The sequence below is a fragment of the Pseudomonas edaphica genome (genome assembly GCF_965277385.1).
GTDB classification, from domain to species: Bacteria; Pseudomonadota; Gammaproteobacteria; order Pseudomonadales; family Pseudomonadaceae; genus Aquipseudomonas; species Aquipseudomonas edaphica.
In genome coordinates this window covers 3,264,140-3,494,253 of sequence record NZ_OZ255725.1, presented here as the reverse complement: position 1 = coordinate 3,494,253, position 230,114 = coordinate 3,264,140, and the positions used below count along the sequence as shown (strand labels likewise).

Annotated in this window: 204 protein-coding genes and 1 pseudogene (2 of these 205 running past the window's edge); 107 read left to right on the top strand and 98 right to left on the bottom strand. The window is 60.6% G+C overall.

The window, feature by feature from the left end:
• On the top strand, nt 1-615 hold the 3' portion of the coding sequence (locus ACQY47_RS15730) for a DedA family protein (protein ID WP_428557362.1). 21 nt of this gene lie to the left of the window's left edge; only the last 615 of its 636 coding nucleotides appear in the window; its start codon lies off the left edge, out of view; its stop codon occupies nt 613-615.
• On the opposite strand, the gene ACQY47_RS15725 is transcribed toward ACQY47_RS15730, so the two are convergent.
• Nucleotides 596-1,831, bottom strand: a complete 1,236-nt coding sequence (locus tag ACQY47_RS15725) for a sterol desaturase family protein (protein ID WP_017135240.1) — start codon at nt 1,829-1,831, stop codon at nt 596-598. The two genes, ACQY47_RS15730 and ACQY47_RS15725, sit on opposite strands and share 20 nt — an antisense overlap.
• 116 nt (nt 1,832-1,947) lie before the next feature.
• Here ACQY47_RS15725 and elbB point away from each other — a divergent pair, with 116 nt between their 5' ends.
• Nucleotides 1,948-2,613 (top strand): isoprenoid biosynthesis glyoxalase ElbB, encoded by a 666-nt coding sequence (gene elbB, locus ACQY47_RS15720; RefSeq protein WP_017135239.1) that lies wholly within the window; start codon nt 1,948-1,950, stop codon nt 2,611-2,613.
• Nucleotides 2,614-2,859: 246 nt separating this feature from the next.
• On the opposite strand, the gene ACQY47_RS15715 is transcribed toward elbB, so the two are convergent.
• Both ACQY47_RS15715 and ACQY47_RS15710 read right to left on the bottom strand, forming a co-directional pair.
• Nucleotides 2,860-3,315 (bottom strand): YaiI/YqxD family protein, encoded by a 456-nt coding sequence (locus ACQY47_RS15715; protein WP_017135238.1) that lies wholly within the window; start codon nt 3,313-3,315, stop codon nt 2,860-2,862.
• 2 nt (nt 3,316-3,317) lie between these two features.
• Nucleotides 3,318-5,213, bottom strand: a complete 1,896-nt coding sequence (locus tag ACQY47_RS15710; RefSeq protein WP_428550117.1) for an FTR1 family protein — start codon at nt 5,211-5,213, stop codon at nt 3,318-3,320.
• 268 nt (nt 5,214-5,481) lie between these two features.
• On the opposite strand from ACQY47_RS15710, the gene ACQY47_RS15705 reads away from it, so the two are divergent.
• The 4 genes from ACQY47_RS15705 to ACQY47_RS15690 are packed head-to-tail and all read left to right on the top strand — an operon-like array spanning nt 5,482 to nt 8,625.
• Nucleotides 5,482-6,876 (top strand): COG3014 family protein, encoded by a 1,395-nt coding sequence (locus ACQY47_RS15705; protein WP_428550114.1) that lies wholly within the window; start codon nt 5,482-5,484, stop codon nt 6,874-6,876.
• A 10-nt stretch (nt 6,877-6,886) separates the two neighbouring features.
• Complete coding sequence (locus ACQY47_RS15700) at nt 6,887-7,258, top strand: YcfL family protein (protein ID WP_428550111.1); 372 nt, start codon at nt 6,887-6,889, stop codon at nt 7,256-7,258.
• Between the two features lie 35 nt (nt 7,259-7,293).
• Nucleotides 7,294-7,881 (top strand): penicillin-binding protein activator LpoB, encoded by a 588-nt coding sequence (gene lpoB / locus ACQY47_RS15695; protein ID WP_017135234.1) that lies wholly within the window; start codon nt 7,294-7,296, stop codon nt 7,879-7,881.
• Nucleotides 7,882-7,884: 3 nt separating this feature from the next.
• Nucleotides 7,885-8,625 carry a penicillin-binding protein activator LpoB gene (locus ACQY47_RS15690; protein ID WP_428550108.1) on the top strand — a complete coding sequence of 247 codons (741 nt, stop codon included), beginning with the start codon at nt 7,885-7,887 and terminating at the stop codon, nt 8,623-8,625.
• 153 nt (nt 8,626-8,778) lie between these two features.
• On the opposite strand, the gene ACQY47_RS15685 is transcribed toward ACQY47_RS15690, so the two are convergent.
• The 3 genes from ACQY47_RS15685 to ACQY47_RS15675 form a co-directional block, all read right to left on the bottom strand.
• Nucleotides 8,779-9,411, bottom strand: a complete 633-nt coding sequence (locus ACQY47_RS15685; RefSeq protein ID WP_017135232.1) for a LysE family transporter — start codon at nt 9,409-9,411, stop codon at nt 8,779-8,781.
• A gap of 88 nt (nt 9,412-9,499) precedes the next feature.
• Entirely contained in the window at nt 9,500-10,072 is a 573-nt protein-coding gene (locus ACQY47_RS15680) for a mechanosensitive ion channel domain-containing protein (RefSeq protein WP_428550104.1), read from the bottom strand.
• Nucleotides 10,072-11,982, bottom strand: coding sequence for an ATP-binding cassette domain-containing protein (locus tag ACQY47_RS15675; protein ID WP_056860786.1), 1,911 nt, complete (start codon nt 11,980-11,982; stop codon nt 10,072-10,074). Before ACQY47_RS15675 ends, ACQY47_RS15680 begins: the two co-directional genes overlap by 1 nt.
• 50 nt (nt 11,983-12,032) lie before the next feature.
• Here ACQY47_RS15675 and ACQY47_RS15670 point away from each other — a divergent pair, with 50 nt between their 5' ends.
• Nucleotides 12,033-12,494, top strand: a complete 462-nt coding sequence (locus ACQY47_RS15670; protein WP_428550100.1) for a TIGR02444 family protein — start codon at nt 12,033-12,035, stop codon at nt 12,492-12,494.
• Here the strand turns inward: ACQY47_RS15670 and ACQY47_RS15665 are convergent.
• Nucleotides 12,491-13,711 (bottom strand): AlgP family protein, encoded by a 1,221-nt coding sequence (locus tag ACQY47_RS15665; protein WP_428550097.1) that lies wholly within the window; start codon nt 13,709-13,711, stop codon nt 12,491-12,493. The genes ACQY47_RS15670 and ACQY47_RS15665 overlap by 4 nt on opposite strands.
• Before the next feature lie 192 nt (nt 13,712-13,903).
• Between ACQY47_RS15665 and ACQY47_RS15660 the strand changes: the two genes are divergently transcribed.
• Nucleotides 13,904-14,581, top strand: coding sequence for an FKBP-type peptidyl-prolyl cis-trans isomerase (locus ACQY47_RS15660; RefSeq protein WP_428550094.1), 678 nt, complete (start codon nt 13,904-13,906; stop codon nt 14,579-14,581).
• A 53-nt stretch (nt 14,582-14,634) separates the two neighbouring features.
• Here the strand turns inward: ACQY47_RS15660 and ACQY47_RS15655 are convergent, their stop codons facing one another.
• The 7 genes from ACQY47_RS15655 to ACQY47_RS15625 form a co-directional block, all read right to left on the bottom strand.
• Nucleotides 14,635-15,093 (bottom strand): Rsd/AlgQ family anti-sigma factor, encoded by a 459-nt coding sequence (locus ACQY47_RS15655; protein ID WP_017135007.1) that lies wholly within the window; start codon nt 15,091-15,093, stop codon nt 14,635-14,637.
• A gap of 209 nt (nt 15,094-15,302) precedes the next feature.
• Entirely contained in the window at nt 15,303-15,824 is a 522-nt protein-coding gene (locus ACQY47_RS15650; RefSeq protein ID WP_138451789.1) for a disulfide bond formation protein B, read from the bottom strand.
• 231 nt (nt 15,825-16,055) lie between these two features.
• Nucleotides 16,056-17,297: a heme biosynthesis protein HemY gene (locus ACQY47_RS15645; protein ID WP_017135005.1), complete on the bottom strand. Its 1,242-nt coding sequence runs from the start codon at nt 17,295-17,297 to the stop codon at nt 16,056-16,058.
• Nucleotides 17,298-17,302: 5 nt separating this feature from the next.
• Complete coding sequence (locus ACQY47_RS15640; protein WP_138451793.1) at nt 17,303-18,418, bottom strand: uroporphyrinogen-III C-methyltransferase; 1,116 nt, start codon at nt 18,416-18,418, stop codon at nt 17,303-17,305.
• Nucleotides 18,419-18,459: 41 nt separating this feature from the next.
• Complete coding sequence (locus ACQY47_RS15635) at nt 18,460-19,209, bottom strand: uroporphyrinogen-III synthase (protein WP_428550089.1); 750 nt, start codon at nt 19,207-19,209, stop codon at nt 18,460-18,462.
• Nucleotides 19,206-20,147, bottom strand: a complete 942-nt coding sequence (hemC, locus tag ACQY47_RS15630) for a hydroxymethylbilane synthase (RefSeq protein WP_428550086.1) — start codon at nt 20,145-20,147, stop codon at nt 19,206-19,208. Before hemC ends, ACQY47_RS15635 begins: the two co-directional genes overlap by 4 nt.
• A 139-nt stretch (nt 20,148-20,286) precedes the next feature.
• Nucleotides 20,287-21,033, bottom strand: coding sequence for a LytR/AlgR family response regulator transcription factor (locus ACQY47_RS15625; RefSeq protein WP_099550278.1), 747 nt, complete (start codon nt 21,031-21,033; stop codon nt 20,287-20,289).
• Nucleotides 21,034-21,537: 504 nt separating this feature from the next.
• On the opposite strand from ACQY47_RS15625, the gene argH reads away from it, so the two are divergent.
• A complete protein-coding gene (argH, locus tag ACQY47_RS15620) occupies nt 21,538-22,932 on the top strand; it encodes an argininosuccinate lyase (RefSeq protein ID WP_008439335.1) in 1,395 nt (464 codons plus the stop codon).
• 100 nt (nt 22,933-23,032) lie between these two features.
• Here argH and ACQY47_RS15615 read toward each other — a convergent pair whose 3' ends face one another.
• Entirely contained in the window at nt 23,033-23,692 is a 660-nt protein-coding gene (locus tag ACQY47_RS15615) for a glutathione S-transferase family protein (RefSeq protein ID WP_099550276.1), read from the bottom strand.
• A 126-nt stretch (nt 23,693-23,818) separates the two neighbouring features.
• Here ACQY47_RS15615 and ACQY47_RS15610 point away from each other — a divergent pair, with 126 nt between their 5' ends.
• The 3 genes from ACQY47_RS15610 (at nt 23,819) to ACQY47_RS15600 (ending at nt 27,465) form a co-directional block, all read left to right on the top strand.
• Nucleotides 23,819-24,103, top strand: coding sequence for a hypothetical protein (locus tag ACQY47_RS15610; protein WP_017135000.1), 285 nt, complete (start codon nt 23,819-23,821; stop codon nt 24,101-24,103).
• A gap of 95 nt (nt 24,104-24,198) precedes the next feature.
• The gene (locus ACQY47_RS15605; RefSeq protein WP_010207442.1) at nt 24,199-24,453 is read left to right on the top strand and encodes a TIGR02647 family protein; all 255 of its coding nucleotides are present in this window, start codon (nt 24,199-24,201) and stop codon (nt 24,451-24,453) included.
• Nucleotides 24,454-24,624: 171 nt separating this feature from the next.
• A complete protein-coding gene (locus tag ACQY47_RS15600; RefSeq protein ID WP_428550079.1) occupies nt 24,625-27,465 on the top strand; it encodes a class I adenylate cyclase in 2,841 nt (946 codons plus the stop codon).
• Here ACQY47_RS15600 and rnk read toward each other — a convergent pair.
• The 3 genes from rnk to cyaY all read right to left on the bottom strand — a co-directional run bounded on the left by rnk (nt 27,462) and on the right by cyaY (nt 28,557).
• Nucleotides 27,462-27,872 (bottom strand): nucleoside diphosphate kinase regulator, encoded by a 411-nt coding sequence (gene rnk, locus ACQY47_RS15595; RefSeq protein WP_017134998.1) that lies wholly within the window; start codon nt 27,870-27,872, stop codon nt 27,462-27,464. The genes ACQY47_RS15600 and rnk overlap by 4 nt on opposite strands.
• A gap of 131 nt (nt 27,873-28,003) precedes the next feature.
• Nucleotides 28,004-28,222 carry a DUF1289 domain-containing protein gene (locus ACQY47_RS15590; RefSeq protein WP_056860802.1) on the bottom strand — a complete coding sequence of 73 codons (219 nt, stop codon included), beginning with the start codon at nt 28,220-28,222 and terminating at the stop codon, nt 28,004-28,006.
• A 2-nt stretch (nt 28,223-28,224) separates the two neighbouring features.
• Nucleotides 28,225-28,557, bottom strand: coding sequence for an iron donor protein CyaY (cyaY, locus tag ACQY47_RS15585; protein WP_428550074.1), 333 nt, complete (start codon nt 28,555-28,557; stop codon nt 28,225-28,227).
• Between the two features lie 239 nt (nt 28,558-28,796).
• Between cyaY and lptM the strand changes: the two genes are divergently transcribed.
• Genes lptM through ACQY47_RS15555 form a run of 6 tightly spaced genes read left to right on the top strand, consistent with a single transcriptional unit; the run spans nt 28,797 to nt 33,385 of the window.
• Nucleotides 28,797-28,964, top strand: coding sequence for an LPS translocon maturation chaperone LptM (lptM, locus tag ACQY47_RS15580; RefSeq protein WP_017134995.1), 168 nt, complete (start codon nt 28,797-28,799; stop codon nt 28,962-28,964).
• Between the two features lie 9 nt (nt 28,965-28,973).
• Nucleotides 28,974-30,221 (top strand): diaminopimelate decarboxylase, encoded by a 1,248-nt coding sequence (gene lysA / locus ACQY47_RS15575; protein WP_017134994.1) that lies wholly within the window; start codon nt 28,974-28,976, stop codon nt 30,219-30,221.
• 3 nt (nt 30,222-30,224) lie between these two features.
• Entirely contained in the window at nt 30,225-31,055 is an 831-nt protein-coding gene (gene dapF, locus ACQY47_RS15570; protein WP_017134993.1) for a diaminopimelate epimerase, read from the top strand.
• A gap of 13 nt (nt 31,056-31,068) precedes the next feature.
• Nucleotides 31,069-31,785: a DUF484 family protein gene (locus ACQY47_RS15565; RefSeq protein ID WP_056860805.1), complete on the top strand. Its 717-nt coding sequence runs from the start codon at nt 31,069-31,071 to the stop codon at nt 31,783-31,785.
• Between the two features lie 2 nt (nt 31,786-31,787).
• Nucleotides 31,788-32,687 (top strand): tyrosine recombinase XerC, encoded by a 900-nt coding sequence (gene xerC / locus ACQY47_RS15560; protein WP_236411464.1) that lies wholly within the window; start codon nt 31,788-31,790, stop codon nt 32,685-32,687.
• Complete coding sequence (locus ACQY47_RS15555) at nt 32,684-33,385, top strand: HAD family hydrolase (protein ID WP_170036730.1); 702 nt, start codon at nt 32,684-32,686, stop codon at nt 33,383-33,385. The genes xerC and ACQY47_RS15555 overlap by 4 nt, the downstream gene beginning before the upstream one ends.
• A 168-nt stretch (nt 33,386-33,553) precedes the next feature.
• Here ACQY47_RS15555 and sutA read toward each other — a convergent pair whose 3' ends face one another.
• The 4 genes from sutA to glnK form a co-directional block, all read right to left on the bottom strand.
• Nucleotides 33,554-33,886 (bottom strand): transcriptional regulator SutA, encoded by a 333-nt coding sequence (sutA, locus tag ACQY47_RS15550; RefSeq protein ID WP_176992492.1) that lies wholly within the window; start codon nt 33,884-33,886, stop codon nt 33,554-33,556.
• A 101-nt stretch (nt 33,887-33,987) separates the two neighbouring features.
• Nucleotides 33,988-34,413, bottom strand: a complete 426-nt coding sequence (locus ACQY47_RS15545) for a secondary thiamine-phosphate synthase enzyme YjbQ (RefSeq protein ID WP_099550273.1) — start codon at nt 34,411-34,413, stop codon at nt 33,988-33,990.
• Nucleotides 34,414-34,622: 209 nt separating this feature from the next.
• Nucleotides 34,623-35,963 carry an ammonium transporter gene (locus ACQY47_RS15540; RefSeq protein ID WP_017135897.1) on the bottom strand — a complete coding sequence of 447 codons (1,341 nt, stop codon included), beginning with the start codon at nt 35,961-35,963 and terminating at the stop codon, nt 34,623-34,625.
• A gap of 35 nt (nt 35,964-35,998) precedes the next feature.
• On the bottom strand, nt 35,999-36,337 hold the full coding sequence (gene glnK / locus ACQY47_RS15535) for a P-II family nitrogen regulator (RefSeq protein WP_002555808.1): 339 nt from the start codon (nt 36,335-36,337) through the stop codon (nt 35,999-36,001).
• A gap of 421 nt (nt 36,338-36,758) precedes the next feature.
• Here glnK and ACQY47_RS15530 point away from each other — a divergent pair, with 421 nt between their 5' ends.
• Nucleotides 36,759-37,022: an accessory factor UbiK family protein gene (locus ACQY47_RS15530; RefSeq protein ID WP_058421153.1), complete on the top strand. Its 264-nt coding sequence runs from the start codon at nt 36,759-36,761 to the stop codon at nt 37,020-37,022.
• A gap of 197 nt (nt 37,023-37,219) precedes the next feature.
• Nucleotides 37,220-38,716 (top strand): YifB family Mg chelatase-like AAA ATPase, encoded by a 1,497-nt coding sequence (locus ACQY47_RS15525; protein ID WP_428550063.1) that lies wholly within the window; start codon nt 37,220-37,222, stop codon nt 38,714-38,716.
• Nucleotides 38,717-38,898: 182 nt separating this feature from the next.
• On the opposite strand, the gene ACQY47_RS15520 is transcribed toward ACQY47_RS15525, so the two are convergent.
• The gene (locus ACQY47_RS15520; RefSeq protein ID WP_428550060.1) at nt 38,899-39,477 is read right to left on the bottom strand and encodes a TetR/AcrR family transcriptional regulator; all 579 of its coding nucleotides are present in this window, start codon (nt 39,475-39,477) and stop codon (nt 38,899-38,901) included.
• Nucleotides 39,478-39,588: 111 nt separating this feature from the next.
• Between ACQY47_RS15520 and ACQY47_RS15515 the strand changes: the two genes are divergently transcribed.
• Nucleotides 39,589-40,503: an ABC transporter six-transmembrane domain-containing protein gene (locus tag ACQY47_RS15515; RefSeq protein WP_428550057.1), complete on the top strand. Its 915-nt coding sequence runs from the start codon at nt 39,589-39,591 to the stop codon at nt 40,501-40,503.
• Between the two features lie 3 nt (nt 40,504-40,506).
• Here ACQY47_RS15515 and ACQY47_RS15510 read toward each other — a convergent pair whose 3' ends face one another.
• Nucleotides 40,507-42,483: a methyl-accepting chemotaxis protein gene (locus tag ACQY47_RS15510; RefSeq protein WP_428550054.1), complete on the bottom strand. Its 1,977-nt coding sequence runs from the start codon at nt 42,481-42,483 to the stop codon at nt 40,507-40,509.
• Between the two features lie 166 nt (nt 42,484-42,649).
• Nucleotides 42,650-43,570, bottom strand: a complete 921-nt coding sequence (locus ACQY47_RS15505; protein WP_017135874.1) for a LysR substrate-binding domain-containing protein — start codon at nt 43,568-43,570, stop codon at nt 42,650-42,652.
• 136 nt (nt 43,571-43,706) lie between these two features.
• Between ACQY47_RS15505 and ACQY47_RS15500 the strand changes: the two genes are divergently transcribed.
• Nucleotides 43,707-45,110: a NorM family multidrug efflux MATE transporter gene (locus ACQY47_RS15500; protein WP_428550051.1), complete on the top strand. Its 1,404-nt coding sequence runs from the start codon at nt 43,707-43,709 to the stop codon at nt 45,108-45,110.
• 129 nt (nt 45,111-45,239) lie between these two features.
• Here the strand turns inward: ACQY47_RS15500 and ACQY47_RS15495 are convergent, their stop codons facing one another.
• Nucleotides 45,240-46,904 (bottom strand): putative bifunctional diguanylate cyclase/phosphodiesterase, encoded by a 1,665-nt coding sequence (locus ACQY47_RS15495; RefSeq protein ID WP_017135872.1) that lies wholly within the window; start codon nt 46,902-46,904, stop codon nt 45,240-45,242.
• Between the two features lie 255 nt (nt 46,905-47,159).
• On the opposite strand from ACQY47_RS15495, the gene rep reads away from it, so the two are divergent.
• Both rep and ACQY47_RS15485 read left to right on the top strand, forming a co-directional pair.
• Nucleotides 47,160-49,169 carry a DNA helicase Rep gene (gene rep, locus ACQY47_RS15490; protein WP_017135871.1) on the top strand — a complete coding sequence of 670 codons (2,010 nt, stop codon included), beginning with the start codon at nt 47,160-47,162 and terminating at the stop codon, nt 49,167-49,169.
• Between the two features lie 58 nt (nt 49,170-49,227).
• The gene (locus tag ACQY47_RS15485) at nt 49,228-49,800 is read left to right on the top strand and encodes a xanthine phosphoribosyltransferase (RefSeq protein WP_010207474.1); all 573 of its coding nucleotides are present in this window, start codon (nt 49,228-49,230) and stop codon (nt 49,798-49,800) included.
• 132 nt (nt 49,801-49,932) lie between these two features.
• On the opposite strand, the gene ACQY47_RS15480 is transcribed toward ACQY47_RS15485, so the two are convergent.
• Nucleotides 49,933-51,855 (bottom strand): acetyl-CoA hydrolase/transferase C-terminal domain-containing protein, encoded by a 1,923-nt coding sequence (locus ACQY47_RS15480; protein ID WP_428550046.1) that lies wholly within the window; start codon nt 51,853-51,855, stop codon nt 49,933-49,935.
• Between the two features lie 328 nt (nt 51,856-52,183).
• Here ACQY47_RS15480 and ACQY47_RS15475 point away from each other — a divergent pair, with 328 nt between their 5' ends.
• Genes ACQY47_RS15475 through ACQY47_RS15460 form a run of 4 tightly spaced genes read left to right on the top strand, consistent with a single transcriptional unit; the run spans nt 52,184 to nt 55,382 of the window.
• Entirely contained in the window at nt 52,184-53,518 is a 1,335-nt protein-coding gene (locus ACQY47_RS15475) for a saccharopine dehydrogenase C-terminal domain-containing protein (protein ID WP_428550043.1), read from the top strand.
• Between the two features lie 42 nt (nt 53,519-53,560).
• Nucleotides 53,561-54,319: a ferritin-like domain-containing protein gene (locus tag ACQY47_RS15470; protein WP_428550040.1), complete on the top strand. Its 759-nt coding sequence runs from the start codon at nt 53,561-53,563 to the stop codon at nt 54,317-54,319.
• Complete coding sequence (locus tag ACQY47_RS15465; RefSeq protein ID WP_428550037.1) at nt 54,316-55,026, top strand: hypothetical protein; 711 nt, start codon at nt 54,316-54,318, stop codon at nt 55,024-55,026. The genes ACQY47_RS15470 and ACQY47_RS15465 overlap by 4 nt, the downstream gene beginning before the upstream one ends.
• Nucleotides 55,026-55,382 carry a hypothetical protein gene (locus ACQY47_RS15460; protein WP_017135866.1) on the top strand — a complete coding sequence of 119 codons (357 nt, stop codon included), beginning with the start codon at nt 55,026-55,028 and terminating at the stop codon, nt 55,380-55,382. Before ACQY47_RS15465 ends, ACQY47_RS15460 begins: the two co-directional genes overlap by 1 nt.
• 74 nt (nt 55,383-55,456) lie before the next feature.
• Here the strand turns inward: ACQY47_RS15460 and ACQY47_RS15455 are convergent, their stop codons facing one another.
• The 5 genes from ACQY47_RS15455 to dadA form a co-directional block, all read right to left on the bottom strand.
• Nucleotides 55,457-55,873: a c-type cytochrome gene (locus ACQY47_RS15455; RefSeq protein WP_170037030.1), complete on the bottom strand. Its 417-nt coding sequence runs from the start codon at nt 55,871-55,873 to the stop codon at nt 55,457-55,459.
• A 181-nt stretch (nt 55,874-56,054) separates the two neighbouring features.
• On the bottom strand, nt 56,055-56,603 hold the full coding sequence (locus tag ACQY47_RS15450) for a cupin domain-containing protein (RefSeq protein WP_017135864.1): 549 nt from the start codon (nt 56,601-56,603) through the stop codon (nt 56,055-56,057).
• A 116-nt stretch (nt 56,604-56,719) separates the two neighbouring features.
• Nucleotides 56,720-57,793, bottom strand: coding sequence for an alanine racemase (gene alr / locus ACQY47_RS15445; protein WP_428550033.1), 1,074 nt, complete (start codon nt 57,791-57,793; stop codon nt 56,720-56,722).
• A 79-nt stretch (nt 57,794-57,872) separates the two neighbouring features.
• Nucleotides 57,873-58,226, bottom strand: coding sequence for a RidA family protein (locus ACQY47_RS15440; RefSeq protein WP_017135862.1), 354 nt, complete (start codon nt 58,224-58,226; stop codon nt 57,873-57,875).
• Nucleotides 58,198-59,502 carry a D-amino acid dehydrogenase gene (dadA, locus tag ACQY47_RS15435; protein ID WP_017135861.1) on the bottom strand — a complete coding sequence of 435 codons (1,305 nt, stop codon included), beginning with the start codon at nt 59,500-59,502 and terminating at the stop codon, nt 58,198-58,200. The genes ACQY47_RS15440 and dadA overlap by 29 nt, the downstream gene beginning before the upstream one ends.
• A gap of 156 nt (nt 59,503-59,658) precedes the next feature.
• Here dadA and ACQY47_RS15430 point away from each other — a divergent pair, with 156 nt between their 5' ends.
• Nucleotides 59,659-60,147, top strand: a complete 489-nt coding sequence (locus tag ACQY47_RS15430; RefSeq protein ID WP_003176896.1) for an Lrp/AsnC ligand binding domain-containing protein — start codon at nt 59,659-59,661, stop codon at nt 60,145-60,147.
• 73 nt (nt 60,148-60,220) lie between these two features.
• On the opposite strand, the gene ACQY47_RS15425 is transcribed toward ACQY47_RS15430, so the two are convergent.
• On the bottom strand, nt 60,221-60,574 hold the full coding sequence (locus tag ACQY47_RS15425; RefSeq protein ID WP_017135860.1) for a YkgJ family cysteine cluster protein: 354 nt from the start codon (nt 60,572-60,574) through the stop codon (nt 60,221-60,223).
• Nucleotides 60,575-60,689: 115 nt separating this feature from the next.
• Between ACQY47_RS15425 and ACQY47_RS15420 the strand changes: the two genes are divergently transcribed.
• Entirely contained in the window at nt 60,690-61,982 is a 1,293-nt protein-coding gene (locus tag ACQY47_RS15420) for an NAD(P)/FAD-dependent oxidoreductase (RefSeq protein WP_099550266.1), read from the top strand.
• Here ACQY47_RS15420 and ACQY47_RS15415 read toward each other — a convergent pair whose 3' ends face one another.
• Entirely contained in the window at nt 61,983-62,207 is a 225-nt protein-coding gene (locus ACQY47_RS15415; protein ID WP_017135858.1) for a DUF1127 domain-containing protein, read from the bottom strand.
• A 166-nt stretch (nt 62,208-62,373) separates the two neighbouring features.
• On the opposite strand from ACQY47_RS15415, the gene ACQY47_RS15410 reads away from it, so the two are divergent.
• Entirely contained in the window at nt 62,374-63,798 is a 1,425-nt protein-coding gene (locus ACQY47_RS15410; RefSeq protein ID WP_099550264.1) for a PLP-dependent aminotransferase family protein, read from the top strand.
• 61 nt (nt 63,799-63,859) lie between these two features.
• Nucleotides 63,860-65,428, top strand: coding sequence for a phospholipase D family protein (locus tag ACQY47_RS15405; RefSeq protein ID WP_032865471.1), 1,569 nt, complete (start codon nt 63,860-63,862; stop codon nt 65,426-65,428).
• 127 nt (nt 65,429-65,555) lie between these two features.
• Here ACQY47_RS15405 and ACQY47_RS15400 read toward each other — a convergent pair whose 3' ends face one another.
• Together ACQY47_RS15400 and ACQY47_RS15395 are read right to left on the bottom strand one after the other, a co-directional pair.
• Entirely contained in the window at nt 65,556-66,698 is a 1,143-nt protein-coding gene (locus tag ACQY47_RS15400) for an MFS transporter (RefSeq protein ID WP_169988070.1), read from the bottom strand.
• Nucleotides 66,699-66,878: 180 nt separating this feature from the next.
• Entirely contained in the window at nt 66,879-68,372 is a 1,494-nt protein-coding gene (locus ACQY47_RS15395) for an aldehyde dehydrogenase (protein WP_099550263.1), read from the bottom strand.
• A gap of 230 nt (nt 68,373-68,602) precedes the next feature.
• Between ACQY47_RS15395 and ACQY47_RS15390 the strand changes: the two genes are divergently transcribed.
• On the top strand, nt 68,603-68,965 hold the full coding sequence (locus ACQY47_RS15390; protein ID WP_428550023.1) for a cupin domain-containing protein: 363 nt from the start codon (nt 68,603-68,605) through the stop codon (nt 68,963-68,965).
• 71 nt (nt 68,966-69,036) lie between these two features.
• On the opposite strand, the gene rpmG is transcribed toward ACQY47_RS15390, so the two are convergent.
• Together rpmG and rpmB are read right to left on the bottom strand one after the other, a co-directional pair.
• On the bottom strand, nt 69,037-69,192 hold the full coding sequence (gene rpmG / locus ACQY47_RS15385; RefSeq protein ID WP_003176906.1) for a 50S ribosomal protein L33: 156 nt from the start codon (nt 69,190-69,192) through the stop codon (nt 69,037-69,039).
• 11 nt (nt 69,193-69,203) lie between these two features.
• Nucleotides 69,204-69,437 carry a 50S ribosomal protein L28 gene (gene rpmB / locus ACQY47_RS15380; RefSeq protein WP_003176907.1) on the bottom strand — a complete coding sequence of 78 codons (234 nt, stop codon included), beginning with the start codon at nt 69,435-69,437 and terminating at the stop codon, nt 69,204-69,206.
• 458 nt (nt 69,438-69,895) lie between these two features.
• Here rpmB and ACQY47_RS15375 point away from each other — a divergent pair, with 458 nt between their 5' ends.
• Nucleotides 69,896-71,488 (top strand): ABC transporter substrate-binding protein, encoded by a 1,593-nt coding sequence (locus ACQY47_RS15375; RefSeq protein WP_428550018.1) that lies wholly within the window; start codon nt 69,896-69,898, stop codon nt 71,486-71,488.
• Between the two features lie 71 nt (nt 71,489-71,559).
• Here ACQY47_RS15375 and radC read toward each other — a convergent pair whose 3' ends face one another.
• The gene (gene radC / locus ACQY47_RS15370; protein WP_017135851.1) at nt 71,560-72,234 is read right to left on the bottom strand and encodes a RadC family protein; all 675 of its coding nucleotides are present in this window, start codon (nt 72,232-72,234) and stop codon (nt 71,560-71,562) included.
• 143 nt (nt 72,235-72,377) lie between these two features.
• Here radC and coaBC point away from each other — a divergent pair, with 143 nt between their 5' ends.
• The 4 genes and pseudogenes from coaBC to argB all read left to right on the top strand — a co-directional run bounded on the left by coaBC (nt 72,378) and on the right by argB (nt 76,634).
• Nucleotides 72,378-73,586 carry a bifunctional phosphopantothenoylcysteine decarboxylase/phosphopantothenate--cysteine ligase CoaBC gene (gene coaBC, locus ACQY47_RS15365; protein WP_015886530.1) on the top strand — a complete coding sequence of 403 codons (1,209 nt, stop codon included), beginning with the start codon at nt 72,378-72,380 and terminating at the stop codon, nt 73,584-73,586.
• Nucleotides 73,587-73,591: 5 nt separating this feature from the next.
• A complete protein-coding gene (gene dut / locus ACQY47_RS15360; protein WP_099550262.1) occupies nt 73,592-74,047 on the top strand; it encodes a dUTP diphosphatase in 456 nt (151 codons plus the stop codon).
• A 240-nt stretch (nt 74,048-74,287) separates the two neighbouring features.
• Nucleotides 74,288-75,709, top strand: a pseudogene (locus tag ACQY47_RS15355) (phosphomannomutase/phosphoglucomutase); the annotation flags it as partial.
• A gap of 19 nt (nt 75,710-75,728) precedes the next feature.
• A complete protein-coding gene (gene argB / locus ACQY47_RS15350) occupies nt 75,729-76,634 on the top strand; it encodes an acetylglutamate kinase (protein ID WP_015886532.1) in 906 nt (301 codons plus the stop codon).
• Between the two features lie 169 nt (nt 76,635-76,803).
• Here argB and pyrE read toward each other — a convergent pair whose 3' ends face one another.
• The gene (pyrE, locus tag ACQY47_RS15345) at nt 76,804-77,448 is read right to left on the bottom strand and encodes an orotate phosphoribosyltransferase (protein ID WP_428550012.1); all 645 of its coding nucleotides are present in this window, start codon (nt 77,446-77,448) and stop codon (nt 76,804-76,806) included.
• An 82-nt stretch (nt 77,449-77,530) separates the two neighbouring features.
• On the opposite strand from pyrE, the gene ACQY47_RS15340 reads away from it, so the two are divergent.
• Nucleotides 77,531-78,310, top strand: a complete 780-nt coding sequence (locus tag ACQY47_RS15340) for an exodeoxyribonuclease III (RefSeq protein ID WP_003176915.1) — start codon at nt 77,531-77,533, stop codon at nt 78,308-78,310.
• Nucleotides 78,311-78,368: 58 nt separating this feature from the next.
• Here ACQY47_RS15340 and ACQY47_RS15335 read toward each other — a convergent pair whose 3' ends face one another.
• On the bottom strand, nt 78,369-78,737 hold the full coding sequence (locus tag ACQY47_RS15335; RefSeq protein WP_017135847.1) for a DUF4870 domain-containing protein: 369 nt from the start codon (nt 78,735-78,737) through the stop codon (nt 78,369-78,371).
• A gap of 22 nt (nt 78,738-78,759) precedes the next feature.
• Complete coding sequence (gene rph / locus ACQY47_RS15330) at nt 78,760-79,482, bottom strand: ribonuclease PH (RefSeq protein ID WP_003213280.1); 723 nt, start codon at nt 79,480-79,482, stop codon at nt 78,760-78,762.
• Between the two features lie 219 nt (nt 79,483-79,701).
• On the opposite strand from rph, the gene ACQY47_RS15325 reads away from it, so the two are divergent.
• The 6 genes from ACQY47_RS15325 (at nt 79,702) to ACQY47_RS15300 (ending at nt 84,998) form a co-directional block, all read left to right on the top strand.
• Nucleotides 79,702-80,565: a YicC/YloC family endoribonuclease gene (locus ACQY47_RS15325; RefSeq protein ID WP_099550260.1), complete on the top strand. Its 864-nt coding sequence runs from the start codon at nt 79,702-79,704 to the stop codon at nt 80,563-80,565.
• A gap of 10 nt (nt 80,566-80,575) precedes the next feature.
• A complete protein-coding gene (gene gmk / locus ACQY47_RS15320; RefSeq protein WP_056860837.1) occupies nt 80,576-81,196 on the top strand; it encodes a guanylate kinase in 621 nt (206 codons plus the stop codon).
• Between the two features lie 167 nt (nt 81,197-81,363).
• Nucleotides 81,364-81,627, top strand: a complete 264-nt coding sequence (gene rpoZ, locus ACQY47_RS15315; protein WP_003176920.1) for a DNA-directed RNA polymerase subunit omega — start codon at nt 81,364-81,366, stop codon at nt 81,625-81,627.
• Between the two features lie 60 nt (nt 81,628-81,687).
• Nucleotides 81,688-83,793 carry a bifunctional GTP diphosphokinase/guanosine-3',5'-bis pyrophosphate 3'-pyrophosphohydrolase gene (gene spoT, locus ACQY47_RS15310; RefSeq protein ID WP_016975931.1) on the top strand — a complete coding sequence of 702 codons (2,106 nt, stop codon included), beginning with the start codon at nt 81,688-81,690 and terminating at the stop codon, nt 83,791-83,793.
• A gap of 24 nt (nt 83,794-83,817) precedes the next feature.
• Nucleotides 83,818-84,198 (top strand): RidA family protein, encoded by a 381-nt coding sequence (locus ACQY47_RS15305; protein WP_003176922.1) that lies wholly within the window; start codon nt 83,818-83,820, stop codon nt 84,196-84,198.
• A gap of 56 nt (nt 84,199-84,254) precedes the next feature.
• Complete coding sequence (locus tag ACQY47_RS15300) at nt 84,255-84,998, top strand: hypothetical protein (RefSeq protein ID WP_017135845.1); 744 nt, start codon at nt 84,255-84,257, stop codon at nt 84,996-84,998.
• A 126-nt stretch (nt 84,999-85,124) separates the two neighbouring features.
• Here the strand turns inward: ACQY47_RS15300 and ACQY47_RS15295 are convergent, their stop codons facing one another.
• A complete protein-coding gene (locus ACQY47_RS15295; RefSeq protein ID WP_428550003.1) occupies nt 85,125-85,976 on the bottom strand; it encodes an SDR family oxidoreductase in 852 nt (283 codons plus the stop codon).
• A gap of 189 nt (nt 85,977-86,165) precedes the next feature.
• Here ACQY47_RS15295 and exbB point away from each other — a divergent pair, with 189 nt between their 5' ends.
• The 7 genes from exbB to ACQY47_RS15260 all read left to right on the top strand — a co-directional run bounded on the left by exbB (nt 86,166) and on the right by ACQY47_RS15260 (nt 94,302).
• Nucleotides 86,166-87,149 carry a tonB-system energizer ExbB gene (gene exbB, locus ACQY47_RS15290; protein WP_017135843.1) on the top strand — a complete coding sequence of 328 codons (984 nt, stop codon included), beginning with the start codon at nt 86,166-86,168 and terminating at the stop codon, nt 87,147-87,149.
• Nucleotides 87,150-87,155: 6 nt separating this feature from the next.
• The gene (gene exbD / locus ACQY47_RS15285; protein ID WP_003195519.1) at nt 87,156-87,581 is read left to right on the top strand and encodes a TonB system transport protein ExbD; all 426 of its coding nucleotides are present in this window, start codon (nt 87,156-87,158) and stop codon (nt 87,579-87,581) included.
• Nucleotides 87,578-88,327 (top strand): energy transducer TonB family protein, encoded by a 750-nt coding sequence (locus ACQY47_RS15280; protein WP_428549998.1) that lies wholly within the window; start codon nt 87,578-87,580, stop codon nt 88,325-88,327. Before exbD ends, ACQY47_RS15280 begins: the two co-directional genes overlap by 4 nt.
• A gap of 177 nt (nt 88,328-88,504) precedes the next feature.
• The gene (locus tag ACQY47_RS15275; RefSeq protein ID WP_017135841.1) at nt 88,505-89,425 is read left to right on the top strand and encodes a hydrogen peroxide-inducible genes activator; all 921 of its coding nucleotides are present in this window, start codon (nt 88,505-88,507) and stop codon (nt 89,423-89,425) included.
• A gap of 8 nt (nt 89,426-89,433) precedes the next feature.
• A complete protein-coding gene (gene recG / locus ACQY47_RS15270; protein ID WP_026013586.1) occupies nt 89,434-91,509 on the top strand; it encodes an ATP-dependent DNA helicase RecG in 2,076 nt (691 codons plus the stop codon).
• A gap of 77 nt (nt 91,510-91,586) precedes the next feature.
• Nucleotides 91,587-92,987 carry an aminoacyl-tRNA deacylase and HDOD domain-containing protein gene (locus tag ACQY47_RS15265; RefSeq protein ID WP_017135839.1) on the top strand — a complete coding sequence of 467 codons (1,401 nt, stop codon included), beginning with the start codon at nt 91,587-91,589 and terminating at the stop codon, nt 92,985-92,987.
• A gap of 424 nt (nt 92,988-93,411) precedes the next feature.
• Nucleotides 93,412-94,302, top strand: coding sequence for a hypothetical protein (locus ACQY47_RS15260; RefSeq protein WP_428549993.1), 891 nt, complete (start codon nt 93,412-93,414; stop codon nt 94,300-94,302).
• Between the two features lie 56 nt (nt 94,303-94,358).
• Here ACQY47_RS15260 and ACQY47_RS15255 read toward each other — a convergent pair whose 3' ends face one another.
• The 13 genes from ACQY47_RS15255 to tagH all read right to left on the bottom strand — a co-directional run bounded on the left by ACQY47_RS15255 (nt 94,359) and on the right by tagH (nt 111,847).
• On the bottom strand, nt 94,359-94,739 hold the full coding sequence (locus ACQY47_RS15255) for a hypothetical protein (RefSeq protein ID WP_017135837.1): 381 nt from the start codon (nt 94,737-94,739) through the stop codon (nt 94,359-94,361).
• A 124-nt stretch (nt 94,740-94,863) separates the two neighbouring features.
• Complete coding sequence (gene tagQ / locus ACQY47_RS15250; RefSeq protein WP_017135836.1) at nt 94,864-95,790, bottom strand: type VI secretion system-associated lipoprotein TagQ; 927 nt, start codon at nt 95,788-95,790, stop codon at nt 94,864-94,866.
• An 84-nt stretch (nt 95,791-95,874) separates the two neighbouring features.
• Nucleotides 95,875-97,587, bottom strand: coding sequence for a formylglycine-generating enzyme family protein (locus ACQY47_RS15245; RefSeq protein WP_428549989.1), 1,713 nt, complete (start codon nt 97,585-97,587; stop codon nt 95,875-95,877).
• Nucleotides 97,580-98,764: an ABC transporter permease gene (locus ACQY47_RS15240; protein WP_017135834.1), complete on the bottom strand. Its 1,185-nt coding sequence runs from the start codon at nt 98,762-98,764 to the stop codon at nt 97,580-97,582. Before ACQY47_RS15240 ends, ACQY47_RS15245 begins: the two co-directional genes overlap by 8 nt.
• A complete protein-coding gene (locus tag ACQY47_RS15235) occupies nt 98,764-99,468 on the bottom strand; it encodes an ABC transporter ATP-binding protein (RefSeq protein ID WP_428549985.1) in 705 nt (234 codons plus the stop codon). The genes ACQY47_RS15240 and ACQY47_RS15235 overlap by 1 nt, the downstream gene beginning before the upstream one ends.
• A complete protein-coding gene (locus ACQY47_RS15230) occupies nt 99,468-102,446 on the bottom strand; it encodes a serine/threonine-protein kinase (protein WP_428549982.1) in 2,979 nt (992 codons plus the stop codon). Before ACQY47_RS15230 ends, ACQY47_RS15235 begins: the two co-directional genes overlap by 1 nt.
• Nucleotides 102,443-103,162 (bottom strand): PP2C family protein-serine/threonine phosphatase, encoded by a 720-nt coding sequence (locus tag ACQY47_RS15225; protein WP_017135831.1) that lies wholly within the window; start codon nt 103,160-103,162, stop codon nt 102,443-102,445. Before ACQY47_RS15225 ends, ACQY47_RS15230 begins: the two co-directional genes overlap by 4 nt.
• Entirely contained in the window at nt 103,163-103,816 is a 654-nt protein-coding gene (tagF, locus tag ACQY47_RS15220) for a type VI secretion system-associated protein TagF (RefSeq protein WP_017135830.1), read from the bottom strand.
• Nucleotides 103,813-107,313 carry a type VI secretion system membrane subunit TssM gene (tssM, locus tag ACQY47_RS15215; protein WP_428549977.1) on the bottom strand — a complete coding sequence of 1,167 codons (3,501 nt, stop codon included), beginning with the start codon at nt 107,311-107,313 and terminating at the stop codon, nt 103,813-103,815. The genes tagF and tssM overlap by 4 nt, the downstream gene beginning before the upstream one ends.
• Nucleotides 107,310-108,599, bottom strand: a complete 1,290-nt coding sequence (locus ACQY47_RS15210; RefSeq protein WP_017135828.1) for a DotU family type VI secretion system protein — start codon at nt 108,597-108,599, stop codon at nt 107,310-107,312. Before ACQY47_RS15210 ends, tssM begins: the two co-directional genes overlap by 4 nt.
• 6 nt (nt 108,600-108,605) lie before the next feature.
• Nucleotides 108,606-109,940 carry a type VI secretion system baseplate subunit TssK gene (gene tssK / locus ACQY47_RS15205; RefSeq protein ID WP_428549974.1) on the bottom strand — a complete coding sequence of 445 codons (1,335 nt, stop codon included), beginning with the start codon at nt 109,938-109,940 and terminating at the stop codon, nt 108,606-108,608.
• An 18-nt stretch (nt 109,941-109,958) separates the two neighbouring features.
• On the bottom strand, nt 109,959-110,468 hold the full coding sequence (gene tssJ, locus ACQY47_RS15200) for a type VI secretion system lipoprotein TssJ (RefSeq protein WP_099550251.1): 510 nt from the start codon (nt 110,466-110,468) through the stop codon (nt 109,959-109,961).
• Between the two features lie 56 nt (nt 110,469-110,524).
• Entirely contained in the window at nt 110,525-111,847 is a 1,323-nt protein-coding gene (gene tagH, locus ACQY47_RS15195) for a type VI secretion system-associated FHA domain protein TagH (protein ID WP_428549969.1), read from the bottom strand.
• Between the two features lie 393 nt (nt 111,848-112,240).
• On the opposite strand from tagH, the gene tssA reads away from it, so the two are divergent.
• From tssA to ACQY47_RS15135, 12 genes are all read left to right on the top strand, one after another.
• On the top strand, nt 112,241-113,260 hold the full coding sequence (gene tssA, locus ACQY47_RS15190) for a type VI secretion system protein TssA (protein WP_017135824.1): 1,020 nt from the start codon (nt 112,241-112,243) through the stop codon (nt 113,258-113,260).
• A gap of 54 nt (nt 113,261-113,314) precedes the next feature.
• Nucleotides 113,315-113,821, top strand: coding sequence for a type VI secretion system contractile sheath small subunit (gene tssB / locus ACQY47_RS15185; protein WP_017135823.1), 507 nt, complete (start codon nt 113,315-113,317; stop codon nt 113,819-113,821).
• 2 nt (nt 113,822-113,823) lie between these two features.
• Nucleotides 113,824-115,320 (top strand): type VI secretion system contractile sheath large subunit, encoded by a 1,497-nt coding sequence (gene tssC, locus ACQY47_RS15180; RefSeq protein WP_017135822.1) that lies wholly within the window; start codon nt 113,824-113,826, stop codon nt 115,318-115,320.
• Between the two features lie 172 nt (nt 115,321-115,492).
• Complete coding sequence (locus ACQY47_RS15175) at nt 115,493-115,981, top strand: Hcp family type VI secretion system effector (RefSeq protein ID WP_005792512.1); 489 nt, start codon at nt 115,493-115,495, stop codon at nt 115,979-115,981.
• 78 nt (nt 115,982-116,059) lie between these two features.
• On the top strand, nt 116,060-116,575 hold the full coding sequence (tssE, locus tag ACQY47_RS15170; protein WP_026013585.1) for a type VI secretion system baseplate subunit TssE: 516 nt from the start codon (nt 116,060-116,062) through the stop codon (nt 116,573-116,575).
• Nucleotides 116,572-118,431 (top strand): type VI secretion system baseplate subunit TssF, encoded by a 1,860-nt coding sequence (tssF, locus tag ACQY47_RS15165; protein ID WP_099550248.1) that lies wholly within the window; start codon nt 116,572-116,574, stop codon nt 118,429-118,431. The genes tssE and tssF overlap by 4 nt, the downstream gene beginning before the upstream one ends.
• Complete coding sequence (tssG, locus tag ACQY47_RS15160) at nt 118,395-119,438, top strand: type VI secretion system baseplate subunit TssG (RefSeq protein ID WP_017135819.1); 1,044 nt, start codon at nt 118,395-118,397, stop codon at nt 119,436-119,438. The genes tssF and tssG overlap by 37 nt, the downstream gene beginning before the upstream one ends.
• The gene (gene tssH, locus ACQY47_RS15155; protein WP_169988091.1) at nt 119,431-122,085 is read left to right on the top strand and encodes a type VI secretion system ATPase TssH; all 2,655 of its coding nucleotides are present in this window, start codon (nt 119,431-119,433) and stop codon (nt 122,083-122,085) included. Before tssG ends, tssH begins: the two co-directional genes overlap by 8 nt.
• Before the next feature lie 187 nt (nt 122,086-122,272).
• Complete coding sequence (locus tag ACQY47_RS15150) at nt 122,273-124,213, top strand: type VI secretion system Vgr family protein (protein ID WP_236445921.1); 1,941 nt, start codon at nt 122,273-122,275, stop codon at nt 124,211-124,213.
• 15 nt (nt 124,214-124,228) lie between these two features.
• Entirely contained in the window at nt 124,229-124,663 is a 435-nt protein-coding gene (locus ACQY47_RS15145; protein ID WP_169988095.1) for a DcrB-related protein, read from the top strand.
• Nucleotides 124,664-124,675: 12 nt separating this feature from the next.
• Nucleotides 124,676-129,022: an RHS repeat-associated core domain-containing protein gene (locus ACQY47_RS15140; RefSeq protein WP_428549958.1), complete on the top strand. Its 4,347-nt coding sequence runs from the start codon at nt 124,676-124,678 to the stop codon at nt 129,020-129,022.
• A gap of 13 nt (nt 129,023-129,035) precedes the next feature.
• Nucleotides 129,036-129,482, top strand: coding sequence for a hypothetical protein (locus ACQY47_RS15135; RefSeq protein WP_428549955.1), 447 nt, complete (start codon nt 129,036-129,038; stop codon nt 129,480-129,482).
• 268 nt (nt 129,483-129,750) lie between these two features.
• Here the strand turns inward: ACQY47_RS15135 and ACQY47_RS15130 are convergent, their stop codons facing one another.
• From ACQY47_RS15130 to ACQY47_RS15115, 4 genes are all read right to left on the bottom strand, one after another.
• Complete coding sequence (locus ACQY47_RS15130) at nt 129,751-130,680, bottom strand: hypothetical protein (RefSeq protein WP_428549952.1); 930 nt, start codon at nt 130,678-130,680, stop codon at nt 129,751-129,753.
• A gap of 312 nt (nt 130,681-130,992) precedes the next feature.
• The gene (locus ACQY47_RS15125; RefSeq protein WP_003213368.1) at nt 130,993-131,268 is read right to left on the bottom strand and encodes an HU family DNA-binding protein; all 276 of its coding nucleotides are present in this window, start codon (nt 131,266-131,268) and stop codon (nt 130,993-130,995) included.
• Nucleotides 131,269-131,459: 191 nt separating this feature from the next.
• Nucleotides 131,460-132,608: an NAD(P)/FAD-dependent oxidoreductase gene (locus ACQY47_RS15120; protein ID WP_017135809.1), complete on the bottom strand. Its 1,149-nt coding sequence runs from the start codon at nt 132,606-132,608 to the stop codon at nt 131,460-131,462.
• A gap of 36 nt (nt 132,609-132,644) precedes the next feature.
• Complete coding sequence (locus tag ACQY47_RS15115) at nt 132,645-132,812, bottom strand: rubredoxin (RefSeq protein WP_003213373.1); 168 nt, start codon at nt 132,810-132,812, stop codon at nt 132,645-132,647.
• A 195-nt stretch (nt 132,813-133,007) separates the two neighbouring features.
• Here ACQY47_RS15115 and ACQY47_RS15110 point away from each other — a divergent pair, with 195 nt between their 5' ends.
• Both ACQY47_RS15110 and ubiA read left to right on the top strand, forming a co-directional pair.
• Nucleotides 133,008-133,571 (top strand): chorismate--pyruvate lyase family protein, encoded by a 564-nt coding sequence (locus ACQY47_RS15110; protein ID WP_428549947.1) that lies wholly within the window; start codon nt 133,008-133,010, stop codon nt 133,569-133,571.
• Entirely contained in the window at nt 133,571-134,461 is an 891-nt protein-coding gene (ubiA, locus tag ACQY47_RS15105) for a 4-hydroxybenzoate octaprenyltransferase (protein ID WP_428549944.1), read from the top strand. The genes ACQY47_RS15110 and ubiA overlap by 1 nt, the downstream gene beginning before the upstream one ends.
• A gap of 102 nt (nt 134,462-134,563) precedes the next feature.
• Here ubiA and ACQY47_RS15100 read toward each other — a convergent pair whose 3' ends face one another.
• Nucleotides 134,564-134,944, bottom strand: a complete 381-nt coding sequence (locus ACQY47_RS15100) for a COG4315 family predicted lipoprotein (RefSeq protein ID WP_285684510.1) — start codon at nt 134,942-134,944, stop codon at nt 134,564-134,566.
• Nucleotides 134,945-135,098: 154 nt separating this feature from the next.
• Here ACQY47_RS15100 and phoB point away from each other — a divergent pair, with 154 nt between their 5' ends.
• From phoB to ACQY47_RS15085, 3 genes are all read left to right on the top strand, one after another.
• On the top strand, nt 135,099-135,788 hold the full coding sequence (gene phoB, locus ACQY47_RS15095) for a phosphate regulon transcriptional regulator PhoB (RefSeq protein ID WP_003195617.1): 690 nt from the start codon (nt 135,099-135,101) through the stop codon (nt 135,786-135,788).
• A 133-nt stretch (nt 135,789-135,921) separates the two neighbouring features.
• On the top strand, nt 135,922-137,208 hold the full coding sequence (gene phoR / locus ACQY47_RS15090; RefSeq protein ID WP_178111008.1) for a phosphate regulon sensor histidine kinase PhoR: 1,287 nt from the start codon (nt 135,922-135,924) through the stop codon (nt 137,206-137,208).
• A 269-nt stretch (nt 137,209-137,477) separates the two neighbouring features.
• Nucleotides 137,478-138,818, top strand: coding sequence for a hemolysin family protein (locus ACQY47_RS15085; protein WP_017135804.1), 1,341 nt, complete (start codon nt 137,478-137,480; stop codon nt 138,816-138,818).
• A 4-nt stretch (nt 138,819-138,822) separates the two neighbouring features.
• On the opposite strand, the gene ACQY47_RS15080 is transcribed toward ACQY47_RS15085, so the two are convergent.
• The 8 genes from ACQY47_RS15080 to ACQY47_RS15045 form a co-directional block, all read right to left on the bottom strand.
• Complete coding sequence (locus ACQY47_RS15080; RefSeq protein WP_428549939.1) at nt 138,823-139,494, bottom strand: M23 family metallopeptidase; 672 nt, start codon at nt 139,492-139,494, stop codon at nt 138,823-138,825.
• A 122-nt stretch (nt 139,495-139,616) separates the two neighbouring features.
• On the bottom strand, nt 139,617-140,513 hold the full coding sequence (locus ACQY47_RS15075) for a response regulator (RefSeq protein ID WP_428549936.1): 897 nt from the start codon (nt 140,511-140,513) through the stop codon (nt 139,617-139,619).
• 168 nt (nt 140,514-140,681) lie between these two features.
• A complete protein-coding gene (gene phoU / locus ACQY47_RS15070) occupies nt 140,682-141,443 on the bottom strand; it encodes a phosphate signaling complex protein PhoU (RefSeq protein ID WP_016971674.1) in 762 nt (253 codons plus the stop codon).
• Between the two features lie 111 nt (nt 141,444-141,554).
• A complete protein-coding gene (pstB, locus tag ACQY47_RS15065) occupies nt 141,555-142,388 on the bottom strand; it encodes a phosphate ABC transporter ATP-binding protein PstB (RefSeq protein WP_134659483.1) in 834 nt (277 codons plus the stop codon).
• A 93-nt stretch (nt 142,389-142,481) separates the two neighbouring features.
• Nucleotides 142,482-144,152, bottom strand: a complete 1,671-nt coding sequence (gene pstA, locus ACQY47_RS15060) for a phosphate ABC transporter permease PstA (protein ID WP_428549932.1) — start codon at nt 144,150-144,152, stop codon at nt 142,482-142,484.
• A 15-nt stretch (nt 144,153-144,167) separates the two neighbouring features.
• On the bottom strand, nt 144,168-146,201 hold the full coding sequence (locus ACQY47_RS15055; RefSeq protein WP_236445649.1) for an ABC transporter permease subunit: 2,034 nt from the start codon (nt 146,199-146,201) through the stop codon (nt 144,168-144,170).
• A 521-nt stretch (nt 146,202-146,722) separates the two neighbouring features.
• Nucleotides 146,723-147,709, bottom strand: coding sequence for a phosphate ABC transporter substrate-binding protein PstS (locus ACQY47_RS15050; protein ID WP_017135798.1), 987 nt, complete (start codon nt 147,707-147,709; stop codon nt 146,723-146,725).
• Nucleotides 147,710-148,039: 330 nt separating this feature from the next.
• Nucleotides 148,040-149,329, bottom strand: coding sequence for an MFS transporter (locus ACQY47_RS15045; RefSeq protein WP_017135797.1), 1,290 nt, complete (start codon nt 149,327-149,329; stop codon nt 148,040-148,042).
• 458 nt (nt 149,330-149,787) lie between these two features.
• Between ACQY47_RS15045 and ACQY47_RS15040 the strand changes: the two genes are divergently transcribed.
• Together ACQY47_RS15040 and ACQY47_RS15035 are read left to right on the top strand one after the other, a co-directional pair.
• Nucleotides 149,788-150,192: an acyl-CoA thioesterase gene (locus ACQY47_RS15040; protein WP_003176975.1), complete on the top strand. Its 405-nt coding sequence runs from the start codon at nt 149,788-149,790 to the stop codon at nt 150,190-150,192.
• A gap of 58 nt (nt 150,193-150,250) precedes the next feature.
• A complete protein-coding gene (locus ACQY47_RS15035; RefSeq protein WP_428549927.1) occupies nt 150,251-151,150 on the top strand; it encodes a D-hexose-6-phosphate mutarotase in 900 nt (299 codons plus the stop codon).
• A gap of 151 nt (nt 151,151-151,301) precedes the next feature.
• On the opposite strand, the gene ACQY47_RS15030 is transcribed toward ACQY47_RS15035, so the two are convergent.
• The 5 genes from ACQY47_RS15030 to ACQY47_RS15010 all read right to left on the bottom strand — a co-directional run bounded on the left by ACQY47_RS15030 (nt 151,302) and on the right by ACQY47_RS15010 (nt 155,114).
• Entirely contained in the window at nt 151,302-151,838 is a 537-nt protein-coding gene (locus ACQY47_RS15030) for a DUF3299 domain-containing protein (RefSeq protein WP_017135795.1), read from the bottom strand.
• Between the two features lie 78 nt (nt 151,839-151,916).
• Nucleotides 151,917-152,162 carry a GlsB/YeaQ/YmgE family stress response membrane protein gene (locus ACQY47_RS15025; protein ID WP_058424295.1) on the bottom strand — a complete coding sequence of 82 codons (246 nt, stop codon included), beginning with the start codon at nt 152,160-152,162 and terminating at the stop codon, nt 151,917-151,919.
• Nucleotides 152,163-152,267: 105 nt separating this feature from the next.
• Nucleotides 152,268-153,353 carry a 5-(carboxyamino)imidazole ribonucleotide synthase gene (locus ACQY47_RS15020; RefSeq protein WP_017135794.1) on the bottom strand — a complete coding sequence of 362 codons (1,086 nt, stop codon included), beginning with the start codon at nt 153,351-153,353 and terminating at the stop codon, nt 152,268-152,270.
• Between the two features lie 12 nt (nt 153,354-153,365).
• Complete coding sequence (gene purE, locus ACQY47_RS15015; protein WP_003195648.1) at nt 153,366-153,857, bottom strand: 5-(carboxyamino)imidazole ribonucleotide mutase; 492 nt, start codon at nt 153,855-153,857, stop codon at nt 153,366-153,368.
• 348 nt (nt 153,858-154,205) lie between these two features.
• Nucleotides 154,206-155,114, bottom strand: a complete 909-nt coding sequence (locus ACQY47_RS15010; protein ID WP_043048142.1) for a LysR substrate-binding domain-containing protein — start codon at nt 155,112-155,114, stop codon at nt 154,206-154,208.
• A gap of 182 nt (nt 155,115-155,296) precedes the next feature.
• Between ACQY47_RS15010 and aspA the strand changes: the two genes are divergently transcribed.
• From aspA to ACQY47_RS14975, 7 genes are all read left to right on the top strand, one after another.
• Nucleotides 155,297-156,721 (top strand): aspartate ammonia-lyase, encoded by a 1,425-nt coding sequence (gene aspA / locus ACQY47_RS15005; protein WP_017135792.1) that lies wholly within the window; start codon nt 155,297-155,299, stop codon nt 156,719-156,721.
• A gap of 392 nt (nt 156,722-157,113) precedes the next feature.
• Nucleotides 157,114-158,559 carry an alanine/glycine:cation symporter family protein gene (locus ACQY47_RS15000; RefSeq protein WP_017135791.1) on the top strand — a complete coding sequence of 482 codons (1,446 nt, stop codon included), beginning with the start codon at nt 157,114-157,116 and terminating at the stop codon, nt 158,557-158,559.
• Between the two features lie 76 nt (nt 158,560-158,635).
• Nucleotides 158,636-159,613, top strand: coding sequence for an asparaginase (locus ACQY47_RS14995; RefSeq protein WP_428549919.1), 978 nt, complete (start codon nt 158,636-158,638; stop codon nt 159,611-159,613).
• 50 nt (nt 159,614-159,663) lie between these two features.
• A complete protein-coding gene (locus tag ACQY47_RS14990; protein WP_428549916.1) occupies nt 159,664-160,650 on the top strand; it encodes an AraC family transcriptional regulator in 987 nt (328 codons plus the stop codon).
• Between the two features lie 132 nt (nt 160,651-160,782).
• The gene (locus tag ACQY47_RS14985) at nt 160,783-161,817 is read left to right on the top strand and encodes a histone deacetylase family protein (protein ID WP_428549913.1); all 1,035 of its coding nucleotides are present in this window, start codon (nt 160,783-160,785) and stop codon (nt 161,815-161,817) included.
• The gene (locus ACQY47_RS14980) at nt 161,814-162,905 is read left to right on the top strand and encodes a polyamine ABC transporter substrate-binding protein (protein WP_428549910.1); all 1,092 of its coding nucleotides are present in this window, start codon (nt 161,814-161,816) and stop codon (nt 162,903-162,905) included. The genes ACQY47_RS14985 and ACQY47_RS14980 overlap by 4 nt, the downstream gene beginning before the upstream one ends.
• A 371-nt stretch (nt 162,906-163,276) precedes the next feature.
• Nucleotides 163,277-167,899: a dermonecrotic toxin domain-containing protein gene (locus tag ACQY47_RS14975; RefSeq protein WP_428549907.1), complete on the top strand. Its 4,623-nt coding sequence runs from the start codon at nt 163,277-163,279 to the stop codon at nt 167,897-167,899.
• Between the two features lie 6 nt (nt 167,900-167,905).
• On the opposite strand, the gene ACQY47_RS14970 is transcribed toward ACQY47_RS14975, so the two are convergent.
• Entirely contained in the window at nt 167,906-169,444 is a 1,539-nt protein-coding gene (locus tag ACQY47_RS14970; RefSeq protein WP_138449558.1) for a PLP-dependent aminotransferase family protein, read from the bottom strand.
• Nucleotides 169,445-169,531: 87 nt separating this feature from the next.
• On the opposite strand from ACQY47_RS14970, the gene ACQY47_RS14965 reads away from it, so the two are divergent.
• Genes ACQY47_RS14965 through ACQY47_RS14955 form a run of 3 tightly spaced genes read left to right on the top strand, consistent with a single transcriptional unit; the run spans nt 169,532 to nt 171,304 of the window.
• Nucleotides 169,532-170,170, top strand: a complete 639-nt coding sequence (locus ACQY47_RS14965) for an FMN-binding negative transcriptional regulator (RefSeq protein ID WP_099550233.1) — start codon at nt 169,532-169,534, stop codon at nt 170,168-170,170.
• The gene (locus ACQY47_RS14960) at nt 170,167-170,613 is read left to right on the top strand and encodes a GNAT family N-acetyltransferase (protein ID WP_099550232.1); all 447 of its coding nucleotides are present in this window, start codon (nt 170,167-170,169) and stop codon (nt 170,611-170,613) included. Before ACQY47_RS14965 ends, ACQY47_RS14960 begins: the two co-directional genes overlap by 4 nt.
• Before the next feature lie 10 nt (nt 170,614-170,623).
• A complete protein-coding gene (locus tag ACQY47_RS14955) occupies nt 170,624-171,304 on the top strand; it encodes a GNAT family N-acetyltransferase (protein WP_186617245.1) in 681 nt (226 codons plus the stop codon).
• 3 nt (nt 171,305-171,307) lie between these two features.
• On the opposite strand, the gene ACQY47_RS14950 is transcribed toward ACQY47_RS14955, so the two are convergent.
• Nucleotides 171,308-172,207, bottom strand: a complete 900-nt coding sequence (locus ACQY47_RS14950) for a homocysteine S-methyltransferase family protein (protein WP_428549902.1) — start codon at nt 172,205-172,207, stop codon at nt 171,308-171,310.
• A 112-nt stretch (nt 172,208-172,319) separates the two neighbouring features.
• On the opposite strand from ACQY47_RS14950, the gene ACQY47_RS14945 reads away from it, so the two are divergent.
• The 3 genes from ACQY47_RS14945 to ACQY47_RS14935 all read left to right on the top strand — a co-directional run bounded on the left by ACQY47_RS14945 (nt 172,320) and on the right by ACQY47_RS14935 (nt 175,407).
• A complete protein-coding gene (locus ACQY47_RS14945) occupies nt 172,320-173,141 on the top strand; it encodes a transporter substrate-binding domain-containing protein (protein WP_017135780.1) in 822 nt (273 codons plus the stop codon).
• Complete coding sequence (locus ACQY47_RS14940; RefSeq protein ID WP_099550229.1) at nt 173,138-173,968, top strand: amino acid ABC transporter permease; 831 nt, start codon at nt 173,138-173,140, stop codon at nt 173,966-173,968. Before ACQY47_RS14945 ends, ACQY47_RS14940 begins: the two co-directional genes overlap by 4 nt.
• Nucleotides 173,969-174,135: 167 nt before the next feature.
• Entirely contained in the window at nt 174,136-175,407 is a 1,272-nt protein-coding gene (locus ACQY47_RS14935; protein WP_428549898.1) for an autotransporter outer membrane beta-barrel domain-containing protein, read from the top strand.
• Nucleotides 175,408-175,490: 83 nt separating this feature from the next.
• Here the strand turns inward: ACQY47_RS14935 and oadA are convergent, their stop codons facing one another.
• A complete protein-coding gene (gene oadA / locus ACQY47_RS14930; protein ID WP_428549895.1) occupies nt 175,491-177,299 on the bottom strand; it encodes a sodium-extruding oxaloacetate decarboxylase subunit alpha in 1,809 nt (602 codons plus the stop codon).
• A 101-nt stretch (nt 177,300-177,400) separates the two neighbouring features.
• Nucleotides 177,401-178,816, bottom strand: coding sequence for an acetyl-CoA carboxylase biotin carboxylase subunit (locus ACQY47_RS14925; RefSeq protein WP_003213442.1), 1,416 nt, complete (start codon nt 178,814-178,816; stop codon nt 177,401-177,403).
• Nucleotides 178,817-179,012: 196 nt separating this feature from the next.
• Between ACQY47_RS14925 and ACQY47_RS14920 the strand changes: the two genes are divergently transcribed.
• Entirely contained in the window at nt 179,013-179,987 is a 975-nt protein-coding gene (locus tag ACQY47_RS14920; protein WP_017135776.1) for a LysR family transcriptional regulator, read from the top strand.
• On the opposite strand, the gene ACQY47_RS14915 is transcribed toward ACQY47_RS14920, so the two are convergent.
• From ACQY47_RS14915 to ACQY47_RS14905, 3 genes are all read right to left on the bottom strand, one after another.
• A complete protein-coding gene (locus ACQY47_RS14915; RefSeq protein ID WP_017135775.1) occupies nt 179,917-180,111 on the bottom strand; it encodes a PA3496 family putative envelope integrity protein in 195 nt (64 codons plus the stop codon). The two genes, ACQY47_RS14920 and ACQY47_RS14915, sit on opposite strands and share 71 nt — an antisense overlap.
• 224 nt (nt 180,112-180,335) lie before the next feature.
• Nucleotides 180,336-181,202 (bottom strand): transcriptional regulator HexR, encoded by an 867-nt coding sequence (gene hexR, locus ACQY47_RS14910; protein ID WP_003177007.1) that lies wholly within the window; start codon nt 181,200-181,202, stop codon nt 180,336-180,338.
• Nucleotides 181,203-181,364: 162 nt separating this feature from the next.
• The gene (locus tag ACQY47_RS14905; RefSeq protein WP_099550228.1) at nt 181,365-184,238 is read right to left on the bottom strand and encodes a GGDEF domain-containing phosphodiesterase; all 2,874 of its coding nucleotides are present in this window, start codon (nt 184,236-184,238) and stop codon (nt 181,365-181,367) included.
• A gap of 279 nt (nt 184,239-184,517) precedes the next feature.
• On the opposite strand from ACQY47_RS14905, the gene uvrD reads away from it, so the two are divergent.
• The 3 genes from uvrD (at nt 184,518) to ACQY47_RS14890 (ending at nt 188,458) form a co-directional block, all read left to right on the top strand.
• Nucleotides 184,518-186,701: a DNA helicase II gene (uvrD, locus tag ACQY47_RS14900; protein ID WP_176992479.1), complete on the top strand. Its 2,184-nt coding sequence runs from the start codon at nt 184,518-184,520 to the stop codon at nt 186,699-186,701.
• A 341-nt stretch (nt 186,702-187,042) separates the two neighbouring features.
• Nucleotides 187,043-187,915 (top strand): Tim44 domain-containing protein, encoded by an 873-nt coding sequence (locus tag ACQY47_RS14895; protein WP_056860905.1) that lies wholly within the window; start codon nt 187,043-187,045, stop codon nt 187,913-187,915.
• A 135-nt stretch (nt 187,916-188,050) separates the two neighbouring features.
• Complete coding sequence (locus tag ACQY47_RS14890; RefSeq protein WP_017135771.1) at nt 188,051-188,458, top strand: SMI1/KNR4 family protein; 408 nt, start codon at nt 188,051-188,053, stop codon at nt 188,456-188,458.
• A 144-nt stretch (nt 188,459-188,602) separates the two neighbouring features.
• Here the strand turns inward: ACQY47_RS14890 and ACQY47_RS14885 are convergent, their stop codons facing one another.
• Nucleotides 188,603-190,366 carry a cation:proton antiporter gene (locus ACQY47_RS14885; RefSeq protein ID WP_236445598.1) on the bottom strand — a complete coding sequence of 588 codons (1,764 nt, stop codon included), beginning with the start codon at nt 190,364-190,366 and terminating at the stop codon, nt 188,603-188,605.
• Nucleotides 190,367-190,658: 292 nt separating this feature from the next.
• Between ACQY47_RS14885 and ACQY47_RS14880 the strand changes: the two genes are divergently transcribed.
• Nucleotides 190,659-191,144, top strand: a complete 486-nt coding sequence (locus ACQY47_RS14880; RefSeq protein WP_017135769.1) for an acyl-CoA thioesterase — start codon at nt 190,659-190,661, stop codon at nt 191,142-191,144.
• Between the two features lie 130 nt (nt 191,145-191,274).
• Here the strand turns inward: ACQY47_RS14880 and pdxY are convergent, their stop codons facing one another.
• Nucleotides 191,275-192,147, bottom strand: coding sequence for a pyridoxal kinase PdxY (pdxY, locus tag ACQY47_RS14875; RefSeq protein ID WP_058421087.1), 873 nt, complete (start codon nt 192,145-192,147; stop codon nt 191,275-191,277).
• A 117-nt stretch (nt 192,148-192,264) separates the two neighbouring features.
• On the opposite strand from pdxY, the gene ACQY47_RS14870 reads away from it, so the two are divergent.
• On the top strand, nt 192,265-192,660 hold the full coding sequence (locus tag ACQY47_RS14870) for a DUF3301 domain-containing protein (RefSeq protein ID WP_017135767.1): 396 nt from the start codon (nt 192,265-192,267) through the stop codon (nt 192,658-192,660).
• Here the strand turns inward: ACQY47_RS14870 and ACQY47_RS14865 are convergent.
• From ACQY47_RS14865 to dksA, 4 genes are read right to left on the bottom strand one after another with little or no spacing between them, the layout of a single operon-like run.
• Nucleotides 192,654-193,616, bottom strand: a complete 963-nt coding sequence (locus ACQY47_RS14865; protein WP_428549884.1) for a CobW family GTP-binding protein — start codon at nt 193,614-193,616, stop codon at nt 192,654-192,656. The genes ACQY47_RS14870 and ACQY47_RS14865 overlap by 7 nt on opposite strands.
• A gap of 42 nt (nt 193,617-193,658) precedes the next feature.
• Entirely contained in the window at nt 193,659-194,303 is a 645-nt protein-coding gene (locus ACQY47_RS14860) for a DUF1826 domain-containing protein (protein ID WP_428549881.1), read from the bottom strand.
• Nucleotides 194,303-195,508, bottom strand: a complete 1,206-nt coding sequence (gene zigA, locus ACQY47_RS14855) for a zinc metallochaperone GTPase ZigA (RefSeq protein WP_017135764.1) — start codon at nt 195,506-195,508, stop codon at nt 194,303-194,305. The genes ACQY47_RS14860 and zigA overlap by 1 nt, the downstream gene beginning before the upstream one ends.
• Before the next feature lie 27 nt (nt 195,509-195,535).
• Nucleotides 195,536-195,940, bottom strand: a complete 405-nt coding sequence (gene dksA, locus ACQY47_RS14850; protein WP_169987863.1) for an RNA polymerase-binding protein DksA — start codon at nt 195,938-195,940, stop codon at nt 195,536-195,538.
• A 126-nt stretch (nt 195,941-196,066) separates the two neighbouring features.
• On the opposite strand from dksA, the gene ACQY47_RS14845 reads away from it, so the two are divergent.
• Nucleotides 196,067-196,435, top strand: a complete 369-nt coding sequence (locus tag ACQY47_RS14845; RefSeq protein WP_428549876.1) for a glutamine synthetase — start codon at nt 196,067-196,069, stop codon at nt 196,433-196,435.
• Here the strand turns inward: ACQY47_RS14845 and ACQY47_RS14840 are convergent.
• The gene (locus tag ACQY47_RS14840) at nt 196,432-197,643 is read right to left on the bottom strand and encodes an N-acetylmuramoyl-L-alanine amidase (RefSeq protein ID WP_099550222.1); all 1,212 of its coding nucleotides are present in this window, start codon (nt 197,641-197,643) and stop codon (nt 196,432-196,434) included. The genes ACQY47_RS14845 and ACQY47_RS14840 overlap by 4 nt on opposite strands.
• Before the next feature lie 128 nt (nt 197,644-197,771).
• Between ACQY47_RS14840 and folE2 the strand changes: the two genes are divergently transcribed.
• Genes folE2 through ACQY47_RS14805 form a run of 7 tightly spaced genes read left to right on the top strand, consistent with a single transcriptional unit; the run spans nt 197,772 to nt 203,397 of the window.
• Nucleotides 197,772-198,668 carry a GTP cyclohydrolase FolE2 gene (gene folE2 / locus ACQY47_RS14835; protein ID WP_428549873.1) on the top strand — a complete coding sequence of 299 codons (897 nt, stop codon included), beginning with the start codon at nt 197,772-197,774 and terminating at the stop codon, nt 198,666-198,668.
• Nucleotides 198,665-199,333 (top strand): metal ABC transporter ATP-binding protein, encoded by a 669-nt coding sequence (locus tag ACQY47_RS14830; RefSeq protein WP_428549870.1) that lies wholly within the window; start codon nt 198,665-198,667, stop codon nt 199,331-199,333. The genes folE2 and ACQY47_RS14830 overlap by 4 nt, the downstream gene beginning before the upstream one ends.
• Complete coding sequence (locus tag ACQY47_RS14825) at nt 199,333-200,199, top strand: metal ABC transporter permease (RefSeq protein WP_186617229.1); 867 nt, start codon at nt 199,333-199,335, stop codon at nt 200,197-200,199. The genes ACQY47_RS14830 and ACQY47_RS14825 overlap by 1 nt, the downstream gene beginning before the upstream one ends.
• An 11-nt stretch (nt 200,200-200,210) precedes the next feature.
• Nucleotides 200,211-201,089, top strand: a complete 879-nt coding sequence (locus ACQY47_RS14820) for a metal ABC transporter substrate-binding protein (RefSeq protein ID WP_065932043.1) — start codon at nt 200,211-200,213, stop codon at nt 201,087-201,089.
• Nucleotides 201,086-201,499, top strand: coding sequence for a phosphoribosyl-AMP cyclohydrolase (gene hisI, locus ACQY47_RS14815; protein WP_170036636.1), 414 nt, complete (start codon nt 201,086-201,088; stop codon nt 201,497-201,499). Before ACQY47_RS14820 ends, hisI begins: the two co-directional genes overlap by 4 nt.
• Entirely contained in the window at nt 201,496-202,056 is a 561-nt protein-coding gene (locus tag ACQY47_RS14810; RefSeq protein ID WP_170036634.1) for a DapH/DapD/GlmU-related protein, read from the top strand. The genes hisI and ACQY47_RS14810 overlap by 4 nt, the downstream gene beginning before the upstream one ends.
• Nucleotides 202,057-202,059: 3 nt before the next feature.
• Nucleotides 202,060-203,397 (top strand): dihydroorotase, encoded by a 1,338-nt coding sequence (locus tag ACQY47_RS14805; protein ID WP_428549865.1) that lies wholly within the window; start codon nt 202,060-202,062, stop codon nt 203,395-203,397.
• A 231-nt stretch (nt 203,398-203,628) separates the two neighbouring features.
• Here the strand turns inward: ACQY47_RS14805 and ACQY47_RS14800 are convergent, their stop codons facing one another.
• Entirely contained in the window at nt 203,629-204,150 is a 522-nt protein-coding gene (locus ACQY47_RS14800; protein WP_017135754.1) for a DUF3617 domain-containing protein, read from the bottom strand.
• A gap of 130 nt (nt 204,151-204,280) precedes the next feature.
• Here ACQY47_RS14800 and cls point away from each other — a divergent pair, with 130 nt between their 5' ends.
• On the top strand, nt 204,281-205,720 hold the full coding sequence (gene cls / locus ACQY47_RS14795; protein ID WP_428549861.1) for a cardiolipin synthase: 1,440 nt from the start codon (nt 204,281-204,283) through the stop codon (nt 205,718-205,720).
• A gap of 131 nt (nt 205,721-205,851) precedes the next feature.
• On the opposite strand, the gene cfaB is transcribed toward cls, so the two are convergent.
• From cfaB to hflK (ACQY47_RS14755), 8 genes are all read right to left on the bottom strand, one after another.
• Nucleotides 205,852-207,036 carry a C17 cyclopropane fatty acid synthase CfaB gene (gene cfaB / locus ACQY47_RS14790; protein WP_017135094.1) on the bottom strand — a complete coding sequence of 395 codons (1,185 nt, stop codon included), beginning with the start codon at nt 207,034-207,036 and terminating at the stop codon, nt 205,852-205,854.
• Between the two features lie 87 nt (nt 207,037-207,123).
• Nucleotides 207,124-207,912, bottom strand: coding sequence for a putative DNA-binding domain-containing protein (locus tag ACQY47_RS14785; protein WP_428549858.1), 789 nt, complete (start codon nt 207,910-207,912; stop codon nt 207,124-207,126).
• Nucleotides 207,903-208,748 carry a DUF692 domain-containing protein gene (locus tag ACQY47_RS14780; RefSeq protein ID WP_428549855.1) on the bottom strand — a complete coding sequence of 282 codons (846 nt, stop codon included), beginning with the start codon at nt 208,746-208,748 and terminating at the stop codon, nt 207,903-207,905. Before ACQY47_RS14780 ends, ACQY47_RS14785 begins: the two co-directional genes overlap by 10 nt.
• 66 nt (nt 208,749-208,814) lie before the next feature.
• A complete protein-coding gene (locus tag ACQY47_RS14775) occupies nt 208,815-209,069 on the bottom strand; it encodes a BufA2 family periplasmic bufferin-type metallophore (RefSeq protein ID WP_017135097.1) in 255 nt (84 codons plus the stop codon).
• A 117-nt stretch (nt 209,070-209,186) separates the two neighbouring features.
• A complete protein-coding gene (locus ACQY47_RS14770; protein ID WP_058421072.1) occupies nt 209,187-211,073 on the bottom strand; it encodes a cation-translocating P-type ATPase in 1,887 nt (628 codons plus the stop codon).
• Nucleotides 211,070-212,104: a protease modulator HflK gene (gene hflK / locus ACQY47_RS14765; protein ID WP_017135099.1), complete on the bottom strand. Its 1,035-nt coding sequence runs from the start codon at nt 212,102-212,104 to the stop codon at nt 211,070-211,072. Before hflK (ACQY47_RS14765) ends, ACQY47_RS14770 begins: the two co-directional genes overlap by 4 nt.
• Nucleotides 212,101-213,096 (bottom strand): protease modulator HflC, encoded by a 996-nt coding sequence (gene hflC / locus ACQY47_RS14760; RefSeq protein ID WP_171045810.1) that lies wholly within the window; start codon nt 213,094-213,096, stop codon nt 212,101-212,103. The genes hflK (ACQY47_RS14765) and hflC overlap by 4 nt, the downstream gene beginning before the upstream one ends.
• A 9-nt stretch (nt 213,097-213,105) precedes the next feature.
• Nucleotides 213,106-215,031 (bottom strand): protease modulator HflK, encoded by a 1,926-nt coding sequence (hflK, locus tag ACQY47_RS14755; protein ID WP_138450388.1) that lies wholly within the window; start codon nt 215,029-215,031, stop codon nt 213,106-213,108.
• Nucleotides 215,032-215,563: 532 nt separating this feature from the next.
• On the opposite strand from hflK (ACQY47_RS14755), the gene ACQY47_RS14750 reads away from it, so the two are divergent.
• The 8 genes from ACQY47_RS14750 (at nt 215,564) to pbpC (ending at nt 229,832) form a co-directional block, all read left to right on the top strand.
• Nucleotides 215,564-216,187 carry a CDP-alcohol phosphatidyltransferase family protein gene (locus ACQY47_RS14750; RefSeq protein WP_428549849.1) on the top strand — a complete coding sequence of 208 codons (624 nt, stop codon included), beginning with the start codon at nt 215,564-215,566 and terminating at the stop codon, nt 216,185-216,187.
• A gap of 11 nt (nt 216,188-216,198) precedes the next feature.
• On the top strand, nt 216,199-217,953 hold the full coding sequence (locus ACQY47_RS14745; protein WP_170036628.1) for a bifunctional alpha/beta hydrolase/class I SAM-dependent methyltransferase: 1,755 nt from the start codon (nt 216,199-216,201) through the stop codon (nt 217,951-217,953).
• A 2-nt stretch (nt 217,954-217,955) separates the two neighbouring features.
• Nucleotides 217,956-219,254: a phosphatase PAP2/dual specificity phosphatase family protein gene (locus ACQY47_RS14740; protein WP_428557334.1), complete on the top strand. Its 1,299-nt coding sequence runs from the start codon at nt 217,956-217,958 to the stop codon at nt 219,252-219,254.
• Complete coding sequence (locus ACQY47_RS14735; RefSeq protein ID WP_428557333.1) at nt 219,244-219,687, top strand: hypothetical protein; 444 nt, start codon at nt 219,244-219,246, stop codon at nt 219,685-219,687. Before ACQY47_RS14740 ends, ACQY47_RS14735 begins: the two co-directional genes overlap by 11 nt.
• Before the next feature lie 9 nt (nt 219,688-219,696).
• The gene (locus tag ACQY47_RS14730) at nt 219,697-220,317 is read left to right on the top strand and encodes a lysophospholipid acyltransferase family protein (protein WP_017135106.1); all 621 of its coding nucleotides are present in this window, start codon (nt 219,697-219,699) and stop codon (nt 220,315-220,317) included.
• Nucleotide 220,318: 1 nt separating this feature from the next.
• Nucleotides 220,319-221,251: a phosphatidate cytidylyltransferase gene (locus tag ACQY47_RS14725; protein WP_017135107.1), complete on the top strand. Its 933-nt coding sequence runs from the start codon at nt 220,319-220,321 to the stop codon at nt 221,249-221,251.
• A gap of 480 nt (nt 221,252-221,731) precedes the next feature.
• A complete protein-coding gene (locus tag ACQY47_RS14720) occupies nt 221,732-227,542 on the top strand; it encodes an MG2 domain-containing protein (RefSeq protein WP_428557332.1) in 5,811 nt (1,936 codons plus the stop codon).
• Nucleotides 227,523-229,832 (top strand): penicillin-binding protein 1C, encoded by a 2,310-nt coding sequence (gene pbpC / locus ACQY47_RS14715; protein ID WP_428557331.1) that lies wholly within the window; start codon nt 227,523-227,525, stop codon nt 229,830-229,832. Before ACQY47_RS14720 ends, pbpC begins: the two co-directional genes overlap by 20 nt.
• Here pbpC and ACQY47_RS14710 read toward each other — a convergent pair.
• On the bottom strand, nt 229,829-230,114 hold the final stretch of the coding sequence (locus tag ACQY47_RS14710; RefSeq protein ID WP_236460346.1) for a hypothetical protein. 704 nt of this gene lie beyond the right edge of the window; only the last 286 of its 990 coding nucleotides appear in the window; its start codon lies beyond the right edge, outside the window — the gene reads right to left on this strand; its stop codon occupies nt 229,829-229,831. The genes pbpC and ACQY47_RS14710 overlap by 4 nt on opposite strands.

The following is a 230,114-nucleotide window of genomic DNA, read 5'->3' as shown; positions in this document are numbered from 1 at the left end:
GACTTCGGCTACTTTGCGCTCTTCCTGGGCACCTTCTTTGAAGGCGAAACCATTTTGGTTCTCGCAGGCTTCCTGGCGTTCCGTGGCTACATGGATATCAACCTGGTGGTGGTCGTTGCCTTTTTTGGCAGCTATGCCGGCGACCAGCTGTGGTATTTCCTGGGGCGCAAACACGGGCGCAAGCTGCTGGCGCGCAAGCCGCGTTGGCAATTGATGGGTGACAAGGCCCTGGAACATATCCGCAAGCACCCGGATATCTGGGTGCTGAGCTTCCGCTTCGTTTATGGATTGCGCACCGTGATGCCGGTGGCTATTGGCCTGTCGGGCTACCCGCCGGCCCGCTACTTGATTCTCAACGGCATCGGCGCCGCCATCTGGGCCGCGGCCTTGGGCGCGGCGGCCTACCACTTCGGCGCGGTGCTGGAAGGCATGCTCGGCAGCGTCAAGAAATACGAGCTGTGGGTGCTGGGCGCGTTGCTATTGCTGGGCTTTGGCCTGTGGCTGCGCCGGCGCTTCAAGAACGCGCGTATCGCCCGCGAAGCCTGTGCGGAGGCCAAGGCCCGGCTGGCTGCCGAGCCGGCCCCGGAGCAACCGCCTAAGACGCCAGTCGAGTAAGCCGGCTTCTGCAACAGTAGAGGCCGATCGCACTGAGCAAGCTGTAACTCACCAGGCCCAGCCAGCCCAGGCTGCTGGCCGGCCACAAGCCGACCAGCGGCGCCAGCCACACCAACGGCACATTCAGTCCCAGGCGCACCAGCTCGGCTTTCAGCGCCCACGGCCGATTCTCCAGGGCCACGCCCAAGGTGAACAGCCCCAGCGCCATCGCACTCCAGCCCAGCACCAGCGCCGCCGTGGGCAGCCCCTCGCCGAAATTCATCAGGTAACTGCCAAACCCTACATACGCTGCAAATTGCAGGGCGATATATACCTGCTGGCGCGCGTCCAGCGGCACCTCGAATTTGCGGAACTGGCTCAAGTCGGGCTTGGCCATCGGGTACTTGGCTTTCACGTCCGCCGGGCGCCAGCCGGTGCGCATGAACCAGATACGCAGCTTGTCCCACCAGCTCTCAGTGCGCCGCGCATCACTCCACAACTGTGCATAAAACTGCAGGTTGGCCCATAGCGGGTTCCAACTGGCCAACGGCGTGGTTACGCCGAAGATCACCGGCTCGTTATCGTCTTCTTCCTGGAAGCTGCCGAACAGGCGGTCCCAAATAATGAACACCCCGCCGTAGTTGCGATCCATGTAGAGAGCGTTTTGTGCATGGTGGGCACGATGATTGGACGGCGTGACGAAAAACCACTCGAACCAGCCGAGCTTGGGCACGTGACGGGTGTGTACCCAGAATTGATACAGGAGATTGAGCGAGGCCACGCTGATAAACACCACCAACGGCACGCCCACGACGGCCAGGGGCAAGTAGAAGATCCAGCTCAGCAGGAAGCCGGTACTGGTCTGGCGCAACGCGGTGGTGAGGTTGTAGTCCTCGCTCTGGTGATGCACCGAGTGCGCAGCCCAGAGGATGTTGCGCTCATGGCCGCAGCGGTGCAGCCAGTAGTAACAGAAGTCGTAAAACACAAAGGCGAACACCCAGGTCCACACGCTTTGGGCAGGCAGCTCAATAAGCGCCAGGTGCTTGAGGGCAAACGCGTAGGTCAGCAGGCCCACGCCTTTGGTCAACAACCCGGTGGTGGTGGACAGCACACCGGTGCTGAGGCTGTTGATAGCGTCCGCCACCCGATAATTGCGTTCACCGCGCCAGCGATCGGCCAGCAGCTCGACCACGATCAAGGCAATAAAAAACGGTACCGCGTAAGGCACGAAGTCCATGGGCTAGTCCGATGTATTTTTGTTACATCAAGATTAGGTGTAGCCGCAGGAGATCCCATTGGCAACAGGTGACAAATTAGTAGACATTTAACGCCACAAAAACAGGAGAGATGCCCATGAGCAAAAAGATTGCAGTGATCCTTTCCGGCTGCGGCGTGTACGACGGCGCAGAGATTCATGAAAGTGTGATCACGCTGCTGCGCCTGGATCAGCGCGGCGCTCAGGTCCAATGTTTTGCGCCAGACATTGCGCAGCTGCACGTGATCAACCACCTTACCGGTGAAGAGATGCCCGAGTCGCGCAATGTGCTGGTGGAGTCGGCGCGCATCGCTCGAGGTGAGGTGAAAGACATTCGTGAAGCCAACGCCGACGAGTTCGACGCACTGATCGTGCCTGGCGGGTTTGGCGCAGCGAAGAATCTCTCGAACTTTGCCGTGGAGGGCGCCGGTTGCAGCGTCAACCCGCAAGTGCTGGAGCTGGCCGAAGCCTTTGCCGAAGCCGGCAAGCCTGTGGGACTGATCTGCATCTCGCCAGCCCTGGCCGCAAAAATCTACGGCCCCGGCGTGACCTGCACCATCGGCAACTGCCCCGACACGGCGGCGGCCCTGGACAAGATGGGCGCCACTCATCAGGAGTGCGCTGTCGAGGATATCGTCGAGGACAAGGCCCGCAAGCTGGTGACTACGCCGGCCTACATGCTCGGCAAGCGCATCAGCGAGGTGGCGTCAGGCATCAACAAGTTGGTGGATCGCGTGCTGGAACTGACCCACGAGAATGATTAACCCGCGATGAGTGAGTGGCTGTGGCGAGCTGGCCTGTTGTGGCGAGCAGGCTTGCCCTGCGCTGGGTGGCGAGGCCGCCCCAATTCAGGCAGCGCGGTGTGTCAGGTTGTGCGAGGTTGTGAGGTTTAGGGCTGCTGCGCAGCCCAACGCAGGGCAAGCCTGCTCGCCACAACAGGCCTGCCTGCCACAACAAGCCTGCCCGGCACACCAAGACCAGCTGCTACAACAAACCCACTCACTGCAAGGTCAGGCCTGGCGCATTAATCGGGTGAGGATACGGTCCAGCGCATTGGCAAACGCCTGCTTGTCCTTTTCACCATGGGGCGGTGGGCCGCCGCCCATCTGGCCCTGCTCACGCAGGTCGGTGAACAGGTTGCGCACCGCCAGTCGCTCACTCATATTCGCCGGGCTGAACTCCTTGCCGCGGGGGTCGAGGGCTGTGACGCCCTTCTTCACCAGGCGGTCGGCCAACGGCACGTCGCTGCAGATCACCAACTCACCGGGCACGGCGTGCTCCACCAGATAGTCATCCGCCGCGTCCGGGCCGCTGGGCACCACGATCAGCTTCACACAGGCAAAGCTCGGCTTGATCTGGCTCTGACCCGCCACCAGCACCACTTCGAACTGGCGCTTGAGCGCGAACTTCACCACTTGGTCCTTGGCTGCTCGCGGGCAGGCGTCTGCATCGATCCACACCCGCATGCTTATGCCACCACTCGACGCTTCTCGGCCAGGCGACTGCGGCCGTACAGCACCACAATCGCCAGGATCGCCACAGCCTGCGCACTCAACGAGTACGCATCGGCATGAATGCCCAGCCAGTCGAAATCAAAGAACGCCACCGGCCGTGTGCCGAAGATGCCCGCTTCCTGCAAGGCCTTGACGCCGTGCCCGGCGAACACCACCGACAGCGCGCACAGCAGCGCCGCGTTGATACCGAAGAACAACGCCAGCGGCAGTTTCGCCGAGCCGCGCAGGATCACCCACGCCAACCCTACCAGCAGCACCAGCGCCGTGGCGCCGCCCGCCAGTACCGCGTTGTGTCCGGCAGGACCCGCCTGCAGCCACAGGGTTTCGTAGAACAGGATCACCTCGAACAGCTCGCGGTATACCGAGAAAAACGCCAGCATCGCGAAACCGAAACGGCCACCGCCACCGACCAGGCTGCTCTTGATGTAATCCTGCCAGGCCGCCGCGTGGCGTCGGTCATGCATCCACACGCCCAGCCACAACACCATCACACTGGCGAACAACGCCGTGCAGCCTTCGAGCAATTCGCGCTGGGCGCCGCTCACGTCAATCACATACGCCGCCAACGCCCAGGTCGCCAAGCCGGCCAGCAACGCCAAGCCCCAACCGACGTTGACACTGCGCACCGCCGATTGCTGGCCGGTGTTACGCAGGAACGCCAGGATCGCCGCCAGTACCAGGATCGCCTCAAGGCCTTCGCGCAGCAGAATCAGCAAACCAGAGATGTAGCTCAGCGACCAGCTCAGGCCATCACTGCCCAACAATCCGGCGGATTCGGTGAGTTTGCCCTTGGCCACGTCCAGGCGCTGTTGTACCTGCTCGACCGGCAGGCCGTCCTGCAACGACTGCCGGTAGGCCATCAAGGCTTTCTCGGTGTCTTTACGCACGTTGGCGTCGACGTTATCCAGGGAGCTTTCTACCAGCTCAAAGCCTTCCAGGTACGCTGCGACCGAAAGGTCATAGGCCTGTTCGTGATCGCCGTTGCGGAACGCGGCGAGGCTCTTGTCCAACGTGGTCGCGGTGTAGTCGAGCAACTGCGCCGGGCCACGCTTGACCTGCGGCGGCTGCGCACGCTGGGCGCGGAACGTCGCGGCAGCGGCCGGGCCATTTGCGGCCAATACCTCATTGGGCGTCTGGCGCGCCAGGTCGGCGAGGTTGAACGGCTGTTCGGTTTTTGCCGCAGCGGGGTCAGCGGTGAAACTGGCGATATAGGTGGCCAGGTCCCAGCGCTGACGATCATCCAACTGGTCGGCAAAGGACGGCATGTCGGTGCCTTCAACACCCAGGCCCAACGTGTTGTAAATCGCGTAGAGACTGAGGCGGTCCAGACGTACCGCATCGCGCAGGTTCGCTGGCGGCGGCGTCATGCCCGTGGACGCCGGGCCATCACCCGCACCGGCAGTACCGTGGCACACCGAGCAGTGCTGGGCGTACAGCGGCGCACCCCGCGCAGGGTCTGGCGTGATAGCCGGCGCCTGGCTGACTTCATAGGCCACCGCCAACTTGGCGCCCAACTGACGGGCTTGGCGGGCGACGGTCGCGCCGTCCTGGTGAGCGGATACAGCCGCTGACAATTCGTCGACACCCTTGACCAACTCGGCGCGCTCCGGCCTTTGCGGCAGCTCGGCCACCAGGCCCTGCAACACCCCGAGAAACTCTACTTGTTCGCGATATTCGGATTCATCGATAACCTTGCCCGCCTCCACCGTCGGAGGGTAGTCAGCGCCAATGTAGTCCAACAAATGCAGGGCTTGTGGGGCGCCCTCGGCAGTCGCGGCCAGCAGGTTGAAGCTGCACGACATCAAGGCTGGCAGCAGCAACCAGGCGAGAAAACGGATGGGGGCAATCATGAATGAATCTCAAAGGGAAATACGAAGTAACACATTGTTGAATTTTAAAGCGTTTGACTCAAGGCGTTCGTGATTTGGCGCCTGTGAGCCCCGTGCAATCAAGAGACAAGCAATGGCATCTCAGCGCGACTTGCAGCGGCAAAAAGCCATTGTTTTGCCAGCAATGACGCCTATAATGCCGCGCCCTGTTATTGCAAAAGGGAATTTATTTCCTCGTTTTTATGAGGAATTTGCACATCAGCCGATCACTCTCAGGGAAGAAGTTTGCATGGCATTTCGCGCCTTAACCCCGCTCACACTGGCGGCGGTTACCTTGCTCTCCGGTTGTTCAATGTTTCGCAGCTACGACACCGAGCTGCAAGCCACCAACCAGCAGTTGGCCACCGGTAACGTCGACGGCGCCCTGACCCTGCTGGAAAAAAACAACACCGGCGAAGACAAGGACCTGCTCTACTTCTTTGAAAAGGGCGAGTTGTTGCGCGCCAAAGGCGACCTCACCGGCAGCCAGACCGCCTGGCGCAGCGCCGACCTGCAAGTGTTCAAGTGGGAAGAATCGGTCAAGTTCGACAGCGAAAAGTACCTCGCCCAGTTCGGCAGCTTCCTGGTCAACGACAAGGTGCGTCGCTACGAAGGTTATGACTACGAAAAAGTCATGCTGACCACCCAGATGGCCCTGAACCTGCTGGCCCTGAATGATTTCGACGGCGCCCGCACCGAGATCAAGAAGACCCACGAGCGCGAAGCCGTAATCGCCGACCTGCGGGACAAGGAATACTTAAAGCGCGAAAACGAAGCCGAGCGCCAGGGCGTCACTACCCAGATCAAAGACCTGCGCGGCTACCCGGTGGAAGCGCTGGACGCGCCGGAAGTGGTCGGCCTGAAGAACAGTTACCAGAGTGCGTTCAGCCATTACCTGGCAGGCTTTGTCTACGAAGCCCTGGGTGAAAAAGACCTGGCTGCACCGGGCTATCGCAAGGCTGCCGAGTTGCGCCCCAACACACCGCTGCTGGAACAGGCGTTGTTGGACCTGGACAAGTCCAAGGTCGGCGCCGACGAGACCGATGTACTCATCGTGGTGCAGAGTGGCCTGGCACCGGCGCGTGACTCGATCCGCCTGCCGCTGCCGATTCCGATTGACGGCCACTTGGTGATCACCCCGCTGTCGTTCCCGGTGATCAAGGCCGACACTTCCACCCAGGCCTTCGGCCAGATCGGCGTCGACGGAAAACAGCAGAACCTCACCGCGCTCAACAGCACCACCGCCATGTCCCGCCGCGCCCTGCGTGACGACATGCCGGGGATCATCCTGCGCACCACTGTGCGTGCGGTCAGCCGTGGCGTGACACAAAACAACCTGAACAAGACCAACCCCATGGCGGGGCTGGTGCTGGGCATCGCCTCGGCCGTGACCGAAGGCGCCGACACCCGCACCTGGCGCACCCTGCCGGACATGACCCAAGTGACACGCCTGCGCCTCAAGCACGGCGAGCACCAAGTCAGCTTGCCCAACGCACTGGGCGGCACGCGGGTGACGGTCAAGGCCGACCAGCGCTATCAGGTCATCACCCTGCGCGTGGTCGGCAACCAGGTGTTCGCCGGTGGCCTTGCAGCCCATGTGGTGCCGAGCAGTTCCGCCCAGGCTATCGCCCTCAAACAACCTTAAGGAGCACGTTATGCGTCATTTCATCCTCGGCGCCCTGGCGCTGGTCCTGCTCGTCGGCTGCGCCACTGCGCCGCCACCGGAACCCGGCAGCGCCGCCAGCAAAATCGTGGTGATGGGCAAGTTCAAGGGCATCGCCGTCGGCGCCATTCGCGTGGCCCGCGAAAATGGCTTCCTGACCGCCAAGGTGCAGTTGAGCAACATCACCAGCAGCAACCAGATGATGTATTACCGCTTCGCCTGGCTGGGTGCCGATGGTTTCCCGGTGGGTGATGAAGAAACCTGGAAAGTGCTGAACCTGTACGCCAACCAGGCAACGTTCCTGCCGGCAATCGCCAACCTGCCCCAGGCCGCTGACTTCCGTCTCGAAGTGAAAACCCCTTGAGCCGCTGCGCTAACCGTATTCAGAGAGATTTCCCCATGTTTGCACGCTTCTCGATTCTCGCCCTCGTTGCCCTTCTGGCCAGCGGTTGCTCCAACACCTCGCCGGTACTCGGCGGCAAGAACATCAGCTACGGCGACTCCAAGGCCGTGGAGCTGGTGACCAACGAGTTCGGCTCCACCGACCTGCAGATGATTGCCGAGAGCATGACCCGCTCCCTGGCCCAGTCCGGCATCCTGCAAGGCCGCCCGGTGGTACAGGTCTATGACGTGAAGAACAAGACCAGCGAGTACATCGATACCCGCGAGATCACCACGTCGATCAAGACCCAGCTGATGAAAACCGGCACCGCGCGTTTCGCCAGCGATAACACCGACATGCAAAGCCAGGTCGACCAGCTCAAGCTGCAAAACCAGAGCGGCCTGTACAAGAAATCCACGGTGAGCAAGACCGGCAACATGGTCGCCGCCAAGTACCGCCTGGAAGGTTCCATCAGCTCCATCGTCAAGCGCAGCTCGGACTACAAGGACGTGTTCTACAAGTTCAGCCTGCAACTGATCGACGTTGAAAGCGGCCTGGCCGAATGGATGGACGAGAAAGAAATCCGCAAGACCACGGAGCGCTAAGCAATGCGTGCATGGATCGGCATGATCAGCCTGCTGTGCGCCTTTGGCGCCTCGGCCGCCCCGAAGATCGCGGTCACCGACCTGGCCTATGAGGCGCGCGTCGAGGAGTACATCCACGCGGTGTCGGCCAGCAACAACTTCCAGGCCAGCGCGTACAACGCCAGCGGTGCCTCGGCCTACAGCGAGTACGAGAGCCGCACCAGCTACATCGAACAGACTGAATTGCGTAAATTCAGCGGCGATATCAAGGGCGAGATCCTCAAGTCGCACCAGTTTCAGCTGGTGCAGGGCACGCCTTACACCGCCAACGCCAAGGGTGACGTCTATGATGTGATCAAACGCATCAAGGCCGGTAACTTCAAGGGCGCGGACTATGTGCTGTTCGGTACGCTGTCAGACATCGACTTCACCCAGGACATCAACGCACTGGACCACACCAACAGCTACTCAGCAGTGCTGGGCCTGACGTTGGTGGCCGATTTCAGCCTGATCAATACCCGCACCTTCGAGATCACCTCGGCATTTACCGCCATGGGTGAAGGCCAGGACACCAAGCTGGTGAACAACCGTGACGTACGTGTGAGCCTGAACCGGCCGCGTGTGGTGCGGGAAGTGTCGAAAGCCTTGGGTGAGGATGTGGCGCGCCAACTGGCGGAACAGCTGGGAGGTGGCTACGCAGACCCGGGCAAGCCTGCATTGCGCAATAACCTGCCAAGGGACGAAGCGCCGAAGATTCTTCGTTGAGCCGTCATCTCAAAGCCAACACATAACAAATGTGGGAGCTGGCTTGCCTGCGATGCAGACACTGCGGTACGTCAGTTACACCTCGGTGATGCTATCGCAGCGGTGCGACGACTCGACAAGCCAGCTCCCACATTTTTAGCCGGTTTTCGTCAATCAAGCCGTTGCGCGATGCAAACTGGCGAGAAACCCCGCAGCTCCCACAAACAAGCCTGCAAACGTGCGGTTCATGCGTTTTTGCTGCTTGGGCGTGCGCAGCAGCCGCAAGACTTTCGACGCAAGCCCCGTGTAACCCGCCATTACGATCATATCGACGCTGATCATGGTTGCGCCCAGGATCAGGTACTGGACCAACAGCGGCGCCTGCGGGTTCACGAACTGCGGCAGAACCGCCAGCATGAACACCAGGGCCTTGGGGTTGCTGGCGTTGACCAGGAAGCCACGGAACATCATCGCCATTGGCTTGCCGATCGGGCGTATCGTCGCATCCTCGCTCATGTCCATCGGCAAGGCGCGCCACTGTTTGATGGCCAGGTACACCAGATACGCCACACCAAACCACTTGATCGCATAAAACGCGGTCGAAGAGGCCGCAAGAATGGCACCAAGGCCGCCCGCCACCACGGCGATCTGCATCGCCAGGCCCAGTTGCAGGCCAATGGCGTTCCAGTAGCCGCGCAGGAAACCGTATTGCAGGCCGCTGGACATCGAAGCGATGGCACCAGCGCCGGGGGAAAGAGAGATGATCCAACTGGCCAGGAAAAAGGCCAGCCATGTGTCGAGTGCCATTACACACCTCAGAGAAGAATTAGCGGTTATGCCTAAAGCTAACTCCGCCGAGTGAAGGCTGGCTACAGATTTTTACCCGCATTGAGTGTCAACGGTCACCCGGAAACATATGGGTACCTGGCCAACGTCGCACCGAGCGCTGGAAGAACAGACTGTTTGGCACCTGTACCATCGCACTGTCAGTGCCAGCCTCCTCCACTTCGATCAATGTGGTGTAGAGCAAGTTAATCGCCACCACCCGGCCTTTTACGCCCGGCTTGTCGACGGTATCCACCAGTTCGACGATATCACCGAGGCGAAACGGCCCAACAGTGAAGATCAAAATCGCACACAGCAGGTTGGACAGTACCGACCACATGGCAAAAAACGCCACGGCCGCGACTGCGACAAACCCCGACAACGCCGTCCACAACACGGTGGCGGAAACGCCCAGGCGCTCCAGCACAAAAATCAGCGCACTGCCCATGATCAGCCAGCGCAGGCCGCCACGCAGTGGCATCAGCAACTGCGGTGGCAACGGGTAGCGTTCACCCAGTCGATTCAAGCCCTTGGCCACGAAGCGCTGGGCGAAATAACCCGCCAGCAGGATCAGCAGTATCTGCACGCCGACCCAGATCGGCGCGATCCATTGTGCCGGCAGCGGCAACTGCAACGCTTCCATCAGGACAGCGCCTCCAGCTCCGCTTGCAAGGTTTCGAGCACTTCGAGGGCTTCCATCCAGGTCTCCTCCAACTGCCCTTCGCGCACCTTGAGCTTGGCCTGTTCGGCCAGCAGGTCGCGCAGCTCGTCCTTGCGCGCCGCCTCGTAGACGGCGCTGTCGCCCAGGCTGGTTTCGATTTTGGCCAGGCGCTCATGCACCTTGCCCAGTTCGGCTTCCAGCTTGTCAGCTTCGCGCTTGTGCGGCGCCAACTGCTGGCGCAGGGCAGCGGCGGCCTGGCGCTGGGCCTTCTTGTCGGTCTTGTCGGGGTTCACCGGCGTATTACTCACCGGCGCGTTGCGCAGGCGGTAATCGGTCAGCCAGCGCGCATAGTCGTCCAGGTCGCCGTCGAACTCTTCGACCTTGCCATCAGCCACCAGCAAGAAGTTGTCGGTGGTGCTCTTGAGCAAGTGGCGATCGTGAGACACCACCAGCACCGCACCGCTGAACTCCTGCAAGGCCATGGTCAACGCCAGGCGCATCTCCAGGTCCAGGTGGTTGGTCGGTTCGTCGAGCAGCAGCAGGTTCGGCCTGTCCCAGGCAATCAACGCCAGGGCCAGACGGGCTTTTTCGCCGCCCGAGAAATTCAGCACCGGCTCATCGATGCGTGCGCCACGGAAGTCGAAACCGCCGAGGAAGTCGCGCAACGTTTGCTCGCGTTCGGTCGGCGCCAGACGCTGCAAGTGCAGTAACGGGCTCGCCTTGGAATCCAGGGAATCCAGCTGATGCTGGGCGAAGTAGCCCACCACCGTGTTCTCGCCACGGGTCAGGCGGCCGGCCAAAGGCTCAAGCTCGCCGGACAGGTTCTTGATCAGCGTCGATTTGCCCGCACCGTTAGGGCCAAGCAAACCGATGCGCGCACCCGGCGTGAGCTGCAGCTTGACCTTCTCCAGGATGGTTTTATCGCCATAACCCAGGCGTGCATCCGAAAGATCCAGCAAGGGGCTGGAGATTTTCACCGACTCACGGAATACAAAGTCGAACGGCGAATCGACATGGGCCGCCGACAGCTCTTCCATGCGCTCCAGCGCCTTGATCCGGCTCTGGGCCTGGCGGGCCTTGGTGGCCTGGGCCTTGAACCGGGCGATGTAGCTTTCCATGTGCGCACGTTGCGCCTGCTGCTTTTCGAAGGCCTGTTGCTGCTGGGCCAGACGCTCGGCGCGCGCGCGTTCGAACGCGGTGTAGCCGCCTCGGTACAGCGTGATTTTCTTCTGTTCGACGTGGGCAATGTTATCGACCACGGCGTCGAGGAAGTCCCGGTCGTGGGAAATCAGCAACAACGTGCCCTGATAGTTCTTGAGGAAGTCTTCCAGCCACAGGATCGCATCGAGGTCCAAGTGGTTGGTCGGTTCGTCGAGCAGCAACAAGTCCGAGGGGCACATCAGCGCCTGGGCCAGGTTCAGGCGCATGCGCCAGCCACCGGAGAAGTCGGCGACCGGGCGATCCATCTGTTCGTTGGTAAACCCAAGACCGGCCAGCATCTTGCGGGCGCGGGCGTCGGCGGTGTAACCGTCGGCACTGTCCAGCTCCGAGTGCAGGCGGGCCTGAGCGGCGCCGTCCTGGGCTTTCTCGGCCTCGGCCAGGTCGTGTTGCACCTGGCGCAGGCGCAGGTCGCCATCGAGCACGTAGTCGATCGCAATGCGGTCGAGGGTGTCGATCTCCTGGCGCATATGGGCGATGCGCCAGTCGGCCGGCAGCAAGCAGTCCCCGGAATCCGGGGTCAGCTCACCCAGCAACAGGGCGAACAACGTGGATTTGCCGGCGCCGTTGGCACCGATCAAGCCGGCTTTGTGACCGGCGTGCAGGGTCAGCTCGGCGTCTTCAAGAAGACGTTGCGGGCCACGCTGTAATGTTAGGCTTTGAAGTCGGATCATAATGGCGGCGGAGTCTACCAGCTTCGTTGGCCGCTGGCTTGGGTGTGAATATGTGCGCTGACCTGTGGAGCTTTGCCCTATCGATTTACGCCCGCCCAGGGTGCGAAGCCGCGTGCCTGCGCTTGCAGGAACAAGGCGCGGATGTGTGCCTGTTGCTGTGTGGCGCCTGGCTGGAGCAGCGTGGCGTTGCACTTGAGCCCGCGCGTATTCAGGCACTGCAGCAGCTAGCACGCCCTTGGCAAAAAACGGTGGTCAAACCGTTACGACAGATGCGCATGCAATGGCGATCCCTGGCGCAACAGGATTTGCCGCTTGCGGCGTTACGCGAGCGAGTCAAAGCTCTGGAGCTGGAGGCCGAACGGGAATTGTTAGCGCGCCTGGAAGCGTTGGCGCAGGCATGGCCGACTGGGGAAGTGAGTCAACCGAAATGGCTGGAAGGCTTGGCGACCGAAGCCGCCAACCTTGACCACGACGCGCTGCAGCAGCTGCGCGTCGTGGCCACCCGCACTTAGGAAGCGCTGGTTGGGGTGGTGCTTGGCGCTACCGGTGCAGGGGTGCTGCTGGCCGATGCGGTTGGAGCGCTGGACGCTGCCGGGGTAGCAGGCGCGGCTGCCGGAGTTGCTGGCTTGGCCGGAGCAGGCTTGGCAACGGCTGGCTTTGCAGCTGGCTTAGCGGCAGCAGGTTTGGCAGCTGGCTTAACGGCCGGTTTCGCGGCAGCAGGTTTGGCAGCTGGCTTAGCGGCTGGTTTTGCAGCAGCGGGTTTAGCCACTGGCTTGGCGGCTGGTTTCGCAGCAGCAGTTTTAGCAGCTGGCTTGGCGGCTGGTTTCGCAGCAGCAGTTTTAGCAGCTGGCTTGGCCGCTGGTTTTGCAGCAGCGGTTTTAGCTGCTGGCTTGGCCGCTGGCTTTGCAGCAGCGGTTTTAGCTGCTGGCTTGGCCGCTGGCTTTGCAGCAGCGGTTTTAGCTGCTGGCTTGGCCGCTGGCTTTGCAGCAGCGGTTTTAGCTGCTGGCTTGGCCGCTGGCTTTGCAGCAGCGGTTTTAGCTGCTGGCTTGGCCGCTGGTTTTGCAGCAGCGGTTTTAGCAGCTGGCTTGGCCGCTGGTTTTGCAGCAGCGGTTTTAGCAGCTGGCTTGGCCGCTGGTTTTGCAGCAGCGGTTTTAGCAGCTGGCTTGGCCGCTGGTTTTGCAGCAGCGGTTTTAGCAGCTGGCTTGGCCGCTGGTTTTGCAGCAGCGGTTTTAGCAACTGGCTTGGCCGCTGGTTTTGCAGCAGCAGTTTTTGCAGCTGGCTTGGCCGCAGCCTTGGCTGGAGCTTTCGACGCGGCAGCTTTTGCCGGTGTGCGGGCGCCCAATACTTTAGCCACAGCTTCTTTCACTCGACCAACGCCCTGAGCCAGTTTCAGGCTTTCCTGAGCATCTTTTTTGAGTTGGGAAATGTAAGTGCGGGTTTCAGCTTGGCGATCCTTGAGAGCGTCCAGCAGGTCCTCAAGTTCTTTGACCGCGTCTTTGGCTTTGGCTTGTGCCTTGGCTTTGCCGGCAGTCGCGGCGTCTTGCAGTTTGGTGCGGGATTTGTGCAGCTTTTCTTGCGCTTTACCGCGTTGTTTTTCCAGTTTGGCGAGCAGTTTTTCTGCATCGGCCAACGCTTGGGAACATGCGCTTTCCAGATGTTCGAGCAAGCTGCCCGAAAGTTGTTGGAGTAAATGCAACGGGGTATTAACAGGCTTCTGTTTGGCCGACATGGTTTACCTCCTGGCTGACGTGGGTGCGGCTCATACTAGCCCTCTGCTCTTACCGCCGCTAGGGCATGTTGACAGTATCGATTGCCTTGCGTTGCACCGTGAGTAAATTCTTATCGATATAACAAAAAACTGCGGCACTTTTTGCCCACTCACACTGGCATAATCCGTCGCACTTTCGGCGGGAGAAACAGCATGTCGCGTTATCTTTTTTTAGTGCTTGGCTTGGCGATTGGCGTGGCCAATGCAGGCGAGCAATCGCCGTCCAAAACCACCGCCCCAGACCCACACGACCTTGCCTACAGTTTGGGCGCAAGCCTCGGCGAGCGCTTGCGCCAGCAGGTTCCCGACCTGCAGATCCAAGCCCTGCTCGATGGCCTCAAGCAAGCCTATCAGGGCAAGCCATTGGCGCTGGACGATGCACGCATCGAACAGATCCTTGCGCAACACGAAGCACAAAACGCTGCCGACGCCGAGGTTCCACAAAGCGAAAGAGCCCTCGCTGCCGAACAGCAGTTTTTAGCCAAGGAAAAATCCGTCAGCGGCGTGCGTGAACTGGCAGATGGCATCCTGCTAACGGAGCTGGCACCCGGCAACGGCAGCAAACCGCTGGCCAGTGATGAGGTGCACGTAAATTACGTAGGACGGCTGCCCGATGGGACAGTCTTCGACAAGAGCACTCAGCCCCAATGGTTTCGCCTGGACAGTGTGATCAGTGGTTGGAGCAGCGCGCTGCAGCAGATGCCGGTAGGCGCGAAATGGCGCTTGGTAATCCCCTCCGCCCAGGCCTATGGCGCCGACGGTGCGGGTGAGTTGATCCCGCCGTATACACCACTGGTGTTCGAGATCGAATTGCTCGGCACTCGCCACTGACCCAATAAAAAACGGTGCGCCATGCGCACCGTTTTTTTATCTCACTCTGAGGGTCAAGCCTGGGCGGCCGACTCTTCTTTGTGAGCGTTGTGCAGCACTTCGATCAGGCAGTCTTCCAACTCGAAGCGCTCATGCAGCAACCCACCCAGCTCTTTGAATTTCTCAATGACACACTTGCCGGCATCACACAGGTCGTTAAAGGCAACGAGCTTCTCAGTGATAGCCTCCAAGCGCGGATAGATAGTATCAGCCAGCTCCAACCCTCGATCATCGCCAAAGGCTTTAGCCTCCTTGGTCAGTTGATCGTAGACACCAAAGTGGCCCGTAGATACGTAATCCATCAGCACGCCGCAGAACTCTTGCAACGGTTTGCGATTCTCAGCCAGTGCCTCGGGCTTGGCGCCAAGAGCATCAAAGGCTCGAACCAGTTCGTGACGTGCCTTCAACCAGCTGTCGATCAGCTTGTGCACTCCACCCCAGCGTTCCTGAGCATTCTGACAACTTTCCAGCATGGTGATCTCTCTTCCCTATAGGGGCGCTGCCGCCTGTGCCCGCGCAACACCTCAAACATTGAGGCGGCAGCCGGACAAGGCCGCATGTCACAAACGGTTTCTATAACGCGTGCGGGCCAGATTATGCCCGCATGACTATGGCTTCAAGGTACGCAGGAGAGAAAGTTCATACAAGTGTTTAATCCCGTCCTACACATTACGGCGAATTTTCAATACCTCGCAGGGTGCAAGCGACGTCCCGGCAACAATCGTGAAAACTGCATGATGCCGAGCACCAGCATCGCCAAAAAGAACAACAGGCTCCATTCGGGCAGGCTCAGGTCAAACAGTGTCCAGTTGAGCTCTACGCAGTCCACGGTGCCTTTTACAGTCAGTTGCAGTGCTTGCCATAACGACAGGTTTTCAATCATGTAGTGAAGGCTGGGCCAGCAATCATTGGCCTGCTCCGGCGCGGCATTTTGTAGCAACACCTGGCGTACCGCAGTGATGGCCCCGAGCATTGCGCAGCCCATGCTGGCCAACCCGTATAGGTAGACCCCTGAACGTTTTGGGTTATGAATCGCCGCAGCCAGGTTAATCAGAGTGAAGGCGGCCAAAAAGATGCGCTGCACCTGACACAGGAAGCAAGGACGCAAGAGCGCGCCGAACTCAAGATAAAAAGACGCACCCAACGTCAGCGCACCAGCCAAGAACGCCAGGAGAAACAGAGAGCGTGAAGGGGCCAAAGACATTGTCATCCGTACCGCAGGAGATAGACCCTTACGGTAGAGTAAAGGCCTGACTCCTTTCAATACGCGCCAGAGCAGACAATTCCGCAACAGCCTGGGGATATGCCGTCAGAACCTGGATGACTTCAAGCAGTTGGCGGTAGGAATTTGCTACGTAGGGCTTTAGCGCCCGGGTTTTACGCGATAAAGAAAGGTTGGCCCTCAGAAAGGTCCGGCCAACCTTGACCTTCATTCCTACACTCGCGCAGGCACCGGCAGCGGTGATGCCAGCAAGCGGCTGTCCAGAAGCCCCAGACCTTCCTGGAACAACTGGTTGCTGCGCTCGGTGTCGCCCAGTTGGGCCAGCAAGCGCGCCAGCTCGGCACAGGCTTCGGGATTACGCTGCACTTGCAGGCTGCTTTCCAGATAGTCGCGTGCTTTGCCCCACAGACTGTTTTGCAGACACAGGCGACCCAGTGTCAACAACAGGCTGGCATCCCCCGGATGGTCTTTGAGCCAGCCTTCGGCAAATTTCAGCTGACGGCCCGGGTCACTGCCACGCAACAAACCGTAAAGCCGGATCAGATGGCTGTCATAGCCGCGCTTGATTGCGCCACGCAGCACTTCTTCGGCCTTGGCGTCAGCACCCAGCCGACGCAGTTGCTCAGCGTAAGCCAACACCAGTTGCGGTTCCTGGCGCTGGGCGGAGGTCAGTTGCTCCCACGCTCTCTCCAAAGACTGCAACCCGGCTTCGCCCTGCTGTTCACGCTCGACCGCCAGCCCAAGGTTTTCACCCCAGGCACGGCGCTCAAGCTCAGCCAGCTCGGGAGCGGGAAGTACCTTGTCCTTTCGCAGTTCGGGTAACAAGCGAATCACCGACGGCCAATCGCCCCGCTGCTGATGCAGACGCTGCAATTGGCGCAAGACCTGCGCGTTATGTGGGTGACGCTCGTACATCGCTTGCAACGTCACCAGCGCACCTTCAGTGTCGCCACGGTCCATCTGCAGTTGCGCATGGCTCAGGGCCACAGCCAGTTCCGCCTGTGGCTGGCGTTCCAAGGCACGCTCCAGCAAACCGTCGGACTCCGCATACCGGCCCAGTTCGTTGGCAGCACGTGCGGCGCCGAGGTAGTACAACAACGGCTGACGCTCGGCTTCAGCAGCGCGGTGCAGGTGACGTTCGGCGCTGGCCCAGCGGCCCTCGGCGAGGTCCATCTGGCCTTGCTCGATGGCTATCTGCACACGACGGCTGCGGTTACGCCGCGACCACGGGTTGACTACGCCACCGGAGGTGGTGAGCAAGCTGAGCAGCACACGCAGCAGGTAGATCACCAGAAAGACGGCAAACACCGCCACCAGCGTGGCCCACAGGCTCGATTCGTAATGCAGCAGATGGGGATAGGTAATCAGCACGTAGCCGGTGTGTTTCGAAATACCCACGCCCAGTGCCAGAGCGATCGCAACCGCCAACACCAGGATCACATAAAAACGCTTCATCGGCTCTACTCCTGGGTCGCCGGCGTGCCCGCCGACGCCTTGGCTTCATCGGCAGACAGATGACGGCGCTCAAGATAGGCCTGCACTGCGGCCAGGCTGCTGGCCAGGTCCGGCGTCACCACCGAAACCGCCTTGGGCTCGAGCTCGGCAATGCGCGCCAGCATCGCCTTGCTCTGCGGGTTGTCCTGATTGAAGTTGTCCTGCAGCACGCTGCGCGCTTCACCCAGCGAGCGGCTGTACACCGCCGTTTCGCCGTTAAGTGCGGCCCACTGGGCTTGCTCCAGCGCCAGGCTCAGCGCCAGGCGCACCTGATTCAGGCCTTGGCCGGCGAGCAACGGGCGAATGTTGTCATCGGGGTTGAAGTCGATTCGGAAGTAACGAGAGATCTGCTCCCACCACTGGCTCAGGCGATTTTCCGTATCGGTGGTCGAGCGCCCTTCGGACGCAGGTTCAGTGAGCTGATACTCCGGTGCGATAGCCGCAAGCGCTACGACCTGATCGCGCAGTGCCGCCAGTTGCAGGTACAAACCGGTGCGGTCGGGTTGCTCGGTACTGCGTAGCGCGGCAAGGCTCTTGGCCAACTGCTCGCGGGCGGCGTAGGCGCCTGGGTCACTCTGTTCGCGCAGAATTTCGTCAGCACCCTGGACCAGTGACTGGGCGCTGTTGATGTCCTGCAAGGCAGAGAGGCGCAAGCTGGCCAGGCGGATCAGGTGTTCGGCTTCAGCCAGGCGCCAGTCCTGGCGACTGGCGCCCAGCACGGTTTCAAGGCGTTGGCTCAGACGCTGCTGGTCACCCTGCAATTGGGCGACCAGGCGGCGGCGCTCCTCAAGCTCGTCCGCCCCAGGCAACTGCGCCAGGCGCGCCGCCAGCTGTTGCTGGCTTTGCTTGAGGGATTGGGATTGATCATCAAGGGTCTGTACCTGGCCCAGCTGCTGCTGGCTGCTGGCTTGCAGGGCACGGACCTGCCAGATCCCCCAGCCACCGGCGGCGACGCCTGCGGCACCGAGCAACAGGGCCACAACCGCCAGGCCATTGCCACGGCGTGGCGCGGCGACCTGCGACTCAACCGGCGCATCAAGTGCGGGTTGGGTGTCATCTTTAGGCAAGGTTGTTTCGCTCACGTATCCGTCCTTTGCGTATCAGAGAGTGGGCGCCGCATGCCTTATGAGGCAGCGCTGCGCAACGCCACTAACAAAGCCGCGGCACTCGCGCCGCGACAATCCACAACTTTTTCTGCACCAGCGGCCCGCGCCATTTCAGACACGCGAGGGCTGGGCACGAACAACGGTAGCTGAGCCACCTTCGGCCAATCGGGGCCGGCCAGGGCTTGCAGGTGTAAAAAACCCTGCCCACTGCTGACCACCAGGCCGTTCAAGCGTTCCAACTGGATGCGTTGCATCAGCGCCCCGGCGGGGTAAGCCGGGAGGAAACGACGATACAACTCCAGATAATCGACACTAGCACCTTGCTCACGCAAACGCTCAGCCAGCAACTCCCGGCCGCCCTCGCCACGCAGGATCAACACCCGGGCACCGGGCTGCGCGGCAGCTTCGCGCAAGGCCGGCAATTGAAGCAAGGCCTCGCTGTCGTCGCCGGTTTGCGGATAGTGAACGTTGAGACCGTGATCGGCCAGTACCTGCGCAGTGGCAGCGCCCACACTGAACCACGGCAACAATGGCCAGGGCTGCTGCAATTGCTGCACAGCCAGGCGTGCAGCCGGTTTGCTCACCACAATCACCGCGCTATAGCGGCCCAGGTCAGCAAAAACAGCCCGTTGCTCGGGCGTGGCGGGCAAAGCTTCGGTATCCAGCAACGGCAGGCTGCTGCTGAAAATACCAGCTTGGGCCAACAACGCAGCCACGGCCGCCGACTCTTCAGCGGGCCGCGTCAGCAGCACGCGCCAATCGGTCACTGCGGGCCGGCCTCGCCGTAGACTTTTTGCAGAATGGCGCCGGCGCCCTTGCCCAGCAACTCTTCTGCGACCTGGATACCCAAGGCGGTCGCGTCACGTTGTGGCCCACGCACCTCGGCGGTGAGCAACGTGCCGCCGTCCGGATCACCGACCAAGCCACGCAGCCAGAGGTTTTCACCTTCAAGCACCGCGTAGCAGGCAATCGGCACTTGGCAGCCACCGTTGAGGTGCTTGTTGAGGGCACGTTCAGCAGTGACACGCACTTCGGTGTCGTGGTGGTCGAGGGGTTTGAGCAAGGCATGGATTTCGCTGTCGGCGGTGCGGCATTCAATGCCGACTGCGCCCTGCCCGCCGGCTGGCAAGCTGTCTTCGACGCTGATGGCCGAGGTGATGCGGTCTTCGAAGCCCAGGCGGATCAAGCCGGCAGCCGCAAGGATGATCGCGTCATATTCGCCGGCGTCCAACTTGGCCAATCGGGTGTTGACGTTGCCGCGCAAAAAACGAATCTGCAGGTCCGGGCGACGGGTCAGCAATTGCGCCTGACGACGCAGGCTGGAGGTGCCGACGACGCTGCCCAACGGCAGGTCATCCAGGGACACGTAGGTATTGGAGACGAAGGCATCACGCGGGTCTTCACGCTCGCAGATGCAAAAAAGGCCCAAGCCTTCGGGGAAGTCCATGGGCACGTCTTTCATCGAATGCACGGCGATGTCGGCTTGGTTTTCGAGCAGCGCGGTTTCCAGTTCCTTGACGAACAAGCCCTTGCCGCCGATCTTCGACAGGGGTGAGTCAAGCAGCTTGTCGCCGCGACTCACCATGGGCACCAGGGATACTTTGAGGCCGGGATGAGCCTGTTCAAGGCGTGCTTTGACGTATTCGGCCTGCCACAAGGCCAGGGCGCTTTTACGAGTGGCGATGCGGATTTCGCGAGAGGACATGGATCAATCCGTACTGAATAGATACGGCAGATAATAACAGCTCAGGCAAACACGCTTTGATTTGAATCAGCAAGTGCGGGGCCTCCCTGGCCACGTCGCACCGGGATATCGGAATGCAGGCCTCGCTACAGCCCTTGGGCTAAAGCTGCTGCATCATCTTGCGCACGCCGGCGACATGACGTCGGCTGACGATCAAGGCATCACCGTTAAGCCCTTTAAGGAACAACTGAAAGTGCCCCAAAGGCGTGCGCTGCAAGCGTTCTATTCGCTCGCGCGCCACCAGTGCGTTGCGGTGGATGCGCACGAAGCGGTCGCCAAACTCATCTTCAAGGGCCTTGAGCGGCTCGTCGAGCAACACTTCGCCGGTCTCGTGACGCAGGGTCACGTACTTGTGATCGGCAATAAAGTAGACCACCTGGTCCAACGGGATCAGCTCGATGCCCTTGCGGGTCCGCGCGCTGATATGGCTGCGCGGCCCATTGCCACTTTGGGCGGCCGGCTGGGTCAGCGCAGCGAGTTGCACGCGGTTTGGTCGCTCGGCCTTCTTAAGGGCCTTGAGCAATGCTTCGCTCGCCACCGGCTTGACGATGAAGCTGACACCGCTGGCTTCCAGGGTCTCGGTGGAAAACTCTTCTTGAGCGGCACACAGCACCACGGCAGGTGGCGATTCTCGCTCACTCAAACGGGCGGCGACTTGCAGGCCATCAAGGCCCGGCAAGCGGATATCGAGCAACACCACGTCCGGCTTGAGGCTGTCGATCAGCGTCAACGCCTCTTCGCCGTTGGTGGCGCTCGGTTCAAGGACTGTATAACCCTCGAGTTCACTGACCAAACGGCTCAGTCGCTCGCGGGCTTGGGGTTCGTCATCAACGATCAGGACATTCATATTGCGCTGGATTCCTGCGTGAGTCTCGCACAAGGATAGCGTAGACAGGTGCGGTGACTTGCGTCACAGCGATCCACGCTAAGACTAGCGCGAGCGGCAAAAAGTGCCCCGGCAGCGGCACCCAAATTTACCCGGACCTGTTCAATTGCGCCCAAGACCTGCTGCCTTTGGGCATCGTCGTAGGGTTTGCTGATACACAATCCGAATACCCCCCTTTTTTAATGGATAGTCTGGGCTATGACCGCATCACCCGACTTTGGTGCATTCACGCTCTATCAGTGCAACTGTAGACGCTCGCTGAGACGATATTGCTCAATCGTCAAATATCGTTTCAATTAACGCCTGCCCCCAGTCTCGTCCCGGATGCGTTCGGCGGCAAGGCACTTAGCCATCCTTGGCGCAAATAAAAATGCCGATCACCCGTAGCATCGCCTCAACGGGCAACCCTGTTATTATCGGCGGCACACCTCCACGCCTCTTTTTAAGCAGATCACGAGCGAATCCATGAGCACCGACAAGACCAACCAGTCCTGGGGCGGCCGCTTCAGTGAACCCGTCGACGCCTTCGTCGCGCGCTTCACCGCCTCCGTCACCTTCGACCAGCGCCTGTACCGCCACGACATCATGGGCTCGATCGCCCACGCCACGATGCTGGCCAAGGTCGGCGTGCTGACCGACGCCGAGCGCGACAGCATCATCGACGGCCTGACCACCATCCGCGGTGAGATCGAAGCCGGCACGTTCGACTGGCGCGTCGACCTGGAAGACGTGCACATGAATATCGAGGCGCGCCTCACCGACCGCATCGGTGTGACCGGCAAGAAACTGCACACCGGTCGCAGCCGTAACGACCAGGTGGCCACCGATATCCGCCTGTGGCTGCGTGACGAGATCGACCTGATCCTGGCCGAAATCACCCGCCTGCAAAAAGGTCTGCTGGAGCAGGCCGAGCGTGAGTCCGGCACCATCATGCCCGGTTTCACCCACTTGCAAACCGCGCAGCCTGTGACCTTCGGCCACCACTTGCTGGCCTGGTTCGAAATGCTCAGCCGCGACTACGAGCGCCTGGTGGACTGCCGCAAGCGCGCCAACCGCATGCCGTTGGGCAGCGCGGCATTGGCCGGCACCACTTACCCGATCGACCGCGAATACACCGCGCAGCTGTTGGGTTTCGACGCCGTGGGCGGCAACTCCCTGGACGGCGTGTCGGACCGCGACTTCGCCATCGAATTCTGCGCCGCCGCCAGCATTGCGATGATGCACCTGTCGCGCTTCTCCGAAGAGCTGGTGCTGTGGACCAGTGCGCAATTCCAGTTCATCGACCTGCCGGACCGCTTCTGCACCGGCAGCTCGATCATGCCGCAAAAGAAAAACCCCGATGTACCGGAGTTGGTGCGCGGCAAGAGCGGCCGTGTGTTCGGCGCGCTGATGGGCCTGCTGACCTTGATGAAAGGCCAACCTCTGGCCTACAACAAGGACAATCAGGAAGACAAAGAGCCGCTGTTCGACGCTGCCGACACCCTGCGCGATTCGTTGCGTGCGTTTGCAGACATGATCCCGGCGATCAAGCCCAAGCACGCGATCATGCGTGAAGCGGCATTGCGCGGTTTCTCCACTGCCACCGACCTGGCGGACTACCTGGTGCGCCGTGGCCTGCCATTCCGTGACTGCCACGAAATCGTCGGTCATGCTGTGAAGTACGGCGTGGACACCGGCAAGGACCTGGCGGAAATGAGCCTGGAAGAACTGCGCCAGTTCAGCGACCAGATCGAGCAGGACGTGTTCGCCGTGCTGACCCTTGAAGGCTCGGTGAATGCCCGTAACCACGTGGGCGGCACTGCGCCGGCGCAGGTCAAGGCAGCCGTTGTGCGCGGCCAGGCACTGCTCGCCAGCCGCTAAAAGCATCGCAGGCAAGCCAGCTCCCACACTTGAATGGGTTCACAATTCAAAATGTGGGAGCTGGCTTGCCTGCGATAGCGTCATCCCTGCCGCCAAATATCTACTTCTTGGCCGCAATCATCGCCATAAACGCCGGCATCGCTGCCTCCCTGTCCGCCGCCACCCTCTTGGCGTTGGGCATCTCATGCAAGCGCTCCAGCAAGGCCTTGGCCTTCGGCAACTGCGCCAGCAAATCCAGGCCAAACAGCTTCTCGCCCACCGCGCAGGCGAGGTTCACGCTGTACATGAAATACAGATCGGCAATCGTGAAGCTCTCACCCGCCACATACGGCGCGAACTTGCCGTGCCGGCCCAAAGAACCAACCCCCAGCAACAACTCAGCCTTGGTTTTGTCCTTGATCGCATCCGGCACCGGCATACCAAAGAACGCCTCGGCAAAACACGCGCGGGCGGGCAACTCGATATACAGCTCGATCTCCCGGCACAACGCCAGCACCTGGGCGCGCTGATACGGGTCGGCGGGCAGCAATGACGGGCCTTCCTGGGTTTGCTCGATGTACTCGAGGATCACGCTGGTTTCGTTGATAAAGCCTTGTTTGACGCCCAGCACCGGCACCTTGCCACGCGGGCTGACGGCCAGGGCTTCAGGGGTTTGGCCTGCGTAAAACGGCACTTCTTCGAACGGCAGGCCTTTCTCCAGCAGCGCCAGTTTGACCATGTTGTAGTAGTTGCTGACCGAAAATCCGTAAAGCTTGAGCATTGCGAATGCCTCCAGGCCGGGTGTGGGGTTGGCTGCAAGAGTTATAGATCCATGCAGGCCGCCTGACCAGCAGCATCAGTTGCCTGAATGGCGGTAGACTGGCGCCCTTTCCTTGAGGAGCCTGCCATGAGCGAGCCGACCGATATCGACAGCGACGAAGAAGAGTTCACCGAAAATACACTGATCGAAGCGATCGAAAATCAAATCGAAAGCGACAACCCGCCTGCCGCCAAGGCTACGTTCAACAAACTGACCCTGGTGGGTTATGAGCGTGAAGAGATCCTGAATCTCATGGCTCACGTGCTGGCTTTCGAGATCGACGCGATGCTGGACGAGGATCGCGCATTCAATACCGAATGGTACGAAACAGCCCTGCGGGCGCTGCCTGAGTTGCCGCCGGAAAAGGAATAATCCGGGCACGCAGCAACACGCTGGACAGTTCGGCAAAGTGCGTTCACCTTATGGCCTGCTAGCCTCTAATAAATTTTAGAAAGTCTGGAGTCCTTATGTCGTATACCCCTGAGTTGGTTGCCGAACTGGAAATCCTTGTACTCTTCCCCTTGGACAGCACCAAGGAAGGTCTGAAAGTCCACCAGACCGCCGCGCCTACTGCCATCGCCGCTGCCAAACGCCTTCATGCCAAAGGCCTGATCGACCAGCCGGATGGGGGCTACCTGACCAGCCTCGGCCGCGACGCTGCCGAGCAAGCGCAAACCCTGCTGACTATCCTGACTACCGCCACTACCAAAGAAGCTGCCTGACACCTTACTGTCGCCCATGGGGTCCGCCTGCTGCGGATTCCGAGGGCGTTGCTGTGGGCCGCACAAAATTCTGACGCCAAAAAGCCACATATCATCTAAACCTCCTACGCTTCTGGCTGTAAACTCCTACACGGCCGCCCACGTCGGGCTCTGCGAGCCAACGACCCAGAAATGACCCGCACCCATGAAATCCGCCCCGACCTGGACGAAGGCATCGACCGCAAGGTGCTGGCCCAGTTGCGTGCGCGCTTCATGGCCCTCAATGCAGGCCGCATGGCCCGCGCCGTCGAAGGGCTGACGCCGCGCCAACAAAGCGTGCTGACCCTGCTGCCGTTGTTTTTCCACGTCAACCACCCGCTGTTGCCCGGCTACGTCTCGAGCAGCACGCCGGCAGGCTTGTCGAATTTCGAACCCGACGCCCAGGCCCTCACCGAAGCCCAGCGCCTGACCCGCTCGTTCTCCTATAAGCCGCGCCATGGCAACCCGCCGCGGCCGATCCATGGCCTGTTCCTGATGGGCAGCCTTGGCACCCTGGCCCAGGCGGACCAGAGCGACATGGACGTGTGGGTCTGCCACGCTGCGGACCTTGGCGAGAACGAACTGGCCGAGCTGCGCAAAAAGTGCCAGTTGCTGGAAGCCTGGGCACTGACCATGGGCGCCGAGGCGCATTTCTTTCTGATCGAGCCGACGCGCTTTGTTTCAGGCGAGCGCGATACGCAACTGAGCTCTGACGATTGCGGCACCACCCAGCATTACCTGTTGTTGGATGAGTTCTACCGCACCGCCATCTGGCTCGCCGGGCGCACGCCCATCTGGTGGCTGGTGCCGGTCTATGAAGAAACCCGCTACGCCGAGTTTACCCACGCGCTGATCTCCAAACGTTTTATCCGCGCCGATGAAACCCTCGACCTCGGCCACCTGGCGCACATCCCGCCGGGCGAATTCATCGGCGCGGGGTTGTGGCAACTGTTCAAGGGCATCGAGTCGCCTTACAAATCGGTGCTCAAGCTGCTGCTGACCGAGGTGTACGCCAGCGAACACCCGAACGTGCACTGCCTGAGCCTGCGCTTCAAACGTGCGGTGTTTGCCAACCAGATGGACCTGGATGAGCTGGACCCGTACATCGTGGTCTACCGCCGCATCGAGGAATACCTCAGGGCGCGCAATGAACCCGAACGTCTGGAACTGGTGCGCCGTGCGCTGTACCTGAAGGTCAATCGCAAGCTCAGCGCCGGCCAACGCAGCACCAGTTGGCAGCGGCTGTTGCTGGAACGCCTGGCCCATGAATGGGGTTGGGACCAGCGCCAACTGGCCTTGCTGGACAGCCGCAGCCAGTGGAAAGTGCGCCAGGTGGCTTCCGAGCGCCGCGCATTGGTCAGCGAACTCAATTACAGCTACCGCTTTCTCACCCAGTTCGCTCGCACCGAGCAGACCGTCAGCCTGATCAACAAGCGCGACCTCAATGTGCTGGGTCGGCGCCTGTATGCCGCGTTTGAGCGTAAAGCCGGCAAGGTCGAGTTCATCAACCCCGGCATCGCCCCGGACCTGGCCGAAGACACCCTGACCCTGGTGCAATCGCCCAACCGCAAAGAGCCCGGCCAGCACCACTGGGGCTTGTACAACGGCAACCTCACGGCGCTGGAATGGGAGCACTTCGCGCCGATCAAGCGCAGCCGCGACCTGTTGGAAATGCTCACCTGGTGCCATCGCAACGGCGTGATCGACAGCAGCACGCGCCTGGCCTTGCACCCAGGCGTCAGCGACATGACGGAATTCGAGCTGTTCAACCTGCTGGGCTGCCTGCAACAGACCATCGCCCTGCCCCTGGCCAGCGTTGATGAAGACCGCCTGTTGCGCTCGGCGGTGCCGGAAGAGGTGCTGTTGCTGATCAACGTCGGCGTCGACCCGCTCAAGCATCACCGCGACTTGAATATCCTGATGACCACCGAGCGCACTGACTCCCTGAGTTACGCCGGTGTGCGCGACAACCTGGTGCTGACCCTGGATCAGGTCACGCTCAACAGTTGGAACGAGGTATTGGTCAGCCGCTACGACGGCCCCCATGCACTGCTCGACTGCCTGCGCGACTACCTCAACCAACTGCCGCCGAACCACCTGCCACGCCTGCGGGTGCGCTGCTTCTGCCACAACCGTGCGCAATTCATTGCCCAGCGCGTGGAAGAAATCTTCGATACCGTACAGAACCTGCTGCTTAGCCAGTCCAATCACCGCTACCTCCTGCAGGTGCAGCAGCACTATCACGTGATGGAACTGACGCCGGGCCAGGCCACTCACGTGCCACTGCTGACCCAGGATGCGCTGATCGCCTACCTCAGCGAAGAACTGGCCAGCTACAGCCCGCTGCACCTGGATGCCATGGCGCTGGAAGACCACGACCTGGCCCTGCTGCTGCCCATGGGCGTGGCTGATTGTGTGCAGGTGTTCTACCGGGCCAATGAAGGCTTCGCCGAGCTGTATGTGCTGGATGAGTTCAACGCGCTGTGGCAGCAACGCTTGCCGTTTCATGATGAGCAAAGCCTGCTGGCGCCACTGCAGCGATTCCTGCAGTCGATCATCTATCGCCGCGAAGCGCTGGCACCGCTGGACACGCAACAGCCGCTGGGTGAAGTGCAGATTTTGTATTACCAACTGTTGCCGTCAGGCAGCCACCGCGCCCGCGGCATCGAGCCTCGGCCGGTGCCGCAAAACCCGGCCAACAAGCCGTTTTATGACGTGCAGGCGATTATCGGCAAGGCCGCACCCGGCCAGGTCGGCATCACGCTGTATTGCAATCAACGGGAGTTTTCGGAGTTGGAGTTCGGCGACCAACTGTTTGCCGTGGTCGCCCAGGAAATCGTCGGGCAACGCCGGGAGACCGAGCTTTACCGCTGCTACATCACCGACCTGGACCTGTCCGGCCTGCTCGGTGATGTGCAAAGCCCGAGCAACTTGTATCTGCGTTACAAGGCCGAGCTGGAGTTGTCGCTGAATGCGGCGCTGAGCCAGATTTAGAGAGGGAAGGCGCCGCCATCTTTGGGCTGGCCTTCGACGCTGAGCAATTCAAGCTTCAGCGTCTTGCCGCCCGGTGCAGGCCAGTCGATGTGCTGGCCCACTTGCAGGCCAAGCAAGGCGCTGCCTACCGGAGCCATGATCGAAATTTTGCCTTCATCGGCGTTCGCGTGCTTCGGGTACACCAGGGTCAGGTGGTAGTCCTTGCCGCTGCCTTGCTCACGGCAATGCACGCTGGAGTTCATGGTCACGACACCCGCAGGCACTTCATCGTGGCCAACCACGTCTTCGGCGCGGTCGAGTTCGGCTTGCAACGCTTCGGCGCCGGGAGAGTCGTCGCCCAAGCGGTCGATCAATTGCTCCAGACGCTGCACGTCAAGACGGGTAAGAATGATGGAAGGTGCGGTCATGATTCAGGCAGACTCCTTTTTTCTGCACAAAAAAGCAAAACCCCGCCAGAAAAAGGCGGGGTTCTCACGGGCCTCGATGAGTTGAGGCGTACCCGGACACTACCACAGCGTCACAAATAAACAAGACGGCCTCAGGCGCGCGCCCTGCGCTGTTCGGCCTCGGCGCAAATCACTCGGCGCCGGGCATCGTCGGCGGAGCGCCATTCGCGGATGTCTTCCACGTGCCGGTAGCAGCCGAGACAGACTTTTTGCTCGTCCAGGCGACACAAACTGATACAAGGTGACGGCACTGCCGGGCTGACATTGCTGAACAGCGGCTTGGGTGGGCGTACAGGTGCAGGCTGGGTCACGATCAGATCTCGTCGAAGTCCAGCTCAGCGCCGGCTTGTTCCTGGACCAGGCGTGCGAGCATTTCGCTTAACAGCTCATCGCTGGTATCGCACTGCCAGTTTTTGTCTTCTTCGTTGTAGTCGAAGTGAAAACCACCCGAACGCGCCGCCAGCCATAGCTGACGCAGCGGCTCCTGACGGCTGAAGATCAGTTGGGTGCCGTTTTCAAACTCAACGGTCAGCACGCCAGCCGAGTTCTCCAGGTCCACATCCAGGCCGCTGTCGTCGAAAATATCTTCCAGCGCCTGCTGGGTCGAATCCACCAGGTCGTGAAAACGGGCTTCGGTCAAACTCATTGTGGGAACCTCGAAAAGTGTCTGGTCACGCTCAAGCGGCGCACGATACGGACGCGCCATGATGATTGCAAAGGATACCGATTTCATTACCCACAGCCGCGTGAAATATCCTCATTTAGCGTAGGCCGAATCGCAACATGCTCGGCAAACCCCCGCCGGACGGGTATTACGGCGCATAGGCAAGCTGCCGGGTGGTCGGTATACTCGGGCGCAATTAATGCATATTCAAGGATTTCGCCATGAAGCGCCTGATCTCTTCCCTTGCTGCGCTCGTCGCGGTCGCTTGCCTCGTTAGTGCCTGTGGTCAAAAAGGCCCGCTGTACCTGCCCGATGACAGCAAAGACCCGAACGACCAGGCACAGTCGTCGCAAAAAGCTGCGAAAGCGCATAAGCACGACACTTACTAAGGGAACATCATGGACGCTTTTAACTACCGGGACGGCGAGCTGTTCGCGGAAGGCGTGGCGCTGTCCGCGATTGCCGAGCAGTTTGGCACCCCGACCTATGTGTACTCGCGTGCGCACATCGAAGCCCAATACCGCTCGTTCACCGACCCACTGGAAGGCGTTCCACACAGGGTGTGCTACGCGGTCAAGGCCAACTCCAACCTGGGTGTACTGAATGTCCTGGCGCGTCTTGGCGCTGGTTTTGACATCGTTTCCCGTGGCGAGCTGGAACGTGTTCTGGCTGCCGGCGGCAAGGCTGACAAGATCGTCTTCTCGGGCGTCGGCAAAAGCCGTGAAGACATGCGCCGCGCCCTCGAAGTAGGCGTGCATTGCTTCAACGTCGAATCCACCGACGAGCTGGAGCGCCTGCAAGTGGTCGCCGCCGAGATGGGCGTTCGCGCGCCGATCTCCCTGCGCGTCAACCCGGACGTCGATGCCGGCACGCACCCGTATATCTCCACCGGTCTCAAAGAGAACAAGTTCGGCATCGCCATTGCCGACGCCGAGGACGTGTACATCCGTGCCGCACAGCTGCCGAACCTGGAAGTGCTGGGTGTCGACTGCCATATCGGCTCGCAACTGACCACCCTGCCTCCGTTCCTGGACGCCCTTGATCGCCTGCTGGCGCTGACCGATCGCCTTGGCGAGTGCGGCATATACCTGCAACACATCGACCTCGGTGGTGGTGTGGGTGTGCGTTATCGCGATGAAGAGCCGCCGCTGATCGCCGATTACATCAAGGCTGTGCGTGAGCGCACCGAAGGCCTCGGCCTGACCCTGATGTTCGAGCCGGGCCGTTATATCGTTGCCAACGCCAGCGTGCTGCTGACCCAGGTCGAGTACCTCAAGCACACAGAGCACAAGGATTTCGCCATTGTCGATGCAGCAATGAACGACCTGATTCGCCCGGCGCTGTACCAGGCGTGGATGGACGTCACTGCCGTAACCCCGCGCGAGGGCGAAGGCCGCGCCTACGATATCGTCGGCCCGATCTGCGAAACCGGCGACTTCCTGGCCAAGGATCGTCAGCTTGCGCTGGAGGAAGGCGACCTGCTGGCCGTGCATTCGGCCGGTGCCTACGGGTTTGTCATGAGTTCCAACTACAACACCCGCGGCCGTGCCGCCGAGGTGCTGGTGGACGGTGATCAAGCGTTTGAAGTGCGTCGCCGCGAGACGGTAGCCGAGTTGTTTGCTGGCGAAAGCCTGCTGCCGGAGTAAGCCATGCTGCTGCGTTTTACCAAGATGCACGGGCTGGGTAATGATTTCATGGTCCTTGACCTGGTCAGCCAGCACGCGCACATCCTGCCCAAGCACGCCAAACAGTGGGGCGACCGTCACACCGGCATCGGTTTCGACCAGTTGCTGATCGTTGAGGCGCCGAGCAACCCGGAGGTGGATTTCCGTTACCGGATCTTCAACTCCGACGGCTCCGAAGTGGAACAATGCGGCAACGGTGCGCGCTGCTTTGCGCGCTTTGTGCTGGACAAGCGCCTGACCGCCAAGCGCCAGATTCGCGTCGAAACCAAGAGCGGCGTGATCGAACTGGATATTCGCAGCGACGGCCAGATCAGCGTCAACATGGGCGCGCCACGCCTGGTGCCAGCGGATATTCCGTTTCAGGCCACCGAGCAGGCCGCCAGTTACGCGCTGGATGTAGAAGGCAAAATCGTCGACATCGCTGCCGTCTCCATGGGCAACCCCCATGCCGTACTGCGGGTCAACGACATCAACAACGCCCCGGTGCATGAGCTGGGGCCGAAGATCGAGCATCACCCGCGCTTTCCGGCACGGGTCAATGTGGGCTTTTTGCAGGTGATCGACCGTACCCGTGCGCAACTGCGTGTATGGGAACGCGGCGCCGGCGAAACCCAGGCGTGCGGCACCGGTGCTTGCGCCGCAGCCGTCGCCGCGATCAGCCAGGGGTGGATGGATTCGCCCCTATTGATCGACCTGCCGGGTGGGCGTTTGTCCATCGAGTGGGCAGGGCCTGGCCACCCGGTGATGATGACCGGGCCGGCCTCGCGTGTATACGAAGGACAGGTCCGTCTATGAGTGAGCCAAGCTAATGACCGATAAGCCTCAAGTACCCGCCCAAGCAACCCCAAGCGAAAGTCTGGAGGCCGCTGCTGTCGCGGCGTACCTTGAGGCTAATCCGGACTTCTTCGTCGAACACGAAGAACTGCTGCCCGCCCTGCGCATCCCCCACCAGCGTGGCGATACCGTGTCGCTGGTGGAGCGGCAGATGAAGATCCTGCGCGAGCGCAATATCGAAATGCGCCATCGGCTTTCACACCTGATGGATGTGGCCCGCGACAACGACCGCTTGTTCGACAAGACCCGCCGCCTGATCCTGACCCTGATGGACGCCAACAGCCTGGAAGAAACGGTGATCGCCGTGGAAGACAGCCTGCGCCAAGACTTTCAGGTGCCGTTTGTCAGCCTGATTTTGTTCAGCGACAACCCGATGCCGGTGGGCCGCTGGGTCAGCGGCAGCGACGCGCAAACCGCAATCGGCGGCCTGCTCTCGGAAGGCAAGACCATCAGCGGCACCTTGCGTGAACACGAGCTGGATTTCCTGTTTGGCGCCGAACAGCGCAAGCAGATCGGCTCCACCGCCGTAGTCGCCCTCAGCCATCAAGGCTTGCACGGCGTGCTGGCGATTGCCAGCCGTGACCCTGCGCATTACAAAAGCTCGGTGGGCACGCTGTTCTTGACCTACATCGCCGAAGTGCTGGGCCGCGTCTTGCCCCGCCACACCACCACCCTGCGCGCGGTGCGCTAGCCATGGAACGGCAACTGGACGCTTATTGCGCTCACCTGCGCAACGAGCGCCAGGTGTCGCCTCACACCCTGGAAGCCTATCGACGGGACCTGAACAAGGTCCTGGCGTACTGCGAAAAACAACAGATCACCAGCTGGAAGGCGCTGGATATCCAGAGCCTGCGCAGCCTGGTCGCGCGCCTGCACCAGGCGGGCCAGTCTTCGCGCAGCCTGTCGCGCCTGCTCTCGGCGGTACGCGGCCTCTATCACTACCTCAACCGTGAAGGCCTGTGCGACCACGACCCGGCCAACGGCCTGTCGCCGCCCAAGGGCGAACGGCGCCTGCCCAAGACCCTCGACACCGACCGCGCCCTGCAACTGCTGGACGGCGCCGTTGAGGATGACTTCCTGGCCCATCGTGACCAGGCGATTCTTGAGCTGTTTTATTCCTCGGGCCTGCGTTTGTCGGAGCTGACCGGCCTGAACCTGGATCAGTTGGACCTGGCGGACGGCCTGGTACAAGTGCTCGGCAAGGGCAGCAAGACCCGTGTGCTGCCGGTGGGCAGGAAGGCCCGCGAAGCCTTGCAGCTGTGGTTGCCGCTGCGCCTGTTGACCAACCCGGCCGACGATGCGGTGTTTGTCAGCCAGCAAGGCCGACGCCTGGGGCCACGGGCGATTCAGGTGCGGGTCAAGGCGGCCGGCGAACGCGAGCTGGGGCAAAACCTGCACCCTCACATGCTGCGACATTCTTTTGCCAGCCATATGCTGGAGTCGTCCCAGGACCTGCGCGCCGTGCAGGAGCTGCTCGGCCACTCCGATATCAAGACCACGCAGATCTATACCCACCTCGACTTCCAGCACCTGGCGACGGTATACGACAGCGCCCATCCACGGGCCAAACGCATCAAGGGCGGCGACTCATGAGTATCAAGCTGATCACCTTCGACCTGGACGACACGCTCTGGGACAACGTACCCGTCATCATCAACGCCGAGGCGTCGATGCGCGAATGGCTGGCACTTAACGCCTCCAAGGTTGGCGACTTGCCCCTGGAACATTTCGCCAGCCTTCGCCAGCAGGTGTTGGAGCGCCATCCAGAGCTTAAATATCGCATCAGCATCCTGCGTCATAAGGTCCTGATGCACGCGTTTGAAGAGGCGGGTTACCCACAGCCTGAGGCCACGCAGATGGCGGATGTGTGCTACGAGGCGTTTATTCACGCCCGTCACCAGCTCACGCCGTTCCCGGAAGCGGAGCCCATGCTAAAGGCGCTGCGCCAGCACTTCCTGCTGGGCGTGATCACCAACGGCAATGCCGATGTGCAACGCGTGGGGCTGGCGGATTACTTCCACTTTGCCCTGCGCGCCGAGGATATCGGCATCGCCAAGCCGGATGCGCGGCTGTTTCAGGAAGCCTTGCAGCGCGGTGGCGTGGATGCAAATCAGGCCGTGCATATTGGCGATCATCCTGGCGATGACATCGCCGGTGCGCAGCAGGCCGGGCTTCGCGCGGTGTGGTTCAACCCGACGGGCAAACCGTGGGAAGCGGATAAACAGCCGGATGCAGAGATTCGTAGCCTGACAGAGTTGCCGGAGCTGCTGCGCAGCTGGCAGTCACGCTGAAGATTCAAAGTGGGAGCTGGCTTGCCTGCGATAGCGGTCTGTCTGACCCACCGCTATCGCAGGCAAGCCAGCTCCCACAGGGCTATGCAATGAATTTTAAGAATTTATTTCAGGCATGAAAAAGCCCGCAGCGACGGCGGGCTTTTTCTTACAAGCAGTCTGCTGACCTCAGATAGGTCGGCTGCCGTACTTGTTATCCGGCTTCTTCGGTGGGTCTGCCACCACGTTGGCCTCGACTTCCTGCACTTTGCCGCCTTTAGCGAGGAATTCTTCCATCGCACGGGCCAGCGCATCGCGCTCTTTGTTCTTGGCTTCAACGCTCGGCAGTTCGTCTACCGAGACAGCGGCCTTGGCTTTGCCTTTGGCTGCTTTGGCAGGTGCGTCATCGCCGCCGTCATCGCCCTCGTCAGCAACGTCTTCGACTGCCGCTTCAAGACCTTCTTCAGCCTCGTCGTCGTCGCCTACTTCAAGGTCGTCGTTTTCCAGATCATCGTCGCTCATGTTCTACCTCATGACTTGCGAAAAGCAGATTAGTTATAGCCCAGCTTCACCCTCTGTCGAGGTCGCCGGAAAAAAATCACATCCACTGGATAACCAGTGGCTTATGCCCCATCACCGTGCAAGGTGGCGAGGACTTTACGAGCACCGCCATGATCACGGTGCTCGCCCAGATAAACACCTTGCCAAGTCCCTATCGCCAAGCGGCCGGCCTTGACCGGCAAACTCAACTGGCAGCCCAGCAGACTGGCCTTGAAGTGCGCCGGCAGATCATCCGGACCTTCGTCGTTATGTTCGAACCCTGCACGCCCTTGCGGCACCAGCGAGTTGAAAAAACGCTCGAAGTCACGGCGAACCGCCGGGTCGGCATTCTCGTTGATGGTCAACGAGGCCGAGGTGTGCTGCAGCCACAAATGCAACAGGCCTACTCGGCAAGCCTTTAACTCAGGCATGCCGGCAAGCAACTCATCCGTTACCAGGTGAAAGCCCCGGGGCTTGGCCCGCAGGGTAATCAGGGTCTGTTGCCACATACAGTTCTCCGCCCATCGGCGCGCATTCTAGCGCGGTCTGGGAAAAAACAAAGTGTCGAATACGCCTACATGCATGTAAGACTTTCGCATCCTCAAAAGTACCGTGTGGATCCCATCACAAACTCGGCAAAAAACCCATCCGCCTTTAGCCACAGACAAACACCAGACAAAAAAATGCCCGGCAAGCCGGGCATCTTTTTTTCGCGTACTTACAAGTTGTAGCCGCGCTCGTTGTGTTGCGCCAGATCGAGGCCCACCGCCTCTTCTTCGTCGGTCACCCGCAGGCCCATCACCATGTCCAGCACCTTGAGGATGATGAAAGTCACGATGGCCGTGTAGATCACGGTGAAGCCCACGCCTTTGCACTGGATCCAGACTTGCGCCGCGATATCAGTGGTGGCCGCGTTGAAGCCGCCCAGCGAAGGCGCTGCGAACACGCCGGTGAGGATCGCGCCGAGGATACCGCCGATACCGTGCACGCCGAAGGCGTCCAGGGAGTCGTCGTAGCCCAGTTTGCGTTTCAGGGTGGTGGCGCAGAAGAAGCACACCACGCCCGCTGCCAGGCCGATGACCAGAGCGCCCATCGGGCCAACAGTGCCGGCAGCCGGAGTGATTGCAACCAGACCGGCTACTACGCCCGAGGCAATGCCCAGTGCGCTTGGCTTACCGTGGGTGACCCACTCGGCGAACATCCAGCCCAGTGCGGCAGCAGCGGTAGCGATCTGAGTGACCAGCATCGCCATACCGGCAGTACCGTTGGCCGCCGCAGCAGAACCTGCGTTGAAGCCGAACCAGCCAACCCACAGCATGGCTGCACCGACCAGGGTGTAACCCAGGTTATGCGGTGCCATCGGCGTGGTCGGGAAGCCTTTACGCTTGCCGAGTACCAGACACGCCACCAGGCCGGCCACACCGGCGTTGATGTGCACCACGGTGCCGCCGGCGAAATCCAGCACGCCCCAGTCGCCCAGCAACGAGCCCGGACCGCCCCACACCATGTGGGCAATCGGCGCATAGACCAGGGTGAACCAGACGCCCATGAAGATCAGCATCGCGGAGAACTTCATACGCTCGGCGAATGCACCGACGATCAGCGCAGGGGTAATGATGGCAAAGGTCATCTGGAAGGTGACAAACACCGCCTCAGGGAACAGCGCCGCAGGGCCGGTGATGCTCGCCGGGGTTACACCCGACAGGAACAGTTTGGACAGGCCGCCCACGAACGAGTTGAGGTTGACGACGCCTGCTTCCATACCGGTGGTATCAAACGCCATGCTGTAGCCGTAAACGAACCACAAGATGGTGATCAGGCCGGTGATGGCGAAGCACTGCATCATCACGGAAAGAATGTTTTTGGAGCGCACCATGCCGCCGTAGAACAGCGCCAGGCCCGGAATGGTCATGAACAGTACCAGCGCGGTGGATGTGAGCATCCACGCCGTGTCGCCGGAATTGAGGACTGGAGCAGGGGCTGGGTCCGCCGCCAATGCCAGGGCCGGCATTACGAGGGACAACAGGGCTCCTAGCCCTGCGAATTTACGCAGAGTCATATTGTTTTCTCCTGGGGCGTTGGGGGTTTGGCGGCTTAGATTGCGTCGGTATCGGTTTCGCCGGTACGGATGCGAATAGCCTGTTCCAGATTGACCACGAAGATCTTGCCGTCACCGATCTTGCCGGTGTTGGCCGCCTTGGTTATCGCCTCGATAACCCGGTCAAGATCCTTGTCGTCAATGGCGACATCAATCTTCACCTTTGGCAGGAAATCGACCACGTATTCCGCGCCGCGATACAGCTCGGTGTGACCCTTCTGCCGACCGAAGCCTTTGACCTCAGTAACGGTAATGCCCTGCACGCCGATCTCGGACAGTGACTCGCGTACATCGTCCAACTTGAACGGCTTGATGATGGCAGTGACTAGCTTCATGAAAACTCTCTCCCGAATTGGTGGACTTGCCCCAGGAAAACAAACCCGTCTCAAGTCTAAGCGCAGTGCCTGGCTTTGTAACGCGTCGTCGCCTCGGCATTTGCCGTTGCGACGCCAGCGAACCACTGGTGACGAAACCTGTACCCCTGATCCGTCGGCGCACTGCATTCGTCACAGCGACTGCATCAGTGCATGGGTCATGATCGTCTAAGCAGAAACCTTGCCAGCTCCGTAAAAACCACTGAAATCAGTCCTTTGCCCACTTATGCCCACCTGCGGGGCGTATTGGCGGCTGCAATGCGCACAAAAACAGTGCGTAGCCGCCCAGCCCTCTGCGCGAAAAGCGTGCGCTCGCGGCCGTGAAAGGACTATAGACGCTGCGTGATACACTGCCGGCCAACAGTTTTCCGGAATATTTCCCATGCTCGCGCCCAAAGACCTCCTCGACGCCCTGAGCGGCCACGCCTCTCGCCTGTTCAGCGGCGAAACCCCGCTGCCCCGCAACGAAATCGAAAGCCAGTTCAAGGCGCTGCTGCAAAGCGGCTTCAGCAAGCTTGACCTGGTCAGCCGGGAAGAATTTGACAGCCAGATGGTCGTACTGGCCCGCACGCGTGCGCGGTTGGAGAGTCTGGAAGCGAAGGTAGCGGAGCTGGAAGCGCGGTTGACACCACCCGCTGCTGAATAAACCCGGCCCCTGTGGGAGCTGGCTTGCCTGCGATAGCGGTGTTGAATTCACTGGCGCTATCGCAGGCAAGCCAGCTCCCACGGTGTTCTGCGTCGCTCTTTGGATACGTTCAGTAAAACCTCCCGCCCTCGAAAGCATCTCACCTCGTCTACCCTTGAAAAACCCGCAGGAAGCGGCCTCCCACTCAAGGAACGAGCATGTCCCTCGCCATCGTCCACAGCCGTGCCCAAATTGGCGTAGAAGCCCCCGCCGTTACCGTCGAAGTGCATATGGCCAATGGTCTTCCATCGCTTACCTTGGTGGGCCTGCCGGAAACCGCCGTCAAGGAAAGCAAGGACCGCGTGCGCAGCGCCATCCTCAACTCCGCCCTGCAATACCCGGCCCGTCGTATCACCCTCAACCTCGCGCCCGCCGACCTGCCCAAGGATGGTGGGCGTTTTGATCTGGCGATTGCCTTGGGCATCCTGGCCGCCAGCGTGCAGGTGCCGGCATTGATGCTCGATGACGTGGAATGCCTGGGGGAATTGGCCCTGTCCGGTGAGGTGCGGGCGGTCAAAGGTGTGCTGCCGGCCGCGCTGGCCGCACGCAAGGCCGGGCGCACCGTGATAGTGCCGCGGGCAAATGCCGAGGAGGCGTGCCTGGCGTCGGGGTTGAAGGTGATTGCAGTGGACCACCTGCTGCAAGTGGTGGCGCACCTGAATGGGGTTGTGCCGATTGAGCCGTATAAGTCCGACGGTTTGCTGTACCTGAACAAGCCCTACCCGGACCTGAGTGAGGTGCAAGGCCAGCTTGCCGCCAAGCGCGCACTGCTGATTGCGGCGGCGGGCGCGCACAACCTGCTGTTCAGCGGACCACCCGGCACCGGCAAGACCTTGCTCGCCAGCCGCCTGCCTGGTTTGCTGCCGCCCTTGAGTGAGCAGGAAGCCCTGGAAGTGGCGGCCATTCAGTCAGTGGTCAGCCTGGCGCCGTTGAGCCATTGGCCGCACCGTCCGTTTCGTCAACCGCACCATTCAGCGTCGGGGCCGGCGCTGGTGGGCGGCGGGTCAAAACCGCAGCCGGGGGAAATTACCCTGGCCCATCATGGCGTGCTGTTTCTGGATGAGCTGCCGGAGTTTGATCGCAAGGTGCTGGAAGTGCTGCGCGAGCCGCTCGAATCCGGGCATATCGTGATCTCCCGCGCCCGTGACCGAGTGAGTTTTCCGGCACGTTTTCAATTGGTGGCCGCCATGAACCCCTGCCCTTGCGGCTATTTGGGCGAACCCAGCGGGCGCTGTCGGTGTACGCCGGAGCAGATTCAGCGTTATCGCAACAAGCTCTCAGGGCCGTTGCTGGACCGGATCGACTTGCACCTGACCGTGGCACGGGAGACCACTGCGCTGAACCCGACCCAACACACTGGCGATAATACGGCGACGGCTTCGGCGCAGGTGGCAGAGGCTCGAGAACGCCAGCAAAAGCGCCAGGGCTGCGCCAATGCCTTTCTGAATCTGCCGGGGTTACGCGAGCACTGCACACTGGCAAAAGCCGATGAAGGCTGGCTGGAAAGCGCCTGCGAGCGACTGACCTTGTCCCTGCGCGCAGCCCACCGGCTGCTCAAGGTAGCGCGCACCCTGGCGGACCTTGAGCGGGTTGAAAACATTGCCCGGCATCATTTGCAGGAGGCCTTGCAGTACCGGCCTGCGGCAGTCGGCTAGCGCTTAATGAACGCAAATTCTGTGGCATGTGGGCTTTTGTGGCGAGCGGGCTTGCCCCGCGTTGGAGTGCGAAGCGCTCCTGATCCGGCCAATACGATTCAACCGGTAGAGCCGGGGCCGCTGCGCAGCCCAACGCGGGGCAAGCCCGCTCGCCACAGTAAAATGGTGTAAATACCGAGCCCTTATGCGGAGAAACCCAACAGCAGCTGCGCCACTTCCATGACCTCATCCAGTACCGCCTCGGCCGATTCCACAGACGGCTTGAGCATCAGGTCATCGGCATACCCCATCGCCAACGCGAAGATTTGCCGGGCCGCGCGTTGCGGCGAGTCGCAGCGAAAAATCCCCTCAGCCACGCCTCGCTCAATCACCTCAGCCAGCATGCCTTGCCACTGCGCGTTGATTACCAGATACGCCTGGGCCATTTGCGGGTCGTGCATGGCTTCGTCCCAGGCATCCAGCCACAACGCCCAGCCGGCATCAGCGGTGCTCGGCAGGCAATCACCTAAAAAACCCACCAGCGCCTCAAGTGGCTGAGCATCTGCCAAGGGCTCGCGCACTTCATCCAATTGCTCATTGGCAAAGCGCACAAAGGCTTCGCGACGCAGTTCGTTCCAGTCGCTGAAGTAGTGATAAACGTGGCTGCGCGACAGGCCGGCATGCTCGGCCAGGTCGCGGGTGGACACATCGGCAAAGCCCTTGCTGCGAAACAGCTCCAGGGCAGCGGCGATGATCTGGTCTTTACGGTCGATACGCGACATGGGCAATTCCTTAGGCGCCGGTAGATAAGCGGCGCTTGCTTTTTGAGCGATCGCTCAAGGATACTTGAGCAGTCGCTCAATAATAGCGTCTATCACTCCTCTGGTGCACCCATGTCATCCGTGACCCCGCAAATCCTGATTGAAGAAAGCAAGAAAATCGGCCAGCAGTCCGCCGGCCAAACGCTCAAGGCAATTGCCAAGGCCTACCCCGGCAAGCTGTTCTGCACGCTGTCACTAGTGGCGCTGGAGAACGCGCTGCTGCTGGCCTACCCACTGTTTGCCGGGTTTGCGGTGGACTCGATTATTCGCGGCGATGCCACCAGTGCGCTGTTCTATGCACTGGTGGTGATGGCGTTCTGGGTGGTCGGCGCAGCGCGGCGGGCGCTGGACACGCGCACCTTTACGCGGATCTACGCCGACCTTGCGGTGCCGGTGATTCTCAACCAGCGCCTGCAGAACCACAGCACCTCAAAATCCGCCGCACGGGTGGTGCTTGCGCGCGAATTCGTCGACTTCTTTGAAAAGCACGTGCCGATTATCGCCACGGCGCTGGTCTCGATTATTGGCGCGGCGGTGATGCTGATCGTGATTGAGCCTTGGGTCGGCCTGGCGTGCCTGGCCGCCCTGCTGCTGTGCGTGACGCTGCTGCCACGCTTTGCCCAGCGCAACCAGGAACTGCATGAGCGCCTGAATGATCGCCTGGAGAAAGAAATCGGGTTAGTCGAAAAAGTCGGCGCACCGACCTTGCGTCGCCACTACCACGTGCTGTCACGCCTGTGCATCTGGCTGTCTGACCGCGAGGCCGCCGCGTACCTGTTTCTCGGCACGCTGGCAGCCCTGCTGTTTGTGGTCGCGATCAGCCAGTTGGCTTTGTCGCCGGCGGTCAAGGCCGGCCACATCTACGCGGTCATGACCTACCTGTGGACCTTCGTCACCAGCATGGACGAGGCACCGGGGATGGTCGACCAATTGGCGCGCCTCAAGGACATCGGCAAGCGCGTGGACCCAGGCCTGGGCGAGCATTAAGCCTTAACGAAAACGGTCGACCTCCTGCCGCAAGCCTGCCGCCAGGGTTTCCAGTTCCTTGGCGGTAATGGCCAGGTTCGACACCACTTCGCGCTGTTCGCTGTTAGCCAATGCGATGCTTTGCAAGTTGCTGCTCAGCACGTTGGCCGTGCTGCTCTGCTCCTGGGTCGCGGTGGTAATGGCAGCAAATTGCTGGCCTGCCGAACGGCTTTGCTCGTCGATGCGCGCCAGGGCCGAAGCGACGTCGGCGTTGCGCGACAGGCCTTCCTGCATCAACACGTTGCCATGCTCCATGGTGCTGATGGCGTTGCCGGTTTCCTGCTGGATGCTTTGGATCATCACCGAGATTTCGTCGGTGGCCTGGCGCGTGCGCGAGGCCAGGTTGCGCACTTCGTCGGCAACCACCGCAAAGCCCCGGCCTTGTTCACCGGCCCGCGCCGCCTCGATGGCGGCGTTGAGCGCCAGCAAGTTGGTTTGCTCGGCAATCGAGGTGATCACGCCGACGATTCCGCCAATTTCCTGGGAGCGCTGGCCCAAGGTGTTGATCACCGTGGCCGTGCTGTTGAGGGCGGTGGCGATATGCTCCAGCGACGACGACGCCTCTTGCATTGAGGTGCGGCCAATACGCGTTTGCTGGGCGTTTTCCTGGGCCAGTCGCTCGGTATTGCCCATGTTGTCGGCGATGTTCAGCGAGGTGGCGCTGAACTCTTCCACTGCGCCGGCCATGCTGGTGATTTCGCCGGACTGCTGCTCCATGCCCTCATAGGCCCCACCCGACAGGCCGGACAACGCCTGAGCCCGGCTGTTGACCTCTTCTGCCGCTTTGCGAATATGCGAGACCATGGTCGAAAGCGCCTCACCCATCTGGTTGAAGCTGCTCGCCAACTGGCCGATTTCATCATGGCTGGACACATTCAAGCGTGCGCTCAAATCGCCGGCGCCCAAGGCTTCGGCCTGGCGCACCAAGTCGCTCAAAGGCTGCAATTTGCTGCGCAGCAACCACACCGCTGCGCCTACTGCCAGCAACATCGCCAGCACGCTGCCGATCACCAGGCGAATGCCGACCGCCCACGTGACTGCACGTATTTCGGACTTCGGCATGCTCGCCACCACCGACCACGGCCCGCCTTCAAACGGCACCGCAACGCTGTAGAAGTCTTCGTCCTTGTCGCTCCAGAAGCGGCCTTTGCCTGGGTTCTTGGCCAGATCAAGCATCACCGGAACCGCCTGATCCAGCGCCTGCACACCCGCCGGTGGCACCAGCCAGTGCTTCTGTTCGTCCAGCAAGGCAAGTGAGCCAGTCTGGCCGATACGGAAGCGCTTGAGGTTGTCGAACTGGGCCTTCTGCTCATCGGTGTAATCAAAGCCGATAAACAACACGGCGATCACCTTGCCGGCGGCATCGCGCACAGGGCTGTATTGGGTCATGTAGGCGCGATCGAACAACACCGCCCGCCCGATGTAATTCTGCCCGGCCAACAGGCGCTGGTAGGCCGGATGCTGGTGATCCAGCACAGTCCCGATGGCGCGATTGCCATCTTGTTTGGTCAGGGAGGTACTGATGCGAATGAAGTCTTCGCCACTGCGCACAAACACAGTGGCCACGCCGCCGGACATCTGCTTGAACTCGTCCACCTCCGCGAAGTTGTTGTTCAACACCTCATCGCCCAACAGCAGACTCGGGGTCTGCACACCGGCCACGGCGACCTGCTGGTCCGGGCGCACACTCAACCCGGCGCCAAAGCGCTTTTCAAACAGCCCGCTCAATCGCTGAGTACTCTCGCGCAAGGTGCTGTGGAAGGTGTTGAGTTGATCGGCCAGCAAGCGTGCCTCGCTGGCCAGGTGTTCCTCGCGGGTGTCGAGGTTGGCCGAGTCGAGGGAACGCAGGGCAAAAACCGTACTGCCGCTGATGACGACGGCCAAAATAACGGCCAAAGCGAGGCCTAACTGAGAGGCGATCCGAGCGCGAGGTTGAGACATGACAGCTCCTGGCCGAGGCCAGGATCATCCTGATCTCTTAGCGCAGCTCGGCAAATTATCTGGTGGGAAACGCTGGAAACGGGGGTTCCAACACACCTTCTTCGGCAAGCGCGGGCAATACTTGAGCGATTCACAGGGGTATCGCGCAAACGATTGCACTGAAGATCTAGGCCAGGCGTTCAACCTGGGGCAATTCCATAGCGTTGACTTCGCCTTGAAGAAACTCCGCCAATCGCCGCAAGCGCTCGCCACCGGGACGGGTTTTCGGCCACACCAGGTAGTAATTTTCCCCACTGGCCACCGCCGTCGGCCACGGCAGGCTCAAACGGCCCTGGGCCACATCTTCGGCCACCATCAGCAAATCGCCCATGGACACGCCGTAACCCCGCGCGGCGGCGATCATGCCCAACTCCAAGGTATCGAACACCTGCCCACCCTTGAGCGACACCTGGGACGACAACCCCATGCGCTCCAGCCAATTGCGCCAGTCACGGCGGTCGGGTGTGGGGTGCAGCAGCTCGGCGCTTGCCAATCGTGGGACGTCCCACGGCCCGTCATTGAGCAGGTTGGGCGCACCCACCGGAATCAGCAACTCGGGGAACAGGTAACAGGCCTCCCAGTCCGCCGGAAAGTGCCCGTAGCTCAGTAATACAGCGCAGTCGAAGGGTTCCTGGTTGAAGTCCACTTCATCCACGCTCATCCATGCACTGGTCAGTTGCACTTCATTGCCAGGCTGCAAGGCGCGAAAGCGACTGAGCCGCGCCAGCAACCAGCGCATGGTCAGGGTCGATGGCGCCTTCATGCGCAGGATGTCGTCTTCGGCGTTCAGGGTGTGGCAGGCGCGTTCCAGCGCCGCGAAGCCTTCGCGCACGCCGGGCAAGAGTAGGCGCGCCGCTTCGGTGAGCTGCAGGTTGCGGCCACTGCGCTGGAACAGGCGGCAGGCGAAGTGCTCTTCGAGCGTACGAATATGCCGGCTGACAGCACTTTGCGTGATGGAAAGCTCATCCGCCGCACGGGTAAATGAGTTGTGCCGGGAGGCGGCTTCAAAGGCGCGCAAGGCATACAGCGGCGGTAGACGGCGTGCCATAGAAGAACCCCCTCAGATCAATACCCAACCCTACCATGAGTTTTAATCATGCGAATGATCGCTTTTATCCTTTTGTGTAATGCCTCGGGAGCGCCGAGAATCAGCCCTTTCCCAACCCTCTGACTTTTTGAGTGTGATGATCATGCAACATCCGGTGCGTACTGAACTCTGGGCCATTCTGCGGCTGTCGGGGCCGTTGATTGCCTCACAGTTGGCGCACATGCTGATGGTGCTGACCGACACGCTGATGATGGCCCGCCTGAGCCCCGAAGCCCTGGCCGGTGGCGGCTTGGGCGCGGCGAGCTATTCGTTCGTGGCGATCTTCTGCATCGGTGTGATTGCCGCCGTCGGCACGCTGGTCGCCATCCGTCATGGCGCCGGTGACATCGAAGGCGCCACTCGCCTGACCCAAGCAGGTCTTTGGTTGGCGTGGTTGATGGCGTTGGTGGCCGGCTTGCTGTTGTGGAATCTCAAGCCCGTGCTGCTGATGTTCGGCCAGACCGAAACCAACGTGCAGGCGGCTGGGCAATTCTTGACCATCCTGCCGTTCGCCCTGCCCGGCTACCTGAGCTTCATGGCCTTGCGCGGTTTCACCAGCGCCATCGGCAAGGCAACGCCGGTGATGGTGATCAGCCTGGGCGGCACGGTACTCAACTACTTGCTCAACCATGCCTTGATCGAAGGCATGTTCGGTCTGCCGAAGCTCGGCCTGATGGGCATCGGCCTGGTAACAGCGATCGTCGCCAACAGCATGGCCCTGGCGCTGATGTGGTACATCCGCAGCAACCGGGCTTACGCAGCCTACCCGCTCGGCGCGGGCCTGCTGCGCCTTAACACTCAGTATCTGCGTGAGCTATGGCGCCTGGGCCTGCCGATTGGCGGCACCTATGCGGTGGAGGTCGGTTTGTTTGCCTTCGCGGCGTTGTGCATGGGCACCATGGGCAGTACGCAATTGGCAGCGCATCAGATTGCCCTGCAAATCGTTTCGGTAGCGTTCATGGTGCCGGCGGGGATGTCCTACGCGATCACCATGCGCATCGGTCAGCATTACGGCGCCGGGCAATTGTTGCAGGCGCGCATGGCCGGGCGGGTCGGCATCGGTTTTGGCGCGTTGGTGATGTTGGGATTTGCCGTTGTGCTGTGGCTGTTTTCCGATGCGCTTATCGGGCTGTTTCTGGACCATAACGACCCAGCCTTCCACGACGTCATCGTGCTGGCGGTCAGCCTGTTGGCCGTGGCGGCGTGGTTTGAGTTGTTCGACGGCGTGCAAACCATTGCCATGGGCTGTATTCGCGGGCTGAAGGACGCCAAGACCACCTTCCTGGTGGGTTTGGGTTGCTATTGGCTGATCGGCGCGCCGTCTGCTTGGTTGATGGCGTTCACCCTGGGCTGGGGCCCAACTGGCGTGTGGTGGGGTTTGGCGCTTGGGCTGGCGTGTGCGGCCGTCAGCCTGACGTGGGCGTTTGAGGCGAAGATGAAGCGGATGATTCGGCAGGAGCCTGAAGTGCGCGCGCAATTCCCGGCCATGCAACCAGACTAGAGAATGTACTCGGTCAATGTGGGAGCTGGCTTGCCTGCGATGGCGGTGTGTCAGATGCCAAATTGGCTGGCTGGCCCACCGCTATCGCAGGCAAGCCAGCTCCCACATTTTTGATTGGGTTTACAACCTTCAGCCCAGCAGCGCCTGCTGGCTCTTGCCGAACGTCAAATACTCCACCAGCTCCGGCAACGGCAACGGCTTGCTGATCAGGTAACCCTGGGCCTGATCACACCCAAACAGCCGCAACAACGCCAGCTGTTCAGGGGTTTCCACCCCTTCGGCCACCACTTCCAGGTTGAGGTTGTGGGCCAGGTTGATCATGGCATGCACCAGCTTGCGGTTTTCTTCGCGCTCTTCCATGCCGCCGACGAAGCTCTTGTCGATCTTCAGCAAGGCAATTGGCAGGCTGTTGAGGTGCACGAATGAGGAAAAACCGGTGCCGAAATCATCCAGGGAAAACCGCACACCCAAGCGGCCAAGGGCGTCCATGGTCTGCTTGACCAAGTCACTGCGGCGCATCACGGCGGTCTCGGTCAGCTCGAACTCCAGCCACTGCGCTTCAACGCCACGCTCGGCGATCAGCCGGCTCAACGTCGAAAGCAACTGGCTGTCCTGGAATTGGCGAAACGACAGGTTGACCGCCATATGCAGCGGCGGCAGGCCGCGTTCGCGCAGGTCTTGCATATCGCGCAAGGCCCGCGAGATCACCCAGTAACCCAATGGCACAATCAGGCCACTCTGTTCGGCCAAGGGCACGAATTCGCTGGGTGGCAACAGGCCACGCTCGCCGTGGCGCCAGCGCACCAGCGCTTCCAGGCCGACGATATGCCCGTCGTCCAAATCCAGGCGCGGCTGGTAATGCAGCTCCAGTTCGTCGCGGCGCAGAGCACGGCGCAGCTCACTTTCCAGGTCGGCCAGGCTGCGGGCGTTGCGGTTGATGCGTTCGTTGAAGATGTGAAAGGTACAGCCCTGGGTACTCTTGGCCTGCTGCATGGCGATGTGCGCGTGCCACATCAGCGGGTCGGCCCCGGCGCGGGCACGGGCATGTGCCACGCCCAGGCTGCAGCCGATCAGCAGGCTTTCGCCATCCACCCAATACGGCTCGGCCATGGCTTCGGTAATGCGCTCGGCCATCCACTCGGCGCGCTGGGGCGCACGGCGGGTGTCGATCAGCAGGGCGAATTCGTCGCTGCCCAGGCGCGCCAGTTGGTCACCGGCTTCGAGCTGGCTCTTGAGCCGCGAGACCACTTGCAGGATCAAACGATCGCCGGCCTGATGGCCCAAGGCGTCGTTGGCGTGACGAAAATTGTCGAGGTCCAGATGGCCGAGGGCCAGGCCACGGCCTTCGTTTTCAGCCAGGCGCGCCGCCAGCAAGGTCTGGAAACCCTGGCGGTTGGCGATACCGGTCAGCGGGTCCTGTTCGGCCAGGCGCTGCAGGGTGTTTTCCAGCACGCCGCGCTCACGCACGTGGCGCAGGCAGCGGCGCAAGGTATCGGTATCCAATGCACCAAAGACCAGCCAATCGCTCACACCCAGCGGTGAAACCAGCGGCTCCTGCTCCAGCAGCAATATGCACGGCAGGCTGCAACGGCCTGGGCCGGGTTGCAGGCTGGGCGTGGTCAATAACACGGCACTGTGGTCGTCATCGAACAGACGACTCACCGAGTCCCAGTTGGGCGCGCTGACCAGCACAGCCCCATCGCCCATCGGCGCCAGGCACTCGCGCAACAACGCTGCCCACGCTGGCTCATCGGCCAGTAGCAGCAAACGCAAGGGTTCGACAGGCGTAGACAAGCTAGCTCCCTAGACTCTGCAAAATTTTTTGGCGGCGGGCATTATGACGCGCGGCCTGATAATCACCAATGATAAGGGTTATCAAATACGCTAACGGTATACATTCGCTGCAGTTACCCGTCACATCCTGCGGCAAAGTATCAAAACCGGCAAATTTAGATCGAGTGGTACGTCACACCGTCGTTCTAAAGCAGCAGAATCTTGCCAGCCTGTTAAAATGCCCGCCCTTTTGAACAACGACTCCCTGATTTCTGTATGTCCCGACTCAATCCCCGGCAGCAAGAAGCCGTGAACTACGTCGGCGGCCCTCTATTGGTGCTCGCCGGTGCTGGCTCCGGCAAGACCAGCGTGATCACCCGCAAGATCGCGCACCTGATCCAAAACTGCGGCATCCGTGCCCAGTACATCGTCGCCATGACCTTTACCAACAAGGCCGCGCGCGAAATGAAGGAGCGTGTCGGCACGCTGCTCAAGGGCGGCGAAGGCCGTGGCCTTACGGTGTGCACGTTCCACAACCTGGGCTTGAACATCATCCGCAAGGAGCACGTGCGGCTGGGCTACAAGCCGGGCTTCTCGATCTTCGACGAGACCGATGTGAAGTCGCTGATGACTGACATCATGCAGAAGGAATACGCAGGCGACGACGGCGTGGATGAGATCAAGAACATGATCGGCGCCTGGAAAAACGACCTGATCCTGCCGCCCCAGGCCCTGGAAAACGCGCGCAACCCCAAGGAACAGACCGCCGCCATCGTCTACACCCACTACCAGCGCACGCTCAAGGCGTTCAACGCGGTGGACTTCGACGACCTGATCCTGCTGCCGGTAAAGCTGTTCGAGGAACACGCCGACATCCTCGAAAAATGGCAGAACAAGGTGCGCTACCTGCTGGTGGACGAATACCAGGACACCAACGCCAGCCAATACCTGCTGGTGAAAATGCTCATCGGCACGCGCAACCAGTTCACCGTGGTAGGCGACGACGACCAGTCGATCTACGCCTGGCGTGGCGCGCGCCCGGAAAACCTGATGTTGCTCAAGGACGACTACCCGTCCCTGAAAGTGGTGATGCTGGAGCAGAACTACCGCTCCACCAGCCGCATCCTGCGCTGCGCCAACGTGCTGATCTCCAACAACCCCCACGAGTTTGAAAAACAACTGTGGAGTGAGATGGGCCATGGCGACGAGATCCGCGTGATCCGCTGCCGCAATGAAGACGCCGAAGCCGAGCGCGTGGCCGTGGAAATCCTCAGCCTGCACTTGCGTACCGACCGGCCCTACAGCGATTTCGCGATCCTGTATCGCGGCAACTACCAGGCCAAGCTGATCGAGCTGAAGTTGCAGCACCACCAGGTGCCGTATCGCCTGTCGGGCGGCAACAGCTTTTTCGGACGCCAGGAAGTAAAAGACCTGATGGCCTACTTCCGGCTGATCGTGAACCCGGATGACGACAACGCCTTCCTGCGCGTGATCAACGTGCCGCGTCGGGAAATCGGTTCGACGACCCTGGAAAAGCTCGGCAACTACGCCACCGAACGCAAAATCTCGATGTACGCCGCCACCGACGAAATCGGCCTGGGCGAGCACCTGGACACGCGCTTCACCGATCGCCTGTCGCGCTTCAAACGCTTCATGGACAAGGTACGCGAGCAGTGCGCCGGCGAAGACCCGATCAGCGCCCTGCGCAGCATGGTCATGGACATCGACTATGAAAACTGGCTGCGCACCAACAGCTCCAGCGACAAGGCTGCGGATTACCGCATGGGCAACGTCTGGTTCCTGATCGAAGCGTTGAAAAACACGCTGGAGAAGGACGAAGAAGGCGAGATGACCGTCGAAGACGCCATCGGCAAGCTGGTGTTGCGCGACATGCTTGAGCGCCAACAGGAAGAAGAAGACGGCGCCGAAGGCGTGCAGATGATGACCCTGCACGCATCCAAAGGCCTGGAATTCCCTTACGTGTTCATCATGGGCATGGAAGAGGAAATCCTTCCGCACCGCTCCAGCATTGAAGCTGACACCATCGAAGAAGAACGGCGCCTGGCCTACGTGGGCATTACCCGCGCACGTCAGACACTGGCCTTCACCTTCGCCGCCAAGCGCAAGCAATACGGCGAAATCATCGATTGTGCCCCCAGCCGGTTCCTGGATGAACTGCCGCCGGACGATCTGGCCTGGGAAGGCAATGACGACACCCCGACCGAGGTGAAGGCCGTTCGCGGCAACACCGCCTTGGCGGACATACGCGCGATGTTAAAGCGCTAGAATCGACTACTTTTTAATCTACTTTCGGCGCACACCGCGCCATTAGAGGAAGCTTTCCGTGGAAGCACTGCACAAGAAAATTCGCGAAGAAGGCATCGTGCTTTCCGATCAGGTCCTCAAGGTTGATGCCTTTCTGAACCACCAGATCGACCCGGCACTGATGAAGTTGATCGGCGACGAATTCGCCGCGCTGTTCAAGGACTCGGGCATCACCAAGATCGTCACCATCGAAGCCTCGGGCATCGCCCCGGCGATCATGACCGGCCTGAACCTCGGCGTACCGGTGATCTTCGCCCGCAAGCAACAGTCTCTGACCCTGACTGAAAACCTGCTGTCGGCCACTGTGTATTCCTTCACCAAGAAGGTCGAAAGCACCGTGGCGATTTCCCCACGTCACCTGACCAGCAGCGACCGCGTGCTGGTGATCGACGACTTTTTGGCCAACGGCAAGGCGTCCCAGGCGCTGATCTCGATCATCAAGCAAGCCGGCGCGACCGTTGCAGGCTTGGGGATTGTGATTGAGAAGTCGTTCCAGGGTGGCCGTGCGGAGCTGGACGCGCAGGGTTATCGGGTTGAGTCGCTGGCGCGGGTGAAGTCGCTGGCCGGTGGCGTCGTCACCTTCATCGAGTAATCACTGCCTGAACTCGATTAAAAATGTGGGAGCTGGCTTGCCTGCGATGAGGGCCTGACAGTCGACAACTCTGTCGACTGACACTCCGCTATCGCAGGCAAGCCAGCTCCCACATTTGATTTTTGGTGCCTGTCAGTGCGCGGTGGCTTGGAGGCCAGCAAGCAGCAAGCGCTGATACAGATCCTCTTTCAACCCCTCCGGCTGATCCAGCCGCATGCGCTTCAAATGCTCGGGAAACGCCTCCGGCTCCGGTGCATCCAGTGCCGCCCGGCCCAATTCCAGAATCTCCGTCAGCTTGAATTTGCTCTTGAGCCAGTTAAGGGCGCGCAACAGGTCCCGCTCCTCATCGGTAAAGTCAGTGCCCAACGGATATTCCGGGAACAACCGGCGATGCCGCGCCTGAATGCCCTTGAGCCGCTCCGGCGTGTTATCGGCAAAACGTGGGTCCAGCTGGAAATCCTTGGGCAACTTGCCGGCCTTTTGCGCTTGTTCGATCAAGTCACTCTGGAAGCGCGAGTCAGTGATATTAAGCAGCGCCTCGATAACCTTCGCATCCGTCTGCCCACGCAAATCGGCAATCCCATACTCGGTAATGACGATATCCCGCAGGTGCCGTGGGATGGTGCAGTGCCCGTACTCCCAGACGATATTGGAACTGACTTCCCCCGCCGACTCGCGCCAGCTGCGCAGTATCAGGATTGAACGCGCGCCCTCCAGCGCATGGCCTTGCGCAACAAAGTTGTACTGCCCGCCCACGCCGCTGAGTACGCGACCGTCTTCGAGCTGGTCGGCCACGCCCGCACCGAGCAGCGTCACCATGATCGCGCTGTTGATAAAGCGCGCATCCAGGCGTTGCAGACGCTTGAGTGCTTCCTGCCCGTACAGCTCGTTGATGTAGCTGATGGCGGTCATGTTGAATTCGAGGCGTTTGGCGTGAGTCATTTCCTGCAAACGCTGGTAAAAGCTGCGCGGCCCGAGGAAGAAACCGCCGTGAATGGAAACACCGTCGGGCTGCGCGGCGTCATCCAGGGTGCCGGCGTTGGCCTGCTGCTGGGTCGTCACATCCGGGTAGACCTTGCGCCGAATAATCCCGGCATCGGCCAGCACCAGCAGGCCGTTGACGAACATTTCGCTGCATCCATAAAGGCCACGCGCAAAGGGCTCGACACCGCCTTCGCGGCTGATCAAAGGCGCCCACTGGTAAACATCCAGATCCGTCAGCAACAACCGGTAGGCTTCGTTATCGGCCTGGCGCGCCAGCAAGGCGGCGGTCAGCGCATCGCCCATCGAGCCAATGCCAATCTGCAACGTGCCGCCATCGCGCACCAGGGTGCTGGCATGCAAGCCGATAAAGTGGTCTTGAAAGCCGACCGGCATATTCGGTGTGGAGAACAGCGTGGTGCTGTCCTTCTCGTCGATCAGGTAATCGAAGGCGTCCATACCCAGTTCGGCATCGCCGGGCATATAGGGCAAATCGCTGTGAACCTGGCCGACGACGAGGATGGTTTCGCCTGTTTCGCGGCGCTTGGCGATCATCGGCAGCAGGTCGAGGGTGATATCGGGGTTGCAGCTCAGGCTCAGCCGGTCGGGGTGTACGGCGCTGCTGGCGACCAATTGCGCCACCAGGTTCAAGCCGGCGGCGTTGATATCGCGGGCAGCGTGGCTGTAGTTGCTGCTGACGTAGTCCTGCTGCGCCGACGCACTGTGGAGCAGGCTACCGGGCTGCATGAAGAACTGCTGCACGCGGATGTTCTTTGGCAGGCTGTCCTTGTGCAAATCCGCCAGGAAATCCAGCTCGGGATAGTCGCCGAATACCCGCTCGATAAAGGGTTCGAGAAAGCGCTTCTGCAGGCCGTCACCCATGGTCGGGCGGCCCAGGGCCAGTGCGGTATAGATCGTCAGCTCGCGCTCCGGCAGCTTGGCGATACGCCGGTACAGCGCATTGACGAACAGGTTGGGCTTGCCCAGACCGAGCGGCATGCCCATGTGGATATGCGCCGGCAAGCGTGCCAGTACGTCGTCAACTGCTTGCTCGATTGAACACAACTGCACCATCCGACCCTCCTGAACATTCCGTGATTAGGGGTTGGACCGAGCTTGCCGGGTCTTTGCTGCAATGAACAGCAATCAATTTGATAAGGCCATCCCTGTGCGCATGAAGAAACTGCCAAATAAAAGCCTAATTAAAACAGAAACATATCATAAAGGTTTAACCCGAGATTACGACCAAAGAAAAGCCTTACGACTCATTGAATAAAAGCCCTACGTTCATTTAGGACAAGATCAAAACACAAATTATATCCACGCACTAATATCGATTTCAGTATGAAACCATCTTCAAAAGGCTATACACCTAACGAATACAAATACCCAAGGAAACGCAATGAAAAACATTAATCATATAATAATTATCGGTTTCGGAAGCGTCGCACAAGGCCTGCTCCCACTATTATCAAGGCATTACAATGGAGTGAACGTGACAATTTTTGAGAAACACCTAAACGAGAGCCTTATCGAAATCACCACCGAATTTCCAGCCACCCTGGAAGAAAAGGCCATAACCGCTGAAAACTTCAAACCCATACTCTCGCCGTACTTAAACGGAAATACTTTTTTAGTGAACCTCGCAGTATCTGTCTCAAGCCTGGAGCTTTTAGAACTGGCTCAAAAGTATGACTCACTTTATCTAGACACCTGTATAGAGCCGTGGGCCTACAAAGACGAAAAATACCAGGCGCTTATCACAAACTATCAGCTTCGCGAGGTAATGAAAACGTATCAACAGAAAACTACTGGCCCAACCGCTGTTGTCGCCCATGGCGCAAATCCTGGTTTCATCTCAATTTTATTAAAGAAAGCTTTAGTAGAAATGGCCGCAGCAAACAACATAGTAGCAGAACCGAAAAACCAGATTGAATGGGCAGCGCTTGCCAACATCCTTGAAATACAAGTTATACAAATCTCCGAGCATGACTCCCAAGTCAGTGCATCAGCCCGCGCCCCCCTAAACTTCGTCTCCACATGGTCTGTGGACGGTCTCGTTACCGAATGCCTGCAAGCAGCAGAATTGGGCTGGGGCACACACGAAACAGAAATTCCTTACGGCGCAAGAAAAAATGGATATGCACTAGAAATGCTAGAGCAAGGGTGTAACGTTAGAGTTAAAAGCTGGTCACCTAACTATTTGGAATTTTCTGCCTATTTACTAACCCATAACGAAGCACTGTCAATTGCTGAATATTTGACTTTAGGCGACCCCGAGAATCCTACCTACCGCCCAACTGTTTACTATGCGTATGAACCTTGTGATCAGACACTCGATTCAATGCAACTTTTGGGTCAGAGTGAGCAATCAGAAAAAATCAAAAAAACGATTTTGAAAGACGAAATTATTTCGGGAATAGATGAGCTTGGCGTTTTCCTAATCAGCAAAAAATTCCGCGCCTTCTGGTTAGGGTCAAATCTATCAATTGGTAAAGCCAGGAAAATGGCCAACTACAACAGTGCGACAAGCTTACAGGTTGCCTCCAGCATAATTGGCGGCATGAAATGGGCAGAATACTTTCCAAACGCTGGCGTCATAGAGTCGGAAAATTTGGATTGGCGTTACGTATACGACATCACTGTTAACTATTGGGAACCCATCGTCAGTCAACAGACAGACTGGAAACCATCGGATGTCGACCACACGCTGTCTTTCAGTAACTTTTTAGTATGAAGCCGTCTACCTGAAAAATAACTTTACCAAAAGGCCGCTATCATGAATAACATGCAGAGCACCTCTAATACGCCGAAAAAATCAAGCAATGCGTCTTCAATTCTCAAGGATTTTTGCTTTCCTCCGTTAACGCTTAGCAAGGCAGAGAAGGCTACTTGGAAAGAAATTTTCTTCGACTCAATAATTACCGAATACGATGCAAGGAGGCTTTATTGGCATATCGCTGATCAGAATCCAGCTTGCATCTCTGAATTGGCAAATATTTTAAAGCCTTGGCTTAGAGATGAAATCGATCACGCGTATGGCTTCTCTCTGATTTATTCAGCCTACACAGGAATTCCGCTTGACGTTGTAGCAATGGAAGTTGAAACAAGACAATCCGACTTCAACAGCCTAGCCCCCTTTATGCAGGACCCACTTAGACTTCTCATCTTGCTTGCGTATGACGAGATAATCACGACGCACGTCTATCAGCGCAGCATAAAAAATTACGACAACTTTAGTTCCTCGCAATTGTCAGTCTGGATCAGAAAAACCAAAAGAGATGAAGCTAAGCATTTTTTCTTTTTCATAGAACAAGCTAAACATCTATTCCCGAATAGGCTTCAAGAAGCCCCGTCCATACTTAAAGAGCTTTTCACATTAGATTTTGAAAAAACAGAATATACAGGAACCTTTGTGTTAGACCACAACACGCTTGATTATCCAATCACTAAAAAAGAAATACAAGAATCAATAATCCCAACCATCATCAAAAAATTGAGCCATGACACTCACACATCAAACGGAGCGAAAAAATGAAACCTCCCTTCCTAAATAAGCGTCATTGGAGCTCTAGAGCGCTATTCAAAGAAATCGCCAATAGCGACTGGGTCAATCCGGGTATTGACCCAAAATACGAGGATTTCTTTTTGGCTGACTTAGTCTCTGAGTACGACGCGATAAACCTGTATCACTACCTTTATCCGAGACGCTCTGAGTTTTCCCCATACTTCGTGCAATATTTAGACTTATGGTTTTTAGATGAAAAAAATCATGCCGACGGCTTTATAGAACTGAATCGTTTGATATTTAATACAGACGAAGAAACTCTCTTGGACAATTTAAAATCAAGAAACAGCGACTTTAAACCCTTTGAAGAAATTTTATCAAACGAACTAAGCTTACTTACTGTGTTTGCGTACGATGAATACATTTCAGTCAAAACATACAAGAAAGATACGTTCTATAATCAGTTTGGGCACTCGGGCTTCGACACATGGATTTGTAACTTAATCGCCGACGAAGCAACCCATTTCGCAAACGCTATAAAATTATTAAGAAACAACCACTCATCTTGTCTAGAGCTGATTGAAAAAACCTTAAACCGTATTATCCAGCTTGAAAGTACCCCTTACAGAAATACTTTCTTGCTCGATCATGACGGGCCACACTTTCTTCTAGGCAATAGTGATTATGCGGAAGCTGCCGCGAGTGAAATACTAGACATCCTAACTAGAGATAAATAATGAAAAACAGTCACTATTTAATAGCCTCCATGGTGCTCATGGTGTTTGGCGAAATCCTAACTATCTATAGTGAAGTTTATGCCTCAAAACTTTCTGGACGAGTTATAGAAAATCCTGAACTTTTTATAAAACCTATTTTACTCATATGCATTGCCGGCATAAGCCTGATATTCGCTTATTGGTTAGGTTACCAAGGCACAGGGAATATATGGATCGTGACAGTGGCGTCACTCACACTGCTGCTTATATTAGAGCCCATCGTCATTTATGCGATGCTAAAGGAACTACCGGGGCGCGGGGCACTCATCGGATTCATTCTTGGAGCCGTAGGGCTACTGGCGACCTTGGTACTTTAAAATATGCGAAAGCGCTCTTGTTACCCAAAGGTTAGCCCACTTTGCGGGCTAACCTTTTGTAAAGGCTTAACTTTTTACTTCAATCCAGACATCTTCTCGATTGCACCTTTAAGCTCGTCATCCGAGCAATCGGCGCATGTGCCTTTTGGCGGCATGGCGTTCAAGCCGGTGATCGCCTTGGCCAGCAGGCCATCGAGGCCGCCTTGATGATCGGCGCGGTCTTTCCAGGCCGCGCTGTCACCGATCTTCGGTGCGCCCAGCAAACCCGTGCCGTGGCACGCATTGCAGTGCTTGGCAATCACTTCATCCGGCGTCTTCGCGCCGCCGCCGCCGCCCGCAGCCACGGCAACTTCCATCCCTTTGCATTCCTGGCCCTGGACACACACCTGGCCGACAGGCTCCAGGCGCTTGGCAATTTCATCATTGGTCGCAGCTTGAGCGCTGACAGCCCATAGGGCCAGTACGGTTGCTGGTGCAGCCAGCATTTTCATAATTAGGTTCACGCGTTCACCCTCAATGGTGGCTATTCACGCCTGCGGCCACGGTTTCGCAGGCGGCGAAAGTATAACGGTTAGCCCGTCATGCCGAAACAACCCTATTAAATAAAGGGAGATTCGGCCTCACGGTTACAGCGACGGGTGTGTCTGCAACGCTGGCAGCACGCCTCTTCTGTCAAAAGTTCGCAGGTGTGGCTGCGCTGATTAGCCGCGCCGGCACGTCGAACGGGTTGCGAAAACGATGCGGCTTGGTGCTTTCAAAGTAGTAGCTATCGCCGGCTTCGAGCACAAAAGTTTCAAGACCGACCACCAACTCCAGGCGACCTTCCACCAGAATCCCGGTTTCTTCGCCTTCGTGGGTGAGCATTTCTTCGCCCGTGTCGGCGCCCGGCGGGTAGATCTCGTTAAGAAACGCAATCGCCCGGCTGGGGTGCGCGCGCCCGACGAGTTTCATGGTGACGGCACCGTCCGAGATGTCGATCAGCTCATTGGCTTTATAGACGATCTGCGTCGGTTTTTCCTGGAGGATCTCCTCGGAAAAGAACTCGACCATGGACATGGGGATGCCGCCCAGCACCTTGCGCAAGGAACTGATCGAGGGGCTGACACTGTTTTTTTCGATCATCGAAATGGTGCTGTTGGTGACACCCGCGCGCTTGGCGAGCTCACGCTGGGAAAGACCTTTGAGTTTACGGATGGATTGCAGTCGTTCGCCGACGTCCAATGCAGGAGCCTCCTAGGATTCAGGCTTTGTTGTAGTTGAGCGTTATCATGGCGACAGCGTTCAGTATTTACAACACTTGGGCCTAAATCCCGGTGGGCTCTGCTCGTAGGCGCTGCTTAAGCCCCGCAATAGAGCCTTGGTACGCGGCGCAGGTTGCAGAAAATCTGGTAGGGGATGGTCTCGGCAGCCGCCGCCACGTCACTGGCAAGGATATTTTTGCCCCACAGCTCCACGGTGGAACCGAGCCCGGCCTGGGGCACGTCGGTGAGGTCAACGCAGAGCATGTCCATGGACACTCGGCCCAGCAACTGGCTGCGCTGGCCTGCCACCAGCACTGGCGTGCCGGTCGGTGCATGGCGCGGGTAGCCGTCGGCATAGCCCATGGCAACCACGCCGATGCGCATCGGTTTTGGCGTGATGAACTTGGCGCCGTAACCGATCGGCTCACCGGCCGGCAATTCACGCACGCAGATGACTTTCGATTCCAGGGTCATCACCGGCTGCAAACGCGCAGCGATGGCCTGGTCCTCACCAAACGGCGTGGCACCGTAGAGCATGATGCCTGGGCGCACCCAGTCGCTGGACATATTCGGCCAGCCCATCACCGACGGCGAATTACGCAGGCTGACCTCGGCCGACAACCCTTGGCGCGCCGCTTCAAACACCGCCACTTGCTCGTCACTGCGCACGCAATCGAGTTCATCGGCGCGGGCGAAGTGGCTCATCAGTACGATCCTGGCCACTTTGCCGCTGGCCAGCAGGCGCTGGTACGCCTCGTGGTAATCCTTGGGGTGCAGGCCCACGCGGTGCATGCCCGAGTCGAGCTTGAGCCAAATGGTCAGCGGTTTGCTCAGCCGGGCTTGTTCGATGGCTTCCAACTGCCACAACGAATGCACCACGCACCAAAAATCATGTTCGATGATCAGCGGCAGTTCGTCAGCTTCGAAAAAACCTTCCAGCAGCAATACCGGCGCACGAATCCCGGCAGCCCGCAGCTCCAATGCCTCCTCGATGCACGCCACCGCAAACCCATCCGCCTCGGCTTCCAGCGCCTGGGCCACACGTACGGCACCATGGCCATAGGCATCCGCCTTGACCACGGCGAGGGCTTTGGCCCCCGTGACTTCACGGGCCAGTTGGTAGTTATGGCGCAGGGCTTGGAGGTCGATCAGGGCACGGGCAGGACGCATGGCGGCAGGCTTCTAGGCGGTAATGTGAAGAAAAACCGGCGCCGACTATCAGCCACGGCGCCGGGGGAAAAAGCTACGTTTAAGGCAGCGCAGCCACCACGGACAGCTCTACCAGAATTTCCGGTTCGCACAGTTTGGCCTCAACCGTGGCACGGGCCGGGGCCACGCCTTTAGGCAGCCACTTGTCCCACACCGCGTTCATGCCGGCGAAATCGGCGTCGATGTCTTTGAGGTAGATCGTCACCGACAGCAACTTGGTTTTGTCGGTGCCGGCCAGGTCCAGCAAACGTTCGATATTGGCCAGGGTTTCGCGGGTCTGCTGTTCAATCCCGGCATTCATGTCGTCGCCGACCTGCCCTGCCAGATACACGGTACCGCTGTGAACAACGATCTGGCTCATGCGCTCATTGGTGAGCTGGCGCTGGATTGACATGTTTTGCGGACTCCTGGTGGTTGCTGCCGTAACGGGAAATATCGAGACCTTCGGCGCTGATCTGCGGCGTTTTTTTCGCCATCAGGTCAGCCAGCAAACGGCCAGAGCCGCACGCCATGGTCCAGCCAAGGGTGCCGTGGCCGGTGTTCAGGAACAGGTTCTTGAACGGGGTGGCACCGACAATCGGCGTGCCGTCGGGTGTGGTCGGGCGCAGGCCGGTCCAGAAAGTGGCTTCGGTCAAATCGCCGCCCTGAGGATAAAGGTCGTTGACGATCATCTCCAGGGTTTCACGTCGACGAGGGTTCAGCGACAGGTCAAAACCGGCTATTTCAGCCATGCCGCCGACGCGGATGCGGTTGTCGAAACGGGTGATCGCGACCTTGTAGGTTTCATCAAGAATGGTCGAAGTCGGCGCCATCGCCGGGTTGGTGATCGGCACGGTCAGCGAGTAACCCTTGAGCGGGTACACCGGCGCCTTGATCCCCAGCGGCTTAAGCAACTTGGGCGAGTAACTGCCCAGGGCCAGTACGTAACGGTCGGCGGTTTCCAGCTTGCCATCGATCCACACGCCATTAACGCGATCACCGGCGTAATCAAGGCGCTGGATGTCCTGTTCGAAACGGAATTCCACGCCCAATTGCTTGCACATGTCCACCAGACGCGTGGTGAACATCTGGCAGTCGCCGGTCTGGTCGTTGGGCAGGCGCAGGGCGCCGGCGAGAATATCGGTGACGCTGGCCAGGGCTGGCTCAACGCGGGCAATGCCGGCGCGGTCGAGCAGCTCGAACGGCACGCCGGATTCTTTCAATACAGCGATGTCTTTGGCTGCGCCATCCAACTGAGCCTGGGTGCGGAACAACTGGGTAGTGCCGAGGCTGCGGCCTTCGTAGGCAATGCCGGTTTCGGCGCGAAGTTCGTCAAGGCAGTCACGGCTGTATTCGGACAGGCGCACCATGCGCTCTTTGTTCACCGCATAACGGCTCTGGGTGCAGTTGCGCAGCATCTGCGCCATCCACAGGTACTGATCGATATCGGCGGTGGCTTTGATCGCCAGTGGCGCGTGGCGTTGCAGTAACCACTTGATGGCCTTGAGCGGCACGCCTGGCGCGGCCCAGGGCGAGGCATAACCCGGCGACACCTGGCCTGCGTTGGCGAAACTGGTTTCCATGGCAGCGGCGGGCTGACGGTCGACCACTACCACTTCAAAGCCGGCCCGCGCCAAATAGTAGGCACTGGTCACCCCAATGACGCCGCTACCCAAGACCAGAACGCGCATTTTTATATCCTCATCACGGGCTTAGCCGCTGACGTGTGTTATTCGAGCAATGATGGGCGCAGTGTAAAAAACAATGACCAGTGCATTTCACTATATAAATGCCTATATTTGGCGACAATTCTCGGCAAAAACCCTTTTCACAGAGGCGTATCCCCTATGCGTACCAACACCCAGACCAAGCGGGAGCTGGACAAGATCGACCGCAATATCCTGCGCATCCTGCAAACCGATGGGCGTATTTCGTTTACGGAGCTGGGGGAAAAGGTCGGGCTGTCGACCACGCCGTGCACCGAGCGGGTCCGCCGCCTGGAGCGTGAAGGGATCATCATGGGCTACAACGCGCGGCTCAACCCGCAGCATTTGAAGGGGAGTTTGCTGGTATTTGTCGAGATCAGCCTGGATTACAAGTCGGGCGACACCTTTGAAGAATTCCGCCGCGCCGTGCTGAAGCTGCCCCATGTGCTGGAGTGCCACTTGGTGTCAGGCGACTTCGACTACCTGGTGAAAGCGCGGATCTCCGAGATGGCCTCGTACCGCAAATTGCTCGGCGATATCTTGCTCAAGCTGCCGCATGTGCGCGAGTCCAAGAGCTATATCGTGATGGAAGAGGTGAAAGAGAGCCTCAATCTGCCGATCCCCGACTGACCAAATGACACAATTCGGTCAAATGTGGGAGCAGGCAAGCCAGCTCCCACATTTTTTTGATCCAGTACATCCGTCAGACCAGTACTTGCCGAGTGCTCGCCATGTACTCGTGAATTTGCTTCTCAACCCTAGGGTGAATCAACTCCACCGGCCGCCGCCCATTCGGGCACGGCAAGGTCTTGGTAGTGCCAAACAGCCGGCAGATCAGCGGCCGCTCGTCATACACGGTGCAGCCATTCGGCCCCAGGTGCACGCAGTTCAGCTCGTCCATGGCCGCCTCCTGCTCGGCGGCAGTCTTGCGTGGCAGGCGCGACATTTCCTCGGGCGAAGTGGTCACCGGCCCACAGCAGTCGTGGCAGCCGGGGACGCACTCGAACGAAGGGATCTGCCTGCGCAGCGCGCTGATTTTCTGGCTGTTGCAACTCATCGAAACACTTACCGAACGGCGAATAGGCATGGATTCTGACGCAAAACGCCCTGCGCAGACAGCTTCGTCCGACCGCTGTATCCTGCGTCAAATTTTCCAAACAGGGATGCTCCCCATGACCGCCAGCGCCCGGCACACCGCTTCCTACTACGCTGCCAGCAGCGTTTCACAGCCCGATTACCCGGCGTTGATGGGCGAAGTGCGCGCCGACGTGTGCGTGATTGGCGGCGGCTATTCCGGCCTAAACACAGCGCTTGAGCTGGCCGAACGCGGCTTTAGCGTGGTGCTGCTGGAAGCGCGCAAGCTCGGCTGGGGCGCCAGCGGCCGCAACGGCGGGCAGTTGATTCGCGGCGTCGGCCACGGCCTCGACCAGTTCAGCAACGTGATCGGCAGCGACGGCGTGCGCCAGATGAAGTTGATGGGCCTGGAAGCTGTCGAGATCGTGCGCGAGCGGGTCGAGCGCTATCAGATCCCCTGCGACCTGACCTGGGGTTACTGCGACCTCGCCAACAAACCCCGCGACCTGATCGGCCTGGCCGAAGACGCCGAAGAACTGCGCAACCTCGGTTATCGCCATGAAGTACGTCTGCTGCAAGCCAACGAGATGAGCAGCGTGATCGGCTCCGAGCGCTATGTAGGCGGCATGATCGACATGGGTTCCGGCCATTTGCACCCGCTGAACCTGGCCCTCGGCGAAGCCGCCGCCGCGCAGCAGCTGGGCGTGAAGCTGTTTGAGCAGTCCGAAGTGACGCGCATCGACTACGGCCCCGAGGTCAACGTGCACACTGCCAATGGCAACGTGCGCGCCAACACCCTGGTGCTGGCCTGCAACGCCTACCTCAACGGCCTGAACCCGCAATTGAGCGGTAAGGTGCTGCCCGCCGGCAGCTACATCATCGCCACCGAACCCTTGAACGAAGCCCAGGCCGCCAGCCTGCTGCCGCAGAACATGGCGGTGTGCGATCAACGCGTGACCGTGGATTACTTCCGCCTGTCCGCCGACCGCCGCCTGCTGTTCGGCGGAGCCTGCCACTATTCCGGCCGCGACCCGCAGGACATCGGCGCCTATATGCGCCCCAAAATGCTCAAGGTGTTCCCGCAACTGGCGGACGTGAAGATCGACTACCAATGGGGCGGCATGATCGGCATCGGCGCCAACCGCCTGCCGCAGATTGGCCGGCTGGCCGACCAGCCAAACGTGTATTACGCCCAGGCCTACGCCGGCCATGGCCTCAACGCCACGCACCTGGCCGGCAAGCTGCTCGCCGAGGCAATCAGCGGCCAGCAGCAGGGCCGTTTCGATTTGTTCGCCCAGGTGCCGCACATCACCTTCCCCGGCGGCAAACACCTGCGCTCGCCGCTGTTGGCGTTGGGGATGCTCTGGCACCGCTTCAAAGAGCTGCTCTGATCAGTCGCGCCAGAACGGCTTCATGCCTTCCTGGCGCGCCTGTTCGGCAGTCAACCCGACGTCACGCAGTTGCTCACCGGTCAGGTGCAGCAAGGCTTTGCGCGTGTAGCGGCGGTGCCAGAACAGACTCCAGCGGCTGATATCGCGCGGCGCCTTCGCCCGCTCCTGCCCTGCCTGCAATTGCTGACTGTGTAACATCAGCCGCACATCGCTCATGCCGTTCATCGTGTTGCCCCTCATTTGCCTGTTGCCATGAGTGACTAGGATGGGCGCGCGGGCAAAACCATTACAGATTCAACCAATCTTTATTAAATCCATACAGATACTGCCCATGAAGGGCTGAATCCTGTATTTTGCGCCTATCTGTACTGGTCCCCTCGGAGCGATCACCATGACCCTCTACGTCAACCTCGCCGAATTACTGGGCACGCGCATCGAGCAGGGCTTCTATCGCCCCGGTGATCGCTTGCCTTCCGTGCGGGCCTTGAGTGTGGAACACGGAGTGAGCCTGAGCACCGTGCAACAAGCCTATCGCTTGCTCGAAGACAACGGCCTGGCGATGCCCAAGCCCAAGTCGGGCTACTTTGTGCCGGTCGGACGCGAGTTGCCGGCGCTGCCGGAAATCGGCCGCCCGGCACAGCGCCCGGTGGAAATCTCGCAGTGGGACCAGGTGCTGGAACTGATTCGCGCCGTGCCGCGCAAAGACGTCATACAGATGGGCCGTGGCATGCCGGACGTATTGTCGCCGACCATGAAGCCCCTGCTGCGCAGCCTGGCCCGCGTGAGCCGTCGCCAGGACCTGCCGGGGCTGTATTACGACAATATCCTTGGCTGTATGGAGTTGCGTGAGCAGATCGCTCGACTGTCTCTGGATTCCGGCTGCCAGTTAACCGCCGAAGATATCGTGATCACCACCGGCTGCCATGAAGCGCTGTCCGCCAGCATCCACGCGATTTGCGAGCCTGGGGATATTGTCGCGGTTGATTCACCCAGCTTCCACGGTGCCATGCAAACCCTCAAAGGTTTGGGCATGAAGGCGCTGGAAATCCCCACCGACCCCATCACCGGCATCAGCCTCGAAGCACTGGAGCTGGCACTGGAACAGTGGCCGATCAAGGTCATCCAGCTGACCCCCAACTGCAATAACCCGCTGGGTTACATCATGCCCGAGGCACGCAAACGCGCACTGCTAACCCTGGCCCAGCGCTTTGACGTGGCGATTATTGAAGACGATGTGTACGGCGAATTGGCCTACAGCTACCCGCGTCCGCGCACGATCAAATCTTTCGACGAAGATGGCCGTGTGCTGCTGTGCAGCTCGTTCTCGAAAACCCTGGCGCCCGGCCTGCGCATCGGCTGGGTAGCGCCAGGGCGCTATCTTGAGCGGGTGTTGCACATGAAATACATCAGCACCGGTTCCACAGCGACGCAACCGCAGATCGCCATCGCCGAGTTCCTCAAAAACGGCCACTTCGAACCGCATTTGCGGCGGATGCGCACCCAATACCAGCGCAATCGCGACTTGATGCTCGATTGGGTCAGCCGCTATTTTCCGGCCGGCACCCGTGCCAGCCGGCCCCAAGGTAGCTTCATGCTATGGATCGAGCTGCCGGAAGGCTTTGATACCTTGAAGCTTAACCGTGTACTGGTGGAACAAGGCGTACAGGTGGCGGTGGGCAGCATCTTTTCCGCCTCCGGCAAATACCGTAATTGCCTGCGCATGAACTACGCTGCCAAGCCAACGCCGCAGATCGAAGAGGCAGTGCGCAAGGTCGGGGCCGCCGCGATGAAGATGCTTGCCGAGGTGACCGACTGACCTTTCCCCGCAATCTGCCGTCATATCCCACAACCGCCCTGACCTGGAAGCAGTGCCTTTGATGATTCGACGGCTTTTACCGTTTTTGCTGCTGGGCGCCCTGACGCTGAGTGGCTGCGCCACGGTCGATGCACCGCGCATCCCCAGCGACGCCCTGCCTGCGGCGCAATCCTCGTTCGGGCGCTCGATCCAGGCCCAGGCGGCGCCGTACCAAGGTCGTTCGGGCTTTCGCCTGTTGCCCAACAGCAGCGAAGCCTTCATGGCCCGTGCCGAACTGATCCGCAATGCTCAGAGCAGCCTCGACCTGCAGTACTACATCGTGCACGACGGCATCAGCACGCGCATGCTCGTGGATGAACTGCTCAAGGCCGCTGACCGTGGTGTGCGCATCCGTATCTTGCTGGACGACACCACCAGCGACGGCCTCGATCAGGTTATCGCCACCCTCGCCGCCCACCCGCAGATCCAGATTCGCCTGTTCAACCCGCTGCACCTGGGCCGCAGCACCGGCGTGACACGGGCGATGGGCCGGCTGTTCAACCTGTCGCTGCAACACCGGCGCATGCACAACAAGCTGTGGCTGGCGGATAACAGCGTGGCCATTGTCGGCGGGCGCAACCTGGGCGATGAGTATTTTGATGCCGAGCCGAACCTCAACTTCACCGATATCGACATGCTCAGCGTCGGCCCGGTGGCCGAGCAGCTCGGGCACAGCTTTGATCAGTACTGGAACAGCGCGCTGAGCAAGCCCATTGACGACTTCGTCTCAAGCACCCCGTCCAAGGGTGACCTGAACGCCGCACGCGCACGCCTGCAAGACTCGTTGGCTGAGTCGCGTCAGCAGAACCACGCCCTCTATAACCGCTTGCGTACTTACCAGACACAACCGCGCATGGACATCTGGCGCCGCGAGCTGATCTGGGCCTGGAACCAGGCGTTGTGGGATGCGCCGAGCAAAGTGCTGGCCAAGGCTGACCCCGATCCACGCTTACTGCTAACCACTCAGCTGGCGCCGGAGCTGGAAGGCGTCAGCCATGAGCTGATGATGATTTCGGCGTATTTCGTGCCGGGGCAACCCGGGCTGGTGTACCTGACCGGGCGCGCCGATGCGGGCGTGTCAGTCAGCCTGCTGACCAACTCCCTCGAAGCCACCGACGTGCCTGCCGTACACGGCGGCTACGCGCCCTATCGCAAGGCGTTGCTGGAACACGGCGTGAAACTCTACGAGCTGCGCCGCCAACCGGGCGATGCGGGCGGTGGCAGTGGCCCGCACCTGTTTCGCCGAGGCGCCTTCCACGGTTCGGACTCCAGCCTGCACAGCAAGGCGATGATCTTTGATCGGCAAAAGTCGTTTATCGGCTCGTTCAACTTCGACCCACGCTCGGTGCTGTGGAACACCGAAGTCGGGGTGCTGGTAGACAGCCCCGAACTGGCGGAACACGTGCGCAACCTGGCGCTGCAAGGCATGGCGCCAGCGTTGAGCTATGAGGCGAAATTGCAGAATGGCCAGGTGGTGTGGGTGACCGAGGATAACGGCCAATTGCACACACTGACACGGGAGCCGGGCAGTTGGTGGCGCAGGTTTAATGCCTGGTTCGCCACCAGTGTTGGCCTGGAGCGCATGCTGTAAGAACAACAGGGTCAACTGTGGGAGCCGGGCTTGCCCGCGATAGCGGAGTATCAGGCGCCATTTGGGCAAGCTGACACACCGCTATCGCAGGCAAGCCAGCTCCCACAGTTGATTGCATTTCAAATGCTTAGGCAGGCTGTGCGGCGCCGAATGCGCCCTGGCGCAGTAGCAACACCACCAGCCCCAGCGCCCCGGCCGCCATCAGCAACGGCAGCGCATGCCCGCTGACCCATTGGCTGCCCGCGCCCGCCACCAGAGGCCCGATCAGGCAACCGATGCCCCACAGCTGCGCTACGTGAGCATTGGCACGCACCAGCGCATCGTCGCGATAACGCTCGCCGATCAGGATCAGCGACAAGGTGAACAACCCACCGGCACTCGCGCCAAAGATCACCCACACCGGCCAGATCAACTGCGTATGCAATAGCAAAGGAATCGCCAGGCTTGAGGCCAGCAACAACACCGCGCAGCTCAAGAACAAGGTGCGCCGTGGCAAGTAATCGGCCAAAGCGCCAATGGGCAATTGCAACAGCGCATCACCGACCACCACGGTGCTGACCATGGCCAAGGCAATCTCGGCGGTGAAACCCTGCTGCAGGCAATACACCGGCAGCAGCGTCAGAATCATCGCCTCGAACGCGGCGAACAAGGCGACCGCCCAGGCAATTGCCGGCAGCGTCAGGCAGAAACGCCACAGGTCACTGAACGTCACGCTGAAGGACTCGGCGGTTGGGGCACCGGAACGCCCTAGCAGCAACAGCGGCGCGACCACCAACAAGCCAACGCCCACCCAGAAGCCATAGTCATGGTCAGTGCCGAGTACGCCCAGCAGCAACGGGCCCGACAATTGGCTCAAGGCATAGCTGCAACCGTACAGCGCCACCAGGCGGCCACGCCATTGCTCGACCACCAACTGGTTGATCCAGCTTTCACCCAGGATAAACACAATGGTCAGGATCACCCCGATCATCAGCCGCAGCACCAGCCACACCGGGTAGCTGGGCAGGATCGCCAATAAGCCTATGGAGATGGCACCGGCCCATAAGCACAGCCGCATCAGGTTGGCGGTGCCCAGCCACGAGGCCAGCCGACTGGAGACCTTCGCGCCGAGCAGTACGCCAAAAGCCGGCATGGCGGCCATCACGCCAATGGCGAAGCTGCCATAACCCCAGCCTTCGAGACGCAGGGACACCAGCGGCATGCTGACGCCTAGGGCCAGGCCGACGCTGAGGACAGAGGCCAGCACGGCGAAATAAGTCGCCCAACGCATTTCCACGCTCCTGTGGATAATTATCAAGATCACACAAAACAGTGTGGGAGCGGGCTTATGTGGGAGCCGGGCTTGCCCGCGATGCAGACACCTCGGTTTATCTGTTACACCGAGTTGATGCTATCGCAGGCAAGCCAGCTCCCACACAAACCGGCTCCCACATTTGACCTGCGGTGTTGCTTACAGCTTGATCCAGGTCGATTTCAGCTCGGTGTACTTGTCGAACGCGTGCAGCGACTTGTCGCGACCGTTACCCGACTGTTTGAAACCACCAAACGGCGCGGTCATGTCGCCGCCATCGTATTGGTTGACCCACACGCTACCGGCGCGCAAGGCCTTGGCAGTCAGGTGTGCCTTGGAGATATCAGCGGTCCACACGGCTGCGGCCAGGCCATAAATGGTGTCGTTGGCAATAGCGACCGCCTCTTCGGCGCTGTCGAATGTGATAACCGATAGCACTGGGCCGAAGATTTCTTCCTGGGCGATCTTCATGGCGTTGGTCACGCCGTCGAAAATCGTCGGCTCCACATAGGTGCCACCAGTTTCTTGCAGGGTGCGCTTGCCGCCCGCCACAAGCTTGGCGCCGTCGGCATGGCCAGCTTCGATGTACGACAGCACGTTATTCATCTGCTGGGTGTCCACCAGGGCACCGACGTTGGTCGCCGGGTCCAGCGGGTTACCTGGCTTCCAGCCCTTGAGAGCCTCGATCACCAGCGGCAGGAATTTGTCTTTGATGGAGCGCTCGACCAGCAGGCGCGAGCCGGCGGTGCAGACCTCGCCCTGGTTGAAGGCGATAGCGCCCGCGGCAGATTCGGCGGCGGCTTGCAGGTCCGGCGCATCAGCAAACACGATATTCGGGCTCTTGCCGCCCGCTTCCAGCCATACACGCTTCATGTTCGACTCGCCGGAGCGGATCAACAGTTGCTTGGCGATTTTCGTGGAACCGGTAAACACCAGGGTGTCGACGTCCATGTGCAGCGCCAGCGCGTTGCCGACGGTGTGGCCGTAGCCCGGCAGCACGTTCAACACGCCTTTAGGGATGCCGGCCTCAACGGCCAGGGCCGCGATGCGGATGGCAGTCAGTGGGGATTTTTCGGACGGCTTGAGGATCACCGAGTTACCGGTGGACAGCGCAGGGCCGAGTTTCCAGCAGGCCATCATCAGTGGGAAGTTCCACGGCACGATGGCGCCCACTACGCCGACCGGCTCGCGGGTCACCAGACCCAACTGGTTGTGCGGGGTGGCGGCGACTTCGTCGTAGATCTTGTCGATCGCCTCGCCGCTCCAGCTAAGGGCGTTGGCGGCGCCAGGCACATCAATTCCCAGGGAGTCGGAAATCGGCTTGCCCATGTCCAGGGTTTCGAGCAGCGCCAGTTCTTCGGCATTGGCGTTGAGCAGCGCGGCGAAACGGATCATGACGGCTTTGCGTTTGGCCGGCGCCAGGCGCGACCAGACACCGGAATTGAACGTAGCGCGGGCGTTCTCGACAGCGCGCTGGGCGTCGGCGGCGTCGCAGCTGGCAACGGTAGCCAGCAGACGGCCATCGACCGGGCTGATGCATTCGAACGTGTCACCGGAAACAGCAGCGGTGTACTCACCATTGATGTAGGCGCGGCCTTCGATCTTCAGATCCTTGGCGCGTTGTTCCCAATCGGCACGGGTCAGGGTGGTCATGCGAGTGTCCTCCTCTTATTGAATACAAGGGCCAGGTGATGTCCCCCGGCAGCCTCAAAGAATTCTTGCCCGGCCAGCCTGCTGTTCGGCTCAAGGCAGCTGCCACCCTAAACCAGCGGCTGGGGGTGTTTCAATATATTTGACATAACGGCGGTAAACGCCCTTGCGATGTTCATTTTAATAAACATAGACTTTGGGCTCTCCAACCGCAGGCCAGACGGGACACGCACATGAGCATCCAGGATATCGTCGACTTCAGCCAAGCCAACACCACCCCGGACCGCTACCGCCCGGCCGCCGAAAAAATCCTCAAGGGCGACCCCGAGCAGACCATTTATAACCACTACAACAGCCCGTGCGGCCAGATGAACGCCGGCGTGTGGGAAGGTGAAGTCGGGCAGTGGAAGGTCAATTACACCGAGCATGAGTATTGCGAGATTGTGCAGGGGGTTTCGGTACTGCGTGATGCCGATGGCAATGCCAAGACCTTGCGTGCCGGCGACCGTTTCGTGATTCCTGCCGGGTTCAGCGGCACCTGGGAAGTGCTGGAGCCGTGCCGCAAGATCTACGTGGTGTTCGAGCAGAAAGCCTGATCAGCACATTTCAGGCAAAAAAAAGCCCGTCTCGTAAGAGACGGGCTTTTTTTCACAAGGAAGAAAATCAATTACTTGATTTTGCCTTCTTTGTAGATCACGTGCTTGCGAACGCGCGGGTCGAACATTTTCTTTTCGAGCTTGTCCGGGGTAGTACGCTTGTTCTTGTCGGTAGTGTAGAAGTGACCAGTACCGGCGCTAGAGATCATTCGAATCAATTCACGCATGATAAAGCTCCTTAAATCTTGCCAGCGGCGCGGATTTCGGCCAGCACGACAGTGATGCCACGCTTGTCGATGATACGCATGCCTTTGGCAGATACACGCAGGCGAACAAAACGTTTCTCTTCTTCAACCCAGAAGCGGTGATGCTGCAGGTTCGGCAGGAAACGACGACGGGTTTTGTTATTTGCGTGGGAAATGTTATTCCCAGTCACCGGACCCTTACCGGTAACTTGACAGACTCTCGACATGCCTCAGCCCTCTAAAACCACATGCCCAACCCGGCATGGGTTGGCCGCTTAATCTCTCAGTCATTTGGCGCCAGGCGCCGCGTTTCTTTAAGGGTCTTACCGGCTACACCTACAGTGAAGGAACCGGGCCCCTAGAAAAGAGCGCTGCTTTATACCAGAAAGACCCCAATGCAACAACAGCCCGTGTGTTTTTACCGGCGTAAATCTTGGCAATAGACGCCCGAACCGTTGCCAGGAGGGGCCGCTGTAACAGCCGACCACTCGTCGCACAGAATGATTTACCGCGCTCGCCGGCACACAAAAGTACAAGGCGAAACGCGCTGAGGCGCCATCAAAACAGCATTTGCGCCAAAAGCACAGGCAAAAATGGGCTAGTCATTTATCAATCAGACCACTACGGTAGGCTTTTTCCAGACTGCACTCGCAGATGGGCCTTCGATCTGCAAAGGAAACCGAATATGCGCCTCGCTGCCCTACCGCTATTGCTCGCCCCTCTACTTATCGCGCCGCTGGCCTCTGCCGCCACCAATCTGAGCGTTTGCACCGAGGCCAGCCCCGAAGGGTTCGATGTGGTGCAGTACAACTCGCTGACCACCACCAACGCCTCGGCCGACGTGCTGATGAACCGCCTGGTGGACTACGACGCCACGGCCGGCAAGCTGGTGCCGAGCCTGGCGGACAGCTGGCAAGTGTCGCCCGATGGTCTGACCTACACCTTCAAACTGCACCCGAACGTGAAGTTCCACCGCACCGAGTATTTCAATCCAAGCCGCACCCTGACCGCCGAAGACGTGCGCTTCAGCTTTGAACGCATGCTCGACCCGGCCAACCCATGGCACAAGATCGCCCAGAGCGGCTTCCCCCATGCGCAGTCGCTGCAACTGCCCGCATTGGTCAAGAAGATCGACGCTCTCGACCCATTAACCGTACGCTTCACCCTGGATCACGCCGACTCCACCTTCCTCGCCGCCTTGAGCATGGGTTTTGCCTCGATCTACCCGGCCGAATACGCCGACAAACTGCTCAAGGCCGGCGCGCCTGAAAAACTCAACAGCCAGCCAATCGGCACCGGCCCGTTCGTGTTTGTACGGTTCCAGAAGGATGCCGTGGTCCGCTATAAAGCCAACCCGGATTACTTTGCCGGCAAACCGGCTGTGGATAACTTGATCTTCGCCATCACCCCGGATGCCAACGTGCGCCTGCAAAAGCTGCATCGCGATGAATGCCAGATCGCCCTGTCGCCCAAGCCACTGGATGTGAGTGAAGCCGAGAAAGATCCTGCACTCAAAGTAGAAAAAACCCCGGCCTTCATGACCGCATTCGTCGCGATCAACAGCCAGCACCCGCCGCTGGACAAGCCCGAAGTGCGCCAGGCAATCAACCTGGCCTTCGACAAAGACAGCTACCTCAAGGCCGTATTTGAAGGCACCGCCGAAGCAGCCAATGGCATTTACCCACCCAATACCTGGAGTTACGCCAAGGACTTGCCAGGTTATCCACAGAACATCGCCAAGGCCAAGACGCTGCTGGAGCGCGCCGGACTCAAGAACGGCTTCAAGACCACAATCTGGACTCGCCCCACTGGCAGCCTGCTGAACCCCAACCCCAACCTCGGTGCCCAGTTGCTGCAAGCGGACCTGGCCAAAGTCGGCATCCAGGCCGAGATTCGCGTGATCGAGTGGGGCGAACTGATCCGCCGCGCCAAAGCCGGCGAACATGACCTGCTGTTCATGGGCTGGGCCGGCGACAACGGCGACCCGGATAACTTCCTAACCCCGCAGTTCTCATGCGCTGCGGTAAAATCCGGCACCAACTTTGCCCGCTACTGCGACCCGGCCCTGGACAAGCTGATCAGCGCCGGCAAGACCACCAGTGAACAAGGCGTGCGCAGCAAGTTGTACCAACAGGCCCAGGCTCAGATTCAGCAGCAGGCATTGTGGCTGCCATTGGCACACCCCACCGCATTCGCCCTGACGCGCAAGAATGTTGACGGCTACCAGGTGAGCCCGTTTGGGCGCCAGGATTTCTCCAAGGTCAGCGTCAAGCCCTAAGCTGCAAGCTGCAAGCCGCTTGTGGCTTGCAGCTTGTGGCTTGCAGCTTCAACCTTGCAGTTGCACCCATCCTACAACCAGCCGTATTCCGCCATCGACAACGGGTCGCCATCTCCCACGATGATGTGGTCGAGCACCCGCACATCTACCGACTCCAAGGCCTTTTGCAATATTTTGGTTAATTTTCGATCAGCCGCACTTGGCTCGACGCTCCCGGAGGGATGGTTATGACACAGGATCAGCGCCGCCGCGTTGTAAGCGAGCGCGCGCTTGACCACTTGTCGCGGATAAACGATGGCCGCGTCGATGGTGCCCTCAAATAGCGCCTCAAAGCCCAGCACCCGGTGCTTTGAGTCAAGAAACAGGCAGCCGAATATTTCGTGGGGCTCGTGGCGCAGCAAGGCCTTGAGGTACTCACGTACGGCCAGCGGGCTTTCCAGCACCGAGTCGGCACGCAAGCGTTCGGCCATATGCCGCCGAGACATTTCCAGCACCGCCTGCAACTGGGCAAATTTCGCCGGCCCCAGCCCCAAGTGCTGGCTGAACAGCGTCTGGCTGGCCTCCAACAACGGGCGCAGGCCACCGAATTGCGCCAATAGATGGCGCGCCAGGTCGACTGCGCTTCTGCCGGAAACCCCGGTACGCAGGAAAATCGCCAACAACTCGGCATCCGACAGACTCGCCGCGCCCCATTCCAAAAGCTTCTCCCGTGGGCGTTCCGCCACAGGCCAATCGCGAATACTCATCCCGCCTCCCTCTGCACGTGCGCCGCTGTTGCCTGACGGTCGCTGTGTTATCTTAAGCCCTCTTTTTTGCATGTGATTTCCCCTGGGGAGGGGGCATCGCAGGCGTCACTGAACTGGCATCACTGAACTGGAAAGGCAAACCAATGCAGCGTCTGTATCGGAAACGCATCGTTCTCGGCGTCGGCGGCGGCATTGCCGCCTACAAGAGCGCAGAACTGGTTCGCAGGCTCCTGGACCAGGGCGCCGAAGTGCGCGTGGTCATGACCCGTGGTGGCAGTGAGTTCATCACCCCGCTGACCATGCAGGCCTTGTCTGGGCACCCGGTTCACCTGGACCTTTTGGACCCGGCGGCCGAAGCCGCCATGGGCCACATCGAGCTGGCAAAATGGGCCGACCTGGTGTTGATCGCCCCGGCCACCGCCGACCTGATTGCCCGCCTGGCCCAAGGCATTGCCGATGACCTGCTGACCACTCTGGTACTGGCCACCGACGCCACCGTCGCCATCGCACCGGCCATGAACCAGGCCATGTGGCGCGACCCGGCCACCCAGGCCAACACCCAGCTCCTGCAAAGCCGCGGCCTTAAAGTGTTTGGCCCGGCTTCCGGCAGCCAAGCCTGTGGCGACGTGGGCATGGGCCGCATGCTTGAGGCTACTGACCTCGCGCTGTGCGCCGCCGAGTGCTTTCAGCACCTGGCTCTCACGGGCAAACATGTGCTGATTACCGCCGGCCCGACCCAGGAAAACATCGACCCGGTGCGTTACATCACCAACCATAGCTCAGGAAAAATGGGCTTTGCCTTGGCGGAAGCCGCGGTCGAGGCAGGCGCACGCGTCACCCTGATCACCGGCCCGGTGCACTTGCCAACCCCTGATCGCGTCACGCGAATCGACGTAGTCAGCGCCCGGGACATGCTGGCGGCCTGTGAAGCGGCCATTCCCTGCGACCTGTTTATCGCCTCGGCAGCGGTTGCAGACTACCGCCCGGAAGTTGTCGCCCCGCAAAAGCTTAAGAAAGACCCTACAAGCGGCGACGGCCTGCTCCTGCAAATGGTGCGCAACCCGGACATCCTGGCCACCATCGCCACGCGCCCGGACCGCCCGTTCAGTGTCGGTTTCGCCGCCGAAACCGAGCACTTGCTGGACTACGCCGCACGCAAATTGAAAGACAAAAACCTCGACCTGATCGTTGCCAATGATGTCGCCAACCCGAGCATCGGCTTCAACAGCGAGGAAAACGCCTGCAGCGTGATCGACCGCGAGCTGCACGCCACCCTTTTCGCCCAGACCAGCAAGGGCAAGATTGCCCGCCAACTGATCTCATTTATCGCCCAACGGCTGAACCAGGTTTAATTTACATGCACGCTTTGCAAGCCAAGATCCTCGACCCCCGCATCGGCAACGAATTTCCTCTGCCGGCCTATGCCACTCCGGGCTCCGCCGGCCTGGACCTGCGCGCCATGCTCAAGGAAGACACCGTCCTTGAGCCGGGCCAGACAATCCTGATTCCTACCGGCCTGTCGATCTACGTCGGCGACCCAGGCCTGGCGGCATTGATCCTGCCGCGCTCCGGCCTGGGCCACAAACATGGCATCGTGCTGGGCAATCTCGTAGGCCTGATCGACTCGGACTATCAGGGCGAATTGATGGTGTCGTGCTGGAACCGTGGCAACACCGCGTTCAACATCGCCGTCGGCGAGCGCATCGCCCAGTTGGTGCTGGTACCGGTGGTACAGGCACACTTCGAACTGGTGCAGGAGTTCGACGAAACTCAGCGCGGCGCAGGTGGTTTTGGGCATTCCGGCAGCCACTGACTAAGCTGAACCTTGCCGGACGCAGTTGTCCGGCAAGACGCCACCGCATGGCTATTCAGGATGAAGAATGTGCGGATTTATTCAGCGATATTTACATAATGAAATCAATGCATTATACGATTCATCAAAAAGTGTCAGCACGGCGATGGCATTTTTGCACCACGAACTCTCTGCCGAAAATACCGTCATACCCTTCAGTTTTAGCCTGCCGGTCAATCACTTTAAGACCAGCCTTGCCCCCTTCAGATGGAGTTCACCCCCGCGATGAGTACCGCAGCCCGAGTAGCCCCGACATTCCCCGACAGCATCTTCCGCGCCTACGACATTCGTGGCGTGGTGCCCAAGACCCTGACCGCCGAAACCGCCTACTGGATCGGCCGCGCCATCGGAGCCCAGAGCCTGGCCCAGGGCGAACCTAATGTCTCGGTAGGCCGTGATGGCCGCTTGTCCGGCCCGGAGCTGGTGGAACAACTGATCCAGGGCCTCGCTGACAGCGGTTGCCACGTCAGCGACGTCGGCCTGGTGCCGACACCAGCGCTGTACTACGCGGCCAACGTACTGGCCGGTAAGTCCGGGGTGATGCTCACCGGCAGCCATAATCCCTCGGACTACAACGGCTTCAAGATCGTGATTGCCGGTGACACCCTGGCCAACGAACAGATCCAGGCCCTGCACGACCGCCTCAAGACCAACGACCTGACCAGCGGCAAAGGCAGTGTCACCAAAGTCGACATTCTGCAGCGCTACTCTGACCAGATCACCGGCGACGTCAAACTCGCGCGCCGCCTGAAAGTGGTGGTGGACTGCGGCAACGGCGCGGCTGGCGTGATCGCTCCGCAACTGCTCGAAGCCCTCAACTGTGAAGTGATCCCGCTGTTCTGCGACGTCGACGGCAACTTCCCCAACCATCACCCGGACCCAGGCAAGCCTGAAAACCTGGTGGACTTGATCGCCAAGGTCAAGGAAACCGGCGCCGACGTGGGCCTGGCGTTCGACGGTGACGGCGACCGTGTTGGCGTGGTGACCAACACCGGCGAAAACGTGTTCGCCGACCGCCTGCTGATGCTGTTTGCCCGTGACGTGGTGGCGCGCAATGCCAACGCCGAAATCATCTTCGACGTGAAGTGCACCCGCCGCCTCACGCCGTTGATCAAGGAATATGGCGGTCGCCCGCTAATGTGGAAGACCGGTCATTCGTTGATCAAAAAGAAAATGAAGGAAACCGGCGCACTGTTGGCCGGTGAAATGAGCGGCCACGTGTTCTTCAAAGAGCGCTGGTTCGGTTTCGACGACGGCATTTACAGCGCCGCCCGTCTGCTGGAGATCCTCAGCAAGGAAAAATCCACGGCGCAAGAGCTGTTTCAGACCTTCCCGAACGATATTTCTACGCCAGAGATCAATATACATGTGACCGAGGAGAGCAAATTCAGCATCATTGACGCACTGCACGATGCGCAATGGGGCGAAGGCGCCAACCTGACCACCATTGATGGTGTGCGAGTCGATTACGCCAAAGGCTGGGGCCTGGTTCGCGCGTCCAACACCACACCGGTGCTGGTCCTGCGTTTCGAGGCGGATACCGAGGCTGAGTTGCAGCGCATCAAGGACGTGTTCCACGCCCAGTTGAAACGTGTTGCCCCTGATCTCCAATTACCGTTCTGATTTTTTACCGGAGCCCTGAATGACCCTCGAACGCGAAGCCGCTGCCAACACTGCCAAGGTCCTGTCCGAAGCGTTGCCTTACATTCGACGCTACGTCGGCAAGACGCTGGTGATCAAGTACGGCGGCAATGCCATGGAAAGCGACGAGCTGAAAACCGGTTTTGCCCGCGACATCGTGTTGATGAAAGCCGTGGGGATCAACCCGGTGGTCGTCCATGGTGGCGGACCGCAAATCGGCGACCTGCTCAAGCGCTTGTCGATCGAGAGTCACTTCATCGATGGCATGCGCGTCACCGACGCGCAGACCATGGACGTGGTGGAGATGGTCCTTGGCGGCCAGGTCAACAAGGACATCGTTAACCTGATCAACCGCCATGGCGGCAGTGCCATCGGCCTGACCGGCAAGGACGCGGAACTGATCCGTGCGAAAAAACTGACGGTGACCCGTCAGACGCCGGAAATGACCCAGCCGGAAATCATCGACATCGGCCAGGTAGGCGAAGTAATCGGCATCAATACCGACTTGCTGAACCTGCTGGTCAAGGGCGATTTCATTCCGGTGATCGCGCCCATCGGCGTGGGCGCCAACGGTGAGTCCTACAACATCAACGCCGATCTGGTCGCCGGTAAAGTGGCTGAAGCACTGAAAGCCGAGAAGCTGATGCTGCTGACCAACATCGCCGGGCTGATGGACAAGGAAGGCAAGGTATTGACCGGTTTGACCACTCAACAAGTGGACGAGCTGATTGCCGATGGCACCATCTACGGCGGCATGCTGCCGAAGATCCGTTGCGCGCTGGAAGCCGTGCAAGGCGGCGTGGGCAGTTCGCTGATCCTGGATGGCCGCGTGCCGAATGCGATCCTGCTGGAAATCTTCACCGATACGGGTGTGGGTACGCTGATCAGTAACCGCAAGCGGCCTTAAACGCCAAAAACCAAAAGGCCCCGCTCAATCCAATTGAGCGGGGCCTTTTTTGTTTTCACAGTTCCAATGTGGGAGCTGGCTTGCCTGCGATGACGGCGGCACATTCAAGAACTGCACCGCCTGACACACCGCTATCGCGGGCAAGCCCGCTCCCACATGGACTAGCGTGTCAGACGCCGAACTGCTCACGGTACGCACGCACTGCAGGCAAATGCTGCTTGAGCTGCGCGTCATCTTCCAGGTATTGCAGCACTTGGTTCAACGAAACAATGCTCACCACCGGAATACCGAAATCACGCTCCACTTCCTGGATTGCCGACAACTCACCGTTGCCGCGCTCCTGGCGGTTCAGCGCGATCAGCACGCCGGCGGCCTTGGCACCTTCCTGGGACGCGATGATCTGCATCACTTCACGGATGGCGGTGCCGGCGGTGATCACATCGTCGATGATCAGCACGTCGCCCTTGAGTGGCGCACCGACCAGGCTGCCGCCTTCGCCATGAGCCTTGGCCTCTTTGCGGTTGAAGCACCATGGCAAATCCAGCCCATGATGTTCAGCCAGGGCCACGGCCGTAGCGGCCGCCAGAGGGATGCCCTTGTAAGCTGGCCCGAACAACACGTCGAAGGAAATACCGCTATCGACGATGGCTGCCGCATAGAAACGACCCAGCTGAGCCAGGGCCGAACCCGAGTTGAACAGGCCTGCATTGAAGAAGTAAGGGCTGGTGCGCCCGGACTTCAAAGTGAACTCACCGAAGCGTAAAACGCCGCGATCGATGGCAAAACGAATGAAATCGCGTTGATACGCCTGCATGAAAAAAGCCTCAGATACCACGGATTTAGCTAATTAGGTAGACGGCGTGTATCATACACGCACGCGATTTTTGGGGCCATTTATGCGGATCATCAGTGTGAACGTCAATGGTATTCAGGCTGCAGTCGAGCGTGGTTTGCTCAGTTGGCTGCAAGCACAGAATGCCGACGTCATCTGCCTGCAGGACACCCGCGCCTCCGCCTTTGAACTGGACGACCCAGCCTTCCAACTGGATGGCTACTTCCTTTATGCCTGTGATGCCGAAGTCCCTGCCCAAGGTGGCGTGGCTCTGTACTCACGGTTGCAACCCAAGGCGGTCATCAGCGGCCTCGGCTTCGAGACAGCCGACCGCTACGGGCGCTACCTGCAAGCCGATTTCGACAAGGTCAGCATCGCGACCTTGCTGCTCCCTTCGGGGCAGAACGGCGATGAAGACTTGAACCAGAAGTTCAAGCTAATGGACGATTTCGCCCGTTATCTGGATAAACAGCGACGCAAACGTCGCGAGTACATTTACTGTGGCTCGCTGTACGTGGCGCAACAGAAGCTGGATATCAAGAACTGGCGCGACAGCCAGCAATCACCGGGTTTCCTGGCGCCGGAACGGGCCTGGATGGACGAGATTGTCGGCAACATGGGCTATGTGGATGCCCTGCGCGAAGTCAGCCGTGAAGGCGACCAGTACAGCTGGTGGCCGGATAACGAACAGGCTGAGATGCTCAACCTGGGCTGGCGTTTTGACTACCAGTTGCTGACCCCAGGTCTGCGCCGGTTCGTTCGCAGCGCACGTCTGCCGCGTCAGCCGCGTTTTTCGCAGCACGCGCCGCTGATCGTGGACTACGACTGGACGCTGACCATCTAAGGTCTTTTTCCGGGCACAAAAAAACCGACATCGCTGTCGGTTTTTTTGTGCCTGCTCATTATTTGACCACTCGCCAGGTCAAGGGGTAGCGATAGGCAATCCCCTTGTTGGCCTTGATGCTACCGATGATCGTCAGCACCACCGTGGCGATTGCCAGGGCAAACATCAGGAAAAACCCGATCACCGCGAAGGCCAGCACAATGCACGCCATCCAGGCGATGGCTACGGTGATCTGGAAGTTCAGGGCTTCCTTGCCCTGATCGTCAATGAACGGGTCCACTTCCTTCTTCATCTGCCACAGGATCAGCGGCCCCACGACACTGCCGAAGGGGAACACAAACCCCAGAAACGCCGCGAGATGACACAACATGGCTCCCTGGCGCACTTCGTAGGAAGGCGTAGGTACGGGCATTTGGCTGTCATTCATGGCGCTTCTCCTTGAGGCAGGCTCAGTCGGCCAGTGCGGCGTTCTGCAGTTCGAAGATTTCGGTCATGCCTTTCTGGGCCAGGGCAAGCATGGCGTTCAGGTCGGCTGGCTGGAATGGCGCGCCTTCGGCGGTGCCCTGCACTTCGATGAAACCACCGGTGCTGGTCATCACTACGTTCAGGTCGGTCTCGGCGGCCGAATCTTCCAGGTAGTCCAGGTCCAGCACAGGCTCGCCCTGATACATGCCAACCGACACAGCGGCGATCATCTGCTTGAGCGGGTCGCCGCCTTTGAGGCCGCCGCGCTTCTTGATCACTTTAAGCGCATCTACCAGGGCCACCATGGCGCCAGTGATGGAGGCGGTGCGGGTGCCGCCGTCAGCCTGGATCACGTCGCAGTCGACGTACAGGGTCACGTCGCCCAGCTTGGACATGTCCAGGGCTGCGCGCAGCGAGCGGCCGATAAGGCGCTGGATTTCCAGGGTGCGGCCGCCTTGCTTGCCACGGCTGGCTTCACGCTGGTTACGCTCGCCGGTAGCGCGCGGCAGCATGCCGTACTCGGCAGTCAACCAACCCTGACCTTGGCCTTTAAGGAAGCGCGGCACGCCGTTTTCGACGCTGACGGTGCAGATCACTTTGGTATCGCCAAACTCGACCAGTACAGATCCCTCGGCGTGTTTGGTGTAGTTGCGGGTAATGCGGATCGAGCGGAGCTGATCGGCAGCGCGACCACTTGGACGTTTCATAGGGGATACCTGTACGAAGGACGAAAAACTGCCGAGCATTATAGAGCCGCGAACCGTTTCGGGGCACTTCTAAAAAATTCGGTTACGAATGGCCTGGTCGGCGCCCATTGTTTGGGCGCGCTCGTCCCACTGCGCTACAATCCTGCGCCTTCGCAGCCTGTCGGCTTCAAAATTTACCCATCAGCCCGCATTTGCGGGTCTGCATCGCGAGGTACTTCCATGGTGCACAGCATGACCGCCTTCGCCCGCGTCGAAAAAGCCGGCGCCCAGGGCACCCTGAGCTGGGAACTGCGCTCGGTCAACAGCCGCTACCTGGAGCCGCACCTGCGCCTGCCGGAATCCTTCCGCGACCTCGAAGGCGCCGTGCGTGAAGCGTTGCGCCAGGGTATCTCGCGGGGCAAGCTGGAATGCACCCTGCGTTTTACCGAAGAAACCACCGGCAAGCCGCTGCAGGTCGACCGCGATCGCGCCGCGCAACTGGTAGCCGCCGCCGAAACCATCGCCGGCCTGATCAAGCAACCGGCCGCGCTGAACCCGTTGGAAGTGCTGGCCTGGCCCGGCGTACTGGTGGCCGACGCCACCGACCCGCAAGCCCTCAATGCCGAAGCCCTCGCCCTGTTCACCCAGGGCTTGAAGGAACTCAAGGCCGGCCGCGAGCGCGAAGGCGCCGAACTGGCCCGCCTGATCAATGAGCGCCTGACTTCGATCGAAGAAGACGTGGTCACCCTGCGCGAGCTGGTGCCGCAGATGCTCGCCACCCAGCGCCAGAAGGTTCTGGACCGCTTCACCGACATGAAGGCCGACCTCGACCCGGTGCGCCTGGAGCAGGAAATGGTGCTGCTGGCGCAAAAAAGCGACGTGGCCGAAGAACTCGACCGCCTGAGCACCCACATCCTCGAAGTGCGCCGCGTACTCAAATCAGCGGGTGCCGCCGGTCGGCGCCTGGACTTCCTGATGCAGGAACTCAACCGCGAAGCCAATACACTGGGTTCCAAGGCGTTTGATCCGCGCAGCACCACGGCTGCGGTCAACCTCAAAGTGTTGATCGAGCAGATGCGCGAACAAGTACAGAATATTGAGTAAGGCAACTTCCATGACCCACAGCACCGGCACCCTTTACATCATTTCCGCCCCTTCGGGCGCGGGCAAGAGCAGCCTGGTCAAAGCCTTGACCGACGCCGACGCGCACATCCGCATCTCGGTCTCGCACACCACCCGCGCCATGCGCCCCGGTGAAGTGAACGGCGTGCACTATCACTTCGTCGAGCGCACCGAGTTCGTCAAGATGATCGAACACGGCGACTTCCTGGAACGCGCCGAAGTGTTCGGCAACCTCTATGGCACCTCGCAAAGCCACCTGCAGCAGACGCTGGACGAAGGCCACGACCTGATCCTGGAAATCGACTGGCAGGGCGCCGAACAAGTGCGCCAGTTGATGCCCAAGGCGCGTTCGATCTTCATCCTGCCGCCGTCGTTGGAAGCGCTGCACCAGCGCCTGACCAACCGTGGCCAGGACAGCGATGAGATCATCGAAGGTCGCATGCGTGAAGCCGTCAGCGAAATGAGCCACTACGTCGACTATGACTACCTGATCATCAATGACGATTTTGCCCACGCACTGGATGATTTGAAGGCGATTTTCCGCACCAATCAGCTCCAGCAAAAGCGCCAACAGCAGCGTTTTGGCAAATTACTCGCTGAACTGCTTGGTTGATTGGCGCTTCCCAAAACCGCTGCAAGGGCTTTACATTGGCACTTGCAGCGGTTTTGCGAGGGCGCGGGGAAAATCAGCGCTTCCCTAAACGCTGGTGATTTTTTAAACTGTTTAGTCCGCTCGCCCAACCGGGCAGCGCGCATCTTGCATTCGCTCCGAGGAATACCATGGCCCGCGTAACCGTTGAAGACTGCCTAGAACACGTGGATAACCGCTTTGAGCTGGTCATGCTCTCTACCAAGCGTGCCCGTCAACTGGCCACCGGCGGCAAAGAGCCCCTGGTCCAGTGGGAAAACGACAAGCCTACCGTTGTAGCCCTGCGTGAAATCGCTGAAGGCCTGATGAGCTACGAGTTCATCGCCAACGCTGAAATCGTTGAAGACGAACCGCTGTTTGCAGCGTTCGAGGACGAGTCCAACGAGGCCGTCTAAGCTTATGCCTGGTCGACGTAGCACGGCGCGGGGTCACAGCCAACGGCAGGAGTTCATACTTTGCCGAGCATAGACGCCCTCGCCGATCGCTTATCGGCCTACCTCGGCCCAGACCAGGTCAACCTGGTCCGCCGAGCGTATTTCTACGCCGAACAAGCCCACGACGGCCAGCGCCGCCGAAGCGGCGAGGCGTATGTCACCCATCCTCTTGCGGTGGCAAATATTCTTGCCGACATGCACATGGACCATCAGAGCCTGATGGCCGCGATGCTGCATGACGTGATCGAAGACACCGGCATCGCCAAGGAAGCGCTTAGCGCGCAATTTGGTGAAACCGTGGCCGAACTGGTCGACGGGGTCAGCAAACTGACCCAGATGAACTTCGAGACCAAGGCTGAAGCCCAGGCAGAAAACTTCCAGAAAATGGCCATGGCCATGGCGCGGGATATCCGTGTGATTCTGGTCAAGCTGGCCGACCGGCTGCACAACATGCGCACGCTGGAAGTGCTGTCCGGCGAAAAACGCCGGCGCATCGCCAAGGAAACCCTGGAAATCTACGCGCCCATCGCCAATCGGCTGGGCATGCATGCCATTCGTATCGAATTCGAAGACCTCGGCTTCAAGGCCATGCACCCGATGCGCTCGGCGCGCATCTACCAGGCGGTCAAGCGCGCACGGGGCAACCGTAAGGAAATCGTCAACAAAATCGAAGAGTCGCTGAGCCACTGCCTGGCGATCGACGAGATTGAAGGCGAAGTCAGCGGCCGGCAGAAGCACATCTACGGCATCTACAAGAAGATGCGCGGCAAGCGCCGAGCCTTCAACGAGATCATGGACGTGTACGCGTTCCGGATCATCGTCGACAAGGTAGACACCTGCTACCGCGTGCTGGGTGCTGTACATAATTTGTACAAACCCCTGCCGGGGCGCTTCAAGGACTACATCGCCATTCCCAAGGCCAACGGCTATCAGTCGTTGCATACCACGCTGTTCGGTATGCACGGGGTGCCGATCGAGATCCAGATCCGTACGCGGGAAATGGAAGAGATGGCCAACAATGGCATCGCCGCCCACTGGCTATACAAATCCAGCGGTGACGAACAGCCAAAAGGCACCCACGCCCGTGCTCGCCAGTGGGTCAAAGGCGTGCTGGAAATGCAGCAACGTGCCGGCAACTCCCTGGAATTCATCGAAAGCGTGAAGATCGACCTGTTCCCGGACGAGGTCTACGTGTTCACGCCCAAAGGCCGAATCATGGAGCTGCCCAAAGGCTCCACGGCGGTCGACTTTGCCTACGCGGTGCACACCGACGTCGGTAACAGCTGCATTGCCTGCCGGATCAACCGTCGCCTCGCGCCGCTGTCCGAACCGCTGCAAAGCGGCTCCACGGTCGAGATCGTCAGTGCTCCCGGCGCGCGCCCGAACCCGGCCTGGCTCAACTTCGTGGTCACCGGTAAAGCGCGGACACACATCCGCCACGCCCTGAAGTTGCAACGCCGCTCCGAATCCATCAGCCTCGGCGAACGCCTGTTGAACAAGGTCCTCAACGGTTTCGACAGTGCCCTGGACAAAATTCCGACAGAGCGCGTACAAGCGATGCTCCACGAGTATCGCCAGGAAACCATCGAAGACCTGCTGGAAGATATCGGCCTGGGTAACCGCATGGCCTATGTAGTCGCTCGCCGCCTGCTCGGCGAAGGCGAACAATTGCCAAGCCCGGAAGGTCCGCTGGCGATTCGCGGCACCGAAGGCTTGGTGCTCAGCTACGCAAAATGCTGTACGCCGATCCCGGGCGACCCGATTGTCGGCCACTTGTCGGCGGGCAAAGGCATGGTGGTGCACCTGGACAACTGCCGCAATATCACCGAAATCCGCCACAACCCGGAGAAATGCATCCAGCTCTCTTGGGCCAAGGATGTCACCGGCGAATTCAACGTCGAGCTGCGTGTGGAGCTGGAACATCAGCGCGGCCTGATCGCACTGCTTGCCAGCAGCGTCAACGCGGCCGACGGCAATATCGAAAAAATCAGCATGGATGAACGCGATGGGCGCATCAGCGTGGTCCAGCTGGTGGTCAGCGTGCACGACCGCGTGCACCTGGCCCGCGTGATCAAGAAACTGCGCGCCCTGACCGGAGTGATCCGTATCACCCGTATGCGTGCATAGCCCCTCTCTTACAAGGAGCAACTCATGACCAAGACTGTTATCACCAGCGACAAAGCCCCGGCCGCCATCGGCACTTACTCCCAGGCGATCAAGGCGGGCAACACCGTCTACATGTCCGGCCAGATTCCGCTGGACCCAAAGACCATGGAACTGGTTGAAGGCTTCGAAGCACAAACCGTACAAGTCTTCGAAAACCTGAAATCCGTAGCCGAAGCCGCCGGCGGTTCGTTCAAGGACATCGTCAAGCTGAACATCTTCCTCACCGACCTGAGCCACTTCGCCAAGGTCAACGAGATCATGGGCAAGTACTTCGAACAGCCGTACCCAGCCCGCGCTGCCATCGGCGTTGCTGCGCTGCCAAAGGGCGCACAGGTTGAGATGGACGCGATTCTGGTCATCGAGTAAAACACCCGGCGCAGCCTCAACAGGCTGCGCCGACTTCGTTTCAGAAGGATTTCATGATGCGCAAAGCGCTTGTAGCCACTTCGTTGCTCGCCCTGTTGCTCGGCGGCTGCGCCAGCAACCCCGCCGACCTGGATGTGAGTGGCACCTGGATCAACCAGGCCGCCATCAACGCGGCAGCCAAGGGCGGCCCTTTGCGCGAAGCGCTGCAGAGTTTTGGCCCGAACCTCGAATGGGAGGTCAATACCAAGGCTTTGCAGGCGCGCTACTACAACGGCTTTGAAGTCGCCGAAGGCAAGTTGCTCGGGGATAAATCCGGCGCCTGGAACGTCGAGTTCTACGGCAGCTCCGCCACCGAACTCAAGCGCAAAGGCAAACAACTGCTGCAAGTGGCCAACGATAACGAGCCCGAGCAACTGTTCGCCCGTGCCAAGGATCCCGCCCCGGAAGGTGCGCCACTGGGAGCCAACTTCGAACGAGCACTGTATGCAGCCTATATGGGCGGCGACTGGAAGATTACCGACGGCAACGGCGACGGTTCCACAGTGCAGTTCCAGGCCGACGGAAAGGTCGCCGGCCTGCCAGGCGTCGACCGCTACTCGCTGTGTCTGGCGGGCGACTGCGCCTCTATGAGCGGCGGCTACGACAGCATCTGGCTGCAATTGAACGGCCAGGGCAACCCCTGGATCTTCACGCGCAAAGGCAAGCAGTTGGCGATATTCCAAGCGATCAACACCGCGCTGGCCGACGAGGTGCCGCAGTTCACGCCCGGCCCGCGCCAATGGCTGCTTGAGAAGAAATAACCAGCATCACCCTGAAGCAAATGTGGGAGCTGGCTTGCCTGCGATGACGGTGGCTCAGTCGAGATAGAGGTCGACTGATACTTCGCTATCGCAGGCAAGCCAGCTCCCACATTTTTTGACTGCGTTTCAGCCCTTGAGAATCGCCGCATACCCTTCGCGATAAGTCGGGTAGGTCGGCACCCAGCCCAACGCCTTAGCCCGGGCGTTGCTGCATTGTTTGCTGCCGGCACGCCTTACACTGGCGTCATCCGCCCACTCCGTCACGCCCAGGTACTCGCGCAACCAGCCCACCACCTCCGCCAATGGCGCTGGGGCATCGTCGACCCCGATGTAGATTTTTTCCAGCGAGCCGCCCTGCTCTACATGACGCAGCAAAAAGGCCAGCAAACCTGCCGCATCATCCGCGTGAATCCGGTTGCCATACAACGGCGGATCGATTGCCACGCGATAGCCCTGGCGTACCTGGGTCAGCAGCCATTCGCGGCCCGGGCCGTAAATCCCGGTCAAGCGCACGATACTTGCTGGGATCCCACTGTTGAGCGCGACCTGCTCGGCCTCCAGCATGACCTGGCCGGAATAGCCCGTCGCCTTGGTATCAGATGTTTCGTCGACCCACTCACCATTCTGCTGGCCATACACGCTGCTGCTGGAAACAAACAGCAGGTGCCTGGGCTCCTGGCCGTAGTCACTCAGCCACTCCAACACATGCTGCAACCCTTGCACGTATGCCGCGCGATACCCGGCCTCATCGTGGTCGGTGGCGGCCGCGCAATACACCAGGTAATCCACTGCGCCGATCGGCCAGGTCTCAGGGCAATCCTTTTTGAACAGGTCGCCGGCAATGCCGATCACGCCATCGGGGAGCTTTGAAACATCACGGCGCAGGCCATGAACCTCCCAATTCGCGCCGAGCAATTGGCTAGCCAGCCGGCTCCCCACATCGCCGCAACCGGCAATCACAACAGAAGGCGCAGACATCATAAAACTCCGTTCTTAAAGGTCTAGATTAGCCCTCGCAGATGACGAGCGGCCAGAAAAAGCACAAATAAAGTTACTGTATTACTTCTGTTAACAAGAATTACTTGCAATAATAACGGCCCATTTGTCCTCGACCCTCAAGGGTCTGGCAGGACGATCACTCAATTTTTCCTCTCAGGTCCGGCCAGCATGACACGTAATACAAACCCCGCTTCGCCAACCAAGCTTCACAGCCCATCCCGCGCCTGGCGTGCGATTGCTGCGCTGCTGTTCAGCGTACTGCTGGCACCGACCGCTGCCTTCGCTGATGCCACCGCCCCAGCCGCACCGGCTGCTGCCGAGCACACCGGCGCTACGCCAGCTGCTCCTGTTGCCGCCCCGGTTGCCACCGACCCGGCCCAGGCTGCAGGCGACGTCGCACCTGCCGACGAAACCGGTGTAGTGTTGGAAGAAGACAACAGCCTGGGCATGGCCCATGACCTGTCGCCGTGGGGCATGTACCAGAACGCTGACGTCGTGGTAAAAGCCGTGATGATCGGCCTGGCCATCGCCTCGATCATCACTTGGACCATCTGGATCGCCAAGGGCTTCGAGCTGCTGGGCGCCAAGCGCCGTCTGCGCGCTGAGATCGTCCACCTGAAAAAAGCCACCACCCTCAAGGAAGCCAGCGAGAGCGCGACCAAGAAGGGCACCCTGGCCAACCTGCTGGTACACGACGCTCTGGAAGAAATGCGTCTGTCGGTCAATACCCGCGAAAAAGAAGGCATCAAGGAACGCGTCAGCTTCCGTCTCGAACGCCTGGTTGCAGCATGCGGCCGTAACATGAGCAGCGGCACCGGCGTGCTGGCCACCATCGGTTCCACCGCACCGTTTGTCGGCCTGTTCGGCACCGTGTGGGGCATCATGAACAGCTTCATCGGCATCGCAAAAACCCAGACCACCAACCTCGCCGTCGTCGCCCCCGGCATCGCCGAAGCCCTGCTGGCAACCGCGCTGGGCCTGGTTGCAGCAATCCCTGCGGTGGTGATCTACAACGTCTTCGCCCGTTCGATTGCCGGCTACAAGGCCCAGGTATCGGACGCGTCGGCAGAAGTCCTGCTGCTGGTCAGCCGCGACCTCGATCACCTGCCTACCGAGCGCAGCTCGCAACCGCACATGGTGAAAGTGGGGTAATCGGCCATGGGCCTGCATTTGAATCAAGGCGACGACGAACTCGTCGAGAACCACGAGATCAACGTCACGCCGTTTATCGACGTAATGCTCGTGCTGCTGATTATCTTCATGGTGGCCGCGCCGCTGGCGACCGTGGATATCAAGGTCGACCTGCCCGCGTCCAGCGCCAAGCCTGCGCCGCGGCCGGAGAAGCCGATTTTCCTCAGCGTCAAGGCGGACCAGCGTCTGTTCCTGGGCGAAGAAGAAGTCAAAGCTGAAACCCTGGGCCCGGTGCTCGACGCCAAGACCCAGGGCAAGAAAGACACGACGATCTTCTTCCAGGCCGACAAAGGCGTGGACTACGGCGACCTGATGAGTGTGATGGATGCCCTGCGGGCAGCCGGCTACCTCAAGGTAGGCCTGGTCGGACTTGAGACGGCAGCCAAGAAATGATCACGACGCGCCACAAACTGACGCGTTATGGCACCAGCCTCGCCGTCGTGCTGGGCGTGCATGCCGTCGCGATTATCATCGCGCTCCAGTGGTCCGCGCCGCATCCGGTAACACTGCCACCGGCGGCGATGGTCATCGACCTCGCGCCGATGCCTGCACCGCCGCCGCCGGCTCCACCCAAGGTTGTCACACCGCCGCAGCCGCCTGCCCCCGTGGAAGAGCTGCCCCTGCCAAAACTGGCCGAGGCACCTAAACCAACGATCCAGGTGCCCAAGCCGGTCAAGCCAAAACCGAAGCCGCAGCCGCCCAAGCCGATGGAGAAGAAGCCCGAGCCGCCCAAGGAAAAACCTTCCGAAGAGCCGCCGAGCGAATCGCCACAGAACAATGCGCCAGCTGAAAAGTCTGCCCAGCCGGTTCCGGGCCCGTCGCCACAACAGGTCGCAGCCAAAGCGTCCTGGGAAGGCGCCCTGCTGGCGCACTTGCAGAAGTACAAGAAGTATCCGCCAGGTGCCCAACAGCGAGGCAAGGAAGGCTTGAACCGCCTGCGCTTTGTGGTCGATGCCGAAGGCAACGTGCTGTCCTACGAGTTGGTGGGCCGCTCCGGCAACGCCGATCTGGACCGTGCGACCCTGGACATGATCCGTCGAGCCCAGCCACTGCCCAAACCACCGGCCGATATGTTGAAAGGCGGCAGCGTCGAAATCGTCGCGCCATTTGTTTACAACATTGAGAAGCGCCGCCGGTAAGCGGCAAACGGGAGCCGGCTGGTGTGGGAGCTCCCATACAAGCCAGCTCCCACATTTGGTTTCACCACTTCAGCAAAATCCTCAACATTCCCCGCTCAATCCCCATCAAAGTTCTGATAACGTGCGTCTATCGATTGCAGCCGGTATGCTTGGCCCGCAACCTCATGGACGCCCGCTATGACTCTTACAGAATTACGCTACATCGTGACCCTCGCCCAAGAGCAGCACTTCGGCCACGCGGCCGAGCGTTGCCATGTCAGCCAACCGACGCTGTCGGTGGGTGTGAAGAAGCTTGAAGACGAACTCGGTGTGCTGATTTTTGAGCGCAGCAAGAGCGCCGTGCGCCTCACGCCGGTGGGCGAAGGCATCGTCGCCCAGGCCCAAAAGGTACTGGAGCAAGCCCAAAGCATCCGCGAGCTGGCCCAGGCCGGCAAGAACCAGCTGACTGCACCACTCAAAGTCGGCGCCATCTACACCGTCGGCCCGTACCTGTTCCCGCACCTGATTCCGCAACTGCACCGCGTTGCGCCGCAGATGCCGCTGTATATCGAAGAAAACTTCACCCATGTACTGCGCGACAAACTGCGCAATGGCGAGTTGGACGCGATCATCATCGCCCTGCCGTTCAACGAAGCAGACGTGCTGACCCTGCCGCTCTACGACGAACCGTTCTACGTGTTGATGCCGGCCTCCCACCCGTGGACGCAAAAGGACACCATCGACGCCGGCCTGCTCAACGACAAGAGCTTGCTGCTGCTGGGCGAAGGTCACTGCTTCCGCGATCAGGTACTGGAAGCCTGCCCGACCCTGACCAAGGGCAACGACGGCGCCAAACATACCACCGTGGAATCCAGCTCCCTGGAAACCATTCGCCATATGGTCGCTTCCGGCCTGGGTATTTCGATCCTGCCGCTGTCGGCAGTGGACAGCCATCACTACGCCCCCGGCGTGATCGAAGTGCGCCCACTCACGCCGCCGGTGCCGTTCCGTACTGTGGCGATCGCCTGGCGCGCGAGCTTCCCGCGCCCGAAAGCCATTGAGATCCTGGCCGACTCGGTCCGTCTGTGCTCGGTGGCCAAGCCGAATGCTGCGAGCTGATTAACGGTATGACAGAGCTGTCGCAGGTGTCGGTCACCGCACTCAAAGGTGTCGGTGACGCCATGGCCGAAAAGCTGGCCAAGGTCGGCCTGGAGAACCTCCAGGACGTGCTGTTCCACCTGCCCCTGCGTTACCAGGACCGCACGCGTGTGGTGCCCATCGGCCACTTGCGCCCTGGGCAGGATGCTGTGGTCGAAGGCACCGTCAGCGGCGCCGATGTGGTGATGGGCAAGCGCCGCAGTTTGGTCGTGCGCCTGCAGGACGGCACCGGCGGCCTGAGCCTGCGTTTCTACCATTTCAGCAACGCGCAAAAGGAAGGCCTCAAGCGTGGCACTCGCGTGCGTTGCTACGGCGAAGCCCGCCCCGGCGCATCCGGCCTGGAAATCTACCACCCGGAGTACCGCGCAATCACCGGCGACGAGCCGCCTCCGGTCGATACCACACTCACGCCGATCTACCCGCTGACCGAAGGCCTGACCCAACAACGCCTGCGCCAGCTGTGCATGCAAACGCTGACGATGCTCGGCCCCAAAAGCCTGCCCGACTGGTTGCCTCTGGAGCTGGCGCGCGACTACCAACTGGCGCCGTTGGACGATGCGATTCGCTACCTGCATAACCCACCCGCCGACGCCGACGTCGACGAACTCGCACTGGGCCATCACTGGGCCCAGCATCGCCTGGCCTTTGAAGAGCTGCTGACGCACCAACTGTCCCAGCAGCGCCTGCGCGAAAGTATGCGCTCCCTGCGCGCGCCGGCGATGCCCAAGGCCACGCGACTACCTGCGCAATACCTGGCCAACCTCGGCTTTGCGCCAACGGGGGCCCAGCAACGCGTGGGCAATGAAATCGCCTACGACCTCAGCCAGCACGAACCCATGCTGCGGCTGATCCAGGGCGACGTGGGCGCAGGTAAAACCGTGGTGGCCGCCCTCGCCGCCTTGCAGGCGTTGGAAGCCGGTTACCAAGTGGCGCTGATGGCGCCCACCGAAATTCTCGCCGAACAGCACTTCATCACCTTCAAGCGCTGGCTCGAACCGCTGGGCCTGGAAGTGGCGTGGCTGGCCGGCAAGCTCAAGGGCAAGACCCGCGCAGCGGCGCTGGAGCAGATTGCCGGTGGCGCACCGATGGTGGTGGGCACTCACGCATTGTTCCAGGACGAAGTGCAGTTCAAGAACCTCGCCTTGGTGATCATCGACGAACAGCACCGCTTCGGTGTGCAACAGCGCCTGGCCTTGCGCCAGAAAGGCGTGGGCGGGCGCATGAACCCGCACCAGTTGATCATGACCGCCACACCAATCCCGCGCACCTTGGCGATGAGCGCCTACGCCGACCTCGACACGTCGATCCTCGATGAGCTGCCGCCCGGCCGCACACCGGTCAATACCGTGCTGGTCACCGACACGCGCCGCGTCGAGGTCATCGAACGCGTGCGCGGCGCCTGCGCCGAAGGCCGTCAGGCATATTGGGTGTGCACGCTGATCGAAGAATCCGAAGAGCTGACCTGCCAGGCCGCCGAGACCACGTTTGAGGACCTCACCAGTGCCCTGGGCGAGCTGAAGGTCGGGCTGATCCACGGGCGCATGAAGCCTGTGGAAAAAGCCGCGGTGATGGCCGAGTTCAAAGCTGGCAACCTGCAACTGCTGGTGGCCACCACGGTGATTGAAGTCGGCGTGGACGTGCCCAACGCCAGTTTGATGATCATCGAAAACCCCGAGCGCCTGGGCCTGGCCCAACTGCACCAACTGCGCGGCCGTGTCGGCCGGGGCAGCGCAGCCAGCCACTGCGTGCTGCTGTACCACCCGCCGCTGTCCCAGATCGGCCGTCAGCGCTTGGGCATCATGCGCGAGACCAACGACGGTTTTGTCATCGCCGAAAAAGACCTCGAACTGCGCGGGCCCGGCGAAATGCTTGGTACTCGCCAGACCGGCCTGCTGCAATTCAAGGTCGCCGACCTGATGCGCGACGCCGACTTGTTACCGGCCGTGCGTGATGCGGCGCAAGCGCTCTTGGAGCGCTGGCCCGAGCATGTCAGCCCTTTGCTGGATCGCTGGCTCAGGCATGGGCAGCAATACGGCCAAGTGTGACGCCTGACTCACTTATCCAACCAACAGTTGTATCAAGCTGGTTATACTTCGGTGACTGTACGAAATTGGATCAGGCCATGTCAGAAGTTGCCCTCGCCACAGCCCCACTGACCGCCCCGCCGGTCATTCGGGCTCTGCTCGCAAAACTCGCCATCCCCTACACGGAAGTGACCGAACACGCCGGCCTGAATCCCGCACAAAAAGTCCAGGCAGTACTGCTGGAAGATGCCGTGGGCGCACTCATGGTGCTGTTCCCGCAAAGCCAGTTACTCGACCTCAACCGCCTGGCTGAACTCACCGGCCGCCGCCTCACGGCCGTGTCGCCGGACCGCATCGAGCGCATGCTGGCCAAGCACGACTTGAGCCTGTTGCCCGGCCTGCCGGTACTGACCAGTTCGCCGTGCCTGTATGAAGGCAGCCTGCTCAGCGAACCCAGCCTGTTGGTGCATTCCGGCGAAGCCGGGCTGCTGCTGGAAATCGCCAGCATCGATTTCAAGACCATGCTCACCAAGGCCAGCGCCGGGCACTTCGGCGAACCGCTGAGCAACATCCGCCCCAACCTCGATCGCCCGAACGATGACCGCGAGGAAATCACCCAGGCGATGCAGGCGTTCACCGCCCGCCGAATCCAGCAGCGTCTGGAAGCGACCATCGAGATTCCGCCGCTGGCCGACACCGCGCAGAAAATCATCAAGCTGCGCGTCGACCCCAACGCCACCATCGATGACATCACCAGCGTCGTCGAAACCGACCCAGCCCTCGCCGCCCAAGTGGTGAGCTGGGCAGCGTCGCCGTACTACGCCTCGCCAGGCAAGATTCGTTCAGTGGAAGACGCCATCGTACGCGTGCTGGGCTTTGACCTGGTGATCAACCTGGCGCTGGGCCTGGCCCTGGGCAAAACCCTGAGCCTGCCCAAGGACCACCCGCACCAGTCCACGCCGTACTGGCACCAGTCGATCTATACCGCTGCTGTGATCGAAGGCCTGACCCGCGCCATGCCCCGCGCCCAGCGCCCGGAAGCTGGCCTGACCTACCTGGCCGGCCTGCTGCATAACTTCGGTTACTTGCTGCTGGCCCATGTATTCCCGCCGCACTTCTCGCTGATCTGTCGCCACCTGGAGGTCAACCCGCACCTGTGTCACAGCTATGTCGAGCAGCACCTGCTGGGCATCAGCCGCGAGCAGATCGGCGCCTGGCTGATGCGCTACTGGGACATGCCGGACGAACTGTCCACCGCCCTGCGCTTTCAGCACGACCCGACCTATGACGGGCAATATGCTGAATATCCCAACCTGGTGTGCTTGGCGGTACGTTTGCTGCGCAGTCGTGGAATTGGTTCCGGGCCGGATGAGGCGATACCCGACGCCCTGATCGAGCGTTTGGGCTTGAGCCGGGAAAAGGCTGAGGAAGTGGTCGGCAAGGTACTGGATGCCGAGGTGCTGCTACGCGAACTCGCGTCCCAGTTCAGCCAGGCATAAGTCTGTCGCCTGCTACATAGCTTTCGCAGGCAAACCAGCTCTCACACTTAACTGCGTTCCAACTGTAGAACGCGGTCGAATGTGGGAGCTGGCTGGCCTGCGATGAATCCAACTGGGTCTACCTGAAAGACCTACTTCTTTTTCCTCGGTTTCAACTACTTGGTCAGCCCCTGAAACCCGATCAACAGCAGCGGGCTGCCCTGATCTGGATGGTCTGATCCTGAATCGCATCATAATGCCAGTTAATTATTCCTCGCCTTTTGAGCCGCGAAGGCGAATGTGACATACCTACCCCAACGAAATTCATGGCACTCTAACAACTTACAAACATAAAGTAACATCTGATACGGAACTGTCACGCGCAACTAATCCACATAGAGCATACCGGTAAGTTTTCTCATCATTAAAACTCTGGATTCTGCCTATGTCTATTTCATCCACTGCTAGCAACTTTATAACTAACAACCCAATAAGCGCCTACCCTTCACCTACAGTTACCGAACCCTCTGTAAACGTCAACGGCAGTCTTACACCTCGCAGAGACCAATATGGGACCGTACTGGTTGTAACGACGCCTGACCCAGGCGCACCACAAAACGTCAATGGCCGCGCTTATCACCCCGCCTCCGAAGTAAGAATTTATACGGGACATGCGGATGATAAAATCGATATAAAAGTTATTAATGATCGCTTCGTCGCCATTATCAATGGGCAAGCCATCAAGCTGGACATCGACGCCTCTAACCCCGAGGGCAATCAAGGCAAACTGTTCATAGACAGCGGCGGTGGCGATGACCGTGTAAAAATAGCCCCTGACGTCAAGACCAGTGTAACCATTCACACTGGCCCAGGCAAAGACACCGTGAGCACGGGAGGCGGCTACGCTCAAGTATATCTGGGCGACGACGATGATACCGGTGAACTAGCCTATGGCGGCGGAGAATTATACGGTGAAAACGGCGATGATACCTTGGCAGGAGGTACAGGCAGTAACTTCATTAATGGTGGCGCGGGAAAAAACACTATAAGGGGTGGTACACCCAGCGATTCATCTCGAACGGCGATCTCCGCCGAAGGTACAAGCGACACTATTATTGGCCGCTCTGACAACACGTATATCCAGACCAAGGCCCAATTCACCTCTATAAAACTTTACCGGCAATTTGATACCGAAGTCGACATTCATGAAAGTGCCGGAAATACCGAAACCAACGAATATAAGAGCCGGCAACATGTGACCGATGGAGACATACGGTTTTCAGGCAGATTCGACCCAGCCAAAGACCGTCGTATACGTGTAAACCAACAGGACTGACGGTCAACTTATACTGGCTCTCCTCGGGGTTTCTGTGCCCCGAGGGCTCCAAAAAGCTAACCAGCTGTTTTTTTACGCGGCTTCAAATACTTGGTCAGCCCCTGGAACCAGATCACCAACGCCGGGTTGCCCTTGATCTGGATCGACTTGTCCTGAATCCCCGTCATGAACGCCAGTTGCTTGTTCTTCGCCTGCATCGTGGCGAAGCCGTAGGCGGCATCTTTAAAGGCGATAGCAAAGGCCGGCGCCGGGTGAACACCTGAGCGGCTGGTGATGCGCTGGTCTTTGACGATGAAGTGACGGGCAACCTTGCCGTCGAGGGTCTGCAACTGGAACGCCAGGTCTTTATCACCCAACTGTTGCTGAAAGGCAGGATTGGTGCGGCTGGCTTTGCCCATCATCAGGCCCAGCACCCACAGCAGAAGACGAAATTTCATGCACACAGCCTCAGTGTATTTATTAAGTGGCCGCAGCAGTGTAACGATTTACCGGCAGAACGCCACCGATCTCGCGCTTTAGCAGGAGATCGGCAGGCGTTTAACGCTTATAGCAACATGTTGCTTAAACGTTAGGGCACGGCACTGGCGCCCAGTCGGCCAGGTTCGGATCGCGGCAGGTGCCTTCGATCTGCGCCTTGCCAGCGCTGGCGACCTGCTTGCTTTCAGCCTGCTTGGTTTGCACGGTCTGAATACTCTTCTCGGTGGTCACCGCTTCTTTCGGCACGGTTGGCAGCACCGGTTTTTTGGCGACTTTGGCAGGCGTCTTGCCTTTCTTCGCCGGCACCACCTGCGGCGTCGTGTCGGCCTGGGCCACGGTCACTACGTCAGCACGCTGCACACCCACTTGTTTCAGGTCTTGCTCGTAAGCCTGGGTGTAGTTGTTCAAGTCTTCGCTGGCCTTGCCGTTCACTGCAACGATCAGGTCATTGGACTCTTTCAAGCCAGCCACGATTTCCGCCAGGCGCTTGCGGCCTTCGGTGTCGTTGACGGTCTTGGCCTTGCGGTCGGCCACCAGCTTGGTGAATGCGCTCTGATAGCACTGCTGGGACGCCTTGGCGTAGGCCGTGCTGCGGTCGATGTCGGACGCGCTTTTATTGAAGTCGGTGGAGTAGGACGCGATGCGCTGGTTGTCATCGGTGATCTGCTTCTGACGCTCGGTGTAGTAACCCGCTGCGCCACCCGCCAGGGCGCCGCCCGCTGCACCGATGGCGGCATTACGGCCACGCTTGTCGGAGTCGCCGGTCAGCGCGCCCAGCAATGCACCGCCGGCTGCGCCAAGCGCCGCACCGGTGACGACCGACTTGGTCATGTTCGAATCGGTTGCACGCAAGTGCTGCACCGGCTCGTAGCAGTTGGGGTAGTACTCGACCTTGGTGCTCGACGCGACCTTGGAAGCCGGCGACGTGGCGCAACCTGTCAACACGGTGCTGAAACCAGCTGCGATCAGCAGCAGGTGACGCTTGGAAACCGCCTTACGGGAAAAAAGCATAGGTGTGTTCTCTTTTAAGTTTGACTTGCCCAGCACGGCCCACCGCCGCCTGAGTCCTTTCCAAGCTCGCCATACAACCAGCGGTCAAGACCGCTGACCGCTCGCTGCGAGCAATTCCTTCAAGATCGTTGCCGGGTCGGCCCGCTGTTGCTTGCGGTAGTTGCCGACATGGCGAACGAACAGTGTCGCGCGCGTCACCAGGCTCTTGCCGAGCACTGGCTTGCGATCCAACTCTTCCTTGATCCTTTGAAACTGGGCCTGGATCACCGCATCGGTGTAGCGCGTGCCGGTGGCCAGGTTGTCGATGTAAATCGCCACTGCGCCGTCGAGGGCGCTGCGGCCATTGGTGATGGCCATGTCGAACAGCTGCGCGCTGGCCTCATCCTTATTGTCTTTGGCCTGTTGGCGGCTCTTCTGCAAGTTGGCCAGGCGGATGTTGTAATTGCTGATGGTCTCGGCCACCAACGCGGCCGACTGGATCAGGTTGCCCGCGGCTTCTTCGCGTTGCTGGGCAATCAGCGAGACGTTGCGTTTCAGCTCTTCGTTGACCAGGCCGAGTTCGGCTTGCAGCTTGGGGTCGACACTGGCGGCAATGATGCTGTCCAGGCGCTTGGTCGGGTCCTGGGCGTCATCGATGGCGTCAGTCAGCGACGCCAGGCGGCCTTCTTTCTGCCACTGGTCGAACAGCTCCTTGTAGCGCGAGCGCGGCGCCGACAACGCGCCGATCGCTACGCGAAAACCGGTGGTTTCGTTGCTTTGTTCGGTGCCGTCAGCGGCGAATAACGGGTACTCACGGCGCATGCCGGTAAACAGCGTGCCCTCGCCTTCCAGGTAGTTGCCGCCCTTGACCACAAAGCCCCCGTAGGTGCCCTGGCGGCGCCCGGCATGCACCAGCTGGAAGGATTCCTGAACCATTTCCGCTGCGTTGCCGATCACGTCAAACAGGCCGATGGGGTTGGGCAATTTGGTGCCGATGGGCATCAAGCGCGCAGCCTGACCGGTGCCGCCGGCGACCTGGTTGAACACCGCGTAATCACCCAGCGGGCCGTCGCTCTCGCTGCCGTCGACGCGGCGCGGGAACAGCCGCCCTTCCAGTTCCTGACGGCTCACCGCCTGGCCACCGCGTGCAGCGTATTCCCATTCCACTTCGGTGGGCAGGCGCACAAAACCCAGGCCGCCGTCGTCGGCCGAAGAACCGCGGCCGCTCACCGGCAGCAGCTCACGGTGGTATTTCATCAGCCAGGCGCTGTACACCGCCGAGAAACGTTCAGCTTCGAAACGCGATAGTTTTACCTTGGGCAAACGTGCGGCCATGCCGGTCGGCGCATCACAGGCTGGAGCCGGTTCACCGCTGGCCAGCGACTGCGCCTGGGACATCACCTGCGCATACTGGCGGGCAGTCACTTCGTACTTGCCGATGAAATACAGCATCGGCTTGAGCGGAGTTTTGGCGTCGGTTTTCGGCATCAACGGCGCGATGACTTTGTTCCAGTCCTTGGGCAGATCCTTGAGCGTGAACTGGCCGTTGATAAAGTCGCGGCGGTAGCCGGAAATAAACGATTGCTGATAACCCGCCTCGCCTTCGGCAAAGGGGTAACCGAGGCTGATCTCGCGGTCATCCAGCGTGCCTTGGGCCAGCACGTAGGCGTAGCGGAACACCATATTGCCTTCGCAGGGCAGCGGCAGGCTCACGTCATCCGGCAACGGCTTGGGGTTATCCAGTTTGTCACTCGCTTCATCGGCCCAGGACAACGAGGCCAGGCTCAGCGCCACACAGGCGCCCAGTAACTTATACATCTCTGATTCCTTCAGAAGCCTGGATCCGCGCCACTCGCCAACCGCCACAGGCCGCCGCCACGGCGCTGACGCCGAGGATTGCAACCAGGGCCAGGACGTAGTGACGCGCCAGCAGGTGACTGGCATATTCGCCCGCCCCTTGCACAAATAGTTTATTCAAAGCAGCCTCGGCCAGGCCATACAGCCCGGCGCTCAGCACGGCGGCAAACCCCGCGCTGTAGAGCGCCTGCAACACCACAAACAACAACAGTGCGCCGGTGGAAAACCCCAACAGGCGCAACACCGACAATTCCCGCCGCTTGCGCGCGACAGCCGCCAGCGCCCCGGCGAAGATCGCTGCAAACGCCCCGACCAAGGCCAGCCCGGCAATAATCCAGAACACCAACGACAGGTTACGGCTCAACGACTGCACCTGGGCGATGGTCTGTGCCTGGGTCGACACCAACAGATTCTGCCCGGCGAAATACACCCGCAGCGGCTCCACATCAGTAAGGTTGCGTGCGTAAAGACGAAACGCCGGGTACACACGCTGCTCGTTCAACCCGACCTCATCCCCGTCCCAGCCCAACACCGGCACGGCACGGCCATCGCGGTAATCTTCCGCCGCTTCCAGCAAGCCCAAATCAGCAAACAAGCCGTCACGGGCGAAGGCTTCCAACGGCAACACCGCCAGCACCTGCAGGCGCGCGTTGCGGGCTTCGACGCGCCCCGCCACTTGCCGCGCAAAGCGGGTTTCCAGCCAATCCCCAGGCCGCGCCGCAAGCTTTTCGGCTGCGGTGTGGCTCAGCACGATCTGGTCCAGGCCCTTGGGCATTGGCAAACCACTGAGCAACGGGTCACCCGCCGCCGTCGGCAGCATTTCCAACGCCAGCGTGCCCACCTGCGCGGTCGCCGCAATTTGCCGGGTACGCGGCACGGCAAAGGCCACATCGCTGCGCCGACCTAGCTGCTGGATAAATTCGCTGCTGAATCGACCACCGCCCAATGGGATAATTTCACGGGTGGCCGGATCGGTCTCCAAGCGTTCGGTCAAACTGCCAACCAGTCCAAATTTCAGGCCGAATAACACCAGCAGCGGCGCGATCACCGCCACCAGCGCCAGCACCGAACAGGCCGACAGCCAGGCGTCATTGCGGTAATCCTGCCAGGCCAGCGAGGCCACCAAGCCGATGCGCATCAGCACACCTCCCCGAGCGTGGCCGTGACGCCGCCATCAGGGTCGCGGCGGCAACCGATGCGCCGTACCTGCAAGCCGCTGGCGCGGGCCAGGGGTTCGTCATGGGTGGCGATCACGCAGGCGGCACGGTGTTCGCGGGCCTGGGCCAGCAACGCCTGCATCACGCGCTCGGCATTCAGTGGGTCCAGCGACGCGGTCGGCTCATCCGCGAGCACCAATTGCGGCGCATGGGCCAAGGCACGGGCGCAACTCACGCGCTGGCGTTGGCCCACCGACAGGTCCGCCGGTTTCTTCGTCAACTGGTCACTGATCTCCAGCTGCTCAGCCAGGCGCGCCACGCTGCCGTCATCCTTCAAACCCAGCAATTGCCGCGACAAGGCGATATTGCCGCGCACATCGAGAAAACCCAGCAGGCCGCCGGTTTGCAGCACGTAACCCAAGTGCTGGCTGCGCAGCGCAGCCAGGGTAGATTGCTGATCGGCACGCCATAGCCCGCCGATATCGGTGTTGTCGAATTCAAACCGGCCCACCTGATCCGGCGCCAACACCAGCGCGAGCAAATCCAGCAAAGTGCTTTTGCCGCAGCCACTGGCCCCGATAATCGCCAACTGCTCACCGGCACGCAGCTGCAAGGCCGGAATCACCAGGCTGTAACGCTGGCTCCCCGTGCCCCGGCTTTTGTGCACCGCGCTCAAGTTCAGCATTACGGCAGCGTCGACAACGGTACGCGGTACAACGCATCGCCCGGCTCGGCATCGCCGAAACGGACCCAGTTGGCCACATCATTGTGAAAGGTTTCGTAGAGGCGGATTTTCGAATCCAGCTCGTCGATAAAGTCTTCCTGCTCGGCCACACTCAGCGACAACCACAAGTCCTGGGTCATGTTCAGCGACTTGCTGCGGTACGGCAGGCCTTCCAGGTATTCACCGAGCAGGCCACCGTCAGCCAGGTTGCCGCCCTTGCGCAGGGCCTGCGGGTCACGGCTCATATAGGCTGAAGCGCTGGCAATTTCCTGGAAGAAATCCTTGGGCGAGGTCTGGGTTTTACGCGCGGCATCCACGATCAGTTTCAGCGATTGCTGCAGGTCGTTTAGCTGCAATTTTGTGAGCATCACGCACACCTGGAACGCCGGCAGCGCCGGGTTGGTCAGGTCACGATCGGCGGTCCAGGCGCTGACCAGTTGCGGCGCCTGGCTGGCGGTTTTACGGCCGAGGAAGTCCATGTGCATGGCGTAGCCGACTGCTGCGGATTTGTCCGCCAGGCTCGGCGCGGCGCTCAGCAATGGCACCGGTTGCGGGGTGTCGCTGCGTACCTGGTGCACCAGGTTGGCGAACACTGTGCCAATCTCATCAACCCGCTCGCCCAGCTTGTGTACATCACCCCCGGGCACCGGCGTGTAAAGGTCGCCGATCTGCGGGTTGGCGTCTGCGGTCAGCACGCGGTACTGGGTTTCGGCACCGGCGTGGGTTTTCTTGCCGGCATCGGTACGCAGGTGCAGGGCGTAAATCTTGATCTGCTTGCCGAGTGCCGCCTGGCGTACTTCGGCTTCGTTCATCTGGGTGGCGGCGAACGGGTCGTTCTTGCGCAGCGCGCCGGCATCGGTGACCAGCAAAATGATGCGCCCGCCGTAGCCAGACCAATCCATGCCATCGACCGCCTGCATCACCCCGGCAAACGCGTCCTCATTGAACGAGTGACTGGACACCGTGGACGCTTTGACCTGACGCGCCATATCGAGGAAGCGCTGCGGGTCGCGGCCCTGATCAAGGCTGATGAGCGTCTTGGCGACGTATTCCAAACCAGGGGTTTTCTTGATGCTGTTACGAAAGCCCACCAGCCCGAAGCTCACGCTATCAAGCTCACCGCGCTCGGCAATGCGAGTTTGCAACTCATGCACCACATCGCGAACCTGGTCGATGTAAGGCTGCATCGAAACCGTCGTGTCGACCACCAACACCACGGCCGTGCGGAAAGCGTCTGCGGCGATTGCTTTGGTGGCCGGCTTGGCCGCCGCGCTGCCCGGGTCGATGGACGCCACATTGAGCAACTGCACCGGCTGGCCGTTTTCGTCGAAGCTCTCTTTGGAATCAAAAATCGGCAGCAGGTAAAACTGGTTCTGCGGCACAGCACTGGCTGTCGGTTCAAGCGCCAGCACCTGTTGATTGTCTTCGCGGTTCTTCTGCGCCTTGGCCAACACGTTTTTGGCGGCGGCGGGATCAGCCAACAGCTTTTCCACCTGCGCCGATTGGCGCAGGAACATCACCGGCGCCCGGCCCGAGCGCTCGGTAAACTTAAGCACCAGGCTTTGCTTCCAGTCGCTGACTTGAGCGGCGGGCAACCAACCATCGCTGCGCCCATCGGTTGCGGCGCCGACACGCACCCACGGGCTGCCGTCGATGTCTTTGCGCTGGTAAACATAGAGCACCGAAAACGCCGGCAGGGCTTCGTCTGCTGCACCACCGGCATCATGGGACAGCTTGGCGCCCGGCTTGCTGAGCACGCGCTGGAACAAGGTCTTTTTACCGGCCATCAGCAACGGCCGCTGGCCGCCATCCGCCTCGGCCACCACCGGCTTTACCGCCGGCGGTGGCGTGGTTTTGGGCACCACGGCGACAGGCGGTTTGGCAGGTTCATCGCTGCCGCTCAGCCACCAGTAACTGACGCCACCAATAGCCAGTGCAACCGCCACAGCGACAGCGGCCAGGGCCAGCACCGGACCACGGCGCTGCTCGGACACGGCGCGGTGTTGCGTGGGAGTTACCACCGGTTGACGCACCGGTTGCGGCTGGGGTTTGTCGGTCGGAATCTCGATGGACACTGGCGTCATTCCGGCCAAGTCAAAACTCAGCGGAATCGGTAACGGCCGCACCAGCGTGGCTTCCGGCGAATCTGCGGGCAGTTGGTCGAGCGCGCGCAGCAACGCCGCCGCATCCGGAAAACGCTCGGCCGGGTCTTTGGCCAACAGCTTGCGCAGCACCTCCTGATAACGCCCGTGGTGCACCGGCAGTTCCGGCAGCGGCTCGGTCAGATGCGCCAGCGCAGTGGACAGCGCATCGGTGCCGTTGTACGGCAACTTGCCGACGAGAATTTCGTAGAGCACCACGCCCAACGCATACAGGTCGGCGCGGCCATCAATTTCCTGGCCACGCGCCTGCTCCGGGCTCATATAGCTCGGCGTGCCCACGGCAAAACCGGCTTGAGTGAACTGGGTGCGATCGTCCAGGGACTTGGCGATGCCGAAGTCCGACAGCACGGCGGTACCGTCAGCGCGAAACAGAATGTTCGCTGGTTTGACGTCGCGGTGTACCAAACCCTGTGCATGCGCATAGCCCAACGCCGAAGCGATCTGGCGAATCAGCGTCACGCCCTGCTCCGGCGTCAGGCCGGCGGCGATACGCTCCTTTAGCGTGCCGTTGGGCAGGTATTCCATGGCCATGTAGTACAGCTCACCGACATTGCCGATGTCATGGATGGTCACCGTGTGCGGATGCGACAGGCGCGCCAGGGTCTTGCCCTCGCGCAGGAAGCGCTCGCAGAAGCTCGGGTCGGCCGCCAGCGCCGCCGCCATCACCTTCAAGGCCACCTTGCGCTCCAGCGAGCGCTGGGTCGCCAGGTACACGCTGGCCATGGCGCCTTCGCCGATCTCGCCTTCGATGTCGTAGCCGGGGATCACAATGTTCATGGCGAGACCTTCACGACAATGGCAGTGATATTGTCCGGCGCGCCACGGTTGAGCCCCAGGTGCACCAGGCTGCGCACGATTTCGTCCGGCGCGTCGTGGCTCAGCACTTCACGTATTTCATGGTCTTCGACGGTCTTGTTCAGGCCATCGCTGCACAGCAGGTAGCTGTCGCCGGGGGAAATCAGCAGGTCAGTCACCGCCACTTCCAACTGCGCCTCCACGCCCACGGCGCGGGTGACGATATTGGCGCGAGGATGCACGCGCGCGTCGGCTTCGCTGAGCAGGCCGCTGTCTTGCAGGTCCTGCACGTAGCTGTGATCGCGGGAAATGCTGTCCAACTGCCCTTCGCGCAGGCGGTACAGGCGACTGTCGCCGGCCCATAAACACACGCCACGCAGGCCACGTGCGGCGAGCACCACCACGGTGCTGCCCATCATGCTCACGCCACGGTTGGCGGTTTCTTCACGCACCGTGGCGTTGATGCGGATCAGGTCATTGCGCAAGGCCGCCGAGTATTCATCGAGAGAACGCCCCACCGGCACGTTGCGCAGGCTGTCGACGATCAAGCTGCTGACGTAATCGCCGGCCGCATGCCCGCCCATGCCATCGGCTACCACCCACAGGCGGTTTTCCGGCAGGTCCAGGCACGCGTCTTCATTGACCTGGCGCACCATGCCCACATGGCTTTTGCTCGCGGATTTAAACGTCGCCCCCATCTACACCACACCTTCTTGTCCGAGCAAAAACTGCGCAAAATCGCCGGCAGCCGGCAAACCCTGGCACCGCAATAAACCTGGGGAAATACGTTGTGAGCCACGGCCCCACCACAGGCTGGCACCCTCACAAGCCTGCTCGGCCAGTGCGGTCATGCGGCTGTGGGGCACGGTGGCGGCGACCCGCTGCAGGCCCGCGAAGCGACTGTCTACCGCGCGCGGTTCACTGGCCGGGATGCCCAGGCTGTCAACGCCATCGTTAAAGCCTTCAAACGTGGCGCCAGTATCCAGGGTGCTGAGCAACAGCTCTTCAGCCTGCTCAAACCAGGTGTCCGGGCCACCCACCAATGACGCCGGGTTAGTGTCGTGATCAAGCAACGCCACCACGGCCAACGGGAAATAGCGCCCGACCCGATCAATGCTCGGCATCACCACGCCTGCCGCCGCGTCCGGCCCGCACACGCCCGGCGCCAGCACAAAACGCCACAACGGGCTGACCAGATAGACGTTTAGCCAATCGCCACCCAGGCTGCTCTGGCTGGCGAGCAAACCTGCGGCCAGCCAGCTGTCCCACGGGCCGATAAAACTCTGGGGCAAGGCGCGGCTGACAAAGTCACCGCGGCTGGCCAACTTGCCGTAGAAGCCCAGCGTGTTCATAGCCGCTCCGGCAGGCTGAAGCCACTGAGTACGCGGCTCTTGAACGGGTTGAAGGCGCTGTTGGCGCGCAACTCGTAGGCGATGCTCGCGCCATCAACCCGCAAACGCAGGTTGAAGCGGTCCGGCGAATTGCCGGCGCTCAGGTCCGATTGCTCCAGCAGACGGAACCATGCCCATGGGCCGTCCAGGGTCACGCCGGAACGGCCACTGGCCGACGGCGGCGTGATCGAAATACGCACCACGCCGATACTGCCGGGGTTCGGCCATTGCATCGCTACCGGCCGGCTTGGGCCGTGGTCGTAGCTCAGTTGCTGGCCGTCGAGGTCGAGCAGGAACTGGGTGATGGTCGGGTCCATCGACACCGGCTTGAGCTCGAAACGCACGATCGGCTGGGTGCCCCCCGATCTAAAGAACGCGTCACGAATAGCCGCCGCACGCTGGAAGGTTTGCAGCACGCCCGGCGAGATCCCAAGCTTCTGCGCCGCGCCCGGCTGCCAGCGCCAGGTCTGTGCGGACGTATCCACGTAAGGCTGCAGGTATTTGCGGAAATAGTTATCCATCACCCCGCCCACGCCGAAGAACTGGCCGAAGTCATCGAGCGTGGCGTCCCGCGCGCTGCCCGGCGACATCGGATAACGCCCCGCCAGAGACTGGCGATACACGTTGACCACTTCACTCACCCACGCCGCATTCAGCTGGTTACGCACCCCGCCCATCATGCTGTTGGTGGTGGAGTTGACCACCGACTTGACCATGCCCTGCACCAGCGGCGGCTGGCGCTCGGCATTCAAGCTGACCCGCGTGGCCGCAGCGGCCGCCTGGTTCTTGGCCTCGCCAAGCAAGGCGTCGCCACTGGCGCCGACCATGGCGCTGACTTGCACATACAGCGCGTTCATGTCCGCCAACAGGCCGTCGATGGCCGCCGGTTCGCCTTCGTTTTTGCTGACGATGCTATTGAGTTCGGCAAAGTGCGCGGTCACCGGATCGTCCGCCGCTTGCGGTGCATTAGCGCTTGGTTGCTCCTGGCCGAGCAGGCTGCCGAGGCGTTCCTTGAGCTTGTCGACACCGCCTTCCACCGGCACGCCTTTGGCGGCCAATTGGCGTTCTTCAGCTTGCAGGTCGGTCTCTTTGGCCACGGCTACCAGCAGCTTTTTAAGCGGCGAAGTGGGGCCGGAAATCACCCGCAGCACATCGGCCGCCTGGGCCACGCTGGTGATCGGCACAAAGTCGATGTCCGCGAGCAAGGCGTCCCATTGGCGCTGGTAGTCCTGGAAGTACAGGCGGCGCACGTCGGCGGCCAGGCTCACCACGTTCTGCTGATCGGCTTGCTCACGGCCCAACACCCATTGTTCTTCCGCGAGCGTGCCAGTCTGGTTCAGGCTGCTGAGCAGGAACGCCTGACGATAGCCTTTGGCAGTGAAGAACCCACTCAACGGTTCGCCCAATGGCTTGCCGCTTTTACGGCTGAACACCAACGCAGCATCACGGCCGGCGGCTTCGTTGAGGCGAAAGTCGGGGATGCCCTCGGGCAGCTTCTGGCGCTTGACCCGGTCGTACACGCGTTGCGCCACCGGCAGCTGTTGCAGTTGGCGACGCAGGTCATCGATCAGGCGTGGGTCCAGCCGCGCATTCGGCGGGTGACGGTCGAACAGCGCCTGCAAGTGCCCGGTCAACGCCTGGCGCTGATCGGCCGGCAGGTCACGAGGCAGGTTGCGGTCCCAATCCAGGGCGACCCAGGCCTTGATGAAGTCCGGGTCGTAGTGCTCGTTATCGGCGAGCATCAGGTAGGCCTTGAGGCCTTCATAGAGGAAGTCGGAATTGCCGCCGCCATGCAGCTGTTCTTCGATGCGCGTGACCAGGCGTGGCGCGAATACCGCGATCAACAGCTTGCGGTAGACACTGGCAGATTCGGCTTCGAGCATATCGCCCTGATACAGGCCCAGGCCTTCGGACCAGCTCGGCGAATCGCCCGCGAGGTTCTTCACCACGTTGAGCAGCGGCAACACTGCCAGCACTTCACGCTGCGCCGGGCTGAGGTTTTGTACGGTCTGGCCCAGCGGCGCAACCTTCTGGTCAACCTGGGCGATATACGCCTGGTTGGCACGATAACTCACCCACCAGAGGCCACTGACCACCACCACAAGGGCGATGGTAGCGGCCAGCACACCGCGTGCAATCCACTTGCGGCGGCGCTCGACTTTCGGGTTCACACCCACCAACCCACGCTCGGCAAACGCCACGGCGGTGAACAACTTTTCGATGAAATAACTGCGCCCGGTGCCGCTCTGTCGTGCCAGGTGCTGGCGGTCCAGGTTCATGCTCTGGGCCATGGCGCCGATCAAGCGATCAATCGGGCTGCCTTCCTGGGTGCCGCTGGTGAAATAGACTCCGCGCAGCAACACGCGCTCTTCGAAGGCGTTGGGTTTGAACACGCCTTCGAGGAAACTTTGCAGGCAATCTTTCAACGCGCCGAACTGCTGCGGGAAGCCGTAGATCAGGTCACGCCGCGCCGGGTCACGCTCCTGTTGCAGGCGCTCCACCAGCCGCTCATTCAGGCGCTGCTCAAGACCCGCAAACTCGCTTTGCAGATGGGCCAGCGGGCTGTCGCTGTTTTTGCCGTCGTCCAGGGCGAAGGTCATGCCCCACACCTGGGCGCGGTCTTCCTTGCTCAGGTTGTCGAAGAACTCCATGAAGCCTGGCACCAGGTCGAGCTTGGTCAGCATCAGGTAGATCGGGAAACGCACGCCCAATTGGGTGTACAGCTCCTGGATCCGCAGGCGAATCGCCGCCGCATGGGCGGCGCGTTCGGCCTCCGTACCGAGCAGCAGATCCGAGAGGCTGATGGCGATAAACGCGCCATCAATGGGCCGACGCGAACGCTGCTTTTTCAGCAGATCGAGAAAGCCCAGCCACGCGGCTTTATCCACTGTGGAGTTGCTGTCCTGGGTGGTGTAGCGGCCGGCGGTATCGAGCAAAACGGCCTGGTCGGTAAACCACCAATCACAATTGCGCGTACCGCCAACGCCGCGCACAGCACCGGCGCCCAACTGCGCAGCGAGTGGAAAGTGCAGGCCGGAATTGACCAGCGCGGTGGTCTTGCCCGAACCCGGTGGGCCAATGATCACGTACCACGGCAGCTCATAGAGATTGCGGCGCTCATCACCGCCGAGCTTGGCCTTTTTCAGCAATGCCAGGGCTTCGTCCATGCGCTGGCGCAAGGTCGACAACTCTTCGGCCGTGGCGACGCTGTTGGGGTCGGCCGGGGTTTCTGCGGCGAGGCTGCGCATCACTTCGGCGGCCTGGCGGCGCGCCTGGATAATGCGCACTACGCGGTAGGCGACCCACAGCGCAAACACCAAGATAATCAACATCCAGCGCCGCCCTTCCGGCACCAGCACGTCGAGCAACGGCCCCACAAACCAGATGATCAGGCTCAGGGCAATCAGGCCCAGCACGGGGATCACCCAGCGAATCATGAAACTGAAAAACGCCTTCACTCGACGCCCTCCGCCAATACGGTGATTTCAACCCGACGATTGCGGGCACGGCCTTCGGCGGTGGCGTTGGTCGCCACCGGCTCGGTGTCGCTGCGGCCTTCAGCGCTGAAGCGATCCGCCTGGCCGGTCTTGGCCGCCAGGATGTCCAGCACCGACTTGGCCCGCGCTTCGGACAATGCCCAGTTGGACGGGAAGCGCAGCGTGGCAATCGGGCGGTTATCGCTGTGCCCGGTCACGCGGACCTGGCCCTTTACCTTACGGATGGCGTCAGCGATGCGCAGCATCAGTGGCTCGAAGTCATCGCGGATGCTGGAGCTGGCAGACGCGAACAGTTCATCGCCGCGAATCGTCACCACGGAGCGGTCGACCTTGTCTTCCACGGCCACGCGGCCCGCCTTGATGTCTTCCACGAGGAAGCCGGCCAGACGCGGCCGCTCGATGACCTTGGGCTGCGCCACCGGGCGGTCGATGGCCTGCACCGGAATCTCGCCCAGGGCATGGATATTCTTGAATACCGGCTCCGCATCCGACGCCAGTTTCATGCGCAAGCCAAACAGCAACGCCAGCAGCAGCGCCAGGCCGATGGCCACAGCGATCCACGGCGGCATGAATTGCGCGAGGCGATCACGTGCCACCGTCACGCCGCGCCAATGCGGCGAGAGTTCGCGTTCGTGCTCGCCACGCGCACTGCGAATCGCAGCAGCGGTGCGCTCCCGCAAGGCTTCCAACTGGCTGCGACCGTCATTCATCACGCGGTAGCGGCCTTCAAAACCCAGGCACATGCACAGGTACAACAGCTCCAGCAGGTACAGGCGCTCACGCGGGCTTTGCAGGCAATGGTCGAGCAACTGGAAGACTTTTTCGCCGCCCCAGGCTTCGTTGTGCACGGTGATCAACAAGCTCTGCTTGCCCCAGTCGCTGGCACTGCCCCATGGCGTGCTGAGTACGGCTTCATCGAGCGCCGTACACAGCGCGTAACGCGCCAGCAGCACTTCGTTGCGCGCCACACCGGCGGCTTCAGCGCGCTCTTCGAACTGGCGCAGGTAGGCCAGCAACTGCGCACGCAAACTGGCCGGCGCCGGATGGGCGATGGTGTTGCGCAGGCGCGTCAACAGCGCCAACAGCGGCCCGGCGGCGCTTTCCAACGGGTTCAGGCCCTGGCTTTTGCCGGTGAGGATCGGCGCGGCCGGCATCGACAAAGGCGCCGGTTCGGCACGTGCAGGTTCCGGTGCACGACCACCTGGGCGAGGCATGAACTGGGTGCGGTCATCATCATTGGGATGCATCGCCAATTATCCTCGGATCGCCCAGAAGGCCAGGTTCAAGCCCGGGAACTGCCCGGCGATATGGAAGGCAAACCCGCCGGAGTTGTTCAGTTGCTGCCAGTGCTCGCTGCCACGGTCCAGCTCGTAATAGGTGCTGCCTGCGTGGTACGGGATCTGGCGGGGCGCAACCGGCAACGGCAGCAGGCCGATGCCTGGCAATTGCAGGTTGACCATGTCGCGGATGTGCTCCACGGAGCCAACTTTGCTCTGCTGGCCGAAGCGCGCGCGCAGGGTTTCGCCGGGCACGTCGGCGCGTACCACGAGGATGAAACTGGCGCTGTCGAGCAGGGTTTTGTCGGCGAGCATGGCCACGTGGATGCCATAGGCTTTTTCCACAATCGGGATCGGCGTGGCTTTGCTGTCGATCAGCATCGACAAGGCTTCACGCAACGCTGCCATCACCGGGGCGAAGCTCAGGGCCAGGTCATCATGTTGGTATTGCGGGTATTCCTGCGGGCGCCGGCCCGTGGTGGAAAACGTGGCGAACTCACCCGCCAGGCTCACCAGCTCGCTGAAAAACCGCTCAGGGTGCAGCGGGCTTAACTGGCTCAAATGCTGGATCAGCGGCTGCGCCCGGTTGACCAACTGCAGCAGCATGAAGTCGGCAATTTCCGAAGCACCACCCGCGCCCGAGGCGACCACGCGGCCCGCCAGGGCTTCGCCGCGCTGGTGCAGCAGGCCGAGCAGTTCGCTGCGAAAGGCCGTCAGTGGTTTGCTCGCGGTCACGTCCAGCACCGGTGGGATGTAAGTATCGTCCAGCACCAGTGCACGGTCGGCGCGCTTTTCCTTGATGCGCACCAGGCCGATGGCGGCGTAGTCACTGATGCCATCCTGCGCGGTCAACAGGCGCAGCGCTCGGGAACCCACAGCCACTGGCGCGCGGTTTTCAAACGGCGCGTTATCGTCGCGCACTTCGCGCACCTGGCTGACGTACCGTGCCGCTTCCAGCGCTTCGCCTTCATCCACCGTGTCTCGCGCACCGGCGCGCTTGAGCGGCAAGGCCAGGTACACCAGGCCGTCGCGCAGGTTGTCGTCGATATTCAGCGGGCTCGGCGCCAGATCATCCTGGGGGATATTGAACGGCGTGCCGTCGGGCAACAGGCCACGCGCCGACACGATCGCCAGCTTGCCCTGGGCCAGCAGGCCCTGATCAATAAGCAACTCGGAAAAGCCCCAGGCACCGGCGGACAACGGTCGGCTGCGCGCGTCGATGAGGTTTTCCAGGTAACGGTCATGCTGCTGGAAGTGCTGCGTTCCGATGAACATGCCTTCCGACCAGACCACGCGATTGTTCCAGGACATGGGGGCTCCGAGGGTTTCTTATTGGGCAGGGCTGGATGGGGGAACCACGACGTCGGCGCGTACGGCGCGCACATCGAGGCTGATCTGATATTCGGTGTATTGGCGCGCCGGAACCGTGAGCACCGTGCGCCATTGCGCGCGGTCCAGCTCGCGATAGCCCACCAACAAGCCGATCTGGCGTGTGGAAGGGTCAAGGTCGCGCTGGATGCTCAGTTGCTGGCCGGGTTGGATCATCACTTCATCCTGGTCCAGCAGGTCCAGGCCAAGGGTGGATTGCGCGCGATCGGCCAAGGCGAAGTAGTCGGAGCGACTGAAGGTGGCGGCGTTCTTCAGTTCGAAAATGCGCACCCGCACCGGAGCAGCCTGGCCGTTGGCGCCGGGGTTTAGCCCGGCAATGGCGTGAAAGTGCAGCTCGACGGCGGCAGTGCCCGCTTCGGCTTCAGCGGCAACCTCGGGTTTGACCGCGTCCTTGGCACACGCCGTCAGCAACAGCGCGGTGGCGGCTGCGAGTAAAAACCTGGGAATCATCCTGCGTCCTCAATGACGTACTTAGCTATCCGTTTTATCCATTATTGCGGCGCGTTTTAGCGTCGCTGTCGTGCGCTGTGTTCTTCGTATGCTCGGCTGAATTCGCGACCGAACAGGTCCTGGAAATCTTCCTGGGCCTCACGGGAAATATTGCTGTAGAGCTCAGTGAACTGCTGCCAGTACTGCGCCTGGCGCGAGCCGTTGAACAGGCTCGACAGCCCGGCGGGCTTGCCCATGCGCTCTTCCAGCTGTGCCGGTTCAAAACGCGTGAGCAGGTGTTTGATCGCCGCTTCCACACCGGCCATTACCGCCAGTTGGTGAGCGCGCAGGTCGTCGAAACTCTCGCGCACGGCGACGTCCGGCGCCATAAACGCTTGGTTGCCATGACGAAGCAGCAGCAGCAAGGCTTCGTCAGCATTCGGCGCAAATTTCAACGGATTGTTTTCAGCCGGCTGGATCATCGTCTGCTGCATGCGGAACTCGCCCTTGAGGCTCGCGCGGGCACGCAACACGTCGATCAGGCCTTCGACCATCAGGCGGTAACTGCGGCCGATGCTTTCCATTTGTGCTTCGGCTTGAGCCTTGTCGAGGCGCAATTGGTCCAGCCCGGCGCCGCGCAGGAAGGCTTGCAGCAAGTCGGGCTGTTGGGTGATAGCCGGAGCGGTTGGCTGGACGACCGGCGCTGCTGGCGGTTCAGGTGGTGCAACCGGCTGTGGCGCCGCAACAACGGGCGCGGGCGTGTCGCCGAACAAATCCCAGTCTTCAGGAATAACCGAGCCCGACACCACGGGTTGCTCGACCACAGGCACCGCGACCGGCGTTGGCGGACGAAAATCGTGCTGCTCGCTGGGTACGTGGTCCGCCACGGTTGGCGGCGGCACGGTGGTCGGAGTGAGGAAGTCGAACAGGTCCGGCAGCGTGTCCATCGACGAGGCGCCCTGGAACTGCGGCGCGATCACAGGTGCAGGTGCAGGCTTGTTCGCCACCGCACCCATCAGCGCTTCAAAACTGTTCGGCGAATCGCCGCTGAACGGCTGGCTATCAAGCGCCTGCACGTTGAAGTCGATACGTGCCTGGATCTCGTAATCGCCGATGCGGATCAACTCGCCATCTTGCAACGGCTCGCTGTTCCCTCTACGCATTCGGATGCCGGCCTTAACCAGCTCCACGCCGTTCGTACTGTTATCGGTTAGGTAGTAACGGCCATCTTTGTATTGAATAACGCAATGTTGCGAGGAGACTAACCGCTCTGGGTCAGGCAGTACCCAGTCATTGTCGGAATTGCGGCCAATAGCCATCACGCCCTGATCCATGGACTTTTCAGGGCATTGCCCAGGGGTAATCTTGTGATAACTAGTGATAGTCAAACACAGCGACATCTTGCCTCCTTGCTGATACATCGCGCGCGGTCTATTCCAAGGGAGGGCGCCTCCCGCAAGCGCCCTGCCAAGTCGTGCAAACGACCGTAAAATCTGCTTTTGTCAGCATGATTGCTGATCTTAACCGGCTTCTGTGACAAAAACCCTGTCCTGGGCCGCCGTCAGACCCGTCAGTCGCGCAGTGTGTTAAACACCGCACATCTGTCACAGAGGGCGAGTAGCTTACCTTGACAACGCGTAACTACTACACCAAAAATGCACAACTTCTTGAACATAAGTGATGGCGCAATAGTGGCGCACTGAATATATGACCAAGAAAACATGCAAAGTTCATTGCGTAACTTATGCATGCATTGCCCGCCGTCTAACGGGCTGATAAGGAGATCGAATCAAGTGGATGTGCCGTTGCTGCTCGCCGCCGTTTCCGCGACTTCGCCCTGTGGTGAAGACATGGAATATGACGCGCAATTCCTTCAATTGGAACGTGACGCCAAGGGCCAACCCGAGCGCAGCATGGGCGACTCGATCCTGCCCGCCGAACCACCGCAATGGCGCAGCATCCAGCAGCAAAGCCTCGACTTGTTGCAACGCAGCAAAGACCTGCGCATCACCCATTTCCTGTTGCAAAGCTCCCTCGCCCTCCAGGGTGTGGCCGGGCTTGCCGAAGTCCTTACGTTGATCAACGCGCTGCTGCGCGAATACTGGGCCGACCTGTACCCGCGCCTGGATGCCGACGACGATAACGACCCCACCGTGCGCATCAACGCCCTGTCCGGCTTGACCAGCGACGCAACCATACGCTTGCTGCGCGAGAGCATCCTCACGCGCTCGCGCACGTTTGGGCCAGTGAGCCTGCGCGCGGCGCTCAACGCCAGCGGCCTGTCGAACTTCCCGGATGAACAACTCGGCGCCCAGCAACTCAACGCCGCGTTCCTCGACAGCGACCCCGAGCAGCTGCAAGCCACGCGCGACGCCCTGAGCGCCGCGCGTGCCGCCTGCGAGGCCATCGAACAACAGGTCAGCGACCAGGTCGGCTCGGCCCAGGGCGTGGACCTGAGCCTGCTGAAGCAACCGCTCAAGCAGGCGCTGCAGATCCTCAATCAAGCCGTACCCGACCCTGCAGGCAGCAGCGAACCCGAGGCTGTCAGTGAAGACAATGCCCCCTCGGTCGATTTCGCCGCCGCCCCCGCAGCACCGCGCCCAACGGGCGACATCGCCACCCGCGATGACGTGCTGCGCAGCCTCGACAAGATCCTTGCGTACTACACCCGGCACGAGCCTTCGAGCCCGCTGCCGGTGCTGCTGAACCGGGCGAAGCATCTGGTGCACGCCGACTTTGCGGCCATCGTGCGCAATCTGATCCCCGACGGCATGTCCCAATTTGAAAACCTGCGCGGCCCGGAAAGCGAATAAGCCGCCGGACTGTGCAGTAACAACACCGTCGCTCAAGCGACCAGGAGCAGCAACGTGGCGAAGCAAAGTTCTCAGAAATTCATCGCGCGCAACCGTGCGCCTCGAGTGCAGATCGAGTACGACGTCGAGCTTTACGGCGCCGAGAAAAAGGTCCAGTTGCCCTTCGTGATGGGCGTGATGGCCGACCTCGCCGGCAAGCCTGCCGAGCCGCTGGCGCCTGTGGCTGATCGCAAGTTCCTTGAGGTAGACGTCGACAACTTCGACTCGCGCCTCAAGGCCATGCAGCCACGCGTAGCGTTCCACGTACCGAATGAGTTGACCGGCGAAGGCAACCTGAGCCTGGACATCACCTTCGAAAGCATGGACGACTTCAGCCCGGCCGCCGTGGCCCGCAAAGTCGATTCGCTCAAGCAACTGCTCGAAGCCCGCACCCAGTTGGCCAACCTGCTGACCTACATGGACGGCAAGACCGGCGCTGAAGAAATCATCATGAAGGCGATCAAGGACCCGGCACTGCTTCAGGCACTTGCCAGCGCGCCTAAGCCAGCAGGGGACCAGTAATCATGACCGACAATACCGCCCGCGAAGGCAGCCAGATCCTGGGTGCTACCGAAGAAGCCAGCGAGTTCGCCAACCTGCTGCTGCAAGAATTCAAACCCAAGACCGAGCGTGCCCGCGAAGCCGTGGAAACCGCTGTGCGCACCCTGGCCGAACAAGCCCTGGCGCAGACGGACCTGGTCTCCAATGACGCGATCAAGTCGATCGAATCGATCATCGCCGCCATCGACGCCAAGCTCACCGCCCAGGTCAACCAGATCATCCACCACCCGGATTTCCAGCAGCTGGAAAGCGCCTGGCGTGGCCTGCACTACCTGGTCAACAACACCGAGAGCGACGAGCAACTGAAGATTCGCGTGCTCAATATCGCCAAACCTGAACTGCACAAGACCCTGAAGAAATTCAAGGGCACGGCGTGGGACCAGAGCCCGATCTTCAAGAAGATGTACGAAGAAGAATACGGCCAGTTCGGCGGCGAACCGTACGGTTGCCTGGTGGGCGATTACTACTTCGACCAGTCTCCACCGGACGTCGAGCTGCTGGGTGAGTTGTCGAAGGTCTGCGCCGCCATGCACGCGCCATTCATTGCCGCTGCTTCGCCCACCGTGATGGGCATGGGTTCGTGGCAGGAACTGTCGAACCCGCGCGACCTGACCAAGATCTTCACCACCCCGGAATACGCTGGCTGGCGCTCGCTGCGTGAATCGGAAGACTCGCGCTACATCGGCCTAACCATGCCGCGCTTCCTGGCGCGCCTGCCGTATGGCGCCAAGACCGACCCGGTGGAAGCCTTCGCCTTCGAAGAAAACACCGACGGCGCCGACAGCTCCAAGTACACCTGGGCCAACGCCGCCTACGCGATGGCGGTGAACATCAACCGCTCGTTCAAACACTACGGCTGGTGCTCGCGCATCCGTGGCGTGGAATCCGGCGGTGAAGTGGAAAACCTCCCGGCCCATACGTTCCCTACCGATGACGGTGGCGTGGACATGAAGTGCCCGACCGAAATCGCCATCAGCGACCGCCGTGAAGCGGAGTTGGCGAAGAACGGTTTCATGCCGCTGCTGCACAAGAAAAACACCGACTTCGCCGCGTTCATCGGCGCCCAGTCGTTGCAGAAACCGGCCGAATACGACGACCCGGACGCCACCGCCAACGCCAACCTGGCCGCGCGCCTGCCGTACCTGTTCGCCACCTGCCGCTTCGCCCACTACTTGAAGTGCATCGTGCGCGACAAGATCGGTTCCTTCAAAGAGAAGGACGAGATGCAGCGTTGGTTGCAGGACTGGATCCTCAACTACGTCGACGGCGACCCTGCGCACTCCACCGAAACCACCAAGGCCCAGCACCCGTTGGCCGCCGCCGAGGTGATCGTGGAAGACGTCGAAGGCAACCCGGGTTACTACAACTCCAAGTTCTACCTGCGCCCGCACTACCAGCTCGAAGGGCTGACCGTGTCGTTGCGCCTGGTATCGAAACTGCCTTCGGCAAAAAGCGCATAACTAACGGTTGAACCGGCTCTTCTGTGGGAGCCGGGCTTGCCCGCGATGCAGGCACCTCGGTTTGTCAGTCAGACCGCGGTGATGCAATCGCAGGCAAGCCAGCTCCCACAGAACAGCATTGCCCCTTTGGGCATCACCAAATTCAGTGGCCCGTGCCACACAGGGAGAAAACATGGCTGTTGATATTTTCATCAAGATCGGCGACATCAAGGGCGAGTCCATGGACAAGGCCCACAAGGACGAAATCGACGTGCTGAACTGGAGCTGGGGCATGGCCCAGTCCGGCAACATGCATGTGGGCGGCGGTGGCGGCGCGGGCAAGGTGAATATCCAGGACCTGTCGCTGACCAAGTACGTCGACAAGGCTTCGCCCAACCTGATGATGCACTGCGCCAGCGGCAAGCACATCGACAAGGTCAAGCTGACCGTGCGCAAGGCCGGCGGCGAAAGCCAGGTCGAGTACATGGTGATCAACCTGGAAGAAGTGCTGGTCACGTCCCTGAGCACCGGCGGCTCGGGCACCGATGATCGCCTGACCGAAAACGTCACCCTGAACTTTGCCCAGGTGATGGTCGACTACCAGCCGCAGAAAGCCGACGGCACCAAAGACGGCGGCGCGATCAAGTTTGGCTGGAACATCCGTTCCAACACCAAGCGCTGATAGCCCTGGCGGCCGCAGCACCTCGCTGCGGCCCCTGGCACCTTGTCCCTCTCTTAGCCCGTCCGTGGAGCTGCTTTGGTGGTAACTGAAATCGCTTCCCGCGACCGTCTGCAACCGTCCCTGCTGGACCGGCTGACCGACGATGACCCGACCAACCTCAAGGAAAGCGCCGACAAACGCGTGCTGTCCCTGACCCAATTAAAAGCCTCGGTGCTGCGTGACCTGGCGTGGTTGCTTAACACCACGTCGCTCCTCGACGCCGATGCCACGTTGCACACCCCGGCTGGCACATCGGTGGTCAATTACGGCCTGCCTGCGCTGGCGGGCAACAGCGTTTCCAGTGTGGATATCAAAGCCCTGGAAGCCCTGATCTACCAGGCGATTGCCACTTTTGAACCACGTATTTTGCGCCACACGCTGCGCGTAAAAGCCCGCGTGGGCCATGGCGAGATGAACCACAACGCGCTGAGTTTCGAGATTGAAGGCGACCTGTGGGCGCAGCCGGTGCCGTTGCGCCTGCTGCTGCAAACCGACCTCGACCTGGAATCCGGGCATGTGCGTGTGGTCAATGCCGATCAGCGGAGGCGCCCATGAACCCGCGCCTGCTGGAGCTGTACAACCAGGAACTGCACCACGTGCGCGAAAGCGCCGCCGAGTTCGCCAAGGAATACCCGAAGATCGCCAGTCGGCTGACGTTGTCCGGCATGGACTGCGCCGACCCGTACGTCGAACGCTTGCTCGAAGGCTTTGCCTACCTGACTGCCCGGGTGCAGCTCAAGCTCGACGCCGAGTACCCGACCTTCACCCATAACCTGCTGGAAATCGCTTACCCGCACTACCTGGCACCCACGCCGTCGATGACCGTGGTGCAAATGCAGACCGACCCCGACGAAGGCTCGCTGGCCAGTGGTTTCCTATTGCCGCGCGACACAGTGTTGCGCGCCGCCTTGGGCCGCGAAACCCAGACCTGCTGCGAGTACCGCACCGCGCACCCGGTGACGCTGTGGCCGTTGCAAGTCAGTAATGCTGAGTACTTCGGCAACCCCGCCGCTGTGTTGGGACGCCTGGCCGCCAGCGAGCCCAAAGCCAAAGCCGGCCTGCGCCTGACTCTGCGCACCGGCGCCGAATTACCCTTCAACAGCCTCGACCTCGATAACCTGCCGCTGTACCTCAGCGGTGCCGATGAGCAGCCGTTTCGGCTCTACGAACAGTTACTCGGCAACGCCTGCGCCGTGTTTGCTCGCAAACCCGGTGGTGATTGGGTCGAGCGCCTGCCGCAAGACGCGCTGCGCTCCCGTGGTTTTGACGATGCCGATGCGGCCATGCCGGTGGTGGCGCGCGCGTTTCAGGGTTATCGGCTACTGCAGGAATACTTCGCCCTGCCCCACCGCTTCCTGTTCGTTGAATTCGCGCAGCTGAGCCGTGCGGTGAAACGCTGCGACGGCCAGGAGTTGGAGCTGATCGTGCTGTTCGACCGTCACGAGCCGAGCCTGGAAGGCAGCGTCGGCGCGGCCCAGTTCATGCCGTTCTGCACGCCGGCGATCAACTTGTTTCCCAAACGCGTGGACCGCATTCACCTGTCGGACCGTGTCAACGAACACCATGTCATCGCCGACCGCACGCGGCCGATGGATTTCGAAATTCACTCGTTGAGCGGCATCACCGGCCATGGCACTGGGCCGGAGCAGCCGTTCCTGCCGTTCTATGCGGTGCGTGATCCATCGCGTTATGGCCGCGACCAGGCGTACTACACCCTGCGCCGTGAACCTCGCGTGTTGTCCAGCGACCAACGCCGTAACGGCCCGCGCTCTACCTATGTGGGCAGCGAAACCTTTGTCAGCCTGGTCGACAGCCAGCAAGCGCCGTACCGCCATGATTTGCGCCAGCTCGGCGTGACCGCGCTGTGTACCAACCGCGATTTGCCGCTGTTCATGAGCGTGGGCAACGGCAAGACCGACTTCACCTTGGCCGACAGCGCGCCGGTGTTGTCGGTGCGCTGCGTGGCCGGGCCGAGTCGTCCGCGTGCCAGCCATGCCCATGACGCCAAGGCCTGGCGCCTGATCAGCCAGCTGTCGCTCAACTACCTGTCGCTGAGCGAACAAGGCCAGGGCGCCGGCGCCTTGCGCGAACTGTTGCGCTTGTATGGCGACAGCAACGACGCGGCGCTGCAATTACAGATCGAAGGTTTGCGTGAGGTCAGCAGCAAAGCGGTGACCCGGCGCCTGCCGATGCCCGGCCCGATCGTGTTTGGGCGCGGTCTGGAAATCACCCTGGAATTCGATGAAAACGCGTTTCGCGGCACCGGCGTGTTCCTGCTCGGTGCGGTGCTGGAACGCTTCCTGGCACGTTATGTGTCGATCAACAGCTTTACCGAGACGGTGATCCGTACCACCGAACGCGGCGAGATCATGCGATGGAAAGCCAAGCCCGGTCGACGTCCGACCCTGTGAACACACTGGATGCAATGCATCAGGAGCCCTGGGAATACGATTTCTTCCAGGCGCTGCGACGTATCGAGTGCGAATCGCCAGCGCTGCCGCGCCTGGGCCATTCCCTGCGCCTGGCCGATGACCCGCTGCGCCTGGGGCAGCAGGCGGACTGCACCTTCGCACCGGCCACATTGGCCTCGGTCGACCCTGGCGGCGATGGCAAACCAGCGCGGCTGGAGCAATTCTTTTTCGGCCTCGGCGGCCCCAACGGCCCGTTGCCGCTGCATATCACCGAGTACGTGCGCGAACGCCAGCGCAACAACGCCGACAGCACCAGCAAACAGTTTTTGGATGTGTTCCACCATCGCCTGCTCAGCCTGTTTTACCGGGCTTGGGCCGAGGCACGACCGACCGTCAGCCACGACCGCCCGGATGATGACTACTGGTCCGCGCGCCTCGCAGCGCTGTGTGGTCGAGGCATGCCGAGCCTGCTCAACCAGGGGTTGATTCCGGATACCGCGAAGCTGCACTACAGCGGCCACCTGTCGGCGCAAACCCGCTACCCGGACGGCTTGAAGGCCATTCTCAGCGAGTACTTCGGCCTGCCGGTAGAGATTGAAGAATACGTCGGCCAGTGGCTGGAACTGCCAGAGCGCAGCCGCGTGAGTGTCAGCGCCAACCAGTTGGGCGTGGACTTTTGCCTGGGCAGCCATGTGTGGGATCGCCAGCATAAATTCCGCATCCGCCTCGGCCCGCTCAAGCTGGACGATTACATGGGCATGCTGCCCGGCAGCCAGCCGTTCAACGAGCTGGTGGCGTGGGTGGCCGAGTACCTGGGCCATGAACTGGACTGGGACTTGAACCTGGTTTTGCAACAACCCGAAGTCCCAAAGCTACAACTTAATGGCCAATTCCGCCTGGGCTTCAACACCTGGCTCGGCCAACCCGAGCATGACGCCAACGACCTAATCCTGGCCCGGCATTACGCCGATCACGCCACTACCTCAAGGAATCCAGAGCATGGGTGAAATCAGTCGCGCCGCACTGTTCGGCAAACTCAACAGCGTGGCCTACAAGGCCATCGAAGCCGCCACCGTGTTCTGCAAACTGCGGGGCAACCCGTATGTGGAACTGGCCCACTGGTTTCACCAGTTGCTGCAACTGCAGGACTCGGACCTGCACCGCATCATCCGCCAGTTCAACGTGGAGCCGGCGCGCCTGGCCCGTGACCTGACCGAAGCGCTGGACCGCTTGCCGCGTGGTTCGACGTCGATCACCGACTTGTCGTCGCATGTGGAAGAAGCCGTAGAGCGCGGCTGGGTCTATGGCAGCCTGATGTTCGGCGAAAGCCAGGTGCGTACCGGCTACCTGGTGCTGGGTATCCTGAAGACGCCGAGCCTGCGCCATGCGCTGCTGGGCTTGTCCGCCGAGTTCGACAAGATCAAACCCGAAGCCTTGAGCGAGCGTTTTGACGAATACGTCGGCGACTCACCGGAGAATGCGTTGAGCGCCAGCGATGGCTTCAACGCCGGCGTACCTGGCGAAGCCAGCGGTGCCATGGCGCCGAGTGCGATGGGCAAACAGGAAGCGCTCAAGCGCTTCACCGTCGACCTGACCGAACAAGCGCGCAGTGGCAAACTCGACCCGATCGTGGGGCGTGATGAAGAGATCCGCCAACTGGTGGACATCCTGATGCGTCGACGTCAGAACAATCCGATCCTCACTGGCGAAGCCGGCGTGGGCAAGACCGCTGTAGTCGAAGGGTTCGCCCTGCGCATCGTCGCCGGTGACGTGCCGCCTGCGCTCAAGGATGTGGAACTGCGCAGCCTCGATGTGGGCCTGCTGCAAGCCGGTGCCAGCATGAAGGGCGAGTTCGAACAGCGCCTGCGCCAGGTCATCGAAGACGTGCAGGCTTCGCCCAAGCCGATCATTCTGTTTATCGACGAAGCCCACACCCTGGTAGGTGCCGGTGGCGCCGCCGGGACTGGCGATGCCGCCAACCTGCTCAAGCCTGCACTGGCCCGTGGCACCTTGCGTACCGTAGCCGCCACGACCTGGGCCGAGTACAAAAAACACATCGAGAAAGACCCCGCGCTGACCCGCCGCTTCCAGGTGGTACAGGTGGCCGAGCCGTCGGAAGACAAAGCGCTGCTGATGATGCGCGGCGTGGCCTCGACCATGGAGAAACACCATCAGGTGCAGATCCTCGATGAAGCGCTGGAAGCCTCGGTGAAACTGTCGCATCGCTATATTCCGGCGCGCCAGTTGCCGGATAAATCCGTGAGCTTGTTGGACACCGCCTGCGCCCGCGTCGCCATCAGCTTGCATGCGGTCCCGGCCGAGGTGGACGACAGCCGCCGTCGCATTGAAGCGCTGGAAACCGAGCTGCAAATCATCGCCCGCGAGCATGCCATCGGTATCGCCATTGGTGCGCGTCAAACCAATAGCGAAACCTTGCTGAGCGCCGAACGTGAGCGCCTGGCGACTCTGGAAAGCCGCTGGGCCGAAGAAAAAACCCTGGTTGATGAGCTATTGGCAACTCGCGCGACCTTGCGCGAAAAAGCTGGCGTGGTAGACAGCGGCAACGATGAGTTGCGCGCCCAACTGCTCGACCTGCAACAACGCCTCACTGCGCTGCAAGGCGAAACCCCGCTGATCTTGCCGACCGTGGATTACCAGGCCGTGGCCTCGGTGGTCGCCGACTGGACCGGCATCCCGGTGGGCCGCATGGCGCGCAACGAGTTGGAGACAGTGCTCAACCTCGACCAGCACCTGAAGAAACGCATCATCGGCCAGGACCATGCCTTGCAGATGATCGCCAAGCGCATCCAGACCTCCCGCGCCGGGCTCGATAACCCAAGCAAGCCGATTGGCGTGTTCATGCTCGCCGGCACCTCGGGTGTGGGCAAGACCGAAACCGCCCTGGCCCTGGCCGAAGCCATGTACGGCGGTGAGCAGAACGTCATCACCATCAACATGAGCGAGTTCCAGGAAGCCCACACCGTGTCCACACTCAAGGGCGCGCCACCGGGTTATATCGGCTACGGCGAAGGCGGCGTGCTGACCGAAGCGGTGCGGCGCAAACCCTACAGCGTGGTGCTGCTGGACGAGGTGGAAAAAGCCCACCCGGACGTGCACGAGATCTTCTTCCAGGTGTTCGACAAGGGCGTGATGGAGGACGGCGAAGGCCGGGTGATCGACTTCAAGAACACCCTGATCCTGCTGACCACCAACGCCGGTACCGAGCTGATTTCCCACGTGTGCAAAGACCCGGCGAACATCCCGGAGCCGGAAGAAATCGCCAAGGCGCTGCGCCAACCGCTGCTGGAGATTTTTCCGCCGGCACTGCTGGGCCGTTTGGTGACGATTCCGTATTACCCGCTGAGCGACGAAATGCTCAAGGCGATTACCCGCCTGCAACTGGGCCGCATCAAAAAGCGCGTGGAGAACACCCACAAAGTCGCCTTCGATTACGACGACGCGGTGGTCGATTTGATCGTCTCGCGCTGTACCGAAACCGAAAGTGGCGGGCGCATGATCGACACCATTCTCACCAACAGCCTGCTGCCGGACATGAGCCGTGAGTTTCTTACGCGCATGCTCGAAGGCAAGGCACTGGCGGGTGTGCGTATCAGCAGCCGGGATAATGAATTGCACTACGACTTCAGCGATTGACCTGACGGAACGCAATTCAACTGTGGGAGTGCGCTTGTGTGGGAGCTGGCTTGCCTGCGATAGCATCACCTCAGTGCGCCTGCCACACCGAGGTGACTGCATCGCAGGCAAGCCCGGCTCCCACACAAGCCCGCTCCCACAGTTGGATTCGGTTTCTTCAGTTATTTAGGTATTTACGGGACTACCGATGCTATTCAACCAAGCCTCACGCCTGGCCAAGATCACCAGCCCGCTCGGGCCGGATGTGCTGCTGCTCAATGAAATGGGCGGCGGCGAAGAGCTGGGCAGGTTGTTCAACTATGAGCTGCGACTGACCTCTCTGGACGCCAACATCGACCTTAACCAGTTGCTGGGCAAGCCGATGAGCGTTGGCGTGCAGCTGGCGGACGGTGGCGAGCGGCACTTCCACGGCATCGTTGCGCGTTGCAGCCAGAATATCGACCAAGGCCAGTTCGCCAGTTATCAGGTGACCCTGCGCCCGTGGTTCTGGCTGCTCAGCCGCACCTCGGACTGCCGGATTTTCCAGAACCTGAGCATCCCGCAGATCATCAAGCAAGTGTTCCGCGACCTGGGCTTCTCCGACTTCGAAGACGCGCTGAGCCGCCCTTATCGCGAGTGGGAATACTGCGTGCAGTACCGCGAGACCAGCTTCGATTTCGTCAGCCGCTTGATGGAACAGGAAGGTATCTACTACTTCTTCCGCCATGAACAGGACCGTCATGTGCTGGTGTTGGCCGATGCTTATGGCGCCCACACCACGGTGCCGGGCTATGCGTCGATCCCGTACTACCCCAAGGACGAGCAGCAGCGCGAACGCGACCATATGCACAACTGGCACCTGGCTCAGGAAGTGCAGCCTGGGTCGCTGGAGCTTAACGACTACGACTTCCAGCGCCCCAGCGCCAGTATCGACGTGCGCTCGGCCATGCCGCGCCCGCACACCGCCGGCGACTACCCGCTGTACGACTACCCCGGCACCTACGTGCAAAGCGCCGACGGTGAGCACTATGCGCGCACCCGCATCGAAGCCCTGCAAACCCTGCATGAGCAGATCGAGTTCAACGGTAATGCGCGGGGCCTGGGCTCGGGCCATTTGTTCAGCCTCACCGGCTTCAGCCGCCAGGACCAGAACCGCGAATACCTGATCGTCGGCTGCCGCTATGCCATCGTCCAGGAAAGCCTGGAAACCGGCGGCGGCTCAGGGTCGGCGCAGTTCGAAAGCAGCCTCACCTGTATTGACGCCCAGCAAAGCTTCCGACCGCTGGCCAGCACCCACCGGCCCATCGTCAAAGGCCCGCAGACTGCGCTGGTGGTCGGTCCCAAGGGCGAGGAAATCTGGACCGACCAGTACGGCCGCGTGAAGGTGCACTTCTACTGGGACCGTCACGACCAATCCAACGAAAACAGCTCGTGCTGGATTCGTGTGTCGCAGTCCTGGGCCGGCAAGAACTGGGGTTCGATGCAAATCCCACGGATCGGCCAGGAAGTGATCGTGAGCTTTCTGGAAGGCGACCCGGACCGCCCGATCATCACCGGGCGCGTCTACAACGCCGAGCAGACCGTGCCTTACGACCTGCCGGAAAACGCCACCCAGAGCGGCATGAAAAGCCGCTCCAGCAAAGGCGGCACGCCGGCCAACTTCAATGAAATCCGTATGGAGGACAAGAAGGGGCTGGAGCAGCTGTATATCCACGCCGAGCGCAATCAGGACATCGTGGTGGAGGTGGATGAAAGCCACTCGGTGGGGCATGACCGCAACAAGAGCATTGGGCATAACGAGACGGTGACCATTGGTAATAACCGCACGCGCATGGTCAAGCAGGAGGATGTGCTGGTGGTGGGCCAGCGCAAGACCGACAGCATCAGCCAGAGCTACGTGATTGAAGTGGGGGAAAACCTGCGCCTTGTGTGCGGCGAAAGCATCCTGGAGTTGAATGCCAGCGGGCAGATCAACCTCACTGGGGTGAATATCAGCTTTTATGCCAGCGGCGACGCAGAGTTCAACACCAAGGGCGTACTGCACCTGAACAACGGCCACGGCCCCGGCGCCACCCCCGAGGGCCAGGGCAACAAAAAAAGCATCGACGCCAATATAAAAGCGGTCTTCCCCGCGCCTAAAAGCTCCTGACGAGACCTGTTTGCCATGACGTACCGAATCAACGAATTCCAGTTTCAACTGCCGACCACCGAGCTGCTGGACGCGACGATCAATATCCTCAAGTTCCCCGAGCTAGGCACCTCCTTGATCATCAGCCGCAGCATGCTCACCGAAGGCGAAACCCTGCACAGCAACTTCGACGACCAGCTCAAGCGTCTGGAAAAACAGGTGCAGGACTTGCGCTGCCAGCCCGGCATCGATGTGCGCCTGGGTGCGGCACAGGAAGTCGACGCTATCGAGCTGCGCAGCCAGTTCAACAAGGGCAATGACAAGGTTTTCCAGTATCAGCTGGCGTTGGTAATACCTGGCACCCGCAAGATGCTCGCCTTGAGTTACGTAAAGGCGCAGGCGCTCGGCGATGCCGAGGCGGCGCACTGGGCATTGATAAAAAGCTCGTTGTCGTTCGACGCCATTTCTTGATGAGCCACCTGTATGTCTGACCCGTTATGGGCAGCCCGGATGGGCGATGCGCTGTCCCACACTTCGATGATGGCGGACATCCTCGGCGGTGTGCTGGAGGTGGCGGCCAATATCGCGATCACGGCTGCGGCGACGGTTGCCGTGGTGGCGGTCACCGGTATCACCGTCGCCACAGGCGGGCTTGGGTGCATCCTGCTCGGCGCGGTGGTGGGCACGATTGTCGGCCTGCTGATGAGCAAGAGCGGAGCAGACAAAGGGCTGACCCATTTATGCGACGCTTTTAGCAACGCCCTGTTTCCGCCCACGGTGCAGGCGAACATTCTCACCGGCTCCACCAACACCCTGACCAACAAGATGCCAGCCGCCCGCGCTGCGGGAGCAATCAGCTCCCATGTCGAACCGGCCGGTACCGAGCTGGAAGCCCCCCCGCCCGCACCGGAACCCAGCTTCCTGGACATGGCCGAGGGGTTCTTCTCGCAGATGTGGCGTCCTACCGTTGCCACCCCTGCGCCAGGCGCTGTGCCCAAGCCGTTGGACCTGGTGGTGTGTATGAAGCACCCGCCCATGCCGCCGCAGTTTCTGGCCGAGGGGTCGGAAAAAGTCACGGTCAACGGCCAACCCGCCGTGCGCAGTGGTGATCGCAGTACCTGCGATGCGACGGTGGTGTCGTCCGGGCTGATTTCCTCCAACGTGACCATTGGTGGCGGTTCGGTGGTGGTGCGTGAGATTCGCAGCGGCAAGACGCCTGGCGTCGGGTTGGCGGTTACGGCGTTGTTGATGCTAAAGGGTGGCAAGGGCAAGTTCTTCAGCAAGTTGCCGTGCATGTTGGTCAGCGGCGCCACTTCGATGGCCATCAGCAGCGCGATGGGCGCTGCGGCCAACGCCGCGATGGGCTCGTCGAATCCGGTGCATGCCGCGACGGGCGCGAAGGTACTGGGTGATGTCGACGACCTGGATTTTGTGCTGCCGGGTATCCTGCCGATTGACTGGCAGCGCTTCTACAACAGCCGTGATGAACGCCCGGGCAGCCTGTTTGGCGCCGGTTGGAGCGTGCCCTACGAGGTGTGCGTCGACATTCAGCCGCATCCCGAAGGCGGCGAAACGCTGGTGTATACCGATGAGCAGGGTCGGCCCATCGACATGGGCGCCATTCCCTTGGGCGGCGCGGTGTTCAGCGCCGGTGAAGGGCTTGCGGTGCGACGACACCTCAATGGTCAGTTGCTGATCGAAAGCGACGACGGCATGTATCGTTTGTTCGAGCCGGCCCCCGCAAACTCGGCACGACTGCGCCTGAGCCAACTGGGTGATCGTAACGACAACCGTATCTATATCGACTATGACGAAGCCGGACGTTTGGTGCGTCTGCGCGACACGTTCGATCTGGTTCAGGTTGAGCTGATCCGCGATCAGGGCTATCTGAGCCGCATCGAACGCCTGTACCCGGACCAACGTCGCGAAGTGCTGGTGAGCTACGGCTACGACGCGGCGGGCAATCTCGCTCAAGTGCGTGATGCAACCGGCCAGGTGCAGCGGCGCTTCGCCTACGATGCCGGGTGCCGAATGGTGGAGCATCAGTTGCCCACCGGATTGCGCTGTTTCTATGAGTGGGCACTGGTTGAAGGCCTGGAATGGCGCGTGGTTCGGCATTGGACCGATGAGGGCGACGCTTACCAGTTCGACTATGACCTGCAGGCTGGCCTCACGCGCATCACCGACGGCCTGCAGCGCGTGAGTACGCGGTACTGGAATACTCAGCATCAGATCATTCAGTACAGCGACAACCTCGGCCAGACTTGGCTATTTGAGTGGAATGACGAACGTCAGTTGCTCAGCGCGACTGACCCGCTGGGTGGGCGCTATGAATACAGCTACGATGAGAGCGGTAACGTAATTGGCGAAACCGACCCGCTGGGCCGCAGTGATTCGACCTTGTGGCTGGAGCATTGGGCTTTACCGCTGGTGGAAACCGACGCCGCCGACAACAGTTGGCAGTATCGCTACGACCCACGCGGTAACTGCATCGCCGAGACCGATCCGCTGGGCTATATCACCCGTTACCGCTATGACGCCCACGGCCAGCCAGTAGAAATCATTGATGCCACTGGCAAAAGCAAACAACTGCGCTGGAATCCGTTTGGGCAGTTGGTCGAGCATATCGACTGCTCGGGCTACCCGACGCGTTTCAGCTACGACGACCGTGGCTATTTGCAGGTCATCACTGATGCCTTGGGTGAACGCACGCAGTTCAGCTACGACGCCCAGGGGCGTTTGCTCAGCAGCCAATTACCGGATGGGCGCACCGAGCAGTATCAGCGCGACGCCAGCGGGCAGTTGGTGGGCTACACCGACCCCGCCGGGCACACCACGCTCTACCAACACAACCGGCGAGGCCAGGTACGCCAACGCACCGATGCCCATGGGCGGCAGGTGCAGTTTGGGTATGACAGCTACGGGCGGTTGCAAGCGCTGGTCAATGAGAACGGTGAAAGCTATCGGTTTGCGTGGGACGCCGGGGATCGGCTGACCGAGCAGCAAGACCTCGACGGCAGCGCCAAACGCTACGACTACGACTTGCTCGACAACATCACGACGGTGACTGCTCATCCTGCACCTTATGGCAATGGACTGGCGGTGGTGCCCGAGACGCCACCCGCGCCCATCGTTCATCGGCTGGAGCGTGATGCGGTCGGCAGACTGGTCGCCAAAACCACCGACGATGGCCGCACCAACTACCGCTACGATGCGGTAGATCAGCTCACGGCTGTGACCTTCACTGATCTGCAAGGCAACGCCCAGGCGCTGGGTTTCGCCTACGACGCCCTCGGCCAGTTACTTGCCGAACAGAGTGCCGGTGGCAACCTGCAACATCACTACGACGAACTCGGCAACCTGATCCAGACCCAACTGCCGGACGGCCGCTGGCTCAACCGCCTGTACTACGGCAGCAGCCACCTGCACCAGATCAACCTCGACGGCCAGGTCATCAGCGATTTCGAGCGAGACCGCCTGCACCGCGAAGTGCTGCGCACCCAGGGCCAGCTCAGCACCCGCAGCGAATACGACCGCAGCGGCCGCCTGCGCTCACGCCAGCGCCGCCTGAACAGCCAGCCAACGCTGATGCCCGCAGCGGCACAAAAGCAATTCGAATACGACCCCGCCGACAACCTGATCGGCAAACTCGACCAGCAACCCGCCGCGCAACATCGCCAACTGCTGCACTACGACACCACCGGCCGCATCATCGCCAGCCAGGACAGCCTGCACGGGCAGCGCGAAACCTTTGCCTATGACGCCGCCGCCAACCTGCTGGATGGCCCGCAAGCGGGTGCCGGGTTGGTGGTGCATAACAAGCTGCTGACGTATCAGGACAAGCGTTATCGCTACGATGCGTTTGGGCGGATGATTGAAAAGCGCAGCGCCAAACGTGGGCTGCAGCGGTTTGCGTATGACGCTGAGAGCCGGTTGGTGGAGGTGCGTAATGACGATGGTAGCGTGGTCAGGATGGTGTATGACCCGCTGGGGCGTCGGATAGAAAAAACCGAGCATGGCGGTGATGGATATCCACTGGGGGAAACGCGGTTTACCTGGGACGGCTTGCGGTTATTGCAGGAGCATAAGCACAGTCAGACGAGTCTTTACGTCTATGAAGATGAAGGCTACCAACCCTTGGCTCGCGTTGACGGTGCCGGGCCGTTGCAGAAGATTCGTTACTACCATAACGACCTGAATGGGTTGCCGGAGCAGTTGACCGAGGCTGATGGGCACATGCTCTGGCAGGCGACTTATCGGGTGTGGGGCAACACGCTGGAAGAGGTGCGTGAGCCTTATTACATTGAGGAGCAGAACCTGCGTTTCCAGGGGCAGTACCTGGACCGGGAGACGGGGCTGCATTTCAATACGTTCAGGTTTTATGATCCGGATGTGGGGCGGTTTACGACGCCGGATCCGATTGGGTTGGCGGGAGGAATCAACCTCTACAAATACGCACCAAACCCCATCTCATGGATTGATCCATGGGGACTTTTAAATCTCAACACCAACGGCGCACAAGGCAATTTCGGCGTGTACGAAATCCGAATAGACGGCGAGCTGCATAAGTACGGTAAAGCCGATATGAACCGCGTAACTAAATCCAGCGGTAACCCAACCAGGCTTCACCAACAAGTAGAAAAATTAGAACGGCTGAATCCTGGAAAAACGATTAAGGGTACAATTCTGCAAAGCGGCATAAGTACGACAGAAGCGGCCAAAACTATCGAAACTGCAAAATTGGATGCGCATTACAAAAAAACTGGCGGACTTATACCGGAAGGAAACAAAAAAAGCTATAAAGGCCCTAAATCGCTGTGTGGCAAATAAGAGAGGATGAATAATGCGCAACCCGTACCCTATATCCATAGGCGGTCTCTTTCCAAATCCTGCTGCCGTTTTTTATGTGTCGCATCATGTCAGCCGGATTATCCGAGAACAGCTGGAACGACAAATAATAGAAACCGAACTGTTCGATAAAAAGTATGGCGACAACTATTGGCTGAGCCTTAAAGACTCGAGCGTACCTGGACTAGTGGACTTAAATGTAACCGGGCCCGAGGTATCTAAAAGAAATAAAGCCGTGAGTTACTCTTTGAAAATGCCCAGCCAGCCTATCAATCAAGACCCTTCGGGCTATGAAAAATACCTTGAGTATCACGAAAGAGCGGTAAAAGAAGTTTTTGACGCACTACAGATCAAGGTATCGAAGCCTATCGAAAGCATTTACAACTCTATACGCGACGAAGTGCAAAAGTTACCACCGGAGCAACTGAAGAACCCTGACTAAAATTGGATAAAGAAAGTCATGGATAACTGGAGCAACCTTATAATTATAAGCAGACTAAATATGTACCCTTAATCGTCGACCTAGCCCCGCCCACCTAACCTTAATAAAATTGGGGACAGATTTATTACCCATCTCACTCTAGCTCTTAAATAAATGCGGCCCCTTTTCCGCTAACACCCACCCTGAAACAACAACGGAAAAGGAGACAACTTTATTAAACTCAGCAAAATTAAATAAATCTGTCCCCTCTTCCCTTTCTTAAAAAATCTTATTCCGCATCATCCTCTTTATCGATTTCCTTGGCAGCTTTCAATTTTTTAACCATTGTATTCATATACTTGTAGCGCTGTTCAATAGTCTCTATACGAGACTTATCTGTCGGTGCTTGCGAAGATTCAGGTTCGGAATAGGGGCAGTAGACAAGTCCGTATCGTTTAGCGATGCCTTCCATCTGCCCCTCTATTGTGTCCATCCTCTTCTCAAGGCCGGTCAATCGCGCATTGATGTCGGTTGACGCCGCGGGGTCTTTACCTACCGCATTAGCGTCTGCCCCTTCGTTGATGGACAGAATGGTGTTGGCCAATAACTCTGTTTTTATTTCAGCACCTTCCAGGCGTGCTTCTATTTTTTGTTGATCTGTCGCGGACGGATCTACAGTACTCTTTGTTCCGTCTACGTTCTTTTTCTCTGCGCCGGGCATTTTCGATTGCGCGTCAATTCTATCCGTCATGGCTTTCGACGTTACATGCTGGGCAACGCTGAATGGAAGGTTGATCAGGGTACTTACACCCGCCTCAACGAACGAGTTTCGCGCCTGAGTGGCCAGTGAGGAGGCAATGGGAGGGAACTGCAATGCGCCAACAGCCCTGGCGGTATTGGCAGCACTCGCGACACTGCTTGGCCTACTCGCCGAGGGTGCGGGCCTAGGTGGTTTAGGTGGCGTTAGCGGTTTTGGCGGTTTGAGTGGCCTTGTTGCAGGTATTCTGGGGCGAAACCTAAAACCCCTGATCGTTCTATTACTATGCTCCTCAGCGGTACCTTCAGGGTAAGCATTTGGATCTAATGTATGCGCGCCCGGTTTAGTCGGTTGGGAGGACTGATCGAGTAGTCCTGGTGGCACCGGTAGTTTTGGTTGTGCCACATCGACGTTAGTCAGGGGCGGAAGGAGGGGAACATAGGCTTGATTGGATAGTTTCATTTTTTTCTCCAAGTAAGTTATCGACTTAAGGAGGGCTCCCTGCAACCTCAGCCTATACGTGGTTGCATAAAGCAAAACCGTTCCAATTCAAATAGCAGCCTAACTCCGTACGCGTGACTACTGCGCTGAATCTGAATATTTAAATAGTTATAAAAAACATCGAGACGACCCGTTGCTTTGCCCCCCACCTTTAGAGCCATTGAAGTGCCGGTGCCATCACCCGCTTTAACGACGCCCAACAAAAATGGGCACCCAACCCAGTCGGCGTGCCCATTTTCTTACCAACCCGCCTCCCTTCAGACGGTCCTGCTATTACGGGTTGACGCTGTCTTTGAGCGACTTGCCCGGCTTGAACGCAACGGTGTTGCTGGCCTTGATTTTCACTGGCTCACCGGTTTGCGGGTTTTTGCCGGTGCGGGCGCCGCGGTGGCGTTGCAGGAAGGTGCCGAAGCCCACCAGGGTGACGCTGTCCTTGCGGTGCAGGGCGCCGGTGATTTCTTCGAGAACGGCGTTGAGGACGCGGTTGGCCTGCTCTTTGGTCAGGTCTGCTTTTTCTGCAATAGCGGCTGCGAGTTCTGGTTTACGCATAAGTGAAGCCTCTTTGACGGTTTTTTGTTGTTATGTCCGTGCTGCTCTCTGGTGGAGCAGCGCCCAAGGCGCCGCAGGCTCTACTCTGCGGCAGACGGGAGTGAGGATGGCATGCCCTCGCACGCTCCGCCAGTCTCGCGGCGACCTTTCTGGGGGTAAGAAGGTGCTGATTCCGACAGAACGACCGGCATTTACGCCAGCAATGGCGGAAGTTCTTTGTTAAGGGCAAGTTTTTCCATGACGGCGCTGCCGGTCAGCGCATAACCCAGCAGGCGGCCGCTGGCGTCGCGGCACAAGGCCTTGATGTCGGCGCCCTGCCCTTCGACGCTCCACACTCCTTCGGTGCCGCGTGGCGGCGGCGATACCACCAGAGGGCAGATCGGGGTTTTGACGGTGATCGGCATCGGCCCATAGCTGACGGCCGTGGCGTTGCCGGCAAGGGTTTGGGCCAGGGCGCGGGCACAGCTCATCAATGGCATCACGTACAGCAGGTTGAGGCCATCGACCTCGGCGCAGTCGCCCAGGGCGTAGATGTTGGCGTGGGAGGTCTTGAGGTGGCGGTCCACCATGATTCCACGGTTGATCTGCAGGCCGGCGGCAGCAGCCAGGTCCACGCGCGGACGCAGGCCGATGGCCGAGACCACCAGGTCGCAGTGGATCACTTCACCATCCGACAGGTGCGCTTCCAGGCCATCCGCCGTGCGCTGCAAGCGGTTGAGCACCGGGCCCAAGTGGAACCGCGCGCCGAGGCCTTCCAGCCCGGCTTGCACAGCGCCAGCCGCTGCTGGGTGCAGCAGAGTCGGCATGACTTGCTCGCAGGGTGCGACCAGATCAATTTCATAGCCGCCAAGTATCAGGTCGTTGGCGAATTCACAGCCGATCAGGCCCGCGCCCAGCAGCAGCACACGGCGCTTACCGGCAGCAGCGGCACGGAAGCGTGCGTAATCTTCAAGGTCATTGATCGGGAAAATCAGTTCCGCCGCATCGCCTTCGACCGGCACGCGCACGGCTTCTGCGCCCCAAGCCAGGATCAGGTCGCGGTAGGCTACCGCTTCCTCGCCGATCCACAGGCGTTTGTGGCCCGGGTCGATGCCGCTGATGCGCGTGTGGGTGCGCACTTCGGCCTTGAGTTGCTCGGCCATGGCGCCCGGCTCAGCCATGCTCAGGCCATCGGCTTCCTTGTTCTTGCCAAAGCCGGTGGAGAGCATGGGCTTGGAGTAGGAGCGCCCGTCATCCGCGGTGATCAGCAGCAACGGGGTCTCGCTGTCGAGCTTGCGAAATTCCCGGGCCACGTTGTAACCGGCCAGCCCTGTGCCGATGATCACGACAGGTGCGTTCATTCCTTTCTCCTTGTAGTACGTTTCTTAAACCGATGTTTAGCCGATTTCGATCATTTCGAAATCCATTTTGCCCACGCCGCAGTCCGGGCACAGCCAGTCTTCCGGAACGTCCTGCCACAGGGTGCCCGGTGCGATACCGTCATCCGGCCAGCCGTCTTTTTCGTCATAGATCAGGCCGCAGACTACACATTGCCACTTCTTCATTACTTGCTTCCTCAGGGTCCAGGCATCTTGGCCGACGGTCGATAGACCAACGTTGCCGTGCGGCTCAGGGCGTTTTGTACTGATCGGGGCCGGCAGATGCAAGCATGTTCGGCGCAAACGGCCGGTTCAGCCCGGCAAAAGTTCAGGACGCCATGGTAAGCTCGCCGCCTCTTTTACTGCCAAAACTGACTCACCGTGCCGCACTCAATCGCCTGTCCCGATGCTTGCCAATGGCTGACCCAGAGCCTTCTGAGCCCAATGCCCGCGCCATTGACCCTCAACTGGCTGTTCGACGAAGGCTCGCTGACGCGCCGGCTTACGTGGCTGTCCAACGACGGCTTCAGCGTGACGCCACTGTTCGAAGGCTGGCAGCCACTGCGCGAGGATGAATGTGCAGCGCTGGGTATGGCCCCGGCCACGGTCGGCTGGGTACGCGAGGTGTATTTGCGCGGGCATGGCCAACCGTGGGTGTTTGCCCGCAGCGTGGCGGCGCGCAGTGCCTTGCAGGGCGATGGCTTGCACATGGACGAATTGGGCAGCCGTTCGCTGGGCGAGTTGCTGTTCTGCGACCACGCGTTCACTCGCCAGGCGATCGAGGTGTGCCATTACCCACGGCAATGGCTGCCGAGCGCCGACCAGGCCGATGGCCTGTGGGCGCGCCGCTCGCGCTTTGATCGCGGGCCGTTGAGCGTGCTGGTCGCGGAAACTTTCCTGCCCAGCTTCTGGCATGCGCTGCATGACCACCCGGAGAACTGCTGATGTATCAACGTCTGCTCAAGTCCTTGAACCGCCTGAACCCCAGGGCGTGGGATTTCATTCAGTTGACCCGCATGGACAAACCCATCGGCATCTACCTGCTGCTGTGGCCGACGCTGTGGGCGCTGTGGATTGCGGGCAAGGGCTCGCCGTCGTTGATTAATATCGTGATTTTCGTGCTCGGCGTAGTGCTGACCCGTGCCGGTGGCTGCGTGATCAATGACTGGGCCGACCGCAAGGTCGACGGCCATGTGAAACGCACCGAACAGCGGCCGCTGGTGAGCGGCAAGATCAGCTCCAAAGAGGCCTTGGTGTTTTTTGCGGTGCTGATGGGCATCAGTTTTCTGCTGGTGCTGCTGACCAACGCGACCACCATCCTGCTGTCCCTGGGCGGCCTGGCGCTGGCGGCGAGCTACCCGTTCATGAAGCGCTACACCTATTACCCACAAGTGGTGCTGGGCGCGGCGTTTTCATGGGGCATGCCGATGGCATTCACTGCCGAGACCGGGCATTTGCCGGCCACGGCGTGGCTGCTTTACATCGCCAACTTGCTGTGGACGGTGGGCTACGACACGTATTACGCGATGACCGACCGCGATGACGACTTGAAGATCGGGGTGAAATCCACCGCCATTCTGTTCGGCGATGCGGACCGCGTGATCATTCTGACCCTGCAAGGTTTATCGCTGGTGTGCCTGCTATTGGCGGGGCAGCGGTTTGAGCTGGGTGGCTGGTTCCATCTGGGGTTGCTGGCGGCGGCGGGCTGTTTTGCCTGGGAGTTCTGGTACACCCGGGACAAGGATCGGATGAAATGCTTCAAGGCGTTTTTGCATAACCACTGGGCGGGGTTGGCGATTTTTGTCGGGATTGTGGCGGATTACGGGTTTCGGTAATTCAGTGCTGACGCCATCGCGGGCAAGCACGCTCCCACATTTGGAACGCATTCCAAGTGTGGGAGCGGGCTTGCTCGCGAAGGTTTCAATGGCGCCGCAGAGTCAAGGCTTGGCCACCTTCCAGGCACCGTCCATTTTGCCTTCACCGGTCATGTCGCCGGCCTTCTTGTCCATGACGAAGGTGTAAAGCGGCTTGCCGCTGTAGGCCCACTGGCTCTTCTGATCGTCACGCGTGATGACGGTCCATTTGCCCATCGGTTTGTCAGTGGACTCAGCCATCAACGGCGGCCAGTTCGTGGCGCACTTGTCGTTGCACATGGACTTGTCACCAGAGTCCTTGGCAAAGGTGTAGAGCGTCATGCCCTTGTGATCCACCAACACGCCGTCCTTAGTCATCGCCGGCTCAGCCGCAAATGCCAGTGTCGGCAGGGTCAACGCCGCCGTTACCAACAGGGCTTTCCAGGAAAAAGTACTTTGAGTCATCGGAACCTTCCTTTTGTGGTTGTCAGGATTCGGACCCAAAGGGTAGTCCAGAGTGCCGTGAATTGCCCGATCGTCTAAATTACTGTCACACGACTGCAATAATTCCGTTATCTAATGCGGCGCAAGACAGTTAAATGACAAGAGGATTTTGAGCATGGTTGGCAGGAGCATTCTGATCGTTGACGACGAAGCGCCCATTCGCGAGATGATCGCCGTTGCGTTGGAAATGGCCGGCTATGACTGCCTGGAGGCGGAGAACTCCCAGCAGGCCCATGCCATTATCGTCGACCGCAAGCCGGACCTGATCCTGCTGGACTGGATGTTGCCCGGCACCTCCGGCATCGAACTGGCCCGTCGCCTCAAGCGTGACGAGCTGACCGGGGATATCCCGATCATCATGCTCACCGCCAAGGGTGAAGAGGACAACAAAATCCAGGGCCTGGAAGTCGGCGCTGATGACTACATCACCAAGCCGTTTTCCCCACGTGAGCTGGTAGCGCGCCTGAAGGCCGTACTGCGCCGTGCCGGCCCTACCGATGGCGAAGCGCCGATCGAAGTCGACGGGCTGATCCTGGACCCGATCAGCCACCGCGTGACCATCGACGGCAAGCCGGCCGAGATGGGGCCGACCGAATACCGCCTGCTGCAATTTTTCATGACCCACCAGGAGCGCGCCTATACCCGTGGGCAATTGTTGGACCAGGTGTGGGGCGGCAATGTGTATGTGGAGGAGCGCACGGTTGACGTGCATATCCGCCGCCTGCGCAAAGCCTTGGGCGATGCCTACGAGAATCTGGTACAAACCGTGCGCGGCACCGGCTATCGCTTTTCCACCAAAGGTTGAGTTGTAAGCAATCAGCCACAAGCCGCAAGTTAAAAGCGGGACTGCTTTAGCTTGGAGCTTGCAGCTTGAAACTTGAAACTGCTCCGAAGGACGCAACTTGAACCAGAACTGGCATGGCACCCTGATTCGCCACATGCTTCTGTTGATCACCGGTTGCTTGGTGGTGGGCTTGATCAGCGGCTATTACGGCTGGAGCCTCGCGGTCGGTATCGGCCTATACCTGGGCTGGACCCTCAAACAATTGCTGCGCCTGCATGAATGGCTGCGCCAGCACAAACCCGACGAAGCACCACCCGACGGCTACGGCCTGTGGGGCGAAGTGTTCGACAGCATCTACCACCTGCAACGCCGCGACCAACGGGTTCGCGGGCGCCTGCAGGCGGTGATCGACCGGGTGCAGGAGTCTACCGCTGCGCTCAAAGACGCGGTGATCATGCTCGACAGCGACGGCAACCTGGAGTGGTGGAACCGCGCTGCCGAGACCTTGCTGGGCCTCAAGACGCCCCAGGACAGCGGTCAGCCGGTGACCAACCTGGTGCGCCACCCGCGCTTCAAGGAATATTTCGAGCAGGAAAACTACGAAGAAGCGCTGGAAATCCCCTCGCCTACCAATGACCGCGTGCGCATCCAGCTGTACCTGACGCGTTATGGCAACAACGAGCACCTGATGCTGGTGCGCGACGTGACCCGCATTCACCAGTTGGAACAGATGCGCAAAGACTTCGTCGCCAACGTCTCCCACGAACTGCGTACGCCGTTGACGGTGATCTGCGGCTACCTGGAGACGCTGCTGGACAACGTCGACGAGATCAACCCGCGTTGGAGCCGTGCCCTGCAGCAGATGCAACAGCAGGGCTCACGCATGCAAACCCTGCTCAATGACCTGCTGTTGCTGGCCAAGCTGGAAGCCACCGATTACCCGTCGGACAACCATCCGGTGGCGGTGCAAAGCCTGCTGCAGACCATCAAGAATGACGCCCAGGCGCTTTCCGGCGAGCGCGGGCAACAGATCACACTGGAAGCCGACCCGCAGGTATTGCTCAAAGGCAGCGAAGGTGAGTTGCGCAGCGCGTTTTCCAACCTGGTGTTCAACGCCGTGAAGTACACCCAGGACAAGGGCAATATCCGCATCCGCTGGTGGAGCGATGAGCACGGCGCACACTTGAGCGTGCAGGACTCCGGCATCGGTATCGACGCCAAGCACCTGCCGCGCCTGACCGAACGCTTCTACCGCGTCGACTCAAGCCGCAACTCCAACACCGGCGGCACCGGGCTGGGCCTGGCGATCGTCAAACACGTGCTGTTGCGCCACCGCGCACGGTTGGAGATCAGCAGCGTGCTGGGGCATGGCAGCACCTTTACCTGCCATTTCCCACCGGCGCAGATGACCCGCTCGCGGGTGATCGGCACAGATGAATAGCCCGAAAACGACGTAAATCTAAGTGTGGGAGCTGGCTTGCCTGCGATGGCGGTGGGTCAGCTGAAATCACCTCAACTGGCAGGCCGCTATCGCAGGCAAGCCAGCTCCCACATTGGATTTGCATGGTTTGGCAGAAGGCTTTCCAGGCTCCGCCCGGCAGCGGGCACTAGGCAAGCGCCCCGTCAGCCGCTACATTGGCCGACTTGCGCCTGCCTTTCAGGCCTGTCTGTCACCCCTTATTGAACACACGGAACCTGCAAAACCCCATCATGGACCCTTCCCCTGGTATCACCCTCGCTACACTCTTCGCCGATTTCGGCATGATTCTTTTTGCACTGATCCTGGTACTGCTCAACGGTTTCTTCGTTGCGGCGGAATTTGCCATGGTCAAACTGCGCGCCACCCGGGTCGAGGCCATCGCCCACAAGAACGGCTGGCGCGGGCAGATCCTGCGCACCGTCCACAGTCAGCTCGACGCCTATCTGTCGGCCTGCCAATTGGGTATTACCCTCGCCTCCCTGGGCCTGGGCTGGGTCGGTGAGCCGGCCTTTGCGCACATCCTCGAGCCATTGCTGGGCGCCATCGGCGTGCAATCGCCTGAAGTGATCAAAGGCGTGTCGTTTTTTGCCGCCTTCTTCGTGATTTCCTACCTGCACATCGTGGTCGGTGAATTGGCCCCCAAGTCCTGGGCAATTCGCAAACCCGAGCTGCTGTCGCTGTGGACGGCGGTGCCGCTGTACCTGTTCTACTGGGCCATGTACCCGGCGATCTACCTGCTCAACGCCAGCGCCAACGCCATCTTGCGTATCGCCGGCCAAGGCGAGCCCGGCCCGCACCATGAGCACCATTACAGCCGCGAAGAACTCAAGCTGATCCTGCACTCCAGCCGTGGCCAGGATCCAAGCGACCAAGGCATGCGCGTACTGGCTTCGGCCGTGGAAATGGGCGAGCTGGAAGTGGTGGACTGGGCCAACTCCCGCGAAGACCTGGTGACCCTGGACTTCAACGCCCCGCTCAAGGAAATCCTCGCGTTGTTCCGCCGCCACAAATTCAGCCGTTACCCGGTGTATGACGCCGATCGCAACGAGTTTGTCGGCTTGCTGCACATCAAGGACCTGCTGCTGGAACTGGCTGCCCTGGACCACATCCCCGAGTCGTTCAACCTGGCCGAGCTGACCCGCCCGCTGGAGCGTGTCTCGCGGCACATGCCGCTGTCGCAGTTGCTGGAGCAGTTCCGCAAAGGCGGCGCGCACTTTGCCCTGGTGGAAGAAGCCGACGGCAAAGTCATCGGCTACCTGACCATGGAAGACGTGCTGGAAGTGCTGGTCGGCGATATCCAGGACGAACACCGCAAGGCCGAGCGCGGCATCCTCGCCTACCAGCCAGGCAAACTGCTGGTGCGTGGCGACACGCCGCTGTTCAAGGTGGAGCGCCTGCTGGGCGTGGACCTGGACCACATCGAAGCCGAAACCCTGGCCGGCTTGATCTACGACACGTTGAAACGCGTGCCGGAAGAGGAAGAAGTGCTGGAAGTTGAAGGCTTGCGCATCATCATCAAGAAGATGAAAGGGCCGAAGATCGTCCTGGCCAAGGTGTTGCTGCTGGATTGACGCCTCAATTGCCCAACGCAAAGTTGGGCAATTTGCCAAGCGGCTGGTTGAACTCATACGGAATCGAAACCAGCCCGGCCTCGGAAGCCTTCTGCACCACAAAATGCAGATGCGGCCCGCTGCTGTTGCCGGTATTGCCCGACAACGCCAGTGGGCTTCCCACCACCACACGCTGCCCTGCCCTTACGCTGACCGAACCTTGCTTGAGGTGCAAATACACGCCCTCGGTGCCGTCATCGTGGCGTATGCGCACGAAATTCCCGGACGCGTCATTACCGCGCCCGGCCTGGTTATTTTCGGTCTTCACCACCATCCCGCTACGCGCCGCAATGATTGGTGTGCCTTCGGGCATGGCGATGTCCATGGCGTAGCGGCTCTTGGCGTCGGTGTGGCTGAAGCTGCCGTTAGGGCCTTGGGTCAAGCGAAACGGCCCACCACGCCAAGGCAAAGGATAGCGATAGGCTTGCTGTGGATAACTTGATGTGGGCATATCCGGCACCGGCCGTTTGGTCCGTTCCACCCGGCGCTCCTGCATCACAAATGCCTGGGCGCCCGGCGTTTGCCGGTCGCTGAAAGACACCACGCCATTGGCATCGGTGGTTTTGTAGAGGGTCATGGCCAGGGTCGAAGTGCAAACCGTGGCCAGCCCACAGAACAGGAATAGGCGAATGAACATGGCGTACCTGCCGGGATGACTGTTCGGCAGGCTAACAAGGGTTGATGACAACACTGCGTGAAGCACAGAAGATCAACTGTGGAGCGGGCAAGCCCCACACTGGTTAAGTGTTGCTCTGTAGCTCACGCACCCGGCACAAAATGCTTCTGCGCCGTACCGCGCGCGATCAGGCGGGAGATGTAGTCGAGCTTCTGCGCATCCTGGTCAATAAACCGGAAGGTCAGTTGCAGCCAGTCGCTGTCAGGCCGTGGCTCATAGGCGACGATGGCGTGCAGGTAGCCGTTGAGGCGCGCGACTTCGGCGTTTTCGCCTTGCTCAAGGTCGAGCACGGCGCTTTCCAGTACCTGCGGCAGCACTTCACCGCGACGGACCACCAGCAGCGCTTCCTTGATGCTCAGCGCCTTGATCACACATTGCTGGTTGCCGCTGGACAGCCGCAGTTGGCCCTGGCCACGACCGCCGGCAGGCGAGGCAGCAGGCGCTGGCACCGGTTGGCTGTTGAGCAGGCCTTTGCTCGGCGCAGCTATCGGCGCCGGTTTGGCCGCCTCGGGCTTGCCGCCGGTCAAGGCATTGAGAGAGTCGTTGCCGAAGGCCGAGTTCATCTTGGTCGGCGCGCTGGCGATAAGGGCGTCGAGACGGCCGATCTTGTGCAAAGCCTGCTTGACCTTGTTCAGCAGTTGCTCGTTGGTGAACGGCTTACTGACGTAACCGGAAACCCCGGCCTGGATCGCCTGCACTACGTTTTCCTTGTCGCCACGGCTGGTCACCATCACGAACGGCATGGCTTTGAGATGGGCTTGTTCACGGCACCAGGTCAACAGCTCAAGGCCAGACATCTCAGGCATTTCCCAGTCGCACAGCACCAGGTCGAAGGTCTCGCGCATCAGGATGGATTGCGCCTTTTTGCCGTTTACCGCGTCTTCAATCTTGATGCCTGGGAAGTAGTTGCGCAGGCACTTCTTCACCAAATCGCGGATAAACGAGGCGTCGTCCACCACCAATACACTGACTTTACTCATCGACCCTTCATCCTATTAAAACTTCGGCATGCAAAACGCCTGACTGATGGCATTTTGCCAAAACTCGCTGGTCACAGAAGGACTTATTGCTCCTGCTGCGCAAATAAATTCAGATGCCACAAACGAAAACGCCCGACCAAAGGCCGGGCGTTAATGTCTCGGGCAACCTTACTTATCGTCAGTTTCGCCCGGAACATTAGGGATTTGATCGGCCGTGCCTTCAACTTCGGCTTTCATGCGCTTGAGACCCATGTGCCGCACGTCGGTGCCGCGCACCAGGTAAATCACCAATTCCGAGATATTGCGCGCGTGGTCGCCGATCCGTTCCAGGGAACGCAATACCCAGATGATGTTCAAGACCCGCGAGATAGAGCGCGGGTCTTCCATCATGTAGGTGGCCAGCTCGCGCAGTGCGGTCTTGTATTCGCGGTCGATGGTCTTGTCGTATTGCGCCACCGACAACGCCAATTCGGCGTCGAAGCGGGCGAAAGCGTCCAGCGCATCGCGCACCATATTGCGCACTTGGTCACCGATGTGGCGCACTTCCACGTAACCGCGTGGCGCCTCGCCTTCTTCGCACAGCTGGATAGCGCGGCGGGCGATTTTGGTGGCTTCGTCGCCGATGCGCTCCAAATCGATTACCGACTTGGAGATGCTGATGATCAAACGCAGGTCGGAGGCCGCCGGCTGGCGACGGGCCAGAATGCGCAGGCATTCTTCATCGATATTGCGCTCCATCTGATTGATCTGGTCATCAATCTCGCGCACTTGCTGGGCCAGGCCAGAGTCGGCCTCGATCAGCGCAGTGACCGCATCGTTGACTTGCTTCTCCACCAGCCCGCCCATCGCCAGGAGGTGGCTGCGCACCTCCTCAAGCTCGGCGTTGAACTGCGCGGAGATGTGGTGGGTAAGGCCTTCTTTGCTAATCATGGGTTTGCTCCGCAAAAGCTGTAAGCCGCAAGCTACAAGCTGCAAGCTGATGTGTGTCGTTGATCAAACTGCTTCCACTTGCCGCTTGAAACTTGCGGCTTGCAGCTGGGGCTAGCCGTAACGACCGGTGATGTAGTCTTCGGTCTGCTTCTTCGCCGGGTTGGTGAACAAGGTGTCGGTGTCGCCGAACTCCACCAGCTTGCCCATGTACATGAACGCGGTGTAGTCGGAAACCCGCGCCGCCTGTTGCATGTTGTGGGTCACGATGACGATGGTGAACTTGGACTTGAGTTCGTAGATCAGCTCTTCGACTTTCAGCGTCGAGATCGGGTCGAGTGCCGAGCAGGGTTCGTCGAGCAGCAACACTTCCGGCTCCACGGCGATGGTGCGGGCGATCACCAGACGCTGCTGCTGGCCGCCGGACAGGCCGAGTGCCGAGTCGTGCAGGCGGTCTTTAACCTCGTCCCACAGCGCCGCGCCTTTCAAGGCCCACTCAACGGCTTCGTCGAGGATGCGTTTTTTGTTGATGCCCTGGATGCGCAGGCCGTAAACCACGTTTTCGTAGATGGTCTTGGGGAACGGGTTCGGCTTCTGGAACACCATGCCCACGCGACGACGCAGCTCGGCCACATCTTCGCCTTTGCGATAAATGTTGCTGCCGTACAGGTTGATCGCGCCTTCTACGCGGCAACCGTCAACCAGGTCGTTCATGCGGTTGAAGGTGCGCAGCAGCGTGGACTTGCCGCAGCCGGACGGGCCGATAAAGGCGGTCACGCGCTGCTTGGGGATGTTCATGCTGACGTCGAACAGCGCCTGCTTTTCACCGTAGTACAGGCTCAGGCCCGGCACTTCGATGGCCACGGTTTCCTGGGCCAGGCTCAGGCTCTGCTTGTCGCGACCCAGGGCCGACATGTTGATGCCGTGGGTATGGGTTTCATGTTGCATGGTCTCACTCCGTTCGTAGCTGCCAGCTTCTAGCTGCAAGCTGCAAGATTTGAGCAAAAGCGGCTTGTAGCTTGCCGCTTGTGGCTAATAGCTTTAGCTGTCCAGCGCCTTGTATTTTTCGCGCAGGTGGTTACGAATCCACACCGCCGACAGGTTGAGCGTGGCGATCACCAGCACCAGCAGCAAGGCGGTGGCGTACACCAGCGGGCGTGCCGCTTCGACGTTGGGGCTCTGGAAACCGACGTCATAAATATGGAAGCCCAGGTGCATGATTTTCTGGTCAAGGTGCAGGTACGGGTAGTTGCCATCCAGCGGCAGCGACGGTGCCAGCTTGACCACACCCACCAGCATCAGCGGCGCCACTTCACCGGCGGCACGGGCCACGGCGAGGATCATGCCGGTCATCATCGCCGGGCTGGCCATCGGCAGCACAATCTTCCACAGCGTTTCCGCCTTGGTTGCGCCGAGTGCCAGGGAACCCTCACGCACGGTACGAGGAATCCGCGCCAGGCCTTCTTCGGTGGCCACGATCACCACCGGCACCGCCAGCAGCGCCAGGGTCAGCGAAGCCCACAGCAGGCCAGGCGTACCGAAGGTCGGCGCCGGCAGAGCTTCAGCGAAGAACAAACGGTCGACCGAGCCACCCAGTACATACACAAAGAAGCCCAGGCCGAACACGCCGTAAACGATGGCCGGTACGCCGGCCAGGTTGTTCACCGCGATACGGATAATGCGGGTCAGGGTGTTCTGTTTGGCGTATTCACGCAGGTACACCGCCGCCAGCACGCCGAACGGGGTCACGATCATCGCCATGATCAGCGTCATCATCACGGTGCCGAAGATGGCCGGGAAGATCCCGCCTTCGGTGTTGGCTTCCCGTGGGTCGTCGCTCAAGAATTCCCAGACCTTGCTGAAGTAGAAACCCACCTTGGTCAGGGTGCCCATGGCGTTCGGCTGGTAGGCGTGCACCACTTTGCCGATGCCGATTTCGATTTCTTTGCCGTTGCCGTCGCGGGCCGTCAGGCTGTCGCGGTTGAACTGGGTGTGCAGGTCGGCCAGGCGCGCTTCGATGTCCTGGTAACGGGCATTCAGCTCGGCGCGGCCGGAGTCCATGTCGGCCTGGGCGGCAGCGTCGAGCTTGCCTTCCAGCTCCAGCTTGCGCCCGTGCAGGCGGATGCGTTCCAGGCCAGCGTTGATCGCGCCGATGTCGGTTTTCTCAAGGCTCTTGAGCTGGGCCGCCAACTTGTTCACACGATCGACGCGGGCTTGCAGCTCCGGCCATGCGGCTTCGCCTTCGGCGATCACCTTGCCGTCTTGCTTGACGTTGACCAGGGTGCCGTAGAAGTTGCCCCACTCACGACGCTCGATGGCCATCAGGTTCTTCGGTGTGGCCTGGTCTTTCAACCACTCGCCGACGATCCAGGTGAAGTCGTTGCCATTCAAGTCGCGGTTACCGACCTTGATCAGCTCGCGGGTCATGAATTCCGGGCCTTGGTCCGGCACCGGCAGGCCCGCGCTTTTCAGGCGTTCGCGCGGCACTTCTTCCTTCTGCACCACTTCGCCGATGACGATATGGTTTTCCTGGCCAGGCACGCTGTAGTTGGCCTGGATCAGGTCGGCCGGCCAGAAGTGGCCAAGACCACGCACGGCAATCACGGCCAGCAAACCAATGGTCATGATGACCGCGATGGACACCGCGCCACCGCTGATCCAGACGCCGGGGGCGCCGCTCTTGAACCATCCATTCAGGGAGTTCTGTTTCACAGACTTCTACCTTTCTTAAAGCGACGAGTATTTCTTGCGCAGACGCTGACGGATCAGCTCGGCGAGGGTGTTCATGATGAAGGTGAACAGCAGCAGCACCAGCGCCGAGAGGAACAGCACGCGGTAGTGACTGCCACCGACTTCCGACTCAGGCATCTCCACCGCAACGTTGGCCGCCAATGTGCGCAGGCCTTCGAACAGGTTCATCTCCATCACCGGCGTGTTACCGGTGGCCATCAGCACGATCATGGTTTCACCCACTGCGCGGCCCATGCCGATCATCAGTGCGGAGAAGATGCCTGGGCTGGCGGTCAGGATCACCACGCGGGTCATGGTCTGCCATGGCGTGGCGCCCAGGGCCAATGAGCCCAGGGTGAGGCCGCGCGGCACGCTGAACACGGCGTCTTCGGCGATGGAGTAGATGTTCGGGATCACCGCAAAACCCATGGCCAGACCGACGACCAGGGCGTTGCGCTGGTCGTAGGTGATGCCCAGGTCGTGGGAGATCCACATGCGCATGTCGCCGCCAAAGAACCAGGTCTCCAGGTACGGGCTCATGTACAGCGAGAGCCAGCCCACAAACAGGATCACCGGAATCAGGATCGCACTTTCCCAACCATCCGGAACGCGCAGGCGCAGCGATTCAGGCAGGCGGCTGAAGACAAACCCGGCGACCAGGATGCCAATCGGCAGCAACATCAGCAGGCTGAAAATCCCCGGCAAGTGCCCTTCTACATAAGGCGCCAGGAACAGGCCGGCGAAGAAGCCGAGGATCACCGTCGGCATCGCTTCCATCAGTTCGATCACCGGCTTGACCTTGCGGCGCAGGCTCGGGGCCATGAAGTAAGCGGTGTAGATTGCCGCGGCAACTGCCAGTGGCGCCGCCAGCAACATGGCGTAGAACGCAGCCTTCAGGGTACCGAAGGTCAGCGGGGCCAAACTCATTTTGGGTTCGAAGTCGGTGTTGGCGGCGGTCGATTGCCAGACGTATTTAGGCTCGTCGTAGTTTTCGTACCAGACCTTGCTCCACAGCGCGCTCCAGGACACTTCCGGGTGCGGGTTGTCGAGCAGCAGCGGTTGCAGCTTGCCGCCGGCTTCGACGATCACGCGGTTGGCGCGTGGCGACATGCCGAACAGGCCTTGGCCATCCACCACCGGATCGACCAGCAGCGTGCGGTGCGCGGTACTGTGGAACACGCCGAACTTGCCGGATGCGTCCAGGGCGGTGAAGCCTTTGCGACGCTCCTCGGCGGTGATTTCAACGATTGGCGCGGTGCCCATCTGGAAGGTGCGGATCTGCTTCAGGCGTTGCTCGCCGTCCGGGTCACGGGCCATGAACCATTGGGCCAGGCCGCCCTTGGAGTTACCGACGATCAGCGAGATACCGCCCACCAGCTGGGTGCTGGCAGTGATTTCGGCGTTGCCGTCTTCCAGCAGTTTGTAACGACCGTTGAGGCTCTTGTCGCGCAGGCTGAACACATCGGCGAGCGCACGACCGTTGATCACATACAACCACTGCTGGCGTGGGTCGATGAAGATTGCCTTCACCGGTTCGGTCATTTGCGGCAGCTCGATACGCTTCTGCTCGCTGGTGACTTCACCGGTCATCATGTTTTCTTCGCGGCTCAGGCTCAGTACGTTCAAGTACGAACCTGCGGAACCTGCAACCACCAGCGACGAGTCAGTGGCGTTGAGGGCGACGTGCTCCAGCGGGCGGCCCTGCTCGTCGAGGACGATGGGCGTTTCGCCGTAGGGGTATTCAATGGCCGGCGTAATGGTCTTTTTGCCGTCCGGGTACGACACTTTATAAGTGTGGCGGAACACCAGGGACTGGCCATTGGACAAACCGAGGATCACCAACGGGCTGCCTGGCTGGTCCTTGCCGATCGAGACCACAGTGGCGCCAGCAGGCAAAGGCAGGTCGACACGTTTGAGCTCGGCACCGGTGCTCACATCAAAGAACAGCGCCTGGCCCTTGTCGGAAACCCGCATGGCAACTTGGTTCTGTTCTTCGAGGGAGATCATCAACGGCTTGCCGGCGTCCTGCATCCAGGCGGGTGTCAGCGCGTCTTCCTTGGTCAGCGAAGCACCTTGGAACAAAGGTGCAACGACATAAGCCAGGAAGAAGAAGATCAGGGTAATTGCGCCAAGCACGGCGAGGCCGCCGATCAACACATACCAACGGGTCAGGCGATCTTTGAGCGCGCGAATGCGGCGCTTGCGTTGCAGCTCAGGCGTATTGAAGTCAATACGCTTGGGGGGAGAAGTCGTCGTCATGGTGGAATTGGCCAGATCATTCATGCGCACACCCTAGCGATCCTGTATGACAGAAAGATGACAATGCAGTGACGCAAGAAATCCGCCGCGTAGCAGGGCTGGCAGCGGATTAAAGAATTAGAGGTGTAGACGGGTTTGAAGAGTAAGGGGTTACTGTGGCGAGCAAGCTTGCTTGCGCTGGGGGGCGAAGCGCCCCCAAGGCTTGCGACTGCTACGCAGTCGAACGGGAGCAAGCTCCCTCGCCACAGCAAGCCCGCTTCCACAGGGCCCGCTGCTACACCGGTATTGCAGGCTTAGTTGCCTTCTTTCAGGCCCAGGTCTGCCAGTGCCTTGGCGGCAACTTTGGCTGGCAGTGGGATGTAACCGTCTTTCACTACTACTTCCTGGCCCTGTTTGGACAGAACCAGTTTCACGAACTCAGCTTCCAGCGGGGCCAGAGGCTTGTTCGGGGCTTTGTTGACGTACACGTAGAGGAAACGCGACAGCGGGTATTTACCGTTCAGGGCGTTTTCTTCGCTGTCTTCGATGAAGTCAGTGCTGCCTTTCTTGGCCAGGGCCACGGTCTTCACGCTAGCAGTTTTGTAGCCGATGCCCGAGTAACCGATGCCGTTCAGCGAGGAGCTGATCGACTGCACGACCGAAGCCGAGCCTGGTTGTTCGTTGACGTTTGGCTTGTAGTCGCCTTTGCACAGGGCTTCTTCTTTGAAGTAGCCGTAGGTGCCGGATACCGAGTTACGACCAAACAACTGAACCGGCTTGTTGGCCAGGTCGCCGGTCACACCCAGGTCGCCCCAGGTTTTAACATCGGCTTTAGCGCCGCACAGACGAGTCGAGGAGAAGATCGCGTCGACTTGTTCCATGGTCAGGTGCTGGATCGGGTTGTCCTTGTGCACAAACACAGCCAGGGCATCCACGGCAACCGGGATAGCCGTTGGTTTGTAGCCGTACTTCTGCTCGAAGGCCGCCAGTTCGGTGTCCTTCATCTTGCGGCTCATCGGGCCCAGGTTGGAGGTGCCTTCAGTCAGCGCAGGAGGTGCAGTGGCGGAGCCGGCAGCCTGAATCTGGATGTTGACGTTCGGGTATTCCTTTTTGTAACCCTCGGCCCACAGGGTCATCAGGTTAGCCAAGGTATCGGAACCGACGCTGGACAAGTTGCCCGACACACCAGTGGTCTTAACGTAAGCCGGGATTGCCGGATCAACACCAGCGGCCACCGCGTTGGCGGTCGCAACGCCAGCAGCGACAAAAGTCATTGCCGCCATCAAACGTTTCAGTTTCATGCCTTGCTCCTAGCAGATAGGGATAGTTGGATCGGGGCCAAGTATCGGTAGGCCGTGTGAACACTCTATGTCTGGAATATGACAATTAGATGAAAGGCCAGTATTTATGAAAAACCTGACAGGAAGGGGGAAGTGCAATAAATCCGGGGCTTGCGAGGAGGTTTAGGCGGCTGGAGCGATGTTTCGGAAACACTCTGTAATCGTTGCTGGCATTGATCGTTCCCACGCTCTGCGTGGGAACGCATCCAGTGACGCTCTGCGTCACGACCTTCAAAAGCGGACGCAGAGCGTCCAGGCCGGCATTCCCACGCAGAGCGTGGGAACGATCATTCAGCGCCCGCGCTTCCACAGGTAGCCGCCCACCGCCATCCCCATTACACACAGGACAGCCACGTAGTAAGCAGGCCCCATCGGGCTTTCCTTCATCAGCAGCGATACCGCCAGTGGCGTCAAACCACCAAATACGGCGTAGGCCACGTTATAGGAGAACGACAAACCGCTGAAACGCACCACTGGCGGGAATGCTTTCACCATCACGTAAGGCACTACACCGATGGTGCCCACAAACAGGCCGGTCAACGCGTACAGCGGGAACAACCAGTCCGGGTGGGCCATCAGGCTGTGATACAGCGTCCAGGAAGTGGCCAGTAGCAACGCGCAACCGGTGACCAAAACGCGACCGGCACCAAAACGGTCAGCCAGCGCGCCGGACGCAATGCAGCCCAGGCTCAGCGTAACGATCGCCAGGCTGTTAGCTTGCAGCGCAACCGTCGGGCTGAAGTGGTAGACGGTTTGCAGCACGGTCGGGGTCATCAGGATGACCACAACCACACCCGCCGACAGCAACCACGTCAACAGCATCGACAGCACGATGGCGCCACGGTGGTCACGCAATACCGCGCGCAATGGCAACTCGGCAGCCAGGGTTTTGCGCTGCTGCATCTCAGCGAAGATCGGTGTTTCATGCAGCCAACGGCGCAAGTACACCGACAGCAGGCCGAACACACCCCCCAGCAGGAACGGGATACGCCACGCGTAATCCGAGACCTGCTCCGGGGTATAGAGGGTGTTGATGGCGGTAGCCACCAGCGAACCCAGCAGGATACCGGCGGTGAGGCCGCTGGTCAGGGTACCGCAGGCATAGCCGATGTGGCGCGGCGGCACGTGTTCGGAGACAAACACCCAGGCGCCAGGTACTTCGCCGCCAATGGCGGCGCCCTGGATGACGCGCATCAGCAGCAACAGCAGCGGCGCCCACAGGCCGATCTGTGCGTAGGTCGGCAGCAGGCCCATGATCAGGGTCGGCACGGCCATCATGAAGATGCTCAGGGTGAACATTTTCTTGCGGCCCAGCAGGTCACCGAAGTGCGCCATGATGATGCCGCCCAGCGGGCGTGCCAGGTAACCGGCGGCGAAGATGCCGAAGGTCTGCATCATGCGCAGCCATTCGGGCATGTCGACGGGGAAAAACAGCTTCCCGACCACGGTAGCGAAAAACACGAAGATGATGAAGTCGTAGAATTCCAGCGCCCCGCCCAAGGCAGACAGCGAAAGGGTTTTGTAGTCGTTGCGGGTCAGCGGGCGCGAAGGTTGCGCGCTGCTTGCGGGCACGGAGGACATGGCAAGGCTTCTCTTATAGTAATCAGAACAGCAAGCCCGGGACTTGCGGCAGGTTTGGCAAGATAGCAAATCGTTTGAAAAAGCACAGCGTCTACCGAATCACAGTTCAGATGGGCGAAATATTCCCCATTCGTGCGCTTTCCCTGCAATCAGAAACACAGTTGCGCGAAAAAGCCGCATAACAGCCGCGATTTGCCGACCAAATGAGCGCCGGGAGGTCGTCGCGGCGCCAGCGTCTCGATATACTCGGCCCTTGCAAGCGCCAAACCCGCTGTCTTGAGGGGCTGCTGTGCCAAAACGTTGTTGGGTGCCACCCAGCCGTTTTGGCAGAGTTTCCCTTTAGTGCGCCTTACGAGAAACGTATCGAGCGGTGTATGTTGGTGCTGAAACGTTTTTCCCGAAGACGGCTATCCACTTGAAACACCCATGAAGCGTTACGGGTCAGAGGCACCCTTGGCATGATCGAACTCGAACAAGAAGATCCTATCCCGCAAGGCGATCTCGCCCTGCAAATCACCGCATTGCCACGTGAAACCAATGGTTTTGGCGATATCTTCGGCGGCTGGCTGGTCGCGCAGATGGACCTGGCAGGCACGGCAATGGCCAGCAAGGTCGCCGGCGGCCGCGTGGCTACCGTGGCCATTGATCGCATGGCCTTTCTGGTGCCGGTCGCGGTCGGTGCGCAATTGTCCTTCTATACCCAAGCCCTGGAAATTGGCCGTAGCTCGATCCAGATGATGGTCGAAGTGTGGAGCGACGACCCGCTGTCCAGTGAATGGCGCAAAGTCACCGAGGCGGTGTTCGTGTTCGTCGCCATCGATGGCAGCGGCCGCACGCGTTCGGTGCCGTCTCGCGCGCGTTAAACCTCGTCGGGTTTTGACGGTCAATTGCCCCATTGCCTGCCATTAAAGAGTGCTTCGTATGCCTGTGCCCCACGTTGAAAGCGTAAAAATCGACGAACTGGACTGCTGGCGCATTCGCCACAACGGCGCTGAATTGATGGTGGCCCAACAGGGCGCGCACATCTTCAGTTACCAGCGCCAGGGCGAGCAGCCGCTGATATGGCCAAACCCTGCGGCGGTGTTCAAGCAAGGCAAAGGCATCCGTACCGGCGTGCCGGTATGCTGGCCATGGTTTGGCGTGTTTGACCGCAACCCGCAGAGCGTCAAGGCGATGCGCCAGAGCGAGCAACCGGCCGGTGCCCATGGTTTTGTGCGCACGGCACAGTGGGAGTTGGCTGCAAGCGAACTCGAAGGCCAGGCGCTGCGGGTGGATTTGATTCTGCCGGTTCCCGAGGGCGGCTTCCCCGGCTGGCCGCATCAGGTCAACCTGACGTTGAGCCTGCTGCTTGACGATCAACTGCACATCCGCCTGACCAGCCACAACCGTGGCACCGACACTGTGACCCTCAGCCAGGCGCTGCACACTTACTTCGCCGTGAGTGACGTACGCAAGGTGCAGGTCGAAGGGCTGGATGGGCTGGCGTATATCGACACCGCCGATGGCTGGGCCGAGAAGAAGCAGTCCGGCCTGCTGCACTTCAGTGCCGAGACTGACCGTATCTACCTGGATACTCCGGCGCAGTTGGATATCGTCGATACAGATTGGCAGCGTCGCATCCAACTGACCGCCGAGGGTTCGAACTCCACCGTGATCTGGAACCCATGGACCGAACGCGCCAAGGCGTTTGACGACATGGCCGATGATGGCTGGCAGGGCATGCTGTGCATCGAAACGGCGAATGTGCTGGATGATGTGGTGAGCTTGGCGCCGGGTCAAAGCCATACCTTGGGCGTGAGCATCAACAGTATCGCCCTGTAAAAACCAATCAACATGTGTGAGCACGCTTGTGTGGGAGCTGGATTGCCTGCGATAGCATCACCTCGGTTTCACTGATACACCGAGGTGCCTGAATCGCAGGCAAGCCAGCTCCCACACAAGCCCGCTCCCACATTGGGTTCTGCGTCATGATCTAGAGATCGGACTCTTTCACTACCCTGACCTTCCCCGCATCCAGCGCATACGCCGCGTCCGCCAGATCGTTGTTGACCTTCTCCACCTTCAACGTGCCCGTCACCCACAGCGGCGTGTAGATATCATCCAGCTTCAGCCCCTTGGGATAACGCACCAGCACCAGTTGGTTAGGTGGCGGTGGCGGCACGTGGATGCAGGCGCCCGGGTATGGCACCAGGAAAAACAGCGTGCTGCGGCCCTTGGCGTCGGTTTCCAACGGCACCGGGTAGCCACCAATGCGGATGTTCTTGCCGTTCATGGCGGCCACGGTCTTGGTCGAATACATCACCGCCGGCAAGCCTTTGCTCTGCTTCAAGCCACCTTTATCGGTGAAGGTGCCTTGGGCTTCGGGGGAGTTGTGGTCGATCTCGGGCATGGCTTCGAGGGCTTTCTGGTCTGAAAGCGGCATCAGGTCGAGCCAATCGGTTTCCGGCAGTTCACCGGCGTGCGCCAGGCCAGAGCCCAACAGGAGAAGTGTGAATAGAAGACGGCGCATGAAAAAGCTCGGCAAGTTCAGATGCCGAGCATTCTAGCCCTCTGCGCCTGCGCAGCGCAGAGGGCTTTGTCGCTTAGATCATTTCTTTTTCAGCAGGCCGTAGATCACCAACAGCACGATGGCGCCGATCAGCGCGCCGAGGAAGCCCGCGCCTTGACCCGCCTGGTAGATGCCCAGGGCCTGACCACCGTAGGTGGCGACCAGGGAACCTGCGATACCCAGCAGGATGGTCATGATCCAGCCCATGCTGTCGTCGCCAGGCTTGAGGAAACGCGCCAGCAGGCCGACGATCAAGCCGATAAAGATGGTTCCGATGATACCCATGGCATTTCCCTCTGAATGATGTGAACTACACAAAAGCCTAGTCAGACTTTAGCGTCCTGCAATCAGAGAGGCGACGATAACCAATGGTTCCCGCCGCCCTCAAGGTTATTGCTCGGCGATCAATGCTTCGACCTTGAGGATCTGCGCCTCAAGGGTCGCACGGTCCTTACAACGCAGGTTGGCGTGGCCAACTTTACGCCCGGCCTTGAAAGCCTTGCCGTAGTGATGCAGGTGGCAGTCATCAATGGCGATGACTTTTTCTACCGGCGGGACTGCGCCGATAAAGTTGAGCATGGCGCTCTCGCCGACCTTCGCTGTGGAACCCAGCGGCAAGCCCGCCACCGCCCGCAGGTGGTTTTCGAACTGGCTGCACTCGGCACCTTCGGTGGTCCAGTGCCCGGAGTTGTGCACGCGCGGGGCGATTTCGTTGGCCTTGAGGCCGCCGTCGACTTCAAAGAACTCGAACGCCATCACGCCGACGTAATCCAGCTGCTTGAGCACGCGGCTGGAATAGTCTTCGGCCAGGGCCTGCAGCGGGTGGTCGGTGCTGGCCACGGACAGCTTGAGAATGCCGCTGTCGTGAGTGTTGTGCACCAACGGGTAGAAGCGGGTCTCGCCGTCACGGGCGCGTACAGCGATCAGAGAAACTTCACCGGTGAACGGCACAAAGCCTTCCAGCAGGCAGGCAACACTGCCCAGTTCGGCAAAAGTGCCGACCACATCGGCAGCAGTGCGCAGGACTTTCTGGCCCTTGCCGTCATAACCCAGGGTGCGGGTCTTGAGCACGGCTGGCAGGCCGATGCTGGCGACGGCGGCGTCCAGGTCCGCCTGGGACTGGATATCGGCGAAGGCGGGGGTCGGGATACCCAGGTCCTTGAACATGCTCTTCTCGAACCAGCGGTCACGCGCGATGCGCAAGGCTTCGGCGCTCGGGTACACCGGCACGAACTGCGACAGGAAGGCCACGGTTTCGGCCGGGACGCTTTCGAATTCGAAGGTCACCAGGTCGACTTCATCGGCCAGTTGGCGCAGATGGTCCGGGTCGCTGTAGTCAGCGCGCAGGTGTTCACCCAGGGCAGCGGCGCAGGCGTCCGGCGCCGGGTCCAGGAAAGCGAAGTTCATCCCCAGCGGGGTGCCCGCCAAGGCCAGCATGCGACCCAGTTGGCCGCCACCGATTACACCGATTTTCATCAATCAATACCTTCAGGCGATACGTGGGTCTGGATTGTCCAGCACGCTGTCTGTCTGCTCAGCACGGAATTTTTTCAGCACCGCATGGAACTGCGGGTGCTTGGCGCCCAGGATGCTGGCGGACAGCAACGCAGCGTTGATCGCGCCGGCCTTGCCGATTGCCAATGTAGCCACCGGAATACCGGCCGGCATCTGCACGATGGACAACAGCGAATCCACGCCCGAGAGCATCGACGACTGCACCGGCACACCGAGCACCGGCAGGTGGGTCTTGGCCGCACACATGCCTGGCAGGTGCGCCGCACCGCCGGCACCGGCGATGATCACCTCGATGCCACGGGATTCTGCTTCATCGGCATACTGGAACAGCAAATCCGGGGTGCGGTGGGCAGAGACCACTTTCACTTCATACGGAATGCCGAGTTTTTCCAGCATATCGGCGGTGTGGCTAAGGGTGGACCAATCGGACTTGGAGCCCATGATCACGCCAACCAATGCACTCATCGTCGTGCCTCTTCTCTCTGGGCGCCCGCAGGCGCGTCAAAAAACAACAAGCCACGCGGGAAATCCGGCGTGGCTTGGTGTACGAATTAAGGCCGGTTGGACCGGCCGAAGGCCGCGCAGTATACCGTAATAATCCAGATAAACAGCCCCTGGAATGACCATCTGTCTTACGGCGCAAAGTGGCGGTTTTATTGACTTTCAAGTCAGCGAAACCAACGCAAATTTCCCATGGAAACGGGGTCAATGTGGGAGCTGGCTTGCCTGCGATAGCATCACCTCACTAAGGCTGATGCACCGAGGTGCCTGCATCGCAGGCAAGCCAGCTCCCACAGTTGATCTGCATTGCGCTCAGGTGCTTTGTGCAGCCCCGCCTTCCAACTTGCGCCATAGCAGCCGCACGTTCGCCTTGCGCACCAACGCGCAGCGATACAGACGAATCTCCAGCGGCACATGCCATTGCGGGCCGCCGCACACCACCAGTTCGCCACGTGCCAGTTCGGCACGCACGCTCAACTGCGGCACCCAGGCGATACCCAAGCCTTCAAGGGCCATGCTCTTGAGACTGTCTGCCATGGCAGTTTCGTAAATGGTGGTGAAACGCAGGGCGCGCTGGCGCAGCAGCAAATTTACCGAGCGCCCGAGAAAGGCGCCGGCACTGTAGGCCAGCAACGGCACGCTGCCCTCACCCTCCAGGTCGAACAGCGGTTTGCCGTCGGCGTCGGCGGCGCACACCGGGAGCATCTCGGTGTTGCCCAGGTGCAGCGACGGGAAGATTTCCGCGTCCATCTGCATGGCCGCATCCGGGTCGTAGAACGCCAGCATCAAGTCGCAGCCGCCTTCGCGCAGGGCGTGCACTGCATCGCCAACGTTGGTGGCGACCAGTCGGGTCGCGATGTTAAGGCCCTCGTTACGCAGTTGCGCGATCCAGCGCGGGAAGAAGCCCAATGCCAGGGAGTGCGCGGCCGCCACTTGCATGACTTCGCCCTGCCCACCTTCCAGGTGATGCAAATGGCGCAGCACTTCACCGAGCTGTTCGACCACCGTGCGCGCGGTGACCAGGAACAGCTGCCCCGCCGCCGTCAGCTCGACGGGCGTGCGCGAACGGTTGACCAACGTCAGGCCCAACGCGGCTTCAAGGCTCCGGATACGCCGGCTGAACGCTGGCTGGGTGACAAAGCGCCGCTCCGCTGCCTGGGAAAAGCTGCGGGTTGCCGCCAGGGCGCTGAAGTCTTCCAGCCATTTGCTCTCAAGGTTCATCGCTTCCTCCCACGGACACGCACCATTTTGGCACACACGCCCGCCATGATAACCGGGTCACATCAACATTATGCCGTTTGTGCATAGGCCAGTGTTTAACAGCATTGGCCCAAAAACTTCTACAAGCCTAGCATTCGCAGCGTTCCGGCCTGTTCCGGGTCCATATCGAGATGATTTCCGTCATGTCCTCCGCTGCATCATTCCGCACAGAAAAAGACCTGCTTGGCGTACTCGAAGTACCGGCTCAAGCGTATTACGGCATCCAGACCCTGCGAGCGGTGAACAACTTCCGCCTCTCGGGCGTTCCGATTTCGCATTACCCGAAATTGGTGGTCGGCCTGGCAATGGTCAAGCAAGCAGCCGCTGACGCCAACCGCGAGTTGGGCCAGCTCAGCGAAGCCAAGCACGCTGCCATCAGCGAAGCCTGTGCCCGTCTGATCCGCGGCGATTTCCACGAAGAGTTCGTGGTGGACATGATTCAAGGCGGCGCTGGCACTTCGACCAACATGAATGCCAACGAAGTCATCGCCAACATCGCGTTGGAGGCCATGGGCCACAACAAGGGCGAGTACCAGTACCTGCACCCCAACAACGACGTGAACATGGCGCAGTCGACCAACGACGCCTACCCAACCGCGATCCGCCTGGGTCTGCTGCTGGGCCATGACGCGCTGCTGGCCAGCCTCGACAGCCTGATCCAGGCGTTCGCCGCCAAAGGCGTCGAGTTCGGCCACGTGCTGAAAATGGGCCGCACCCAATTGCAAGATGCAGTGCCAATGACCCTCGGCCAGGAATTCCGCGCCTTCGCCACCACCCTGGGTGAAGACCTGGCTCGCCTGAAAACACTGGCGCCAGAGTTGCTGACCGAAGTGAACCTGGGCGGCACCGCCATCGGCACCGGCATCAACGCCGACCCGCGTTACCAGGCCCTGGCCGTACAACGCCTGGCGCTGATCAGCGGCCAGCCGCTGGTTCCGGCTGCCGACCTGATCGAAGCCACCTCCGACATGGGCGCTTTCGTGCTGTTCTCCGGCATGCTCAAGCGTACTGCGGTGAAGCTGTCGAAGATCTGCAATGACCTGCGTCTGCTGTCCAGCGGCCCACGCACCGGCATCAACGAGATCAACCTGCCGGCACGCCAGCCAGGCAGCTCGATCATGCCCGGCAAGGTTAACCCGGTGATCCCGGAAGCCGTGAACCAGGTCGCGTTCCAGGTTATCGGTAACGACCTGGCCCTGACCATGGCAGCCGAAGGCGGCCAACTGCAGTTGAACGTGATGGAGCCGCTGATCGCTTTCAAGATCTTCGACTCGATCCGCCTGCTGCAACGCGCCATGGACATGCTGCGCGAACACTGCATCGTCGGCATCACCGCCAACGAAGCCCGTTGCCGCGAACTGGTGGAACACTCCATCGGCCTGGTCACCGCGCTGAACCCGTACATCGGCTATGAAAACGCCACCCGCATTGCGCGTATCGCCCTCGAAAGCGGCCGCGGCGTGCTGGAACTGGTGCGCGAAGAAGGCTTGCTCGACGACGCCATGCTCGACGACATCCTGCGCCCCGAAAACATGATTGCTCCACGTTTGGTCCCGCTGAAGGCCTAAGCGTTTGATGCACCGCTCACCAGGTTGAGGGACTAGACACCTCTCACCTTTTGAGGGCCTGAAGGCTCGTTCTTCAGGCCCTTTTTTTTGCCCCAAGGTTGTGAAATGACGCCCATAAAAAATCCAATATCGCCCTGCAAACCCTCCTTGCCTGCAACCGCCTGGCTGAAACCTTTAATCGCCCCGTGCAGACGGATCACGCTCGCCTAGGTATAGTGCCGCCCCTCTTCGCGTCTGCGGCCGTCGGTAACGAGGCCCGCAGACATCGCGAAAGCGCATGAATAACAACACCCGCAAAAGGATTGGGGCGAAGCGTCGTGCACTGCCTGGTGCTGAGCGACGCGTCGGACCGTCCTGCGTTTGCCATTAGAAAAATCAGCGAGGAACACTCCATGCTCGAAGTCATCAACGACTTCCTCTCAGGGAAAGTACTGATCGTGCTCATTGTCGGGCTCGGCGGTTATTTCACGATCCGCTCGCGTTTCGTACAGTTGCGTCACTTTTTCCACATGTTCTCGGTGTTCAAAGACAGCCTGAAGAGCAGCGCCGGCCAGCTCAGTTCCTTCCAGGCGCTGATGCTCAGCCTGGCCGGCCGCGTGGGTGCCGGTAACATCGCCGGTGTCGGCATTGCCGTGACCCTGGGTGGCCCGGGCGCCGTGTTCTGGATGTGGGTCACCGCACTGGTGGGCATGTCCTCGAGCTTTATCGAGTGCTCCCTCGGCCAGTTGTACAAGCGCACCGATGCCGAGGGCACCTACCGTGGCGGCCCGGCGTATTACATCCAGCACGGCTTGCAGAAGCGCTGGCTGGGTATGGTCATGGCGTTCCTGTTGCTGGTGACTTTCGGTTTCGCCTTCAACGGCCTGCAAGCCCACGCCGTGACTCACTCGCTGAACAACGCCTTTGGCCTGGACACCACCTACACCGGCCTGGCGCTGGCGGTATTGCTGGGCCTGGTGTTTATCGGCGGGATCAAGCGCATCGCTTCGATTGCCGACCTGCTGGTGCCGGTCAAGACCCTGGTCTACATCGCTGTGACCCTGTACGTGATCGTGCTGCAATTCGACCACGTGCCGGCCATGCTCGCGACCATCGTCAAAAGCGCTTTCGGCCTCGACCAAGCCTTCGGTGGCCTGGTGGGCAGCGCGATCATCATGGGTGTGAAGCGCGGCGTGTTCGCCAACGAAGCCGGTCTGGGCAGTGCGCCTAACGTGGCGGCAGTGGCCTCGGTAGAACACCCGATCGCCCAAGGCGTGGTGCAGGCGTTCAGCGTGTTCCTCGACACCTTCGTGATCTGTACCTGCACCGCGTTGCTGATCCTGCTCTCCGGTTTCTACACCCCAGGTTTTGAAGGCGACGGCATTGCCCTGACCCAGAACTCCCTGGCGGCGGTGGTCGGTGACTGGGGCCGGATGTTCATCTCGGTGGCCCTGGCGTTGTTCGTGTTCACCTCGATCATGTACAACTACTACCTCGGCGAGAGCAACCTGCGCTTCCTGGTGGGTAACAACCGCAAGGTGCTGATGGGCTACCGTGCGCTGGTGCTGGTGCTGATTTTCTGGGGTTCGATCGAGAACCTGAGCACCGTGTTCGCCTTCGCCGACATCACCATGACCCTGCTGGCGTTCGTCAACCTGTTCGCCCTGGCGTTCCTGTTCAAGATTGCCATGCGCATCCTCAATGACTACGACAACCAGCGTGCCGCAGGCATCAAGACGCCGGTGTTCGACTCCAGCCAGTTCCCTGACCTGGACCTGGACCGCAAGGCCTGGCCGGCCAACCCGGCAAAGCCGGCAGAAGTCACCTCGGCTGAACTGAGCGCTCAAGCGCAACGTTAATCACCGCTAGATGACACGCCGCCCGGCCTTGGGCATGCTCTGGGCCCGGCGGCGTTTTTCGTTCAGGAGATTTTTCATGCAACCAGCTAACAACGTGATGGTGCTCTACACCGGCGGCACCATTGGCATGCAGGCCAGCGCCAACGGCCTGGCGCCGGCGTCGGGTTTTGAGGCGCGCATGCGCGAACAGCTCGCCGATGCAGCAGTGCCCACCTGGCGCTTTCAAGAGATGTCGCCACTGATCGACAGCGCCAACATGACGCCCACCTACTGGCAACATCTGCGCAGCGCCGTGGTTGAGGCCGTGGACGCAGGCTGCGATGCGGTGCTGATCCTGCACGGCACCGACACCCTGGCCTACAGCGCGGCAGCCATGAGCTTTCAACTGCTGGGCCTGCCGGCGCCGGTAGTCTTCACCGGCTCCATGTTGCCGGCCGGCGTGCCCGACAGCGATGCCTGGGAAAACGTCAGCGGCGCCTTGACAGCCTTGGGCGAAGGCCTGGCGCCGGGCGTGCAGCTGTACTTCCACGGCGCGCTGATGGCACCGACCCGTTGCGCGAAAATCCGCAGCTTCGGTCGCCACCCGTTTGCGGCCCTGCAGCGCAATGGCGGCGTCGCCCAGGCCGACATGATCCCGGCCGCCCTGCATTACCGCCAGCCCAAAGCCTTGGCCAATGTCGGCGTGTTGTCGCTGGTGCCGGGCATCGCCGCCGCGCAACTGAACGCGTTGATCGACAGCGGCATACAGGCGCTGGTGCTGGAATGCTTCGGCAGCGGCACCGGGCCGAGCGATAACCCTGATTTTCTCGCCAGCCTCAAGCGTGCGCAGGAGCTGGGTGTAACCGTCGTGGCAATCACTCAATGCCATGAAGGCGGCGTGGAACTGGACGTGTACGAAGCCGGCAGCCGCCTGCGCGGCGTGGGCGTGCTGTCCGGTGGCGGCATGACCCGCGAAGCGGCGTTCGGCAAGCTCAATGCCTTGCTCGGCGCCGGGCTTGAGGCCAGCGAAGTGCGCCGTCTGGTGGAACTGGACCTGTGCGGCGAACTGAGCTGACCGGCATGTAACTTGCTCCACTTCCAGCCATCCCCTGGCTGGAAGTTCCCATGCTGCACTCCCACCTCACCACCCTCAATGCTGTTTCGCTGGTGCTTAACACCTTCAAAGGTTTGCCCCATGAGGCACTGCTGGCCGGCAGCGGCATCTGTGCGGCGGACTTGAGCCGGGCCGACACGCGCATCACCACCAATCAGGAAATGCGCGTGTGCGCCAATGCCGTGGCCCTGCGCCGCGATGTCGGCCTGGAGCTGGGCGCACAAATGCATGTGTCGGCCTACGGCATGCTCGGTTACGCCCTGCTCACCAGTGCCACCTTTGGTGACGCATTGCGCTTGGCCCTGCGCTATCCGGCGCTGCTGGGAACCCTGTTCGAGCTGAGCCTTGAAGAAGACGGTGAGCGCATCTGGTTCACCGCCGGCGACTACCGGGAAACCCCTAGCCTGGAAATGTTCAACGTCGAGCTGTGCCTGGCGTCATTGAAAGTGATCTGCGACGACCTGCTCGGCCAGCCTCTGCCTTTACTGGCTGCGCGCTTTGAACATGATGCCCCCGACTATCGCATGCGCTACGCCGAGCGCTTCCCCTGCACGCTGCAATTTCAGGCCACCGCCAATGCCTTTGCCTTCGACAAGCACTGGCTGGACCAGCCGCTGCCCCTGGCCGACGCCATTACTCACCAGGCGATGGCCGAGCGTTGCCGCAAACAAAACCTGGAGTTCACCGGGCGCCAGGCCTGGCTCGGCAGAATTCGCCAGCTGCTCGCCGCACAGCTCAACGCCGCGCCGGGCCTGGAGGGCTTGGCCGAGCAGATGAACTGTTCGGCACGCACCCTGCGCCGGCATCTGCATGACCTGGGCTGCAGCTACCAGGAGCTGCTGGACGAGCTGCGTTTCGAGCGCGCCAAGCAACTGCTGGCCGAGGACCAGTGGCCGATTTACCGGATTGCCGAGGCACTGGGCTTCAGCGAAACGGCAAGTTTCAGGCATGCCTTTGTGCGTTGGAGTGGCGTGGCGCCGAGCCAATTTCGCGCATGATGCTTCATTGAGGGGCGAATTCAGGACAGATAATTTGGCCATAATTATCCCCTTTTGGCCGCTCCTGCCGTTCTCTTAAAGCACGCCCGCCGCAAGACTGGACCCACCGATACAGCCTGCGGAGAACAACAAATGCTGACGATCTACTCGGACGATCACCACCTGCACCATGGCCGCTGTGAATTGATGGACGGGCAACTGATGCCCTGCTTTGAAATGCCCTCGCGCGCCGACCACGTGTTGCAACGGGTCAAAGACCGCGAACTGGGCCCGGTACACGCGCCGCAGGATTTCGGCCTGGCACCGCTGCAGCGTATCCACAGCCACGACTACCTCGACTTCTTCCAAGGCGCCTGGCAGCGCTGGACCGAGTACGGCCAGGAGGGCGACTTGCTGCCCTACACCTGGCCCGCGCGCACGCTGCGCCGGGTGATCCCCACAAGCCTGCATGGCCAGTTGGGCTATTACAGTTTCGACGGCGGCGCGCCGATTACCGCCGGCACCTGGCAAGCCGCCTACAGCGCGGCGCAAGTCGCCCTCACGGCGCAGCAGGCCATCCAGAACGGCGCCCACAGTGCATTCGCCCTGTGCCGCCCACCTGGGCATCATGCTGCGGGCGACTTGATGGGCGGTTATTGCTACCTCAACAACGCCGCCATTGCCGCCCAGGCCTTCCTCGACCAGGGCCACAAACGCGTCGCGATCCTGGATGTGGATTACCACCACGGCAACGGCACCCAGTCGATTTTTTACGCACGCAACGACGTGTTGTTCACCTCGATTCATGGCCACCCGGAGGCGGAGTTTCCGTTTTTCCTCGGCTATGCCGACGAGCTGGGCGAAGGTGACGGCGAAGGCTTCAACTTCAACTACCCACTGCCGGCCGGTTCCGGTTGGGCAGCCTGGAGTGCCGCACTGGAAGAAGCCTGCGCCCAGATCGAGCGCTACGGCGCCGACATCATCGTCGTGTCCCTGGGCGTGGACACGTTCAAGGACGACCCTATCTCGCAGTTCAAGCTCGACAGCCCGGACTACCTGGCCATGGGCGCGCGCATTGCCCGGTTGGGCAAGCCCACGCTGTTTGTGATGGAAGGCGGTTACGCGGTGGAAGAAATCGGCATCAACGCCGTCAACGTCCTCGAAGGTTTTGAAGGAGCTGCCCAATGAACAGGCTCAAGTCGCTCGTCCTCTGCGCCGCCGTCATCGGTGGCGCGGCCCACGCCGAAGAGAAAACCCTCAAGGTCTACAACTGGTTCGACTACATCACGCCCAAAGCCCTGGAAGACTTCAAGGCGCAGAACCCCAAGATCAAATTGGTCTACGACATCTTCGACACCAACGAAGCGCTGGAAGCCAAATTGCTCACCGGCAATTCCGGCTATGACGTGGTGGTACCGTCCAACGTGTTCCTGGCCAAGCAGATCGAAGCCGGCGTGTTCCAGCCGCTGGACCGCAGCAAGCTGCCGAACTGGAACCACCTCGACCCCAAGCTGATGAAGCTGATCGAAGCCAACGACCCCGGCAATAAATTCGCCGTGCCTTACATGTACGGCACCATCCTCATTGGCTTTAACCCGGCCAAGGTCAAGGCGGCGTTGGGCGACAATGCGCCGGTAGACAGTTGGGATCTGATCTTCAAGGAAGAGAACATCAGCAAGCTCAAGCAATGTGGTGTGGCGCTGTTGGACTCGCCCTCCGAGATCCTGCCACTGGCCTTGCAGCACCTGGGCCTGGACCCCAACAGCAGCAATCCCAAGGACTACGACAAGGCCGAAGCGCTGCTGATGAAGATCCGCCCGTACATCACCTACTTTCACTCCTCCAAGTACATGGCCGATATCGCCAACGGTGATATTTGTGTGGCGGTGGGTTATTCAGGCAGTTTCTCCCAGGCCGCCAACCGTGCCAAAGAAGCCAAAAATGGCGTGACCGTGGACATGCGTCTACCCAAGGAGGGCGCGCCGATCTGGTTCGACATGCTCGCCATCCCCAAAGGCGCTAAAAATCCGGACGACGCCTACACCTTCCTCAACTACCTGCTGCAACCCACAGTGATCGCGCCCATCAGTGACTTTGTCGGCTATCCCAATCCGAACAAGGACGCTACCGAGAGCGTCGACCCTGCCATTCGCCACAATCCCAACTTGTATCCGACCGACACCGCCATGGCCACGCTCTACACCCTTAAACCTCTGGACAGCAAAGCCGAACGCGCCAGAACAAGGGCCTGGACCAAGATCAAATCCGGCACCTGAAGCACCTTGGTTTGACGGGCGCCTTCAAATGCGCTCGTGAAGGTGGGCCTATCTAAGCACCGCCTCTCTGTGTGGCCGCGCCCTGGCATGGAACGCCTGGCCTTTACCTCAGGCTAGTTCCACCAAACGGCCAGACAGGGAAGCCTCCTCATGAACGCCTCCGCTTCAAGCACCACGCCCACCAACACACCGCGTCCGGATGCACGGATAGCGCTGCTCACCCAGCTCTCTACCGGCCCTTCACGGGCGAGTGCGTCTGATCTGATTTAGCGGCGCCACCGCTATTTATCTACCGTCCTCCCGGCAACGGCCATCGCTACCTTGCACATCCTCAACGCCCGTCCAGGCTAGCGATTGCAGCGGAGCAACACATGCCCAACGATCTACTTAACAACAATCATCGCCCACCCAGCACCTATGAACTGCTCACCCAGTTAACCACCGGGCCCACCACCCACGAGGTCGCCGCCACCACGTTGCGCGCGGCACTCAAAGAACTCTACCCCACCCTCAATATCGACCCCGACCTGGCCATGGTGGTCAGCCCTCGCTGGAATGTCGTGGGCAGCACTGTCGAACCGGCGCCAGCCGTTCTTCAATCCCTGACCTCAGTGCTGGCTCATCAAGCGCTGTCCCGCGAGCGGGTAACTTACATCGATGGCGAGCACTTCCTCACTTTGCAGCCGTACGCGGCGGCGCCTGTGCACCTTGAGGTGAAGATCGATGCCATCGCGCGCTTGATCAATGAGTTATCCGACTTTCTGTTCATCGCTTTTCAGGAACAGCAACTTAACTTCTGGAACGCCTCCAACGGTAGCAGCGGACCACGCTGGCAGACGTTTTCCAACTCGCTGAGGAAAGTGTGGAACGTCACCGAAGAGCAAGGCCTGGATGAGCACCAAGCGGCCATGGCCCGTGGAGTGTTCCAGAAACCCGACCGGGACAGGCGCTCGTTGAATGATCGCTACAAGAGTCACGCCTACCTGGTTGATGTCGATCTACTCCGGGACGGCGAGTCCACCCACGTCAGTTTCATGGACATCGCCGTGTTGGTTGGCGAGCATGACAAACGCCCATTGATCCTGACGCACTCGCTGGTAAGCGGTTACGAAACCTTTGAGTCACTTGAAACATTCGGCGCCTCGCTGCCCGCCCGGTTGAGTGCGCCAAAGCGCGATACCACGTTGCAATGGCGCCTGTATGAACCCGATGGCAACTTTTTCGACACACTGGCCTGTACTCTGATCGAACTACAAATCCGCGCCATCGGCAGTTACGGCCAGGCCTTTGTCGAGGAGCCGGCAGAGGAGCAGGCAAGCCCGGCCACCGTCGCCCGCATTGTGCCCAGCATCGAAGAGATGAGCGATCACCAACTCTCGAGTATCCGAGACGTTCATCATCAACTGCCCGACTGGCTGGCTTCGGCGTCGGACTCGGACACCGCCGCCTATAGCCGCTACATGATCGACCTGGCCCAACTGCATACCCATTATCACGGCGAAACATTCCGGGACGGCATTGCCCCCATTCGCGACTATGCCCGCACACAACTGCAAAGCCGCATCCACTCGCATAAAGACGGTGCGAGCCTGAACCTGGACAAAATCGAGGTGGTGATCGAAAGCCCGGTGGTGTGGGGCACGCTCGTCGTGCCGGGCAGCGTGGACATCACCCGTCGCAGCCTGATCGATCTGGCGTTGGACAACCTCACCGGCCTGCCCACCGGCAACACCACGGTGCACTACAACGGCAATGACGATGGCGTCCCCAGCTGGCTGACCTTCAGCTATTTGAAAGACCTGATCGAAGACGTTGATATCGGCAAGCACTATCCCGTGCTGATCAAACAGAAACTGCTCGATGACCCGGCGCAATCCAGTCACCGCCAGCAGCTCTACATCAACCACCTGCGCCTGCAACTGCCGCTGTTGGCCCTGCAAATGAAAATCCGCCAACAGGGAGCAATTGATGAACTCGGCTACCGCTACGTTGCCGCCGTGATGCACGCCGATGAATACGACCGGCATGTAGACGGGCAGCCCATTGTTATCCGCGCCCTGGCCTTCGTGCCCACCCTGCGCCCCGGCCATGAGCGCGACGTGGTCGCCAATATGTTCGTGATCGGTCCAAGGAACGCCAGCGCCGGTCCGTGCCTGCTCTATCGCCCGTTGCTGGAACCGATGCTGATGCAATTCCCGTCACGGCAAAACCTGCTGTACGCCATCAAACATGACCGCCCCTTGCGCGAATCGGTGCTGGCCTGGCTGCCGCAAGCGCAAAGCTTCAACTACGCCCAATATGTGTTCCCGGACACCTTCCCCTCGCCCTGGACGGTGGTGCGAGCCCTGGTCGAACCCCTTACCGTGCTGTACATGAGCGGCCCCGTGACCCTGACCGATGAAGAAGTGGGCAATGACGCCCTGGCAATGCTGTTCAAGGCCAACGCCACCGCCATGGTCGAATTGGCGGACCGTCAGTCGGTGTCCAATGTGCAGAAACGCTGGGCGACGTTTCGACACACTGGCTGGCAAATCTTCAACGCTGCCCTGCCGTTCATGGGCCGTACCGTCGGAATTGCCGCCTGGGTCTGGCAAATCATGGACGACCTGCAAGCCACCGAGGAGGCTGTGAACAAGGGGGATCAACAGGCTTCGTGGACAGCGTTAGTCGATGTATTCCTCAACCTGGGCATGGCTCTGACCCTGCACATCGCCCTGCGCCATCCGCGCCCGCTGGAACAGTTCGAGGCGTCGAAGATCGAAACTGAATCCGAGTCAACAACGATCGAAACTGCCGATAAACCACCCGTCACCGAGAAAAAATATACTGCTGTGCAACAAGCAAATATTCCCGACAGCCAACTGCCCGCCAAGCATCAAGACGCCGTACACATCCTGGGGGCCCTGAGCCATAGCCGCTTGGGCCTGGCCAAGACACTTGACGGCTTCAACGTCGCCAGACCCGATAAACTTGGCGAACAAAACAAAACGCCCGGGCGCCACTTGAACCTGTATCCACTTGCAGACAAGTGGTATGCACCGGTTGGTGAGCGTTGGTTCGAGGTAAGGGTGGATGACAACGACAGTGTCATCATCATTGACCCGAAGGCACCGTTGCGTACGGGCCCGCCGTTGATCGGCAACCTGGCGGGCCAGTGGTTTGTTGATGTCCGTTTGCGACTGCGCGGTGGAGGTCTTCGACACCGTCGGCGAGCGGTCAAGGTCGATCAGCCTGAGCGCGTTGCAACACTCATGACCCAGCTCAACGCCTTCGACGCGGTCGCCGCCCGCAAACAACTGGACGTGCTTGAGTCAAGGCCCGCGCTGGACGCGGCCCCCGGACCTTCCACCGACCTGCGGCGTACAGCGTTCATAGGTGAGGTCGACAGCCGGCTGGTGGCATACGATGAAGCGATCAGTCAGCTGAAGTCCTTGAGCATCATCGACGCCATGCCCGCCTATCAGAGCAACATGAGTGGTTACCTGAAGCAGCAAATACAACTGACTCAGATAGCCGTGGAACAACAATTGGTGAGCTATAGCGAGGCCTTAAAATCGTCGTTCTCAATCCTCGATGCCGAGGTAGACATTGACTATAAAAGCCAGGCGCGAAGCGCGCAAAATCTGTCCACCTTGAACCTGGCAATCATCAAGCGCCTGGAGTTCATCAACGACCGTTTCAGCGATCTCAAAGTGCTGGGAGATGACGGCGCAGCGGTCATTCACAAAACCATGGGCGAGTTGCCACCGCTCACCCTCGCTGAGCTCAAATCTCTGGAGATCGGCTTGGCTCGCTACTTGTGTATCGATGAAGCGCAAAGCCAGATCCCTGCCACGCTGCGAGAGCAGATGAACCAAAGCGTCGATACAGCCGAACTGAACGTCGAGAGTTTCAATGAAATCATGAAACGGGACAGCGGCACGCTGGATGAACGCATTGATGTGCTCAACAGCCTGGTTGAGCAATTTTCCAGCGCAGACCAACGCCTGCTGGACATGCATGCCGAGCACCCGCAGTTTCTGCTGAAACCCCGCCTGGAAAGCTTTCGACAGCAGATTGGCGAATTCAGCCAGCGGGCTATTCACGACCTGGCGCAACTGCTGCGCGAGAAAAAAGCCCTGGAACCCAAGCCCGGCAGCTCAAAAGCCCCGCCCGCGCCACGGCGCAAAGTCATCAAGACACGCTACGACGGCACTTTAATAGCCCAGCCCCAAGAGGCCGACAGCACGCTGGTCGATGTCAGGGCGTCCGTGACGGGCAAGGTACTCGCTACGTTTCATGAAAAAACCCCAGGCGTCTGGGTCAAGCGGCAAAAGGTCAGCCCGCCAGCGCCAGCGCCTGCCGCTGTAGACCTGGATACCAGCATCAACACCGGGCAAACGCTATTGGACAGCGAGCGAGCTGAAACCCACAAGTACCGGGATTTTTCGCGTAAACCCTGGCATTCGCCCCAGGACATCCAAGATATGTTCGACGCCTACGGCAAACAACTGGAGGACGCGTCAAACGATATCGAGCAAGCGCTGACTCGGCGCAATCTCACCGAGAGCGGTCATACTTCCGCCGCTTCGACCAAGCGCAACCTCAACGAGGCAGCACAGCGGCTTTATCGCCTGGGTAGAAAAACCTACATAGACATGATCAAACAGCAACCGCCAACTGCGGCGCGGGTGGAGTGGCTGCATAGCCAAGGGCTGATAAAGATCGGCAAAACCTTCAGCCGCCGCGCCGTCAAAGGGCCGCCTAAGGGCTATCTGGACGAGTACGAAGTACGCGATAAAGAGACCAACACTGTGCTGTGGTACGCGCACTTTCACTATGCAACGAAAGGCGCCGCCCTTGAGAAATTCGAGAAGGGCCACCTGAAAACCCGTGAACAACAGCGCCTTGGAGGCTCTCGCCAACGCACCGGCCCCAGTGACTGGGAAATGATAGAAATCCACCGCAGCAGCATCGGTGATCAATTGGCCAAGTCGCTGTTCTTCAACAGCTGATGGTCTTTATGCCTGCCACGCCTGGCGCAAACGTGCCAGCGCCTGCGCGATAGCCGCCTCGGGCACAGCGGCGAACCCCATCACCAGGCCTGCGCGCTGGTCCGGTGGTGGGCTTGTGCACGCCAGCCAATAGCTACTCAAACCATTGATCTCAACATTGGCCGCATGGGCCTGAGCGAGCAACGTCTGCTCGCGGGCAAGGCTGTCCACTCGCACTGTCAGATGCAGCCCGGCCGCAACGCTGGGCAAGGCCCCGACGCCAGGCAACCCGTCCGGCCAACCGGCCAACAAAGCATTGCGCCGGCTCAGCGCAGCGCGGCGCATCCGGCGAATGTGGCGCTGGAAATGCCCTGCCGCCATAAACTCAGCCATCACCGCCTGAGTACTGACTTCGGAGTGGCGCATGTCCACAGCGCGGCGCCGGGTAAACGCTTGCACAAGGGCCGGTGGTAAAACCAGGTAGCCCAGGCGCAATGCCGGGAACGCCACCTTGCCGAAGGTGCCGACGTATAACACGCGGCCACTGCGATCCAGCGCCGCCAAGGGCGACAGCGGCGCACCGCTGTAGCGGTACTCTCCGTCATAATCATCCTCGACGATCCAGCCGCCCGTACGCTCGGCCCAGGCCAGCAACTCCAGACGCCGGGCCAGGCTCATCACCACGCCCAACGGATACTGATGGGAAGGTGTGACATAGGCCACACGGCAATCATGCAGAGCGTTGAGCACCTGGCAATCCAGGCCCTCGCTGTCTACTGGTACGCCATGCAATCGAGCGCCCGCCAAGGCGAACGCATGGCCGGCGGCGCGATAACCGGGGTTTTCCACCGCCACGCCGTCCCCAGGCTCCACCAGCAACTGTGCACAAAGGCTAATCGCTTGCTGTGCGCCACTGGTGATCACAATTTGCTCAGCCGTGCATTGCATGCCACGTGAACTGCGCAAATAGGCAGCGATCAGACCGCGCAAACGATCGTCACCGGCCGGGTCGCCATAGCACAGCAGTTCCAGGTTCGGCTTGCGCCAGAACGCCCCATTCAGCTTGGCCCATATATCAAACGGGAACAGGTCGAAGGCCGGCACACCCACTCGAAATGCCCGAGGCGGTCCAGCCGGAGGGTGAGCCAGGTGGTTGTTTTTTACCCGTGCCAGGCCCGCCCTGTGGATAACTTCATTGTCCAGATCTTCCGGCAAATCCGCCCATTTTGTGGATAAGGCTGGGGATAACCCTGTTGAAAACCCTGTGGATACTTTTGTGGATAGTTTTTTTGCCGTGGGCAGTTGGGCCACATAGGTGCCGTCACCCACCCGGCTTTCGATAAACCCTTCTGCGTACAGCTGATCGTAGGCGCGCACCACGCTGTTTCGGGAAATCGACAATGCCGCCGCCAAATCACGGCTGGCGGGTAATCGCGTGCCGCTGACCAGTCGCCCGTCCAGCACGCGCTGGCGCAGGGCCTCATAGAGTTGGCGCGTCAGCCCCTGACGGCGATCCAACTCGATACCTGCGGGGTTGAACGACAGCGGCGGCGCGATGGGCGACATATTGGACCTATGAAATTGGTGCCAGATGGCTCTTACAACGAACCATTAGCCTGCCTAGGATGCAGGCATTCGCCAAGGAAAATTTCCATGTACACACCGCGCGCCTTTGCCCTCAATGATTTGCCTGAACTGCAGCAACTGATCCAGCACACCCGCCTGGCGCAGTTGGTGACCTTTGGTGAGCAAGGCCTGCAGGCCAGCCATTTGCCGCTGCTGCTCAACCCCGATGAAGGCCCGAATGGCACGCTCTACGGGCACTTGGCCAAGGCCAACCCGCAATGGCGTGACCTGCAAAATGGCAGCGAAGCCCTGGTGATTTTTGCCGGTGCCGACGCTTATGTCAGCCCGGCGTTTTACCCGGCCAAGGCCGAGCACGGCAAAGTGGTGCCCACCTGGAATTACATCGCCGTGCATGCCTACGGCAAGGCTGAGGTATTTGCCGACGCCGAGCGTCTGCTCGCGGTGGTCACCGCCCTCACCGATCGCCACGAAGGCAGCCGCGCCCAGCCATGGAAAGTCAGCGACGCCCCGGCCGACTACATTGACGGCATGCTCAAGGCCATCGTCGGCTTCGCCCTGCCCGTCGAGCGCCTGCTCGGCAAGCGCAAACTCAGCCAGAACCGCAGCACAGCCGATATTGCCGGCGTGCGCGAAGGCCTGGCTGCCAGCCTTGATGTGCGCGACCAGACCCTCGCGCGCTTTATTCCCCAAGGAGTTTCAGAATGAGTCAGATCGACATCCGCCAAGTAACAGCCGCCGACCACGTCGCGTGGCTACCGCTGTGGCAGGCGTATTTGAAGTTCTACGAAACCGAACTGCCGGACGCCGTCAGCCAAAGCACCTGGCAACGCCTGATCGATGCCAACGAGCCGACCCATTCGGCGCTCGCCTGGCAGGACGGCAAGGCGGTGGGCATGGTCAACTTTATCTACCATCGCTCCAACTGGAGCATCGAGAATTCCTGCTACCTGCAGGATCTGCTGGTGGACCCAGCCCAGCGCGGCACTGGCGTGGGCCGTAAGTTGATCGAGTTTGTCTACGCCACCGCCAAGGCCGATAACTGTGCCAAGGTGCACTGGTTGACCCACGAGACCAACGCCACCGCGATTGCGCTATACGAACGCATCGCCGAACGCCCGGGTTTCATTCAATTTCGCAAAGGTCTTTAAGGAGCGCAGCATGCCTATCTCACCCGCCGACTGGAAAGGCGTCCCGGCGCCCACGGTTCAACTGCTTGAAGGGCGTTTTATCCGTCTGGAAAAACTCGACCCGGCGCGGCATGCCGACGGTCTGTTCCGCGCCCTTGAAGGCCCCGGTGCCGACCCGAAACTCTGGGACTATTTGCCTTACGGCCCCTTCCCGGAGCGCGCCGCGTTCGATGCATGGCTCAACAACCATGCAACCAACAGCGACCCGTACTTTTTCAGCGTGATCGACCGCGTCAGCGGCGATGTGCAAGGCATCCTCAGCCTGATGTCCATCGTCCCGGCCCACGGCCGTATCGAAATCGGCCACGTCACCTTCGGCGCGCCGATGCAACGCTCGCCCAAAAGCACCGAGGCGGTGTACTTGTTGGCCAAATACGCGTTCGAGCAGGGCTACCGTCGACTGGAGTGGAAGTGCAACAACGGCAACGCCCGCTCAAAATACGCGGCCGAACGACTGGGCTTCAGCTTTGAAGGGGTGTTCCGCCAGCATATGGTGGTGAAGGGGCAGAATCGCGATACCGCGTGGTATTCGATTCTGGATTCGGAATGGCCCACCGTGGGCGCAGGCTTTGAAGAGTGGTTGTCCGAAGCGAACCAGGCCGGTTCTGGTCAGCTGAAAGGCCTGGCGGAGTGTCGCCGCCAGGCGATTTAAGCCTCAGGCCAGCTTCTGGGCGAGCACCGCAATGTGCTCCGGCCCAATCCCGCAGCAACCGCCTAAATGGCTGGCACCGCGTGCCTGCCAATCGGCGGCCCAGTGCAAGTAGCCGGATGGGTCGAGATCGTCACGCAGGGGGTCGAGGCCATCGTTCGCGGTGGCCTCCTTGGGCTGCGGCGGGAAGGCGTTAGCGTAGGCGCCGATCTGAATGCTCACCCCCAGGCGCTCAAACGTTTGGCGCGCGGTATCAATGGCTGCGCCAATCACCTCCGGCTGGCTGCAATTGAACAGCAGCACCGCCACACCGAGTTGCGCAGCCGCTTCAGCCGCGTCTGCCACCGGTTCGCCAGAACGCAGGCGTGGCACCTCATCGGTGTCTTCATCCTTCAAGGTAAACGACAGCCAGAACGGTTTTCCGTCCTGCGGCAGGCCGGCGTGGATTGCCCGTGCCTCAACGATTGAACTCTGGGTTTCCGCCAACCATAAGTCGACATGGGGCGCCAGGCCATTCACCAGTGGCGTCAGCAGTTCGCTGACTCGGTCGGCCTCGAACAAATCGGGCCGGTAGGAGCCGAACAGCGGCGGCAATGAGCCTGCCACACGCACCGTCTGGCTTGAAGCCTGTACCGCACGTCGCGCCAATTCACCGGCCAACGCCGCAAGCGCCTGGCCTTCGGCAGCAAACCGCGCTTCACCAATATGAAACGGCACAACCGCGTAGCTGTTGGTGGTGATGACGTTGGCACCGCTCTGGATATAAGCCGTGTGCACCGCCTCTACCGCCTGCGGCGCTTCGCTCAACGCCAATGCCGACCACTCCGGCTGCCGAAACGGCGCGCCCCGGCGTTGCAGTTCACGGCCCATGCCACCATCGAGAATTACTGCGCTTACTGTGCCCATATGCTTTTTACTCATAAGCTTATGAAAATAACTCACTATGAGAGTCGTTCTTATAACTATTTAATGCGTACCGTCTGGTTAATAACAACCCTTTTTTATTCAGGTGTCGATTGTGAAACTTAAACCGCTGCTGGCCCTGGGCCTGACGATGCTGGCTGCCTCTACCCAAGCCTTTGGCGGTGCAACCCTGGACCGGGTTGAGCAAAAGAAAGAACTGGTGGGCGTGCTGATGGAAAGCTACCCGCCATTCTCGTTTCTCAACGAGCAGAACCAACTCGATGGGTTTGACGTCGACGTGGCCAAGGCAGTCGCGCAGAAGTTAGGCGTGAAGCTGCGTCTGGAAACGCCGTCCTGGGATGTGATTGCCGCAGGTCGCTGGAGCGGCCGCTACGATATTTGCATCTGCTCCATGACCCCGAGCAAAGCCCGCGCCGAAGTGTTTGATTTCCCGGTGGAGTACTACGCCTCGCCTGCGGTGATCGTTGTGAATGCCAAGGATGAGCGCATCCATGGCGCCAAAGACCTCAGCGGCAAGAAAGTCGGCCTCACCAGCGCGTCCAGCTATGAAAGCTACCTGAACAAGAACCTGGTAATCGAAGGCGCCGAAGATACGCAACTTCAGTACCCGTTCGAGGATGTGCAGATCGCCCCGTACGACACCGATAACGTCGCCTTCCAGGACCTGGGCCTGGGCGCCGGTGTGCGCCTGGATGCGATCCTCACCAACCTGGTCACTGCCCAACCGCGCCTGAACCAGGACAAGCGCTTCAAGCTCGCCGGTGAGTCGCTGTATGCCGAGCCCAATTCGGTGGCCATCGAGAAAGGTGACCCGCAGTGGAATGCCAAGGTGCGTGAAGTGTTCGCGCAGTTGAAACAGGACGGCACCTTGAGCAAGCTGTCGCAAAAATGGATCGGCGCCGATATCAGCAAATGACCGCCTTCCCGACACCTCCCAAGCCGCCGGTGAACGCATCGCGGCTACAGCGACTCTTTGGCTTTCGTACGCGGTTGTACCTGACGTGGGCGGCGCTGTTTTGCCTGTTCGCCAGCTTCTTCCTGAGCTTTGACCTGAAGTTCTCGATCATCCTCGACAAGCTGCCCAACCTGGTCGGTGTGCACCTGGCGCCGAACGGTTTTTTGCAAGGCGCAGCGCTGACGCTGTTTCTGTGCCTTTGCTCGATAGTCGCGTCGTCGGTGCTGGGTTTTATCACCGCGCTGGGGCGCCTGTCGAAAAGCGCCGTGGCCTTTGGCATTGCGAGTTTTTACGCCTCGTTCTTTCGCGGCACGCCGTTGTTGATCCAGATCCTGCTGATTTATCTGGGCCTGCCCCAACTGGGCCTGGTACCAGGCGCCATTGTCGCCGGGATCATCGCGCTCTCACTGAATTACGGCGCCTACCTGAGCGAAATCTTCCGCGCCGGCATCCTCGGTGTTCCCCACGGCCAACGAGAAGCCGCCCTGGCTCTGGGCATGCGTGACAGCGCGATCTTCTGGCACGTCACCCTGCCCCAGGCCATGCGCACCATCGTGCCGCCCGCCACTAATCAGTTCATCTCCATGCTCAAAGACTCGTCCCTGATCTCGGTAATGGGCGTGTGGGAAGTGATGTTCCTGGCGCAGTCGTACGGGCGATCAAGTTATCGATACATCGAAATGCTCACGACCGCCGCGATCATTTACTGGGTGATGTCCCTCGGGCTGGAACTGATCCAGGCGCGCCTGGAGCGTCACTACGGCAAAGGCTATGTGCAGCGGGGGTGATGCCTAAGGCAACAGCCTCAACCACGCGCTGACGAGCCTAAGGCAAATGCGGCTTTAATCGCACCGCAGTAGAGACAACTCCCGCAAATCAGGGGTCGATAGCCTGACAGTTATCGCCCCGCCATCTCGCTAAATTCCCGGCCTCATTCACCAGAGGCTATGACTTCATGCCCTTCTCCGTCCTAAAACTTGCACGCGCTATCAGCCTGGCTGTTGGCGTAGCCAGTACTTCGTTTGCCTTCGCAGCTGCACCTTTTCAATTCGAGCTGGATCTTTCCAATGACCGTTGGCAATACCAGCCACCGGCGCCAATCGTGCCCATCGACAGCTACTTCGACCAGGCGACGACTCACAACGGCCAGCAACTGGCTGCGGTGCTTAAACCGGCTTTGCAACGTGCACTGCAAGCCGGCGACCTGACCTCGGAAGAAATCAAAGGCCTGCAAAAAGCCGCTGACGCACTGTCCCAACAACCAGGCGGCCTGGGTGCCGCATTCGAGCAACTGGCAGGCAGCCAAAATGCCAACTTGGCTGGCGCGACCCAAAACGCCACCGCGCACATCAGCAACTCATTGCTCGCAACCCTGCGCACGCTGCCCAGTGATGGCGATGGCCATTTGTGGGTGCAAGGCCTGGGCAACGGCGGCAAGCTCGACAAACAAGGCGGCAGCGACGGGCTCAAACAGGGCACCAAAGGCCTGATGCTGGGCGCCGATTGGGCCGTGGGTGACGCGTGGCGAGTCGGTGTTATGGGCGCCAAGTCCACCAGCGAGCTTCAGGCTCAACGTTTCAAAGGCGAACTCGACAGCTTGCACCTTGGCGGCTATGCCGTGCGCCAGGACGGCCCATTGGCCCTGCGCATGGGGGCGTTCTACAGCGATCACGCGGGCAAGAACAAACGTGACGTCAACTTGCTCGGTTTCAAGGAGCAACTCCAGGGCAACTACAACGCTCAAAGCCAAACAGTGTTTTCCGAGCTGGGCTACCAATTGGGCAGTGCCGACGTACACGTAGAGCCCTTCGCAGGCCTGGGCTATCAGCGCTACCACCGTGACAGCTTTAAAGAAAAGGGCGGCGTGACCGCGCTGAACGTCGGCTCACAAACCCAGCAAAACCTGAACAGCACCTTTGGCCTGCGGCTGGCCACGGTGTACCGGTTCGACAATCGGATGAGCCTCACACCCCACGTGAGTACCAGCTGGAAGCATCTTTACGGCGAAGTCGACAGCCAAGTACGCCAATCCACTCGCGCCGCACCAGGAATCATCGACAGTTTCACCATCACCGGTACCTCGTTGGACCGCAATAGCCTCGATATGCAAGCAGGCCTGGACCTCGCCTTGTCCACCGAACACAGCGTGGGCCTGACCTACAGTGCCCATGCCGGTACCCACAGCCGCAGCCAGGGCCTGACGGGGGAGTGGAAGATGAGTTTTTAACCGCGCCGATCGGTAAATTTCAGGCAAAAAAAAGGGGAGCACCTGCCCCCCCCGAGGATTAAGCGGTAGTGTCGAAGGCTGGGTCAGCCTTCGATTTCAATCAGGATTTCGCCAGGGTTGACCCGGTCGCCCTTGGCCACGTGAACGGCAGTTACCTTGCCGGCAATCGCTGCCTGCACTTCGGTTTCCATCTTCATGGCTTCGGTAATCAGCACGGCCTGGCCCGCTTTGACCACGTCGCCTTCCTTGACCAATACGTCGACGATGTTGCCCGGCATCGCCGTGCTGACATGGCCCGGCTCGGTCGCGTGCTTGCGCTTGCTGCCGCCACTGCTGACAAACTCATTGAGCGGTTCGAACACCACTTCTTCGGGCATGCCGTCGATGGACAGGTAGAAGTGCCGTTTGCCCTCGGCTTTCACGCCAACACCGGTGATATCCACGCGGTAGCTTTCGCCGTGCACGTCGATGACGAACTCGGTCGGCACGCCTTCACCACCGGCACGCGCCACGCCGCCGGCTTCAGGGATCGGCAACAGCACTTCAGGCGCCAGGGTGCCGGCGTCGCGCTCTTCGAGGAACTTGCGGCCGATATCCGGGAACATGGCGTAGGTCAGCACGTCTTCTTCGGACTTGGCCAATGCGCCGATTTCGCCGCGCAACTTGGTCATCTCCGGCTTGAGCAGGTCGGCTGGGCGATGATCGATCACCTCTTCGCTGCCAATGGCCTGGCGACGCAGCTTCTCGTTCACGGTGCCCGGCGCCTTGCCGTAGCCGCCTTGCAGGTAGAGCTTCACTTCGTTGGTAATGGTCTTGTAGCGCTCGCCGGCCAGCACGTTGAAGAACGCCTGGGTGCCGACGATCTGCGAGGTCGGCGTGACCAGCGGCGGGAAGCCAAGGTCTTCACGCACACGCGGGATTTCGGCCAGCACTTCGCTCATGCGGTTGAGTGCGCCCTGCTCTTTCAACTGGTTGGCCAGGTTGGAAATCATCCCGCCCGGCACCTGGTTGACTTGCACGCGGGTGTCGACGGCGGTGAATTCGCTTTCGAACTGGTGGTACTTCTTGCGCACGGCGTAGAAGTACAGGCCAATTTCCTGCAGCAGTTCCAGGCTCAGGCCAGTGTCGAATTCGCTGCCTTTAAGGGCGGCGACCATCGACTCGGTGCCCGGGTGGCTGGTGCCCCAAGCGAAGCTGGAAATGGCGGTGTCGATATGGTCGGCACCGTTTTCGATCGCCTTGAGTTGGCACATCGCAGCCAGGCCGGCGGTGTCATGCGAGTGGATAAAGATCGGCAGGCTTTGCTCGGCTTTCAATGCCTTGACCAGCTCGCCGGTGGCGTACGGAGTCAGCAGCCCGGCCATGTCCTTGATCGCTACCGAGTCGCAACCCATGGCTTCCATTTGCTTGGCTTGGGCCACAAAAGCGTCAATGGTGTGCACCGGGCTGGTGGTGTAGGCGATGGTGCCCTGGGCATGTTTGCCGGCAGCTTTGACCGCTTCGATGGCCACGCGCAGGTTACGCACGTCGTTCATGGCGTCGAAGATGCGGAACACGTCGATGCCATTCACAGCAGCCTTGGCGACGAAGGCTTTGACCACGTCGTCGCTGTAGTGGCGGTAGCCCAGCAGGTTCTGGCCACGCAGCAGCATTTGCAGGCGTGTGTTAGGCAACGCGGCGCGCAGTTTGCGCAGGCGCTCCCACGGGTCTTCTTTCAAAAAGCGCACGCAGGCGTCGAAGGTCGCGCCACCCCAGACTTCCAGGGACCAGTAGCCCACTTTGTCGAGCTTGTCGCAGATCGGCAGCATGTCGTCGGTGCGCATGCGAGTCGCCAGCAGCGATTGGTGGGCGTCGCGCAGGATGGTGTCTGTAACGAAGATCTTCTTAGTCATTGGTATCTCCTCATAGCGGCAAGTCTCAAGCTATAAGCTGCAAGAAAAAGCCAATCTGCTTTTACTTGCCGCTTGTAGCTAAAAGCTCGCAGCTGTTTCATTCATAGGCCTGCGTGGGCGGCGATGGCGGCGGCGATGGCCAGGGCCAGCTCTTCGGGTTTGCGCTTGATCGAGTAGTTGGTCAGCTCAGGGTGGCTTTCCACGAAACTGGTGTTGAACTGGCCGCTGCGGAATTCCGGGTTGCGCAGGATTTCCTGGTAGTAGGCGGCGGTGGTCTTCACGCCTTGCAGGCGCATGTCGTCCAGGGCACGCAGGCCGCGGTCCATGGCTTCTTCCCAGGTCAACGCCCACACCACCAGTTTCAGGCACATGGAGTCGTAGAACGGCGGGATGGTGTAGCCGGTGTAGATCGCCGTGTCGGTCCGCACGCCGGGACCGCCGGGCGCGTAGTAACGGGTGATCTTGCCGAAACTTGGCAGGAAGTTGTTCTTGGGGTCTTCGGCGTTGATGCGGAACTGCAACGCGAAACCACGGTGCTGAATGTCTTCCTGTTTCACCGACAGCGGCAGGCCCGAGGCGATGCGGATCTGTTCACGCACAATATCGATGCCGGTGATTTCTTCGGTGATGGTGTGTTCCACCTGCACGCGGGTGTTCATTTCCATGAAGTACACCTCGCCCTCGGCGAGCAGGAACTCCACGGTGCCGGCGTTCTCGTAACCCACGGCCTTGGCCGCGCGTACCGACAGGTCGCCGATATAAGCGCGCTGTTCAGGCGTCAGTTGCGGGCTTGGGGCGATTTCAATGAGCTTCTGGTTGCGACGCTGGATCGAGCAATCGCGCTCGAACAGATGCACCACGTTGCCAAAGCTGTCACCGAGAATCTGCGCCTCGATATGCTTGGGATTGACGATGCATTTTTCCAGGAACACTTCCGCCGAACCGAAGGCCTTGGTGGCTTCGGAGATCACGCGTGGGAAGGCTTGTTCAAGTTCTTCACGACTGTTGCAGCGACGGATGCCGCGACCGCCACCACCGGAGGTGGCCTTGAGCATCACCGGGTAACCAATGCGGTCGCCTTCGGTGAGGGCTTCGGCGATATCAGCCACGTTGCCTTCGGTACCTGGCGTGACCGGCACACCGGCCTTGATCATGCTGCGGCGCGCTTCGGTCTTGTCGCCCATGCGGCGGATCACTTCGGCCGACGGGCCGATGAACTTGATCCCGCGTTCGGCGCAAATGTCTGCCAGCTCGGCGTTTTCCGACAGGAACCCGTAGCCTGGGTGCAAGGCGTCACAACCGGTTTCCACGGCCAGGTTCACCAGCTTACGCGGGTTCAGGTAACCGGCCAGCGGCTCGGCACCAATGCTGTGAGCTTCGTCGGCACGTTTAACGTGCAACGCGTGGCGGTCGGCGTCCGAGTAAACCGCGACCGAGCGAATGCCCATCTCGGCGCAGGCACGCACGATTCGTACGGCAATTTCACCACGGTTGGCGATCAGGATCTTTTTTATCACTTGGAAATTCCCTTGAGCCGATTGCTGCGTTCTACGACCCGTTGGATCCGGGTCGGCGCGTGACCAAATGTTTCATGACAGTCGCGAGACACACACTAGGCGCAACGGAGGATTAACAAAAATCAATAATTATTGGGCTGTGTATAAGTAAAGACTTATAGTTGGCCGGACGGCCTTGGGCGAGAGGATTTAAATAATGCGTAAGTCATTGATGCGTATGACATTGCGTCAATTGCAGATCTTCAATGAAGTGTGTGATTTGCGCTCCTACAGCCGCGCGGCCGAGGAAATGTCTCTCACGCAACCCGCCGTCAGCCTGCAAATTCGCCAGCTTGAAGAGCTGATCGGCCAGCCGCTGTTCGATTACGTCGGCAAAAAGCTCTACATGACTGAAGCCGCCGAGGCCTTGCAGCGCGCCAGCCGGGATATTTTCGGGCGCCTGGAAAACCTCGATATGCAGCTGTCGGACATGCAGGGCTCGCTGCAAGGCCAACTGAAACTGGCGGTGGAATCCAGCGCCAAGTACTTCGTGCCGCACCTGTTCGCGGCCTTTAAACGCCAGCACCCGGAGGTGCAGTTGCACCTCACGGTGGTCAACCGCGCCCAGGTGATTCGCAGGCTGTCGGACAACCGCGACGACCTGGTGATCATGTCCATGGTGCCCCAGGACATGGGCCTGGAATTCCTGCCGTTTCTTAACAACCCGATTGTCGCCGTGGCGCCGCTCGATCACCCGTTAAGCCTGCAAGGACCGCTGCGCCTTCAAGACCTGGAACCCTACACGCTGCTCATCCGCGAACCAGGTTCCGGCACGCGACTGGCCTGCGAGGAGTACTTCAAGGAAAAACGCGTGCACTTCACCCAAACAGTGGAAGTGGCCTCGGCCGAGGCGCAGCGCGAGTGCGTGAATGCAGGGTTGGGCGTGGCGTTGCTGACGCGCCACGCAGTCAACCTGGAGCTGGCCACCGGCGGGCTCAAGGAGCTGCCGGTAGAAGAACTGCCGCTGTACCGCAGTTGGTGCCTGGTGCAAGCCAAGGCCAAGCGCCTGTCACCGGTGGCCCATGCGTTCCTGGGCTTTATCCGCAGCGAACGCGTACAGATCAGCGCGCTGGCTGAGCGTTTCGCTGGGCAGCCGCGGGTGCCTGCCAGTGGAGTTCCGGGTAGTCACTGATGCTCTGGAGCAACTGGCGCTCCTCGCAGCGGTCTTCGATTGCGCGACGGAACGCCATGCGGCGCTGGTCTTCTTGCTGACGACGGGTTTTGACGGTGCTGCTGTCTTCGTAGTGCCGGGCCATTTCGAGTCTCCCAATGCGAGTACGGGGAGTACAGGATGGCCTTGGGCGATGACGGTTTGGCGGCGCGAGGGTTACAGGACGATGAATCTTCTGAAATAAGCGCAAAACGTAAGGTGGGAGCTGGCTTGCCTGCGATAGCGGTGGGTCAGCCGACATATCCGGCGACTGATACACAGCCATCGCAGGCAAGCCAGCTCCCACATTTGACCGAGGGCGACCTCGAATCAGTCGTCGAGGGCTTTGACGGACTTGGGTGACAACCGCAGGCTGCGCAAGCTGCGCTTCACGCTCTTGAGGTGGTTGACCAGGCTCGGCCCGCGCGCCATGGCCACGCCCATCGCCAACACGTCGATCACCACCAGATGCGCAATACGCGAGGTCAGCGGCGTGTAGATTTCAGTGTCTTCGTGCACGTCGATCGCCAGGTTGACCGTGGACAGCTCTGCCAACGGCGTCTGGCTCGGGCACAGGGTGATCAACGAAGCGCCGCTTTCACGCACCAGGTTGGCGGTGATCAGCAGGTCTTTGGAGCGCCCGGACTGGGAAATGCAGATGGCCACGTCGGTCGGTTTCAAGGTCACCGCCGACATCGCCTGCATGTGCGGGTCGCTGTAGGCCGCGGCGGTGAGCAGCAGGCGGAAGAATTTGTGCTGGGCATCAGCGGCGACGGCACCCGAAGCACCAAAACCATAAAACTCTACGCGCTGGGCCTGGGACATGGCGGTCACGGCCTTTTGCAACTCCACCGGATCGAGCTTCTCGCGCACTTCCATCAGCGTGTGCAAGGTGGTGTCGAAGATTTTCAGGCTGTAGTCGGCGACGGAGTCGTCTTCATGGATAGCAAACTGCCCGAAGCTCGCACCGGCCGCCAGGCTTTGCGCCAGCTTGAGTTTCAAATCCTGGAACCCGGAACAACCGATGGCACGGCAAAAGCGCACGATGGTCGGCTCACTGATGCCCACGCTGTGGGCCAGGTCGGCCATGGAACTGTGCATCACAGCCGCAGGGTCAAGCAGCACGTGATCGGCAACCTTGAGTTCCGATTTGCGTAACAGGTGGCGCGACTGGGCGATATGTTGCAACAGGTTCAAAGGGCAGGACTCTTGTTATTGGCAGACGCCAGGGATGTAGCAAGCTTGTAGTTATACTACAAGAATTACCGTTTTGCCCGCCCGATGCATCACTAAATCGCCCTGATGCCCTTTGAATCAGCGGGTAGGCGCCTTGTAGCCACACGGGTGGTGTGACGGTCTTTAAGGAAAGTCTGCATTTTTTCGCAATAAATCTGCCAGCCCTTCAGCGGCCATCGGCCGACTGATCAGGTAACCCTGTACTTCATCGCAGCGTTCGCCGCGCAGGAAATCCAGCTGCTGCTGGTCTTCCACACCTTCGGCCACCACCTTGAGCGCCAGCCCGTGGGCCATGGCGATGATTGCGCGAGTGATGGCCGCATCTTCCCGGCCCTGGCCAAGCCCACGGATAAACGTCTGGTCGATCTTCACGTAATCCACCGGGATGCGCTTGAGGTAACTGAGGGACGAATACCCGGTGCCGAAGTCATCGATGGCCAACTTCACGCCCAGATCGCGCAGTTGCTGGAAGGTCGCAATGATGTGCTCAACGCTGTCGAGTAGCTGGCTTTCGGTCAGCTCCAGCTCCAGGTATTGCGGGTCCAGGCCGGTTTCTTCCAGCACCTGGCGCACCAGGCTGACCAACTTGCCCTGGCGCAGCTGATGCACGGAAAGGTTCACCGACACGCGGATCGGCGCCAGCCCCTGGCGCTGCCATTCGCACGCCTGCCAGCACGCCTGACGCAGCACGAATTCGCCCAGCGGCACGATCAGACCGGTTTCCTCGGCCAAGCCGATAAAGTCCCCCGGCGGCACCATGCCCCACTGCGGGTGCTCCCAGCGCACCAGCGCCTCAGCGGCGTTCAATTTGCCAGTGGCCAGGCACAGTTTCGGTTGGTAGAACACCGTGAGCTGGCGCTCGTCGATGGCCTTGCGCAGGTGGTTTTCCAGCTGCAAACGCTCCAGCGTGCTGGCTTGCAGGCTGTCGGTGTAGAACTGGAAATTATTGCCGCCCAAATGCTTGGCGTGCTGCATGGCCATGTTGGATTGGCTGACCAGCGCAGAAATTTCCCGCGCATTATCCGGCAGCAAGCTGACGCCCATGGAGGCACTGACCACCAGCTCATGCCCCTCCACCGTCACCGGCACCCGCAATTTGGCGAGCAGCCGCGTGGCCACCCGTGCCAGGCTCGACAGGCTGCCGTAGGCATCGAACAGCACGGCAAACTCATCACCGGACAGGCGTGCGATGGTGTCAGCTTCAGGCAAGGCATTGATCAGACGGCGGGCCATTTTCTGCAACAGCTGGTCGGCGACTTCATGGCCGAGGCTGTCGTTGAGCAGCTTGAAGCGGTCCAGGTTGATATGCAGCAGCGCCAGGCTGCGCCCGCCCTGACGCACCCGCGCATGGGCCTCACGCAGGCGTTCGCGAAACAGCGAACGGTTGGCCAGGCCCGTCAGCTCGTCGTAGTGAGTGAGGTAGCGCATGCGCTCCTCGGATTCACGCCGCGCGGACAAATCGGCGAAGAAGCCCACAATATGGCTGACTTTTCCCCGAGCATCGCGCACCACATTCAATTGCAGCCACTGCGGGTACAGCTCGCCGTTCTTGCGCGTTTCCACCAACTCGCCCTGCCAGGTGCCATGGCTGAGCAGTGCCTGGCGGATCACCGGGAAGTGACGGCGGGCGTCACGGCTGCTGGGCAGTTCGACGACATTGCGGCCGATCATGTCGTCGATTTCAAAGCCGGTGACGCGACTGAAGGCCTGGTTGACGGCGATCAGCACGTACTCAGGGTCAAGAATCACGATGCCTTCGCTGGCCGCTTCGAACACCGTCGAGGCCAGGCGTTGCTGCTCCTCCAGTGCCTTGTCGGCGCTGATGTCGCGGCGCGTGCCGAGCATGCGCGTGACGCGGCCGCCGGGCGTGCGCTCCACGGCGCGGCCACGGTCTTCGATCCACACCCAATGGCCGTCGCCATGGCGCACGCGGTATTCCACCTGGTAATCGTCGCTGCGCCCTTTGAGGTGCTCCACCAACGCACGCTTGAGCAGCGGCAGGTCTTCGGGGTGCAGGCGCGGCTTGAGGTGGCTGAGCATCGCCGTGACGTACTCCGGCTCCAGGCCAAACAACTCTTTGAGCTGGGTGTGATGCACCTCGTCGGTTTGCAGGTTCCAGTCCCACAGGCCCAACTCACTGGCTTGCAGGGCCATGGCCAGGCGCGCTTCGCTTTTATTCAGGGCCAGGCTGGCGGCGTCCAGCTCCTGGCTGCGTTGCGTCACGCGGTCTTGCAGGCCGATCTGCGCGTCGCGTAATTCCTGTTCGGCCTGGCGACGTTGGCCGACTTCGCGCACCAGTTCCTGATTCAACTGCTCGCTGCGTTGCTGCGCTTGCTGAAGATGCTCGATCAGCGCCTGGTTCTGGAAGCGCCGCAACAAACCGCGCTGGATCAGGCGGTTGACCTGCCACGCCACCAGGCTCAGGGACGCCAGCAGGATCAGGCCGAGCACGCCCCAGCCTTGCTGCTGCGAGGCGCCGTTCCAAAACAGATAGACGATGGGCGGCACGAGGCACGGCACCGCAAAGGACAGGAACGCCGGCAAGCTCACGGCATAGGCCACGCTGGCTGACAACGTCGCGGCGCCAATCAGGCCGAATACCCAGGCCTGCTGCATAAAGCTATTGGCCGGCACCAGGGCAATGGCGGCGGTGGCCAGGGTCAGCCCGCTGACCGCCGAGCCGAGCATGAACATGCGCCGCCAGATCGGCTGGGCCTGGCGACTGGGCATCGCCGAATCAAAGGCCGCCACCTGGATGACGCGCAGGGCTACCAGGGCGAGCAGCCAGACCAGCCAGATGCTGTCCAACAGGTATTGCTTGGGGTTCCACAGCAACCAGGCGCAGACCAGGCCGTTGACCAGCATCAGTAACGTCGGCAGCAATGAGCCTTGATACAACAGGCGAGTGCGTTCGACCGCTATCTCGGTTGCGTAATGTTTACGAATGACCTGCGCGGGCGCCACCGAGGGGCCAAACAGGTCGGGACTGAGGGTCATAGGCAGTGTTCTTATAATGGTGAGCCCGAAACGTGGACGGAGCATACACAAGCAAACGCTTGGGCCAAACTGCTCCAAGTCATAAAAACCCCACGGTTTTTACCCGCAAACTTCGCGGTCAAAGCGCTTGAGCTAGACCCTGCGCGGGCTGTGGGCCATGACCAACCGGTCATCACCGCCAGCAGAATGTTTGCGCGGCCAGGATCGCCCGGAATGTTTTGTATCGACCACCCAGCATTGGGATTTGCCCGACTCCCCGCAGCACCCTAGAATGCGCCGATGCGCGATGATCTCTCCCTTTTGCTGAACTCCCTCAACGATGCCCAACGCCAGGCTGTTGCAGCCCCCGTTGGCCGTCAGTTGGTCCTGGCCGGTGCTGGCTCCGGTAAAACCCGAGTGCTGGTGCACCGTATCGCCTGGTTGATCCAGGTCGAAAACGCGTCCCCGCATTCCATCCTGTCGGTGACCTTCACCAACAAGGCCGCTGCCGAGATGCGCCACCGCATCGAGCAGTTGATGGGCATCAGCCCGGCCGGCATGTGGGTGGGCACGTTCCACGGCTTGGCGCACCGCCTGTTGCGGGCGCACTGGCAGGAAGCCGGGTTGAGCCAGACCTTTCAGATTCTCGACAGCGACGACCAGCAACGCCTGGTCAAGCGGGTGATCCGCGAGCTGGGCCTGGACGAGCAACGCTGGCCGGCGCGCCAGGCGCAATGGTTTATCAACGGTCAGAAAGACGAAGGCCTGCGCCCGCAACATATCCAGGCCAGCGGCGATTTGTTCCTGGCCACCATGCGCAGCATTTATGAAGCCTACGAGGCCGCCTGCGTGCGCGCCGGTGTGATCGACTTCTCCGAGCTGCTGCTGCGCGCCCTCGACCTGTGGCGCGACAACCCAGGCTTGCTGGCCCATTACCAGAAACGCTTCCGACACATTCTGGTGGACGAGTTCCAGGACACCAACGCCGTGCAGTACGCCTGGTTGCGCCTGCTGGCCAAGGGCGGCGACAGCCTGATGGTGGTGGGCGACGACGACCAGTCGATCTACGGCTGGCGCGGCGCAAAAATCGAGAACATCTACCAGTATTCCGACGACTTCCCGGACGCGATCACCATCCGCCTGGAACAGAATTACCGCTCCACCGCTGGCATCCTCAAGGCCGCCAACGCCTTGATCGCCAACAACACCGGGCGCATGGGCAAAGAGTTGTGGACCGACGGCGGCGAAGGCGAAGCGATCAACCTGTACGCCGCGTTCAATGAACACGACGAAGCGCGCTACGTGGTGGAAACCATCGAAAGCGCGCTGAAAACCGGCCTGGCGCGCAGCGATATCGCGATTTTGTACCGCTCCAACGCCCAATCGCGGGTACTTGAAGAAGCCTTGCTGCGCGAGCGCATTCCGTACCGCATCTATGGTGGCCAGCGTTTCTTTGAACGGGCCGAAATCAAGAACGCCATGGCCTACCTGCGCTTGCTGGAAGGCCGTGGCAACGATGCGGCGCTGGAGCGGGTGATCAACATCCCGGCGCGTGGCATCGGTGAGAAAACCGTTGAAGCGATTCGCGACCACGCCCGCCACGCCGATGTGTCGATGTGGGAATCCATGCGCTTGCTGATCGCCAACAAGGGCCTGACCGGCCGCGCCGCCGGGGCATTGGGCGTGTTTGTCGAGCTGATCGAGAACCTGGCGGCCAAATGCGCGGAAATGCCGCTGCACTTGATGACCCAGACCGTGATCGAGCAGTCCGGCCTGATCGCCTATCACGAAGCGGAAAAAGGCGAAAAAGGCCAGGCCCGGGTAGAAAACCTTGAGGAGCTGGTCAGCGCGGCCCGCGCATTCGAAAACACCGAGGAAGACGAAGAGCTGACGCCGCTCGCCGCCTTCCTCGGCCATGCGTCGCTGGAAGCCGGTGATACCCAGGCCGATGAGCATGAAGACAGCATCCAGCTGATGACCTTGCACAGCGCCAAGGGCCTGGAATTTCCGTATGTGTTCCTGGTAGGCATGGAAGAAGGCCTGTTCCCACACAAGATGAGCCTGGAAGAGCCCGGCCGCCTTGAGGAAGAACGCCGCCTGGCCTACGTGGGCATCACCCGCGCCATGCAGAACCTGGTGATGACCTACGCCGAGACCCGACGCCTGTACGGCAGCGAGACCTACAACAAGGTGTCGCGCTTCGTACGTGAAGTGCCGAAGGGGCTGATCCAGGAAGTGCGCTTGTCCAACAGCGTCAGCCGACCGTTCGGCGGCGGCCAGCAGCAGAACTCCAGCAGCATGTTCGCCGGTTCCGAGATTCCGGAAACACCCTTCAGCCTTGGCCAGCAGGTCAAACATGCGATCTTCGGTGAGGGTGTGATCCTTAACTTCGAGGGTGCCGGCGCCCAGGCGCGGGTACAGGTGAACTTCGCCGAAGGCAGCAAGTGGCTGATGATGGGCTATGCAAAGCTCGAAGCCATCTGACAATCGCTTGTGGCGAGGGAGCTTGCTCCCGCTGGAACACGAAGCGCTCCGATTTTGCGCCGTGCCAATCTATCAGGCTGCGTTTGCCAGTCAGGGGCTGCTTCGCAGCCCAGCGGGAGCAAGCTCCCTCACCACATAAGCCAATATGATGAAACTTCGCGTTACATGAAGGTTGATGGCCCGCCCTTGTTTTTACCAAGCGCGGGCCAATATCTGAGATAAGTCCTACGGGCCATTCTGAATCGGTCTTACGCAAAAGCCCGAAACATTATGTCGCTAGCCACTGTCACGACACCTGTGCAACATGGCGCGCGTGCAATCCACAAATGGGAATTCCCTTTATGAAACGTTTTCTTAGCATCGCCATGGCGTTGTGCATCGGCCTGACGATGAGCCTCGACGCCAACGCCAAGCGCTTCGGTGGCGGCAAAAGCATGGGCTCGGCTCCGACTCACCAGACCAGCCAAATGGCTCCTTCCGCCGGTGGCATGGGCGGCGCAGCTGCGACCGCTGGTGCAGCCGGTGCCGCTGGCGCTGCTGCCAAGGCCGGCGGTGCTTCGCGCTGGTTAGGCCCTCTGGCCGGTATCGCCGCCGGTGGCCTGCTCGCTTCCATGTTCATGGGCGGCGGCTTCCAGGGCATGCAGATCTTCGACATCCTGATCCTGGCGGTCATCGCGTTTGTGATCTTCCGCTTTATCGCCGCCCGTCGACGCAAGCAGCAGGAGCACCTGGCGCCAGCCGGCGCGCCGATGCAGCGTGAAGTGTTCGAGCAAAAACCAGCCATGGGTTCGATCTTCGGTGGTTCGGCAGCACCTGCCGCCGCCCGCCCGGTGATCAATGCACCGGCCTGGTTCAACGAAGAACGTTTCGTCGAAGCGGCCCGCAGCCACTTCCAGTCCCTGCAGCAGCACTGGGACGCCAACGAAATGGACAAGATCGCCGAGTTCGTGACCCCGCAACTGCTGGAGTTCCTCAAGCGCGAACGCGCCGAAATCGGTGATGCGTTCCAGTCGACTTACATCGACGACCTGCGCGTACAGCTGGACGGTGTGGATGATCGCGCCGACAAGACCATCGCCACCCTGACCTTCAGCGGTGTGTCGAAGACCTCGCGTTTCGACCAGGGCGAAGTGTTCAGCGAAAGCTGGAACATGGAACGCCCGCAAGGCGAGAACCAGCCTTGGCTGGTCGCAGGTATCCGCCAGAACGGCTGATAACCCTACGCTTGAGCACTTGGTAATAAAAACCCCGGACATGTTCCGGGGTTTTCTATTTCGCGGTTGCACTTATAGCGAGCTACTGTATAAAACGCCCTATTAACCGCGCCAACTAGCAAGAGGATCCCGGCCGTGGAAGAAATCATCGAACAATTGCGTGAAGCCAACGAACCGGTCCCGGTTCCTCTGGAGCTGCCTGACGAAGACCAGATTGTGGAAATCGAAGAACAACTGTTCATCGACATCCCGTTTGTATTCCGTGAATTCCTGCTGACCGTCAGCGACGTGGTGTACGGCAGCCTGGAACCGGTGACCGTCACCGACCCGCAGTCCCACACCTACCTGCCGGACGTTGCCGCCAACGCCTGGGACGCCGGTGTTGACCGCAGCATGATCCCGATCTGCCAGGACGGCGATGACTACTACTGCGTCGAAGAGGACGGCACCGTGGTGCTGTGGTCCGGCGAAGAAGAACTGGTCACCGAAGAAACCTGGGAATCGGTGTGGCACTGGGCGCGGGACGTCTGGCTGGAAAGCTGACGCTTTTTGTGGCGAGGGAGCTTGCTCCCGCTGGGCTGCGAAGCAGCCCCAACCAGGGCAACGCGTTTTTCCAGGTGTGGCGAGGTGACTGTTTTAGGGCTGCTGCGCACCCCAGCGGGAGCAAGCTCCCTCGCCACAATGACATCAGTGCTCTGGCGTATCTTTGTGGTTATCCAGGGTCTCCAGCAAGGCGACCTGCATCCGCGTATGCACGCGGATGAACCACCGCCAGAGCACCGCCGCCACCGCCGCCGTGACCACGGCAATCAGCACCAGCAACTTGTTGGTCGGCAAAATACTCGCCGACAAGGCTGCCAATAGCAGGAAGATCACCAACAGCGACAGGATCGGGATCACCTCCGCGATCACCCGTCGCACACGCTGGGTATGCCGCCCGGCCATCTCCGGTTTCACACTCATCTCCGCCAGCAACATCGACAGCGCCTTGAGCTTGCGGTACGCCGCAATCAGAAACGGCAGCGACAGCAGCAACGCCCCACCCCAGATCAATGCCTTCTGCCAGCTCGGATCACTGATCCAGCCTTCCAGGTACCCGCCAATGCGCGCCGCGAAGAAGCTGCCGGCAAAGAAGATCGCGATCACCAATGCCAGGTTCACGCCCACTTGCAGGATGATCTTGCGAATCATCGACGCCAGCATCGCGCCCTCACCTTGAGGCTGAATACTGCGCAACCATTCGCCATACAGGCCGAACACCCGGCTCATGCGCTTGGGCATTACCGCGGCAATCTTTAACGACAATGGGTCAGCGCCGCGAATCAGGTACGGCGTGAGCAGCGTGGTGATCGCCGAAACCGCCACCGCCACCGGATAGAGGAAGTCACTGGTCACCTGCAAGGTCATCCCCAGCGCGGCGATGATGAAGGAAAACTCGCCAATCTGTGACAGCCCCATACCCACACGCAGTGAGGTACGGCCATCATTGCCGGCAATAAACGCCCCCAGGCCGCATGACAGCATCTTGCCCAGCACTACTGCCACGGTAATCACCGCGATTGGCCAGGCGTACTGCAGCAGGATCTGCGGGTCGATCATCAAGCCGATGGCGACAAAGAAGATCGCGCTGAACATGTCGCGAACCGGCTCTATCAGGCGTTCAATTTTAATCAACTGGCGAGATTCTGCCATGATCGCGCCGATCAGGAACGCGCCCAGCACCATGCTGTATTCGAGCTTGACCACCAGCAGGCAAAAGCCGAAACACAGGCCCAACACGGTGATCAGCAGCATCTCGTTACTTTCAAACTTGGCCACATAGGCCAACAGGCGCGGCACCAGCAAAATGCCGATGACCAACGCCACGATCATGAACAGCGACAGCTTGCCGACCGTGGAGAACACCTCACCGGAACTCACCGTGCCGCTGACGGCAATGCTCGACAGCAAGGCGATGATGCCGATGCCCAGGATGTCCTCGACGATCAGCACGCCAAAAATCAGCTGGGCAAAGCGCTGGTTCTTCATCTTCAGGTCATTCAGCGCCTTAACGATGATGGTGGTCGAGGAAATCGCCAGGATCGCGCCCAAGAACAGCGAATCCATGGTGTTCCAGTCAAACCAGCGGCCGATCTCGTAGCCGATCCAGATCATCAGGATGATTTCCAGGAAGGCCGCGATAAACGCCGTGGCGCCGACCTTGAACAACTTGCGCAGGCTGAACTCCAGGCCCAGGCAGAACATCAGGAAGATCACCCCCAGCTCAGCCAGGGTCTTGATGGTGTCTTCGTCGTGGATCAGGCCGAACGGTGGCGTGTGAGGGCCAATGATGAACCCCGCGACGATGTACCCCAGCACCACCGGCTGCTTGAGGCGGTGGAACAGGATGGTGACAACCCCTGCCACCAGCATGATCACGGCCAAGTCCTGGATAAAGCTGATGGCGTGCATGGCGAGGGGCTCCTTGAGGGCTACTGGCGCTTTTCCCACTTCCACACGCGCCCTTGAACAGTCGCTAAGCGCGGAAGGAAAAGTCTGCCTTGATCGTAAGAAATGCCCTGGGATGGGCTTTTGAAGGTTAACACCACGACTTCCGGCAGAAAGCCGGTGCAATATATGGAAACAGATCGGCGTTCGCGTGACGGCAAGCCGCCCACTGGCGTCCCGTTAGGGAGAGCGCTGTAAAGATTCCAGCACCCGTAGAGGTGTCCCCCAACCAATGCCTACAACCCGTGAGTGTGCTATGGAACCCGGAAACGCCCAGCTGTCGATGACGGTATTGATGACCCCTGACATGGCCAACTTCTCAGGCAATGTGCACGGCGGCACCCTGCTCAAATACCTCGACGAAGTGGCCTACGCCTGCGCGAGCCGTTACGCGGGCCGTTATGTGGTCACGCTGTCGGTCGACCAGGTGATTTTTCGCGAGCCGATCCATGTCGGCGAGCTGGTGACCTTCCTGGCCTCGGTCAACTACACCGGCAACACATCGATGGAAGTGGGCATCAAGGTGGTGACCGAAAACATCCGCGAGCGCTCGGTGCGCCATACCAACAGCTGCTTCTTCACCATGGTGGCCGTGGACGACCAGCGCAAACCCGCCGCCGTACCGCCCCTGCAGCCACAGAACAGCGAAGACAAGCGCCGCTTTGTGCAGGCGCAACAGCGTCGGCAGATTCGTCAGGAGCTGGAGAAGCGTTATCGGGAAATCAAGGCAGACGGGCCGTAAATTTCGAGCTGTAAACCCAATCGAATGTGGGAGCTGGCTTGCCTGCGATGAGGGCCTGACAGTCGACATCTTTGTCGCCTGACACACCGCTATCGCAGGCAAGCCAGCTCCCACATTGGGTTTTGTGTGCTTACAGGCCGATGGGTGTTGCCTCAAAGCGTACGCGAGGATGCGCGATACGATCCTGAGCCCGTACCAGCTCCAGCTCGTAACTGGCGCAGGCCTGGGTTTCCAGCAGCACTTCATGCACCGCTGCGGCGGTGAATTCGAAGGCCGCCAACAGGCTGTCACCCAACAGCACACGCGCCAGGAATAACCCCGACGTCAGGTCGCCCACGCCCACCGGCTGACGCGGGAACGCCAGCAACGGCCGGCGCAAGTGCCAGCTGCCTTCAGCGGTAACCAGCAGCATCTCGAAACCCTCCGGTAGCTTGCCCGGGTAATCCAGGTGCTTGACCAACACCGCCTTCGGCCCACGGGCCAGCAGTGCCTTGGCCATGGCCAGGCAATCGAACAGCGATTGCGGCTTGCGCCCGGCAAAGCTGTCCAGCTCCAGTTGGTTGGGGCACAGGAAATCCGCCATGGCCGCCGCCTCATCCAGCAGGAAATCGCTGACTTCCTGGGGCACGATGCAGCCTTTTTCCGGATGGCCCATGACTGGGTCGCACAGGTACAGGGCCTTGGGGTTGATGGCCTTGATACGGGCCACGCCGGTAAGAATCGCTCGGCCCTGGTCGGCACTGCCCAAGTAGCCGGACAGTACCGCATCGCAGTTGCCCAACTCGCCAATCGCGGCAATGCCTTCTACCAACGCCGGAATTTGCTGCGGCGCCAGCACTTCGCCCGCCCACTGGCCATACTGAGTGTGATTGGAGAACTGCACCGTGTTCAGCGGCCAGACGTTCACCCCGACCCGCTGCATGGGGAACACGGCGGCGCTGTTTCCGGCGTGGCCAAAGACCACATGAGACTGGATCGCAAGCAGATGAGGTGTGCGTTTCATGCGGGAGATTTCCGTAAAGCCGTTTGAATTCTGGCCGCGCAGTATGCGACTAAACCCAGCCTGTACGACAGACCAGAGACACAGTTAAGCTGCTCTCACTTTGTTGGAGTTCATCGCATGCTGACCCTGGGAAATATCTTCGTGTTGATGCTGTTGGCGACCGGTGCCGCCTGGGTGTGGCACAACCACGGCCTGCGCGAACGGGCGCTGGAGCGGGTCAAGCAGCATTGCGCCAAACTGGATATCGAACTGCTCGACGGCGCAGTGGCGTTAAAACGCATCGGTTTTGTGAAAGATGCCAATGGTCGACGGCGTCTGGCACGCATTTACAACTTTGAGTTCACTGTGACCGGGGAAGCCCGTCATCCCGGGACTATCACTCAGTTTGGCGCCCACAGCGCGCAGATCGAATTGGCGCCCTACCCGTTCGAGATCAAGACACCGCAGCCCAGCGCCGAAGTCATCGAGCTGAGCCAATGGCGCCAGGACCACGCCAGCAAGACCCGTCACTGACGGCACGCGGCCAGCGCGCTCTGTAGCCCAGCCACGTCCTGTGGCTGGCTGAAAATCAATTCGATACGTGAATCGCGGCGCCATTCGCTGGGTTGCCAGGTGAGCGGACCATTATCCACAGCGTTAGCCGACACCCAGGTAACGCCGCTGTGGATAACCAGCTTGGCACGGCGCCATTCAAGGCCTGACAGCCAGCTGTGCAGGTGCGCAATGTCGAACGACTGGCTCGGATGCCAGCGCCAACCGATACTCCAGCCACCTTCCTGGGCCTGGCTCAAGCAAATGGGCAACGCAGGATCCGTCCAGATCGCCGGCATCTGTGCCAGGCCTTTGGGCACCTCGAAGTTATCCACAGCTGCGCCAGCCTGTGCATTCAGGCCGGGCAATTGCGTCAGCGGCAATTGCGCCTGGCGGGTCCAGTAAATCGGGCCAGCAGGGAGTTGCTGTTCTATGGCCTGGCGCTGTGAGGCATCCACCGCTTCATCTTTGTTCAGTACCAGCAAACCGGCACTGGCCAGCGCTTCCTGCTGTGCTTGCGGCAATGCTTTGCCCGCCGCCAACGCTTGGGCATCCAATACCAACACACAGGGCTGAACCGCGAGCACGCCCTGCCATGGCGCCTCGCGCAACTGCTTGAGCAACTGCGCCGGATGACCCAAGCCCGAAGGCTCGATAAACAGCCGATCCGGCTTCGCCTTACGCAGCAGGCGGCCAAGCCCTATCTGGAACGGTGCACCATTCACACAGCACAAACAGCCACCGGCGACTTCGCCCAGCGCAATGCCGTCGTCGTCCTGTGTAAGCAAGGCAGCGTCCAGGCCGATTTGCCCGAACTCATTGATCAACACGGCCCAACGCTCGTTGGCCGGGCGTTGGGCCAGCAGGTGTTTGATCAGGCTGGTCTTGCCGGCGCCCAAAGGCCCGGCAATCACGTGGGTGGGAATGTTCTGCAGCATGGGGCTTCATTCAGGCCGGGTAGAGCGCTTGATCCTACGCGGTTATGCGAGCCAATCCAGCGTCAGGATCAACCGGCGCTCGTCGGCCTTGAGCGCGGGTGAGCGATGGATCAAGCCATGGTTCTCGTTGCCGTGCCATTTTGTGCCCTTGAGCAAGGCCACTTCGCCGCAGTGGACCTGCTCGATGCGCTCGGTGGGTTCCGCGTCGGGCTGGCTGAGCTTACGCCGGTCCATCACGCCTTCGCGCAGCCACTGACTGCCGATGCCGGCGTAGGTGGTGATCAGTCGAACTGGCACATGGTCGACGTGAAAACGCGGGCACATGGCCTTGTCCAACAGCCGCAAACGCACGCCAATCCTCTTGGCACCGAGCAGGCAAGCAAACGCGCTGACCAGCCAGGACACATCGGCGATAAAGCCTTCGTAACCCTCAAGATCACGGCAACTGGAGGCCAGACCCTGCAAATTCGGCACAGCCTCCTCATTGTCGAGATCAATCACCAAGGAATCCGCCAACGGCTCATTGAGCGCCACCAGCAAGGCACCAAATTCGGCGATATGCAGGGGCAACTGGCGCTGCCACAGCGCCAGGTTGACGTCGTTTTCGAGGATGTCCGACAGCGCCAGCGGCGTTTCACCCCGGGTCTGCCGGATCACCGGGCGTAAGGGAATTACCGGGGCCAGCATCAGGCTACCTGCTCATACCAAGGGCCAAAGGGGTCGGCCAACTGGCGCCAGCCTTCGACGCCCTGGGCCATTTCTTCATCGTTAAGCAAGCACGCGTCCAGCTCGGCGCGCATCTGCGCGAAGTCGATGTTTTGCCCGATAAACACCAGTTCCTGACGGCAGTCGCCGGTGCTCAATTGCCAGTTGCCCATGATCGCCGCTACGCTTTCTTCGTCTTGCGGCCACTGGCTTTTCGGCACAAAACGCCACCAGCGCCCGGCAAAACCATGGCGCATCAAGCCACCGGCCTGGGACCAACTGCCGGCATCCTGATGCTTGCTCGCCAGCCAGAAAAAGCCCTTGGAGCGCAGCAGTTTGCCGTTCACCCACGGGCGATCGATAAAGTCGAAGAAACGCTGCGGATGAAACGGGCGACGCGCGCGGTAAGCGGTGGAGGCGATGCCATATTCTTCGGTTTCCGGCACATGTTCACCGCGTAGCTCCTGCAACCAGCCCGGCGCTTGCGCTGCGCGTTCGAAGTCGAACCGGCCGGTGTTGAGGATCTTGTTCAGCGGCACTTCACCCATCACCATCGGGATGATTTCCGCCTGGGCATTGAGGCGCTCAAGGATGGCCATCAACTCTTCGCGTTCGCGGCTGCTGATCAGGTCGATCTTGCTGATCAGGATCACGTCAGCGAATTCGATCTGCTCGATCAGCAAGTCAGTGATGGAGCGCTCGTCGTCTTCGCCCAGGGTTTCACCCCGGGAGGCAAGGCTTTCGGCAGCTTGGTAATCGAGCAGGAAATTCATGCCGTCGACCACGGTGACCATGGTGTCCAGGCGCGCGATGTCGGCCAGGCTTTGCTCGTTTTCATCACGAAACGTGAAGGTTTCGGCCACGGGCAGCGGCTCGGAAATGCCGGTGGACTCGATCAACAGGTAATCGAAGCGCCCTTCCTTGGCGAGCTTTGTGACTTCTTCCAGCAAGTCTTCACGCAAGGTGCAGCAGATGCAGCCGTTGCTCATCTCCACCAGTTTTTCTTCGGAGCGATTCAGCGTGACGTCGCGCTGAACCTCACTGCCGTCGATATTGATTTCACTCATGTCGTTGACGATCACCGCCACCCGCAGGTTTTCGCGGTTGCGCAGAACGTAGTTGAGCAGCGTGCTTTTACCAGCGCCGAGAAAGCCGGACAGCACGGTAACGGGAAGGCGATTAGTCATCAGGTAATCCTCATCAGGGTTGGCCGGTCAAATCGCCCGTTTATGGCGTTCGCGCAGCTCTTCACGTTCTTTGGCTTCGATAGACAGGGTGGCAGTGGGGCGCAGCAGCAGGCGTTGCAGGCCGATGGGCTCGCCGGTTTCGCGACACCAGCCGTATTCGCCGCGGGCCAGCAGTTCGAGGGCATCGTCGATCTTGTCCAAGAGCTTTTTTTCACGCTCCAGCAGGCGCAGCTGCCACTGGCGCTGCTCTTCGGCGCTGCCGATATCGGCCAGGTCGCTGTTGGTTTCCTGCTCGCGCAGCACCAGAAATTCAGCCTCGATACGCGCCTGCAGTTCGTAGCGCTGCGTCAGCAGCAGCGCTCGGAAGAAGCCTTGCTGAGCGTCATTCATGTAATCGGCGGGCAGTTGGGCCAGGAGCTCTTGTTCAGTCATGGGAAGCGGTTCACGGGTCAGGCTGTTTTTTAATGTTATAGTATAACAACACAAATAAGCCAATCCCCGCTTGCTCGCCACGACGAAGGGCGCAATGCTGGAACACTTTCTTGCCCGAGAGGCACTATGAAATACCTGGTGTATGCCCTGTTATTGGGCGTGGCAGGATCTGCCTGCGCGCAAACGCCGAGCCCGTTGGCGAGCTGCACGCGCAGCGCTAATTTGCTGGCCTGCGTAGACCCGCTGGGCAATGCCTACAGCGTGGCGACGGTTGGCAGCACTACGTATTTGCGCGGTTTTGAGGTGATCGGCAAACGCTATTGGGCACAAACCAGTAGACGCTATGGGCAGCTGACGTTCTTTACCGGGTTGGCGTCCGATGGTGAGGCGTGGGTCGGCTACACGCGCCGCGTGGGCTGGACCACCATCAACCGGTTTTCCAGTTCGGGTGGCGCCAGCGCCAAGTTCACGTGCAGCCGTATAGCCGGCTGTTAGACCTGGCCGCTCTTCTGTTCCTGAACCCAAGCCATGTAGCTGTTCATCGGCGGGTTCTTCTCGAAGTATTTTTTCAGGCCGTCGAACAGGCCATCCGCCACGGCTTGTTGATGACGCGCCGTCACCAGCCGCTGGGCGTCCCGAGTGTTGGAGATAAACCCGGTTTCCACCAGGATCGACGGCACGTCAGGTGATTTGAGCACCGCAAACCCGGCTTGCTCCACGCGCTTCTGGTGCAACGTGGTGATGCTTTGCAGGCTGCCCAACACCGAGCTGCCCAGTTGCAGGCTGGAGGCGATGGTGGCGTTCATCGACATATCGAGAATTACCCCGGCGAGCATCGGATCCTTGTCCTTGAGGTTGAGCAATGTCGTGGCGCCCAACAGGTCGGCGCCGTTTTCGCGCTGCGCCATGAAGCGCGCGGTGGCGGAGGTGGCACCGCCTTCGGACAACGCATACACCGAAGCCCCGGAGGCGGTGAGGCGCGGCGCGGCGTCGGCATGCACCGAGATAAACATATCGGCCTTGTGCTGACGGGCGATGTCCACGCGCTTGCGCAGCGGCACGAAGAAGTCGTCGTTGCGCACCAGCTTCACGTCAAAGCCCTTCTCGCGCTTCAAGCGTTTGGCCAGCAGTTGGGCGATGGACAGCACCACATCCTTTTCGCGCTGGCCCTTGGAGCCGATGGCGCCAGGGTCTTTGCCGCCGTGGCCAGGGTCGACCACCACGATGATGTCGCGCTTGGGGTGCGCTTTATCTACTGGAGCCACCAGCGGCGCCGGCTGCGCAGCAATCTGGCGCGGCGCGTGGGTGGCGTTGGTCAGGTCGAGTACCAGGCGATGGCCTTGACCATCCTGTGGCGGCAATAAAAAGCTGTTGAGCTGCATCGGCGAGGCCAGGTCCAGCACGATGCGCGTATCGCTCTTGCCGAAATGCCCCGAACGAATCGAAGTAATCCCACTGTCCTTCAGCGCCAACTGCGAAAAATCACCACTGAGCCCGGCGCCGCTCAGGTCGATGATCACGCGCTCCGGCGACGTCAGTGAGAAGGTCTTGTATTGCACCGGGCCGCTGAGGTCGAACACCAGCCGCAGTTTGTCGTCGGAGCGCCACAAGCGCGCATTACGAATCTGTGTGGCGAACGCCCCCAATGGAAAGGTGAACAGAGGGCTGACCAGCAGCAGATTGAGAAGCTGACGTCTGTGCATGAAAAACACCGCAAATAAAGGAGCGTCCCTGCTCGACATGACTGAAGAAAGACTGGAGCAGAAAAATCATCGTCGACTTAATCGTTATAATATAACATGTCTTTTTATTGCCAACGATGGACCTGCTCATGAATGCGCTGACTCTGCCGGATATCGCCGCGCAGGCTTCACGGCAAGCCTTGCCACTCGACTGGGTGGGCATGTGCGGCATCGCCCTGCCAATCCTCATCGACGGCCAACGCCTGGCTGCCACCGCCGATGCTGGCGTAAGCCTGGACGATGGCGAGGCCCGTGGCATTCATATGTCGCGCCTGTACCTGGCTTTGGAAATGCTCGACCAGCAGCTTCTTACACCTGCACTTCTGCGTAATGTACTGCAGCGCTTTCTAGAGAGTCATGAAGGATTATCTAAGAACGCCTACTTGCGCATTCACACGGATTTGTTGCTCAAACGCCCGGCGCTGGTCAGCCCGCTGGCCGGCTGGAAAGGCTACCCGGTGTGCATCGAAGCACGTCTGGAAAACCAGATGTTCCACGTGGAACTAAAAATTGACGTTACTTATTCCTCCACCTGCCCTTGCTCAGCTGCGCTCGCCAGGCAGTTGATTCAGCAGCAATTTCTCCAGGACTTCAGCAATACGCCGCTGCAGCACGAGGACGTATTGACCTGGCTCGGCAGCGCCAACGGCATCGTGGCCACGCCTCACAGCCAGCGCAGCAGCGCCCAACTGTCGATCCAACTGGACGCCAGCCAGAACACGCTGCCGCTCACAGACCTGATCTACACCGTCGAAGCCGCCCTCGGCACCGCCGTGCAAACCGCTGTAAAACGGGCGGACGAACAAGCCTTCGCCTTGGCCAATGGGCAGAACCTGATGTTCTGCGAAGACGCCGCCCGCCGCCTGAACCTCGCCTTGAAACGCTCGGATGCTGTCAAAGCCTTCCACCTGAAAGTGATCCACGCCGAAAGCCTGCACGCGCACGATGCCGTGGCTGAAAGCCGCTGGACGAGAGACTCTGCATGATCACCTGCAACGCTTTGCGCTGGGGCGCCCCCGGGCAACCACTCACTCCTGCGCTGGATCTGCGCCTGGAAAAAGGCAGCCTCACCGGCATCGTTGGCGCCAACGGCACGGGCAAGAGCAGCCTGCTCAAAGTCATCGCTGGGCTGCAAAAGCCGTTGGCGGGCAACGTCAGCGTGGATGTTCCACGTCGTGGCGGCTTATCGTTCCTGCCACAGCAGCAACACCTGGACCGGCAGTTTCCGATCAGCCTGCAAGAGTTGGTCGCGGCCGGTTTCTGGGGTACCAAACTCAGCCCGGAACAACGCAGCCAGCGTCTGCAAGCCGTGCTGGAAGACTGGTGCCTCAGCGGCCTGGAGCATCGACCGTTGATGGCGTTGTCTGGCGGCGAACTGCAGCGCGCGCTGCTGGCACGCATGAGCCTGGCTGAAGCGCCAGTATTGCTGCTCGACGAGCCCCACGCCGCCCTCGACGAAGAAGGCCAGGCGCTGTGCTGGAACCATGTGCACGCCTGGCACGATGAAGGCCGCACGGTGGTGATCGTTTGTCATGACCTTGCCTCCGTGCGCCACCACACTCAGCAAGTAGTGCAAATCAAAAGCTCTGGCTGCGTGTTCGGCCCCAGTAAAGAACTGATCCGCCCGCAACCTCACATGCAGGTGGCCTGATGCACTTCGCCGCCCACTTGTGGATGCCGTTTCAAGATTTCGTGTTCATGCGCCGCGCCCTCATCGGCGGGCTGGTGCTTGCGTGCAGCACCGCGCCGCTGGGCGTGTTTTTGATTCTGCGGCGCATGAGCCTGATCGGTGACGCCGTTGCCCACGGCATCCTGCCCGGCGCCGCACTCGGCTTCTGGTTCGCCGGCATCAGCCTGCCTGCACTGACCATCGGCGGCCTCGGCGCCGGGCTGAGCATGGCCGGATTGTCGGCGTGGATCACCCGCCGCACCGGCCTGCGCGAAGACGCCAGCCTCGCGGCCATCTACCCCATCTCGCTCGCCGCGGGTGTGCTGATCCTGGGCATCGCCGGCAAGCGCCTGGACCTCTTGCACCTGCTATTCGGCTCCGCCCTGGCGGTGGATGAAACCACCCTCACCGGCATGCTCTGGGTCTCTGGTTTCAGCCTGATCGCCATGGGGCTGATCTACAAACCGCTGCTGCTGGACACCCTTGACCCGCTGTTCCTGCAAACCGTCAGCCGCCTCGGCCCACTCGCCCACGGGTTATTCCTGACCCTGGTGGTGCTGAACCTGGTGATCGGCTTCCAGGCCATCGGCGCGTTGATGGTGGTGGGGTTGATGATGTTGCCGGCGATTGCTTCACGCTTCTGGAGCCGGCGCTTGCCGGTGTTGATTGCGGTATCGGCGGTGCTGGGATGCCTGTCGGTGTGGTTTGGTTTGCTGCTGTCGTTCTACTACTCACTGCCCAGCGGCCCGGCCATCGTGCTGGTGGCTGGCGGCGGGTATCTGCTGTCCGTGGTTTTCGGCCCGGTGCACGGCTTGCTGCGCCGCCCGCCCTCTCTTACATCCCAATGAGGTGTTTCCCGATGCGCGCTTTACTCGTGCTGTTCAGTCTTCTGCTGCCCTTGTCGATGGCCCAGGCCGCCGACAAACTCCAAGTGGTCACCAGCTTCAGTATTCTCGATGACATCACCCACCAGATCGGTGGCGACCACATCCAGATCAGCAACATGGTCGGCCCGGACTCCGACGCCCACACCTATGAGCCGACGCCGGACGATGCCAAGGCGCTGCTCAAGGCCAAGGTCATCATCAAAAACGGCCTGGGCTTCGAGCCCTGGTTGGACCGCCTGGTCACCAGCACCGAAACCAAAGCCACGGTGGTCACCGCCAGCAAGGGCGTGATCTCCCACACCATGGAAGAAGACGGCGAAACCATCCCGGACCCGCACGCCTGGCACAACCTGGCCAACGCCGAAATCTATGTGAACAACATCACCAAGGCACTGGTGGCGGCCGACCCGGCCAACAAGGCTGACTATCTGCGTAACAGCCAGACCTACCTGAAAGAAATCTACCGTTTGCTGGCCGAAGCCAAGACTAAGTTCGGCGCGCTGCCAGCCGGTAACCGTCGCATCGTCACCTCCCATGATGCCTTTGGTTACCTGGGCCAGGCCTACGGTATCCAGTTCCTGGCACCGCAAGGGCTGTCGACCGAACGCGAACCTTCGGCTGCCGAAGTCGCTGCGCTGATCACCCAGATCCGCAAGGACAAGGTCAAAGCCGTGTTCATGGAAAACATCAAGGACTCGCGCCTGCTCAAGCAGATCGCTGACGAAAGCGGCGCGCAGATCGGTGGCACGCTGTACTCCGACGCCCTCGCCGCCGAAGGCCCGGCCAGCACTTTTACCGGGCTGTTCGAGTACAACCTCAACACCTTGTGCGCCGCCCTGAGCAAGCCATGACACTGAGCATGCTCGACCTGGAAGAGGCTGCCCTTGGCAGCCGCTTTCCACTCGAACCCGTGCTCGATGCCCTGCCGTGGAACAGCGATGGCCTGATTGCAGCCATCGCCCAGCAACACGGCAGCGGCGAGGTGCTGATGCTGGCCTGGATGAATCGCCAGGCCCTCAGCGAAACCCTGGCCAGCGGGCACGTCTGCTACTGGTCACGCTCGCGCCAGCAACTGTGGCGCAAAGGCGAAAGCTCTGGCCATTGGCAACAGTTGATTGAGGCACGCCTGGATTGTGATGGCGATGCCGTGCTGTTGATCGTCGACCAACAAGGCCCGGCCTGCCACACCGGGCGGCCGACTTGCTTCTACAACGCCATCGATGGCAACCACGTCCACATCATCACGGAGCCTGTTGCATGATCCGCAAGAACCCTTCCGGCGATCTGCCGGTGATTGCCGAGTCGGCCTACGTCGACAAGACCGCGATCATCTGCGGCAAGGTCATCATTGGCGAGAACGTGTTCGTCGGCCCCTACGCCGTGATCCGCGCCGACGAAGTCGACGCCACCGGCAAAATGGACCCGATCACCATCGGCGCCAACTCCAACATTCAGGACGGTGTGGTGATCCACTCCAAGTCCGGCGCGGCGGTGACGATTGGCGAGTTTACGTCTATTGCGCATCGCTCCATCGTCCACGGCCCCTGCACCGTCGGCGACCGCGTTTTCATCGGTTTTAACAGCGTGCTGTTCAACTGCGCCGTCGGCGACGGCTGCGTGGTGCGCCACAACTCGGTGGTCGACGGCCGCGACTTGCCCGCCGCCTTCTACGTGCCCTCCACCACCCGCATCGGCCCCAATACCGACCTGTCGCAATTCCCGCCGGTGAGTGTCAGCGCCTCGGAGTTTTCCGAAGACGTCGCGCGTACCAACGTCGACCTTGTGCGTGGTTACAAAGCCCTGCAAAACGAGTTCTGAGCCATGAGCCGCCTGCTGATCCGCAACGCCCGCCTCGTCAATGAAGGCCAGGAATTCGACGCCGATGTGCTGGTCGCCAACGGCCGCATCGAAAAGATCGCCGGCAGCCTTGAAGGCTACAACGAGCCAGTGGAAATCGACGCCCAAGGCCAATGGCTGCTGCCGGGCATGATCGATGACCAAGTGCACTTTCGCGAACCTGGCGCGCCGGACAAAGGCAGTTTCTACAGCGAATCCCGCGCGGCAGTGGCCGGTGGCATCACCAGCTTCATGGATATGCCCAACACCAACCCGGCCACGCTGAATCTGGAAGCACTGGCCGATAAAAAGCGTCGCGCTGCGCTGCATTCAGTCGCCAACTACGGCTTTCACTTTGGCGTGAGCAACGACAACCTCGACGTCGTCGCCGCCCTCGACCCACGTGAAGTGGCCGGGGTCAAAGTGTTCATGGGCGCCTCCACCGGCAATATGCTGGTGGACGACCCACGGATTCTGGAGCGGCTGTTTGCGCAAGTGCCGACCATCCTGCTCGCCCACTGCGAACACACACCGAGCATCCTGGCCAATGAGCAACGCCTGCGCGAGCGTTTCGGCGAGCAGATTCCAGCGGTCGCCCACCCGCTGATCCGCGATGCCGAAGCCTGTTATCGCTCGTCGTCCCTTGCCGTGGAATTGGCCAAGCGCCATAGCACGCGCCTGCATGTGCTGCACCTGACCAGTGCCCGCGAACTGGCATTGTTCGAAGACAAACCCTTGGCCGAAAAGCGCATCACTGCCGAAGTCTGCCTGCACCACCTGCTGTTCGATGACCGCGACTACCATCGCCTCGGCCACCAGATCAAATGCAACCCGGCGATCAAGACCCGCGCCGACCGCGACGCGTTGCGCCTGGCCTTGTTGAGTGATCGTCTGGATGTGATTGGCACTGACCATGCGCCGCATACCTGGGCGCAAAAACAGTTGGGCTATCGTGAAGCGCCGTCCGGGTTGCCGCTGGTGCAGCACGCGTTGCCGGCGTTATTGGAATTGGTCATCGACGGGCATTTGCCTCTGGCCACGCTGGTGGCAAAAACCAGTCACCGGGTGGCCGATTTATTCGCCATCCCGGACCGTGGTTACTTGCGTGAAGGCTATTGGGCCGACCTGGTGCTGATCAAACCCGAGCCCGAAGGCAAACCGGTGAGCAGCCAGCCGATCCTCGCCCGCTGTGGCTGGACACCCTTCGCCGAACGCAGCTTTCGCCACAGCGTGAGCACCACGCTGGTGTCTGGCCACCTGGCGTGGCACAACGGCCAGGTGGTCGACAGCTGCCAGGGCTTGCCCCTGCATTTTCTGCGCTGACCGACGCCAGCGGGCCTGCCCTAATACCATTCAGTCAAGAAGGCTGAAGGGTAAAAAGTAACCTGTGGCGAGGGAGCTTGCTCCCGTTGGACTGCGCAGCAGTCCCATGCTTTTAAAGCAAAGAGCAGGGGCCTCTTCGCGGCCCAGCGGGAGCGAGCTCCCTCGCCACAGAGAAGGTGGCAACCTTCAATAGTTGTGCACCTGTGCTGCGATCAAGCCAACTCCCACAGCTTAAGCGCGGGGTTTTACCGTACCGCAATCGTTGCCCAGCCACTGGGCGTGGGTGTCCAGACTGCCCTTCTGCTGGACGCCGGTGGCATTGAAAGTACCGTTTACCTTGGTAGTGAATTCCTGTTGGCTTTGGAAGGTTGCAACGCCAGTGCCCTGGGCTTTCGGGCAACTGAAACGGAATTTCCATTGGTTGCCGGTCTTGTCGGTCACTTCCTGTTTGCAGCCCGATTGCGGGTCGGTCAGCGGGATCGAATCCGAGGCGACCTGGGCAGGCGTCAGGCATACCTGCACGCCTTTACCGGCCATGGTGATGCCCTGTTTTTCCAGCATCGCACGCTGCTCCGGGGTCATCTGTTGCTTGAGCTGACCGAGGATCAGCGACAGGTCCGGCAAATCCTGGTTATCGACTTTCATATTGCTGGTGGTCAATTCCCACAAGCCCGGCGCCAGCATCTGCGCCTGAGCCGCCACGGGCAGCGTCAATCCAACAACCATGGCCAAACCAAGCAGACGAGCATTCATCGGGTAACTCCTGGGTAATTGTGGGCGTTAGACGCCGCAAAGCCGCCAGTGTTGCACGGCAAATAAAATAGCGACATTCGCCGTGGAACATGGTCTGTTAGGCACTCGATTGCCTGGAGTGATGTCGTTCATGGATTTTTTTGGCCCGCACCTGCTCGCCTACTTCATTGCCACGCTGCACTTTCTCGGGACGCTGGCCGCGATCCACGCGGTACTGACGGTCAGGACCGCCCAAGGCTCGATCGCCTGGGCCTTGTCGCTGATGTTCATGCCTTACCTGACGCTGATCCCATACCTGATCTTCGGCCGCAGCACCTTCGACGCGTACATCCAGGCACGTCGGCAGGCCAACCAGGAAATGCACACCGCCATCACCGAGCTGAACTGGCGCCCCTGGGTCGATGAAGCCCTGGCCGCGCGCAACTCCAGCGCCTACGGTTCCTTGCGCGCCATGCCCAAACTGGGACGCATGCCGTGCCTGGCCAATAATGAAGTGCGTTTGCTGATCAATGGTGAAGCCACTTTCAGCGCGATTTTCGAGGCCATTCGCAATGCCAAAACTGCGGTGCTGTTCCAGTTTTTCATCATTCATGACGACGAGCTTGGCAGGCAGTTGCATGCGCTGCTGAAGGAAAAAGCTGCCGAAGGTGTAGACATTCACGTGCTCTACGACCGCATCGGCAGCCACGCCCTGCCCCACCGTTATGTGCAATCGCTGCGCGACGCCGGGGTAAAGGTCAAGGCGTTCGCCACCCGCAGCGGCTGGCTTAACCGTTTCCAGGTCAACTTTCGCAACCATCGCAAAATCGTGGTGGTGGACGGCATTACCGGCTTTGTCGGCGGGCACAACGTCGGCGATGAATACCTGGGCAAAAAGCCGCCGCTGGCACCGTGGCGCGACACCCATGTGCAGGTCACCGGCCCAGTGGTGGCGTGCCTGCAGGAGTCGTTTGCCGAAGACTGGTTCTGGGCGGCGCGCGAATTGCCACCGCTGATTTTGCCGGACACTTACCCCGAAGACGGCGTGCTCTGCCAATTACTCGCCAGCGGCCCGGCTGATCCGTATGAAACGTGTTCGCTGTTTTTTGTCGAAGCCATTCATGCGGCCACCGAGCGCGTGTGGATCACCAGCCCGTATTTCATCCCCGATGAAGCCGTGTTCTCGGCCTTGCGCCTGGCCGTGCTGCGCGGAGTCGACGTGCGCCTGTTACTGCCATCGCGCCCCGACCATCGCATCGTCTACGCCGCGTCCAGCCTTTATGCGATCGAAGCGGTACGCGCAGGCGTGCGGGTGTTCCGCTACAAGCCAGGCTTTTTGCATCAGAAGGTCGTGTTGGTGGACAGCGAAATCAGCGCCATCGGCAGTGCGAACATGGACAACCGTTCGTTCCGGCTGAATTTTGAAGTGATGTTGCTGACGGTGGACGAGGCGTTTGCCAGCGAAGTGGAGCAGATGCTGCTGGACGACTTCGCCCTTGCCCATGAAGTCAGCCAGGAAGAAAGCCGCGAGACTCGGCGCCTGCAACAGCTGGGCATGCGGGTGGCGCGGCTTATTTCACCCATCCTCTAAGCAACAACACCATACAACTGTGGGAGCTGGCTTGCCTGCGATGGCGGTGTGTCAGGCAACTAGCCAGTCCTGATACACCGCCATCGCAGGCAAGCCAGCTCCCACAGTTTTAGATCTTCAGTGCGTCTGAATCAGCGGTAAATATCTTCCCGCGTCCACGGCAATTCATGGCTGCCATCGGCGTGAGGCTTCACTGCCAATATCTGGTGCAAATTAATCCAGCCCCGCGCAAACGCATACGCGCAACCGGCCAGGTACAGCCGCCAGATCCGCAGTGCCTGCTCCGGCACCATCTTCGCCGCCGCTTCGAGGTTGTCTTCCAGGCGCTCGCTCCAGTGGTCCAGGGTGCGCGCGTAGTGCAGGCGCAGGCTTTCGACGTCGACCACCTCCAGCCCGACTTCGCTGATTTCGGCGGTCATCATCGCCAGGTGCGGCAGCTCGCCGTTGGGGAATACGTAACGCTCGATAAACTCCCCGGCGCCACGCCCCACAGGTCGACCGTCGGTGTGCTTGGCGGTGATGCCGTGGTTCATCACGAGGCCACCTTCACGTACCGCGCCAAACAGCGTCTTGCAATACTCCGCCAGGTTGGCGTGGCCGACGTGCTCGAACATGCCCACGCTCACTACTTTGTCGAAGCGACCGTCTTGCGGCAGGTCGCGATAGTCGAGCAGTTGCAGGTCGACCTGATCTTCCAGCCCTTCAGCCTTAACCCGTTCCCGAGCCAGCGCCAGCTGCTCCTTGCTCAAGGTAATGCCAAACACTTTGACTCCGAACTCGCGCGCCGCAAACCGCGCCAGGCCGCCCCAGCCACAGCCTACATCGAGCAAATACTCACCCGGCTGCAGCCGCAACTTGCGGCACAGATGGCGAAATTTATCTTGTTGGGCCTGGTCGATGGATTCGCTGCCGGTTTCGAAATACCCGCAGGAATACGCCATGTCCTGGTCCAGCCATAGCTGGTAGAACTCGTTGGACAGGTCGTAATGGTAGGAAATAGCCGCTGCGTCTGTAGCCTTGTCGTGGATCGAGCGCACCGGATGACTCCCCTCGTCGTCGTCGATCAGGGCGTGACTCAACTCGTCACATACCCGGATAACCTCGGAGATGGAGCCTTCCAGTTCCAACTTGCCCTCGACGAAGGCTTCGCCCAAAGCATCGAGCGTTGGATGAGTCAGCTTGGACACGACCGTGGGGTCCTTCACCACGATGGTCACACTGGGCTCGGGGCCCAAGTTGAATTCATGGCCGTCCCAGAGTCGAAGACGCAGCGGTAGCTGAAGATTCTGTAAGGCCGGTGGAAGTTGCGCGAGCATGAGTAGTCCCCCCTTGTTTCAGACGTCTGGAGTGAGGGTAGACCATCAGAAGACAAAGTAGGAGGCTATCGATTTAATAGCCTTCTTCTATGGGGCTCGGCGCTCGAGCAAACCGTCCTGAATCCACTGTTTCAGCCAGGTCACCGCCTGCAGTGGCGCACCCTCTGCATAAGTGACTACCAGCGCTTCGCACAGTTCTGAAAAATTCCAGCCGGTGGTCACCATTCCCGCCAAGGCACAGGCTTCAGCTGGCTCCAGGCTGCGGTAATGGCATACGTTCTGGTGGCGCCATACCAGGCAAATCTGCGCCAGCTCCAACGCGTGGCTGTCGGGAAAGTCCGACTCATCCTTGCTCGCCCGCCAAATGGCTACGGTATTGAAGTGACACAGCATCTGCTGCACCGAAGGTGCCAGGTTCACCTGCAACCCAGGCCAGTCTTCAGGCGCCAATTGCGCCATATCAGCAAGGGCCAGCGGCTCACCCTGCGGGGCATCAAACGCCAGGGTAAACGCCCATTCCAACCGCGCCAGCTCAGCCAGCGGCGCGCTCTGCTCTGCCACCAGGTGCTCGACGATAAACGCCGGGAACCGCTCACCCAACCAACGCAGGCTGTAATGGGCGGAGGGATATCGGCGCAAATAGGCTTCTGTCAGTAATGCGAACTCATCATCGCCGAGCCAATACCAAATGGCACCGAAGTCATGGCGCAGTACTTCCTGCAAGCGCGACAGGTAGGCGTTGTGATAAATCGCCAGGCCCGTGTCCACATCCAGGGTCGGCCCGCCCAGCAAGGTAGCGGCGAAACCACTGTTGGCGACTGAGTTTTCAGATAACAGGTGTTGCTCAAAGGCCAGCTGCCAATCGGTCAGGCGCATAACGATCTCCGGGCCAAGGCGGTCGCGCCCAATTCACGGGCCTTGCTCAACTCAGTGAGCAGTTCTTCGAACGGCGGGAAATGGTCATCGCGCTCCAGCAAGGTCGAGACCGGCCCCAAGCGCTCAAGTGTCTGCTGATAAAGCGCCCAAACCGGGTCGCACACCGGATGGTCATGGGTATCGACCACATAGTCGCCGTAGTCCATATGCCCGGCCAAATGCAGCTGGCGGATACTCTCGGGCGGCAAACTACGGATAAAGGTCCAGGCATCAAACCCGTGGTTGCGCGAGCTGACATACACGTTGTTCACGTCCAGCAGCAGCTGGCACCCGGTCAGATGGGCCAAAGCATTGAGGAATTCCCACTCGGTAAACTCATCGGCCTTGGAGCGCACATAGCTGGAGACGTTTTCCAGTACCAATGGGCGCTGCAACACATCCTGCACTTGGCGCACGCGGGCAGCCACGTGGTAAAGGCTTTCTTCGGTGTAAGGCAGCGGCAGCAAATCGTGCAACTGATGGGCACTGCCGCGGCTCCAGCACAGGTGATCGGAGATCCACGCGGGCTGAATGCGCTCGGCAAGTTGTTTGATTTGTTTCAGGTAATCGCCATCGAGGGCATGCGGCCCACCGATGGACAGGGACACACCGTGCATCACCAGGGGATAACGCTCGGCTATCGCGTCCAGGTAGTACAAGGCTTTACCACCCTGGACCAGATAATTCTCAGAGATCACTTCGAACCAATCCACGGCCGGCGACTGTTCAAGGATCTGCTGGTAGTACTCACTGCGTAAACCCAGGCCGTAACCCAGACTTGTAAGGGAAGCGGACATCACACACTCCTGGGCAAAGTGCCCGCAGCGGCGGGGGGCGTCCGCTGCGGTTGCACCCGTTGCCGGTTATTCGCCGACTTTGCCACCAGCCTTGGTGCAAGCGTCTGCACTGGCCATAGCCTTGAAGCCCTGACCTTTGCACGAACCTTGACCTTTGCAAGCGTGGTCCTTGGTTTTGCAATCGTTCTGGCCTTTGCAAGCGTTGATGCCGTAGCAGTGCACAGCGGTGTCAGCGGCTTGAGCCTGAGTGACAACACCAGCAAACATGGTAGCGGCGGCCATTGCGAGGGCGGCACCAGCAGCAGCGGATTTAAAGTTCATTTTTGTATTCCTCATGATCGGTAGTGGAATCGGTCTGAACGGATTGTTCAGTCTCGACATACCACTAGAGTGAGGTCCATCACTGGCGTTACAGCTGTGTGCAAATATTTCTGAAAATTATTCATCCAGCTTCAAAAGCGGCTCCTGGAAGCGTAGCAAACGCCCGGCATTACCCAATACCAGCAGGGTGCTGAGGTTATGCAACACCGCCGCGATCATTGCGCCTGCTGCGCCCAGCCAGCCAAAAGCAGCAAACACCACGATGGCCAGCGTCCAGCCCAGGCCGATGATCACGTTGACCTGCAACGTATGTCGGCACTGGCGGCTCAAGCGCACACAGGTGCCGAGGCGACGCAGATCGCTGCCGATCAACACCACGTCCGCCGATGCCAGGGCGATGTCCGCCCCGCCGGCGCCCATGGCGACACCGACCACACCCGCCTTGAGCGCCAGGGAATCGTTAATGCCATCACCGACGACCATCGGCCGGAAACCGCTGCCAATTTCCCCCAGCACGCGGTTGAGCTTATCTTCCGGCAAGGCCTGCGCTTCGACGTCGCTGATGCCTACGTCGAGCGCCAGGCTGTCGGCGACACTTTGACGGTCGCCGGTCAGCAATAGTTGACGGCCCAAACCGAGGTCGCGCAGCTCTTGCAGCGCCTGGCGTGCTTCCGGCTTGACGCTGTCCGCCAGCAACAGCCAGGCCAGGAACTGCCCGTTCAAGGCCAGCCCGGCAATCGGGCCGTCATGGTTCGGGACTGTCGTCGTGACAATACCCAACTGCTCGAACAACTCCGGTCGCCCCAGCGCCGCCTCGCCCTGCCCGGTTTGCGCCACGACGCCAAGCCCCTGGCGTTCGTGAATATCCGTCAGCACCAGCATTTGCTCTTGCGTGGCCAAACCGGCCAGCGCACGGCTGACCGGGTGACTGCTGGCCGAACCCAGGCTGGCGGCAAGATTCAACAACACTTGCCGATCCGGCGCTGTGGTTTCAATGGACTGCAAACGCAGCGTGCCGAAGGTCAGCGTGCCGGTCTTGTCGACCACCAACGAGGTCAGGTCCGCCAACTCCTCCAGAAACGCCGAGCTGCGAATCAAAATCCCATGGCGCGCCGCCACCGCAATCCCGGCAATCGCTGTGGCCGGCGCCGACAACACCAGGGCACACGGGCATGCCGCCACCAACACCGCCAACATTGCCTGAGCGTCATTGGTGACAAACCAGGTCACCGCCGCCAGCAGCAATACCAGCACCATATAGCTGCCGGCGTAACGCTCCAGCAGCCGCGTGATCGGTGGCTTGGAGCGTTCAGCGTTTTGCATCAGGGCGATGACCTTGCCCAAGGTCGATTCATCGCCGGTGCGGGTCACTTGCAAGCGCAGCAACCCATCCAGATTGATCGCCCCGCCAAACACCTGCACACCGACGCTCGCTTCCAGCGGCACCGACTCACCGGTGATAGGCGCCGTGTCCAGGCTCGCCTGGCCCGACAGCACCACGCCGTCGGCGGGCACGCGATCACCGGCGCGCACTTCGACAATGTCGCCGGTGTTCAGCGTGCCGTTATCCACTTCAATAATGCTGCCATCGGCCTGCACCAACCGCGCATGGCTGCGGGTCAGTTTGCCCAGGGCGTGAATCGCTTCCTGAGAGCCGATCACGCTGCGCTCTTCCAGCACATGGCCGAAGATCATGATGATCGGCAACAACGCGGCGGTCAGCAGATCACCGGTGGCCCAGGCACCGAGCATCGCCAGGGCGATCAATTGGTCAGTGATGCCATGCAGGCTTGGGTAACGCAGGCTGTACCAGGCCGAGCGCATCACCGGCACGGCCACCAGCAAGGACGCGACGCCGAGCAGTAATTGGCTGACGCCCGTCTGGTCCGGCGCGAGCCAGCGCCAGACCAGGCCGAGCACAAGTAAACCCAGAGCCAGCATGGCCAGGGTCAATTGCCGGGCAGCGCTGCGCTGCTCGGCGGAGGTCAACATGGGTGCGCTCATTGCTCGGCTCCCTGAATGATCAAGCGGGAGTCGTCTTTAGGGTCGACGGTGGTCACAGAACCTGCCTGGCCCAGAATCTTCGGCAAGCGCTCGCGATAAAGACGCAGCAACAAGCCAGGGTCTTTGACTTGAGCCAGGCTGGCGACGGTCGCGGTTTGCGCCTGGGCGTTGGCCAAGCGTTCGCTGGCCTGGGCGTGGGCAACCTGCACCAGCCGATCGGCTTCCTGGTTGGCGGTCTGGGTGAGTTTTTCCGCTTCGGTGCGCGCATTGGCCACGGCTTTGTCGGCCTGCTGGCTGGCCGTCAGCACGGCGTTAAAAGCATTGACGGCCGGGCCTGGCAGACTTGATTGCACGTCGACGCGGGTGACTTCGATGCCCAAGCCCAACCCCGTCGAAGCCAGCTCCGCCAGGCGTTTATTGATGCCTTGCACCAGATCACCGCGCAGGCGCTCACGGCGCTCGGCGGCGCCGTTGTCGGTACCGATCAGTTCAGGGCGCGCCACCAGAATCGTGTCCAGGTCGCGCGCGGCGGTCAGGGCCACCGCGCTGCGCGTCACCAGCCGATCCAGGGCCGGCAGCACATGCTCGCCCTGCAACACAAACGCGTAAGGCTCGGTGACCTTATAAAACACCCGCACATCCAACTGCACCACGCCGGCATCGCCCGTCAGCAAATAACCGGAGCCAGCCAGCGCGTCACTCAAGGGCGTGGCAAAACTGGCCACGCGGTCGGCCTGGATCGCCGCCTCGGAGCGCAACAAGTTCTCCACTCGCCGCTCGATCACACGGTCCGCCGCCGGCAACAGCACCACTTGCTCGAAGGGCTGCGGCCACGCAAGCAAAAGCCCGGCGTTCTGGATGCGGTCAAGCGCGCCGAAGTGCAACACCACGGCGCGGTTCTGCGGGTCGATCTGGCGCACATTCGAAAACGCCCAGGCCAACGCCGCCAATACCGTCACCGCGTACAACGCCAGGAAGGTCAGACGCCCGGCCTGGATCCACGGGCTGTCCGGGCCGTCACGCTCGGTCATGGCTGAACGTCCTTAGGCCCGTCTACCAGTGCACGGAACGGTGCAGCATCGGTGCGCAGGATGATCTTGGTGCCCGGCGTGACCACGGTACCCAAGGTATCGAGCGAGCGCAGCAGGTTGTACAGCTGCGGGTTGCCGGCGTAGGCACGCCCGTAAATCTGCGCCGCCTCAACCCGCGACTGGGCTTCGATATCGGCGGCTTTCACCGTGGCATCGGCTTGCACGATGCGCGCATCCCGCTCGGCAGCGGAGCGAATCTGCGCCGCTTCCCGCTTGCCCACGGCGGTGCGTTCAGTGGCGATGGTTTCGCGCTCGGCGCGCATGCGGTCGACGGTGGCGGTCAGGGTGACGGAAGGCAACGTCAGGCGCTCGACGCCCACTTGCGCCACGCGTACGCCATAGGTGGTGAGCAATTGTTGATCAATCTGTTGGCGCAGCTGTGCTTCAAAATCAGCAATGCGCACCTGGCTGGCGTCGGTGTTGATCAGGCTGGACAGGTCGAAGCTGGCAGCGGTGGTTTCCAGCGCCGAGCCGACGAAGGTGCGAATCTGCCGCGCCGCTTCATCCGGCTGGTTCTGCACCGCACGCATAAAGCGCTGCACATTGTCGGCATCGCCCTGCACCTGCCACGCCACGTAGGCCTGCACGATGATGCGCAGGCCATCGCGGGTGCCCACATCCTGCAAACCGCTGGAGGTGGTGCGCAGGCGCAAGTCCACCGGGATCGCCGCTTCGAACGGCGCCGGCCAGCGCCAGCCCAGGCCCGGCTCCAGCAGTACCCGCGACGGGTTGCCGAAGCGGGTAATCACCGTGGCTTCACCGGAACGCACCTGCACCAGGCTCGCCGCCGCAACGGCAAACAACACCAGCAATACCGCCCAGGCCATGCGCCGCCATGGAAATGGGCCAGCAGCCTGTTCGTCGCCATGATGGTGATGGTGGTGGCCATGATGATGGTGATGACCGTGATCGTGAGAATGAGCGCTCAACAGACAGACTCCTTATTGAACGGCTTTACGCGGCGCCATCGGGTCGGCCGGCAAAGTAAAAGAACGCAGATCGATCGTCGGCGCGCCATCGGCGCCCAGGCGGTGATCCAGAATAAGCAGCTTGGCGTGGGCCAGGCCTTGGCTGAGTTGGCCCAGGTACTGTTCCAGCACAAAGGCACGACCCGCAGTGGCGTAGGCTTTTTGTTCGGCGGTAAAACGCAGGTCGGCCGCCTGGGCGCCCGCGTTTACTTCACGGGCAGTGGCCACCGCCTGATCGCGAGCAGTGCTGGCTTGCAACAACGCCTGGTTGGTTTGCTCGCTGGCAGCCCCGCGTTCGCGGGAGATCAGCGCCTGGGCGCCAATTTGTGCCGCCTGCACACCGTGATAAGCGTTGGCGGCACCGGCCGGTGGGTGAATCGCTTCTACGACCGTGGCCAAAATCTCCACGCCGCTGTCGAGCTTTTGCAGGTCTGCCTGCACGGCGCGACCCACTTCATCGGCGAGGCTGGTGCGTTGCTCACCGAGCAATTCGTCGAGGGTACGCGAAGCAAAGTCATGCACAAGGATGCGGCTGGCGGTGCTGCGAATCAGCGTCGGTATATCCGCGCTGTTATAGGTGGCGGCCAGCGCGGCCTTGTCCGTCAGGCCGATGCGGTAGACGAAACGCACATCCATATTGACGATCTGGAAGCTCTGCTTGTCGCCGCTGCTGCTGGCGATCACTTGGGACTTGTCATTCACATGGCTGGCGTCCCACAAACGATTGGCGATGAGCGGCGCCGGGCCTTCCGCCGAGGCCAACTCCGGTGCGGCGGCCTCGCTGACGCTGGTCGCCAGTTCATGCACCACGCCGTTTTCCACGCTCAGCACGCGCCCCAATGGCCAAGGCAACCCGGCATGCAAGCCAGGCCCGAAAACCTGCACGGGTTTGCCGAAGCGCTCATAAATTCCACGGCCTTGCAGGGGCACTTCGTGCACGCCGGTCAGCGCCCAGCCTACCGCCAGCACCACCAGCAGCACCGGCAAAAACGCCCGACGCATGTAGGTAAACGCCCAGATCTGACGCAGATCGATGCCAAAGCGGTTGTGCAATTCGTGCTGCAACGCCAGCAAAGGTTGGGGTGGCCAACGCAGCAGGCCCGCGATAAAGCTTTGCGCCATCAAGCGCGGTTCGAGGCGCGGCTGGCGCGGGCTGAACAGTGACAGCACGCCCCTTAGCAGAAACTCCAGCGCCACCAGCGCGGGCAACAGCCCCGTCAACACAGCCAGACGCAGCGGCCACACGGATTCGGCACCGGCAAACAGCAGGCAGATCGCACTGACCACCAGGCTGATAATCGCCACGCGGCTCAACTGCGCCAGCTGTGACGCTTCCGGCCATTGCGCGGCGGTTTCCTGGGCCAAGCGGCGCTCGAACACCAGCAAGCCAAAGGCCAACGCCAGGGCCACCGCCGCGCCGATGCTCGCCGATTGCCCCACCGCGGCAGCGGGCAAGGCCAGGTTCCAGAACTCAATGATGCTGATCAGCGCCAGCAACGACCAGCCGCACAGCCACACCACTGGCGCGCCAATCTGTGCCAGCACACCGCTGCCAAACCGATTGATCGCCCGTGCAAGCGCGCCAACCTCTTCGTCGGGAGCTTCGATCAGTTCAGCCGTGGGCGTTTCCAGCGCCTGGGCGCGCCAATCCGCCACCCACCACGCCGACTGCAACCCGGCCACCAGCACCAGCAAGGCCGACGCGCAATTGATCAGCACCACCGGCCAGATCGACAGCGGCGCAAACAGTGCCACGAACAGCGCCAGCACCCAACCGGCCAAGGCCAGGGCCGTCAGGCTGATGCCCGCCTGGCGCAATCGGCGGGCATGGAACAACCCTTGTTGAAAACGCGGAAGGCCTTCAACCGAAGCGCCGTCAGCTTCCAGATCCACTTGCATCCACTTAACGTCCGCTACACACAATTGGTTACGATATAACACGCAGCGTGAAATTTTTGTCCGAAAACAGCGCAAATCCCCTATGGGAGCGGGCTTGCCCGAGATAGCGGTCTGCCAGTTTTTGATGGTTGGCCTGATACACCGCCATCGCAGCATAGATATCTACACAACTTTTGAAGGCCGCCACTTTCTCCTGTGGCGAGCAGGCTTGTCCTGCGTTGGGCTGCGAAGCAGCCCCAGTGAAGGCACTGCAATTTTCCTGAAAGTACTCAGTGTCTGGGTTTGGGGCCGCTTCGCAGCCCAACGCAGGACAAGCCTGCTCGCCACAACGGCTCACCTGCCACAGATTTCGTGTCAACCGGCTGTGTAGATACCTATGCCCATCGCAGGCAAGCCAGCTCCCACATTTATTCTGTGGTGCTCTCTGGAAAGTGATTAAACCCCCAGAAACACAAGCCATCACTGGTGCAGGCACAGATTAATCGGCACACTCCAAAACAGTTTTTCGCGGGCCCATGGACAAGGAAGCGTCATGATTTCGGTCTACCAGCTAAAACCGCGTTTTCAGAACCTGCTGCGCCCTCTTGTGCAGCGTCTCTACGACAATGGCACCACCGCCAACCAGATTACCGTGCTGGCCGGCGTTGTTTCCTTGCTGGTCGGCCTGCTGATCGCCAGCTTTGCCCAACACCTCTGGCTGTTTGCGCTGATCCCGCTGTGGATGATCCTGCGCATGGCCCTCAATGCCATCGACGGCATGCTCGCGCGCGAATTCGGCCAGCAATCACGCCTGGGCGCCTACCTCAATGAACTGTGTGACGTGATCGCCGACAGCGCCTTGATCCTGCCCTTTGCGCTGATTCCGGGCGTGAGCCTGGCGCCGGTGCTGCTGGTGGCGTTGCTCGCCGTGTTCAGCGAATACGCCGGTGTACTGGGGCCGATGGTGGGTGCCTCACGGCGCTATGACGGGCCGATGGGCAAAAGTGATCGTGCGTTCGTGCTCGGTGTACTCGCCACTGGCGTGGCGTTGGGCTGGCTCGGCGTGGGCTGGGTGGGTGCGGTGATGTGGCTGGTCGCTGCCCTGCTCGCCTACACCTTGGTCAACCGCGTGCGTCAGGGCCTCAAAGAACAACAAGAAACCTCTCCGATTGCATAAGGATTTTTGCGATGCGCGAACAGCAAGAGCACACCTTCAGTACCCATGATGGCGTCGAGCTTTTTTATCGGCACTGGCCGGCCACTGCGCCTGCGGGCGATGAGCCGCGCAAGGCGATCCTGCTGTTCCATCGCGGCCATGAGCATTCGGGCCGTATTGCCCACCTGGTCGATGAACTCGACCTGCCGCAATTCGATTTCTTTGCCTGGGACGCCCGTGGCCACGGCCAATCGCCGGGCGCCCGCGGTGACAGCCCAAGCTTCGCCACCAGCGCCCGCGACGTGCAGACCTTCTGCGAACACATCGGCGCCACTTACGGCATAGAAGAACAAAACTTCGCCGTTATCGCCCAAAGCGTCGGCGCGGTGATCGCGGCCACTTGGGTACACGACTACGCGCCAAAAATCCGCGCGCTGGTGCTCGCCTCCCCGGCGTTCAAGGTCAAGCTGTACGTGCCCTTTGCCCGGCCTGGGCTGGCGTTGATGCGCAAGTTTCGCGGCAACTTTTTCGTCAACAGCTACGTCAAGGCCAAGTTCCTCAGCCATGACCCTGAGCGCGTCGCGTCCTACGACAGCGACCCGCTGATCACCAAAGCGATTTCGGTGAATGTGCTGCTCGGTTTGTACGAAGCCGCCGACCGGGTAGTCGCCGATGCCCAGGCGATCCAGGTGCCGACGCAATTGCTCATCTCCGGCTCCGACTTCGTGGTGCACCGCAAACCCCAACAGCAATTTTTCGACCGGCTTGGCAGCCTGAAAAAAGAGCTGCACATCCTGCCCGGGTTTTTCCACGACACCCTCGGCGAGCGCGACCGCGCCACGGCCGTAAGCAGCGCTCGGCGTTTTATCCTGCAGAACTTTGCCCATCCGCTGGACCGCGCGGCCCTGCTCGACGCCGACAAACTCGGCGCCACGTGCGCCGAATCCGAAGCCCTCGCCGCGCCGCTGCCGCGTAATTCCCTGCGCGACCTGTACTGGCGCATCACCCGCGCCAGCATGGGCCTGGGCAAGAACCTGTCGGACGGGGTGAAACTGGGTTTCGACACCGGCTTCGACTCCGGCAGCACCCTGGACTACGTGTACCGCAACACGCCCACCGGCAAGGGCGGCTTGGGGCGGATGATCGACACCAACTACCTCAACTCCATCGGCTGGCGCGGCATTCGCCAGCGCAAGCTGAACGTCGAGGAACTGCTACGGCTGGCCATGGCCAGGTTGCGCGATGAACATCGCGAGGTGCGCATCGTCGATATCGCCGCCGGCCACGGGCGCTACATTCTTGAAGCCTTGCAAGGCGTTTCGCCGCTGCCGGAATCAATCCTGTTGCGCGACTACAGCGACATCAACGTGCGTGACGGCGGCGCGCTGATTCGTGAAAAAGGTCTGGGGGATATCGCGCAGTTCGTCAAAGGCGATGCATTTGATAGAGCTGACTTGGCGTCACTGGCGCCCAAGCCGACCCTGGCAGTGGTGTCCGGCCTGTATGAGCTGTTTGCCGATAACGGCATGGTCGGCGGTTCGCTGGCAGGTCTGGCCGAAGCAGTGGAGCCCGGCGGGTACCTGGTCTACACCGGCCAGCCGTGGCACCCGCAACTGGAACTGATCGCCCGCGCGTTGACCAGCCATCGCCAGGGCCAGGCCTGGGTAATGCGCCGTCGCAGCCAGGCAGAGATGGATCAATTGGTCGAGGCGGCGGGCTTTCGCAAAATCACCCAGCGTGTGGATGAGTGGGGCATTTTCACCGTGTCCCTGGCACAGAAGATCTGAGCATGCGCGAACCCGGTTTATTGAAACCCGCAGTCCTGTGGCTACTGCTGTTGGCGCCGCTGTTTTTCAGCACCTACGGCTTTGCCACCTGGGTCACCAGCCAGCGCAGCGATGTGGGCACGCTGGTCTTCGGCTGGGAAACCCATATGCCGTTCTGGGCCTGGACCATCGTGCCCTACTGGTCCATTGACCTGCTGTACGGGTTTTCACTGCTACTGCCCAATACTCGCCATGAGCTGAAACAACACGCGTTGCGCCTGCTCAGTGCGCAAGTCATTGCCGTGAGCTGCTTTTTGATCTGGCCGCTGCGTTTCACCTTTGAACGGCCGGAGCTGGATGGCGTATTCGGCTGGCTGTTTGCAGTGCTGGCCGGGTTCGACAAACCCTTTAACCAGGCGCCGTCGCTGCATATCGCGCTGCTGGTGATTTTGTGGGTCATGTATCAGCGCCACACCCAAGGGTTTTGGCGTTGGCTGGTGCATGGCTGGTTTGCGTTGATCGGTATTTCGGTGCTGACCACTTATCAACATCACTTTATCGACTTACCCACAGGCGCCCTGGCCGGTTGGTTGTGTGTGTGGCTGTGGCCGGTGGAACATCCAAGCCCGCTGTTGAATGCACGGCTGACGCGGGACACAAAACGATGGCGACTGGGCATGCGCTACGGCCTTGGCGCTTTAGTGCTGGTAATCCTGGCCTTGGTGCTGCGCGGTGGGTGGTTGTGGCTGCTTTGGCCAGCGGTTTCCTTGGCTTTGATCAAGGCGAACTACTTTGTACTCGGCGCGTCGGGCTTCCAGAAGCGCAAAGACGGCCAGCTCACTCCTGCCGCGCGCTGGCTGTATGCACCGTATTTGGCGGCCGCGTGGATAAATTCCAGGCTGTGGACACGTAAACATCCACAGCCTGACCAGATTGTGGATAACGTCTGGCTTGGTCGAATTCCTGCCAACGGCGAGCAAGGTTCCTTCAAGGCTATCGTCGATCTGTGCGCCGAATTGCCGATTAATCCACAAGGCCGCGCCTATGAATGCGTGCCCGTGCTGGACCTGATTGCCCCGTCCCCCGCCGAGTGCCAGCAGGCCGCCGAAGCCATTGAACGCCTGCGTTCAAACGGCCCGTTGCTGGTGTGCTGCGCCCTCGGCTACTCGCGCAGCGCCACCGCCGTCGCCGCGTGGCTGCTGCACAGCGGGCGCGCTGCCACGGTCGACGAGGCACTGGCTATTATTCGTACAGCACGGGCCGAAGTGGTCCTGCATCCTGCTCACCGTAAAGCGTTGGAGGGTTTGCCCCATGCCCGCTGATATGGAACTTCAGGTTGTTGCCAGCCTGCTGCGCCGTGGCCGTTCGCTGGATCAGTTATCCACAGGCCTGACCGTGGCTGGCGTGTTCTTTGGCCTCGCTCAGTTGCTGTTGGCGAGCGTTTCGACCCTGTGCCTGCTGCTCAGCCTGTGGATGATTATTCTCGGCTTGCTGCAAAAGTACTGGGCCTTACGCGTGGCCTTCGACGCCGACCTGTTCGCTCTGCTGGCCCGCGACACCGAGCGCACGGCCGATCTCGACCAAGCCTTGCAGACCCTCGGCCTGCAATCGCCCAAACGCGCGGGCCGGCCCTGGATCGAACGCCGTCGCGGCGCGCTCAAACTGCTGCGCAAACAAGCTTGGTTGCTGGGCGCGCAAGCGCTGCTGACCCTGGCCGTCATCCTCGCCAGCCCTTGGCTACCTTTCGCCGGATAAGGAATCCCCATGTTCGAACCCGTGGTCGCCACCCTGATTACCTCGATGGCCCGCACCGTCACCGGCGCCCGCAGCCTGTGGCTGGGCTGCGCACCGGTGCCGGTGCAGCGCATCTACTTCGCCAACCACAGCAGCCACGGTGATTTCGTCTTGTTATGGGCGTCGTTGCCGCAGAACCTGCGCAAATTCACGCGCCCGGTGGCCGGCAGTGATTACTGGAACCAAAGCGCACTGCGCCGCTACATCATCAACCGCGTGTTCAACGGCGTGTTGATCGACCGTGAGCGTAAAGACCCTGTGGATAACCCCTTGCAGCCGATGCTCGCCGCGCTGGAAGGCGGCGATTCCTTGATCATCTTTCCCGAAGGCACGCGCAACCTGGAAGACGGTTTGCTGCCGTTCAAAAGCGGCCTGTATCACCTGGCAAAAAGTTACCCACAGGCCGAATTGATTCCGGTGTGGATCGCCAACCTCAACCGGGTCATGCCCAAGGGCCGCGTACTGCCGCTGCCGTTGCTGTGCACCACCAGTTTTGGCGCGCCGCTGCAATTGGAAGACGGTGAAGACAAAACCGCCTTCCTCGCCCGCACCCGCGACGCCCTGCTTGCCCTCGCCCCGGAGCATGTCTGACATGGATAGCCAAACCCTGATGCTGTTCGGCGGAATCGGCGCGATCCTGGTGCTCGCCTCGCTGATCGGCCTGATCCTCAAACTGCGCACCCGTGGCACACCGAATGCGGTGGTCGACAACCTTAACGCCCGCATCAATGCCTGGTGGGTGATGGTGGTGGTGATCGGTATCGCCTTCTGGCTCGGCACTGGCGCGGTGATCCTGCTGTTCTACGCGGTGTCGTTCTACGCCCTGCGCGAATTTCTCACCCTCACGCCGACACGGCGCAGCGACTACCCGGCCCTTGTAGCAGCGTTCTACCTGGCGCTGCCGCTGCAATACCTGCTGATTTATGCGGACTGGTACGGGCTGTTCTCGATCTTTATCCCCGTGTACGTGTTCCTGCTGCTGCCGATCCTTGCTTCGCTGGGTGGCGACAGCACGCACTTTCTGGAGCGTGCGTCGAAGGTGCAATGGGGCCTGATGATCGCGGTGTTCTGCGTGTCGTTTGTGCCCGCCCTGCTGACGCTCGACATTCCCGGCTACGAAGGCCGCAACCTGTTGCTGATCGCTTACCTGGTGATCGTGGTGCAGCTGTCGGACGTGCTGCAGTACGTGTGCGGCAAGCTGTTCGGCAAACACAAGATCGCGCCCAACCTGTCGCCGTCCAAAACCGTGGAAGGCTTTGTCGGCGGGATTCTGCTGTCGTCCCTGATCGGCGCGGCGCTGTGGTGGACCACGCCGTTCAACCCGTGGCAGTCATTCCTGATCGCGCTGCTGATCAACCTGCTGGGCTTCGCCGGCGGCATCGTGATGTCGGCGATCAAGCGCGACCGGGGCGTGAAGGATTGGGGGCACATGATCGAAGGCCACGGCGGGATGCTGGACCGCCTGGATTCGGTGTGCTTTGCCGCGCCGATTTTCTTCCACCTTGTGCGCTACTGGTGGACTTGAGACACACACTCTCTCTCAAGCCCAACACACATCAATTGTGGGAGCTGGCTTGCCTGCGATGGCCATAGGTATCTACACAACCGGTTAGGCTGTTGTGGCGAGCAGGCTTGCCCTGCGTTGGGCTGCGAAGCAGCCCCAGTAAAGGCACTGCAATTTGCCTGAAAGAACTCAGCGTCTGGTTTTGGGGCTGCTTCGCAGCCCAACGCAGGGCAAGCCTGCTCGCCACAGGAGAAATTGGCTGCCTTGAAAAGTTGTGTAGATAACTATGGCCATCGCAGGCAAGCCAGCTCCCACAGGGTTTTGTGGTGTATTGGGAGGGCCCCGCTCAATCCGAAGCCTTGCTTCACGGCCAACCTTTCGATCGGTTTTGCGGTACGCCTCACCTTTGTGCAACACACCTGAGCACGCTGACCACTTCACGTCATCTTTTGTATCAAAGACGCGTGTAAGATAGGCCGCACTTTGCCAGGGATGCTCACCATGTTCGATTCGTTGAAAGCGATCAGCCGCCGAATTCTCGGTGCTTTACTGACTGTGGTGAGTGCCATCTTTGGCCAATGGCAGCCGCCCGCCTGGCTGCGAGCCACGGGCCGTGGCGTGGGGAACCTGGGCAATAAGGCCCGCGCCTATCCGCGCCAGGCGGGTGCCGGGGTCTTGGGCCTGGTGCTGCTGGCCGCTGCTGGTTTCTACAGCTGGCACTGGTATTCGAATTTGCCGCAGCCCCACACCGTGGGTTATTCGCTGCATAAGCCGAACCTGACCGATTACTCCCAGCAGCCTCCGGTTGTGGATAACTTGCAGGTGCGCTTTGCCGAGTCCGTGGCTCCGTTGGCAGCCATTGGCAAGCCGGTCACTGAAGGCATTACCCTTAAACCCGCTGTAGCCGGTGCTTGGCGTTGGTCCGACGACCGCACGTTATTGTTCGTGCCGGAAAAAGACTGGCCTGTGGATGCCCATTACACGCTCGACCTGGCCAAGAAACAGCTGCTGGCTGACGGCGTGCTGCTCAGCCAATACAGCAGCCAGTTCTCCACCCAACCGTTCCGCGCCACCCTGGCGCAAAACGAGCTTTACCAAGACCCATCCAACCCCACACTGAAACAGCTGGTGGCGACCTTCCACTTTTCCCACCCGGTGGATGAAGACAACCTGCGCAAGCGCGTCTCGGTAACCCTCGGCAAAGGCCTGGCCTACCGCGACGCCCAGCTGCCCAACCGCCCGGAAATCACCTTCGACGACCTCAAGCTCAATGCTTACGTGCGCTCCGCCGCCCTGGCCACGCCACTGGAAAGCACGCCGGTCAGCGCCAAGCTCGATGAAGGCATCAAAGCCCGTGACGGCGGCAATGCCAGCAACGCGCCACTGGTGGCGGAAGTCACCGTGCCCGGCCGATATCGCCTGACGTTTACCGGTGCCGAAGTCAGCTTTGTCGACAACGAGCGCGGCGAACCGGAACCGGTGTTGATGTTCAGCAGCTCCAGCGCCGTGGCCGATGACACCATCGCCGGTAAGGTCCAGGCTTGGCTGCTGCCGGCCAAGGCTGAAGACGACACGCGCCCTTACACCAGCAACGACATCGACGACGCGATGCTGGCGCGCAGCACCAAGGTCAGCCTGACCCACGTGCCCAGCGTCGAGCCGCTGAACACCCTGCATGCGTTCAAGTTCAAGGCTCCGGCCGGCCGCGCGCTGTATGTACGCGTGCCCGCCAACCTGGAAGCCATTGGCGGTTATCTGGCGAAAAACCCTACCGCTTCGCTGATCAGCATGCCGGCGTACCCACGCACCTTGCAGTTCCTGTCGGACGGCGCGCTGCTGAGCCTCAACGGCGAAAAACGCCTGGGTTTCATGGCCCGTGGCGTGCCCGGTGCCCATGTGGAAATCGCCCGCCTGCTGCCCAACCAGTTGCAGCATTTGGTCGACCAAAGCAGCGGCAGCTTCGCCCGGCCGAATTTCGGCAATGAATACTTCGACCGCATGGTTGAGCGTCAGTCGCTGGATATTGCGTTGTCGTCCAATGACCCGGCGAAAACCGTCTACGACAACGTCGACCTCAGCCACTACCTCACTGCCAATGGCGGCCGTCGCGGTATTTTCGTGCTCAAGCTGAGCCCGCAGGATGACCCGGCCGAGCGCACGTTCGAGTACGAACGCAACAGCACCAGCGACCTGCGTTTTATCGTGGTTACCGACCTTGGCATCATCGCCAAGCGCTCCAGCGACGGCAGCCACGATGTGTTTGTGCAGTCCATCGGCAACGGCTCGCCGGTCGCCGATGCACAAGTCGATATCATGGGTCGCAACGGTCTGCCGGTCGCCAGCGGCCGCACCGATGCCGAAGGCCACGCGCATTTCGCCAAGCTGGATGAACTGCGCCGTGAGAAAACGCCGCTGATGTATGTAGTCACGCGCGGCAATGACCAGTCGTTCCTGCCGATTGCCCGTCAGTCCCAGCAGTTGGACTTTTCACGCTTCGATGTAGGCGGTTTGGAAGAAGACGGCGCGATTAATCGCCTCAGCGCGTATATGTTCACCGACCGTGGCCTGTACCGCCCGGGCGAGACCGCGCACCTGGGCATGATCGTGCGCAGCGGCGACTGGAAAGGTGCGCTGCAAGGCCTGCCGGTTGAACTGCAAATCACCGACCCGCGCGGCCTGGAAGTGATTCGCCAGCCGCTCAAACTGTCCACCAGCGGCTTTGAAACCTTTGATTTCCCCAGCAGTGAAGTCGCCCCCGCCGGTGAGTACACCGCGACTTTGCAGCTGATCGGCCAGAAAAACACCCGCACCGACCTCGGCAGTGTCAGCTTCAAGGTCCGCGACTTCGAGCCGGACCGCATGAAGGTCAGCCTGAGCCTGCACGACACGCCGGTGTTGGGCTGGATTCCACCGGACCAGGTGGTGGCCAAAGTCACCGCGATGCACTTGTTCGGCGCGCCGGCAGCCGGCCGACGTGTCACAGCGAAGATGTCCCTGAGCCCGACGCTCGCGGCCTTTGACCGTTACCCCGATTACCGCTTCCGCCTCAACGACGCCCTGGAAGAAGCCAGCACCGAAGACCTGGCTGAAACCACCGTCGACGACAACGGCCAGGCCGTACTCGACCTCAACCTGCAACGCTTTGCCAGCAGCACCTATCGCCTGCAGGTGATGACCCAGGTGTTCGAGGCCGAAGGCGGCCGCAACGTGGCGGCGCAAAGTGCGCTGCTGGTGTCGTCCGCGCCTTATCTGGTCGGTGTGAAAAGTCAGGATTCGCTGTCGTACGTCGCCAAGGACGCCCCGCGTCAGGTGCAATGGCTGGCCGTCGCGCCGGACCTCACACCGATGGCAGTGGATGGCCTGACCAGTGAAGTGGTCGAACACCGTTACGTGTCGGTACTGGTGAAACAGTCCAACGGCACCTACAAATACGAGTCGCGCATCAAGAACATCAGCCAGCCGGCCTCACCGCTGACGATGACCAAGGACGGCGCCAAGCAGACCCTGAACACCGGCACGCCGGGTGATTTCACCCTGCAGGTCAAAGACGCCAATGGCCGCCTGCTCAACCAGATCGACTACAGCGTGGCCGGGCGCGGCAACACCTCGCGCTCGCTGGAGCGCAACGCCGAGCTGCAACTGCGCCTGGATAAACGCAGCTATGCCACCGGTGATGAGATAGCGATCAGCATCCGCGCGCCTTACACCGGTGCCGGCTTGATCACCATCGAGCGTGACAAGGTTTACACCCAACAGTGGTTCAAGGCCGACAGCACCAACAGCGTGCAACATATCCGCGTGCCTGCCGGGCTTGAGGGCAATGCCTACGTCAACGTGCAGTTTGTGCGCGACATGGGTTCACCTGAGGTTTATATGAGCCCGCTGTCCTACGGCGTGGTGCCGTTCAGCATCAACCTGGATGCACGGCGCATGGCGCTCAAGGTTGAAGGCCCGGAGAAGATCGAGCCGGGGCAGACCCTGGATATCAAGGTCACCGCCGACCGCCCAGGCCGCGCGGTGGTTTACGCGGTGGACGAAGGCATCCTGCAAGTGGCGCGTTACCAAACGCCCGACCCGTTGGGCTTCTTCTTCCAGAAACGCGCATTGGAGGTTGGCACCAGTCAGATCCTTGACCTGATCCTGCCGGAATTCAGCCGCCTGCTCAGTGGCGCAGCGCCCGGTGGTGACACCGAAGGCGCGCTGGCCAACCACCTCAACCCGTTCAAGCGTAAACACCAGCCGCCCGTGGCCTGGTGGTCCGGGTTGGTTGACCTGCCGGCCGGTGAAACCGTGCTGCATTACCAGGTGCCGGACAGCTTCAACGGCAAGCTGCACCTGTTTGCGGTGGCAGTGGACAGTGACAGCGTGGGCGTCAGCGAGGCCAATACCGAAGTGCGCGGGCCGATTGTGATCACACCGAACGTGCCGGCCTTTGTGGCGCCAGGGGACGTGTTCAATGTGAGCGCCGGGGTGTTCAGTAACCTCGACGCGGCAGCGGACGTGAAGTTTGAAGTGCAGACCAGCGACGGGCTAAACGTGCAGGGCGACAAAGGCAGTACCCTGTCGCTGCAACCGCGCAAGGAAGGCACTGCCGAGTTCAAGATCAAGGTCGGTGAAACCCTCGGCTCCGCGGACCTGCGTTTTGTCGCGGTACTGCCGAACGGCAAACGTATCCAGGTCGCAGAAACCACGTCGATCCGCCCACTGAGCGAGCATCGCGTGGCCTTGAGCCTGGGCCGGTTCGACAGCGCCAGCAAAGAGCTGAAACCGACGCGTGAGCTGTTCAGCCAATTGCGCGATGTGCAACTGGGTGTGGCTGCCTCGCCGCTGGTATGGGCCAACGGCCTCAAGCATTACCTGGATGACTATGGCTACGCCTGCACCGAGCAATTGGTGTCCAAGGCCATGCCGGCGTTGATCTGGGGCGGTACCGCACCAGAAGCCGAACAAGCCTTCAGCGGCGCGGTGCGCATGCTGCGCCAGCGCCAGAACTCGGCCGGTGGCTTTGGTTTGTGGGCCGCCAACCCGGACGTGGCGCCGTATGCCAGCCTGTACGCCACCGACTTCCTGATCGAAGCCAAGGAACGCGGGCTGCCGGTGCCGGAAGACCTGCTGGCGCGCTCCAACGCCTACCTGACCGACTTGGCCAATGGCCCAAGCGAAGGTCTGTCGGAATTGCGCAACCGTGCCTACGCCAGTTACCTCTTGAGCCGTCAGGGAATTCTGGTGAGCGGCGCCTTGAGCGATATCCGCGAGCGCTACGAGAGCTACTTCAAAGACTCCTGGCAAAACGACCTTGGCGCCGCTTACCTGGCGGCCAGTTACAAGCTGCTCAAGCAGGATCGTCAGGCCGACACCTTGTTCCGCAAAATCCCGTGGCGTTCGCTGGTGGATAAGTGGGACAGCGACGGCCTGTATTACGACCCGCTGGTACACGACGCCGAGCACTTGCACCTGCTGGCGCGCCACTTCCCCGAGTTGCTTGACGATGTACCGACGGCGCTGCTGGATAAACTCGGCAAGCGCCTGAACGAACAGCGTTACAACTCGCTGTCGGCCGCCCTGCTGCTGCGCGCCCTGGACAATTATGGCCAGCGCGCCCAGAGCGACATGACCCTCAAGGCGACCGCCTGGCTGGGCGACAAGCAACAGCAATTGCTGGAGATGGCCGGCCAGCCACCGCGCGCCGCCGTGCCGGGTAAAACGCAGAAGCTGGTGATGGAAAAAACCGACGGACCGGCCGCCTTCTACATGCTCAGCGAAGCCGGTTTCGACAAGGGCGCCAAGCTCAAGCCCATTAACAATGGCCTGGAGATCATCCACGAATACCTCGACCTCAAAGGCGAGCCGGTGAGCAAAGTCGCGGTGGGCGACGAGTTCCTGGTGCGCCTGCGCCTGCGCGCCACCGACCGCGACCAAGTGCAGCAAGTGGCCGTGGTCGATCTGCTGCCCGGTGGCGTCGAGCCTGTGTATAACTTGCCGCCGGAGCCGGAAGCGGCCGCCAGCAGCGATGAAAGTGAAGGCGACGACTCCGAGTACGTGGAAACCGCCGACGGTGATGAAGCCGACACCTGGCAAGCGCCGATCGGCGAAACCGAGCTGAGCAACTGGCAGCCGGACTACGTGGATGTGCGCGATGATCGGGTGGTGTTGTACGGCACCGCGCTGCGTGATGTAGGCACTTTCGTGTACCGCGTGCGCGCCACCAATGCAGGGACGTTCAATACGCCACCGGCCTACGCCGAAGGCATGTACGAAACCACCCTGCAAGGGCGCGGCAAAGTAGGCCAGCTTGAAATTACCAAGCCTTAAACGCCTGACGCCGCTGCTCGCAGCGGCGGTACTCTTTACAGGCACGCTGGCGGGGCTGCGATGGTGGCCCCATGCCCCACTCGAACAGGCCGTCACTTCGTCCCGCGTGGTGTTGGCCGACGACGGCTCGCTGCTGCGCATGACCTTGGCGCAGGACGGGCAATATCGCCTGTGGCTGCCGCTGGAGCGCATGTCGCCGTCACTGGTCGAGGCTTTGCTGCTAAAGGAAGACCGCAATTTCTATTGGCACCCGGGCATCAACCCCCCGGCGTTGCTGCGCGCGGCCATGGCCACCTACAGCGGCGGCCAGCGCCAGGGCGGCTCGACCTTGAGCATGCAGCTGGCGCGGCGGCTGTGGGACCTCAACACCCGCCAAGTGCCGGGCAAATTGCAGCAGATGGCCCTGGCGCTGTGGCTGGAAGCGCGCTACAGCAAGCACGATATCCTTGAGGCTTACCTGAACCTGGCGCCCATGGGCGGCAATATCGAAGGTGCCGAGGCGGCCAGCCGGATTTACTTTGGCAAGTCGGCGGCGCAGTTGTCGTTGTCCGAAGCGCTGGCCCTGGCGGTGATCCCGCAGCAACCGGGGCGACGCGCGCGCTTCGGGCCGTCGCTGCAACATGCGCGGCTGCGCTTGATGGCCGACTGGCGCGAAACTTATCCACAGGACCCGCGTAACGACAGTTTGCTCGACTTGCCTCTGGAGGCGCGCAACCGCCAGCAGATACCGTTTCTGGCACCGCACTTGAGCGAACAGCTGCTGGCGTCGCAACCCGGCAACGAACTCAACTCAACCCTCAACCTGCCTTTGCAGCAACTGCTCGAACGCTTGATCACAGGCTTTATTGCCGAGCGGCGCAGTACCGGTGTGGAAAACGCCACGGCCATCCTTGTGGACAGCCGCGACCAGAGCGTCAAGGCGCTGGTAGGTTCGGCGGATTACTTATCCACAGGCATCCACGGGCAGGTCAACGGCGTGTTGTCACGGCGCTCGCCGGGGTCGACGCTCAAGCCGTTTCTGTATGGGTTGGCGCTGGATCAGGGGGTTATCCACCCCATGAGCATCCTCAAGGATTTACCCAGTAACTTCGGCTACTTCCAGCCGGAAAATTTCGACGGCAGTTTTGTCGGGCCACTGACAGCGCGGGATGCGTTGATCCGTAGTCGCAATATTCCGGCGGTGTGGCTCGCCAGCCAAGTGCAGTCGCCCTCGCTGTATGGCTTGCTGCAACGCGCCGGTATCAAAGGCTTGCGTGGGGAAAGCCACTACGGTTTGGCCCTGGCCTTGGGCGGCGGCGAGATGACGCCGGAGGAACTGGCCCGCCTGTATGTGATGCTGGCAGGTGACGGGCATTTGCGGCCTTTGCGCTATTTGCAGGAACAACCGCAAACCACCGGCGCGCAGCTGCTCACGCCTCAAGCGGCGTTTATGGTGCGCGACATGCTGCGCCGCAACCCACGCCCGGATGGTCTGCCCGGCCGCCACTGGCGCACCGCGTGGAAAACCGGCACGTCGTGGGGCTTTCATGATGCCTGGAGCGCAGGCCTGGTGGGGCCGTATGTGCTGGTGGTGTGGGTGGGTAATTTTGATGGGCGGCCGAACCCGACGTTTATCGGCGCCAAAACCGCCGCGCCGCTGTTCTTCCGTATCGCCGACGCCCTGCCGCTGGCCTTGCCCAACGTGGTTATCAAGCCCGACAAGCCGCCCGCCGGGCTGGTGCGCATCGACGTGTGTGCGGCCTCCGGCGAGTTGCCCAACCGCTGGTGCCCGCAAACCCGCAAGACCTGGTACATCCCTGGCGTGTCGCCGATTCGCGTGTCCAACCTGCACCGCCCGGTACTGATCGATACGCGCACCGGCAAGGCCGCGTGCCCGCCGTTCGACCCGCGATACACCCGCGAAGAAGTCTTCGAATTCTGGCCCAGCGACGTGCAGCGCCTGTACCGCGCCGCCGGCCTGCCCCGGCGCACGCCGCCGAACGTGATGAAAAATTGCCAACCCAACCGCATCAGCGACCAAAGCGAAGCGCCGCAAATTCGCTCGCCGCTGACCCAGGTGAGCTACCAGTTGCGCCTGTCCCAGCCGCAGGAAAGCATTCCGCTCAATGCCAACGCGGCCAGTGATGCGACCACGCTGTACTGGTTTGCCGACCAGACCCTGATCGGCCAAGGCCCGCCGCAAACCACCTTGAACTGGCGGCCGGGCAAGTCGGGCGAGTATCGGTTGCGGGTCAGTGATGATCAGGGCCGCAGTGCGAGCCGCGGGTTACGAGTAGAGTTTGTACCTTAGGTCAACTCGGTTTTGAAAACGCTCGCCACCAACGCCTGCAACGCGCGTATTTGGGTAGTGGAAAAGATCAAAGCGACAATAATCACGCTCAGCCAGATCAAAAGGATCTTGAATGGATCGAACTCGAGCGCCACCAATGCCCACGTCACCAGGCCGCCACCGATCACGCCAACCACTCCCCAGGCGATAAGTATGGGCTGAACCCGCTTGTGGATATCTCGATAAAGAAACACCCGTGCAACGCACATCAGCACGAATACTATGCCCATCCAACCGAAGGCA

Bases quoted from the DNA above. Each gene is read 5' to 3' on its own strand.
- ACQY47_RS15725 (WP_017135240.1), bottom strand. From the start codon at position 1,831: ATGGACTTCGTGCCTTACGCGGTACCGTTTTTTATTGCCTTGATCGTG.
- elbB (WP_017135239.1), top strand. From the start codon at position 1,948: ATGAGCAAAAAGATTGCAGTGATCCTTTCCGGCTGCGGCGTGTACGAC.
- ACQY47_RS15715 (WP_017135238.1), bottom strand. From the start codon at position 3,315: ATGCGGGTGTGGATCGATGCAGACGCCTGCCCGCGAGCAGCCAAGGAC.
- ACQY47_RS15710 (WP_428550117.1), bottom strand. From the start codon at position 5,213: ATGATTGCCCCCATCCGTTTTCTCGCCTGGTTGCTGCTGCCAGCCTTG.
- ACQY47_RS15705 (WP_428550114.1), top strand. From the start codon at position 5,482: ATGGCATTTCGCGCCTTAACCCCGCTCACACTGGCGGCGGTTACCTTG.
- ACQY47_RS15700 (WP_428550111.1), top strand. From the start codon at position 6,887: ATGCGTCATTTCATCCTCGGCGCCCTGGCGCTGGTCCTGCTCGTCGGC.
- lpoB (WP_017135234.1), top strand. From the start codon at position 7,294: ATGTTTGCACGCTTCTCGATTCTCGCCCTCGTTGCCCTTCTGGCCAGC.
- ACQY47_RS15690 (WP_428550108.1), top strand. From the start codon at position 7,885: ATGCGTGCATGGATCGGCATGATCAGCCTGCTGTGCGCCTTTGGCGCC.
- ACQY47_RS15685 (WP_017135232.1), bottom strand. From the start codon at position 9,411: ATGGCACTCGACACATGGCTGGCCTTTTTCCTGGCCAGTTGGATCATC.
- ACQY47_RS15680 (WP_428550104.1), bottom strand. From the start codon at position 10,072: ATGGAAGCGTTGCAGTTGCCGCTGCCGGCACAATGGATCGCGCCGATC.
- ACQY47_RS15675 (WP_056860786.1), bottom strand. From the start codon at position 11,982: ATGATCCGACTTCAAAGCCTAACATTACAGCGTGGCCCGCAACGTCTT.
- ACQY47_RS15670 (WP_428550100.1), top strand. From the start codon at position 12,033: ATGTGCGCTGACCTGTGGAGCTTTGCCCTATCGATTTACGCCCGCCCA.
- ACQY47_RS15665 (WP_428550097.1), bottom strand. From the start codon at position 13,711: ATGTCGGCCAAACAGAAGCCTGTTAATACCCCGTTGCATTTACTCCAA.
- ACQY47_RS15660 (WP_428550094.1), top strand. From the start codon at position 13,904: ATGTCGCGTTATCTTTTTTTAGTGCTTGGCTTGGCGATTGGCGTGGCC.
- ACQY47_RS15655 (WP_017135007.1), bottom strand. From the start codon at position 15,093: ATGCTGGAAAGTTGTCAGAATGCTCAGGAACGCTGGGGTGGAGTGCAC.
- ACQY47_RS15650 (WP_138451789.1), bottom strand. From the start codon at position 15,824: ATGTCTTTGGCCCCTTCACGCTCTCTGTTTCTCCTGGCGTTCTTGGCT.
- ACQY47_RS15645 (WP_017135005.1), bottom strand. From the start codon at position 17,297: ATGAAGCGTTTTTATGTGATCCTGGTGTTGGCGGTTGCGATCGCTCTG.
- hemC (WP_428550086.1), bottom strand. From the start codon at position 20,147: ATGTCCTCTCGCGAAATCCGCATCGCCACTCGTAAAAGCGCCCTGGCC.
- ACQY47_RS15625 (WP_099550278.1), bottom strand. From the start codon at position 21,033: ATGAATGTCCTGATCGTTGATGACGAACCCCAAGCCCGCGAGCGACTG.
- argH (WP_008439335.1), top strand. From the start codon at position 21,538: ATGAGCACCGACAAGACCAACCAGTCCTGGGGCGGCCGCTTCAGTGAA.
- ACQY47_RS15615 (WP_099550276.1), bottom strand. From the start codon at position 23,692: ATGCTCAAGCTTTACGGATTTTCGGTCAGCAACTACTACAACATGGTC.
- ACQY47_RS15610 (WP_017135000.1), top strand. From the start codon at position 23,819: ATGAGCGAGCCGACCGATATCGACAGCGACGAAGAAGAGTTCACCGAA.
- ACQY47_RS15605 (WP_010207442.1), top strand. From the start codon at position 24,199: ATGTCGTATACCCCTGAGTTGGTTGCCGAACTGGAAATCCTTGTACTC.
- ACQY47_RS15600 (WP_428550079.1), top strand. From the start codon at position 24,625: ATGACCCGCACCCATGAAATCCGCCCCGACCTGGACGAAGGCATCGAC.
- rnk (WP_017134998.1), bottom strand. From the start codon at position 27,872: ATGACCGCACCTTCCATCATTCTTACCCGTCTTGACGTGCAGCGTCTG.
- cyaY (WP_428550074.1), bottom strand. From the start codon at position 28,557: ATGAGTTTGACCGAAGCCCGTTTTCACGACCTGGTGGATTCGACCCAG.
- lptM (WP_017134995.1), top strand. From the start codon at position 28,797: ATGAAGCGCCTGATCTCTTCCCTTGCTGCGCTCGTCGCGGTCGCTTGC.
- lysA (WP_017134994.1), top strand. From the start codon at position 28,974: ATGGACGCTTTTAACTACCGGGACGGCGAGCTGTTCGCGGAAGGCGTG.
- dapF (WP_017134993.1), top strand. From the start codon at position 30,225: ATGCTGCTGCGTTTTACCAAGATGCACGGGCTGGGTAATGATTTCATG.
- ACQY47_RS15565 (WP_056860805.1), top strand. From the start codon at position 31,069: ATGACCGATAAGCCTCAAGTACCCGCCCAAGCAACCCCAAGCGAAAGT.
- xerC (WP_236411464.1), top strand. From the start codon at position 31,788: ATGGAACGGCAACTGGACGCTTATTGCGCTCACCTGCGCAACGAGCGC.
- ACQY47_RS15555 (WP_170036730.1), top strand. From the start codon at position 32,684: ATGAGTATCAAGCTGATCACCTTCGACCTGGACGACACGCTCTGGGAC.
- sutA (WP_176992492.1), bottom strand. From the start codon at position 33,886: ATGAGCGACGATGATCTGGAAAACGACGACCTTGAAGTAGGCGACGAC.
- ACQY47_RS15545 (WP_099550273.1), bottom strand. From the start codon at position 34,413: ATGTGGCAACAGACCCTGATTACCCTGCGGGCCAAGCCCCGGGGCTTT.
- ACQY47_RS15540 (WP_017135897.1), bottom strand. From the start codon at position 35,963: ATGACTCTGCGTAAATTCGCAGGGCTAGGAGCCCTGTTGTCCCTCGTA.
- glnK (WP_002555808.1), bottom strand. From the start codon at position 36,337: ATGAAGCTAGTCACTGCCATCATCAAGCCGTTCAAGTTGGACGATGTA.
- ACQY47_RS15530 (WP_058421153.1), top strand. From the start codon at position 36,759: ATGCTCGCGCCCAAAGACCTCCTCGACGCCCTGAGCGGCCACGCCTCT.
- ACQY47_RS15525 (WP_428550063.1), top strand. From the start codon at position 37,220: ATGTCCCTCGCCATCGTCCACAGCCGTGCCCAAATTGGCGTAGAAGCC.
- ACQY47_RS15520 (WP_428550060.1), bottom strand. From the start codon at position 39,477: ATGTCGCGTATCGACCGTAAAGACCAGATCATCGCCGCTGCCCTGGAG.
- ACQY47_RS15515 (WP_428550057.1), top strand. From the start codon at position 39,589: ATGTCATCCGTGACCCCGCAAATCCTGATTGAAGAAAGCAAGAAAATC.
- ACQY47_RS15510 (WP_428550054.1), bottom strand. From the start codon at position 42,483: ATGTCTCAACCTCGCGCTCGGATCGCCTCTCAGTTAGGCCTCGCTTTG.
- ACQY47_RS15505 (WP_017135874.1), bottom strand. From the start codon at position 43,570: ATGGCACGCCGTCTACCGCCGCTGTATGCCTTGCGCGCCTTTGAAGCC.
- ACQY47_RS15500 (WP_428550051.1), top strand. From the start codon at position 43,707: ATGATCATGCAACATCCGGTGCGTACTGAACTCTGGGCCATTCTGCGG.
- rep (WP_017135871.1), top strand. From the start codon at position 47,160: ATGTCCCGACTCAATCCCCGGCAGCAAGAAGCCGTGAACTACGTCGGC.
- ACQY47_RS15480 (WP_428550046.1), bottom strand. From the start codon at position 51,855: ATGGTGCAGTTGTGTTCAATCGAGCAAGCAGTTGACGACGTACTGGCA.
- ACQY47_RS15475 (WP_428550043.1), top strand. From the start codon at position 52,184: ATGAAAAACATTAATCATATAATAATTATCGGTTTCGGAAGCGTCGCA.
- ACQY47_RS15470 (WP_428550040.1), top strand. From the start codon at position 53,561: ATGAATAACATGCAGAGCACCTCTAATACGCCGAAAAAATCAAGCAAT.
- ACQY47_RS15465 (WP_428550037.1), top strand. From the start codon at position 54,316: ATGAAACCTCCCTTCCTAAATAAGCGTCATTGGAGCTCTAGAGCGCTA.
- ACQY47_RS15460 (WP_017135866.1), top strand. From the start codon at position 55,026: ATGAAAAACAGTCACTATTTAATAGCCTCCATGGTGCTCATGGTGTTT.
- ACQY47_RS15455 (WP_170037030.1), bottom strand. From the start codon at position 55,873: ATGAAAATGCTGGCTGCACCAGCAACCGTACTGGCCCTATGGGCTGTC.
- alr (WP_428550033.1), bottom strand. From the start codon at position 57,793: ATGCGTCCTGCCCGTGCCCTGATCGACCTCCAAGCCCTGCGCCATAAC.
- ACQY47_RS15440 (WP_017135862.1), bottom strand. From the start codon at position 58,226: ATGTCAATCCAGCGCCAGCTCACCAATGAGCGCATGAGCCAGATCGTT.
- dadA (WP_017135861.1), bottom strand. From the start codon at position 59,502: ATGCGCGTTCTGGTCTTGGGTAGCGGCGTCATTGGGGTGACCAGTGCC.
- ACQY47_RS15430 (WP_003176896.1), top strand. From the start codon at position 59,659: ATGCGTACCAACACCCAGACCAAGCGGGAGCTGGACAAGATCGACCGC.
- ACQY47_RS15425 (WP_017135860.1), bottom strand. From the start codon at position 60,574: ATGAGTTGCAACAGCCAGAAAATCAGCGCGCTGCGCAGGCAGATCCCT.
- ACQY47_RS15420 (WP_099550266.1), top strand. From the start codon at position 60,690: ATGACCGCCAGCGCCCGGCACACCGCTTCCTACTACGCTGCCAGCAGC.
- ACQY47_RS15415 (WP_017135858.1), bottom strand. From the start codon at position 62,207: ATGAACGGCATGAGCGATGTGCGGCTGATGTTACACAGTCAGCAATTG.
- ACQY47_RS15410 (WP_099550264.1), top strand. From the start codon at position 62,374: ATGACCCTCTACGTCAACCTCGCCGAATTACTGGGCACGCGCATCGAG.
- ACQY47_RS15405 (WP_032865471.1), top strand. From the start codon at position 63,860: ATGATTCGACGGCTTTTACCGTTTTTGCTGCTGGGCGCCCTGACGCTG.
- ACQY47_RS15400 (WP_169988070.1), bottom strand. From the start codon at position 66,698: ATGCGTTGGGCGACTTATTTCGCCGTGCTGGCCTCTGTCCTCAGCGTC.
- ACQY47_RS15395 (WP_099550263.1), bottom strand. From the start codon at position 68,372: ATGACCACCCTGACCCGTGCCGATTGGGAACAACGCGCCAAGGATCTG.
- ACQY47_RS15390 (WP_428550023.1), top strand. From the start codon at position 68,603: ATGAGCATCCAGGATATCGTCGACTTCAGCCAAGCCAACACCACCCCG.
- rpmG (WP_003176906.1), bottom strand. From the start codon at position 69,192: ATGCGTGAATTGATTCGAATGATCTCTAGCGCCGGTACTGGTCACTTC.
- rpmB (WP_003176907.1), bottom strand. From the start codon at position 69,437: ATGTCGAGAGTCTGTCAAGTTACCGGTAAGGGTCCGGTGACTGGGAAT.
- ACQY47_RS15375 (WP_428550018.1), top strand. From the start codon at position 69,896: ATGCGCCTCGCTGCCCTACCGCTATTGCTCGCCCCTCTACTTATCGCG.
- radC (WP_017135851.1), bottom strand. From the start codon at position 72,234: ATGAGTATTCGCGATTGGCCTGTGGCGGAACGCCCACGGGAGAAGCTT.
- coaBC (WP_015886530.1), top strand. From the start codon at position 72,378: ATGCAGCGTCTGTATCGGAAACGCATCGTTCTCGGCGTCGGCGGCGGC.
- dut (WP_099550262.1), top strand. From the start codon at position 73,592: ATGCACGCTTTGCAAGCCAAGATCCTCGACCCCCGCATCGGCAACGAA.
- argB (WP_015886532.1), top strand. From the start codon at position 75,729: ATGACCCTCGAACGCGAAGCCGCTGCCAACACTGCCAAGGTCCTGTCC.
- pyrE (WP_428550012.1), bottom strand. From the start codon at position 77,448: ATGCAGGCGTATCAACGCGATTTCATTCGTTTTGCCATCGATCGCGGC.
- ACQY47_RS15340 (WP_003176915.1), top strand. From the start codon at position 77,531: ATGCGGATCATCAGTGTGAACGTCAATGGTATTCAGGCTGCAGTCGAG.
- ACQY47_RS15335 (WP_017135847.1), bottom strand. From the start codon at position 78,737: ATGAATGACAGCCAAATGCCCGTACCTACGCCTTCCTACGAAGTGCGC.
- rph (WP_003213280.1), bottom strand. From the start codon at position 79,482: ATGAAACGTCCAAGTGGTCGCGCTGCCGATCAGCTCCGCTCGATCCGC.
- ACQY47_RS15325 (WP_099550260.1), top strand. From the start codon at position 79,702: ATGGTGCACAGCATGACCGCCTTCGCCCGCGTCGAAAAAGCCGGCGCC.
- gmk (WP_056860837.1), top strand. From the start codon at position 80,576: ATGACCCACAGCACCGGCACCCTTTACATCATTTCCGCCCCTTCGGGC.
- rpoZ (WP_003176920.1), top strand. From the start codon at position 81,364: ATGGCCCGCGTAACCGTTGAAGACTGCCTAGAACACGTGGATAACCGC.
- ACQY47_RS15305 (WP_003176922.1), top strand. From the start codon at position 83,818: ATGACCAAGACTGTTATCACCAGCGACAAAGCCCCGGCCGCCATCGGC.
- ACQY47_RS15300 (WP_017135845.1), top strand. From the start codon at position 84,255: ATGCGCAAAGCGCTTGTAGCCACTTCGTTGCTCGCCCTGTTGCTCGGC.
- ACQY47_RS15295 (WP_428550003.1), bottom strand. From the start codon at position 85,976: ATGTCTGCGCCTTCTGTTGTGATTGCCGGTTGCGGCGATGTGGGGAGC.
- exbB (WP_017135843.1), top strand. From the start codon at position 86,166: ATGACACGTAATACAAACCCCGCTTCGCCAACCAAGCTTCACAGCCCA.
- exbD (WP_003195519.1), top strand. From the start codon at position 87,156: ATGGGCCTGCATTTGAATCAAGGCGACGACGAACTCGTCGAGAACCAC.
- ACQY47_RS15280 (WP_428549998.1), top strand. From the start codon at position 87,578: ATGATCACGACGCGCCACAAACTGACGCGTTATGGCACCAGCCTCGCC.
- ACQY47_RS15275 (WP_017135841.1), top strand. From the start codon at position 88,505: ATGACTCTTACAGAATTACGCTACATCGTGACCCTCGCCCAAGAGCAG.
- recG (WP_026013586.1), top strand. From the start codon at position 89,434: ATGACAGAGCTGTCGCAGGTGTCGGTCACCGCACTCAAAGGTGTCGGT.
- ACQY47_RS15265 (WP_017135839.1), top strand. From the start codon at position 91,587: ATGTCAGAAGTTGCCCTCGCCACAGCCCCACTGACCGCCCCGCCGGTC.
- ACQY47_RS15260 (WP_428549993.1), top strand. From the start codon at position 93,412: ATGTCTATTTCATCCACTGCTAGCAACTTTATAACTAACAACCCAATA.
- ACQY47_RS15255 (WP_017135837.1), bottom strand. From the start codon at position 94,739: ATGAAATTTCGTCTTCTGCTGTGGGTGCTGGGCCTGATGATGGGCAAA.
- tagQ (WP_017135836.1), bottom strand. From the start codon at position 95,790: ATGCTTTTTTCCCGTAAGGCGGTTTCCAAGCGTCACCTGCTGCTGATC.
- ACQY47_RS15245 (WP_428549989.1), bottom strand. From the start codon at position 97,587: ATGTATAAGTTACTGGGCGCCTGTGTGGCGCTGAGCCTGGCCTCGTTG.
- ACQY47_RS15240 (WP_017135834.1), bottom strand. From the start codon at position 98,764: ATGCGCATCGGCTTGGTGGCCTCGCTGGCCTGGCAGGATTACCGCAAT.
- ACQY47_RS15235 (WP_428549985.1), bottom strand. From the start codon at position 99,468: ATGCTGAACTTGAGCGCGGTGCACAAAAGCCGGGGCACGGGGAGCCAG.
- ACQY47_RS15230 (WP_428549982.1), bottom strand. From the start codon at position 102,446: ATGAACATTGTGATCCCCGGCTACGACATCGAAGGCGAGATCGGCGAA.
- ACQY47_RS15225 (WP_017135831.1), bottom strand. From the start codon at position 103,162: ATGGGGGCGACGTTTAAATCCGCGAGCAAAAGCCATGTGGGCATGGTG.
- tagF (WP_017135830.1), bottom strand. From the start codon at position 103,816: ATGAACACGCTGGGCTTCTACGGCAAGTTGGCCAGCCGCGGTGACTTT.
- ACQY47_RS15210 (WP_017135828.1), bottom strand. From the start codon at position 108,599: ATGCATCCCAATGATGATGACCGCACCCAGTTCATGCCTCGCCCAGGT.
- tssK (WP_428549974.1), bottom strand. From the start codon at position 109,940: ATGTCCTGGAACAATCGCGTGGTCTGGTCGGAAGGCATGTTCATCGGA.
- tssJ (WP_099550251.1), bottom strand. From the start codon at position 110,468: ATGATTCCCAGGTTTTTACTCGCAGCCGCCACCGCGCTGTTGCTGACG.
- tagH (WP_428549969.1), bottom strand. From the start codon at position 111,847: ATGTCGCTGTGTTTGACTATCACTAGTTATCACAAGATTACCCCTGGG.
- tssC (WP_017135822.1), top strand. From the start codon at position 113,824: ATGACCGACAATACCGCCCGCGAAGGCAGCCAGATCCTGGGTGCTACC.
- ACQY47_RS15175 (WP_005792512.1), top strand. From the start codon at position 115,493: ATGGCTGTTGATATTTTCATCAAGATCGGCGACATCAAGGGCGAGTCC.
- tssF (WP_099550248.1), top strand. From the start codon at position 116,572: ATGAACCCGCGCCTGCTGGAGCTGTACAACCAGGAACTGCACCACGTG.
- tssG (WP_017135819.1), top strand. From the start codon at position 118,395: ATGGAAAGCCAAGCCCGGTCGACGTCCGACCCTGTGAACACACTGGAT.
- tssH (WP_169988091.1), top strand. From the start codon at position 119,431: ATGGGTGAAATCAGTCGCGCCGCACTGTTCGGCAAACTCAACAGCGTG.
- ACQY47_RS15150 (WP_236445921.1), top strand. From the start codon at position 122,273: ATGCTATTCAACCAAGCCTCACGCCTGGCCAAGATCACCAGCCCGCTC.
- ACQY47_RS15145 (WP_169988095.1), top strand. From the start codon at position 124,229: ATGACGTACCGAATCAACGAATTCCAGTTTCAACTGCCGACCACCGAG.
- ACQY47_RS15140 (WP_428549958.1), top strand. From the start codon at position 124,676: ATGTCTGACCCGTTATGGGCAGCCCGGATGGGCGATGCGCTGTCCCAC.
- ACQY47_RS15135 (WP_428549955.1), top strand. From the start codon at position 129,036: ATGCGCAACCCGTACCCTATATCCATAGGCGGTCTCTTTCCAAATCCT.
- ACQY47_RS15130 (WP_428549952.1), bottom strand. From the start codon at position 130,680: ATGAAACTATCCAATCAAGCCTATGTTCCCCTCCTTCCGCCCCTGACT.
- ACQY47_RS15125 (WP_003213368.1), bottom strand. From the start codon at position 131,268: ATGCGTAAACCAGAACTCGCAGCCGCTATTGCAGAAAAAGCAGACCTG.
- ACQY47_RS15120 (WP_017135809.1), bottom strand. From the start codon at position 132,608: ATGAACGCACCTGTCGTGATCATCGGCACAGGGCTGGCCGGTTACAAC.
- ACQY47_RS15115 (WP_003213373.1), bottom strand. From the start codon at position 132,812: ATGAAGAAGTGGCAATGTGTAGTCTGCGGCCTGATCTATGACGAAAAA.
- ubiA (WP_428549944.1), top strand. From the start codon at position 133,571: ATGTATCAACGTCTGCTCAAGTCCTTGAACCGCCTGAACCCCAGGGCG.
- ACQY47_RS15100 (WP_285684510.1), bottom strand. From the start codon at position 134,944: ATGACTCAAAGTACTTTTTCCTGGAAAGCCCTGTTGGTAACGGCGGCG.
- phoB (WP_003195617.1), top strand. From the start codon at position 135,099: ATGGTTGGCAGGAGCATTCTGATCGTTGACGACGAAGCGCCCATTCGC.
- phoR (WP_178111008.1), top strand. From the start codon at position 135,922: ATGCTTCTGTTGATCACCGGTTGCTTGGTGGTGGGCTTGATCAGCGGC.
- ACQY47_RS15085 (WP_017135804.1), top strand. From the start codon at position 137,478: ATGGACCCTTCCCCTGGTATCACCCTCGCTACACTCTTCGCCGATTTC.
- ACQY47_RS15080 (WP_428549939.1), bottom strand. From the start codon at position 139,494: ATGTTCATTCGCCTATTCCTGTTCTGTGGGCTGGCCACGGTTTGCACT.
- ACQY47_RS15075 (WP_428549936.1), bottom strand. From the start codon at position 140,513: ATGAGTAAAGTCAGTGTATTGGTGGTGGACGACGCCTCGTTTATCCGC.
- phoU (WP_016971674.1), bottom strand. From the start codon at position 141,443: ATGATTAGCAAAGAAGGCCTTACCCACCACATCTCCGCGCAGTTCAAC.
- pstB (WP_134659483.1), bottom strand. From the start codon at position 142,388: ATGCAACATGAAACCCATACCCACGGCATCAACATGTCGGCCCTGGGT.
- ACQY47_RS15055 (WP_236445649.1), bottom strand. From the start codon at position 146,201: ATGCAGGACGCCGGCAAGCCGTTGATGATCTCCCTCGAAGAACAGAAC.
- ACQY47_RS15050 (WP_017135798.1), bottom strand. From the start codon at position 147,709: ATGAAACTGAAACGTTTGATGGCGGCAATGACTTTTGTCGCTGCTGGC.
- ACQY47_RS15045 (WP_017135797.1), bottom strand. From the start codon at position 149,329: ATGTCCTCCGTGCCCGCAAGCAGCGCGCAACCTTCGCGCCCGCTGACC.
- ACQY47_RS15040 (WP_003176975.1), top strand. From the start codon at position 149,788: ATGATCGAACTCGAACAAGAAGATCCTATCCCGCAAGGCGATCTCGCC.
- ACQY47_RS15035 (WP_428549927.1), top strand. From the start codon at position 150,251: ATGCCTGTGCCCCACGTTGAAAGCGTAAAAATCGACGAACTGGACTGC.
- ACQY47_RS15030 (WP_017135795.1), bottom strand. From the start codon at position 151,838: ATGCGCCGTCTTCTATTCACACTTCTCCTGTTGGGCTCTGGCCTGGCG.
- ACQY47_RS15025 (WP_058424295.1), bottom strand. From the start codon at position 152,162: ATGGGTATCATCGGAACCATCTTTATCGGCTTGATCGTCGGCCTGCTG.
- ACQY47_RS15020 (WP_017135794.1), bottom strand. From the start codon at position 153,353: ATGAAAATCGGTGTAATCGGTGGCGGCCAACTGGGTCGCATGCTGGCC.
- purE (WP_003195648.1), bottom strand. From the start codon at position 153,857: ATGAGTGCATTGGTTGGCGTGATCATGGGCTCCAAGTCCGATTGGTCC.
- ACQY47_RS15010 (WP_043048142.1), bottom strand. From the start codon at position 155,114: ATGAACCTTGAGAGCAAATGGCTGGAAGACTTCAGCGCCCTGGCGGCA.
- aspA (WP_017135792.1), top strand. From the start codon at position 155,297: ATGTCCTCCGCTGCATCATTCCGCACAGAAAAAGACCTGCTTGGCGTA.
- ACQY47_RS15000 (WP_017135791.1), top strand. From the start codon at position 157,114: ATGCTCGAAGTCATCAACGACTTCCTCTCAGGGAAAGTACTGATCGTG.
- ACQY47_RS14995 (WP_428549919.1), top strand. From the start codon at position 158,636: ATGCAACCAGCTAACAACGTGATGGTGCTCTACACCGGCGGCACCATT.
- ACQY47_RS14990 (WP_428549916.1), top strand. From the start codon at position 159,664: ATGCTGCACTCCCACCTCACCACCCTCAATGCTGTTTCGCTGGTGCTT.
- ACQY47_RS14985 (WP_428549913.1), top strand. From the start codon at position 160,783: ATGCTGACGATCTACTCGGACGATCACCACCTGCACCATGGCCGCTGT.
- ACQY47_RS14980 (WP_428549910.1), top strand. From the start codon at position 161,814: ATGAACAGGCTCAAGTCGCTCGTCCTCTGCGCCGCCGTCATCGGTGGC.
- ACQY47_RS14975 (WP_428549907.1), top strand. From the start codon at position 163,277: ATGCCCAACGATCTACTTAACAACAATCATCGCCCACCCAGCACCTAT.
- ACQY47_RS14970 (WP_138449558.1), bottom strand. From the start codon at position 169,444: ATGTCGCCCATCGCGCCGCCGCTGTCGTTCAACCCCGCAGGTATCGAG.
- ACQY47_RS14965 (WP_099550233.1), top strand. From the start codon at position 169,532: ATGTACACACCGCGCGCCTTTGCCCTCAATGATTTGCCTGAACTGCAG.
- ACQY47_RS14960 (WP_099550232.1), top strand. From the start codon at position 170,167: ATGAGTCAGATCGACATCCGCCAAGTAACAGCCGCCGACCACGTCGCG.
- ACQY47_RS14955 (WP_186617245.1), top strand. From the start codon at position 170,624: ATGCCTATCTCACCCGCCGACTGGAAAGGCGTCCCGGCGCCCACGGTT.
- ACQY47_RS14950 (WP_428549902.1), bottom strand. From the start codon at position 172,207: ATGGGCACAGTAAGCGCAGTAATTCTCGATGGTGGCATGGGCCGTGAA.
- ACQY47_RS14940 (WP_099550229.1), top strand. From the start codon at position 173,138: ATGACCGCCTTCCCGACACCTCCCAAGCCGCCGGTGAACGCATCGCGG.
- ACQY47_RS14935 (WP_428549898.1), top strand. From the start codon at position 174,136: ATGCCCTTCTCCGTCCTAAAACTTGCACGCGCTATCAGCCTGGCTGTT.
- oadA (WP_428549895.1), bottom strand. From the start codon at position 177,299: ATGACTAAGAAGATCTTCGTTACAGACACCATCCTGCGCGACGCCCAC.
- ACQY47_RS14920 (WP_017135776.1), top strand. From the start codon at position 179,013: ATGCGTAAGTCATTGATGCGTATGACATTGCGTCAATTGCAGATCTTC.
- ACQY47_RS14915 (WP_017135775.1), bottom strand. From the start codon at position 180,111: ATGGCCCGGCACTACGAAGACAGCAGCACCGTCAAAACCCGTCGTCAG.
- ACQY47_RS14905 (WP_099550228.1), bottom strand. From the start codon at position 184,238: ATGACCCTCAGTCCCGACCTGTTTGGCCCCTCGGTGGCGCCCGCGCAG.
- uvrD (WP_176992479.1), top strand. From the start codon at position 184,518: ATGCGCGATGATCTCTCCCTTTTGCTGAACTCCCTCAACGATGCCCAA.
- ACQY47_RS14895 (WP_056860905.1), top strand. From the start codon at position 187,043: ATGAAACGTTTTCTTAGCATCGCCATGGCGTTGTGCATCGGCCTGACG.
- ACQY47_RS14885 (WP_236445598.1), bottom strand. From the start codon at position 190,366: ATGCACGCCATCAGCTTTATCCAGGACTTGGCCGTGATCATGCTGGTG.
- ACQY47_RS14880 (WP_017135769.1), top strand. From the start codon at position 190,659: ATGGAACCCGGAAACGCCCAGCTGTCGATGACGGTATTGATGACCCCT.
- pdxY (WP_058421087.1), bottom strand. From the start codon at position 192,147: ATGAAACGCACACCTCATCTGCTTGCGATCCAGTCTCATGTGGTCTTT.
- ACQY47_RS14870 (WP_017135767.1), top strand. From the start codon at position 192,265: ATGCTGACCCTGGGAAATATCTTCGTGTTGATGCTGTTGGCGACCGGT.
- ACQY47_RS14865 (WP_428549884.1), bottom strand. From the start codon at position 193,616: ATGCTGCAGAACATTCCCACCCACGTGATTGCCGGGCCTTTGGGCGCC.
- ACQY47_RS14860 (WP_428549881.1), bottom strand. From the start codon at position 194,303: ATGCTGGCCCCGGTAATTCCCTTACGCCCGGTGATCCGGCAGACCCGG.
- zigA (WP_017135764.1), bottom strand. From the start codon at position 195,508: ATGACTAATCGCCTTCCCGTTACCGTGCTGTCCGGCTTTCTCGGCGCT.
- dksA (WP_169987863.1), bottom strand. From the start codon at position 195,940: ATGACTGAACAAGAGCTCCTGGCCCAACTGCCCGCCGATTACATGAAT.
- ACQY47_RS14845 (WP_428549876.1), top strand. From the start codon at position 196,067: ATGAAATACCTGGTGTATGCCCTGTTATTGGGCGTGGCAGGATCTGCC.
- ACQY47_RS14840 (WP_099550222.1), bottom strand. From the start codon at position 197,643: ATGCACAGACGTCAGCTTCTCAATCTGCTGCTGGTCAGCCCTCTGTTC.
- folE2 (WP_428549873.1), top strand. From the start codon at position 197,772: ATGAATGCGCTGACTCTGCCGGATATCGCCGCGCAGGCTTCACGGCAA.
- ACQY47_RS14830 (WP_428549870.1), top strand. From the start codon at position 198,665: ATGATCACCTGCAACGCTTTGCGCTGGGGCGCCCCCGGGCAACCACTC.
- ACQY47_RS14825 (WP_186617229.1), top strand. From the start codon at position 199,333: ATGCACTTCGCCGCCCACTTGTGGATGCCGTTTCAAGATTTCGTGTTC.
- ACQY47_RS14820 (WP_065932043.1), top strand. From the start codon at position 200,211: ATGCGCGCTTTACTCGTGCTGTTCAGTCTTCTGCTGCCCTTGTCGATG.
- hisI (WP_170036636.1), top strand. From the start codon at position 201,086: ATGACACTGAGCATGCTCGACCTGGAAGAGGCTGCCCTTGGCAGCCGC.
- ACQY47_RS14810 (WP_170036634.1), top strand. From the start codon at position 201,496: ATGATCCGCAAGAACCCTTCCGGCGATCTGCCGGTGATTGCCGAGTCG.
- ACQY47_RS14805 (WP_428549865.1), top strand. From the start codon at position 202,060: ATGAGCCGCCTGCTGATCCGCAACGCCCGCCTCGTCAATGAAGGCCAG.
- ACQY47_RS14800 (WP_017135754.1), bottom strand. From the start codon at position 204,150: ATGAATGCTCGTCTGCTTGGTTTGGCCATGGTTGTTGGATTGACGCTG.
- cls (WP_428549861.1), top strand. From the start codon at position 204,281: ATGGATTTTTTTGGCCCGCACCTGCTCGCCTACTTCATTGCCACGCTG.
- cfaB (WP_017135094.1), bottom strand. From the start codon at position 207,036: ATGCTCGCGCAACTTCCACCGGCCTTACAGAATCTTCAGCTACCGCTG.
- ACQY47_RS14785 (WP_428549858.1), bottom strand. From the start codon at position 207,912: ATGCGCCTGACCGATTGGCAGCTGGCCTTTGAGCAACACCTGTTATCT.
- ACQY47_RS14780 (WP_428549855.1), bottom strand. From the start codon at position 208,748: ATGTCCGCTTCCCTTACAAGTCTGGGTTACGGCCTGGGTTTACGCAGT.
- ACQY47_RS14775 (WP_017135097.1), bottom strand. From the start codon at position 209,069: ATGAACTTTAAATCCGCTGCTGCTGGTGCCGCCCTCGCAATGGCCGCC.
- ACQY47_RS14770 (WP_058421072.1), bottom strand. From the start codon at position 211,073: ATGAGCGCACCCATGTTGACCTCCGCCGAGCAGCGCAGCGCTGCCCGG.
- hflK (WP_017135099.1), bottom strand. From the start codon at position 212,104: ATGACCGAGCGTGACGGCCCGGACAGCCCGTGGATCCAGGCCGGGCGT.
- hflK (WP_138450388.1), bottom strand. From the start codon at position 215,031: ATGCAAGTGGATCTGGAAGCTGACGGCGCTTCGGTTGAAGGCCTTCCG.
- ACQY47_RS14750 (WP_428549849.1), top strand. From the start codon at position 215,564: ATGATTTCGGTCTACCAGCTAAAACCGCGTTTTCAGAACCTGCTGCGC.
- ACQY47_RS14745 (WP_170036628.1), top strand. From the start codon at position 216,199: ATGCGCGAACAGCAAGAGCACACCTTCAGTACCCATGATGGCGTCGAG.
- ACQY47_RS14740 (WP_428557334.1), top strand. From the start codon at position 217,956: ATGCGCGAACCCGGTTTATTGAAACCCGCAGTCCTGTGGCTACTGCTG.
- ACQY47_RS14735 (WP_428557333.1), top strand. From the start codon at position 219,244: ATGCCCGCTGATATGGAACTTCAGGTTGTTGCCAGCCTGCTGCGCCGT.
- ACQY47_RS14730 (WP_017135106.1), top strand. From the start codon at position 219,697: ATGTTCGAACCCGTGGTCGCCACCCTGATTACCTCGATGGCCCGCACC.
- ACQY47_RS14725 (WP_017135107.1), top strand. From the start codon at position 220,319: ATGGATAGCCAAACCCTGATGCTGTTCGGCGGAATCGGCGCGATCCTG.
- ACQY47_RS14720 (WP_428557332.1), top strand. From the start codon at position 221,732: ATGTTCGATTCGTTGAAAGCGATCAGCCGCCGAATTCTCGGTGCTTTA.